This window comes from Klebsiella sp. K-Nf6, assembly GCF_002806655.1.
In the GTDB taxonomy this organism is placed as follows: domain Bacteria; phylum Pseudomonadota; class Gammaproteobacteria; order Enterobacterales; family Enterobacteriaceae; genus Klebsiella; species Klebsiella variicola.
The window spans coordinates 563,791-793,929 of sequence record NZ_PIBN01000001.1 but is presented as its reverse complement, the minus strand read 5'-3'; the positions used below and the strand labels follow the sequence as shown (position 1 = coordinate 793,929).

The window sequence follows — 230,139 nt, the reverse complement described above, 5'->3', positions numbered from 1 at the left end:
TTGGTGTTTTTATCGGCATTTATTACGTACAGGAATGAATGTATCCCACTATCTTAACCTATGAATGAATTCATCTTGAGCCTAAGCGCATTTAATGCTTATTTTAGTAGGCTGTACGTATCAGGCAGTAAGACAACCAAGTGAAGATATAATGAGCAAAACAGAATTTTACGCGGATCTAAACCGCGATTTCCAGGCATTAATGGCAGGTGAAACCAGTTTTCTGGCGATGATCGCCAATACCAGCGCGCTGCTGTTCGAGCGGCTGAGCGAAGTCAACTGGGCCGGTTTCTATCTTCTGGAAGGCGATACCCTGGTATTGGGGCCGTTCCAGGGCAAACTGGCCTGTGTGCGCATTCCGGTCGGTCGCGGCGTGTGCGGCGCCGCGGTGGCGCAAGCCCAGGTCCAGCGCGTTGAGGACGTGCATGCGTTTGATGGTCATATTGCCTGCGATGCGGCCAGTAATTCGGAAATCGTCTTTCCCCTGCGCGTGAACGACCAGATTATCGGCGTACTGGATATCGACAGCCCGGCGTACGGCCGCTTCACCGCTGAAGATGAGCAGGGGTTGCGCACGCTGGTCGAGCAACTGGAAAAACGGATCGCGGCCACTGATTATCAAAAAATCTTTACCCGTGTCGTGGGATAATCAACGGATAACGTAGCATTTAGCGAGGACGTCATTATAATGTCGCCTGTTCATGCCTGCGGCTTGTTGGCTACGTCCGTTGTAATCAGGAAATTTCATGGAAAATCAACCTAAGTTGAATAGCAGTAAAGAAGTTATCGCCTTTCTGGCCGAACGTTTCCCTCAGTGCTTTAGCGCTGAAGGCGAAGCGCGCCCCCTGAAAATTGGTATTTTTCAGGATCTCGTTGAGCGAGTGGGTGGTGAGATGAATCTCAGCAAAACCCAGCTTCGCGCTGCATTACGTCTCTACACGTCTAGCTGGCGTTATCTGTACGGCGTGAAAGCCGGCGCTATCCGCGTTGACCTGGACGGCAACCCGTGTGGCGAACTGGAAGAACAGCACATCGCCCATGCGCGTCAGCAGCTGGAAGAAGCAAAAGCTCGCGTTCAGACGCAGCGCGCTGCCCAGCAGGCGAAAAAACGCGAAGCCGCCGCCGCAGGCCAGCAGGATGAAGGGGTTCGCCGCGAGCGTAAACCGCGTCCTCAGCAGCCGCGTCGTAAAGAAGGCGCTGAACAGCGTAAACCACGTCCTGTTGCGGCCAAAGCCCCGCGTGAAGAGCGTCATACTCCGGTATCGGATGTTTCCGTTCTGACCGTCGGCCAGGCGCTGAAGGTAAAAGCAGGCAATAACGCAATGGACGCCACCGTTCTGGAAATCACCAAAGATGGCGTTCGTGTACAGCTGACTTCTGGTATGTCAATGATTGTACGCGCAGAACACCTGGTGTTCTGAAACGGAGGCCGGGCCAGGCATGAACACATTTTTTAAAATCACCGCGCTTGCGGGCCTGCTGGCAATAGCAGGCCATGCTTTCGCTGTTGATGAAATAACCCGTGCAGATCAAATTCCCGTGCTAAAAGAAGAGCCGCAGCACGCGACGGTGAGCGAGCGCGTGACGTCGCGCTTTACCCGCTCTCACTACCGTCAGTTTGATCTCGACAACGCCTTCTCGGCAAAGATTTTTGACCGTTATCTGAACCTGCTGGACTACAGCCATAATGTGCTGCTGGCCAGCGATGTGGCGAAGTTTGCGGCCAAAAAAGACCAAATCGGCGACGAACTGCGCACCGGGAAACTGGACGTCTTCTACGACCTCTACAACCTGGCGCAGCAGCGTCGCTTTGAGCGCTATCAGTATGCGCTGAAGGTGCTGGAACGTCCGATGGACTTTACCGGCAACGATAATTTCAACCTCGATCGCTCCAAAGCACCGTGGCCAAAAGATGAGGCCGAGCTGAACACGCTGTGGGACGCCAAGGTTAAGTTTGACCAGTTAAGCCTGAAGCTGGCGGGTAAAGACGATAAAGAGATCCGCGATACTTTAACCCGTCGCTATAAGTTCGCGATCCGTCGTCTGGCGCAAACCAACAGCGAAGATGTTTTCTCGCTCGCGATGACTGCCTTCGCTCGCGAAATCGACCCGCACACCAACTATCTGTCTCCACGTAATACCGAGCAGTTCAACACTGAGATGAGCCTCTCTCTCGAGGGGATCGGCGCTGTCCTGCAGATGGATGATGACTACACCGTCATCAATTCGCTGGTGGCGGGCGGTCCGGCCGCGAAGAGCAAAGCGATCAGTGTCGGCGACCGCATCGTTGGCGTTGGCCAGACCGGGAAGCCGATGGTTGATGTCATCGGCTGGCGTCTGGATGATGTTGTCGCGCTGATTAAAGGGCCGAAGGGCAGCAAAGTGCGCCTTGAGATCCTGCCGGCTGGCAAAGGAGCCAAGACGCGTATCGTGACTCTGACCCGCGAGCGGATCCGTCTGGAAGACCGCGCGGTGAAGATGTCGGTGAAAACCGTCGGTAAAGAAAAAGTCGGTGTGCTGGATATTCCGGGCTTTTACGTTGGCCTGACCGATGACGTGAAAGTGCAGTTGCAGAAGCTGGAAAAACAGAACGTCAGCAGTATCGTCATTGATCTGCGCAGCAATGGCGGCGGGGCGCTGACCGAGGCGGTATCGCTCTCGGGTCTGTTTATTCCGTCCGGCCCGGTGGTGCAGGTGCGGGATAACAATGGCAAGGTCCGCGAAGACAGCGACAACGATGGCGTGGTCTATTACAAAGGGCCGCTGGTGGTGCTGGTTGACCGCTTTAGCGCCTCGGCGTCTGAGATCTTTGCCGCAGCGATGCAGGATTATGGCCGCGCGCTGATCGTTGGCGAGCCGACCTTCGGTAAAGGGACGGTACAGCAGTATCGCTCGTTGAATCGTATCTACGATCAGATGCTGCGTCCGGACTGGCCAGCCTTAGGTTCCGTCCAGTACACCATCCAGAAGTTCTACCGCATTAACGGCGGCAGTACGCAGCGTAAAGGCGTGACGCCGGATATCATGATGCCAACCGGTAATGAAGATCGTGAGACCGGTGAGCAGTATGAAGACAACGCCCTGCCGTGGGACAGCATCAATGCGGCCACCTATGTGAAGTCCGGGGACCTGACCCCGTTTGGACCGGAACTGCTCAAGCGCCATGATGAGCGTATCGCGCAGGATCCCGAGTTCCAGTACATCATGAAGGATATTGCCCGTTATAACGCGATGAAGGACAAGCGTAACATCGTCTCTCTGAACTACGCCCAGCGTGAGAAAGAGAACGAAGAGGATGATGCGATTCGTCTGGCGCGGATTAACGATCGCCTGAAACGCGAAGGCAAGCCGCCGCTGAAAAAACTGGATGACCTGGCGAAGGATTACCAGGAGCCGGATCCGTATCTTGATGAAACGGTCCATATTGCGGTAGACCTGGCGCATCTTGAGAAAGCGCGCCCGGCGGTGGAACCGCCAGCCAGTAAATAAATAGCAAACGGGCACCTCTGAAGGTGCCCGTTTTTTTTGTGCTTTTGTCATTACCGTTCAGCTCAACTAACAAAATGTCAACCTGCCCGGTCGCTGTCAGCAAGATGCTACAAAATGTAAAGTTGTGTTTTTATCGTGACTTAGCGGGGGCTGATGGTTGAAAATTGCAGTCTGACCCATACGATGTGGGTAATCGCATAGTGCGTTTTGTTAAATTGAGGTAAAAAGAAAATTATGATGCGAATCGCGCTTTTCCTGCTGACGAACCTGGCAGTGATGGTCGTGTTCGGGCTGGTGTTAAGCCTCACGGGGATCCAATCCAGCAGCATGACCGGTCTGTTGATTATGGCCCTGCTGTTCGGCTTCGGTGGTTCTATCGTTTCACTGATGATGTCGAAATGGATGGCGCTGAAGTCTGTGGGTGGGGAAGTGATCGAGCAGCCGCGCAACGAAACGGAACGTTGGCTGATGCACACCGTCGCCCAGCAGGCGCAGCAGGCGGGCATTGCCATGCCGCAGGTGGCTATTTACCACGCGCCTGATATCAACGCCTTTGCCACCGGCGCGCGTCGCGACGCCTCGCTGGTCGCCGTCAGTACCGGGCTGTTACAAAACATGAGTCGTGATGAAGCGGAAGCAGTCATTGCCCATGAAATCAGCCACATCGCTAATGGCGACATGGTCACCATGACGCTGATCCAGGGGGTAGTGAACACCTTCGTTATCTTTATCTCCCGCGTGATTGCCCAGATTGCGGCCGGTTTCCTCGGCGGCAACCGGGAAGATGAAGGGGAGAGCAGCAATGGCAACCCGTTAATTTATTTTGCCGTTGCCACGGTGCTGGAGCTGGTGTTCGGTATTCTGGCCAGCATTATCACCATGTGGTTCTCTCGTCATCGCGAGTTCCACGCTGACGCCGGCTCGGCGCGACTGGTGGGCCGCGAGAAGATGATTGCAGCCCTGCAGCGACTGAAAACCAGCTATGAGCCGCAGGAAGCCAGCAGCATGATGGCGTTCTGCATCAATGGTAAAGCGAAATCCATGAGCGAGCTGTTTATGACTCACCCGCCGCTGGATAAGCGTATTGAAGCCCTGCGTAGCGGTGAGTATCTGAAGTAATTCGTCGGTCCGACGCTAAAAATAAAAATCCGCAGCCCGAAAGCTGCGGATTTTTTTTGCCGCCGTTTATCAGGCCGCGCGCGGCTGGGTGACGCGCAGACCGCTAATCAATGCGGCAACGGTGGCCAGAATACCAGCCAGCAGCAGGGCAGTATGGGTGCCGCTGTTGCCGAGCAGGTTGAACAACAGGGCGACCAGCGCCGCGCCAGTGCTCTGACCGAGCAGGCGGGCGGTGCCCAGCATCCCGCTGGCGCCACCGCTGCGATGACTCGGGGCCGAGGCGACAATCGTATGGTTATTCGGTGACTGGAACAGCCCGAAACCGGCGCCACACAGCGCCATGCGCCAGATGATATCCAGATCGGACGGCGACTCGGGCAGTAGCGCCAGGCCGAACAGGCCGCAGGCCATAATAAGCAGACCGATGGCCCCCAGCAGCCCCGCATGGCATTTCTCAATCAAATAGCCCGCCAGCGGCGCCATCACCATGGTCGCCAGCGGCCACGGTGTCAGCAGCAGGCCGGTCTCCACTTCGCTGCGTCCCATCATTGACTGCAGAAAGAAGGGCAGGGAAACCATCGCCAGCATCTGCGCACAGAAGGAACAGATGGAGGTGCAAATAGAAAGCGAGAAGAGTGGGATGCGCAACAGGTCGACCGGCAGCAGTGGGACGGGCATGCTGAGCTGGCGGCGAACAAAGAAGAAGCCCACCACCAGCATGGCGGCCACTTCCGACAGCACCAGTTGAACAGACTGTCCCTGGGCGAACCCGCTGAGCGCAGTGATCAGCAATCCGAAGGTGAGGGCGTTCATGATGGCGCTTGGCAGATCGAAGCGGATGATTTTGCTGCGTGCGCTGTTGGGCGGCAGAAAGCGCATGGCCAGAACAAAAGCGACGATCCCCAGAGGCACGTTAATTAAAAACAGCCATTGCCATGAGGCGAGGGAAAGGATCGCCGCGGCGATAGTCGGGCCTGCCGCCGATGAGACCGCGACGACAAAGGAGTTAATGCCCATGCCGCGTCCGAGAAAGCGCTGCGGATAAATCAGGCGGATTAGCGCGGTGTTCACGCTCATCAGCGCGGCGCCGCCCAGCCCCTGAGCGACGCGGGCGAAGGTCAGCATTTCGAGGCTACGCGACAGCGCGCAGGCCAGCGAGGTAAAGATAAACACCACCAGGCCTATCTTATAGATGCGGCGATAGCCGACCATATCACCGAGGAAGGAGAGCGGCAGCAGGGCGATAACAATGGCGATTTGGTAGGCGTTGACGATCCAGATTGACGACGCCGGCGAGGCGTTAAGATCGCTAGCGATGGTCGGGAGCGCGACGTTGGCGATAGCCCCGTCGAGCACGGCCATGGTCAGCCCAAGCACGATGGTCAGAATGGCACCATAGCGTTGCGGCAGCGGCACGCCATCGGAAGAATTTTTATCCATGGTGAATATAAGTCTTAAATGAAACGGTTTTTTGAATGATGAGTTTAGCATTGATTAATCCGCAGTATGTCGCAGATTTGTAACGAAGTGGCAGAAGAATGATTGCGGCGCAGAGGCGGCGAATTTATAATAAAAACCGGTTCTAAATTTTATAAAACAGTTACGACGAGGTGATAAATGGCAGGTGCAGATTTGGATAAACAGCCAGATTCTGTCTCTTCGGTATTGAAGGTTTTTGGCATCTTACAGGCGCTGGGTGAAGAGCGTGAAATTGGCATTACCGAACTGTCCCAGCGCGTCATGATGTCGAAAAGCACCGTTTATCGCTTTTTACAGACCATGAAATCACTGGGCTATGTGGCACAGGAAGGGGAGTCAGAGAAATACTCCCTCACGCTCAAGCTGTTCGAGCTGGGCGCACGCGCGCTGCAGAACGTCGACCTGGTGCGCAGCGCGGATATTCAGATGCGCGAACTCTCGCGACTGACGAAAGAGACTATTCACCTCGGCGCGCTGGATGAAGACAGCATTGTCTACATCCACAAGATTGACTCAATGTACAACCTGCGGATGTACTCGCGCATTGGCCGCCGCAACCCGCTGTACAGTACCGCGATCGGTAAGGTGCTGTTGGCCTGGCGCGATCGCAGTGAAGTTGAGCAGATCCTCGAGGGCGTGGAGTATAAGCGCAGCACCGAGCGGACGATCACCAGCACGGAGGAGCTGCTTAAGGTACTGGATGGCGTACGCGAGCAGGGATATGGCGAAGATAACGAAGAGCAGGAAGAGGGGCTGCGCTGCATCGGAGTCCCGGTGTTCGACCGTTTCGGCGTGGTTATCGCCGGACTGAGCATCTCTTTCCCGACGCTACGTTTCTCAGAAGAACGTTTGCATGAATACGTGGCGATGCTGCACCAGGCAGCGCGTAAGATTTCTGAGCAAATGGGATACAATGACTACCCGTTCTGACGCGGTAGCTGAAACATCCGGCGAGCGCGGTGCTATTGTCGCGCTCGCCGGACCAATTTTAGCCGTTATCAACCACGGTTGCGCTTTTGCGCAGAATGGGACAGTTACTGACGCCGATCACACCGCTGTTGGAATGCACATAAAGTGCGGTACTGACCCCGCGGGCGGTGAGATACTGACACTTAAGACCCAGACCACCGACGTTTTCTTCACTGTGGAATAATACGCCATAGCCGCTTAATAATACGCCAATCCATAAGATAGCCACGACGACAATAGTACGAATGATTAATCGCATTGATGCCTCATTATTTGTATGATCCTTGCCGTGATTTTGACACGAACACGTTTTGAAACAAGTCGATGATTCCTAAACTTGCCTTTCGTATTACAGTTAGCCGCGGTTTAAGAAGGCCGTGTTATCCTGGCGACATAAAGTACTAAAGCGGAGAGTGGAGTGAAAAAATTACGGTGGGTTTTACTGATAGTCATCATAGCAGGCTGCCTGTTGCTGTGGACTCAGATGCTTAACGTAATGTGCGACCAGGATGTTCAGTTTTTCAGCGGCATTTGCACTATCAATAAATTCATCCCGTGGTAAGACATTTTTCTGACGACTGATTTCCTTCTGCGGTGTGGGTGGTAGAATGAACGCCTTCTCTTTGAGGTGGTGAAATGAGTGAGTTACTAAATCCTGGGTTCTTAAATCTGGCATCGCTGGCCGTGTCCGTCGCGTTGCTGCTTGTCGGTCTGTTGTTATGGTTCTTCGTCAACCGCGCCAGTTCGCGGGCGAACGAGCAGATAGAACTGCTGCAAGCGCTGCTGGATCAGCAAAAGCGGCAGAATGCGCTGTTACGTCGCCTCTGTGAAGCCAATGTGCCGGAAAAAGAGGACGTGGCTGAACCAACCGTCGCGGGTAAGGCGAAAGGGGAGGATGAGTTTATCCGCCTGGTGGCAGAGCGCTAAGTACCTCGACAGGTGTGCATCATAAGGTGCGCACCTGCATGATAGCTGGCAGTAATATCTTATTCTTATTCCATTATTCCTTTCTCAGCGCAATATTCTCTTTATTACACGCTGTAAATAAAGTCATCCCCGCCACGTTTATTGCTATGGAATGTGACACTGTCATCATTTTTTCATTATTAAGGTGCAGAATTAGCACTATTTTTAGCGTGGCGACTAACAGGTTTTATTATCACTACACTGGCGTGGCTTTAGCGATTTTTCGTCTGCTGTTATGACTAAATATGCGCATCAATATTCATCGACTTCAGCGTACCGCCGTCAGTATGGCGGTTCGTATACGTACATACCTGGACGAAGCGAAGTTGTTGAGCTATGGTAAAAAAGTTGCAGTAATGAGGCAGCAACCGGGTGATATTAGCGAACGCTATAGTGCCTTGCCAGGGGCGGCAAAGACGCATAAATGTGCAGGCGATCAAATGATTACCTTATAATTTGTGCGAACGATCGTGACACGTTTAAAAATGGCTTGCCATTATTTACGTAGTATGTGATAACACGTTTCGGGTTAAACGAGGTACAGTTCTGTTTATGTGTGGCATTTTCAGTAAAGAAGTCCTGAGTAAACACGTTGTCGTTGAATACCGCTTCTCTGCCGAACCTTAAATTAGTGCCTCATGCAGTTATGTGTCAGTTTTATCTATGTAAACGCCAGCAGGCGAAGAAAACAGTCTAAGGAATTTTGCAAATGGCAAAGATTAAAGGTCAAGTTAAGTGGTTCAACGAGTCTAAAGGTTTTGGTTTCATTACTCCGGCTGATGGCAGCAAAGACGTGTTCGTACACTTCTCCGCTATCCAGGGTAACGGCTTCAAAACTCTGGCTGAAGGCCAGAACGTTGAGTTCGAAATTCAGGACGGCCAGAAAGGTCCGGCTGCAGTTAACGTAACTGCTATCTGATACAAGACCACTCTTCTTGTATAAAAGCCTCGCCTGCGCGGGGCTTTTGCGTTTTTATTGCAAAGCATGTCATTTTACCCCCTCCCGTCGCGTCTTGTTGCAAATACTCAACTTTATTAGCATTGTGTAGCAGTCTGTTTTGCTAATTTTCTGTTAAATCAGATGGTTGCAAAATAATGCCGGAGCTATGGTGCTAAAGAAAAAAATGAAGTCCTCCGCCAGCTTTACCCCGATTCGCTTCGGGTTACTGTGTGTGGCCATTCTTGGTTGTCTGGGACTGCTGCTGGCCCGTGTGGGCTGGCTGCAAATTATCTCTCCCGATAATCTGGTAAAACAAGAAGATATGCGTTCTCTGCGCGAAGAGCCCGTGGCGGTAGAGCGCGGCATGATTAGCGACCGTGAAGGCCGACCGCTGGCGGTGAGCGTACCGGTCAGCGCTATCTGGATCGACCCGCAAACTACCATGGAGAAGGGTGGGGTTGGCTATGGTCCTCGCTGGCAGGCAATGGCCGAAGCACTACATCTCAACCTCGGGGAGCTGGCCCAGCGGGTACAGAGCCATCCGCACGCCCGTTTTCTCTATCTGGCGCGTCAGATCAATCCGGAGCAGGCGGAGTGGATTGATAAACTGCATCTCCCGGGCGTCTATCTGCGCGATGAATCGCGACGTTTCTATCCGGCAGGACATGTGGCTGCCAATCTGCTGGGCTTTACCAACGTCGATAATCAGGGCATCGAAGGGGTGGAGAAAAGCTTTAATGCCCAGCTGACCGGCAAACCTGGCCGACGTCTGGTGCGCAAAGATAAACATGGCAATGTTATTGAAAATATTACCGAAGTGCCGCCAGTTCCGGCGCACAATCTGCAACTGAGTATTGATGAACGCCTGCAGACAGTGACCGAAGATGCCCTCGACAATGCTGTTCGCTGGAATAAGGCGGAATCCGGGGCGGCGGTGTTGATCAAAATTGATACCGGCGAGATTCTGGCGATGGCCAGCTACCCGGACTTCAATCCGAACAATCGCGATACCGCGACGCTGGATGATTTCCGCAACCGCGCCATCAGTGACACCTTCGAACCCGGGTCGACCGTTAAACCGCTGGTGATCATGACCGCGCTCCAGCAGGGGATTGTCCAGCCGGACAGCGTGGTGGACACCCATCCGTTTGTCCTCGACGGCCACCGTATCCGTGATGTTGGCTATTATCCGGAGCTGAGTCTGACCGGGATCCTGCAAAAATCCAGTGATACCGGCGTGTCGCATCTCTCGCTCGCTATGCCGGTGCAGCATCTGCTTGATACCTATCAGGCATTCGGTTTCGGCGAGCCGACCGGATTGGGGTTGACCGGCGAAAGCGCCGGGCTGATGCCGCATCGTCGCTACTGGGGGCAACTGGATCGTGCCACCTTCGCGTTCGGCTATGGATTAATGGTGACGCCGCTCCAGCTGGCGCACGTCTACGCGACTATCGGCGGTTTCGGTATTGAACGACCGTTGTCGATCACCCGCATCGATCCGCCGGTGATAGGCACACGGGTGATGCCGGAGAACATTGTTCACAGCGTGGAGCATATGATGGAGAGCGTGGCGCTCCCGGGCGGGGGCGGGACCAAAGCGGCGGTGCGCGACTATCGGGTGGCGGTAAAAACCGGGACCGCGAAGAAAATCGGCCCGGACGGAAAATATATCGACAAGTATGTGGCCTATACCGCCGGTGTGGCGCCCGCCAGTCGCCCGCAGTTTGCCCTGGTGGTGGTGATGAACGATCCGAGCAATGGTTCCTATTACGGCGGGGCGGTGTCCGCGCCGGTCTTCAGCCAGATCATGGGAGATGTCCTGCGGCTGGAAAATGTGATGCCGGACGGTATGCCGCAAGGGGCGGAGAATCTGATCGTGATGCACGACAGCCATCCGCTGGCGCCGGCGCTGTAACAGTGGTCTGCGGGGGAGAATAGCGCTACACTTTCGCCCTTTCAGCGACACCGGAGCCGTCATGTCATACAGTTGCCCCCTTTGCCACGCGCCGCTAAGCCGCAGCGACAACCACTATTCCTGCCCGCAGCGGCATCAGTTCGATCTGGCGAAAGAGGGGTATGTCAATCTGCTACCGGTGCAGTTCAAACGGTCACGCGATCCTGGCGATAGCGCAGAGATGATGCAGGCCCGGCGGGCGTTTCTGGATGCGGGTCATTATCAGCCGCTACGGGAGGCGATCGCCGAGCGGCTGCAGCACTACGCCCCAGCGGACTTACTGGATATCGGCTGTGGCGAAGGGTATTACACCCACGCGTTTGCCGCCATCGCCAGCCGCAGCTGGGGGCTGGACGTGTCGAAGCCGGCGATTCGCGCGGCGGCAAAACGCTATCCAGAGGTCAGTTTCTGCGTGGCCTCCAGCCAGCGCCTGCCGTTCTCCGACGCCAGTTTCGATGCGGTGGTGCGTATTTACGCGCCCTGCAATGCCGAAGAGCTGGCGCGGGTGGTGCGTCCTGGCGGATGGGTAATCACCGCCACGCCGGGTCCACGCCATTTGCTGGAGCTGAAAGGGCTGATTTACGATGAAGTTCGTCTTCATGAGCTGAAGACGGAAGCGATGCCGGGGTTCCGCCTGGATGCTCAGCAGCAGCTGGCCTATCCGATGACGCTGACCGGTGATGAAGCGCAGGCGCTGCTGCAGATGACGCCGTTCGCGTGGCGGGCTAAGCCTGAGGTGCACGCCGCGCTGCGTCAGCAGGCGACATTTGGCTGTCAGACCGATTTCATGATCCATTGCTGGCAGCGAGAGGCATAAGGCTTAGCCGGCGAAATGGCTCCAGAGGATTTCGCTGCCGATACCAATCAGCACAATACCGCCGAGGATTTCGGCCCGTTTGCCTAACAGCGGGCCGATAAAGCGACCGACCATGATCCCCAGCGTCGACATAAGAAACGTCGCGCAACCGATCGCCAGCGCGGTGGTCACAATGCTGACCTGCAGGAAGGCCAGACCCACACCAACGGCCATCGCGTCAAGGCTGGTGGCGAAGGCGGTGGTGACCAGCAGCCAGAAACCATGACGGCGAGGCGCTTCACACACCTCGTCGCTGTCGCCGCGAAAACCTTCCACGACCATTCGCCCGCCGAGAAACACCAGCAGAATAAAGGCAATCCAGTGGTTCCACTCGAGGACAAACTGGCTGGCCAGCATGCCGAGTCCCCAGCCGACCAGCGGGGTCAGGGTTTCGATGGCGCCAAAAATCAGCCCGGTACGGATGGCTTCTGAGAATTTAGGTTTGTGCAGGGTGGCACCCTTGCCGATAGAGGCCGCGAAGGCGTCCATAGACATGCCGAAGGCGAGAAGAATGGTAGCGGATAAATTCATGTGCGTGTCCTGACCGGGGATAATCCATATGACACATCGCTGCCCCCAGTAAATATACGCGGAGCCGCTCAATGGCTGAGCAATACGTACAGCAGTGATGTATCTATGGTCTCGCCTGATTGAATCACTTCAACCCGTACGTGCCACGTTTTGCAACGAGTATGTTGACACGTACATTTCCTGGCAAACAGGAAATCGGCTACTCCCCAACGACGGGCGCAACCTTAACATATTTTTAGAATATAAAACAATAACAGAAGACGGCTATTTTAATAAACAAATGATAACGATTTTCATTTGAATTTCTAAGTAAATAAATAGTTAATAAAAAAGGCAAGAGAAGGCGAGGAAATATAGCCATGGCTATATGTTTTTCCAGACGAACGCTGGAAAGATATAGCGCTGGCTATATTCTTAACTCATTGAGTTGAAAGGAGGAGTTTGGATATCTTCTCCAGGTCGTCGATATTTCGTACGCGAATCAGCAGCCGCCGTTGCTCTAATTGCATCACCAGCACGCCGTCTTCGGATAAATTCATCTCTTTAATTCGCGGATATTCTATCCACGCGTTGGCGAAGAAAAAACCACGCGGTTTAAAAATGATTTTCGGTGTGCGCATCCAGAATAAATAGAGACCCATCAGCGCCAGGGCAGATAATAACCAGGTGGTGATCGCGGTGCCGTGCTGAGTAATGTTGTTATAGATCAGAATGGCAGTGAGGCCGACAAAGATCAGGCCGTCAACACGGCTGCGGCGAAGCAGGGGGATGGCCAGCAGCACCGGGCCGTTCCGCCTCGGCATAATGAACTGGTCGTACACCGCGTAGGCCAGTAGCGCAAGGATAAACAGAAAGATCACCAGGTCAGTGAATGTCATTGCTTTGCGTTCCTCCTGATAAAAAAAAGCCGGGGGCAAGCCCCCGGCGTACAGCTTGAAAATTACAGACCCAGCAGGCCGACCGCGTAGCCCGCGATACCGATGACGAAGAAGCCAACGATGATCCACAGCGGGTTAACTTTCTTGCGCAGCAGCCACATACACGCGAAGGTCAACAGCAGCGGCACCAGGCCCGGCATCAGCTGGTCGAGGATGGTTTGCACCGTGGTGACGTGAACCTGTCCGTCAGAACCGGTGATTTTTGACACCACCAACGGAATGTTCACGTGCGTCCACTTGTTAACCAGTGCCCCCATCACAAACAGGCCGAGGATTGACGCCCCCTCAGTCAGTTTCTGCAGGAAACCGCCGCCCATGTCCTTCACGATGTCCACGCCTTTACGATAACCGTAGGCAACGCCGTAGTAACGGGTCAGCAGACGCACCGCGTTGAACAGGATAAAGAACAGCAGAGGACCGAGCAGGCTACCGCTCATCGCGATCCCAGCGCCTAAGGCCGCGAACACGGGACGCACAGTACCCCAGAAGATCGGGTCGCCGACGCCGGCCAGTGGCCCCATCAGACCGACTTTGATGCCGTTGATGGCGCCATCGTCAATCTCTGCGCCATTGGCGCGCTGCTCTTCCATTGCCAGCGTTACGCCCAGTACCGGAGCGGCAACGTAAGGATGGGTGTTGAAGAACTCAAGGTGACGTTTAATCGCCTGCTTACGCGCATCGTTGTTCTCCGGGTACAGGCGACGGATCGCTGGAACCATAGAGAAGCAGAAGCCCAGCGCCTGCATACGTTCGAAGTTCCATGAACCCTGGAACAGGTTAGAACGAATGAACACGCCACGAATATCACTCTGAGTGAGTTTTTTCTCGGTGGTATTTTTAGTCATATCAACCATTTCGCTCACCTGTTAGTCCAGTTCGTTATCGAGATCGTTGTTACCAGCCGCCTGAGCCGGCGCACCGGCGACGCGGTTATATTTCGGGCTCAGCTGGATGTAGAGGATAGCCATGACCGCACCAATCACACCCAGAGCCACCAGGTTGAAGTTGGTGAAGGCGGCGGTGACGAAGCCGAGGTAGAAGAACGGCATCAGGTAGCCTGCGCGCATCATGTTGATGACCATCGCATAACCGACAACCACGATCATACCGCCGGCGATGTTCAGACCGCTGGTGACCACTTCAGGGATCGCGTTCAGCAGGCCCTGGACTTCGCTGGTACCGACGGAAATCGCCACGATAACGGCCGGGATAGCGATACGCATCGCCTGCAGGAACAGGGACGAGACGTGCAACCACGACAGGGCGGTCAGGTTGCCATTCTCCGCCGCTTTATCCGCCGCGTGCTGGAAGGCTACGGTGATGGTACGAACGATAATGGTCAGCACCTGGCCTGCCGCCGCCAGCGGGATAGCCAGCGCGATACCGGCACCGATGCTCTGATGGCCGGCAATAACCAGAACGGTGGAAATAATGGACGCCAGTGCGGCATCAGGGGCAACCGCCGCACCGATGTTCATCCAACCCAGGGCGATCATTTCCAGCGTACCGCCGATGATAATACCGGTTTTCATATCGCCGAGAACGGCACCGATCAGCGTACAGGCGACCAGAGGACGGTGGAACTGAAATTCATCTAGTACCGACTCCATACCCGCAATACACGCGACGATGAACACCAGCACAATCTGAAGAAGGGTAATCTCCATTGTACTTCTCCTGTTGATTAAGTCTTAAAGTGAAAACTGGGGCGCGATCGGCAAGGTTATTTATCAGCCTTAGCGATCAGATCCATCATTTTCAGTTTCGGGTCGGTGGACACTTTACGTGCCTCCAGCTCGATACCGCGTGCGTTCAGTTTTTTAAACGCCTCAATATCTTTAGCATCGACAGAAATCGCGTTGTTAACCTGGGTCTTGCCCTGGCGGAACGCCATACCACCGATGTTGACGCTGGTGATTTTCACGCCGCCCTCGACGATACGCTCAACGTCAGTCGGGTTAGTAAACAGCAGCATAACGCGCTGTCCGGCATACTTCGGGTTGTTGTAGACGCGGATCATTTTGGCCACATCCACGACGTGGGCGGTGACGCCTGGCGGCGCAACCTGAGTCAGCAGGGTTTTGCGTACGGTATCCGCGGCGACTTCGTCGCTGACGACGATGATGCGGGTGACGTTGGTCTCTTTGGTCCAGCGGGTGGCGACCTGACCATGGATCAGACGGTCGTCAATGCGCGCGAGGCCAATCACCATATAGTCGTTCGGGCCCATCGGTTTGGCCGGCGCGGCGGCTTTTGGCGCCGCGGCAGGGGCTGGCGCGGGAGCCGCTTTTTCTACCGGTTTGGCCTTCAGCGCTTTCACGCCTTCGCTACCGGTCTCTACCGCTAAGGCGACCAGTTCATCAAACGAAGGGTCGTCATCGCGGGCCATGAAGGTTTCCACCAGCATCGGGATGTTGACGCCAGCGATAACTTCGTAATGCTCTTTATCGACGACAATGCGGCTCGCAGCGTTGAACGGGCTGCCTCCCCATGTATCGACGAGAAATAGCACGCCTTTACTGGTATCCAGTTTTGCCAACTGGGCATTGTATTTCTCGATCAGCGTTTCGGCGTTTTCACCCGGAACGAAATCGATCCAGCCAACGTTTTCCTGCTCGCCCAACAGCATCTCTGCTGTTTTCAGCAGCTGTTCTGCAGCCCAACCATGTGTGCCTATTACAATAGCAATCGTCACTTGCTACCTCCTTTATTATCGTGAATGCATCATCTGCTTTGATACATCCTGAATCACTCTTGAGGACAAAATCGATTCAGTTAGGGTGTAAGATAGAAAATAGTTACTACCGCGAATTATTTTAGACAGTGAAAAAATAATTAATGTGATGAAGATCCGTTAATCAGGCATCGCCTGGTAATAATTTTGCAGCGCAAAAAATAGCCTTAGTTATTGCAAATTCAGGTAAATTTTTTCCAATTTCGATCTATATTTTGCTATGTTTAACTTCCGTTTAATTACTCAGGAGTATAGGGCATAGCCCGCAGTATGGACCGTCATCGACGTCTTTTCACTTTCTGGCACCTGGTTGCCACCTCCACGCATCACGCTTTTCTCTCAGCACCTATTGTCGCGCCCATGCATGACATGGCGATGACTCAGCTTGCCGCTAACCGGAGTCGTACATGGAATTGTTAATGGATCCCTCAATCTGGGCCGGCCTGTTGACGCTTATCGTTCTGGAGATTGTGCTCGGTATCGACAACCTGGTGTTCATTGCCATCCTGGCGGATAAACTGCCGCCGAAGCAGCGCGATAAAGCCCGACTGATCGGCCTGTCGCTGGCGCTGGTGATGCGCCTGGGGCTGCTGTCGGTGATCTCCTGGATGGTGACCCTGACGAAGCCGCTGATTACCATCGCCGATTTCTCCTTTTCCGGGCGCGACCTCATCATGCTGCTCGGCGGGATCTTCTTGCTGTTTAAGGCGACGACCGAACTGCATGAGCGGCTGGAAAACCGCCAGCACGATGCCGGTCACGGTAAAGGGTATGCCAGTTTCTGGGTGGTGGTACTGCAGATCGTGGTGTTGGACGCCGTCTTCTCTCTGGATGCGGTGATCACGGCGGTCGGGATGGTTAACCATCTGCCGGTGATGATGGCGGCGGTGGTGATCGCCATGATCATGATGCTGCTGGCGTCGAAGCCGTTGACGCGCTTTGTCAACCAGCACCCGACGGTGGTGGTGCTCTGTCTGAGCTTCCTGTTGATGATCGGCCTGAGCCTGGTGGCGGAAGGGTTTGGCTTCCATATTCCGAAAGGGTATCTGTACGCTGCGATCGGTTTCTCGATCATCATCGAGTTCTTTAACCAGGTGGCGCGGCGCAACTTTGTCCGACATCAGTCGACGCTGCCGCTGCGTGCCCGTACCGCGGATGCGATCCTGCGTCTGATGGGGGGCCGGAAACAAGCCTCTGCTAGCCATGACGCAGACAGCCCGGCAGCCATACCGGTCCCGGAAGGGGCGTTTGCCGAAGAAGAGCGTTACATGATTAACGGCGTGCTGACGCTGGCCCAGCGCTCTCTGCGCGGTATTATGACCCCGCGCGGGGAAATCAGCTGGGTTGACGCCGAACAGAGTGACGATGAAATTCGTCGTCAGCTGCTCTCGTCGCCGCACAGTCTGTTTCCGGTCTGCCGCGGAGAACTGGATGAAATCATCGGTATCGTGCGGGCGAAAGAGTTGCTGGTGGCCCTGGAGGCAGGTGAGAACATTGCGGCGTTGGCCTCTGCCTCTCCGGCAATTGTCGTCCCGGAAACGCTGGACCCGATCAATCTGCTTGGGGTTCTGCGCCGTGCGCGCGGCAGCTTTGTCATCGTGACCAACGAGTTTGGCATGGTACAGGGACTGGTGACGCCGCTGGACGTCCTTGAAGCCATCGCCGGTGAATTCCCGGATGCCGATGAGACGCCGGAGATCGTCATTGACGGCGATGGCTGGTTGATCAAAGGGTCGACCGACCTGCATGCGCTGCAGCAGGCGCTTGGACTGGATGCGCTGGTCAATGAAGATGAGGATATTGCCACGGTGGCCGGGTTGGTGATCGCCGTCAATGGCCATATCCCGCGTATTGGCGACACCGTGTCGCTACCGCCGCTGCAGTTTACCGTGGTGGAAGCGAATGATTACCGGGTCGACCTGGTCCGCGCGGTGGTCACCCGTCCACTGAGCGACGAAGAAGAGTAATTGCCCTGCTCGCCGGCCCCTGGGGCCGGCGAGCTATTCTGCCCACTCGGTTTTCTGTCCCTCTCTGTCTGCCAGCCACGCCGGAAACGCCTCAACCGGCATCGGCCGGGCGTAATAAAATCCCTGCAGTACATCGACGCCGTGGCCTCTGAGGTAGCTTTCCTGCTCCAGCGTCTCCACCCCTTCGGCAACGGTAACGATATTCAGACGATCGGCGAGGGCAATAATAATATCCGTCACCGTGGCATTGACGCTGTCTATCCCGACGGAACTGGTAAACGAGCGGTCAATCTTCAGCACGTCCGGACGCAGTTTTTCCAGCCACGAGAGTGAGCTGTTACCGGTGCCAAAATCATCTATCGCCAGCTGGACCCCTTTGAAGTGCAGATGTTCAGCCATGTGCTGGTCGCCATCCTGCAGGACATCGCGCTCGGTGAGCTCGACCACCAGCTGCTGTACCGGGTTGACGCTAAACCAGTAATTGTGCAGGTCGCGGAGCAGTAAACCATTGGCAAAGTGACGGGCGGCGACATTAATCGCAATATGAAAATGGCGGTCGCTGGGGAAAGCGTCCAGGCGGCGGGCGGTTTCGGCAATCACGTAGCGGGTGAGGGGAATAATCAGATTGTCCCCTTCGGCGATGGGAATAAACACTTCTGGCGAAATCGCCCCGCGGCGGGGGTTGTTCCAGCGCAGCAGGATCTCCACCCCGCAGCAGCGTCCGCTGCGCGCATCCTGCAGCGGCTGGCACCAGAGCGTAAACTCCCGGGCAGAGATGCCGAGACTTATCTCTCGCGAGAAACTCATTCTGCCGGCGGTGGCCAGCCAGGTGATGCCGGTCATCAACAGGCTGAAGATAAGGGCCAGCGGCAGCTCACCAGGCAGCTCCTCCAGCGCGATAGTCGAGGCGCCCGGACCGTTAATGTTGATGGTAAAGGGAAATTCTGTGGAGCGCTGGCGATAAATCACCGACGCCTGCGGGGCGTGCGCTTTGTCAATCAGGCCGAGTCCGCTGATAAAATAATGGTCGCCAACCTGCAGGCTGACGTCGCTGATCAGGGGCGATTTTTCCTTGAGAATTAAGGTTCCCAGCAGCTCGATATTGACAATTAACATCACGCCGTCGAGGCCGCTTTCCGAGGCTGGATACCACTGGATCAGCACCGGCGTGCCTTTGAGCAGTGAGTTGTCGGTAGAAAAGAGCAGTAAGGGGTGGTGAGCCGGAAGAGCGGGCTGCAGCTGGTGCAGATCCGCCTGCCGTTGCCCAAAGATACTGGAACAGTAGATCATCCCTGACGCCACCAGCGCGACGGAGCGGACCGTCTGCAGCGAGGCCGCCATTTTGCGCAGCGTGAGATGAATATCCATGCAGGGTTTGTCGACCAGGGAGAGTAGCGTCGCCCGCTCTGCACTCAGCGGACGCAGGATATTATTCAGCGCCGTGACCCGCTGGCTGGCGGCAGTACGAATATACTCTTCATTTACGCTACGCTGTGAAATAAATCGGATAGCTAAGGTGGTACCCAGGGTTAGCAAGGCTACCAGCAGGCAGACAATAATGCGTTTGCGACGATAGGCCGTAATGACTTTTTGTGCAGTCTGCATGTGCGACACCCTGTCGACAGGACGAGTGGTTAAGCGTGGCTTATTTAATAGAGCAATTGTAGTGGCAGAATATCGCCAGGTATAGAAAAAAGAAAATGCGCCGGTGAAGGCGCATCAGGGAGCTGTCAGTAACCCATGTTATCCCCCTGCGCGCTTTGCGGGCGCAGGGGAAGGCGAACAGTTTAGTCACACTGAACTTTAATCGCCAGGCCGCCACGTGAGGTTTCGCGATACTTGGCGTTCATGTCTTTGCCGGTTTCGTACATGGTCTCGATCACTTTGTCGAGCGAGACGCGCGGTTCGCTGGTACGGCGCATCGCCATTCGCGCGGCATTGATCGCCTTGACAGAGGCAATGGCGTTACGTTCAATGCATGGCACTTGCACCTGGCCGGCGACCGGGTCGCAGGTCAGGCCGAGGTTGTGTTCCATGCCGATCTCCGCCGCCACGCAAACCTGTTCCGGGCTGGCGCCCAGCAGTTCAGCCAGACCTGCCGCCGCCATCGAGCAGGCAACGCCCACTTCACCCTGACAGCCGACTTCCGCGCCGGAAATGGACGCATTCATCTTGTACAGCGCGCCGATCGCTCCGCAGGCCATAAAGTAGCGAATATAGATCTCCGGGCTGACGGACTCGATAAAGTGATCGTAATAGGCGAGTACGGCTGGAACGATGCCGCAGGCGCCGTTGGTCGGCGCGGTCACTACGCGGCCACCGGCGGCATTTTCTTCATTGACCGCCAGCGCGAACATATTGACCCAGTCAACGACGTTCATTGGATCGCTGGAGAGCTTATCGCTGGCCACCAGCAGACGACGCAGCGCCGAGGCGCGACGCGGCACGCGAAGCGGACCCGGCAGCACGCCCTCGGTGTTCATCCCGCGGTCGATACAGGCGCGCATGGTCTGCCAGACGTTGGCGAAATAGTCCTCGATCTCTTTTTTGCTGTGCAGCGCCAGTTCGTTCTGCATCACCATGCCGGAGAGCGACAGGCCGGTCTCTTTACAGTATGCCAGCATTTCCTGTGCCGATTTAAACGGGTAGGGAACCTGCAATTCGTTGGCGTCTTCTTTGCCGAAGTGCTCTTCGTCGACGATAAAGCCGCCGCCAATCGAGTAATACGTTTTGCTGTAGATCTCTTTCTCGCCGGCCCAGGCATGAATGGTCATGCCGTTTTCGTGCAGCGGCAGATTGTCACTGCGAAAACGCATGCCGTCATCGGCCGGGAAGTCGACTTCTTGCTGCCCGTTGGCCAGCAGCAGTCGGCCGCGCGCCTCGACGTCACGGATAAATGCCGGGATCGCGTCAATATCGACCGTATCGGGCTGATTGCCCGCCAGTCCCATGATAATAGCGATGTCCGTATGGTGGCCTTTGCCGGTTAATGACAGTGAACCGTAGACGTCAACCGCCACACGGGTCACCGCATTAAGCAATCCTTTTTCGACCAGGTCATCGACGAACTGTTTACCGGCCTTCATCGGGCCAACAGTGTGGGAAGATGAGGGACCAATCCCCACCTTGAACATGTCGAATAGACTAATCACGATAATACTCCTGACAGGGTTACCGCGGGTGCGGTAACGATGTAATAACTGCGCATAGTGTAAGAGGGAAGCGCGCTGCCAGTTGAACTATTCACATGAATTAAACTAATGGATAACCGCGATTTTACTAATAGTGAGAGCGCTCTCTCATAATCAGTATAGCTAAGGTCGAGCGCCAATTTGCAGCGCCAGTTCGCGAATGATCCCGGCGGTCATTCCCCAGACAAAATAATGCTGGTACCAGGAGAGCCAGACGCGGTGGTCGTTACCCCGACGGTGGATGTCGAGCGGATGGTAGCGCCCCAGACGCAGGGCTTCGGCGAGCGGCATTTCAAATACCGCGGAGACTTCGTCCTGGCTGGCATGATAGTGCAGATTGGGGGGAATAATGCCCACCACCGGCGTCACCTGAAAACCGGTGACGCTGTCCACCGGCGGCAGAACGCCGATCACCTCGACGGCTTCCGGCGGGATCGCGACCTCTTCCTGGGCTTCGCGCAGAGCAGCAGCGATAAGCGTCGCATCGGTATTATCTACCGCGCCGCCGGGAAAGGCGACCTGACCGGCGTGCTTGCGCAGCAGCGGCGAACGCTGGGTCAGCAGCAGGCCGGGCTGCGGGCGGCGCACGATCGGCACCAGCACCGCCGCCTGCCGCTGATTGAGCGCGTGGCGCGAAGGCTGGGGGCGCAGCAGCTGGAAGCGGGACAGAAAATCATCCAGATTGAGGGCGTGGTCCGCCATGGTCTAGTTCTCCAGTTGGTGCAGGATACGATTAACTTTATCAAAAGTTTCCTGATATTCCGCATCTTCCTCGCTGTCCGCGACGATACCGCCCCCGGCGGAGCAATACAGCTGCCCCTGCCAGGCCGTCAGGGTGCGAATGGTGATGCTGGTATCCATATTGCCGCAATAGCTCAGGTAGCCGATGCTCCCGCACCAGGCGTTACGTCGCTGAGGTTCCAGTTCATCAATAATCTCCATCGCCCGGACCTTCGGGGCGCCAGTGATAGACCCCCCGGGGAAGGCGGCGCGCAGCAGATCGCTCGCATGCAGCGTCGCCGGTAAGCGGGCGGTGATGGTGCTGACCAGATGATGGACCGCCGGGAACGGCTCCACCACGAACAGCTCGGGTACCCGCACGCTGCCCGGCACGGCGACGCGGCCGATGTCGTTGCGCATCAGGTCGACAATCATTAAATTCTCGGCGCGGTCTTTCGGCGAATTCGCCAGCTTCTCAGCCTGCCGCGCATCTTCCTGCGGCGAATCGAGCCGCGGCAGGGTACCTTTTATCGGGCGCGTCTGGATCGCCCCCTGGCGCAGCTGAATAAAACGCTCCGGCGACAGGCTTAAAATCGCCCCTTCCTCAAGGCGAATAAAGGCGCTAAAGGGCGCGCGGTTGGCAACGTTCAGCTGGCGGAAAGCCTGCCATTCATCACCGACATAGTTGGCCTGAAAACGCTGGGCGAGGTTGACCTGATAGCAGTCGCCGCTGTGCAGATACGCCTGCACCTGGCGAAATTTCTCGCCGTACTGCTGGCGGCTCATATTTGACTGCCAGGCAGAGGTCAGGGTGAAGGGTTCCCTCGCCGGACGTGATTGCGCCAGCAGCCACTGCAGGCGCTGCTGCGGATCGTCATAGCTGAGCAGCGAAATTTGCTGGCGCTGATGGTCGACAATCAGCGCCCAGTCATAAATCCCCACCGCCATATCCGGCAGCGCGATATCGGCCTGCGCATAGTCCGGAAGTCGCTCAAAGCGACGGCCCAGATCGTATCCGAATAGCCCCAGTGCGCCGCCAAGAAACGGCAGATCGTCATCGGGCTGTGGCGTGAAAGGCTGACGATCCAGCTGCTGTTGAAGCAGTTGCAGCGGATCTTCCGCGGAGACCAAAACGGTTTCGCCGTCATCGACCCACGTCTGTTCACCGCGCGTCAACAGCGTGGCGCGCGGGGCAGCCACCAGGATATCAAAGCGGTTATGGGGATGGTCGGCAAAGCCGGAATGCAGCAGCATCGCCCAGGGCAGGGCGCTTAACGGCGCAAAATAGTGTTCGGCCGCATCCGGGCGCCAGGGCAGGGTAATAATCGCGGGGGACAACATCTTTCTCGATCCTGAACGTTGCCATCCCTCTGGCGTAGGCGGGGACGGCGTGAAATAATTACGCCCCACAATGTAGCAGGAGTAAAAGATGTTTGCAGGTTTACCTTCGCTGAGCCACGAGCAACAGCAAAAAGCGGTCGAACGTATCCATGAGCTAATGTCCCAGGGGATGAGCAGCGGCCAGGCGATTGCCCTGGTGGCGGAAGAGCTGCGCGCTAATCATACCGGCGAGCGGATCGTAGCGCGCTTTGAAGATGAAGATCAAGACGAAGATGAGGACGATTAATTACACCGCGGCGATAATTTTGATCTCAACTTTATACTGCGGGTTCATTAGCGTCGCTTCCACTGTGCAGCGCACCGGGGCATGACCAGCCACCACCCATGCGTCCCAGGCTTTGTTCATTGCCGCAAAGTCGCTTTTATCGGCGAGGAAGAGGGTGGCGTCAAGAATACGCGACTTGTCGCTGCCCTGTTTTTCCAGCACCGCGTCAATCTGCGCCAGGGTGTTGGCGGTCTGCTCGAAGGCGTCGGCATCGAGATTTGTCGGCACGCCGGTGTAGTACAGGGTCTGGTTGTGGATCACCACGTCTGACCAACGGGCTTCGGCATCAATACGCGTAATTGTCATGTCTTTTTCCTCTGTGAGCATTCCATTCGGCTGCGGCAAGACTGCCATAATGTTCCGCTCGCGTCACTACCCGGACTGGCGAAACGCCGTCCTCCCTGACATAATCACTGTCCAAATAACCAGGGGGCAATGTGATCGACGATTTTGCAGCAGACGGCCAGCTAGCCAAAGCCATACCGGGATTTAAGCCGCGCGAGCCGCAGCGCCAGATGGCGATAGCCGTTAGCGAAGCGATTGAGGCCTCCCGACCGCTGGTGGTGGAAGCGGGGACCGGAACCGGTAAAACCTACGCTTACCTGGCGCCTGCGCTGCGGGCGAAAAAAAAGGTGATTATCTCCACCGGCTCGAAAGCGCTGCAGGATCAGCTCTACAGCCGCGATCTGCCCACCGTCGCCAAAGCGCTCAAATTCACCGGTAAACTGGCGCTGCTCAAAGGGCGCTCCAACTACCTGTGCCTCGAACGTCTTGAGCAGCAGGCGCTGGCGGGCGGCGATCTGCCGGTACAAACCCTCAGCGATGTAATCCTCCTGCGCTCCTGGTCGAACCAAACCCAGGATGGCGATATCAGCACCTGCGCCAGCGTGGCGGAAGACTCCCAGGCCTGGCCGCTGGTCACCAGCACCAACGATAACTGTCTCGGGAGCGACTGCCCACTGTATAAAGATTGCTTCGTGGTGAAGGCGCGTAAAAAAGCGATGGACGCCGACGTGGTGGTGGTCAACCATCATCTGTTTCTTGCCGATATGGTGGTCAAAGAGAGCGGCTTTGCCGAGCTGATCCCCGAGGCGGAAGTGATGATCTTCGATGAAGCCCATCAGCTGCCGGATATTGCCAGTCAGTACTTTGGTCAGTCGCTCTCCAGCCGCCAGCTGCTGGATCTGGCGAAAGACATCACCATTGCCTACCGCACCGAACTGAAAGACACCCAGCAGTTGCAAAAATGCGCCGACCGCCTGGCGCAAAGCGCGCAGGATTTTCGCCTGCAACTGGGGGATCCCGGCTATCGCGGCAACCTGCGCGAACTGCTGGCGGATAGCCACATTCAGCGCGCGCTGCTGCTGCTCGATGACGCCCTTGAACTGTGTTACGACGTCGCCAAACTTTCGCTGGGCCGCTCGGCGCTGCTCGATGCCGCCTTTGAGCGCGCCACCCTCTATCGCGGGCGCTTAAAGCGGCTGAAAGAGATTAACCAGCCGGGCTACAGCTACTGGTATGAGTGCACCTCGCGCCACTTTACTCTCGCCTTGACGCCGTTGACCGTGGCCGAGAAGTTTAAAGAGGTGATGGCGCAGAAGTCGGGAAGCTGGATCTTTACCTCAGCGACGCTGTCAGTGAACGACGATCTGCACCACTTCACCGCCCGGCTGGGGATCGACGAGGCGCAGTCCCTGCTGCTGCCGAGCCCCTTTGATTATCAACATCAGGCGCTGCTCTGCGTGCCGCGCAATCTGCCGCTGCCGAACCAGCCTGGCGCGGCGCGCCACCTGGCGGCGATGCTCAAGCCGCTGATCGAGGCCAACGACGGCCGCTGCTTTATGCTGTGTACCTCGCACGCCATGATGCGCGATCTGGCGGAGCAGTTCCGCGCCACCATGACGCTACCGGTGCTGCTGCAGGGGGAAACCAGCAAAGGCCAGCTGCTGCAGCAGTTTGTCAGCGCCGGCAACGCCCTGCTGGTGGCCACCAGTAGCTTCTGGGAAGGGGTCGACGTGCGCGGTGATGCGCTGTCGCTGGTGATCATCGATAAGCTGCCGTTTACTTCGCCGGACGACCCGCTGTTAAAAGCGCGCATGGAGGATTGCCGGCTGCGCGGCGGCGATCCGTTCGATGAAGTACAGCTCCCGGAAGCCGTCATCACCCTCAAACAGGGGGTGGGGCGTCTGATCCGCGATATCGACGATCGCGGGGTGCTGGTGATCTGCGACAACCGGCTGGTGATGCGCCCCTACGGCGCGGTGTTCCTGGCCAGCTTACCTCCTGCGCCGCGGACCCGCGATATCCGCCGGGCGGTGCGCTTCCTCGCCGTGCCGCCGGCAAGGTAATCCGCACTAAAATGTGTTAAGCTGCGCGCCATTTTGTTAATTAGCGGTTCCCAATAGACTTCGGGCGGCATGGCGGCGGGTTGGCCGTTTGCCGGAAAACTGGCTGCCTGAAGGCCTGAACTATGTAACGAGAGCGTGACCACCCATGCGAATTTTGGCTATCGATACCGCCACAGAGGCCTGCTCCGCGGCGCTGTGGAATGATGGCACCCTTAGTGCTCATTTCGAAATTTGTCCCCGCGAACATACCCAACGTATCCTGCCGCTGGTGCAGGAGGTCCTCACCGAGAGCGGCGCCACGCTGACCGAGCTGGACGCGCTGGCCTTTGGCCGCGGTCCGGGTAGCTTTACCGGCGTGCGCATCGGGATCGGTATCGCTCAGGGGCTGGCACTGGGCGCTGAGCTGCCAATGATCGGCGTTTCCACGCTGGCCACCATGGCGCAGGGCGCCTGGCGCAAAACCGGCGCCACCCGCGTGCTGGCGGCCATTGACGCGCGAATGGGCGAAGTCTACTGGGCCGAGTACCAGCGCGACGAGCAGGGCGTCTGGCATGGCGAAGAGACGGAAGCGGTGCTCAAACCGGAAGCGGTAGCCGAACGGCTGGCACAGCTTTCCGGCGAATGGGCCACCGTCGGCACCGGCTGGCAGGCGTGGCCGGATCTGGCGAAAGCGAGCGGACTGACCTTAAGCAGCGGCGAAATTGAACTGCCGGCGGCGGAGGATATGCTGCCGTTAGCCTGTTACCTGCTGGCGGCGGGGAAAACCGTGGCCGTGGAGAAAGCGGAGCCGGTTTATTTGCGAAACGAGGTGGCGTGGAAGAAACTTCCAGGCCGCGAGTGAATCTCAGTAACAAGAAGACTGAGAAAAGGAGTCGCATCATGGCGGGTCAAAAACAGGGCGTTCGCTGGCTGTTAGCCGCGGCGGTTGCCGTTGCGCTAAGCGGCTGCGTGTCAGTGCCGGATGCCATCAAAGGCACCAGCCCTACGCCGCAGCAGGATTTAGTGCGGGTGATGAACGCGCCGCAGCTGTACGTTGGCCAGGAAGCACGCTTTGGCGGCAAAGTGGTCAATGTGCAGAACCAGCAGGGTAAAACCCGCTTAGAAATCGCCACCGTACCGCTGGACAGCGGCGCACGGCCTGTGCTGGGCGAACCGTCTCGTGGGCGGATCTATGCCGACGTTAACGGCTTCCTCGATCCGGTCGACTACCGCGGCCAGCTGGTGACCGTGGTCGGGCCGATTGCCGGCGTGGTCGACGGCAAAGTGGGCAGCACGCCGTACAAATTTATGCTGATGAACGCCATCGGCTACAAACGCTGGAACGTGGTGCAGCAGGTGGTGATGCCGCCGCAGCCCATCGAGCCGTGGATGCTGGGTCCACGCCCCTGGGGTTACGGCTATGGCGGCTGGGGCTGGTACAACCCCGGCCCTGCTGAGGTGAGAAACGTCGTAACTGAATGATTTTGTTGTTTATGTTAGTTCAAAGAAACAGCGGCCGGTCCGCTGTTTCTTTGTTTTCAGTCGAATAAGAAAAAAAATAGTGACGCGCTTCGCAACCTGCTCATTGCCTAATTAATAAACTGGTACGCTGAGTTAATATAATGTTAACAAAATGTATTTACCAGGGGCTGTGATGACGACGAATAACTATTTCAGAGGTGATGCAGTGAAAAAGGTTTGGCTAAACCGTTATCCCGCAGATGTTCCTGCGGAGATAAACCCTGACCGCTATCAATCCCTGGTTGAATTGTTTGAACATGGCACCACCCGCTACGCCGACCAACCGGCGTTTATCAATATGGGTGAAGTGATGACCTACCGTAAGCTGGAAGAGCGTAGTCGCGCCTTCGCCGCTTACCTTCAGGAGGGGTTAGGATTACAGAAGGGCGATCGCGTGGCCCTGATGATGCCTAACCTGCTGCAGTATCCGGTGGCCCTGTTTGGCATCCTGCGCGCCGGGATGATCGTGGTCAACGTCAACCCCTTGTATACCCCGCGTGAACTGGAGCATCAGCTCAACGACAGCGGCGCGGCGGCGATCGTCATCGTCTCCAACTTTGCCCATACCCTGGAAAAAGTGGTGGCGAAAACTCAGGTTAAGCACGTGATCCTGACGCGAATGGGCGACCAGCTCTCCACCGCCAAAGGCACGCTGGTGAACTTTGTGGTCAAGTACATCAAGCGCCTGGTGCCGAAGTACCACCTGCCGGATGCCATCTCGTTTCGCAGCGCGCTGCAGCATGGCTACCGCATGCAGTACGTGAAGCCGGAGATCGTTCCAGAAGATCTGGCGTTTCTGCAGTACACCGGGGGCACCACCGGCGTGGCCAAAGGGGCGATGCTGACCCACCGCAACATGCTGGCTAACCTCGAGCAGGTCAATGCCACCTACGGCCCGCTGCTGCATCGCGGCAAAGAGTTCGTGGTGACCGCGCTGCCGCTGTATCACATTTTCGCCCTGACCATGAACTGCCTGCTGTTTATCGAACTGGGCGGGCAAAATTTGCTGATCACCAACCCACGCGACATTCCCGGGCTGGTGAAAGAGCTGGCGAAATACCCCTTTACCGCCATGACCGGGGTCAATACCCTGTTCAACGCCTTGCTGAACAACAAAGAGTTTCAGCAGCTTGATTTCTCCTCGCTGCACCTGTCCGCCGGCGGTGGGATGCCGGTGCAGCAGGCGGTGGCCGAGCGCTGGGTAAAACTGACCGGACAATATCTGCTGGAGGGCTACGGCCTGACCGAGTGTTCGCCGCTGGTCAGCGTCAACCCGCACGACATCGACTACCACAGCGGCAGCATTGGCCTGCCGGTGCCTTCCACTGAAGCCAAACTGGTGGACGACGACGATAACGAAGTGGCGCCGGGTCAGCCGGGCGAGCTCTGTATCAAGGGGCCGCAGGTGATGCTGGGCTACTGGCAGCGTCCTGACGCGACGGATGAGATTATCAAAGACGGCTGGTTGCACACCGGGGATATCGCGGTGATGGATGACGAGGGATTCCTGCGTATCGTTGACCGGAAAAAAGATATGATCCTGGTGTCGGGATTTAACGTCTATCCGAATGAAATCGAAGATGTGGTCATGCAGCACAGCGGCGTCCTCGAAGTGGCGGCCATCGGCGTGCCGTCCGGCAGCAGCGGTGAAGCGGTGAAGATTTTCGTGGTCAAGAAAGATGCCGCGTTAACCGAAGAAGCGCTGATTACGTTCTGCCGCCGCCATCTCACCGGCTACAAAGTGCCGAAGCTGGTGGAATTCCGTGACGAACTGCCGAAATCCAACGTCGGGAAAATTTTGCGGCGAGAACTGCGTGACGAAGCGCGCGCTAAAGTGGACAATAAAGGCTAAGTAACGAATGAGTCGCCTGACGCCGGCTACGCCGGCGTTTTTTATGGGCGCAAGTTAAGAGAGTATGCTTTGAACTATCAGATGATCACCACCGACGATGGCCTGCGCGCTGTCTGCGAAGCGGCAAGCGCGGCCTCCACCGTTGCTCTGGATACGGAATTTGTCCGCACTCGCACCTACTATCCGCAGCTGGGCCTGCTGCAGCTGTTCGACGGCACTCAGGTCTCTCTGATCGATCCCTTGACGATTAGCGACTGGGCGCCGATGCGTGAGCTGCTGCTTAACCAGGATGTGACTAAATACCTGCATGCCGGTAGCGAGGATTTAGAAGTCTTCCTCAATGCGTTCAACCTGATGCCGCAGCCGCTGATCGACACCCAGATCCTGGCGGCGTTCTGCGGCCGCCCGATGTCCTGGGGCTTTGCCTCCATGGTGGAAGAGTATTCCGGAGTGGCGCTGGATAAAAGTGAATCCCGCACCGACTGGCTGGCGCGCCCGCTGACCGAGCGTCAGTGTGAATACGCCGCAGCTGACGTCTGGTACCTGTTGCCGATCGCCAGCCAATTAATGGCGGAGACCGACCGCGCAGGCTGGCTATCGGCGGCGCTGGACGAATGTCGTCTGATGCAGCAGCGCCGTCAGGAGGTGGTCGACCCGGCCGAGGCCTGGCGCGACATCGGCAACGCCTGGCAGCTGCGTACCCGCCAGCTGGGCTGCCTGCAGCTGCTGGCAGAGTGGCGTCTGCGCAAAGCGCGTGAGCGCGACCTGGCGGTGAACTTTGTGGTGCGGGAAGAGCATCTGTGGAGCGTGGCGCGCTATATGCCCACCAGCCTCGGCGAGCTCGACAGCCTCGGGTTGTCCGGCAGTGAAATTCGCTTCCACGGCAAAACGTTGATTAGCCTGGTCGAGAAAGCCCAGGCGCTGCCGGAATCGGCCCTGCCGGCGCCGCTGCAGAACCTCATTGACATGCCGGGTTACCGCAAAGCCTTTAAAGATATTAAAGCGCTGGTGCAGGAAGTGAGTGCCGATAAGGGCGTGAGCGCGGAACTGCTGGCCTCGCGTCGGCAGATCAACCAGCTGCTGAACTGGCACTGGCAGTTGAAAACGCAAGCCGGTGAGCCTGAGCTGATTTCCGGCTGGCGCGGCGAACTGATGGCCGAGCGGCTGAAGTCGCTGTTAAACGACTATCCGCGTTAACGAACGGCCAGTTCCAGGCAATAAAAAACCGGCGGCGCAGGGCGTTGCCGGTTTTTTTTCGGGGCGGAACAACAGGGTCAGGGTTTCGACTCTTCCGTTTCGGGTAGGGTCACGTTCAGCTCAAGAATCGAAATATCACCATCCCGCTGCTCCAGCTGCACGCTGACCATCTCCGGGTCGATCTGCACGTATTTACAGATCACTTCCAGAATATCTTTGCGCAACTGCGGCAGGTAGTGCGGCTCCGCGTCGCCGCGGCGACGCTCGGCGACGATGATTTGCAGGCGTTCTTTCGCAATATTAGCCGTGTTCTTTTTTCGCGAGAGAAAAAAGTCGAGTAAAGCCATAATTTATCCTCCGAACAGGCGTTTGAGGAATCCTTTCTTCTCTTCTTCAATGAAGCGGAAAGGGCGTTCTTCTCCGAGCAGACGTTCAACGGTATCGGCATAGGCTTTGCCTGCGTCCGACGCGGCATCCAGAATCACGGGCTCACCCTGGTTGGATGCGCGCAGAACTGACTGGTCTTCCGGGATCACGCCCACCAGATTAATGCGCAGAATTTCCAGCACGTCTTCCATGCTCAGCATATCGCCTTTATTGACGCGGCCTGGATTGTAGCGGGTCAGCAGTAAGTGCTCTTTGATCGGCTCTTCGCCATTTTCCGCACGACGGGATTTCGACGCGAGAATGCCAAGGATACGGTCGGAGTCGCGAACGGAGGAGACTTCCGGGTTGGTGGTGATAATGGCTTCATCAGCAAAGTAGAGGGCCATCAGCGCACCGGTTTCGATACCTGCCGGTGAATCACAGACAATGAAATCGAAGTCCATTTTCTTCAGTTCTTCGAGAACTTTGTCGACGCCTTCGCGGGTCAGGGCGTCTTTATCCCGGGTCTGAGAGGCCGGGAGAATGTAGAGATTTTCCGTGCGCTTATCTTTGATCAGCGCCTGGTTCAACGTGGCATCGCCCTGGATGACGTTGACGAAATCATAAACGACGCGACGTTCGCAGCCCATAATCAGATCGAGGTTACGCAGGCCGATGTCGAAGTCGATAACGACGGTTTTCTTTCCCTTCTGGGCCAAACCTGTAGCGATGGCCGCGCTGGAGGTGGTCTTGCCAACGCCCCCTTTACCCGAAGTCACAACAATAATGCGTGCCATAGAAATTCCTTGTTAAAAAGGGATTAATTCAACGGTTGAACTGTCAAAGCGCTTTCACCTAAACGCAGGCGTGCCGCTTTGCCATAAAATTCGGCCGGGATGTTATCGCTCAGCCAATATTCCCCGGCGATGGAGACCAGCTCCGCCGCAAGGTGGGTACAAAATATCTGGGCGTCTCTGTCGCCACCGGCGCCTGCCAGCGCGCGTCCTCGCATCATGCCATATACATGGATATTGCCGTCAGCGATAAGTTCCGCACCGGCACTCACATGATTTGTAACAATAAGATCACAGTGTGGCGCATAAATGCGCTGACCGGAACGTACCGGCTGATCAATCAAACGCGTTTTTGTGATCTGGTTAGCAACTGGCGGCGGCGGAGGGGTGGGTTCGGACGGTGCCGGACGAGGGGCTTTCTCTTTCCCTTCGGTTAATAACGGGATCCCGGCGCGATCGATTTCGGTTTTCAGGCGCGGGATTTTGCATCCGCTGACGCCCATAATGCGTAAACCGGTCGCGGCGATGGCCTCGTTAATGGCGCGCCATTCGACCTCCTCCTCCACGCTGGCGATATTCACCACCACCGGAGCATGGCGTAAAAAGGCGGGAGCCTGGGCGATTTTGTCTTCTAACGCCTGACGAATAACCTCGGGATTTGCATCGTGCAAATGAACGACAGATAACGTGAAGCTACTGCCTTTAAGTTCGATTGGCGTATTTGACATCCTGGCCTTACTCAATTTGCTGTTTATCAACCGCAGAAGTGCGGTGATATTCCGAAGACTAAAAGGCATGTTATAGTCACTCATATATTGAGGCAAGTGACCACGGGTCTAATTCCGAGTAAAACTATGTTTTGTGTGATCTATCGAAGTACTAAACGTGAACAAACCTATTTATATGTCGAAAAAAAGGACGATTTCTCACGCGTTCCTGACGAGCTAATGCGCGGCTTCGGCACGCCGCAAATGGCGATGCTGCTGCCGCTGGATGGGCGCAAAAAGCTGGTTAACGCCGACCTGGAAAAAGTGAAACAGGCGTTGAGCGAGCAGGGCTATTACCTGCAACTTCCCCCGCCATCTGAAAATCTACTAAAGAAACACCTGGCGGAACAGGGGAAACAATCCGATTAACCCATGAGGGAAAATAATGTACCAACATCATAACTGGCAGGGTGCGCTTCTGGATTATCCAGTGAGCAAAGTGGTTTGCGTCGGCAGTAATTATGCAAAACACATCAAGGAAATGGGCAGTGCGACGCCGGAAGAGCCGGTGCTGTTTATTAAACCTGAGACCGCGCTGTGCGATCTCCGTCAGCCGTTGGTGCTTCCTGAAGGGCTGGGCTCAGTGCACCACGAAGTCGAGCTGGCGGTGCTGATTGGCAGTACGCTGCGTCAGGCAACGGAAGAACATGTGCAGAAAGGGATCGCCGGCTATGGCGTCGCGCTGGATCTCACCCTGCGCGACCTGCAGGCTAAGATGAAAAAGGCCGGGCAGCCGTGGGAGAAGGCGAAAGGCTTCGATAACGCCAGCCCGATCTCCGGCTTTATCCCGGCCGCTGAGTTCCACGGTGACCCGCAGAATACGCCGTTAAGCCTGAAGATTAATGGCGAAGTGCGCCAGCAGGGAACCACTGCCGACATGATCCATAAGATTGTGCCGCTGATCGCTTACATGTCGCGCTTCTTTACCCTCAAAGCCGGGGATGTGATCCTCACCGGCACCCCGGAAGGGGTGGGGCCGCTGCACAGTGGTGACGAGCTGGAAGTGGGTTTCAACGGCCTGTCGCTCACCACCCGCGTGCTGTAAGCGCTGCTTGCCGCCTTTTGGGGCGGCAAAACTTGCATCGGCGTGCCAGACTGGTTATAAGGTGCACCCTTAACTGGCAACGACGGACACTCCGATGAGCGAACAACCTTTCTGGCAACAAAAAACACTGGATGCAATGACCGACGCGGAGTGGGAATCGCTGTGTGACGGTTGCGGCCAGTGCTGCCTGCACAAGCTGATGGATGAAGACACCGATGAAATCTACTTCACCAACGTTGCCTGCCGTCAGCTCAATATCAAAACCTGCCAGTGCCGTAACTACGAGCGTCGCTTCGAATACGAGCCAGACTGCATCAAGCTTACCCGCGAAAACCTGCCAACCTTCGAATGGCTGCCGCCGACCTGCGCCTATCGCCTGCTTGCGGAGGGCAAACCGCTGCCGGCCTGGCATCCGCTGTTGACCGGTTCAAAAGCGGCAATGCACGGTGAACGCATCTCCGTTCGCCATATTGCGGTGCCCGAGTCCACTGTCGTCGACTGGCAGGACCATATCCTCAATCTGCCTGACAGGGCGCTGTAAACGCCAGATCGCGCTTTCTTCGCAGGTGACATCATGTGCGCCTTGAGACAGGCAGGATATGATTCAGCGACCGGCTGCTGGCATAAAAAAACGCCCCGCAGGGCGTTTCATCTTGTGCTGTACACGCAGCGACTTAGCGGCCAAACAGATCGCGTTTTTTGATTTTGACCGGCTGAGCAATGATCACCAGGATGGCGACCACCAGATAGGCAGCAAAAATACCGACCAGCCATTGCGGCATTTCCAGCGACAGAAATTGCCACTGACGTACCGAACAGTCGCCGGAGGCAACAAACATCTGCGGCAGCCATTTATCCAGCGGCAGCCAGGTCGGGAAGCGGGCGGCGAAATCGCAGGTCTGGAACGGCGAAGGGTGCAGCTGGATCATCGTATGCTCCCACGCCAGCTGCAGTCCACGTATTGCGCTGTACAACCAGATCACCATGGCGACATAGCGCAGCGGCGTTTTAGGCGCGATGGCGCCCACCAGCCCCGCGCCCATGATGCCGAGCAGGGCACAGCGTTCGTAAATACACATCACACACGGCTGCAGCAGCATCACATGCTGGAACCACAGCGCAACGAGTTCGAGAATAAAAGCGGTCAATGCCATCAGGAGCCAGGCACCGCGTCCCCTTGAGCACTGGTTTAAATATTGCAACATAATCATTTCCCTGGAAGATGCTAAATCATGGCAGTGTAAACGAAAACCGAACCGACGCCAGCGGCCCGGCAGAAAATATTACGTAACGGGTTATTGAATGGCCCGGATGGATCCGGGCCAGGATCGGGTCAGGGTAGCGTGGGCGTGGTCACCCAGCCGTGCGCCAGCAGCCAGTTGGTGACCGGCATCAAGGTGAACTCGACGCACAGCAGGCCGACCAGCGTCAGTACGATGGTGTAGGGCAGCGCCATCCACACCATGCGGCCATAGGAGAGTCGGATCAGCGGCGCCAGCGCGGAGGTCAGCAGGAACAGGAATGCCGCCTGGCCGTTGGGGGTGGCGACCGACGGCAGGTTGGTACCGGTGTTGATCGCCACTGCCAGCATCTCAAACTGTGGCAGGCTGATAACGCCATGTTCGAGGGCCGTTTTCGCTTCGTTAATGTAGACCGTGCCGACAAAAACGTTATCCGAAATGGACGACAGCAGGCCGTTAAACAGATAAAAGAGCGACAGCTGTGCGTGCGGCGAGGCCTGCAGCACAAACTCAATGACCGGAGTGAACAGCTGCTGGTCGATGATCACCGCCACAATGGCAAAGAACACCGTCAGCAGCGCGGTGAAGGGCAGCGCCTCGGTGAACGCCTTGCCAATGGCGTGCTCATCAGTCACCCCGGAAAACGTGGTGGCGAGGATGATCACCGACAGGCCAATGAGCCCGACTTCGGCCAGATGAAAGGCGAGGGCGACGATCAGCCAGACACCAATCACCGCCTGGGCAATCAGCCGCAACTGCTCCTGACGGCTGCGCTGGGCGCGACTGCGGTCGTCAAAGTCCTGCAGCACCTTCCGCACCGCGGGCGGCAGCGGTTCGCCGTAGCCAAACAGGCGATACTTTTCGACCAGCAGGCAGGTCAACAGCCCACACACCATCACCGGCAAGGTGACGGGCGCCATGCGGATAAAGAACTCGCCAAAATGCCAGCCCGCCGCTTTGGCGATAATCAGATTTTGCGGTTCGCCAACCATGGTCATGACTCCGCCGAGGGCGGTCCCGACGCCGGCGTGCATCATCAGGCTGCGCAGAAAGCCGCGGAACTGCTCCAGCACCTCGCGGTAGTGCTGCTCGATATGGCTGTCGTCCAGCAGATCGTTATCATCAGGGCGAGCCGAAGCGACGCGATGGTAGATGCCGTAGAACCCAACGGCGACGCTAATCACCACCGCCACTACGGTAAGCGCATCGAGAAAGGCGGAGAGGAAAGCGGCCGCCAGGCAGAAGGCCAGCGACAGCAGCATCTTGCTGCGGATCCCCAGCAGCAGGCGCGTGAAGACGAACAGCAGCAGTTGTTTCATGAAGTAGATGCCCGCCACCATGAAGATCAGCAGGAGCAGCACTTCAAGGTTGCCGGCGATCTCTTCCCGCACATGCGCCGGGCTGGTCATGCCGATCAGCAGTGCTTCAATCGCCAACAGGCCGCCCGGCAGCAGCGGGTAGCACTTCAGCGCCATGGCGAGGGTAAAGATAAACTCGATGACCAGCAGCCAGCCGGCGACAAACGGCGCCACGGCAAACACCAGCGGATTTACGATTAAGAAAATGATTAACGCCAGCTTGTACCAGTCAGGCGACTGGCCAAGAAAATTGCGCCACAGCGCGCGGCCATATGAAATTTCCACGACAGAATCCTTCCCCGTCAAATTAGTACATGATTTTGTGCGTAACTATTGGCAAGAGTACCAGTTGAGCAAAATGAGAAGCAACTTTCTTCGCACCGCGGCGGCGGTGACGGGAGATAAGGAAAAGCGCAAAGTAAAAACGGAAAATGAAACGGCGATCCCTTTTTAATTCACTTGCGATGCTATCTGCGCTATAGCGGCTCTGGTATGATGAGTGCAATTGCAACAATGTGTAATGGAAATATTATTATGGTCATTAAGGCGCAGAGCCCTGCGGGTTTCGCGGAAGAGTATATCATTGAGAGCATCTGGAATAACCGCTTCCCACCTGGATCGATTCTCCCCGCTGAACGCGAGCTTTCTGAGCTGATCGGTGTTACCCGCACCACTCTGCGCGAAGTGTTGCAGCGTCTGGCGCGTGACGGCTGGTTGACCATTCAGCATGGCAAACCCACTAAAGTGAACAACTTCTGGGAGACCTCCGGGCTGAATATCCTCGAAACGCTGGCACGTCTCGATCACGACAGCGTGCCGCAGCTGATTGATAACCTGCTCTCCGTGCGCACCAATATTTCCACGATTTTTATTCGCACCGCGTTCCGTCAGCATCCGGATAAAGCGCTGGCGGTACTGGACAGCGCCCGGGAAGTGGAAGATCACGCCGATGCCTTTGCCGACCTCGATTACAACATCTTCCGTGGTCTGGCGTTTGCCTCCGGCAACCCGATTTACGGCCTGATCCTCAACGGCATGAAGGGGCTGTATACCCGCATCGGCCGCCACTATTTCTCCAGCCCGGAAGCGCGCAGCCTGGCGCTGGGCTTTTATCATCAGCTGGCGAAGGTGTGCGAAGGCGGCCTGCACGATCAGGTGTACGAGCTGGTCCGTCGCTACGGCCATGACAGCGGGGAGATCTGGCATCGGATGCAGAAATCGCTGCCCGGCGATTTAGCCATGAATATGCGTTAAGCCGGATATTAGCGATCGATAAACAACATAAGGGGGCCAATGGCCCCCTTCGTCGTTTTCATCGTCCCGCAATGCTATAGCGCGTTCGGGCGCGCCGGGCAGCGGTCCAGCAGCTCAATGCTGCCGTCGGCGTTCTGCTGCTCCAGCAGCACATCGAATCCCCACAGACGATGCACATGTTTCAGCACTTCGCGCCGGCCTTTGTCCAGTGGGACGCGGTTGTGCGGCACATAGCGCAAGGTCAGCGAGCGGTCGCCGCGCAGGTCAACGTTCCACACCTGGATATTCGGCTCAAGATTGCTGAGGTTATACTGCGCCGAGAGCTTGTTGCGGATCTCGCGATAGCCCTCTTCGTTGTGGATCGCCGAGATCTCAAGATAATTGTTGTGATCGTCGTCGAGCACGGTGAAGAAGCGGAAATCGCGCATGATCTTCGGCGACAGGAACTGACTGATAAAGCTCTCGTCCTTAAAATCACGCATCGCGAAATGCAACGTTTCCAGCCAGTCAGAACCGGCGATATCCGGGAACCAGTACTTGTCCTCTTCCGTGGGCGACTGACAGATGCGCTTGATGTCCTGGAACATGGCGAAGCCCAGCGCGTAGGGGTTAATCCCGCTATACCACGGACTGTTGTACGGCGGCTGGAACACCACGTTAGTGTGACTGTGGAGAAACTCCAGCATAAAGCGCTCCGTCACTTTCCCTTCATCATAGAGATGGTTGAGGATGGTGTAGTGCCAGAAGGTCGCCCATCCCTCGTTCATCACCTGGGTCTGTTTCTGCGGATAGAAATACTGGCTGACTTTACGCACGATGCGCAGGATCTCGCGCTGCCACGATTCGAGCAGCGGGGCGTTCTTCTCCATAAAGTACAGCAGGTTCTCCTGCGGTTCGGAAGGGTAGCGACGGGCGGACTCAATCGCTTTTTCTTCCTCGCGCTTCGGCAGGGTGCGCCACAGCATATTCACCTGGCTTTGCAGATACTCTTCCCGGCTTTTCTGCCGCGCTTTCTCCTCTTGCAGAGAGATTTTTTGCGGACGTTTATAGCGGTCGACGCCGTAGTTCATCAGCGCGTGGCAGGAGTCGAGCAGTTTCTCCACTTCGTCGACGCCATAGCGCTCTTCGCACTCGGTAATGTATTTGCGGGCGAAGATCAGGTAGTCGATGATCGAGCTGGCGTCGGTCCAGCTGCGAAACAGATAGTTATTTTTAAAGAACGAGTTATGCCCATAGCAGGCGTGCGCCATGACCAGCGCCTGCATGGTGATGGTGTTTTCTTCCATCAGGTAGGCGATACAAGGATTGGAGTTGATGACTATCTCATACGCCAGGCCCTGCTGGCCGTGCTTATAGGCCTGCTCGGTCTCAATGAATTTTTTGCCGAACGACCAGTGCGGATAGTTGATGGGCATGCCGACGCTGGAGTAGGCGTCCATCATCTGCTCGGAAGTAATGACTTCGATTTGGTGCGGGTAGGTGTCAAGACGATAGAGCTTGGCGACCCGGTCCACTTCGGCCAGGTAGGTCTCCAGTAACTCGAACGTCCAGTCGGGTCCATCGCTTAAACGGGTGGTGTCCCTGTTCATGGAGTCAATCGTAGCCATTAGCGCGCCCTCGTTGTTGTTGGTTTTCTCTGAACGGAAAACCTCTAAACAAGCATAGAACACCGGATGGCAAACTGTATCGTCAGACAATTTCTTTTCTTCGCGATTTCCCCATCTCAAAGCCGTTTTTTGCGCTTATTTACAGAATTTAATGCTGGGTAAAAATAAAGCGCAGCATGAGATCGTAAATCTCGCAGCGCAGGGCTGGTGCGGTTTGCTGTGAGTTAAGTCACCATAAATAAAGCGTATGTTGAATAATATTTTCAACTGAGTTATCAATTTGTAATTAGATGATTGTTCTTTAACTGTTACGGAGTCGCTATGCGTGTCGTCATACTGGGAAGTGGGGTGGTTGGGGTAGCCAGCGCGTGGTATTTGAGTCAGGCGGGTCATGAGGTGACGGTTATCGACCGTCAGCCTGGCCCGGCAGAGGAGACCAGCGCGGCCAACGCCGGGCAGATTTCTCCCGGCTATGCGGCGCCCTGGGCGGCGCCGGGGGTGCCGCTGAAGGCGATCAAATGGATGTTTCAGCGCCATGCGCCGCTGGCGATAGGCCTTGACGGCACGTCGTTCCAGCTGAAGTGGATGTGGCAGATGCTGCGTAACTGCGACACCCGCCACTATATGGAGAACAAAGGCCGTATGGTGCGCCTGGCGGAGTACAGCCGCGACTGCCTGAAAGCGCTGCGCGACACCACCGGCATTCAGTATGAAGGACGTCAGGGCGGGACACTTCAGCTGTTCCGGACCGCCAAACAGTATGAAAATGCCACCCGCGACATCGCGGTGCTGGAAGATGCCGGCGTGCCGTACCAGCTGCTGGAAGCGAAGCGGCTGGCGGAGGTGGAGCCGGCGCTGGCGGAAGTCAGCCATAAACTGACCGGCGGCCTGCGCCTGCCCAATGATGAAACCGGTGACTGCCAGCTGTTTACCACCCGTCTGGCGGCGATGGCGGAACAGGCCGGGGTCACCTTCCGCTTCAACACCGCCGTGGACGCCCTGCTGCAGGAGGGCGATCGCATTGCCGGGGTGAAATGCGGCGATGAGATTATCAAGGGCGACGCCTATGTGATGGCCTTCGGCTCCTACTCAACGGCGATGCTTAAAGGGCTGGTGGATATACCGGTCTATCCCCTGAAAGGTTACTCATTAACCATTCCGATTGCCCAGGAGGACGGCGCGCCGGTTTCCACTATCCTTGATGAGACATACAAAATCGCTATTACCCGTTTCGATCAGCGCATTCGCGTCGGCGGCATGGCCGAGATCGTCGGTTTTAACAAAGCGCTGCTGCAGCCGCGTCGCGAAACCCTGGAGATGGTGGTGCGCGACCTGTTCCCACGCGGCGGCCACGTGGAGCAGGCGACGTTCTGGACCGGCCTGCGGCCGATGACGCCGGACGGCACGCCGGTGGTCGGACGCACGGCGTATAAAAATCTGTGGCTCAACACCGGCCACGGCACGCTTGGCTGGACCATGGCCTGTGGTTCCGGGCAGCTTATCAGCGATCTGATCTCCGGGCGCACGCCGGCGATCCCTTACGACGATCTGGCGGTCGCCCGCTACAGCCCCGGCTTCACCCCGGCGCGCCCACAGCATCTGCATGGCGCACACAACTAAGGAGCTTGCATGACCCGTCCGGTAGTGGCCAGCATCGACCTGCTGGCCTTGCGGCAGAATTTACAGATAGTGCGTCGCGCGGCCCCCGGGGCGCGCCTGTGGGCGGTGGTCAAGGCCAACGCCTACGGCCACGGCGTGGCGCGCGTATGGAGTGCGTTAAGCGGGGCGGATGGTTTCGCCTTGCTCAACCTGGAAGAGGCGATTCTGCTGCGCGAGCAGGGCTGGAAAGGTCCGATCCTGCTGCTGGAGGGCTTCTTCCATGCCGATGAGCTGGCGGTGCTCGATCAATATCGCTTAACCACCAGCGTCCACAGCAACTGGCAGATTAAGGCGCTGCAGCAGGCGAAGCTGCGCGCGCCGCTGGATATCTATCTCAAGGTGAACAGCGGGATGAACCGGCTGGGCTTTATGCCGGAGCGGGTGCATACCGTCTGGCAGCAGTTGCGGGCGATAAGCAACGTCGGAGAAATGACGCTGATGTCGCACTTCGCGGAGGCGGAGAACCCGCAGGGGATTGTCGAGCCGATGCGCCGTATTGAACAGGCGGCGGAGGGGCTGGATTGCCCGCGCTCGCTGGCCAACTCGGCGGCGACTCTCTGGCATCCGGAAGCGCATTTTGACTGGGTGCGTCCGGGCATCGTGCTGTATGGCGCGTCGCCTTCCGGGCAGTGGCAGGACATCGCGAACACCGGGCTGAAGCCGGTCATGACGCTGCGCAGCGAAATCATCGGCGTGCAGAACCTGCGCCCCGGCGAGGCGATTGGCTATGGCGGCCTGTACCGCACCACCCAGGAGCAGCGGATCGGCATCGTCGCCTGCGGCTATGCCGATGGCTATCCGCGGGTGGCGCCGAGCGGCACGCCGGTGCTGGTGGATGGCGTACGCACCACCACCGTTGGACGCGTATCGATGGATATGCTGGCGGTCGATTTAACGCCTTGTCCGCAGGCCGGTATCGGCGCGCCGGTCGAGCTGTGGGGCAAAGAGATTAAAATCGACGACGTGGCGGCCAGCAGCGGCACCGTCGGCTATGAGCTGATGTGCGCCCTGGCGCCGCGGGTGCCGGTTGTGACCCTGTAACTTATTCCGGGGCGGATCACTCCGCCTCGTCTTCCGCGACCCGCACCCCGACCTTCAGCACGTGATCGTTCTCTTTTTCCGCCACCGTCCACACCATTCCGGCGAACTCCACCTGGTCGCCCACCACCGGCGCCGCGCCCAGCAGCTGCTGCACCACTTCCCCGAGCGATTGCTGATGCTCGCGAAACTCCTCTCCGCCGTCGAGACCGTAGATTTGCGCCACATCGGCGAAGCGGGCCTCGGCATCAAGAATAAAGTCGCCGAAAAAGCGCTGATCGAGCGCCACCGGCGGCGACTGGCTGAACATTTTGCCCAGCGCCGGCAGGTCGTGCTCCCGGCCAATGACGCACAGGATATCGCCTTCCCGCAGGCGGGTGCTGCCGGTAGGGTGCAGCAGGGCATTGTTGCGAAACAGCGCCGCAATCCGCGTCTCCGGCGGCATATGCAGATCGCGCAGCGCCGCGCCGATGCACCATTTATCGGCGCCCAGCTGATAGACAAACTGCTCCCACGGGTTTTCCGGGTGAATATCCAGCCCGACGCGGGAGATGGGCCAGCTGATGGGCGGCACCACCACTTTGGCTTTTTTCGCCGCCCACGACAGCGAGGTGCCCTGCAGCAGCAGCGACACCAGCACCACGAAGAAGGCGACATTGAAGAACAGACGGGCGTTGTCCAGCCCGGCCATCATCGGGAATACCGCGAGAATAATGGGCACCGCGCCGCGCAGGCCAACCCAGCTGATAAACACCCGTTCGCGCAGGTTAAAGCCGCGAAACGGCAGCAGGCCGGCAAACACCGACAGCGGACGGGCAAAGAAAATCATCCACATCGACAGCAGCAGCGCCGGGATGGCGATAGGCAGCAGGTCGGATGGCGTCACCAGCAGGCCCAGCACCAGGAACATGGCGATCTGCGCCAGCCACGCCAGGCCGTCGAAGTTCTGCAGGATGCCGTGTCGGTTGCGGATCGGCCGGTTGCCCAGCAGAAAGCCGCAGAGATAGACGGCAAGGATACCGCTGCCGTCGAGGGTGGTGGTGACGGCAAAAATCATGATCCCGCCGCTCAGCGCCAGCAGCGGATAGAGTCCGGCGGGCAGCACGATGCGGTTAATCATCTGCAGCAGCAGGTAGCCGCCGCCGAGGCCGATGGCGATCCCGAGGCCGAACTGCTGAATGATATGCACGGCGAACATCCAGCTGAGGCCGGTTTGGTGCTGCTGGATCATTTCGATAAGGGTGATGGTCAGGAAGACGGCCATCGGGTCGTTACTGCCTGACTCAATCTCCAGCGTTGAGCCGACGCGCTCGTTGAGCCCCTTGCCGCCGAGCAGCGAGAAGACCGCCGCGGCGTCGGTGGAGCCGACAATAGCGCCGATCAGCAGGCCTTCGATCATATCCAGCTTGAACAGCCAGGCCGCCATCATCCCGGTTAGCGCCGAGGTGATCAGTACCCCGACCGTCGCCAGCGATAGTGCGGGCCACAGTGCGACGCGAAAGGAGCTGGCCTGGGTGCGCATCCCGCCGTCCAGCAGGATCACCGCCAGCGCCAGGTTACTCACCATATAGGCGAAGGGGTAGTTGTCGAAGGGGATGCCACCGATGCCGTCAATGCCTGCCAGCATCCCGATGGCCAGAAAGATGACCAGAATCGGGATGCCAAGGCGCGAAGAAAAGGAGCTCAATAAGATACTGCAGGTTACTAAAACAGAACCCAGAATAAACAGACTAATGACCGCAGCGGCGTCCAATGTTCACGTACTCCCTGACTGGCGTGAAAAAATGGCTAAAAGTGACACTATTTTAACAATTCGCAGGGGATCCGCCTATGCGTCCGGGAAATTTATTCTGTCAGCACCGGGTGGCCGCTGATCGTCAGAGTGGTGGTGGCTGCCTGATTCACCAGTCGCGCGCGGGCGCCCAGCGGCAGGGTCACCGTGCGCTGCTCGTGGCCAAACTCCAGTCCGCTAATCAACGGCAGGGAGAGCTGCTGGCGCAGGTAATCAAAGACCTGCGGCAAATCGTACCCCGCGTCATAGTCGTTTGGCGCGCTGCCGGTGAAGCTGCCAAAGATCACCGCTTTCTGCGCCGCCAGCACGCCGCTATGCAACAGCTGAAGCAGCATGCGCTCGACGCGGAACGGGTGCTCGTTGATATCCTCCACCACCAGGATGCCGTCGCGGATCGCCGGTAGCCACGGCGTGCCGATAAGCGAGGTCAGCATCGCCAGATTTCCCCCCCACAGGGTGCCTTCCACCCGGCAGTTCGGCCCTTCGCCCGGCCATTCGAGGGTAAATTCCGGCTGGCGTAGCGCCTGCCAGAAATGGTGCTCGGTAAACGGATCGAGGGTCTCCGCGCCGAAGTTGCCCGCGAGCATTGGCCCGCTGAAGGTGATGACGTTGCCCGTAGCCAGCAGGCCCGACTGGATAGCGGTGAAATCGCTGTGGCCGCAAATCAGCAGCGGGTCGCGCTGCTGGCGGGCAATCAGTCCCTGCCAGTCGATATGCGGCAGCAGGCGACTGGCGCCGTAGCCGCCGCGCACCGCGAGGACGATACGGTTGCGTCCGGGCAACTGGGCAAGCTGGTTAATATCGGCCAGGCGTTCATGTTCAGTCCCGGCGAAACGCTGCTGCCGGCGGGGAATGACCTGCTGGTGGCCCACCTCATGTCCGGCCTGCTGCAGACGCTCGACGCCGCGGGCTGCCGCCTGCTGGTTGATGCAATAACCCGATGGCGCGACCAGATAAAACTGAGACATGATAATTCCTTGCTATGAATGAAAGGGTTATGATGCCGCCTGGAATGGCGATTGTCATCTCCAGGTGGCTAACTTCAGTCCGCACCCGTCATCCTTCAGGTTGTCGGCAGGCGGGGGACGTACCGCTGCCGTCGTTCTGCAGCATGATGGCGTTTGGGTAGATAAGGATAGATGTGTGAAATTGAGATGGTTGCTTATTTTAGTCGTTTTTCTGGCCGGTTGTAGTTCGAAACATGATTACACCAATCCGCCGTGGAACCCCGAGGTCCCGGTGAAGCGGGCGATGCAGTGGATGCCGATCAGTGAAAAAGCCGGCGCCGCCTGGGGCGTGGATCCGCAGTTGATCACAGCGATCATCGCCATCGAGTCGGGCGGTAATCCAGCGGTGGTGAGTAAATCCGGCGCCGTCGGGCTGATGCAGCTCAAGCCGTCGACCTCCGGACGCGATGTCTACCGGCGTATGGGCTGGCGCGGCGAGCCGTCGGTCAGTGAGCTGAAAAACCCGGAACGTAATATCTCGATGGGGGCCGCCTACCTGAGCATTCTGGAGAACGGTCCGCTGGCGGGGATCAAAGACCCGCAGGTGATGCGCTACGCGGTGGTGGTCTCCTATGCCAACGGTGCCGGCGCCCTGCTGCGTACCTTCTCGTCGGACCGCCAGGACGCCATCGATGAGATTAACGATCTCGACGCCGATGAGTTCTTCGAGCATGTGGTGAAAAAACACCCGGCACCGCAGGCGCCGCGCTATATCTGGAAACTGCAGAAAGCGCTGGACGCCATGTAATCCCTCGTTTGGCCTCCGGGAGTCTCCCGGAGGCCACGTCCTCAGTCCTCAGAAATCGTAGCCCACGGTGGCCATAACGCTGCGCTCTGCTCCCCAGTAACAGTTGCCGGTGCCGTAGCAGCCGGAAATATACTCGCGGTCGCCGATATTGTTGGCGTTAACCTGCACATAAGCGCCTTTCAGCCCCGGCGACCAGACGCCGAGGTCGGCCCGCATCATGGCATCCATCAACGTGACCGACGGCAGCCGCTCGGTGTTGGTATCATCCGCCCACTGTTTGCCGATATAGCGGACGCCAGCGCCAACGGAGATCCCCGCCGGGAACTGATAACGCGCCCAGAAGGAGGCCATCTGATCCGGGGTCAGCTGCGGCGTGTTGTTGTCGGTACCGTCCTTGGTGTCCTGGAAGCGCAGACGATTCCAGGTATACGAGGCGATAGTACTCAGCTGCGGGGTGATCTGGTGGTGTGCTTCCAGCTCAACGCCCTGGGAATGGACCTTACCCGCCGGAATATAGGTGGCGGTGGCGATGTTCGGGTCGCGGGTGGCGACATCCTTTTGCGTCAGGTCGTAAATTGCGATGCTGTAGAGGTCGCGGCTGCCCGGCGGCTGGAACTTCAGGCCGGCTTCGACCTGCTCGGCGGTGGTCGGTTTCAACGGTTTGCCGTCCGCGCCCGGCAGCATCGCCGGGGTGATCGCCTGGCTGTAGCTCAGATAGGGCGAAAGGCCATTATCCAGGGCGTACAACAGCGAGGCGCGGCCGCTAATATGGTCGTCTGAACGGCGGTTTGAGGTGCCGAAGGTATCGCTGACCTGCTGGGAGACGATGCGGTCGTAGCGAGCGGAAACATCCACATGCCAGCGGTTCCAGACCATCTCATCCTGCAGATACAGCCCGGTCTGGTAGTAGCGGCGATGATTGTCATCGCTGTAGGTGACGGTATGCCCGGTCTGCGCGGTATAGCCGCTAAACGGGTTTAGCGGCGCCGCACCGCCGGCGCCGGTCCACAGATCGTTGCGGAAGCGATGATATTCGGCGCCGAGGATCAGAGTATGCGCCAGGTCGCCAGTATTGAAATCGGCGCGCAGGCGGTTATCGGTTGACCAGCCGTCCAGCGAACCGCGCGAACCGCTGTAGCCGCGGGCCAGCATGTCGCTGTCATCTATCCAGCCGACCTGGTAGACCTGATCGAGGGAGACGTTGGTATGGGTGTAGCTCCCGGCGGAATAGACCGACCAGACGTCGGTGAACTGGTGGTCAAACTCATAGCTGTAGATCTGCTGGCGGCGCTGATAGCCATCTCCCGGATCGCCCTCGTTGGTGCTGGGGGAGAGCTTACGACCATTGTGCGCGTAGCGGGTGCCGTCCAGCGGCAAAGAGCCATGATAGCCGCCGGAAGGATCTTTTTGCAGATAGGCGCGCAGCAGCAGCGAGGTGTCGCTGTCCGGCTGCCATAGCAGGGAAGGTGAAATGGCGTAGCGCTCTTCGCGGGTATGGTCATACTGCGTGTCGCTGCTGCGGGTCATACCGATCAGCCGCCATGCCCACTGCTCGTTGATGGCGTCGGTGTAATCGAAGGCCGCGCCTTTGGTATTTTGCGTACCGCCGGTCAGGCGGACGTGGCCCTGCTGGCTGAACTGCGGGCGTTTGGAGGTCAGGTTGACCACGCCGCCCGGCACGCTCTGCCCGTAGAGCGCGGAGGAGGGGCCGCGGATCACATCGACGCGTTCGATAAACCACGGGTCGATTTGCACAACGTTATGGCTGCCGCCGTCGCTCATCAGGCGCATACCGTCGAGGAACAGGTTATCGACGTCGCCGCCGTGGTAGCCGCGCAGGGAGATGGCGTCGAACCGGGTCGCGCCGCCGCCGAAGCTGGAGTAAACCCCCGGGGTATATTCCAGCGCCTGGCTGATGGTATTCGCCCCTTGGTCCGCCATCTGCTGGCGGGTGACCACCGATACCGACTGGGCGGTGGTGATTAACGGTTGGTCGGTTTTCGTTGCCCCGAGCGAGGTGCTGGCACTGTAGCCTTCAGTCGGCGCGCTGGCGGACGCCGGCGGGCTGGCAGTGACCACCACCGTCTCTTCGGCTTGCGCGGTGAGGGGAAGGGTGACCACGAGGGCGTACAGCAGCCTCGGGCGTTTTCGGGAAATAGCCACGTTCATAAGATCATCCTGAACCAACGCGGTCTGGTACTCCTGTACGCCGCCGCGTGAAAAACGAATCTGTCATTGCTCGTTAAAAAGTAATGCGAATTATTATTGTTTGTATTTATGTGATCAAGCGAAAGGTGACCGGTTCAGGGCGATGGGGGGAGTGACGTGCTTCCCGCGGGCCGCAGAGCGGGGCTGCGCGGGGCCGTAGTCAGCAGGGAGATAACTCCCCCTACTGATTTTGGTAGGGGGAGGGACGGGCCGGAAAAGCGTCAGGCGCCGGTCTTTTGCGCTGCCGCCGGCGCGGGGTCGTTGGCGGCTGGCTTGCTCTGCGCGGAAGGGGCCGCCGCCGGGCGCGTGGCGGGCAGGGCGTCACAGGGTTTCTCCTGCGGGCAGATCAGATCCAGCATCTTCAGGGTGACGCCGTTGGTCCAGCCAAAGCCATCCTGTAGCGGATATTCCCCTCCACCGCCGCCGGTGCCGGTCGAGCTGACGTCATACTTCTCCACCAGCTTTTGCTTGCTGTCATAGGTATGCTGAACGTTGCTCAGGAAGCGCCAGCTGACCTCCATGGCGATCTTTTGTTGGCCGTAGTTTTGCAGGCCCTCGACCGCCACCCACTGCAGCGGCGCCCAGCCGTTCGGGGCGTCCCACTGCTGGCCGCTGTTGACGGTGGTGGTGGTCAGCCCGCCGGGTTTAAGCAGGCGCGACTCAGCGGCGGCGGCCACTTTCGTCGCCCGCTCGCGTGACGCCGCATTGACGTACAGCGGGAACAGCGCCGCCGCGGTCAGCTGATTGCGCACCTTGTGGGTTTTCAGATCGTAATCGGCGTACCATCCCTCTTTATCATTCCACAGATATTTCTCGATGGCCTGCTGGCGGGCGTTAGCCAACGCATCGTACTGCGTAGCGCCAGCGCTGTCCCCGGATGCCTTGCTGGCGCGGGCGAGGGTTTTCTCCAGATGGAACATCAGGGCATTGAGATCGACCGGGACAATCGAGGTGGTGCGAATGGTGGCGAGCTGCTGCGGATTATCCATCCAGCGGGAGCTGAAATCCCAGCCGGAGGCGGCGGCGGAGCGCAGGTCGCGATAGATCTCGGTTGCCGGACGATTCGGGTTGCTTTTGGCGGTTTTGACGTCGTCAAGCCAGGATTCGGGGCGCGGGGTGTCGTTATCGTCCCAGTAGCGGTTGAGCAGCGCGCCGTCCGCCATCCGCACCGCCCGTTTGTCGGCGCTGCCGGGGGCCAGCGCGTCCGCCCCGGCCATCCAGTAGCGATACTCCTTCTCCAGCTGCGGCTGGTAGGTTTTCAGCACCTGGTCGCCATCGTGCGTTGCCAGCAGGCTCACCATAAAGGAGAAGAAGGGGGGCTGCGAACGGCTGAGGTAATAGGTACGGTTGCCGTTGGGGATATGGCCCCAGGTGTCAATTTCCGCGGCGAAGTTGGCGACCATATCTTCGACTTTATCCCAGTGACCGCTTTCGGCAAGACCCAGCATGGTGAAATAGCTGTCCCAGTAATAGACTTCGCGAAAGCGTCCTCCGGGGACCACGTAGGGCTTAGGCAGCGGCAGCAGCGAGTCCCATTTTTCCACCTCGACAGTGCTGCGGGTCAGGACCGGCCACAGGCCATCGATATGTTGACGCAGGGTTTGCCCTTTGGGCGGCACATAGGTGTCATTTTCTTTCGGCAGCGTGAAGTTCAGCTCGACGAAGTGGCGCAGGTCAAAGCTGGCCTGGTTTTTCTGCATCCGGTAATCGGCAAGGATCATCAGCGGATCGCTGTTAGGGATCGCGTCGGCGAAGGTTTTTTGATCGGCAAAGAGCTTCGCGCTCTGGACATCATTGAATAACGGGCCCAGCAGAATATCCGGCGAGGGGGGCGGTGCGGTTTTGCCGTCTTCCGCCTGGACATTCAGGCTCATCAGAGCGAGCAGGGCGCCGCCGATCGCCAGGCGCAGGGAACAGGGCAAAGCAGCGGGACGATGTGCATCAGTACTCGTCATGGGGAGTTCTCCTTATCATTATCGACTGCGGGCCACGACGTTTGGCCATCCAAAAACCTTAGACGAATATCTGCCGCTGCGCGTGTCAGGGGTAACATTTTGCGCGAAAACAGAGGATTTACCTGTCAGGTTTTCTGATACAACCGCCAGCAAAGCGGTTAGGCTTACAGGCAAGCCAACGCGCCCGGGAGCCAGTCATGAATCGACGTCAATTTCTTCTGTTCAGCGCCGCCGCGCTGTCTGCGGCGCGGGGCGCGGCGGCCACTGCTCCGGCGCTGACGCTGCCGCTGTGGCCGGATCAACCGCCGGGCGGAGGCGGGCCGGGGGGCGAGTCTCGGTTATCCGCCCGCGGCGCGCTGAGCCATATCGCTCGTCCTGTGCTGACGGTCTGGCAACCCGCCCGGGCCACTGGCCACGGGGTGCTGGTGGCGGCCGGCGGCGGATACCAGCGGATCGAGATGGGCAGTGAGGCCTGGCCTGCGGCGCACTGGCTGACGGCGCACGGCTATACCGCCTATGTCCTGAGCTACCGCTTGCCGGGGGAGGGCTGGCAGGCCGGTGCGCTGGCGCCGCTGCAGGATGCGCAGCGAGCTCTGCGGCTGATCCGCGCCCGGGAATCGCAGGTCAGCGTGCTCGGTTTTTCGGCGGGGGGACATCTGCTGGGGATGGCCGCCTGTCGGCCGGTGTTCGCCAGCTACCCGCCGGTGGATGCGCTGGACCACCAGCCCGCCACCGCCGACGGCGCCGCGCTGATCTATCCGGTGATCACGCTCCTGCCACCCTGGAGCCATACGGCGACCCATCGTCTGCTGGTGGGGCCGCAGGCGAGCGAGGCGGCCGACCGCGCCTGGTCGGTACAAACCTGGGTGACAACGGCCACGCCGCCCTGTTTCCTGGTGCAGGCAGAGGACGATCCGGTTTCCGATCCGCACAATACGCTGTTGATGGCTGACGCCTGCCGCCAGCATCAGGTTCCGGTGCAGCTTTTCCGCTATACCCGCGGTGGCCATGGCTTTGGTATGGGGCGCCCGGGAACGCCGACGACCGCCTGGCCCACGGCCTACGCCGCCTGGCTGAAGGCGCTGGCGTCCACGATGGCGCAAAAACCGTAGCGCTGCCTCACGACGGTGCAACCGTAGCCGGGCGCGGGCGGCTGTTCTGGCGATTTTTTGCACAACCAGACGGCGGGTCAGAACGGATTTGCACAACGCCGCGGCGGCAGAGGACCTGGCATAATTAATGCTTATCTCTTACCGGGATTACCACAAAGTGAGTACAACCGGAGGGGATAGCCATGATTAAAATTACGCTACCTGACGGGCATTATTATGACGAGATGCTGACCGCGCAGGGTGAACAGCGGCCGCACTATAATGCCTGGTGGCAATGGTTTCGCAACACTGATCAATTCTCTATCCGGCAGAAAAAAGCGCAAGCGGAACTGCTTTTTCACCGTATCGGCATCACCTTTAACGTGTACGGCGAGGATGAGGGAACCGAGCGGCTGATCCCGTTTGATAGTGTGCCGCGGATCATACCCGCCGGGGAGTGGCAGCGCATTGACCGCGGTATTCGCCAGCGGGTGAAAGCGCTGAACGCCTTCCTCTATGACATCTATCATGAGCAGAATATCCTGCGCGCGGGGCTGATCCCGGCCGAGCAGGTGCTGGCCAACGAGCAGTATCAGCCGTGCATGCAGGGCATCAACCTGCCAAACAACACCTATGCCCATATCACCGGCGTCGATATGGTGCGCAATAACGACGGTCAGTACTACGTGCTGGAGGATAACCTGCGTACGCCGTCTGGCGTCTCCTACATGCTCGAAAACCGTAAGATGATGATGCGCCTCTATCCGGAGATGTTCGAACAGCATCACATTGCGCCGGTGGAGCGCTACCCGAGCTACCTCCTGCAGACCCTGCGCGAAAGCTCGCTGGTGGATGACCCTTGCGTCGTGGTGATGACGCCGGGGCGCTTCAACAGCGCCTACTTCGAGCACAGCTTCCTGGCGCAGCAGATGGGGGTCGAGCTGGTGGAGAGCGCCGACCTGTTCATTAAGAACGGCGCGGTGTATATGCGGACCACCGAGGGGCCGCGGCGGGTGGATGTGATTTATCGCCGCATCGATGACGCCTGGCTAGACCCGCTGGCCTTCCGCGCCGATTCGATGCTTGGCGTACCGGGGCTGCTGTCAGTCTATCGCGCCGGCGGCGTGGTGCTGGCCAACGCCATCGGCACCGGCGTCGCCGACGACAAATCAATCTATCCGTACGTTCCGGAGATGATCCGCTTTTACCTCGGCGAACAGCCGATCCTCAGTAATATCCCCACCTGGCAGTGCCGGAAAGCAGAGGACCTGCGCTATGTGCTGAGTAATCTCGAGCTGATGGTGGTCAAGGAGGTCCATGGCGCCGGGGGCTACGGCATGCTGGTTGGCCCGCGTTCGACCAAAGAGGAGCGAGAGGCCTTCCGCCAGCGCCTGCTGGCCAATCCGGCCAACTATATCGCCCAGGACACCCTCGCGCTGTCGACCTGTCCCACCTTCGTTGATGAAGGTCTGTCGCCGCGACATATCGATTTACGGCCCTACGTGCTGTCCGGGCAGGAGATGCGGCTGGTGCCCGGCGGCCTGACCCGCGTGGCGCTGACCGAAGGGTCGCTGGTGGTCAACTCGTCGCAGGGCGGCGGAACCAAGGATACCTGGGTGATGGAGGATGACGCATCATGCTAAGTCGTACGGCGAGTGAACTGTTCTGGATGGCCCGCTATCTCGAGCGGGCGGAAAGCTACGCCCGGGTACTGGACGTGACCTGGAAATTATCGATGATCCCCCGCCACAGCCAGCAGTCGCGGGATCTGGCGCTGCCGCTGAATTTGTCGATGACCCACGAGCTGTTTCAGGCGCGCCATGCCCGTTTTACCATGAGCAACCTGCTCAACTTTTTTGCCCTCGATGGCAACAACCCCTGCAGTATTTACAGCTGCGTGGAGATGGCGTGGAACAATGCGCACGCGGTGCGCGGCAGTCTGTCGGCCGAGGTGTGGGAGAGCATCAACGCCACCCGAATCGAGCTGCGAACCCTGCGCCAGCAGGGGTTGGGCGAACTGGGGAGCGACGGCTTTTTCGAGTGGGTGAAAGAGCGGGTGCATCTGTTTCGCGGGGCGGTGATCGGCACGCTGCTGCGCAACGACGCGCTGAGCTTTATCGGTATCGGCACGCTGATTGAGCGTGCGTTTGCCACCACCCAACTGCTGCTGATTAAGGATCAACAACTGACCAACGACCCGGATCCGGTGCGGGAATACTATCGACTGGATACCTTGCTCAATGCGGTCAGCGCCCGCGAAGCCTACAACAGCCTCTACCGCCAGCCGGTCAGTCGTGAAACGGTGATGGAGCTGCTGATCCTGCGTAACGATATTCCGCGTTCGCTGCGCGCCAGCATTGCCGATCTGGTCGGCGAGCTGGAGAAAATCGCCAACGATCGCTCCTATCAACCGCTGCGCCTGGCCCATCAGCTCAACGTTGACCTGCGCTTCAGCACCCGCGACGACCTGGCGCAGGCGGACCTGCAGACCACCCTTAACGGCCTGCTGGCGAGAATTAACGCGCTGTCCGACAGCATCAGACAAACCTATCTGGAGGCCTTATGAAACTGGTCATCGATCATCTCACCCGCTATGGCTACGATGAAGAAGTGAAGTTTTCCACCCAGTATCTGCGCCTGACGCCGCGCAGTACCGGACGGCAGACCATCACCGCCTGGACGCTGACCCTGCCGGACGGGGCGGCGGTGACCACCACCGACGGCTGGGGCAATGTGCTGCATGTGCTGACGCTGGATAACCCGCACAAGGAGATCACTATCCGCGCCAGCGGGATTGTCGATATCGCCGACGAAGGAGAAGAGACGCGTGATGAAGAGGCTGAGCTGCTGTCGCCGCTGGTTTTTCTGCGCTGTACGCCGCTAACCCGCGCCGATACGGCGATCCGTGAGTTTGCCCAGCGCCTCTATCGTCCCGATGCGGCGGAAGAAAGTCTGAATCAACTGATGGCGGATCTGCTGTTAAGAATGCCATACTCCCCCGGCGCGACCCAGGTGCAGGACTCCGCCGCCGACGCTTTCGCCCGCGCGAAGGGGGTGTGCCAGGATCATACCCATGTTTTTCTGGCCTGCTGCCGCGCACTGGAGATCCCGGCGCGCTACGTCAGCGGCTATGTTTACAGCGATAACGCTCAGCATGTGGCGATGCACGCCTGGGCGGAAGTCTGGCTCGACGGCCGCTGGCTGTCGTTTGATATCACCAATAATACCCGTCGCCTGAATCAGCATTTGCGGCTGGCGACCGGGCTGGATTATCTCGACGCCTGCCCGGTACGGGGCACCCGGCTGGGCGGCGGCGGGGAGATTATGTTAACCAACGCTGAAGTGCGCGAACAAAGCCAGCAGGCGCAGCAGCAATAATACGGGAAAAACCGCAATGACCTACTGTGTGGCCATGTGCCTGGCGGATGGACTGGTGTTTGCTTCCGACTCCCGCACCAACGCGGGCGTCGACCATATTGCCACTTTTAAAAAGCTGCACGTTTTCTATCAGGAGGGGGAACGGGTGCTGGTGCTGCAATCCGCTGGCAACCTGGCCACCACCCAGAGCGTGATAAGCCTGCTCAGCGCGCGCATCCGTACCCAGCAGGAACCGAATCTGATGCAGGTCACCTCCCTCTACGACGCCGCGATGCTGATCGGTAAAACGCTGCTGGAGGTGATCCAGCGCGACAGCAGCAACCAGCAGAACTGCAGTAACACCAACTTCAACTGCAACCTGCTGCTTGGCGGCCAGATCGCCGGCGAAACCCATCGTCTGTTCCATATTTATCCGGAGGGCAACTTTATTGAAGCCACCCGCGACACGCCTTATTTCCAGATCGGTGAAAGCAAGTACGGCAAGCCGATCATCGATCGGGTGCTGACCATCGATACGCCGCTGGAGCAGGCGATGTGCTGCGCGTTGATCTCCATTGACTCGACGCTGCGCAGTAATCTGTCCGTCGGCCTGCCGCTGGATACGCTGCTCTACCGCAGCGGCAGCCTGAGCAGTGCCGGGCAGCATCGCATCACCGACAGCGATCCCTACTTCAACCGCATCCGCAAGGCGTGGTCCGAAGGGCTGTTGCACACCTTCCAGACGCTGCCGACCTGGACCCCAGCGGAGCGGGAAGAGGAGTAGCCCTGGAACACGACGTCGCACGGAGCCCGGCCACACGGAAGATGACCGGCTCCCTTCGCCCTTAGCGCGTCTCCGCCAGCCGCTCGCCGCTGGCGGCATCAAACAGATGCAGGTTTTCGCGGCGGAGAGTCAGCCCCAGCGTCTGCTGCGCCGCGACCGCCACCCTGCCGGCAACCTGCACATGCACCGGAAAACCCTGCCAGTCGAGATGCAGCAGGGTGGATTCCCCCGTCACCTCCATGATGTTTACCGTTGCCGGCGCGCCATGCGCATCCGGCAGAATATCCTGCGGGCGCAGACCGACAATCAGCGGGGCATCGCCCTGCTGCGCCACGGCCTGATGCCAGCGTTCGGCTAGCGGAAACCACAGCGCGCCGCAGGCGACGCCGGGCTGGCCGTCGCGCACGGCGCGCTGACCGGGCAGGAGATTCATCGGCGGGGAGCCGATAAAGCGGGCGACGAAGGTATTGCAGGGCTGGTCGTAAATGGCCAGCGGCGCCCCCTGCTGGACGATCTGCCCGTCGCGCATCACCACAATCTGATCGGCCAGGGTCATCGCCTCCACCTGGTCATGGGTGACATAGATCATGGTGGTATTGATGCGCTGATGAAGGGATTTGATCTCCGCGCGCAGCTCCATCCGTAGCTGGGCGTCAAGGTTCGACAGCGGCTCATCGAACAGGAAAACCTGGGGGTTTCTGACCATGGCCCGGCCCATCGCCACCCGCTGGCGCTGGCCGCCGGAGAGCGCACGCGGATAGCGAGCCAGCAGTTTATCAATCCCCAGCAGGCTGGCGACCTGCTGCACTTTGCTTTTCTGTAACTGCTTATCCACCTTTTTGACCTGCATATGAAAGGCGAGATTTTCCGCCACCGTCAGGTGGGGGTAGAGCGCGTAGCTCTGAAAGACCATCGCCACATCGCGGTCGGCCGGATCCAGATCGTTGACCGGCCGCTTGTTCATCAGAATGGTGCCGCCGGAAAGCGTTTCGAGACCGGCCAGCAGGCGCAGCAGGGTCGACTTGCCGCATCCGGAAGGACCCACCAGCACGGTAAAGCTGCCGTCGGGGATGGTGAGGTCCAGCGGCTGGAGCACCGTCTGTTTGCCGTAGCGCTTGGCGACATCGATCAGTTCAACACTGGCCATCGGTGGCCTCCTCAAGGTGATGTTGCAGGGTATGCCAGTCGGGATAGCGGCGGGGGGAGGTGCCGATCGCCTGCGCGGCGACGGTATTTCCCCAGCGCAGCGCGGCCGCCGCAGGTTTACCGCTCAGCAGTGCGGCAAGGAATCCTGCGTTAAAGCTGTCGCCAGCCCCGATGGTATCGATCACGGTGACTGGCCGGGTCGGCGCATGGTGATGGCCGTCGGTCGTCCAGCAGTCCGCGCCGTCGGCGCCGCGCTTCACCACGCACCCGCCGCGGCCGCTGAGCCGTGCCGCCAGGGCTGTGGCGGCTTCGGCGAGGGTCAGGTGGCCGGCCAGCTGCAGGGTTTCAAGGTCGTTGAGCAACAGCCAGTCGCAGTCGCCCAGCCAGCGGTCGACCTCATGACGCAGCGGGTCGCTCCAGCCCTGAGGTGGCCAGCCGGTATCGACGGCGAGGGTAAACCCGCGCTGGCGGAGCGTGGCGAGCAGCTGCGGATAGTCGGACAGCAGCCCGGTACAGAGAAAGGTACCGCAGAGCAACACGATATCGCCCTCGCCAGCGGCGGCCGGCAGCTGGCTCAGCACATCCCCGGCGGTCAGGCGGGTAATATGTCCGTGGTTGCTGAGGAAGGAGCGTTCTTTGTTGGGATGGGTGATCGCCACCGTCAGCGAAGTTTCACAGGGATACTGCGGCCAGCGATCGCTGCCGCCGGGAAACTGTGCCGCCAGCCATGGAGTAAACGCGTCGTCGCCCTGACAGCCGACCGCGCAGTGCGGAAGCTGCATGGCGGCGGCGGCCAGCGCGCAGTTGCCGGCAGATCCGCCGGGCCGCAGCGCGCTGTGCTCGAGCATCATCTCAGTCCCCTGGGCAGGCCAGTGGGTCAGGGTTCCCATCACTAAATCAATATTGTAATTGCCCACGATATAGATCACAGGTGTCCTGGTGTTATCCATAGTTATCCTTTACTTCCCCCGTTGGTGAGGCCGCTGACCAGCGATTTTTGCAACCAGATAGCAATCAACAGCGGAGGGACTGAGGCCAGTATGCCGACCGCCGCCACCAGTCCGTCATCGGTGGCGCGGCCGGCGGTGAAGCCGGCGATGGTCACCGGCAGCGTTTGGGCGGCGAGGTTGCTGGTGAACAGTAGCGCATAGAAAAACTCGTCCCACGCCAGCAGCCAGCCGAACAGCGCGGCGGCGCCAAGCATCGGTTTCGCCAGCGGTAGAGTGATACGCAGCAGGACCTGCCAGATGCGCAGACCGTCAAGCCGGGCCGCCTGCTCGATATCCTGCGGCAGGGTATCGAACTGATTTTTGACCATCCACGTCAGAAACGGCACGATCAGCGAGCAGTAGACCAGCACCAGCCCGCTGCGGGTGTTGAGCAGGCCAAAGTGTTCAAGAATAAAATAGAGCGGCAGCACAAAGGCCACGGGCGGCACCATATAGATGCCGAGGCCGGCGTACAGCCAGCCGTCGCGGCCGGGATAACGCGAAAAGCTGAAGGCGGCGGGGATCGCCAGCAACAGCGACACCAGCGTCGCGCCGGCGGCCACCAGCAGGCTGTTGCCCAGCGCGGGAAGAAACAGCGCCCCGGGTTCGCCAGGGGCCAGCGACAGCAGGTGGCCATAGCGGCTGAAGTCCCACTGCCGCGGGAGCCATTCCAGCGGGACGCGGGTGAGGTCCGCGGTGGTGCTGACGCTCATCAAAAACAGCCACAGCATCGGGGCGAGGATCGAGATCGCCACCGCCAGCGCCGCCAGGTAACGCAGCACGATGTACCCTTTACGCTTCATCATCAACACTCCGGCGCCGCTGACGCAGCAGCAAAAACAGATACAGGGCTATCAGCACGGCGCACATCAGGCTCATCAGCATGGCGTAGGCCGCGCCGCTGCCGGCGCGCAGGTAGCTGAAGGACTCCTGATAAACAAAAAAGCTCAGCGTTTTGGTGCTGTCGAGCGGGCCGCCGCGGGTCATCACATAGATAATGTCGAACACTTTGAAGGCATCGATGGTGCGTAGCACCAGCGCGACGCCAAGGGGACCCACAATGGCCGGAAAGGTAATGGCGCGAAAACGCCGCCAGGCCGAGGCGCCGTCGAGCCGCGCCGCCTCGTACAGATCGTCGGGAACGGACTGCAGGGCGGCCAGCACCAGCAGGGTGACCAGCGGGTAGTTTTTCCAGATATCCGCCAGCATCACCGCGTGCAGCGCAGAATCCGGCGAGCCCAGCCAGCTGCGATAGCTGTCAATCAGCCCCAACTGGCTGAGCAGGGCATTAACGCTGCCATAGTCGGGATTAAAGTTAAGCCGCCACATCATGGCGTTGACGATAGTCGGCAACGCCCACGGCAGGATCACCAGCACCCGCAGGACATTTCGCCCGACAAAACGCTGATTCAACAACAGCGCCACCAGTATGCCGATCGCCCCCTCAATCGCCACCGAGACCACGGTGAAATAGAGCGTTCGCGCGAAGGCCGCGCGAAAGTCCGGGTCGGTCAGGGCATAAAGATAATTATCCAGCCAGACGTAGTGGGTCGCCTCGCCGCTTCCCGCCAGCGCAGTATCGGTAAAACTCAGCCACAGCGTGCGCGCCAGCGGCCATGCGGTGAGGATAAACATCGCGATAAGCATGGGCGCTAACAGCACCCATGCCTGACGATGCTCGCGTCGTTGCAGACTCAGCATCATGCCTCCTTAACGCAGACGGGCCGCGCTGGTGTCGACCGCCTTGAGGGCGACGTCGGGCGTGGCTTTACCCTGCAGTACTGACTGAAGCTGCTGTTGCAGGGTATTTGACAGGCGCGAGTAATCTGCCGTTTCGGGACGAGAAAGCATCACGTTCAACGACTTGTCGGCGGCGGCGATCAGGCTCTCCTGGCCTTTGGCAACGGCAGGATCCTGGTACGAGGCTTTCCACACCGGCAAGCTCAGTTTGGCATACTTGTCCTGTACCGGCTGGGAAGTCAGATAGTGAATATACTGCCAGGCCTCTTCCGGATGCTGACTGGCTTTGGCGATGCCCAGCCCCATTGAACCGTTGACGGCGCCGGGTTTATCCGGGGTATCGCCTGGGGCGGGGACAATACCCACATCACCTGCGACTTTACTCTGTTTCGGATCGTTGGCCATGTTGTACATATAGGTCCAGTTGAGCGCAAAGGCGGCGTCGCCATTGGAGAAAGCCTTACGCACATCCTCCTCAAGGTATTCACGTGAGGCCGGGTTGCTCAACCCCTGATCGAGCGAGGTTTTCATCAGCGTGACCGCTTTCAGCGAGGCGGGCGTCGAAAAATCGAGCTTGCCGTTCTGGTAGAAGCTCCCGCCGAAGCCGGAGACGAGGGTGGTGTAATCGCAGACCAGCGCTTCCGCTTGCGACCAGCTCCAGACCAGAGGATATTTAACGATCCCTTTGTCCTTAAGTACTTTGGCGTCGTCCATCACCTGCTGCCAGCTGGCAGGCGGTGTTTTGATCCCCGCTTTGTCCAGCATGGCTTTGTTGTAGTACAGATATTTGGTGTCGAGGATCCATGGCATGCCGAGGGTTTTGCCTTGATACACCACGGTATTCATCGCCCCGGGGAAAATCTTCTCACGCTCGTCGGCGGCAATCCGTGAGGAGACATCCTGCAGCAGATCGAAGCGGCTAAACTCTGCCGGCCAGATCGCGTCGAACAGCACCACATCGTAGCCGTTACCCCCCGCGCCGCGGGCGGCGACGATCTTGTCGTGCAGCGCTTCATAGGGGACGAATTCGAGATTGACCTTCACGTCAGGGTGTTGCTTTTCGAAGTCACTGGTCATCGCGCGAATGTCGTTTTCGCTATAGGCCGCCTGGGTCATGAACAGGGCATTAATCTGGGTCGCTGCGCTGACGCTCCCGCTGATAACGAGCATCGCCAGCAGACAGGCGTTGACCCGTAGTGCGCTGTGGTATTTCATCTTTGCTCTCCGCTGTGCTGTACTGAAAGGGGTTATGATTTATTAAATCAATTTGATTGATTTAATCAGGGCGACACTATCGGCAACATCTCCCGAGTGGCCCCAGCACTAAGCGTAGCAAAGGGTATGCCATCGCGAAGGCTCGCCTGCGCGGGTCGTCGTCAGATCTGTGATGCCGGCTAAAATTTCACCAGTCCAGCCTGGAAGGGAAACGATGAAAACATCAGGTACAAACCTTGAACATGCCCGGGTCCATAACCGCCGGGTAATCATTGAGGCGGTGCGTTTACATGGCGAGCTGACCCGCGCCGAGCTGGCGCGGCTGACCGCGCTGACCCCGCAGACCGTGTCGAATATTGTGGCGGAGCTGGAGCAGATGGATCTCCTGACCAGCCACCAACCGCGGCGCGCCAGCGGCCGTGGACAGCCAGCGGTGCCGGTGAGCCTCAATCCCGCCAGCGCCTGGTCAATTGGCATCCATCTTGATCATCAGACGCTGATTGTGGTGCTGGTGGATCTGGCCGGCGAGGTCCATTTTCGCCGACTCATTCTGGTGCAAAAGCCCCAGCCTGGTGCGACCTTTGCCCGCCTCGCTGAGGTGCTGGATGAGATCCGTGCGCTGCCGACGCTGGACTGGTCGCGGGTGCTGGGAATGGGGGTCGTGATGCCGGGGCCGTTTGGCGTGGAAGGGATCTCGTCGACGGGGCCCACGACGCTCAACGGCTGGGAAGGGGTCGACGTAGCGGCGGAGCTCGGGCGACTCAGCGGCCTGCCGGTGACCCTCGAAAACGACGCCACGGTGGCCGCCATTGGCGAACGCTTTCACGGCGTGGCGCGGCAGCTCAACTCTTTTGTCTATCTCTATATTGGCACCGGTCTGGGCGCCGGTATTTTTACCGATGGTCATGTGTATACCGGCCATGCCCATAACGCCGGTGAGGTCGGGCATATCGTGGTCGCGCCGAACGGTCGCCCTTGCTATTGCGGGAATGAGGGATGCCTTGAGCGCTATGTTTCGCTGCAGGCGGCCTATGAGTTTTGCGGCCTCGACCCCTATCGCGCGCTGCCGGAAGATCTGCTGTCGGTGGACGCTGCGCTTTTCGACCAGTGGATCACCAGCATCCTGGCGCCGTTGCGTCAGGCGATCAATTTGCTGGAGTGCGTCTTCGATGCCGAGACGGTGGTGGTGGGCGGTATGATGCCCGCCCCCTTGCTGGAGAAAGTGCTGGCGCGGCTGCCGCCGCTGTATCAGTCTGTGCGCGGGCGTTACCTGCCGGCGCAGCGTGTCAAAATGGGGATGACCGGCACCGATACCGCCGCGCTGGGCGCCGCTGCGCTGCCAATCTTTGATGAATTTAATCCGCAGTTTCAGGTGTTGATGAAAGCGGTGAATACAAACGCGCTTTTTGGCAAAGCTAAGTAAATTAAATACTTTGTTATTTAACGTGTTATCTCACATCTTCGGAGGGAATGAGGCAACAGGGCAAGGTATCGGAAGTGACGGAAAAGAAGACGGCTGTCTATGTGGATGACCAACAGCGCATCCTGATCCGCCAGCTGGCGCGCAGCTGGCTGTGGCGCAGCGAGCTGCCGACATGGCTGCTGATAGTGACGGTTTACGGCGGCTGGTTTGCCTGCGTGGCGGGCTGGCAGACGCTGGGTTTGATGCCGGCCACGCTGCTGCTGATCTGGTTTACCACCTGGTATATGTCCTTACAGCACGAGCTTATCCATGGGCATCCCACCCGGCTGGCATGGTTTAACCAGCTGTTGGGGACGCTGCCGCTGGCGGTCTGGTATCCCTATGGCATCTACCGCGACAGCCACCTGGCGCACCATCGCAACCATCTGCTGACGCACCCCGAGGACGACCCTGAATCGTACTATGTGACGGCGGAAAGCTGGCAGCGCTTCTCTGCCTGGCAGCGCCGCCTTATCCACCTGCGCAACACCTTCTGGGGGCGTCTGCTGCTGGCGCCGCTGATGGATATTATTCATACCCTGAACAGCGCGCTGCGGGCTTTCCGCGAGGGTGACCGCCGCGCTATCGCCATGTGGAGTCTGCATCTGTTGCTGCTGACGGGCCTGCTGACCTGGATGGCGGCGCAGGGTTTTTCCCCACTGTGGTTTGTGCTGGCGGTGAGCTACCCGGCGCTGGCCCTGACCAAAGTGCGCTCTTTTCTCGAACACCGCGCCGCGGATGACCCGCTGGCCCGCTCGGTGATCAACGAGGCCGGGCTCCCCTGGCGGGTGCTGTTCCTCAATCTCAATTACCATGCGGTGCATCATGACCTGCCCGGCGTCCCCTGGTACGGTTTACGTCGGCTGTATCTGCATCGCCAGACGGCTTATCTGCAGCGTAATCAGGGGTTCCTGGTGCGCGGGTACGGTGAGTGGCGACGCCATTTTGGCCGCCGGGCGGTGGCGGTGAACGCCCATCCGGGCTTTGGCGAGCAGGCGCAAGCGGGAGGAGAACATGGCTGAACGTATGACCTTTCCGATGTATGCCATCCACCGTCAACAGACCCAGGCCCTGTGGCAGGCGGTGCAGTCGCTGCTGGCCGAACGCGGCGTGACGGTGACGGGAGACCCTCCGGCGGCTGACCCCGAGGATCTGCTGGACCACTGGCGCCAGCCGACGCTGTTGCTGAGCCAGACCTGCGGCTACCCGCTGGTGACCCAGCTGCCGGAGGTGCAGACGGTGGGCTGTTTCCACTATGCCGCGCCCGGTTGTGAAGGGCGCCGCTACCGCAGCCTGTTGGTGGTCCGCGAAACGGATAGTCACCGGATGCTGGGGGACTTTTTTGGCCGTCGGGCCGTGTGCAATGCCGAGCACTCGCAGTCCGGCTACAACGTGCTGCGTAAAATGGTCGCGCCGCTCTCCCGGGAGGGGCGATTTTTTTCGGCGGTGGTGTTCAGCGGCAGCCATCGGCAGTCGCTGCGCGAGCTGCAGAAGGAAAACGCCGATATCGCCGCCATAGACTGCGTGACCTACGCGCTGCTGCAGCGCCATCAGCCGCAGGCCCTGGCAGGCCTGGTGGCGATCGGCTGGAGCCCGGCCGCGCCAGGGCTGCCGCTGATCACCGCCGGCGCCACCCCGGCGGCGACGCTGAATAGCCTGCGCGAGGCGCTCCAGCAGTTGGTGAGCGATGCGCGCTATCGTCCTCTGTGCGACGCCTTACTGATCTGCGGCTACAGCGATATGCCGCGGGAGGCCTATGCGCCGCTGCTGGCGTGGCGGGATGAGGCCGCGGCGCTGGGAGTCAGCCAGCTATAGGTAAAATGCCCCGGCCAGCGATCTGTGCCGGGGCGGGCCTCGTCGGGCTACGGCGCGGTGAAGCGGTTTTCCACCGCGGGCAGACCGAGCTTTTCACGCAGGGTGCCGGGTGGATAGCGATCGCGCATAACGCCGTTACGCTGCAGAATCGGCACCACCTGGTCAACAAAGCGGTCAAAGTCTCCCGGCAGCAGCGGGAACATCAGGTTGAACCCATCAGCGGCGCCCGCCTGCCAGGTCTCCGTTAAGGTGGCGGCAATCTCCTCGGCGCTGCCCAGCAGCAGCCAGCTATCGGAACTCTGTAATAACAATTTCCCCAACTCCAGCAGGGTGAGCCGCGGATCGTACTGGCGGATAAGCTTCAGCGCCGTGCGGATGCCATCAAAGCTCTCTTCATCGGGGAGCGGCGGCAGGGGTTGGTCCCGTGGCAGGGTGCTGAGATCCATCCGAAGATAAGAGGAGAGCAGGTCGATAGCCATCTGGTCGCTCATCAGCTGCTCGTTAAGCTGCTGGCGGGCCGCCTTTTCCTCGCTGGAATTCACCACCACTGGCAGGACCCCGGCGATAATTTTGAAATGGGCCGGATCTCGCCCGTGCTGACGCAGCCGCTGGTTCATCTCTTCGCGATAGGCCAGCCCCTCGGCGATCGAGTGAATAAACACGAAGTGCATATCAGACCAGGCGGCGGCCAGCGCTTTTCCCGCCTCTGAAGAGCCAGCCTGCACCAGCAGCGGATGGCCCTGCGGCGGGCGAGGGACGTTGAGCGGGCCGCGCACGCGAAAGTACTCGCCCTGATAGTCGAGGTGATGCACCTTGCCGGCATCGGCGAATAATCCGTGCGCTTTATCGAAGATCGCCGCGCCATCTTCCCAGGAATCCCACAGGCGAGTGACCACGTCGATGAATTCATTGGCCCGCTGGTAGCGGGTGCCGTGGCGGGGAAGCTGCTCCAGACCGAAGTTTGCCGCCTCTTCTTCCAGCCACGACGTCACCACATTCCAGCTGGCCCGGCCATTGCTGAGGAAATCCAGCGAGGCAAAGTAGCGCGCCAGGTTATAGGGTTCGTTATAGGAGGTCGACGCGGTGGCCATCAGACCGATATGCTCCGTCACCGCGGCGAGGGCGGAGAGCAGCGTCAGGGGTTCAAGCCGGGCGTTGGCATAGTGGGTCAGGCCGCTGGGCACCGTATCCCACACCGCGATATGATCGGCGACAAAGATAGCGTCCAGGGTCGCCGCTTCGGCCTTGCGCGCCAGACTGGCGTAATAGTTGAGGGTAAATATTTCCGCTTCTGGTGCGTCAGGGTGACGCCAGGAGAAACGGTAATCCCCCTGCGGGTTATAAAAGAACAGGTTCAGGATCATGTGTCGGGTAGACATAGCGTGGACTCGCGGCTGAACGCCATCCGTGGCGGGGTGACGGTCAGTGTTGGGGGAGGTTGGCATTAACCCATTGCTCGGCGACGGCTGCCGGATCTTTATGCTGGAGATCCACCTGCTGGTTGAGGGCAATCAGCGTGGCATTGTCCAGCTTGCCGGAAACCTCATTGAGCACGGCGCTGATCTCCGGCGTCAGGCTGGCTTTGCGCACCAGCGGCACCACGTTCTGACTCGGTTGCTCATGTTTATCATCTTCCAGAACCACCCATTTCTCCTTCGCCAGGTTGCCCTGGGTGGAGACGACCGTCGCGACGTCGATTTTGCCCGAATTGAGCGCCAGCCGGGTCAGCGGTCCGCCCATGTCCAGCGATTTCACCGCTTTGAACTCAAGACCATAGACGCGCTTCAGCCCCGGCAGGCCCAGGGCGCGTACCGCCAGCTCCGGTGGTCCGCCGATCACCAGCTGCGGGGCGACGGGCTTCAGGTCGGAGAGGGTGCGCAGATGGTATTTCTCCGCGGTCTCGGCACGTACCGCCCAGGCGGTGATCGAAGTGGCCGGGGCCGGGGTCAACAGGGTGAAATCGGCGGGCAGGGCCTGGGCCAGCTCAGCGCTAACGGCCTGCTGGCTGGTGGCCTCGGTTTTGCCGTTATAAAAATTGAGCAGAGCGCCAAGATATTCCGGGACGATATCAATCTCACCGCTCTGCAGCGCCGGAATAATAATTTCCCGGTTGCCAAGGTTGAGACGGGTGTTGGCCTCGATATGATTTTTCTTTAACGCGCTGGCGTAGATGTTGGCGAGAATGGAGCTTTCGGTAAAGTTGGCCCCGCCCACCGTGACGCTGGCGGCAAGGCTGCTAACGCTCAGGCTGAATAGCCCGGCAGCCAGCAGCGAGAGACGAAATCGACGGGCGGTGACGGCCTTGCCAAATAATTGCTTCATAATACCTCTTTTATTTTCAGGTTAATCAGCCCCAGGCGCTGGGGTCATGTCAGTTTCACGCTAATAAGGCGCGGCAATACGGCGATGAACCAGGCGGCCGGCGCAGCGGGCGAAAAGCAGTTCACCGCCTATCGCCAGCAGGGAAACCACCAGCGAGCCGCCGATCACCTGCGGGATATCCCGCTGCCCGAGTCCGTCGATCAGAAAACGTCCCAGCCCACCCAGACCGGCATAGGCCGCGACCACCGCCGTGGCGATAAGCTGAACCAGCGCCGTGCGCACCCCGGCGAGGATCAGTGGCGCCGCCAGCGGGATCCGCACCTGCCACAGGCTTTGCCAGGGGGTCATGCCCAGCGCGATGGCCGCATCGCACAGTGGACGGTCGGCGTGATAAATCCCCACCCAGGTGTTAGTGAGAATGGGCGGGATCGAGAGCGCGATAAGCGCCGCCAGCACCGGGATATCGTTAAAGCCAAAAACAATGATGCATAATAAAATCAGCCCTAACGACGGAATGGCGCGGCCGAGATTAAACAGGTTGATCACCACAAAGGCGCCTTTGCGCCAGTAGCCCAGCGCAATGCCGAGCGGCAGGGCAATGGCGCAGGCCACGGCCATACTGACCAGCACGTAATAAAGGTGTTGGCCGAGGCGCAGCAAGATGCCCTCGTCACCCAGCCAGTGCTCCGGCTGGGTTAGCCAGTGAAAGGTGGCGAGAAGCAGCGTCATCATTCGGTCCACGGCGTTAGCCAGTCGCCAAGACGGGCAATCAGCCCGTCAAAGACCAGCGACAGGAGCAGGCTCAGGACCAGGCTAACGACAATCGGCGTCAGAAAGTCCTGATTAAAACCCGCCAGCAGCAGCTGCCCCAGCCCGCCCTGGCCGATCAGCGCCGTGACGGTGACCAGGCCGACCAGCGTCACCGAGGCAATGCGCAGCCCGGCAAACAGAGAGGGCAGCAGCAGCCACAGCTCGATATCGAAGAAGCGGAACCCGCGGGTGTAGCCGAGCGCCCGCGCGGACTCCAGCGCCGCCTGCGGCAGCTTCTCCATGCCTGCCAGCACGTTGCGCAGCAGGATCAGCAGGGAGTACAGCGTCAGGCCAATCAGCGAGGTGGTCAGCGACAGCCCGGTAAACGGCAGCAATAAAATAAACAGCGCCAGCGAGGGAATGGTAAAGAGCACGCCGCACAGGGTGATGAGCGGCTGCGCCGTCGCGGGCCAGCGTAAGGTCACCGCTAACAGGCCGCCGGTGAGCAGGGAGCCGAAAAGCAGGGCCAGCAGGACCATCCGCGCATGCTGCCAGAGCAGATCGCCGATCATCGCGCGGTTATCGATAACCCAACCCCAGTCAATCATGAGATCGCACCCCCACCGCGCCGTCGAGCACCTGCTGCAGCAGGGTGTGGGATACCGCCCCCTGGTATTGTCCTTCGTCATCCACATGCACCAGCACGCCGGTCGCCACGTCGAGCAGCGCGCTGTAGGCAAAACGCAGGCTGTGGCTGCTGGCGAGCGGGCGCTCCACCGGCAGGGTGAGGCCCCGCTGCGGATCAAACCAGTGCAGCGGGCGTCGCTGGCGGTCAAGCACCAGACGCAACGGGCTGGCCAGCGGTGGATGGGCGCTGGCGATCGGCGTCAGCGCTTCGTCGAGCAGGGGGACATCGTGACGCGGCAGCTGGCCGACCTGTATCATGCCCAGCCGCTTCAGATTGGGTTCCGGGCCAATAAAGCGGCGCACGAACTCGCTCGCCGGGTGGGCCAGAATACGGTCGGGGGTATCAAACTGCGCCAGCACGCCGCCTTCCTGGAAAATGGCGATTTTATCGCCGAGGCGGATCGCTTCATTGATGTCGTGGGTCACTAATACAATGGTTTTCTGCAGCCGCTGCTGCAGGAGCAAGAGCTCATCCTGAAGGCGTTCGCGGACCACCGGGTCGATGGCGGCGAAAGGCTCATCCATCAGTAAAATGGGCGGATCGGCGGCGATAGCGCGGGCGATGGCCACACGCCCCTGCTGGCCGCCGGAGAGCTGATGCGGATAGCGGTGCAGCAGATGACTATCGAGCGACATCAGCGCCACCAGTTCGTCAATCCGCGCGCGGATCCGCGCTTTGCTCCAGCCCGCCAGCCGCGGCACGGTAGCGATATTTTGCGCCACGGTACGATGGGGAAAGAGCGCAGCGCTTTGCATCACGCAGCCGATCTGGCGGCGGATCTGGATAATATCAGCGTCAGCGAGGCGGACGCCCTGAATATAGACGTCGCCGCTGTCGGGAATATCCAGCTGGTTAATCATCCGCAGGATAGTCGTTTTTCCGCAGCCGCTCGGGCCGACGAAGGTACAGAATTCGCCATGATCAATATCCAGACTGAGGTCGCGAATGGCTGGCTGGGCGCTGCCTGGATAGGTTTTAAAAAGATGCGCTAATTTTATCATGGCGGAATTTAACACTCTGAATAATAAAGTCCTGACCCGGATAAACTGGCGCCGGGATCCTGGCTCAAACTACAGAGCGCCTGCGGGGAGGGCAAATACGTTATTTGCATTTGCATAGTGAAAAGCTGGTTAATCATCTGCGGCGGAAGCGAGGCCAGGCCGTTGTTTTATGGATTTGTGATCGGCAACACAAATGACTCTCCATTGGCCGCCGTAAAAGATAAATTACCAGGGTTGATTTTAATCAAAGTATGACCGACTGTAAGATGGCGAAAAAAAGCAGCGCCGTCCGCCGCCAAGAAAAACAAGATTGTGAATTTAATGTTTCTTTGGTGTAAATAATGACCGCGCATTTTCCCCAACCGCTGGGGATAAAATGTGATGCCCAACCGGCTTGTCATTAAATAACGGCGTTTATTACGTCTGCTTTTTATTGTTTACAGCATTAATTTAATTTTGGGATTTTCCACCAGCCTGACAGTGATGGTCGAATAGCGTACAAAAGGCGTATTTTTTATCGTCATTTTAGCGGCGCTGTTATCGCCATCAATTATTTTTATCCCCGCATTCGCGCACGCCGAAAGTCGCATAAAGAATACTCATTTTTATTATAACTTAATGATTTTAGTGTTTTTATTTTTGTTGGCGAAGTCTGGCTATCCGCCGCGGCGGAGCCTTTGTGAGAGCTCTCACATAACCCGGCAATCGCGATTTGTTACACTTTCCGCCGTCAACAAAGGAATGAAAGTGAGACGCGATGAATACTTTTTCTCTGCCTAAAACACAGCATCTGGTGGTTTTCCAGGAAGTGATCCGCAGCGGGTCAATCGGGGCCGGAGCAAAAGTGTTAGGACTCACTCAGCCGGCGGTCAGTAAAATCATTGGTGACATGGAAAGTTATTTTGGCAGCGAATTAATCGTCCGGCGAAATACCGGCGTCTCGCTCACCGAGGCCGGGCAGGTATTTCTCAACTGGTCAGAAGCGATCACCCGTGAAATGAAAAATATGGTCAATGAAATGAATGCTCTGACCAACAGCGCGGTGGTGGATGTCTCCTTTGGTTTCCCTTCGCTGGTCGGGTTTACCTTTATGTCGGAGATGGTGCATCAGTTTAAAATGACCTTCCCGAAGGCGCGGGTATCGATGTATGAAGCGCAGCTCTCCGCTTTTTTACCGGCGATCCGCGACGGGCGTCTCGACTTCGCCATCGGGACGCTGAGTGATGAGATGAAACTGCAGGACCTGCACGTCGAGCCGCTGTTTGAGTCTGAGTTTGTGCTGGTGGCGAACCGGGCGCGGATCGGCAACGGCACCGTCCGCCTGGCCTCGCTCCAGCATGAGCAGTGGGTGCTGCCGGAGACCAATATGGGCTATTACAGCGAACTGCTGGCCACCCTGCAGCGCAGCGGCATCCGCCGCGAAAATATCGTCAATACCGATTCGGTGGTGACGATCTATAACCTGGTACTCAATGCCGATTTTCTGACGGTGATCCCCTGCGACATGACCACGCCGTTCGGCTCGAGTCAGTTTGTCACCATCCCCATTAAAGAGGCCTTGCCGGTAGCGCGCTATGCGGCGGTATGGTCGAAGAATTACCGGCTTAAAACCGCGGCGGCGTCGCTGGTGGAGATGGCGAAACAGTACTCTTCGGGGCAGGGCAACCGCCACTGGCAGCCAATAGAAATTGCCTGACTGATATTGATTAAATAACCCAACACACTTCCTCGCTGTTATCAGCAGGATGACGCCCGGTCATTGACTTTATATTAAGATACAGAGGCCATCATGCATATTACCTACGATCTTCCGGTATCCATTGACGATATTCTCGAGGCGAAGCAACGCCTGGCGGGAAAAATATATAAAACGGGTATGCCCCGCTCGAATTATTTTAGCGAACGCTGCCAGGGGGAAATATTCCTTAAATTCGAAAATATGCAGCGCACGGGATCATTTAAAATCCGTGGCGCCTTTAATAAGCTCTGCGGTTTAACCGCGGCGGAAAAACGCAAAGGGGTGGTGGCCTGTTCGGCGGGCAACCATGCGCAGGGGGTCTCGCTCTCCTGCGCCATGCTCGGCATTGACGGGAAAGTGGTGATGCCGAAAGGGGCGCCGAAATCGAAAGTCGCCGCCACCTGCGATTATTCGGCAGAGGTAGTCCTGCATGGCGATAACTTTAACGATACCCTCGCCAAAGCCAGCGATATTGTTGAACTTGAGGGGCGTATTTTTATTCCCCCCTATGACGACCCGCAGGTGATTGCCGGGCAGGGAACGATTGGTCTCGAAATATTAGAAGATCTGTATGACGTGGATAATGTCATCGTGCCGATTGGCGGCGGGGGATTAATTGCCGGCATCGCGATTGCGATTAAATCCATTAACCCGACGATCCGCATTATTGGCGTGCAGTCAGAAAATGTTCACGGGATGGCCGCCTCCTGGTATGCCGGGGAGATCACCAGCCATCGCCACGCCGGCACCTTAGCCGATGGTTGCGATGTCGCCCGGCCAGGGAAACTGACTTATGAAATCGCCCGCCAGCTGGTGGATGACATCGTCCTGGTCAGTGAGGACGACATTCGCCAGAGCATGGTCGCCTTAATTCAGCGCAATAAAGTGATCACCGAAGGGGCCGGGGCGTTGGCCTGCGCCGCGTTATTAAGCGGCAAACTAGACAGCTATATCCAGAACCGCAAAACGGTCAGCCTGATTTCCGGGGGCAATATCGATCTCTCGCGGGTATCGCAAATTACGGGTTTTGTTGACGCTTAATTCAATACATAAGTGAGGACAGGATATGAGTACGACTGAGAGCATTGCATCCAGCCAGACAAGCCTTTCGTCCTGGCGTAAATCTGACACCACCTGGACCCTGGGCCTGTTTGGCACCGCTATCGGCGCCGGGGTGCTGTTTTTCCCTATTCGCGCTGGCTTCGGCGGGCTGATCCCGATCCTGGTGATGCTGGTGCTGGCCTATCCCATCGCCTTTTATTGCCATCGGGCGCTGGCCCGGCTATGCCTGTCGGGGGCTAACCCCTCCGGCAATATCACCGAAACGGTGGAAGAGCATTTTGGCAAAACCGGCGGGGTGGTGATCACCTTTCTGTACTTCTTCGCCATTTGCCCGCTGCTGTGGATTTATGGCGTCACGATCACCAATACCTTTATGACCTTCTGGGAGAACCAGCTGCAGATGCCGGCCCTCAACCGCGGGGTGGTGGCGCTGCTCCTGCTGCTGCTGATGGCGTTTGTCATCTGGTTTGGTAAAGACCTGATGGTCAAGGTGATGAGCTATCTGGTGTGGCCGTTTATCGCCAGCCTGGTGGTGATCTCCCTGTCCCTGATCCCTTACTGGAATAGCGCGGTGATTGACCAGGTCAACCTCAGCGATATCGCCTTAACCGGTCACGACGGCATTCTGGTGACGGTATGGCTGGGCATCTCCATCATGGTGTTCTCCTTTAACTTCTCGCCGATCGTCTCCTCATTTGTGGTCTCCAAACGCGAAGAGTATGAAGCGCAGTTTGGCCGGGAGTATACCGAACGCAAATGCTCACAGATCATCTCCCGGGCCAGCATGCTGATGGTGGCGGTGGTGATGTTCTTCGCCTTCAGCTGCCTGTTTACCCTCTCGCCGCAGAACATGGCGGACGCCAAGGCGCAAAATATCCCGGTGCTCTCCTATCTGGCGAACCACTTTGCCTCGATGTCGGGCACCAAATCCACGTTTGCCACCCTGCTGGAGTATGGCGCGTCGATCATCGCCCTGGTGGCCATCTTCAAATCGTTCTTCGGCCACTATCTCGGCACCCTCGAGGGGCTGAACGGTCTGATCCTGCGCTTCGGCTATAAAGGGGATAAAACCCGGGTCTCCAGCGGCAAGCTCAATACCCTGAGCATGGTGTTCATCATGGGCTCGACCTGGGTGGTGGCGTATGCCAACCCCAATATCCTCGACCTGATTGAGGCCATGGGCGCGCCAATTATCGCCTCGCTGCTGTGCCTGCTGCCGATGTACGCCATTCATAAAGCGCCTTCGCTGGCCAAATACCGTGGACGTCTCGATAACCTCTTTGTGACCGCCATTGGTCTGCTGACCATCCTCAACATCGTTTACAAACTGTTCTAATCCGGCTCAGGCCACGCGGAGTACAACATGACTGAATTTCCGGTAGTACTGGTGATCAACTGCGGCTCGTCGTCGATCAAATTTTCCGTCCTGGACGCCGCCAGCTGCGACTGCCTGCTGAACGGCGTGGCCGAGGGCATCAACGCGGAACGGGCGTTTCTCTCGCTCAACGGCGGCGAGCCGGTGGCGCTGGCGCAGCGCGGCTATGAAGGCGCCCTGCAGGCGATTGCCGGAGCATTAGCCCAACGCGACCTTATCGACAGCGTGGCCCTGATTGGCCACCGCGTCGCCCACGGCGGCGACCTCTTCACCGAGTCGGTCATTATTAGCGAGGAGGTTATCAATAACATTCGCCAGGTATCGTCCCTGGCCCCGCTGCATAACTACGCCAGTCTCAGCGGCATCGCCTCGGCGCAGCGGCTGTTCCCGCAAGTGATGCAGGTGGCGGTCTTTGATACCAGCTTTCACCAGACCCTGGCCCCGGAAGCCTTTCTCTATGGTCTGCCGTGGGAGTATTACCAGAACCTCGGGGTACGCCGCTACGGTTTCCACGGTACCTCGCACCGCTATGTGTCCCGGCGCGCCCTGGCGCTGCTCGGGTTGCCGGAGCAGGAGAGCGGCCTGGTGATCGCCCACCTGGGCAATGGCGCCTCGATCTGCGCGGTGCGCAACGGCCGCAGCGTGGACACCTCGATGGGAATGACGCCGCTGGAGGGGCTGATGATGGGCACCCGCAGCGGCGATGTCGACTTCGGCGCCATGGCGTGGATTGCCGGGGAGACCCGGCAGACCCTCAGCGACCTGGAGCGGGTGGCCAACACCGCCTCCGGCCTGCTGGGGATCTCCGGCCTTTCCTCCGACCTGCGGGTGCTGGAGCAGGCGTGGCATGAGGGCCATGCCCGCGCCCGCCTGGCGATTAAAACCTTTGTCCATCGCATCGCCCGTCATATTGCCGGTCACGCCGCCGCGCTGCAGCGTCTCGACGGCATTATTTTCACCGGCGGGATTGGCGAGAACTCGGTGCTGATCCGTCGGCTGGTGAGCGAGCGGCTGGCGGTCTTTGGCCTTGAGATGGACGTCGCCCGCAACCAACAGCCTAATTCGGTCGGCGAACGCCTGATCTCCGCCGACGCCAGCCGGGTGCGCTGCGCGGTTATTCCTACCAATGAAGAGCGCATGATTGCCCTTGATGCGATCCGCTTAGGGCGGATCCACACGGCGGCGCTGGCCTGACTTTTTATTCTGTAGAGAGACGATGTTCATGAAAGTAGATATCGATACCCAGGATGTACGATACGCCGAGGCCTGGCAGGGCTTTCGCGGTACGGCGTGGCAAACGCAGATCGACGTCCGCGATTTTATTCAGCATAACTACACCCCTTACGAGGGCGATGAGTCTTTCCTCGCCGACGCGACGCCAGCGACCACCGCCCTCTGGGAGCAGGTAATGGCCGGGATCCGCGTCGAGAACGCCACCCATGCGCCGGTGGATTTCGACACCAATGTCGCCACCTCCATCACCGCCCACGCGGCGGGCTATATCAACCAGCCACTGGAAAGGATCGTCGGCCTGCAAACGGACCAGCCGCTGAAGCGCGCCCTGCATCCTTTTGGCGGCATCAATATGATCAAAAGCGCCTTCGAGGCCTATGGCCGCGAAATGGATCCCGACTTTGAGTATCAGTTTACGGCGCTGCGCAAGACCCACAATCAGGGGGTATTTGACGTCTATTCCCCGGATATGCTGCGCTGTCGCAAGTCGGGGGTGCTCACCGGGCTACCGGACGGCTATGGCCGCGGACGGATCATCGGCGATTACCGTCGCGTGGCGCTGTACGGCATCCGCTATCTGGTTCGCGAACGTGAGCTGCAGTTTGCCGACCTGCAGCCAGCCCTGGAGCGCGGCGAGGCGCTGGAGGCCACCCTGCGCCTGCGCGAAGAGCTGGCCGAACAGCGGCGCGCGCTGCAGCAGATGCAGGAGATGGCGGCCCGCTACGGCTGCGATATCTCCCACCCGGCGCGTACTGCCCGGGAGGCGGTGCAGTGGCTGTACTTCGCCTACCTGGCGGCGGTGAAGTCGCAGAACGGCGGCGCCATGTCGCTGGGGCGTACGGCCACCTTCCTCGACATCTATATCGAACGCGATCTGCGGGCGGGTCGGCTCAATGAACAGCAGGCTCAGGAGCTCATTGACCACTTCATCATGAAGATCCGCATGGTGCGTTTCCTGCGCACCCCGGAATTTGACACGTTGTTCTCCGGGGATCCCATCTGGGCGACGGAGGTGCTGGGCGGCATGGGGCTGGATGGCCGCACCCTGGTCAGTAAAACCACCTTCCGTTACCTGCATACTCTGCACACCATGGGGCCGGCGCCAGAGCCCAACCTGACCGTGCTCTGGTCACAAGCGCTGCCGGTGGCGTTTAAAAAATATGCCGCCCGGGTCTCTATCGCCACCTCGTCGCTGCAGTATGAGAACGACGATCTGATGCGCAGCGATTTTCACAGCGACGACTACGCCATCGCCTGCTGCGTCAGCCCGATGGTGATCGGCAAGCAGATGCAGTTCTTCGGCGCCCGCGCCAATCTCGCCAAAACGCTGCTCTACGCGATTAACGGCGGGGTGGATGAGAAACTGAAGATCCAGGTGGGGCCGAAAACTGACCCTCTGCGTGATGAGGTGCTGGACTATGACACCGTGATGGCCAGCCTCGACCACTTTATGGACTGGCTGGCGGTGCAGTACATCAGCGCGCTGAACATCATCCATTGTATGCATGATAAGTACAGCTACGAGGCGGCGCTGATGGCCCTGCACGACCGCGACGTCTACCGCACGATGGCCTGCGGCATCGCCGGCCTGTCGGTGGCGGCGGATTCGCTGTCGGCGATAAAGTATGCCCGGGTGAAGCCGGTGCGCGATCACCACGGGCTGGCGGTGGACTTTGTCATTGAGGGCGATTATCCGCAGTACGGCAACAACGACGATCGGGTCGATGCCATCGCCTGCGACCTGGTGGAGCGCTTTATGCGCAAAATTCAGGCGCTCCCCACCTGGCGTCAGGCGGTGCCGACCCAGTCGATCCTGACCATCACCTCCAACGTAGTATACGGACAGAAAACCGGCAATACGCCGGACGGACGTCGGGCGGGGACGCCGTTCGCCCCGGGGGCCAACCCGATGCATGGCCGCGACCGGAAAGGGGCGGTGGCGTCGCTGACCTCGGTGGCGAAACTGCCGTTTACCTACGCCAAAGATGGCATCTCGTATACCTTCTCCATCGTGCCGGCGGCCCTCGGCAAAGCCCCGTCGGCGCAGGAAAACAACCTGGTGGGGCTGCTGGACGGCTACTTCCACCACGAGGAGACGGTGGAGGGGGGACAGCATCTTAACGTCAATGTGCTGAACCGGGAAAAGCTGCTCGATGCGATAGAACACCCGGAGCAGTATCCGAATCTGACGATCCGCGTCTCCGGCTATGCGGTCCGCTTTAACGCGCTGACCCGCGAGCAGCAGCAGGATGTGATCTCCCGAACGTTCACCAGCCAACTCTGAGCGGCCGCCAGGCCACAGGAGAGCCTTTAACGGGCTCTCCTGTTATCATCTTCACATTACCGCAACAAAATAATCACCACTGTTGATCATATTCGCATTTTTGCACCACGCTGGCGCGCAGCGACCGCTAACTGCATCTATGTTTAGCTCACGGGTCGGTACGGATACCGCGTTGTCCGGCTCGCCACGTGATGGCAACCGATCTCCTGACCTGAAAGGGAATGCGCCCTTGCCGGATGCGGCACGGGTTGCCGTCGCGTGCGCACTGACCGGGGCGTCCGCGCTCCGGCGCGACCTCTCTACCTGGCGGGATTTTTGCTTCTTCCACCCTGGCCGTCCTGGCGCTGCGCCAACGTCGGCACCACACAGTAAGTGATATTTTCTGCGTCATTCCATGACGCCAGGCTTTACATCGCTGAGGAATATCCGAATGTCTTTGAAACTGAAAACAATGACGCTTCATGTTGTGATAGCAGGTTGTATGAGCATGGCCTTTTACGCCCAGGCAGACGTGAAGATCGGCGTCGCCGGGCCTTTTACCGGACCCAACGCCACCTACGGCGCCCAGTACTGGAAGGGGGCCTCGCAGGCGGTGGCCGATATCAATGCCGCCGGTGGCATCAAAGGCGAAAAGATTGTGCTGGTGCAGGGGGATGACGCGTGCGAACCGAAGCAGGCGGTGGCGGTGGCCAACCGGCTGGTGGACGAAGCGAAAGTCTCCGCCGTGGTGGGGCACTTTTGCTCTTCCTCAACGATGCCGGCCTCCGAGGTATATGACGAAGCCGGGATCCTGACCATTACCCCCGGCTCGACCAACCCGCAGATCACTGAGCGCGGCATGAAGGACCTTTTCCGCATGTGTGGTCGTGACGATCAGCAGGGGGCGATTGCCGCCAACTATATGCTGGATGTGCTGAAGGCGAAGAAAATTGCCGTCATCCACGATAAAGACACCTATGGTCAGGGGCTGGCCGATGCCACCCGCGCGGCGCTGGCGAAGCGGGGCACCAAAGAAGTGTTGTACGAAGGCCTCTCCCGCGGTGAAAAAGACTTTAACGCCCTGGTGACCAAGATCGGCGCCCTGAAGCCGGACGTGGTCTACTTTGGCGGCTGTCATCCGGAAGCGGGCCCGCTGGTGCGTCAGATGCGCGAGCAGGGGGTGCAGGCTAAATTCTTCTCCGGCGACTGTATCGTCACCGAGGAGCTGGTGACGGCCGCCGGCGGGCCGCAGTTCACCAACGGCGTGCTGATGACCTTTGGTCAGGACCCGCGCACCCTCCCGGAAGGCAAAGCGGTGATCGAGAAGTTCCGCGCCAGCGGCTTTGAACCAGAAGGCTATACCCTCTACGCCTACGCCTCCATTCAGGCTATTGCCGCGGCCTGGAACGCCGTCGGCACCGATAACGCCAAAGCCAGCGACTGGCTGAAGAGCCACGACGTCGATACGGTGATGGGCAAGAAAGCCTGGGATGGCAAAGGCGACCTCAAGGTGTCCGACTACGTGGTCTATCAGTGGGACGACAAGGGCAAATATCACCAGCTCTGATCGGCCACGACCTGAGGACGCTCTGTCCTTTTGACTTGCGAATCGTCACATGACGGCGGTCGACCGGGAACGGAACCCGGCGGCCGTCTGCCTGGCGGCTGGAGGGGCTATGACGGCGTTTTTTCTGCAACAACTGATCAATGGGCTGACGCTGGGCGCAGTGTACGGCTTAATCGCCATCGGCTACACCATGGTGTATGGGATCATCGGCATGATCAACTTCGCCCACGGCGAGGTGTATATGGTCTCCGCCTATCTGTGCGCCATCGGCCTGGCGCTGCTCTCTTTCTTCGGGATCCACTCCTTTCCGCTGCTGATTTTCGCCACCCTGGTGTTCACCATCGTGGTCACCGGCGTATATGGCTGGGCTATTGAGCGCATCGCCTACAGGCCGCTGCGCAACTCGACGCGGCTGGCGCCGCTGATCTCGGCTATCGGAATGTCGCTGATCCTGCAGAACTATGTCCAGCTGAGCCAGGGGCCGAACCAGCAGGGGATCCCGACGCTGCTCAGCGGCGCGCTGCGCATGACGGTGGGCGATGGGGTGGTGCAGATCACCTGGACCAAAGTGTTTATTCTCGTCGCGGCGCTGGTGGGGATGCTGATCCTGACCTGGATTATCCAGTACACCCGGCTGGGGCGCATCTGTCGCGCTACCCAGCAGGATCGGCGCATGGCGGCGATCCTCGGCATCAATACCGACCGGGTGATCTCCCTGGTGTTTGTCATCGGCGCGGCGATGGCCGGTCTGGCCGGCGTGCTGGTGACCATGAACTACGGCACCTTCGACTTCTATATCGGATTTATTATCGGCATCAAAGCCTTCACCGCCGCGGTGCTGGGCGGGATCGGCTCGCTGCCTGGCGCGATGCTGGGCGGACTGCTGCTCGGGGTGGCCGAGGCGCAGTTCGCCGGGCTGGTGAATTCGGATTACAAAGATGTCTTTTCCTTTGCGCTGCTGGTGGCGATCCTGATTTTTCGCCCGCAGGGGCTGCTGGGACGTCCGCTGGTGGCCAAGGTCTAAGGAGGCTTTATGGGTGAATTTACGCGCCAGCCTGCGCGGGATATCAAAAGCGCGCTGATCGACAGCGTGCTGGCCGGTCTTTGCGCGTTAATTGTCTTTGGCCCGATCGTCGGCGTGGTGCTCAAAGGGTATGGTTTTACCCTCGCGCCCGCGCGGGTGGCGATCCTGGTGGCGGTGGTGATGGCCGGCAGGCTGGCGCTCAGCCTGCTGCTGCAGAGTGGTCGGGGAAAAGCCTTTATTGCCCGCTTTGAGGGGGCAGATGACGGGGTGTACGTCCGGCCGCCGGGCTACCGCTCGCGGCTGCGCTGGATAATGCCGCTGCTGGTGGTCCTGGCCATCGCCTTTCCGCTTCTCGCCAGCAAATACCTGCTGACCGTGGCGATCCTCGGCCTGATCTACGTTCTGCTTGGCCTGGGGCTGAATATTGTGGTGGGCCTCGCGGGCCTGCTCGATCTGGGGTATGTGGCGTTCTACGCCATCGGCGCCTACGGCCTGGCGCTGGGCTACCAGTACCTCGGCCTCGGCTTCTGGGCGATGCTGCCGCTGGGGGCGGTGATGGCGGCCCTCGCCGGGGCGTTGCTGGGCTTTCCGGTGCTGCGCATGCATGGCGACTATCTGGCCATCGTCACCCTCGGCTTTGGCGAAATTATCCGCCTGGTGCTCAACAACTGGGTGAGCTTCACCGGGGGGCCCAACGGCGTACCGGTGCCGTCCCCCACGCTGTTTGGCCTCGAATTTACCCGCCGGGCCAAGGATGGCGGCATCCCCATCCATGAGTTTTTCCACGTCAGCTACAACCCCAACCTGAAATTTATCTTCCTCTACGCCGTACTGTGCCTGGTGGTGATGCTGGTACTGCTGGTGAAACATCGTCTGACGCGGATGCCCATCGGCCGCGCCTGGGAGGCGCTGCGCGAGGATGAGATCGCCTGTCGGGCAATGGGGCTCAACCACGTGCTGGTGAAGCTCTCGGCGTTTATGCTCGGCGCGTCGACCGCCGGCATCGCCGGGGTGTTCTTCGCCAGCTATCAGGGGTTTGTTAACCCGACGTCGTTCACCTTTTTTGAGTCGGCGCTGATCCTGGCGATCGTGGTGCTGGGGGGAATGGGCTCCACCCTGGGAGTGGTGCTGGCGGCGTTTGTCCTGACGGTCACTCCGGAGTTGCTGCGCGGTTTTGACGAATATCGGGTGCTGCTGTTCGGCGTGCTGATGGTGGTGATGATGATCTGGCGGCCGCGCGGCCTGGTGCGCACCAGCCGCAGTGGGGTTGCGTTGCGAAAAGGAGTCGCGCCATGACCGACAGCATCTTACGCGTTGAGCATCTGATGATGCATTTCGGCGGCATCAAAGCGCTGAATGATGTCAATCTGGAGGTGGAGCGGGGGTCGATCACCGCCCTGATCGGCCCCAACGGCGCGGGCAAGACCACGGTGTTTAACTGCCTGACCGGTTTTTACCGGGCGACGGGGGGCAGTATCGTGCTGCGGGCGCGGGAAAAGGTCACCGATGTTATTCAGGTGCTGGGGCAGAAGCTTCACCCGGACGATTTTCTTCACCCGGCGCAGCTGGGACGGCGGATCTATTACAAGATGTTCGGTGGCACCCATCTGGTGAACCGCGCTGGCCTGGCGCGCACCTTCCAGAACATTCGCTTATTCCGCGAGATGTCGGTGATTGAGAACCTGCTGGTGGCCCAGCATACCCAGGTTAACCGCCATCTGCTGGCCGGGATCCTCAATACCCGCGGGTATCGGCAGGCGGAGAGTCAGGCGCTGGACCGCGCTTTTTACTGGCTGGAGGTGGTGGAGATGGTGGACTGCGCCAACCGTCTGGCGGGGACCCTCTCCTACGGACAGCAGCGGCGGCTGGAGATCGCCCGCGCCATGTGTACCCGCCCGGAGATGATCTGTCTGGACGAGCCGGCCGCCGGCCTTAACCCAGTGGAAACCCAGGCGCTGAGCCGGATTATTCGCTTTCTGCGCCAGCAGCACGACATTACGGTGTTGTTGATCGAACATGATATGGGGATGGTGATGGAGATTTCGGATCATATCATCGTCCTCGATCACGGGGACGTCATCGCCCGCGGCGCGCCGCAGGCGATCCAGGCCAACGCCAGCGTGATTGCCGCCTATCTTGGCGCTGAGGAAGAGGAGACGCGCCGATGAGCCAGCCATTGCTTGCTTTTGATGAGGTGGATGTCTTCTACGGGCCGATCCAGGCCCTGAAGCAGGTCTCCCTCACCGTCAACGAGGGGGAGACGGTGGCGCTGATCGGCGCCAACGGCGCCGGTAAATCAACGCTGCTGATGTCGGTCTTCGGCCAGCCGCGCATTGCCGGCGGGGAGATTTTCTATCGCGGGGAGGCGATCAGCCGGAAATCGACCCACTTTATCGCCAGCAACGGTATCGCCCAGGCCCCGGAAGGGCGGCGCATCTTTCCCGATATGACCGTCGAGGAGAATCTGCTGATGGGGACCATTGCCATCGGCAACCGCTATCAGGCCGAAGACAAGGCGCGGATGTATCAGCTGTTCCCCCGGCTGGAAGAACGGCGGGGACAGCGGGCGATGACCCTCTCCGGCGGCGAGCAGCAGATGCTGGCCATCGCCAGGGCGCTGATGAGCCGACCGCGCCTGCTGCTGCTGGATGAGCCGAGCCTGGGGCTGGCGCCGCTGGTGGTGAAGCAGATTTTTCAGATCCTGCGCGAGCTGACGGCCCAGGGGATGACGCTGTTTCTGGTGGAGCAGAATGCCCGCCATGCCCTTAACCTGTCGGACCGCGCCTATGTGATGGTGAACGGCCAGATCCGCCTGAGCGGCAGCGGCCAGGCGCTGCTCAACGACCCGGAGGTGCGTAAGGCATATCTGGGGATCAGCGGCTGAGGGGGTTATTCCCGCGGTTCGTTACGGGTTTTAATGTGCTGCCAGAAACGTTCGGCGGCCTGGTTAAGCCGCGAGCCGGAGCGGTAGAGCCAGGCGCCGATGGGCAGCGACAGGCGGTCATCGAGGATCGTCAGTCGGCCTTCGTCCAGCTCGCGCTGAATAGAGTATTGCGGTAGCCAGCCCACGCCGTCGCCATTGAGGATCATGCGCTTGAGCAGCTCGCTCATGGAAGAGACAAACGTAAGGGAGAAGGTGATCTCCGGCGTACGGTCGATCACCTGATTGACCTGGCGCCCCATATAGCTGTCGTTGGCGTATTTCATCAGCGGCAGCACGCCGCGATGTAAATGAAACAGCGGGCGGCCATGTTCGTCGCAGGGGGAGACCAGGTGCAGGTAAGAATCAAAAATTTTATGATTAATAAACGGATAGTTCATTAATTCTTCATTATAGAAGGAGAGGATAAAATCGCTTTTTCCCTCTTTCAGATTAAATACGGCGTCGTTGACGTTAATCGATTCAACATGAAAAGTCTTATTTTTACGGTCGGTGTAACCGGCGATGATTTCCGGCAGCAATAACACCGACAGCGAAGGGGCCGCGTCGATTCTTATTTTCTGGGTCGTGTTATTTAACCCCTTAATACGACTGATCTGAAAATCCATGTCATCGAGCATATTTCGCGCATAGCCGACAAAAATTTTCCCGCGGTTGGTCAGCTGCAGGGGGTTGGCGCTACGATCGAAGATGCTGAATCCGAGGGAGGCCTCCAGCGACTGGATGCGCCGGCTGAACGAGGACTGAGAGATGTTGCGGGCTTTGGCCGCCAGGGTAAAGCTGCGCGACTCCTCGAGGGCAATCACATCATACAGCCATTTTACTTCCAGATTTGCCAACACCGATCCAGTCCTCAAAAACGTAATAAAGGCTATGCAATTTTAGCATAGCGCATAGAAACTATGCAATTAACATAATTATCGACAGGTGTTAACATTTTTTGGAAAGTTGAGATTTATGAATGCATATCGGCGACCCTACATGAGCACGATATGAAATCGCGACTCACGGTTATTTATTGCTTTATTTTATTGTCCAGGACTTATCTTATTAAATCGCCGGCGACGATGACGAAAGCAATGAATAACCCAGGCCTCTTACCTTAAATAGTTTGTCAGGAGTTCCATGTCACAACAAATTGAATCAGTTAAAATGGCTCTGCAGGAGCTGGGGATTAATGCAAGCGGCGAATTCTTTTACAACCCTGATTACGATTTGCTTATTGCACATGAAACCGCTCCTGAGCTGACCGGCGCGGCCCGCGGCGTGATGACCGACTCTGGCGCTGTGGCTGTTGATACCGGGATCTTCACCGGCCGTTCACCGCGCGATAAATATATCGTCCGCGACGAACAGACTCGCGACACCGTCTGGTGGGCAGACTCCGGCCTCGGCCGCAATGACAATAAACCGTTATCGCCAGACGTGTGGCGCAGCCTGAAAAGCCTGGTCGCGGGCCAGCTGAGCGGTAAAAAACTGTACGTCATCGACGCCTGGTGCGGCGCCAGCCCGGACACTCGCCTTGGCGTACGCTTCGTTACCGAGGTGGCGTGGCAGGCTCACTTTGTCAAAAACATGTTTATCGTGCCGAGCGCAGACGAGCTGGCCAGCTTTACGCCAGACTTCGTGGTGCTCAACGGCGCGGGCTGCACCAATGCCAACTGGCAGGCGCAGGGGATGAACTCCGAGAACTTCGTCGCCTTTAATCTCAGCGAGCGTATTCAGCTCATCGGCGGCACCTGGTACGGCGGCGAAATGAAGAAAGGGCTGTTCTCGGTCATGAACTACCTGCTGCCGCAGAAAGGCATCGCGTCGATGCACTGCTCGGCCAACCGTGGCGAAGCAGGGGACGTGGCGCTGTTCTTCGGCCTCTCCGGGACCGGCAAAACCACCCTGTCGACCGATCCGCATCGTCAGCTGATTGGCGATGACGAGCACGGCTGGGACGATGACGGCGTGTTTAACTTTGAAGGCGGCTGCTACGCCAAGACCATCAATCTCGACCCGCAGGCGGAGCCGGAGATTTATGGCGCCATCCGCCGCAATGCGCTGCTGGAAAACGTGGTGGTGCGCGCTGACGGCAGCGTGGATTATGCCGACGGCAGCAAAACCGAAAACACCCGCGTCTCCTATCCGCTGTCGCATATCGACAATATCGTCAAGCCGGTGTCCCGCGCGGGCCATCCGTCGAAGGTGATTTTCCTTGCCGCCGACGCGTTTGGCGTCCTGCCGCCGGTCTCCCGTCTGACAACCGAGCAGATGCAGTACCATTTCCTGTCGGGTTTCACCTCGAAGCTGGCGGGTACCGAGCGCGGCATTACCCAGCCGACGCCGACCTTCTCCGCCTGCTATGGCGCGGCGTTCCTGCTGCTTCACCCAACCCAGTACGCCAGCGTCCTGGCGGCGAAGATGGCGGAATCCGGTGCGGAAGCCTGGCTGGTCAACACCGGCTGGAACGGCGAGGGCAAACGCCTGTCGCTGCGCGATACCCGCAGCATCATTAGCGCGATCCTCAACGGCACTACCGGCCCGCTGCGCGATGAGACCATCCCGGTGTTCGGTCTTGCGATCCCGCAGAGCATTCCAGGGGTAGACAGCGCGGTGCTGGATCCGCGCAATGGCTGGAGCTCAGCGGATAAGTGGCAGGAGAAGGCCGAGAGCCTGGCTCAGCTGTTTATGGATAACTTTAAGCAGTACAGCGATACCGAAGCGGGCGCGCGTCTGGCGCTGGCCGGTCCGCAGCTGCAGAATAGCGCGGTCGAAGCCTGATCCGCGGCCAGCAGGTCGACGCCTGGCGCCGACCTGCTGGCGAGCCGCTTTACTCCGCAAAGGCCCGCAGCGCATCGCCCGTGAGGCGATAACGCACCCACTCATCCTGCGGCTGCGCGCCAATGCTCAGATAGAAATCAATCGCCGGCTGGTTCCAGTCGAGCACGCTCCACTCCAGACGCCCGCACTGACGCTGTACAGCATATTGCGCGATGGTTTTCAGCAGCGCTTTTCCGGCGCCAATCCCGCGATAGTCGGGGGTCACGTACAGATCCTCCATATAGATACCATTGCGTCCAAGCCAGGTGGAGTAGCTGGTGAAGAACACCGCGTAGCCCACCGCTTTGCCCGCCACCTCGCAGATCAGCGCTTCGGTTTTGCTGCCGCTGGCAAATAGCGTCTCTCTGATCTCCTCTGCCGTCGTCACCACCTCTTCAGGGGCTTTCTCGTAGACCGCGAGTTCATAAATCATGTCGTAAATAGCGGTGGCGTCGTCCGGGGTGGCCTGGCGGATTGTGATGCTCATGGGGCGTCCTGTATCAATTGTCAAAAGAGAGAGCAAAATTGCTGACCCTGAGGATAAGCGGTATTGTGAAAAGAATTAAGTGCAATGAAATCAGCAAACGATGAATATTATGCATCCTGTCCTGCGCCGGATTGACCTCAACCTGCTGCCTGTCTTTGACGCGGTCTATCGCTCCCGCTCGGTGCGCCTGGCGGCGGAAGAGCTGGCGATGAGCACCTCGGCGCTGAGCCACGCGCTTTCCCGGCTGCGCAGCGCCCTCAACGATCCGCTGTTCTATCGCGAAGGGCACCGGATGTGCCCCAGCGTCTATGCCAGCCAGCTGGCGCCCTCTATTGCTTCGGCGCTGAAGTTTCTTAACCAGGAGCTGACGCCGCCGGCGGCGTTTGTGCCGGCCGCCAGCACCGACTGCATGCAGATTGCGATCACCGATTTCACCGCGTTCTGCGTCTTTCCGACGCTGATGCACCACCTGCAGCGTGAGGCGCCTGGGCTGCGGTTTGAGCTCCGTTATCTGCCCCACAGCCCGGCGCTGACCGAGCTGCTGGCGGGCGAGGTCGACCTGGCCCTCGGGTTCAATACCCCTGACGAGCCAGCCCATCCCGATCTTGAGGAGATTAACTGGCTGCGGGACGAATATGTGGTCATCAGCCAGGCCGACCGGACGGCGCTGACCCTGGACGCCTACCTTGCGGCCCGTCATCTGGTGGTGACCCCGTGGAATGAGCAGCAGGGGGTCCTGGACTGTGAGCTTGAGCGGCAGGGCTATTCGCGGCAGGTGGCGATGAAAACCCCCTCGATGCTGAGCGCGCCCTTCATTATTGAGCAGAGCGACCTGTTGATGGCGCTGCCCCGGCGAGCGGCGGAGGCGATGGCCCGCGCCGCCCGGTTGACCATTTTCCCGCTGCCGTTTCCGGTTCCGCCGTTTGACGTCAAGATTTACGCTCACCAACGCAGCGGGAAACGCGAGGCTACTCGCTGGCTGATCGCTCTGTTGCAGACGCTGGTGGGGGAGTCTGCCGCGTCCGCTTCCTGACGCGCTTTGCGGCCGGCAGCGTGTATCCTCACCCCAGGCCAGGGTTTTTATGCCGTCAACCCACGGCGACGTACCCTGGCCTCGGTCACAAAACGGAAAACTGACTTTTTCGCCGTCACCCGCGGCGTGGTTAGCACGGCATGTGTTAAATGATTGTATGTAAAAGTAATGTTAATTAGTTAAATGTTATTCATGCGTAAAATGCATTAATGGATGCGTTTATTACGCTTATTTCGTTCCCGGTTCTGTTTCAGTCTTCAGCAACAGGCGCGCGACAACGCGTGGATAACAAACTGGAGACCTGCATGCATTCGACAACCTCACTGATGAGTACCCGTGACCGGATCGGCGCCATCCTGCGCGTCACGTCCGGTAACTTTCTCGAACAGTTCGACTTTTTCCTGTTCGGGTTTTATGCCACCTACATCGCACATACCTTTTTTCCGGCGAGCAGTGAATTCGCCTCCCTGATGATGACCTTCGCGGTCTTTGGCGCCGGCTTTTTGATGCGCCCCATCGGCGCCATCGTTCTTGGCGCCTACATCGACAAGGTGGGGCGGCGCAAGGGGCTGATCGTCACCCTGTCGATCATGGCCACCGGCACCTTCCTGATCGTGCTGGTCCCCTCTTACCAGACCATTGGCCTGTGGGCGCCGCTGCTGGTGCTGATCGGCCGTCTGCTGCAGGGCTTTTCCGCTGGCGCCGAGCTGGGCGGGGTGTCGGTCTATCTGGCCGAGATCGCCACGCCGGGCCGCAAAGGCTTTTACACCAGCTGGCAGTCGGGTAGTCAGCAGGTTGCCATCATGGTGGCGGCCGCGATGGGCTTTGCCCTCAACGCGGTGCTGGAGCAGAGCGCCATCAGCGGCTGGGGCTGGCGCATTCCGTTCGTCTTCGGCTGCCTGATCGTACCGTTCATTTTTGTCCTGCGCCGTAAGCTGGAGGAGACCCAGGAGTTTACGGCCCGCCGCCATCATCTGGCGATGCGCCAGGTGTTCGCCACGCTGCTGGCGAACTGGCAGGTGGTTATCGCCGGGATGATGATGGTGGCGATGACCACCACCGCGTTCTACCTGATCACCGTCTATGCGCCGACCTTTGGTAAAAAGGTGCTGATGCTCAGCGCCTCTGACAGCCTGCTGGTTACGCTGCTGGTGGCGATTTCCAACTTCTTCTGGCTGCCAGTGGGCGGGGCGCTGTCTGACCGCTTTGGCCGCCGACCGGTGCTGATTGCCATGACCCTGCTGGCGCTGGCTACCGCCTGGCCTGCGCTGACCATGCTGGCGAACGCGCCGAGCTTTTTGATGATGCTGAGCGTGCTGCTGTGGCTGTCGTTTATCTACGGCATGTACAACGGGGCAATGATCCCGGCGCTGACCGAAATTATGCCCGCCGAAGTGCGCGTGGCAGGTTTCTCGCTGGCCTACAGCCTGGCGACCGCGGTATTTGGCGGCTTCACGCCGGTGATTTCCACGGCGCTGATCGAGTATACCGGTGATAAAGCGTCTCCCGGCTACTGGATGAGCTTTGCCGCGGTCTGCGGCCTGCTGGCCACCTGCTACCTCTATCGCCGTAGCGCCGTTGCGCTGCAGACAGCACGTTAATCAGGGAGAAGATGATGCGTAAAACGACAGGAACCCTGCTGGCCACGCTGCTGCTGGCCGCCACCGGCGGCAGCGCGCTGTCCGCAGAGGTCACCGTGATGATCTCCGGCGGCTTCAAAGCGGCGCTGGAAAAGCTGGCCCCGGCGTGGGAAAAACAAACCGGCAACCACCTCGTGGTGATCCCCGGCCCGTCGATGGGGAAAACGCCGCAGGCGATCCCTAACCGCCTGGCGCGGGGCGAACACGCCGACGTGGTGATTATGGTCGGGGACGCGCTGACCAGCCTCGAGAAAGCGGGCCGTACGCAACCGGGTTCGCGCCGGGAGCTGGCCGACTCGCCGATCGGCGTGGTGGTGAAGGCGGGGGCGCCGCTGCCGGCTATCCATAGCGCAGACCAGCTGCGGGCGACGCTGCTGGCCGCACCGTCGGTCGCGTACTCCGACAGCGCCAGCGGACGCTATGTTAGCTCGACGCTGTTCCACACCCTGGGCATTGATGACGCGATGCAGAGCAAAGCGCAGATGGTGGAGCGCATTCCGGTAGCCTCGGAAGTGGCGAAGGGACGGTATGCGATCGGTTTTCAGCAGGTGAGCGAGCTGCTGCCGGTACCTGGCGTGACCTTCGTTGGCGAACTGCCGGATAACCTGCAGTACATCACCCGCTTTGCCGGGGCGGTGACTATCAGCGCCGACCACCCGCAGGAAGGCAAGGCGCTGCTGGCGTATCTGGCCTCACCGGCGGCGCAGGAGACCATCCACGCCACCGGCATGCGAAGCGTGGCCGCCACCACGCCGGTCAGCCAGAAGGATACTGTTCAATAATCAGCTTCTCCAGCTCTGCCGCCACGTAGGACTGAATACGGCCGCTGAGGCGGATCAGGCCTACCGTACGCGTGACCACCGGGTCAGTGAGCGGCACAGCGCGGAGAACGGAATGCTCCCCGGCGGGCATCGACATCGCGGGCACGGCGGCAATGCCGATGCCCGCTTCCACCATCCCCAGCATCGTGGTGACGTGGCGGGTTTCGCAGATACTTGGCCGCGCCGGCGTCAGATGCGCCAGCTCCCGGTCAAGCAGCGTCCGGTTGCCCGAGACCCGATCCAGGCCAATATAATCCTGTTCAAAATACGCCTGCCAGCTTAGGTGCGTCTTGCGCGCCAGCGGATGATCGTACCGACAGGCGGCTACATAGCGGTCGTCGGCCAGTGGCGTGAATTCGAGACTGGCTGGCAGGTTTTTGGCAAAACAGAGGCCAAAGTCAGCCTGTCCGCTGCTGACCGCCTCGATCACATTGCCGACGCTGCTGTCAATCAACCGGATGCGCACCTGGGGATAACGCGCCTGAAAGCTGCGAATGATTTCCGGCATAAAGTAGTAGGCGGCGGAGGGCACCGTCGCCACCGTCACCAGCCCGGTGCGCGCCTTGCTGACCTGGCTGATATCCGCCAGCACCGTCTCGACATGGGCCAGCAGCTGCTCCGAACGTTCGGCAAAATTCTGCCCATACAGCGTGAGGGTCACCCGCCGGGTGGTACGTTCGAACAGCCGGTTGCCCAGCGCCGTCTCCAGCTTTTCGATGCGTCGGCTAAGGGCCGACTGCGACAGGCAGATGGATTCGGCCGCCAGCCGAAAACTGCCATATTCCATCAGGGCGCGAAAGGCGTAGAGATCGTTGAAGTCAAAATTTACGGGCATGGCGGCGGCATCCTTATCGGCTGTCTGGCGCCATCGCCCCGTCCGGCGAGGGGCGATGGCGGGTAGCATATCGGGCAGGTCTTCGGGCGCGCGGGAAACCGCGCGCCGGGGCTTACACCTTAAGCAGTTTTACCGTGGCATCGATATCGATTTCGTCTTCCGAGAAGATCAGGGTTGTCCCCTGAAAGGTGGTGATCGCCAGCTTTTTCACCGAGCGCATCTCCCCCGACTGCACCGCGGATTTTGGTCGGATGCTGTTCATCAGCAGCCCGACCGACAGCACGGCGTTTTCTTTATCGACGCGGGTCTCGACCGGCTCTTCTTCCCGGTATACCACATAGGATTTGATGGAGGTCAGCTTCAGCCGCTCGCCGGCGATATAGATATATTTGCTCTCCGGAATGACCTTCACCGCGTAGGCCGACAGCCCTTTATTGTTGGTGGTAGGTTCGAAAGTCACCGCCGCGTCTTTCTTGATAAGATCAGGATTGGCGACCTTAATCACGTGAAAATAACGATTTTCGCCGTTTTCATCTTTGATAAATCCAAAACCTTTATCTTTAAACCACGTTGTGATTGTTCCGTTCATCGCCATTACCGTATTACTCGTTGGTTAACACAAATTTTGCAGCGCGCAGTGTAAAGCACATTGCCTGTGCAGGCCATGCCTTTGCGATAAGTGTGGGTGATAAATGACGCCGCCGCGAGGGCGGATTGTGCGCCAGCGTCGTGCCGGCGGCCAAAATGGGGTACTATCGCCAGCCACTCCATCTTCGGGCCGCCTGATGTCCACCATTATCGATACCTTTGTCGCGCCGCCGTGCCGCGAACAGATCACCCTCTTGTATCAGGATGAACACCTGCTGTTGATCAATAAACCGGCCGGGCTGCTGAGCCTGTCGGGCAAAGATCCGCGCAACCTCGACTCCGTGCATCACCGGCTGGTTCAGCGCTTTCCGGGCTGCACCCTGGTGCACCGCCTGGACTTCGGCACTTCCGGCCTGATGGTCATCGCCCGCAACAAGGGCATTAACGCCTTGCTGTGCCAACAGTTCAGCCAGCGCACGGTGGACAAGGTCTATACGGCGCTGCTGTGTGGCCATCTGGTGGAAGACGAGGGGATCGTGGAGGCGGCAATCGCCAAAGATCCGGCCCGTTTCCCGCGCATGTCGCTCTGCGCCCGGCACGGCAAACCGGCGCGTTCGCGCTATCGGGTCATTGACCGCCTGTATCAGTCACGGGAAGGAGAGAGGGCGCTGGCGTTAACGCGAGTGGCGCTCACCCCGGAGACCGGGCGCACCCATCAGCTGCGCATCCACTGCCAGCTGCTGGGCTATCCGATCCTTGGCTGCGATCTGTACGGTGGCCGGGAGCTGCCCGGCACGGAACAGGCTCCGCGGCTGATGCTGCACGCCAGCGAACTGCGCTTTGTCCACCCCGTCAGCCATGAGCCGATGCATATCCAGCAGGCGAGCCCGTTTTGATTGCCCGCGGCGGGAAAGCCCGGGGTTACCACATCAGATCGTCGGGCACCTTAAAGTCGGCGTACGGATCGTCTTCATCCTGCTCATCCTGACTCAGGGCGCTGTGCAACACGATGCTGCTGGCGTCGCGCTGGGCAATTTTCTCAGCCACCACCGCCGGAATAATCGCGTATTCACCTTCGGGCTTGTTATCCACCGCCAGGCGGGCAATCGCCAGGCGGCCGTTAATCAGCTGGGTCTGGGTGAGCTTGTCGACCATGATTTTTTTGATCAGATTATTATCGGTAAAGTTAAAGCCGATATCGCCCCGGGCGACCGTAATGCGGTTCATCTCAATCAGCTGCTTCACCTGCGCTTTATACTCTTTCGCCAGTGCCGCCTGCTTTTGCTGCTCGCTGAGCTGCTTATCGCGCTCCAGCTGAGCTTTTTTATTTTCTTCCACCGCTTCCCGGGCCTCACGGGCCTGAACGCGGGATTTTTTTGCCGTTCTCTGGACTTTAGCCATTTTTTTGCTGCTGACCAGGCCGGCTTTGAGCATCTGCTCTTGTAAGGTGAGTTTTGTCATCTGCGTGTCTGAAACTGAGGAAACATCTGCCAAGTATACCTGCATTGGCCGAAACGACGCCAGACTACCTACCGTTCGTTACCCCGATTAGCCTGACAGCCCCCCGCCGAAGCCGCGTTAACCCCGCCTCGCAGGCCCATCTTTCCCGTCCCCGGCGAAGGATCTTCACCACCATTTTTGGCATGCCGACGATCCTTTTTTGTTATGGATTGTCTTTTTTGTGATCTAGATTGTAGTACAATTTTTATTAATAGTACTACTATGTGTCGCAGGCAAGGATGAACAGGTTCACGTTTGTACTACCAGACTGGGTGGAAATGCGCTGAACGGAGTAAAGTAACCGGGCATAACCCCGTTAAGGACACGCTATGAACCTGACTAAAACCGATCGGCTGATGGTGACCCTGGGCCGCCAGATTGTGAGCGGCAAATATCTTCCCGGCGCGGCGCTGCCGGCGGAGGCTGACCTGTGCGAGGAGTTTGCCACCTCCCGCAACATCATCCGCGAAGTCTTTCGCTCGCTGGAGGCGAAGCGCTTGATTGAGATGAAACGCTATCGCGGCGCCTTCGTCGCGCCGCGCAGCCAGTGGAATTTCCTCGACAGCGACGTATTGCAATGGGCGCTGGAACAGGATGAAGACCCGGGGCTCATCGCGGCGATGAGCGAAGTGCGTAATCTGGTGGAGCCGGCGATCGCCCGCTGGGCGGCAGAGCGGGCCACCTCCAGCGATCTGGCGCAGATTGAGGCGGCGCTGAATGACATGATCGCCAACAACCAGCAGCGCGATGCCTTTAATGAAGCCGACATTCGCTATCACGAAGCGGTGCTGGCGTCAGTGCATAACCCGGTGCTGCAGCAGCTCAGCGTGGCGATTAGCTCGCTGCAGCGCGCGATATTTGAACGGACCTGGATGGGGGATGAGGCCAACATGCCGCAAACGCTCCAGGAACATAAAGCGCTGTTCGATGCGATTCGCCATCAGGACAGCAACGCGGCAGAGCAGGCGGCGCTCACCATGATCGCCAGCTCGACACGAAGACTGAAGGAAATCACATGACATCTCGCTACATCGCTGTTGACTGGGGATCGACCAATTTTCGCGCCTGGCTGTTTGAGGGCGAACGCTGCCTCGACAGCCGGCAGTCGGCGGCGGGGATCGCCCGCCTGAACGGTCAATCGCCGGCAGCGGTGTTAGCGACACAAATCCATGGTTGGCGTGAGGGGTGTACCCCAGTGGTCATGGCGGGAATGGTAGGCAGCAACGTGGGCTGGAAGAACGCGCCCTATTTACCGCTTCCCGCCGATTTCACGGCCATTGGCGACCAGTTGACCGCCGTAGATGAAGGGATCTGGATTGTCCCCGGGCTCTGCACTTCCCGCGAAGATCACCACAACGTCATGCGCGGCGAAGAGACACAGCTCCTCGGCGCACGCCTGCTGGCCCCTGCGGCGGTGTATGTCATGCCCGGCACCCATTGCAAATGGGTCAAAACGGACGGCCGGCAGATTGAAGACTTTCGCACGGTGATGACCGGCGAACTGCACCATCTGCTGCTGTCGCACTCCCTGATCGGCGCGGGATTACCCGAGCAGCAGGCTGCGCCAGCGGCATTTCACGCCGGACTGGCGCGCGGCCTGGCCGCGCCCGCGGTGTTGCCACAGCTTTTTGAGACCCGCGCCGCGCACGTGCTGGGGGCGCTGGCCCGGGAGCAGGTGAGCGAGTATCTATCCGGCCTGTTAATTGGCGCGGAGGTGGCCAGCATGCGCGCCTTCATTGCCGACGAACAGGCTATCGCGATCGTTGCCGGCCCGTCCCTCTCCGCGCGCTATCAGCAGGCATTTCAGCTGCTGGGGCGCCAGGTGACGACAGTGTCGGGCGACGATGCCTTTCTGGCTGGTATAAGGAGCATCGTACATGCAGTGGCAAACCTCACTTCCGCTGATCGCTATTCTGCGCGGCATCACCCCTGACGAGGCGCTGGCGCACGTCGGCGCGGCGATCGCCGCCGGGTTCGACACCGTGGAGATCCCGCTCAATTCACCGCAATGGCAGCAGAGCATCCCGGCCGTGGTCGAGGCCTACGGCGCGCAGGCGCTGATTGGCGCCGGAACGGTGCTGCAGGAAGCGCAGGTCGATCGGCTGGCGCAGCTTGGGGCGCGGCTGGTGGTGACCCCTAATGTGCAGCCGGCGGTGATCCGCCGGGCCGTCGGGCACGGGATGACCGTCTGCGCCGGCTGCGCGACGGCAAGCGAGGCGTTTACCGCGCTGGAGGCCGGGGCGCAGGCGCTGAAGATTTTTCCCTCTTCGGCGTTTGGCCCCGACTACATCAGGGCGCTGAAAGCGGTTTTGCCCGCGTCGGTGCCGGTATTTGCCGTCGGCGGCGTCACGCCGGAAAACCTGGCGCAATGGATCGAGGCCGGTTGTGCGGGCGCGGGGCTGGGCAGCGATCTCTATCGCGCCGGTCAGCCGGTAGCGCGGACCGCAGAGCAGGCCGCCGCATTTGTTAGGGCGTATCAAGAGGCTGTGAAATGAAAATAACCAAACTGACCACCTGGCGTTTACCCCCGCGCTGGATGTTCCTCAAGATTGAAACCGACGAGGGGATAGTCGGCTGGGGCGAGCCGATCGTCGAAGGCCGGGCGCGCACCGTGGAGGCGGCGGTACATGAGCTGGGGGACTATCTGATTGGCCAGGATCCGGCACGGATCAACGATCTGTGGCAGGTCATGTACCGCGCCGGCTTTTATCGCGGCGGGCCGATCCTGATGAGCGCGATCGCCGGTATTGACCAGGCGCTGTGGGACATCAAAGGGAAGGCGTTAAATGCGCCGGTCTGGCAGCTGCTGGGTGGCCTGGTGCGCGATAAAATCAAAGCCTACAGCTGGGTGGGAGGAGACAGGCCTGCCGAGGTCATTGCCGGGATTAAGACGCTGCGCGGGATGGGGTTTGATACTTTCAAACTCAACGGCTGTCAGGAAATGGGGATGATTGACAGTTCGCGCACGGTGGATGCGGCGGTGAACACGGTGGCGCAGATCCGCGAAGCATTTGGCAACGACATCGAATTTGGCCTCGATTTCCATGGCCGCGTCAGCGCGCCGATGGCGAAACTGCTGATTAAAGAGCTGGAACCCTATCGGCCGCTGTTTATCGAAGAGCCGGTGCTGGCCGAGCAGGCGGAGTACTACCCGCGGCTGGCGGCGCAAACCGCGATCCCGCTGGCCGCCGGCGAGCGCATGTTCTCGCGCTTTGAGTTCAAGCGGGTGCTGGAGGCCGGCGGCCTGGCTATTCTGCAGCCCGATCTCTCTCACGCCGGCGGCATCACCGAATGCTTCAAAATCGCCGGTATGGCGGAAGCGGCGGACGTGTCGCTGGCTCCGCACTGCCCGTTAGGCCCCATCGCGCTGGCCGCCTGTCTGCACGTGGACTTTGTTTCCTACAACGCTGTCTTCCAGGAGCAGAGCATGGGGATCCACTATAACCAGGGCGCCGAGTTACTCGACTTCGTGAAAAACAAAGCCGATTTCAATATGGAGGGTGGGTACTTTAAGCCGTTAATGAAGCCGGGGTTGGGGGTCGACATCGACGAAGAGAAAGTGATCGAGATGAGCCGACGCGCTCCTGACTGGCGGAACCCCGTCTGGCGCCTTGCCGATGGCGTGGTCGCCGAGTGGTAGTCCCCGGTTAATACCTGCTGCGATTCTTAATATCAATCTTTGCCTGGTGCGGGCGGTCTTCCCCTGTCCGAGGCAAAGTCATGGGGTTATTATTATGAGCATTGAACTCTGTACTTCTACATTAAAAAAGCTAAACAGCAAAATCATCCCCTTTATTATTATCTGCTATTTTGTCGCGAATCTTGATAAAACCAATATTTCTATTGCCGCGCTGCAAATGAACGCCGATCTGGGATTAACGGCCAGCATGTACGGCCTTGGGGTCGGCATGTTTTATATTTCCTATATTATTTTCGAAATTCCCAGCAACCTGATCATGACCCGGGTGGGGGCGCGGATCTGGATCGCCAGAATAATGATCACCTGGGGAATGGTGAGCGCCGGCATGGCGTTCGTCCAGACGCCGACCCAGCTCTATATTATGCGTTTTTTACTCGGCATGGCGGAGGCGGGATTCACCCCAGGGATTATTTACTATATCTCCTGCTGGTTTCCGAAGCGCAACCGGGCGCGGGCGATGTCGTTCTTTTATATGGGATCGGTGCTGGCGTCGATCATCGGGCTGCCCGTCTCGGGGCTGATTTTAAATATGCATGGCATTGCCGATGTTGCCGGCTGGCGCTGGCTGTTCGCCATTGAAGGGGTTCCCGCCATCGTGCTGGGGGCGCTGGTGCTCTGGCTGCTACCTTCCAGCCCGCAAAAGGCGGCCTGGCTCTCTGAGGCGGAGAAAGGCTGGCTGACGGCGCAGATTGCCGCTGATAACCGCGGCGCGGTGGTCAATCAACACGCCTCCTGGTTCAGTGCGCTGAAAAATAAAGTGGTACTCCTGCTGAGTCTGGTCTGGTTTCTGCAGGCGTTCGGCTCCATCGGCATCACGCTTTTCTTACCGCTGATCCTCAAAAGTATGGTCAGCGAGCAGAGCGATGTGGTCATTAGTCTGCTGTCCGCGGTGCCGTTTATTTTCGCCTGCCTGTTTATGTACCTCAATGGCCGTCATTCGGATCTGACCGGCGAGCGGGCGTGGCATATGGGGCTGCCGCTGATTCTGGCCGGTCTCTCGCTGGCTGTCGCCATCTATGCCGGCAACCTGCAGGTTGCCTATCTGCTGCTGGTGCTCACCGTGGGCTTTAATTTCGCGCTAACGCCGGTGTTCTGGGCGGTGACCACCGAGAAGCTGGCGGGCGTGGCGGCCGCGGCCTCCATTGCATTTATCAACACCATCGCCAATTTTGTCGGCTTAGGCCTGCCGCCGCTGCTCGGGAAGATTAAGGACCTGACCAACAGCTATCACTCCGGACTGCTGATCGTCGCCGTGGCGCTGGCCCTTGGCGGGATTATCGGCATCATCGTCTCCCGGAGCGGCCAGAAACCCTCCGCCTTCCACACTCTGAAAGAAGATAAGCTATGAAACTGAACGTGTTAAAACAGGCTTCGCTCCCGGATGCCCTGACTGCGGAACTGGCGCGACGCTATCACCTCGTGGAGCTGACAGCACTCACCGACGCCGACTTTCGCGCACTGGCCGGCACCTTTACCGTGCTCATCACCAACGGCGAAGCCACCGTGACGCGAGAGCTGATCGCCAGCCTGCCCGCGCTGGAGCTGATCGCCGTCTTTGGCGTCGGCTATGACGGCGTGGATGTGCAGGCGGCCGCAGAGCACCAGGTGCGGGTCAGCCATACGCCGGGGGTGTTAACCGACGATGTGGCGGATCTGGCGCTGGGCCTGATGCTGGCGACCTCGCGGCAGATCGTCGCCGCCCACAAGTTTATCGAAGCGGGCGAGTGGGCGGCGGGCGGTTTTCCGTGGACGCAAAAAGTCTCCGGTTCGCGGGTCGGCATCGTGGGCATGGGGCGCATCGGCCAGGCCATCGCCCGGCGCTGCGAGGGGTTCGCCATGCAGATTGCTTATCATGACCGCAAGCGTCTCCCGGCGCTAAATTATGCCTGGCGGGAAGATCTGCTGACCCTGGCCGCGGAGAGTGATTTTCTGGTTATCTGCACGCCGGGAACGGCGGCAAACCAGGGGCTCATTAACCAGCCGGTGCTGGCGGCGCTGGGGGAGAAAGGGATCCTCATCAACATCTCGCGCGGCAGCGTGATTGATGAGCCCGCGCTGGTTGCCGCGCTGGAGAGCGGGATTATCGCCGGGGCTGGGCTGGATGTCTTCAGCCATGAACCGACGGTACCGGCCGGGCTGCTGCAGCGCAGTAATGTGGTCGTCACACCGCATATGGCCAGCGCCACCTGGAGTACCCGTGCGGCGATGGCGCAACTGGTGCTCGATAACGTCGCCTGCTGGGCTGAGAAGAAGGCGCTGGTGACTCCAGTGGCGGAAAGCCTGGCGGACTGACCGCAAAGCCGTGAACGCGCTGGGCTGCTGTATTGTACAGCGCGTTCGCGGCGGGGATTACTCCCGGGGCTGAAGCTGATAAATCCAGGCGCTGACCTGCTGTCCATCGTCGGTGGTCGCCTCCACCGGCACCCGATCGTACCCCTCCTCAAAGTCGTCCAGCATGGGCCAGTGCGCCGCCAGCCGATCGGACAGGAACAGATAGCCGTTGACCCGCGGGCCGTGAGCGTCGAGGACGATCCCCGGAAAATCGGCGGCTGGGCCCCAGCCGCGCGCGTAAAAGGTGCCGGTGACGTAGCCGGGACGCCACTCGCCCCCGATCGCCTCCAGAATATGCGCATTGCTGCGACCGGGACAGAGCGTCCCATAGACAAATAGCGGTTTCATTTTCTCTCTCTCGTTCGCCCTGATACCCGCCCACAGCGGAGCGGAAAACCAAAATACGGGGTAATTCAGCGCCTGGCAATGGCCGGGGGGGTGGGGCAACCCTCCGGGCATCTCTCTGATGCCGGGGGAGGCTTTGGCCTCGGCGCTAATGAAGGTATATCGATTGCGATGATATTTTTATTATTATTTATATTTAAGATCAATATAAATAAGCCTGACGAAGGGATTAATTTGCTAATTAACATTCAATGGGGGAATAATAAAGCGATAGCTTATGGAATATTCCTTCTCAATGGAATAAACAAGAGCCATAAAACAGAATTGGGTTGAATTCAGATATTATTTAGGGCCAGGCGTTACCTCCCCTGGCTTTTTCGCTTTATGATAAACCTCCCTTGAACAAAAAATACCATCTGACTTCGAAACCCTCGCGGGCAGGGTTGATATTTCCTTTCCTTGAAGCGGCAGGCAATACATCGTGCCGAACGACGCCCGGGAGAAAACCGCTAGTGATGAACAGGCCAGAGCAAAGGCAGGGGCTGAGGCGAACGTACGGCGGATGAAGGATATCCGACCGGGCATTCGGTCCTGTCTGCAGACAGATGAAAGTGAAAGGCACAGGAGGTGCAATGAAGATTTTCCGCCCATTATGGCGCGATGGGGCTTTTCTGGTCCCGCAGCAGTTTCAGCAACAGGCCCGCTGGGACGCGCACGTCGCCGATACGGTCTCCCGCATGGCGCTCGCCCACCCGTGGGGGGTATTGCGCGCGGAGTTTGACGCCAGCGCGCTCACCCTTTCCCGGCTCAACGCCACCCGGCTGATCTTGCGTTTCGCCGACGGAACGCTGATTGACACCGAGCTGGCGGATATTTTACCACCGGTCCGCGATGTCTCGGGCGTGATGCAGGACAGCGTGGAGGTTCTGCTCGCGCTGCCGCTGCTCAGCGCCAGCGGCGGCAATCTTGATGACGGCCAGGAGAGCGCCCGCCCGCGCCGCTGGCGCGCCGAGCAGGTGACCGTGCAGGAGCTGGCCGGCCATGAACGCAGCGAGCTGGCCGTCCTGCGGCACGCGCTAACGCTGCGTCTCTCCACCGAGGAAAATGCGGCCTTCCTTACCTGCCCGGTAGCGCGTCTGGTGCGCGATGCCCAGGGGCAGTGGATCGTTGACCCGGAATTCATCCCGCCGCTGCTGTCGATGGCGGCAAGCCCGACGCTGGTCAGCGAGCTGGGTGAGCTATTACATCGCCTGCAGGCCCGACGCAGACGCCTGATGGCCATGCGCCGTGAAAGCAATGCGCGGATGGCTGATTTTGCCGTGGCGGATGTTTCCCTGTTCTGGCTTCTCAACGCGCTGAACAGCGCCGAGCCGGTGCTCAGCGAGCTGCATCAGGACCCCTCGCGCCATCCGGAGCTGCTCTATCGCGAACTGGCCAGGCTGGCCGGCAGTCTGCTGACCTTCTCTCTTGAATATCATCTGGAAGCTATCCCCCGCTACCGGCATACCTCGCCGGAGCAGGTATTCCCGCCGCTGTTTGCCCTGCTGGATACGCTGCTCGAAGTCAGCCTGCCCTCAAGGGTGATCGCCATCGCTCTGGAGCAGGGCGCCGACCGGGAGATCTGGCGGGGGAGGCTGCACGATGCGCGGCTGCGCGAGGGGGCGGATTTTTATCTGTCGGTGCGCTCTTCACTCCCCCCTCACCAGCTACAGAGCCGCTTTCCGCAGCTCTGTAAGGCGGGTAGCCATGATGATGTCGCCGAGGTCGTCAATATTGCCCTCAGCGGCATCGCGATCAAACCGCTGAGCCACGTGCCGGCGGCCATTCCGCTACGTCTGGAAAACCAATATTTCGCTCTGGATCTTTCCACCGATGCCGCCCGCGCGATGCTGGAGGCCGGCAACTGCACCTTCTATACCCCGGAATCGCTTGGCGACGTGAAACTTGAACTCTTTGCGGTACTGCGCTCATGAATACCTCTGAAAGCGATCTGATCAACAAAACTTTTTACCCGGGCTGGCTGATGGTCAGCCAGTTACGCTGCGGCCAGCCGGTGACCGATGGCGAGGCGCTCTATCGTCAGGCCTGTCGATGGGTGACCGAGGCGCGCGAGGCGCTGACGGCGGCAGGAATCAGTGACACCAGCGCTGAGCAGATGCTCTATGCCTACTGCGCGCTGCTCGATGAGAGCGTCCTCAACCGCGCCAGTCAGGATGATGGCTACCGCAGGTGGCGCAAGGATCCGCTGCAGGCGCGTTTTTTCAGCACTCTCAACGCCGGGGAAGAGCTCTGGGAACGGATCCGCCAGCTGCTGCGAGAGCCCACGGCGGATGCGGCAGTGCTGACTTGTTTCTATCGTACTTTGCAACTGGGGTTTGTCGGGCAGTACCGCGCTCAGGATGACGAACGACGTGAGGACGTGGCGCATGCGCTTGGCGCGCGGGTCCCGCCGTTCAGCATGACCCAGGAGGCGCCGGTGGTGGTTCGAGCCCCCCGGCTGCGCAGCGGACGGCGGATGTACTGGTGCGGCTGGGCGGTTGGCATTGTGGCGCTGGCGGCGCTGTGGTTGACCTTCTCCTCCGTGCTGTCACAGATGGTGGCGCAGATAGCAGGGCAGGGATAAGAGATGCGTGATAACGCCCGTCGTCTGCTTACGCTACTGACCGTCATCCTGGCCCTGTGGCTGGTGCTGGGCTTCTGGCCGCTGTCCATCGGCAACCAGGTGATCTTCAGTCTGTGCATCCTGCTGGCGGGCGGCGCGGCGCTCTGGCGTCAGCGTCGCCGGGCAGTCAGCCGTCAGCGATCGGAAATCGTCCTGCCGCCCGAGGATTTTCAGGGGGCGGTGGTTCTGGTCTGCGGGGATACCGACAGTCTGTTTCCCGGGCGTTCGGCGCACTGCGAAACCTGTCACGGCTGGTATCTACGGGGAGACAGCGCGGAGCAGTTGCCGCTGCTGGCGCAGTACCTTGCGGCGGCGCGTCCGGCGCTGGTATCGCAGGTTTCCGTGCTGCTGGCGGTGGTACCGGAGCACCACCCCTCCGGGGAGCAACTGGCGCAGTCGCTGCGCGACTGGCGACGGAGTATCGTTCAGTGCCGAACCTGGCTAAACGGTCTGCCGCCGGTGTGGAGCGTGTTCTGGGTGACGCCGCCTGGCGGCCAGGCAGGGGAAAGCCGCTGGTTTACCGTCACGCCGGAGAGGCCTGGTCTCCAGGTGCAGCAGAAGGGGCAAGCGCCCCAGTCGGTTGCCGAGTGGCAGCGGGAGGGCAGCCCTGCCTCACGCCTGCATCAGACGCTGTGGCTGGAGAGCATTCTGACCTTGGCCGAAAACGCTCTTTTCCGGCCATTCCGCGCCCGGCAGGCGGAACTTCCTCCGCTGAACCTGTGCGCCGCGGGCATCTGCCTGACACCGATGGTAGCGGCGGCAAATAACCTCTGGCAACAGCAAATCGCCGGGATCACCACGCTCTCCCCGGGCAACGCCGCGGCGCCAGGTCCTCACCCGCTGCCGGATCTTCTTCTGTCGTCACTGCCGCACCGCCACGGGGTCAGCCGCCGGATGCGCGATGCCGGTCTTGCCGCTGGCGTGGGCTTCCTCTTTCTGGCGCTGGCGATGCTGGCTTCCTTTATCAACAACCAGCGCCTGGTGCGCAGCGTCGGCGATCATCTGGCGGTGTATCACCGCCTCAGCGGCACGCCGCCGACGCCGAAGCTGCAGGCGCAGCAGCGTCTGCGTACCGACAGCCGCCAGCTGGATGACTGGCTGCGCCGGGGAGAGCCGTTGCGTTACCGGCTGGGGCTGTATCAGGGGATGCGGCTGATCCCCTTCGTGGAAGCCGCTATCAATGACTGGGCGCCGCCCCCGCCGCCGCGTCCGGTCATTAAGCAGGTTGTGCAGGGGCCGCAGACGATCCGCCTCGATAGCATGGCGCTGTTCGATACCGGCAAATCGACGCTGAAACCGGGTTCGACAAAGCTGCTGGTGAACTCGCTGCTGGGCATTAAGGCGAAACCCGGCTGGCTGATCGTGGTGGCAGGCCATACCGACAGCATCGGCAACGATAGATCCAATCAACAGCTCTCCCTGAAGCGTGCCGAGGCGGTCCGCGACTGGATGCGCGATACCGGCGATGTGCCGGAGAGCTGTTTTGCGGTGCAGGGCTACGGCGCAAGTCGTCCTGTCGCCAGCAACGAGACGCCAGAGGGGCGGGCGAAAAATCGCCGGGTGGAGATCAGTCTGGTCCCGCAGAAGGACGCCTGTCTGACGCCGGGCACGGCTAATACGTCAGGAGCCGGGGCTGACGCCTTAAAAAACGAAACCGAGTAACCCGCGAACCCGATCGCGGACGTTGAATAACAATCTGCCTGCCTGACCCTGTGCGCTACGGGTTCCTGATAAACAGGAAACAGCGATGGGCGGTAGCGTGCCTGCAGCCAGTCAATCTTGTCGGCAAAGCGGGGCCTCTGCGGGGATGAAGCGCAGGAAAGAGGGGATAAAGGCGCTCAGCATAGATAGCGCTAAGGACATTGCCAGAGAAATGCTGGCGGCGATAAACGTTGAAGGTTCCGGTTTCTGGCTGCTTTTTTTATTTCTCAGTCAGTGAATATAAATATCTCTGGGGTTTCCTTTTAGTTATGAAATTCCTGGTGGGGTATCTGAGATATCGATATGCACATAAATATATTTATGATGAATGAGATGATTATCATTAAACAAAATTAAACAGTGCATCCTGTTAATTGATTTTTGGTGGTCATTACTGCGGAGTAAAACAGGAATATAATGGATACCTTTTCAATAATTACCGGCACCACCCTTAACCGTTACCAGCTGGATATTCCTTCATGTACCGCATCGCTGGATGTGGAAGAATTCAGTGGTGCAGAAAAGCTGAGTGATCTTTATTATTACACCATTACGTTTACCAGCGCAGAGAAAAACATCGATGCTGCACAGTTCCTGAGCAAACCCGCCATGCTGACGATGGGCGGCGGCGCACTGCAGCAGCTGGCGGACTGCAAACGCGTCCATGGTGTGATTACCACCTTCCGGCGCGTCAATCGTTCTGAAGATCAGTCGACCTATCAGATAACCCTCCAGCCGTTTCTCTCCCTGCTGGATAAACAGTTTCGCAGCCATCGTTTTTTCGTCAACAAATCGGTGCCGGAGGTGGTGGAGCAGGTATTGCAGGAACATCACCTGCATGACTGGGAGTATGAGTTTAATCTCAAGCAACACTATCCGCGGCGCGAGCAAATTAATCAGTATCAGGAGAGCGACCTGGCATTTATCCAGCGTCTGCTGGCAGAGGTGGGGATATTTTATTTCTTCACTCTGCAGGAAGAGGCCCAGAGCGAAGTGGTCCACTTCGCCGACGCGCAGCGGGCGCTGATGTTCGATAAGACACTTCCTGTAAACAGCCCGTCCGGGATGAGCGACAGCGGTGCGGAATCGATATGGGGTCTGAACATCACGCACAACGTCGTAGAGGCGAACGTCACTACCCGGGATTATAACCCCCGCGATGCGCAGAGCGTTCTCCAGTCGGCAACAGCGGATATGACCCGGGGAAATGGTGAAGGCCTCACTTACGGTGAGGTATACCACTATAAGCTTCGCCACCGGGAGCGTGGCGATAAAATCGACCCGCAGACGGAGACCGCCAACTTTTATGCCCGTCTCGACCATGAGCGTTTTCTGGCTCACCAGACGCTCATTACCGCGAGCAGTACTGCAGCCTGGCTGGCGCCGGCTCAGGTGCTGACCGTTACCGACAGCCTCCCACCGACCCTGCCTGCGCCCGTGCAGGATCCGCTGTTAATCACCGGCACCGGTTTTACCGCCAGCCGCCGGGAGGCGCTGCGGGTGACTCTGCTGGCGGTGCCCTACAGCGAAACATTGTGCTGGCGTCCGCCGCTGCTGCCGCGCCCGAAGGTGACTGGCACCATGACGGCGCGGGTGACCAGCGCGAAGGCGAATGATATCTACGCCTGGCAGGATGCGTCCGGCCTGTACCGGGTGAAATTTGACGCTGACAGAGAGGAGAAAGGGCAGGGTCAGGAAAGCATGCCAGTGCGTCTCGCCAAACCCTACGGCGGCGACGTGTACGGCTTTCACTTCCCGCTGATCCAGGGCACGGAGGTGGCGATTGCTTTCCACGAAGGCGATCCCGACCGGCCGTATATTGCGCATGCGCTGCATGACTCGCGGCATGTCGACCCTGTGACGGAGAAAAACAGCACCCGCAATGTGATTCGTACTCCGACCAACAATAAGCTGCGAATGGAGGATAAGCGCGGCGAGGAGCATATCAAGCTCAGCACCGAGTACGGCGGCAAGACGCAGCTGAATTTAGGACATAGCGTTGATGCCAGCCGCAAGCTTAGGGGGGAAGGGTTTGAACTGCGTACCGATTCGTGGGGAGGGATCCGGGCGGGGAAAGGGATATTCATTACTGCGGACAGCCAGACTGAGGCACAAGGGAAAGTGCTGGATATGGCTGCGGTACATTCCTTGTTGACACAAGCCGTTAGTCAAATGGAGTCTCTTTCACAGGCAGCATCAGCAGCAAAAGCACAGCTCTTGCAATATGAGCAACAACAGGCACTGATGGAAGAGAAGTTACTTGCGCTAAAGCAGGCTGTATTACTGATGAGTGCACCAGAAGGTATTGCTTTAGCCAGTGGAAGTCATCTTCAGGCAGTTGCAAGCGAAAATATTTATATGACTGCAGGGCAAAATGTTGAACTGGGAGCAAAGAAAAATATTACTCTTGCCGCTTCTGAAAAAATATCAATCTTTACCGAAACTGAGGGCATAGAAGCTATTGTAGCCAAAGGCGATCTAATATCACAGGCTCAGTCAGGAAATATTGAAGTAATAGCTAAGCAAAATATTTCGCTGACCAGTACAACAGAGGGGATGACTTTTACAGCGGCAAAAACTTTAACGTTTACCTGTGCTGGCGGGGCATACATTCGCCTGTCCGGAGGAAACATCGAGTTAGGCTGCCCTGGTGATATTATGATGAAGCAAAGTAAGCTTCTCTACAGTGGCCCAGCTTCTATGCAGTCAAATATTCCAGAACTTCCTGATAGTGGTCCACAGTCAATGAGTTTTATGCTGTTAGATGCTCTTGGTAATGCTGCGCCATCTTCTATGAAAGTGAGTCTTTTTGATAGTAAATCAAAAGAACAAATATGGAGTTCTGCTTTTAATGATGGAGAGTCAGGTTGTTTTGAACCGCCTGAAAGTGAAAATTTTCATGCAATAATTGGCGATGATAAATGGACGAGCCTTTTTTCTTATAATGATGAGCATGATATTGAGGATGAGACTGATGATGACCTGGATTTCGATGAACATGGTCCGCAATATGATGGTGAATTAAACGAACAAGATAAGGAATAGCCATGGAACAGTATACAGTTCAGAAGGGTGACAGCCTGTGGAAAATCAGTCGTAAATTCGGAATTGATGTTAATGAACTGGCCAATATTAACGGTCTTCTCACTAAAGCAGAGCAGCATATTATCCAGCCCGGTCAGGTATTGAGTTTACCATCAAAAGACAAAGTTTATGATACTCAATTGACTTTGAGGATTTGCGATCTCGTCTGGCGCCCGCTTGGCGATGCAAAACTCAGACTCACTTTTGATGGTAAGACGTATGATTACGTAACAGACAGCACTGGTGTTGTCGCTGGTCTGCTTATTGAAGACAGTACCAAAGGTATAAAGGTTGAACTGCAACATTTAAATAAAAAAGAATACATTCTGATTGCCGACCATAAAAAATTGCCTTTGGGGACGTTAAGCCTGCGGATCTCGTCCAGGGAAATGATAATCAAAGGGAGTACCAGTGTTAAAAAGGGCACCCAACAATCGAGTAAGCAACAGGAAAAAGAAAAAGCGAAACAGAAAGGTGGCTCATCTGCTTCCAGTCCATCAGAAAACAAAACCAAAGAAAGACAGACTCCTTCTGTAAACCAGACCACCAGGACTGAAGGCGGCGCACCCACCAGTGTGAGTAATATCGGTAATGTCAGTGAAGGGTTACGCCTTCCTCCAGAGGCAGAACAATATCGAGATTATATCATTGAAACAGCGAAAAAATATGAATTCCAGCCAGAGGGACTTTCTGCATTAATTTATGCAGAGTCAAGATGGAAAGCAAATGCGACCAATCCTACTGGTTCTGGAGCGGTAGGGTTAGGACAGTTTAAACCTGATACATGGTTATCTTACTGCACTAAACCTGAATCCAAGGTTTATCAGTTTATAACAGAAAAATACTCATACCAAAAATTAATATATAGAGATAATAAACTTTTTGGCGAGTCAGTTGACGGAACTATAACGGAAATCGATACAGATACTGTTTTATCTTTACGGGTTAATGCAGAATACAATATTGATATGATTGGATTGTATGATCGAAAAGGGATTGACTCACTTAGTTTAAAGTTATCAGCAGTTAGTGCTCTTGAATCAGATGAATTAGTTAAAATAGCTTACCTTGTTCATATGAATGGGGCATTTGGCGCATATGACATTATTATGAATGGGAAAGAAACTCCTGGAAAAGGCGAAAAAATCCCGACTAATATTGTTTTCTATAACCGACTAATTGGTAATTTAAAAGATAATGAGATGATAATTAGGTATTATTCTATTGATAGTACATGGAGGACCGCTTTTGTTGCATGGATGGTCAATTATTTCGATTCAATTATCGTACCTGATCATTACCGAATTGAACCGAAGATGAAAAATTACTCCACCAAAGATATTATTCAGAAACTTAATTCTACGTACATTCTAAATACGGATTTACCTCCAGTAACTATTACGAATTCGCAGCCAAGAAATACCCCATCTCCTTCTGTAAACGTTGAGGGGAATACATGGAGTAATCCACTTTCTGTTTGCCGGATTCGTACTCATGCTCTTCCTCGAGTCCGTAGTGCTACTTTTAAGGGATGGAGAACTCGCTCTAATGGACGTCGTTATCAACACCAGGGCTTGGATATAGAAGCTGCGCCAAATACACCAATATTTTCAGTAGCAGATGGTCGCATCGCTTTTATAATTGATCCTCCTCGTAGTGATTATGGCAGACAGTTGTGTATTATTGTTCAGATTGACGATCTTCCACTAGAGAAGGCGTTGCTTTGTAGATGTAATGATAGTGAAATTAGTGAGGTTTATTTTTTCTACGCCCATCTGTCTGCAATTCATTCTGGTTTAGAAAGGGGAGACCATGTACGTTGTGGTGAATTATTGGGAGAAACTGGTTGCACAGGTAATGCCAATGGAATGACCAGTATAGCTTTAGGTGCTCATCTCCATTTTGAAGTTAGAGTAAAAGAGAGACCTGGTCCTGGTATAGCAAACAGGCTTGATCCTGCTCCTTTCATCGATGGGTTTAATTATCCTTAATAAGAAAATGAGAAATGAGAATTTTTATTAAATATTCTTTCATGTCGCTTTTATTTTTAGAAGCGGCAAGCTTACAAATCTGTTATGCGTCAGATAACTCAGTATCCAGCGTCAACTCGGATACAAATTCCATGACATTCTCGGAGATTTTTTCAAGACAGGAACAACAACGTGTTGATGAGGAATATCGCGGTGATTATCGTAATTACAAAAATAAGCAAAATAATTTACCTGATTCTCAGAGGAGCAAAGTTTTTTCAAGTAATGAATATTGGTTGGTAAATAAAGAACAGGATCTATGGCTTGGCTTGTTTGATGGAAAAAATATCAAAGTGCCAGCAAACTATTACAAGGACATTCCTAATGGTGGGTATCATCAACAACGAATATTAAGAGTTAAAAGAAAGGGTAAAATTTCACAATTTTTATTGCAACGTGAAACTAATAATTACCCATCTAAATGTCTCAGTGTAATAAATAATATAGTTTTTGACTCTTCATTATATACATATTTTTACTCTGGATGTACTAGTTTTAGTTTTGAACCTAACTCAACCCGCCATAGCATATTATATGATATTTTACTATATGATAAAATATATGATGCGATAATTGTGCTTGATTCAATATCTTATTCAAATCCTGAAGATCTTAAATATATAAAAGAATCTTTGGTGTCAATAAATGGATACTATCGGTATGATGCGCTTGACGTTGCATTTAGAATAATCGCAAAAGATCAGATCGTTATTGTTGACCCTGACACAGGAAAAGCTTTACCTAAGGTACCAAAAACTGATGACAAAGGGAAAATCATCTTGATTAATGGAAAGCCAGTAATGGTTGATGACCCTGATGGCTATAATCCTGTCATTTTAAAAAGGCTTCCTGAAGTTACTATTTTTGATTAATATCTTTATCAATTATTTTGATTATCCATAGGATGGTAAATCATGAAATATTTTGTTTTATTTTATTTTTTGATATCAACACAATTTATCCATGCTAGCGATAGAAATGATGAGATACTCTTTTCCAAGAGTGACCCTGGAAATCTATTAGATCGAGATGCAAACGAAAGATATCATGATCAATTTATTGATTTTAAAACAACTCAAAACAATCTCCCAGATATAAAGAGAAATAAGTCTTTATTTTCCAATCAGTATTGGTTGGTAAATAAAAAACAGGACTTATGGATTGGGGTGTTTGATGGGAAATATGTAAAAATACCCGCAGGTACTTATGTTAATATTCCTGGTGAAACGTTATTTCCTGAAAGCATAATTCGAATAAAAAGAGGAGGTAAAATATCTCAATTTTTATTACTAAATAGTAATTGTACATATCCATCCGTTTGTGTCAATCGAAGAGATGGGATATTATTTGATGCTCATGATTATATGGTTTTTTATACTGGATGTGCCCGTGATGATAGATTAGCCTCTAAAAAATTAAGCGTTTTTTATAATATACTATTTTACAGTAAGACATTTGATACAATATTGCGGCTTGATGAATTCCCTGATTCTGCATTGCAGGGCGAAAGTATCAATGTTTTCAAAACATCTATTGAAAAAGTTAAAGATTACTATATCGATTATAGTATCGAGTCGGCATTTAAGTTTACAGGTCCAGATCAGGTTATCGTTGTTGATGAAAAAACTGGAAAACCTCAGGAGAAGGTTCAGGAAACAGATGATAATGGAAATCCTGTCATGAAAAATGGTGAACCGGTTATGATTGATGATCCCGATGGATTCCAACCTGTCATTTTAAAAAGACTTCCTGAAGTTACTATTGCCAATTAATATATCAGACTGAATAGATTAGAATATGAAAAAAACTATTTGTGTAGGTGATAAAACATCTCATGGTGGATCTGTCTTAACGGGCTCATCTCAGATAATCATTGATGGTAAATCTGTGGCACGTAAGTCTGATCTGGTCTCATGTCCAACACACGGTGTAAATAGTATAAGTGAGGGAGATGAAAAACATTGCGATAACGGGTTAGCTGTTGCGTTAGAAGGGCATCGCTGTTCATGTGGCGCTATTCTTATTTCCACCGGTTCGCGTGTTTTAAAGGAATGAATTTATGCCAGTAAATATTTTTGATATTCCTTCGGAAGAGAAAACATCCCAAAAAACATTATCATTATGGGTTGAATTCGGAATTTGTGTTTGTATTCTTGCTGTATATGTATGTGTTTTTTTGGTTTATTTTCCTGAGTATTTATCAAAAAATAATTATGCTTTCTGGTCTGAGTTATTGCTGGTGCCGCTACTCTTAAGCGGGGCTGTATTTTTCTTCAGAGTTATAATATGGAATAATGAGAATATCGAAACAGTTTACTGGAATAAAACTCGCCTGGATTATTATCAGGAGTTGCTTCAAAAAGGAAGGGCCTATCTTGAGGTCATTGAGTTACAGGTCAGATTGCCTGATTTAAATGGTGGTGTGACTAATATCATAGAGGGGGATTTATTGCCTGTTCGCTATGCACCAAAGTTAACGCATATGTCCAGATATCTTAGTTTTAATTCCCCAATAAATGAATTAAATAGCATTCATCAAATACAGGATAGAAATGCTATTTTATTTAATAAAATAATGGGATTTCTAATTAATGATATCCATATGCATATAACCCTTTTGCCTAAATATGTTAGGGTAAAAGTGATATGCGCTCTTAATGATAATTTAAAACCTCTGATGGAAAAGATTTGGCAAGAACGACTTGATAATATATATCCGGGGGGGGATATTGAGTTTAGTAGAAACTTATCTGAATCCATCGATAACTTGCTGGATAGCTCTTCTGATGAATATATAGTTCTTATTGCCGCCAGTTTTTATGGCGCAGAATTACTTGACGATGAAATCGACGATAAATCTGAATCTGTGATGTTTTTGTTGGGAAGACTGAGAAATGATGGTGAGACTGTTGGTCACTCATCTTTAGGGGCTTTTTTTCGACCAGAATGTGATTGGGTAGGAATAGATAAATCGCTCCTTTGGGGAAGGGTTAATGAAGGGAGGCGGCTATCTGGTGTTATATATTCTGGGTTGAATGAAGAAGAGCTTAAAAAAGTGGTGTTAAAAACAACAGATGTAATGTCGGAAAGTGCACTTTCGTCGTATATATACGTTGATTCAGACAACTATTTATGTAAATGCCCGCCTCTTACCGAGTTTTTGCAATTGAGTTATGTAAATGAGCATCTTCCCCCAGGACAGTATTTATTGGTAAATAAAAATAATGATGTTTTGAACTCTCATTTGTTTAACTCGGTTGCCAGTGTTTAGAGGTTTATTATAACATGAAGAAAATCCTTATTAAATTTTCTGGCGTTTTTTTTGTCATTATTATTACTGTTATTTTGTTTCTACTATATTACCTGTGGGGACCATCCCTGGGATGGATGGAACCAGCAGAAAAATTTCGGGTGCTCTGTACTATTTTCGCAGTTCCTGTTTTCCTCTCTTTGTTGCTAGTCAGTCGGTACTCACTTGTTGCGTTTGCATCAAGATTGCGTTTTTTCCGTAAGTTAAATGATAAACAGAATACTTGGTCAAACAATAGTGCTCATTTGAAACAGGTAGACATAAGTAAAAAGATAATAAACGAAGTACAACAAGTTCTGCGACATACTTACGGTCATTTCTGGCATAGCAAAGTCCGCATCCTGCTGATGACCGGCTCAGTCAGTGATGTGGAACAACTGGCCCCAAAACTCACCAGGGAACTCTGGCAGGAAGACCGGGGGACTGTGCTGCTGTGGGGTGGCGATCCTGCGACTCCGGCCGATGCAGACTGGCTGGCTGCGTTGCGTAAACTGCGCCGCCGTGCGGTGGACGGAATGGTCTGGGTGACCTCAGCGCTGGACGGTATGCCGGCAACGGAAAACAGCGCAACCTCAGGTCTCACGCCAGATGCAATGGATAGCGTGTCTCATGCTTTAAAGCTTCGCTATGAGGCTTTGGGCTGGAAGCTGCCACTGTACGTCTGGTCGCTGCATCCGCGCGCCGGAGAACAGGCCGGGCGCGTCACCCAGCCAGTGGGGTGCCTGTTGCCTGCGAATTGTTCACCGCAGACGCTCGCCGGACAGCTTACCGGGCTGATACCGCAGCTGACCGCGCAAGGCATACAGCAGGTCTGCGGTCAGCCACAGCACAATTTTTTACTCGCGCTGGCCGATCAGTTGACCCGTAAACCGGAAACGGTGACGGAGCCGTTATCGGTATTGCTTAATCCTTACCGCCCGCAGCCGCTGGCCGGAGTGGTGTTCAGCGCGCCGTCGGCGGAGGCCGGCCGCAGCATCAGCCATCACTGGGGCCGGGATAACCGCTGGGATATTCTGCCGGACAGGATGACGGAATTACCCGCAGGTCTACGTCCGCGCAAACAGGGAGTCAACTGGATGCGTGGGATGAGCGTGGCCGCCGCCGCCCTGATGTTACTTTGGGCCGCCACTCTGCTGGTCTCTTTTATCGCCAACCGCGAGCTGGTGGCGACCGCACAGCAGCAGGTGCAGCAGGTATCGGCGGGGAAACAGCCGCTGGCCGTACGCCTGCATGCGCTCTCCGCGTTACAGAAAACGCTTTCTCAACTGGAATACCGCTCACAGCACGGCGCGCCGTGGTATGCCCGCGGTGGTCTCAGCCAGAATGATGACCTGCTGGCGGCGCTGTTCCCGCGCTACGGGGAGATGGCGCAGCCGCTGCTGCGCGATGCGGCAGCAGCGCACCTTCAGCGGCAGCTGAACGCCTTCGCACAGCTGCCGCCGGACAGCCCGCTGCGTGAGAAGATGACGAAGACCGCTTACGACCAGTTGAAACTGTACCTGATGCTGGCCCGCCCGGAGAGAATGGATGCTGCGTGGTTTGCGGGAGCGTTGATGCGCGAGTGGCCGCAGCGTTCCGGCGTGGCGGACGGCGTCTGGCAGGGTAGCGGCCCTTCGCTGCTGGCATTTTATGCCGCCAGTCTGGTGTCGCATCCGCAGTGGCGTCTGCCTGTCGATGACGGTCTGGTCAGCCAGGTGCGCACACGGTTAATTCGACAGATGGGCCAGCGCAACAGTGAGTCCACGCTTTACCAGAAGATGCTCGCGCAGGTGGCGAATCAGTATGCCGATATGCGCCTGGCGGATATGACTGCGGACACCGATGCTTCGCGTCTGTTCAGCACTGATGAGGTGGTGCCGGGAATGTTTACCCGTCAGGCCTGGGAGCAGGCCGTGCAGCCGGCCATTGAGAAAGTGGTCGCGGAGCGCCGCGATGAAATGGACTGGGTGCTGAGCGACACGAAGCAACCTGCCGCACAGTCGACGTCGCCGGAAGCCTTGCGAGCCCGGCTGGCGGAGCGTTATTTCGCTGATTTTAGCGGCGCCTGGCTGGATTTTCTCAACAGCTTGCGCTGGCAGCGCGCGGCGACCCTCTCCGATGCCATTGACCAGCTGACCCTGATGGCCGATGTGCGCCAGTCGCCGCTGGTGGCGCTGATGAACACCCTGAGCGTGCAGGGGCGAACCGGCCAGACCGGGGAAGCCATCGCCGATTCGCTGGTCAAATCGGCCAGGCAGCTGTTTAACCGTGATAACTCGCCCGTCATCGATCAACGGTCCGGCGCGCGCGGTCCTTTGGATGCCACCTTCGGGCCCGTGCTGGCGCTGCTGGACAATCGCGACGGCGGGACGCCCACCAGCCGCCTTAGCCTGCAGACCTTCCTGACCCGCGTCACTCAGGTGCGTCTGCGCCTGCAGCAGGTCACCAACGCCACCGACCCGCAGGCGATGACCCGCCTGCTTGCGCAGACGGTGTTCCAGGGCAAGGCTGTGGATCTAACCGAAACGCGCGACTACGGCAGCCTGGTGGCGGCGGGACTGGGCCAGGAGTGGAGTGGATTTGGGCAGACGCTGTTTGTTCACCCGATGGAGCAGGCCTGGCAGCAGGTATTGACCCCGGCGGCGGAAAGTCTCAACGCCCAGTGGCGCAGTGCGGTGGTGGAGGACTGGAATAGCGCTTTTGGCGGTCGCTACCCCTTTAAAAATACCAGCAGTGAAGTCTCTCTGCCGCTGCTGGCAAAATATCTCAATAGCGAGACCGGGCGCATCGCCCGCTTTCTGCAGACCCGGCTGAACGGTGTGCTGCATAAAGAGGGGAGCCGCTGGATGGCGGACAGTATCAATGCTCAGGGACTGACATTTAACCCGGCCTTTCTGCAGGCGATGAATACCCTGAGCCATCTCTCCGACGTCGCGTTCGCTAACGGCGAAGCGGGATTGCATTTTGCGCTACGCCCCGGCACGGCGGACGGCGTGATGCAGACGGAGCTGGTCATCGACAGTCAGAAACTTGTCTATATGAACCAGATGCCGGCCTGGCGGCGGTTCAGCTGGCCCGCCGACACCGAAGCGCCTGGCGCTAGTCTGAGCTGGATCAGTACCCGGGCGGGCACCCGCCAGTATGGCGATTTCCCGGGCGCCTGGGGGTGGATCCGACTGCTGGATAAGGCGGTGGTCAGCGCTTATCCCGGAACGAGCAGCAGCTGGAGCCTGAGCTGGAAAGCGCCGGATGGTTTGTTGCTGAACTACACCCTGCGTACCGAGGCGGGGGAAGGACCGCTGGCGCTGTTGGCCCTGCGAAACTTTACGCTACCGGAGACGATATTCAGCGCGCGCGCGCCTGCTGAGCGTGTTCCGCTGACCGACGATATACCCGGCGAAGAGGGATACTGAACCTTCTCCCTCACTGATTGGCGTTGACCTGCAACGCCAGGCCTCCTCTGCTCATGGCCGCCCGGCGGCCAACTAATCTGACCGCGCAGCCATGCTGCGTGTCTCCCTGTAGACGAATAATGGAATATTCATAATGGACGATTTAACCCTGCGATATTTTGACGCTGAAATGCGCTACCTGCGCGAGGCGGCAAAAGCGTTCGCGCAGGCTCACCCCGATCGGGCGGCGATGCTGGATCTCGATAAAGCCGGTACGCCGGACCCTTACGTTGAGCGCCTGTTTGAAGGCTTTGCCTTTTCCGTAGGTCGCTTGCGCGAAAAAATTGATGATGATCTGCCGGAGCTGACCGAGGGGCTGGTCAGCATGCTGTGGCCGCACTATTTGCGCACCATTCCGTCGTTATCGATCGTGGCGCTGACCCCAACGCTGCCGGCGATGAAGATGGCGGAAACGGTGCCCGCCGGGTTTGAGATAAGCTCCCGCCCACTGGGGCCGAAAAATACCGTGTGCCGGTACCGAACCACCCGCGATCTGACGCTTAATCCGCTGGCGATAGAGGAGGCGGTGATGACGGCGGAGCCGGACGGACGTTCGGTCCTGCGGCTACGCTTCACCTGTAGCGAGCTGGCGGACTGGTCGCAGACCGATCTCCGCCGCCTGCCGCTGTACCTGGGGGAAGACGCCGTTACCGGCAGCGCCCTCCATCAGTGGCTGACCCGACGCCAGGCCGCGCTGTTCCTGCGCCTGCCGGGTCAGACAGAGCGGATAAGCCTCGACGGCTATTTTTCCCCAGGGGGATTCAGCGAGGAGGATCGTTTATGGCCGAAGGGGGAGAGCGCTTTCAGCGGCTATCAGTTGCTGCTCGAGTATTTCACCTTTCGCGAAAAATTTATGTTCGTGCAGCTAAATGGCCTGGAAAACATCACCCTGCCGGCGGGGATATCGCATTTCACGCTTGAGGTGGTGTTCAGCGAGGTCTGGCAAAGCGATTTACCCGTCAGCGCAAGCAGCCTGCGCCTGCACTGTGTGCCAGTGATTAACCTGTTTACCCTTGAGGCCGATCCGTTGACCATCAGCGGGCTGGAGAGCGAATACCTCCTGCGTCCGAAGCGCCTGCAGGACGGGCATACCGAAATCTATTCTGTCGACAGCGTGACCGGCTCCGGGCGCACCGGGGAGGCGCGCTATGTGCCTTTCACCCGCTTTCGTCACCAGGGGGGAATGATGCGTCGCCATGCGCCGGAGCGCTACTACCACACCCGCGTCAAGCGGGGCGTTACCGGTATGCACGACACCTGGCTTATCCTCGGCGGACAGCAATGGGAGGCCGACCGGGCGCTGGCGCGGGAAACGGTCTCCTTGCGCATCACCGGCACTAACGGCCAGCTGCCGCGCCGGGCGCTACAGAGCACGCTGCTGGATCGCTGTGAGTCGATATCAGCCACGCCGCTTACCGTCCGCAATCTCTGTAAGCCCACATTGCCGGTATATCCCCCGGCGGAAGACCGCTACCACTGGCGGGTCATGAGCCATCTGGGCACCCGTTTTCTCAACATGATGAGCAGCGCCGAGGTACTGCGCGGTACGCTGTCGCTCTACAACTGGCGGGAGGATGAGCTCAATAACCGTCGTCTGGACGCTATTCTGGCGGTCAGCCATCACCGAATTCAGCGTTTCGAACAGGGATTCCTGCTGCGCGGGCTGGATATCGAAGTGACGCTCGACGGTAGCGGATTTACCGGCGCGGGCGATGTCCACCTGTTTGGCGACATGCTCAACCGCTTTTTCGCACTGTATGCCGATATGAATCAGTTCAACCAGCTGACGCTCATCGTTCAACCTGAAGGGAAATGTATCCGGTGGAAAGAGAATCACAGTCTGCGGCTGCCCGGCTGATGGCGCAGCTCCGGCCTCAGTTGCCATACATGAATTTTTACCGCTTCTGCCAGTTGCTGGAGAAGATCCAGCCGAAGGCGCCGGTCATCGGCAGCGACTGGCAGTTGGGTGATGAGCCCATACGCTTTCGCCCGCATCCGGGGATGGGTTTCCCGGCCGGCGAAATCCGTGGAATGGACGATCCTGAACCGCCCCGACCGCCGGCGGTGCGCGTTGCTTTTATGGGGCTCTACGGCGTGGAATCCCCGCTGCCGACCCACTATAGCGATGACATTGCGCAACGGCGGGAAGGCGTCGAGGCGACCGAGGATTTCCTCGATATCTTTAACCATCGTCTGATCGCCCAGTATTACCGTATCTGGCGCAAATATTCCTACCCGGCAACCTTTCGGGCGGGGGGCACGGACAACACCTCGCAGTATCTGCTGGGCCTGGCGGGGCTGGGCATACCGGGATGTGCCGCCGTTGCCGCAGCGCCGCTGTCGCGATTTCTGGCGCTGCTGCCGGTGATGATACTGCCGGGGAGATCCGGGGAAGGTATGGAGGCGCTGGTGGCGCTCCTGGCCCCGGGGACCCGGGCGACGGTGTACCACCACGATCCGTGCCGTATCCCCTTGTCGCAGCCATTAACGATGAGCGTCCGCCAGCCGGTTAGCCTGCAACATAGGCCAGTGATGGGAACCCACGCCACGGATGTGAACAGTCAGGTGTTGCTGCAGCTGGCGACGGAAAAGCCTGATGAGGTCCGCGGCTGGCTGCCCGGCGGCGAACTGTTCAGCGACCTGATGGCGCTCCTGCACGTCTGGCTCGGATCTCATCTCGACGTGCGGCTACAGCTTTGCGTCGCCCGCCATTTACTGCCGGATGCGCAACTTTGCTGCCAGCAGGCGCATGCCGTCCAGCTTGGCCGTACCGCTGTGTTACGTCCGCTGGATGCGCAGAAACAGGCTGACGACAGGATCACGATTTATCTGGGGCGCTATCAGCGCGTCCGGGAAAATATCCACCGCAGGGAGAGCGATGAAGATGGTGATTACCGCAGTTAAACCCTCCGCCAGGTTGCTGGCATTCCTCATGGTTACCGTCTTAACCGGCTGCGGCCTGACGCAGACCGTAAAAGACGGCGCCGTTTCCGTGACCCAGTCCATTTTTTACCCCCAGGTGAAAACCCTGCATCTGGATCTTCGCGCCCGGGAAGGCGTGAATAACAACGCCAAAGGCGCCTCCCTGGCGACGGTGGTGCGTATTTACCAGCTTAAGGACCGGCAGGCGTTTGACAATACTGACTACCCGTCGCTGTTTGCCGGCGATGGCCAGGCGCTACAGGCGCTACAGGCGGACCGGGTGGCGGAAAAGGATGTTCGCCTGCGTCCGGGCGAATCGGTGACCGTCGATATGCCCATGGAAACCCGCGCGCAGTTTGTGGCGGTAGCGGCCATGTTTATCGATCCAGACCTGACGCAAAATAGCTGGCGGCTGGTACTCACCCGGGACGATCTTGACCCGGCGAGGCCGCGCATTATCGAAGCCAGTCAAAATCAACTGACGCTGCAACCGCTTAAGGAGAAGTGAAAATGCCTCGTCCCTCCCTGTATGACATCCTGTACGGCAATTTCGCCGGCGGGATTGACCTGAATACTGTCAGCGAAACGGATCAGGTCATCCTGTCGGTGCTCGATAACATGCAGCGCATCCTCAACTGTCGGGCTGGAACGCTGGCGCATCTGCCGGACTACGGCCTGCCGGATATGACCGCTATCCTCCAGGGCATGCCGGCGTCGGCGCACCAGCTGATGAGCACGTTGTCGGCGGTATTGCTGAAATACGAACCGCGCCTGCAGCGGATCGCGGTGGTGATGCTCGATCAGCATGCGCCCGGCGAACTGCGCTATGCCATTGATGCGGAGCTGAAGGATATTGGCCTGGTGCGTTACGGCACGGAGTTTATGCCCGAGGGCAGGGTGTTGATCCGCCACCTCAAACGCCAGCAGTACCTTGACGCCCGCTCCGCCCTCTAATCTCTCGCTGAAAGACATCATGATGACAACACACGACGAACGCCACTATAAAACCGGTGGCGACCCGCGCACGCTGGCTGATTTTATTGCCCTGCGTGCGGAAATGAACAAACTCAGCCACCCGGCGCGGCCGGATATTAACTGGCCGTATGCCGAGCAGCTTGCCCGCTCGCTGCTAGAGCATCACGGCGCGGATCTGCAGACTGTCGCCTGGTATACGCTGGCCCGCGCCCGGCTGGGCGGGCTGGCAGGGATCCACGAGGGGCTGTCGCTGATGGAGTCGCTGCTGGCCCACCAGGGTAAAAACCTGTGGCCGCAGGCGCTCCCGGCCCGGACAGAGATCTTCCGCACCCTGAGCAAGCGGCTGCGGCAGGTGATCCGCACGCTGAGTCTCGCCCCGGCGGATCTCGAGTCGCTTGGTCAGGCTGAACGTTCGCTGCAAAGCTTCGACGCAGTGCTCCAGCACCTTGAGATCGCGCCTGAAAACCCGCTGAGCGACCTGCGGGCGCTGCTGCACAGCACGGTAAGCCGCTTCGAGAATCTCGACCCTGCGCCAGCGCTTCCCACCGCGCCGCCGGTGGCGGTGTCTGACGCGGAACTTCCCGGCTCTCTGGTCAGCGAAGAGGATGCGGCGAAGGTTGAACCCGTGCCAGAACTAAAACGTAGACCAAAGGCTGAGCCGCTGGCGCCGCCTTTACCTGCAAAGCGGCCCGCGCCGGTGGTGGCGTCTACTCCGGCACCCGCGCCGCGCTGGAAGCCGTTTATCGCCGGGATGGTCACCATGCTGGCGGTGACGGGCATCGCCGTCGGCGGATGGCTGGCGCTGCGTCAGTCCGATTTACCGCCCATTTCGGTGACCCAAAATGTGATACCGGGCCTGCCGGAGACGATGCCCCAGGGGCTGGTCGATCTGCCTCAGGCGCAGCGCCAGCTTGGCGAGCTTGCCCGTCTGGCGCCAGACTGGGCGATAAGCTACGGCGACCAGCTGGTCCGCCAGGCTCTGAGCCGCTGGCCGGATCAAGCACAACCGCTGGCGCAGCAGTGGCGGCAGCAGTTGAGCGCTGCCGCATTGCCCGCGGAAAACCTCACCGGCTGGTCCGAGGGAATGCAGCAGCTGCAGCGGCTCGCCGGCCAGCTCAATGCCCTCGACGAACAGAAGGGGAGATACCTCACGGTGAGCGAACTGAAAACCGCAGTGTTTGCCATCATGCAGTCGTTTAACCGCGCCGTTCCGCTGGAGGAGCAGCTGCGCCAGCTGGCCGCGGTTCCCGTTGATCAACCCTGGCCTGCCGCCCGGGAAAGCCTCGCGAAGCTGCATCTGCAACAGTTGATAGTGGAGTATGCCCTGCTGAAGCGAAAGCAGTCGCCGCCCGCGGCGATCCCCCCTACCGATGGGCCCCCGGTGAGTGAGGCGGTGAAATAAAGTGTGCGCATGGCAACATTTTCTTTACATCCTTATTGCAAGAACAGAACGCCCTTCGTAGTCTGAAAATGATTTAAATATACCATTTGTGTTTATATTGAAAATTTCATTTCGGCCTCTGAGGGTATGCTATGAAGCACTGTAAAATCATCCTGTTAGTGGGGTTACTGGCCAGTTCCGCCTCGGCTTTGGCGGAGAAGATCGGCGTCTCAATGGCTTACTTCGATCAAAACTTTCTCACCATTATCCGCCAGTCCATTGAGAAAGAGGCCCGCGCCCGTCATGTCGACGTGCAGTTTGAAGACGCCCGCGGCGACACCGGACGCCAGGCCGACCAGGTGCAAAGCTTCATTGCCTCCGGCGTGGACGCGATTATCGTCGACCCGGTGGACTCCGCCAGCACCCCGCAGCTGACGAAGATGGCGCAGCAGGCCAAAATGCCGCTGGTGTATGTGAACCGGACGCCGGGTGATAAATCGTTACCGCCTGGCGTGGTGTTTGTCGGTTCGGACGAGCGGGAGTCCGGTACATTGCAGATGGAGGCGCTGGCGAAGCTGGCGAACTACAAAGGCAATGTCGCCATCATGATCGGCAATCTCACTGACGCCGGCGCGCTGCAGCGAACCAAAGACGTGGAGCAGGTGGTTGCCAAGTATCCGGCAATGAAAGTGGTGCAGAAACAGCCGGCCAACTATTCCCGCAGCGAGGGAATGGATCTGATGCAGAACTGGACAGGCAACGGGGAAGCGATTGATATTGTGGCGGCGAACAACGACGAGATGGCGATTGGCGCGGCGATGGCGCTGGAGAAGAGCCAGAAGAAGCTGTTGATCGGTGGGATCGACGCCACGCCGGACGGGCTGAAAGCCCTGGCCAGCGATAAGATCCAGGTGACGGTCTTCCAGGACGCCGTCGGTCAGGGCAAAACGGCCTTAGCGGTAGCGCTGAAGCTGATTAAAGGAGAAAAAGTCGAGTCTCATGTCTGGATCCCGTTTGAGTTAGTGACCAAAGAAAACATGCAGACCTATGTGGAAAAGAGTCATTAACGGCAAGGCGCACGTGAACGAACTTTGCTGATAAAACCGGGCTGATAATGTGACGCCCGGGCAACGAAACCGGAGGAAAAGACATGGCAACGGCAAGAAGCGGCTATACGCTGCAGGTGATAAAGGCAGGGCAGCAGGGACATGTTGAAATGAGGTGGGGGCATCTCGCGGAAGTTGATACGCGCGCGGCGGCGGCGACCATCGTACAGCAAATCGGGCGGCCATCGTCAGCGGCGGGCCAGCAGGAGATCAGCTTGTCACTGACCAATGCCGCCAGCGGCATCTCGGTCGAGCTTCATCACCCGGCCTCAGGGGAAAGCGCCACCCCGGCTTTCATCGAGGGCGAGTTAAAGAAAATTGTGCAGATCGTTGATGGCTATGAGTCGGCTGAAGAGACCCATATTGTGGAGTAGCCTGCCGTCCGGGTAAAAAAAATCCACGCCGGAGCGTGGATTTTTTATGGCGCGGTGGTGGCGAAAACGCCAGCCAGCGGGATCAGACGTTGAACAGGAAGTTCATCACATCGCCATCTTTCACGATGTAGTCTTTGCCTTCTGCACGCATTTTACCGGCTTCTTTTGCACCCTGTTCGCCCTTGTAGGTAATAAAGTCTTCATAGGCGATGGTCTGCGCGCGGATAAAACCTTTTTCGAAGTCAGTGTGGATCTTACCGGCCGCCTGCGGCGCAGTTGCCCCGACCGGGATGGTCCATGCGCGAACTTCCTTCACGCCTGCGGTGAAGTAGGTCTGCAGATTCAGCAGCTCGTAACCGGCGCGGATCACGCGGTTGAGGCCTGGCTCTTCGAGACCCAGCTCGGCCATAAACTCGTCGCGGTCAGCGTCGTCCAGCTCGGCAATATCGGACTCAACGGCGGCGCAAACGGCGACGACCACAGAACCTTCGGCGGCGGCAATTTCACGGACTTTATCGAGATAAGGGTTATTCTCAAAGCCGTCTTCATTGACGTTGGCGATATACATGGTCGGCTTCAGCGTCAGGAAACTGAGGTATTTAATTGCCGCTTTGTCTTCGTCGGTCAGGTTTTTCAGTGAACGCAGCATGCCGGCATTTTCCAGCTGCGGCAGGCATTTTTCCAGCGCCGCCAGCTCAGCTTTAGCGTCTTTATCGCCGCCTTTAGCTTTCTTCTGCACACGGTGGATAGCGCGCTCGCAGGTGTCCAGATCGGAGAGTGCCAGCTCGGTGTTGATAACGTCGATGTCGTCAGCCGGATCCACTTTGTTGTTAACGTGGATAATGTTGTCGTTTTCAAAGCAGCGAACCACGTGGCCGATGGCTTCGGTTTCACGGATGTTGGTCAGGAACTGGTTGCCAAGACCTTCGCCTTTGGACGCGCCTTTCACCAGGCCCGCGATATCAACGAATTCCATCGTAGTCGGCAGGATGCGCTGCGGTTTGACGATTTCAGCCAGCTTGTCCAGACGCGGATCGGGCATCGGTACGACACCGGTGTTCGGCTCAATGGTACAGAAGGGGAAGTTGGCCGCTTCAATACCCGCTTTGGTGAGCGCATTGAACAGGGTGGATTTGCCGACGTTGGGCAAACCGACGATACCGCATTTGAATCCCATGATTTAAATCACCTTAATCTTTGGATAATCAATCTGTTATAAGCAACAGATTGCAGAAAATTGAATAGCTTTGCCTATTATACACGGTGCGCGGCAAAAATGCCGCACGACAACGGCTTATTGCGCCTTAAAGGCATGTAAGCGGTTGGTGGCTTTGGTCAGCCCGTCCTTTAACCAGATTTCGGTGCAGCGCGCCGCTTCGTCTACGGCATCATCAATCAGTTTCTGCTCGCTGGCCGGCGGTTTGCCGAGTACAAAGCCGACAACCTTGTTTTTGTCACCCGGATGGCCGATCCCGACGCGTAAGCGGTGAAAGTTCGGGTTATTGCCGAGCTTACTGATGATGTCCTTCAGGCCGTTGTGGCCGCCATGGCCACCGCCAAGCTTGAATTTCGCCACTCCGGGCGGCAAATCCAGCTCATCATGGGCGACCAGAATTTCATCCGGGTTAATGCGATAAAAGGTCGCCATTGCAGCCACCGCTTTACCGCTGAGGTTCATAAACGTCGTAGGAACCAGCAGGCGAACGTCTTCGCCCGCCAGATTGATGCGCGAGGTGTAGCCGAAGAACTTGCTCTCTTCGCGCAGCGGCGCACGATGGCGATCCGCCAGTAAATCTACATACCAGGCGCCAGCGTTGTGCCGGGTGGCGGCATATTCCGCACCGGGGTTGGCCAGGCCGACAATCAGTTTAATGGTCACGTTTTCTTTCCTGCATGGGGCATTCTCTGCCGCATAGTGTACTGTCTGCGGGCGCGCTTGACAAAGTTCTGCCCACGAGACAATACCAGCATTGATGATTACCCACCTGAATCATTAGAATTTGATATTGTTCAGAGGCTTATTTGTAAATATTTGTCTAATCGGTGTTCACTAATGTGATCGTGGGCGCACTCCAGGGCAGGGACCCTGTCTATACTACACCTATAAGATTTGGGGATATTCCCTGGCAACCCAAAGTCCGGAGGTGACACATGAAACGCAAAAACGCTTCGTTACTCGGTAACGTACTCATGGGGTTAGGGTTGGTGGTGATGGTTGTGGGGGTAGGTTACTCCATTCTGAACCAGCTTCCGCAGCTTAACCTGCCGCAATTCTTTGCGCATGGCGCAATCTTAAGCATCTTCGTTGGTGCCGTGCTCTGGCTAGCCGGTGCCCGTATTGGCGGCCACGAGCAGGTCAGCGACCGCTACTGGTGGGTGCGCCACTATGATAAACGCTGCCGTCGTAATCAGCATCGCCACAGCTAACCGCAAAATGATTTTCCGCATCGGCCGGTAACGGCCGATGCGTTTTCCTGTGACTCTCGTTATTTCCTCCTCTTTTCCCCATCACAATACGACCCCATTCCGTCCTGACCTCCGTGCTGCTAAGGTTGCCGCCAAAATGAATAGCAAATGAGGTTTTCGCTTGACCCTGACGTTACGTCAGGCAGCAGAGTAGCGGACCTGGCCACAGAGAGGAGCAGTCATGTTAATTCAGGTGGGAGAGCTGGCGAAGCGCGCCGGAATGACGGTGCGTACGCTGCATCATTATGAACAGACGGGGCTGTTAACGCCTTCGGCCAGAAGCGAGGCGGGCTATCGGCTCTATAACCTGTCCGCGGTTCAGCGCCTGCATATGATAAAGGCGCTGGCGCAGGCCGGGCTGACGCTCGCCACCATCAAGGACTATCTCGATCGGCAAACGCTGTCGCTACCCGAGCTGCTGACGCAGCAGATAGAGACGCTCAACGCCCAATTGCGCGATGTCGGCAGGCTGCGCGACCGGCTGTTGGTGCTGCGCGAGGCGCTGGCGGGCGGCAATGAACTCGATCTGGAGTCCTGGCTACAGACGCTGGAGTTAATGAAAATGTACGATCGTTGGTTTAGTCAACAGGAGTTAGCCGCGCTGCCGTTTGCGGCACAGGATGAACAGCGCGCGCAGGCGTGGCGCGAGCTAACAGAGGAGGTGCAGACGCTGATGGCGAGCGGCTGCCCGACGGACAGTCCGCAGGCGATGAGTCTGGCGACGCGCTGGATGGAGCGCCTGGAGCAGGATACGGCAGGGCGCCCGGAGTTTCTGACCCGCCTGAACGAGATGCATGCCGCCGAGCCGCAAATGGTTGAACAGACCGGCGTCACCCCGGCCATCATCGCCTTTATCACCGAGGCCTTTGCCGAAAGCAAACTGGCCATCTGGGCGCGTTACCTCGACGACGAGGAGATGGCGTTCACCCGCCGGCACTATTTCGACCGGCTACAGGAGTGGCCTGCGCTGGTGGCGAAGCTGCATCAGGCGTGCCGGGAGGGCGTAGCGCCGGACTCGGCGTCGGGTCAGGCGCTGGCCCGGGCGTGGCTTGAACTGTTTCAGTCCTACGCCGGTACCCGGCCGCAGACGTTGCAGAAGTTTCGTCGGGCAATGGAGCAGGAGCCGCATTTGATGAAGGGTACCTGGATGACGCCGGCGGTGCTGAGCTGGCTGCAACAGGCGACCGGAGCCTTGATGCGGCAGGCGCAGAGGCCTGCCGTCGGGGGATCACAGGTCAGCCAGCGCGGCCTGACGATCGGGGTAGAAGCTCAGACGTCCGGGCAGCGGCTTGACGCCGGCGCGCGCTAAGGTGCGCAGCGGCTGAAACTCGAGGTTAGATACGCGCAGCTCACAGCCTTCCGGCAGTTTGTTCACAAAGCGCTGGAAGGCATCCAGGCCGCCGGCGTCGAGAACCGGTACCGCGTCCCACTTCAGCACCACGATGCGCTTGCCGGCGATCCGGGTCTCCAGGTCGTTGAACAAGCCCTCGGCGGCGGCAAAGAACAGTGGGCCAATCACCCGCAGCACCAGCACATCGTCTGGCACCTCGACGTTGACTGGCGCCAGATGGGTCATGCGTGCGATACGACGCATAAACAACAGCGAGGCCAGTACGATCCCGACGCTGATAGCAATCACCATATCAAACAGTACCGTCAGCGACATGCACATCAGCATCACCACGATGTCGTCTTTCGGCGCGTGGCGCAGCAGATTGATGACTTTATGCGCCTCGCTCATGTTCCATGCCACCATCAGCAGCAGGGCGGCCATCGCCGACAGCGGCAGCCAGGAGAGCAGCGGGGCGAGGATCAGCAGCGCCAGGATCACCAGCAGGGCGTGGATCACGGCGGCCACCGGCGATGTGGCGCCGGCGCGGACGTTCGCCGCCGAGCGGGCAATCGCCGCGGTGGCAGTGATCCCGCCGAAGAACGGCGCGACAATGTTGCCCAGCCCTTGGCCAATCAGCTCGCTGTTGGCTTTGTGCTTGGTCCCGGTCATGCCATCAAGCACCACCGCGCACAGCAGAGATTCAATAGCCCCGAGCATCGCCATGGAGAAGGCGGCAGGCAGAAGAGCCTGCAGCGAGGCCCAGCTCAGGGTAAAGTTTGAGCCCGGCATATCCCAGGGGAGTACCAGCTGCGGCAGCAGCTGTGGAATGCCGTTGCCCTGAGTGCCGTCCGCCAGCTGATAGTGGAACTGCGAGCCAATTGTGGCGACATCGCCGCCGAGCAAATTAACCACCAGCATCACCGCGCAGCCGGCCAGCAGCGCCGGAAGGTGGCCCGGCAGACGAATACCCAGCCGCGGCCAGAGGATCAAGGTGCCAAGGGTGACGACGCCGATGGCGGCATCGCCGGGATTAATCGTTGGCAGGGCCATCGCCAGCGCTGCCACTTTCTGCAGGTAATGCTCCGGCACATGGGGCATCTGCAGACCGAGGAAATCTTTAATCTGCATGGTACCGATGGTGATACCGATCCCGGAGGTGAAACCGAGGGTGACCGACAGCGGGATATATTCGATCAGACGACCAAAGCGCGCCAGGCCAAAGAGGATTAAAAAGATCCCCGACATCAGCGTCGCCACCAGCAGCCCCGCCAGGCCAAACTGTTGTGAGACCGGATAGAGGATCACCACAAAGGCGGCGGTTGGGCCGGAAACGCTAAAGCGCGACCCGCCGGTTAAGGCGATCACAATCCCTGCCACCGCGGAGGTATAGAGGCCGTACTGCGGCGGCACACCACTGCCAATCGCCAGCGCCATCGCCAGCGGAATCGCAATGATCCCGACGGTGATCCCGGCGATCAGGTCACGCGTGAAGCGGGCCGTGGTGTACTTTTCTTTCCAACAAGCGTCGATGAGGGCGCGGAAAGGCATCACATGTGAGGAAAATAATCTGTTCACAATAATGTTTCATCCATGAGCGCATCATCTGTCAACTAAATGGCAGGTGAAGGAGGCATTGGTCATTTCCACGTCATCCTTCGGGATGCCTCTGTGTTGGCTGGGTTCATTTACCCCGGTCACGTACTGCCTGTACGCTCCCGGGGATTCATTCACTTGCCGCCTTGACGCATGCCGAATGATTTTGTGGAAGAATTAAAAATTCAGAGACAAAAAAACCCGCCGCAGCGGGTTTTTATGCTCGGCTCGATTAATGTTCGAACATAGCAGAGATAGATTCTTCATTGCTGATACGGCGAATAGCTTCAGCCAGCATACCGGAGAGCGTCAGAGTACGCACTTTATCCAGCGCTTTAATTTCTGGTGCCAGCGGAATGGTATCGCAGACGACAAATTCATCAATCACAGAGTTTTTGATGTTCTGGATAGCGTTGCCGGAGAAGATCGGGTGCGTGGCGTAAGCGAATACGCGTTTCGCGCCACGCTCTTTCAGCGCTTCTGCCGCTTTACACAGGGTGCCGCCGGTGTCGATCATATCGTCGACCATCACGCAGTCACGACCCGCGACGTCACCGATGATATGCATCACCTGGGAGACGTTGGCGCGCGGACGGCGCTTGTCGATGATAGCCATATCGGTATCATTCAGCAGTTTAGCGATAGCGCGAGCACGAACGACGCCGCCGATGTCCGGAGAAACCACAATCGGGTTGTCCAGGTTCAGCTGCAGCATATCTTCCAGCAGGATTGGGCTGCCGAACACGTTATCAACTGGCACATCGAAGAAGCCCTGGATCTGTTCTGCGTGCAGGTCAACGGTCAGCACGCGGTCAACGCCGACGCTGGACAGGAAATCCGCCACCACTTTCGCGGTGATTGGCACACGAGCAGAACGAACACGACGGTCCTGGCGAGCATAACCGAAGTAAGGGATAACGGCGGTGATACGACCTGCCGAAGCACGACGCAGAGCATCAACCATAACAACCAGTTCCATCAGGTTGTCATTGGTGGGAGCACAAGTGGACTGGATGATGAAAATATCACCACCGCGTACGTTTTCATTGATTTGTACGCTGACTTCGCCGTCGCTAAAACGACCTACAGCGGCGTCGCCAAGAGAAGTGTACAGGCGGTTGGCAATACGTTGTGCTAGTTCCGGGGTGGCGTTACCAGCAAAAAGCTTCATATCAGGCACGAGAAGAACCTCAGGCATGCGTCCAGTGGTGGATGAGTGGGCCAATAATGTGCGGGCTGGCGCCATTCGATCCAGTCGGTGTATTTAAAGAGCACGATGCAACGTCTGGAACAGGGTGACGTTGTCACCGTAACTCAATTTCCCCGGTTGACTCGTTATCGTTGCGCCATCACGGCGCAGGATTCAGAGCAGGGCCTGCTTGAGCGGCGAGAGGTTAACTCCGCGCGCTACAAAGCCATTTAGCCATGCCGGGGCAGTGTCCAGCACCTGACGGGCAGCGGATTCGGTGTTAAATTCAGCAAACACACAGGCCCCTGTGCCGGTCAGGCGTGACGGCGCATATTCTAACAGCCAGGAAAGCGCTGCATCAACCTCGCGAAAACGTTTTCTTGCGATAAGCTCGCAATCGTTGCTGAATTCACAATTTAATAACGTATTAATTGACCGGCGCGGGGTATTTCGTGGTAGCTCCGGGTCGCGAAAAATGACGGGCGTCGGAATACTGACCCCCGGGTGGGCTACCAGGTACCATTTTTCCTCGGGATCCACCGGCGTCAGAATTTCACCGACCCCCTCGGCAAAGGCGGCATGACCGCGCACGAAGACCGGCACATCGGCCCCCAGCTGAAGGCCCAGGGTCGCCAGCTCCTCTTCCGAGAGACCGCAGCCCCACAGATGGTTGAGCGCCACCAGCACGGTGGCGGCATTGGATGAGCCGCCGCCCAGACCGCCGCCCATCGGCAGGCGCTTGTCGACACTGATATCGGCGCCGCTCCCCGCCGGCAGGCGGTCGCTTTCGCTGGCGGCACGCATCAGCAGACGCGCGGCGCGAACGATCAGGTTCTCCTCGTCCGGCACGCCGGCCACCGGCGTCAGCAGGCGCAGTTGACCGTCAGTTCGCGGTTCGATGGTCAAGGTGTCGCCATAGTCGAGAAACTGAAACAGCGTCTGCAGGGTATGGTAACCATCGGCTCGCTGGCCGGTGATATATAAAAACAGATTCAGTTTTGCAGGAGAGGGCCAGCGGCTCATCATTTCACGATCCAGTTATCCATCTTCAGCTTGATGCGCTGAGCGCCATTGTTCAGCTCGACATTAGACGGCAGGGCTGGCTGGGTATCGCTGGTGTAGCCGCCGTAGGTGACGTGCCAGGTTTTGCCATTTTGCGTGTAGTTAAGTTCACGCAGACGGTACTGATCGTCCAGCGAATAGTCGGTGGCGTCGCCCGGCAGGCCGATGATCCACTGGCGCAGGCTGTTCAGCGGGATCGGCATCCCGGTCAGGCGGCCGATCATCTCTTCGGCATCGGTGGCGGTGTAGGTCTGGCCTTTGTTATCGATCAGCTGCACGCTGCCTGGCTGCGCGGTCAGCGACAGCTCGGTGCTGCCCAGCGGGTTGGTCAGCAGCAGGCGATAGCGGTCCTGGCCGGTCTGTTGCCAGAAGAAGCGAGCATAGACTTTTTGCTCATCGGAAAGATAGGCAAACGCCCCGCGAGTCTGGAACTGGTTGAGGCTGCGAACAGCCTGCTGGTGCTGACGCCACTGCGGCGAATCCGGGCTTTTGCCAGGCCCTTGCGGCGTATGAAGAGAACAGGCGGTGAGGACGAGGCTGGCCAGCGGCAGCAAGCGGAACAGTCGATTCATAATGATGACAAATCCTTGATGTCTACAGGGAAAAACGGCGGCAGGGGAACAGCGGGCCGATTTGTGTAGCAGGTTACATTTATAACCCTTAATGCTAGCGTCGCCGGGCGATAGCGTCTACGTTCAAGTTGTCTGAAATCAAAAAATTAACGTTAATGGCGGTCTTGCTTTGGCTATTACTCCAAAAGGGGAGCCTCTCTTTTATTGATTACGCGCATCCTGTATGATGCACTCAGACTAACCTTAGCAACGCTGGTACTACTCCCTCACAATGACCCTTTTAGCTCTTGGCATCAATCACAAAACAGCGCCGGTCGACCTGCGAGAACGTGTGACGTTTTCGCCGGAAACGCTCGATCAGGCGCTGGAGAGCTTGCTGGCTCAGCCGATGGTGCAGGGTGGGGTAGTGCTGTCGACCTGCAACCGCACGGAACTCTATCTCAGCGTCGAAGAGCAGGACAATCTGCAGGAAGCGCTGATCCGCTGGCTGTGCAACTATCACGGCCTCAACGAAGAAGACCTGCGTAAGAGCCTCTACTGGCACCAGGATAACGACGCCGTCAGCCATCTGATGCGCGTCGCCAGCGGCCTCGATTCGCTGGTGCTGGGCGAGCCGCAGATCCTCGGCCAGGTGAAAAAAGCGTTTGCTGATTCCAGCCGCGGTCATCTTAACGTCAGCGAACTGGAGCGGATGTTCCAGAAATCGTTCTCGGTGGCAAAGCGTGTGCGTACCGAAACCGATATCGGCGCCAGCGCCGTTTCCGTCGCGTTCGCCGCCTGTACCCTGGCGCGGCAAATCTTTGAATCGCTCTCCAGCGTCACCGTGTTACTGGTCGGCGCCGGTGAAACCATCGAACTGGTGGCGCGCCATCTTCGCGAACATCACGTGCGCAAAATGGTGATTGCCAACCGCACCCGCGAACGCGCCCAGGCGCTGGCGGACGAAGTGGGCGCCGAGGTGATTGCCCTCAGCGATATCGACGAACGGCTGAAAGAGGCCGACATTATTATCAGCTCCACCGCCAGCCCGCTGCCGATCATCGGCAAAGGTATGGTGGAGCGCGCGCTTAAGGCGCGGCGTAACCAGCCGATGCTGCTGGTGGATATCGCCGTCCCGCGCGATGTCGAACCAGAGGTCGGCAAGCTGGCCAACGCCTACCTCTACAGCGTCGACGATCTGCAAAACATCATTCAGCACAACCTGGCGCAGCGTAAGGCCGCGGCGGTGCAGGCGGAATCGATCGTCGAGCAGGAAACCAGCGAATTTATGGCCTGGCTGCGCGCGCAGAGCGCCAGCGAGACCATTCGCGAATACCGTTCTCAGTCTGAGCAGGTCCGTGAGGAACTGACGGCGAAGGCGCTGGCCGCGCTGGAGCAGGGCGGTGATGCCCAGGAAATTATGCAGGATCTGGCGCGTAAGCTGACCAACCGCCTGATCCACGCGCCAACCAAATCTCTTCAGCAGGCCGCCCGTGACGGGGACGACGAACGCCTGCATATTCTGCGCAACAGCCTCGGGCTGGAATAGCGCACCTTTCTCTTATTTTCAGGACAGGGTGAATTCACGCCTATGAAGTCTTCTATTGTTGCCAAACTGGAAGCGTTGTACGAGCGCCATGAAGAAGTGCAGGCGCTGCTCGGCGATGCCGCGACGATTGCCGATCAGGATAAATTCCGCGCGTTGTCGCGGGAATACGCTCAACTGAGCGATGTGGCGCGCTGTTATACCGACTGGCGTCAGGTGCAGGAGGATATCGAAACTGCGCAGATGATGCTCGACGATCCGGAAATGCGCGAAATGGCGCAGGAAGAGCTGCGTGACGCCAAAGATAAAGGCGACCAGCTGGAGCAACAGCTGCAGGTGCTGCTGCTGCCGAAAGATCCCGATGACGAGCGTAACGCTTTCGTGGAAGTGCGCGCCGGAACCGGCGGTGACGAAGCGGCGCTGTTTGCCGGCGATCTGTTCCGCATGTACAGCCGCTACGCCGAATCGCGCCGCTGGCAGGTGGAAATCCTCAGCGCCAACGAAGGTGAACACGGTGGTTTCAAAGAGGTGATCGCCAAATTCAGCGGCGACGGCGTTTACGGTCGGCTGAAATTTGAATCTGGCGGCCATCGCGTGCAGCGTGTGCCGGCCACCGAATCGCAGGGGCGTATCCACACCTCCGCCTGCACCGTGGCGGTGATGCCGGAGCTGCCGGAAGCCGAAATGCCGGACATTAACCCGGCGGATCTGCGCATTGATACCTTCCGCTCCTCCGGCGCGGGCGGTCAGCACGTCAACACCACCGACTCGGCTATCCGTATTACTCACCTGCCGACCGGCATCGTGGTGGAGTGTCAGGACGAACGTTCCCAGCATAAAAACAAAGCCAAGGCGTTGTCTGTACTGGGGGCGCGTATCCGCGCCGCCGAAGTGGCCAAGCGTCAGCAGGCGGAAGCCTCCACGCGCCGTAACCTGCTGGGCAGCGGCGATCGTAGCGACCGCAACCGTACTTACAACTTCCCACAGGGGCGCGTGACCGACCACCGCATCAACCTGACGCTTTACCGTCTGGATGAAACCATGGAAGGCAAACTCGATATGCTGATTGAGCCGATTGTTCAGGAATATCAGGCCGATCAGCTGGCGGCGCTGTCCGAGCAGGAATGATGACCTTTCAGGCCTGGCTGCAGCAGGCGATTGCCCGGCTACGTGAAAGCGACAGCCCGCGACGCGATGCCGAGATCCTGCTGGGACATGTTACCGGCCGGGCGCGCACCTGGATTTTGGCCTTCGGCGAAACGATGCTGTCTGCTGACGAAGCGACGACGCTGGAGGCGCTCCTGCAGCGTCGCCAGCGCGGGGAACCCATCGCCCATCTGGTTGGGCAGCGTGAGTTCTGGTCGCTGCCGCTGTTTGTCTCCCCGGCGACGCTGATCCCCCGTCCGGATACCGAGTGTCTGGTGGAGCAAGCGCTGGCGCGACTGCCTGCCGCGCCGTGCCGTATTCTCGATCTTGGCACCGGGACCGGCGCCATTGCCCTGGCGCTGGCCAGCGAGCGTCCGGACTGTGAGGTCACCGCGGTGGACGTGATGCCGGACGCCGTGGCGCTGGCATTGCGCAATGCCGCCCATCTGGGCATCGCTAACGTGACGATACGGCAAAGCGACTGGTTTAGCGCGCTGGCCGGGCAGCGTTTCGCCATGATCGCCAGTAATCCACCCTATATCGACGCCGCCGACCCGCATCTCGCCGAGGGCGATGTGCGCTTTGAGCCGTTGACGGCGCTGGTCGCTGCCGACCAGGGGCTGGCCGATCTGGCGCAGATTATCCGCGAGGGGCGGCAGTATCTGCAGCCCGGCGGCTGGATGCTACTGGAGCATGGCTGGACCCAGGGCGAGGCAGTTCGCGCCCTGTTCCGCGAAGCGGGCTATCTCGACGTCTCGACTTGTCGCGACTATGGCGACAATGAACGTCTGACTCTCGGACACTTACCCGACATGGAGAACGTTGGCTGATGAACTTATTCACGGCTGTCCTCTACCTGCACATCGCCAGCGTGGTGGTGTCGGTAGGATTGTTCGTTTTACGTTACTGGTGGATGTATCACCAGAGCCCGCTGCTGAACCAGCGGTGGGTGCGAATTGCGCCGCACTGCAGCGATACGCTGCTGTTTCTCAGCGGTGCGGGTTTAATGGCGATAACGCACTACCTGCCGTTCACCGAAGACGGCGCATGGCTGACTGAAAAGCTGTTTGGCGTTATCATTTACATCGCATTAGGTTTTATCGCGCTGGGCCGACGTCGTCCGCGCAGTCAGCAGAGCCGCTTTATCGCGTTTCTGCTGGCGCTGGTGGTGTTGTTTATTATCATTCAACTCGCCATCACAAGAATACCGATACTGGGGTAGGGCATGGGGTCATTAGCGGATTTCGAATTTAACAAAGCGCCATTATGTGATGGCATGGTCCTCATTTCTGAGCAGGTCCGCGACGATTTTCCGACGCATTTTGTCGAGGAAGAGCTGCAGCGGCTGCTGCGCCTGGCGCAGGAAGAGATTGCGACTTCGTGGGACCAGGAACGCCAGATAGAACGCTTGCTGGCGCTGTTTTACAAAGAGTGGGGCTTTGGCGCTTCGCAGGGCATTTATCGTCTTTCCGACGCATTGTGGCTGGATAAAGTGCTGATCAACCGCCAGGGCAGCGCGGTATCGTTAGGTGCCATCCTGCTGTGGATCGCTCAGCGCCTGGGGTTACCGGTGGTGCCAGTGATCTTCCCGACCCAGATGCTGCTGCGTGCGGACCCGGAAACCAGCGAAGAGATGTGGCTGATTAATCCGTTTAACGGAGATACCCTTGACGAACATACCCTGGAGGTATGGCTGAAGGGCAACATCGGGCCGGTGGCGGAACTGTTTAATGAAGATCTCGACGAAGCCGACAACGCCGAAGTGATCCGCAAACTGCTGGATACCCTGAAGTCGGCGCTGATGGAAGAGCGGCAGATGGAGCTGGCCCTGCGCGCCAGTGAGGCGCTGCTGCAGTTTAACCCGGAAGATCCGTACGAGATCCGCGATCGTGGGCTGATATACGCCCAGCTGGACTGCGATCACGTGGCGCTGCTGGATCTAAGCTATTTCGTTGAGCAGTGTCCGGAAGATCCGATCAGCGAGATGATCCGCGCACAGATCAACACGATTTCGCACAAACAAATTACATTGCATTAGTCTGGAACCATTCCGGTTACACCCTGATAAGGCGAACTTATGAAACAAAAAGTGGTTAGCATTGGTGATATCAACGTAGCAAACGACCTGCCGTTCGTGCTGTTCGGCGGGATGAACGTGCTGGAGTCTCGCGATCTGGCGATGCGCATCTGTGAACATTACGTGACCGTTACGCAGAAGCTTGGCATCCCCTACGTTTTCAAAGCCTCCTTTGATAAAGCCAACCGTTCCTCCATCCACTCCTATCGTGGTCCGGGTCTGGAAGAAGGGATGAAGATTTTCCAGGAGCTGAAGCAGACCTTTGGCGTGAAAATCATCACCGACGTTCATGAAGCCAGCCAGGCGCAGCCGGTGGCTGACGTGGTGGACGTGATCCAGCTCCCGGCCTTCCTCGCGCGCCAGACTGATCTGGTGGAAGCGATGGCCAAGACCGGGGCGGTGATCAACGTCAAGAAGCCGCAGTTCGTCAGCCCGGGCCAGATGGGCAACATCGTCGATAAGTTTATCGAAGGCGGTAACGACAAAGTGATTCTGTGTGACCGCGGCGCTAACTTCGGTTACGACAACCTGGTCGTGGATATGCTCGGCTTCGGCGTGATGAAGAAAGCCTCCAACAACTCGCCGGTCATTTTTGACGTCACCCACGCGCTGCAGTGTCGCGACCCGTTTGGCGCTGCTTCCGGTGGCCGCCGTGCGCAGGTGAGCGAACTGGCTCGCGCCGGTATGGCGGTAGGTATCGCCGGTCTGTTTATCGAAGCGCATCCGGATCCGGAGCACGCGAAATGCGACGGCCCGTCCGCGCTGCCGCTGGATAAACTGGAGCCGTTCCTCAAGCAGATGAAAGCGATTGACGATCTGGTGAAAAGCTTCGACGAGCTGGATACCAGCAAGTAAGCCTGACTGCGTCAATGAAAAAACCTGCCGGCGTCAAAACCGGCAGGTTTTTTTTCGCCCGGACTCCGCCGGGCGGGAAAGCGGGTCAGGCGAAAATGGTCATCAGATAGGCGGCGAACAGGGCCAGGTGGGCCGCGCCGTTCAGTACATTGGTGCGCCCGGTGGAGAAGGAGATATGGCACAGCACCAGCGAGGCGACCATCACCACCATCTCCGGGGCGCCGAGGCCGAAGCGCAGCTCATTGCCGGTCAGGAAGGCAATGAGGGTGACCACCGGCACCGTCAGCGAGATGGTAGCCAGCACGGAGCCGAAGAACAGGTTCATCGCTCGCTGTACCTGATTGTTGAGCACCGCTTTGAGGGCACCAAGGCCTTCCGGCGACAGGATCAGCAGGGCCACCAGGAAGCCGGTAAAGGCCACCGGGGCATTCATACTGGTCAACAGCGTTTCCAGCGGATTGGCGTTCATTTTAGTGACTGCGATCACCGCCACCAGGTGCACCAGCAGCCAGATAGTATGCCACCCGCTGCTGTGGGCGGACGGTTTACCATGATGCGGGTCGTCATCGTCGCCGTCGTCTTCATGCTCATAAACAAACAGACTCTGATGGGTTTTGGTTTGAATCAGCAGGAAAACGCCGTACATGGCCGCCGAGATCACCGCTACCAGCAGTGATTGCCCGATACTGAAGTTTGCGCCCGGCAGCGCCATTGGAAAGACCAGCACGATAATCGCCAGCGGAAACAGGGCGATAAGATACTGCTTAATGCCGAACAGATTCATATATTGGGTGGCGAATTTACGCCCACCCAGCAGCAGGGAGAAACCGACCAGACCGCCAGTGACGATCATGATAATGGAGTAGAGCGTATCGCGCATCAGGGTCGGCGCGGCGTCGCCGGTGGCCATTAAGGCGGAGATCAGACTGACCTCAAGGATAACCACCGACAGGCTTAAAATCAGGGAGCCATAGGGTTCGCCCAGGCGGTGGGCGAGGACGTCGGCGTGGCGGACCACGCTGAAAGCGCTGCTTAAAATACCGACCAGCGCGAGGATATTAATCGCGATAACCACTGGCAGTGACTGGCTGTTTCCCCAGAAAAACAGCACCGCCAGCGCCAGCACCGGAAAGACGAGGGAAGACTCCTTATGGCGGGTTTTTACCGCCTCATGTGCATGGGTCATGAACCATCTCCATTTATGCAGGTGTTATAATTATAAAAACGTAGGGCGATAAAGTAACAGATTTTGATAAATTGCCGCTGGTTTTTTACTTAAGTTTACGGGTGTCGAGAGATATCTTGATTAGTTTATTATAATTTTCGATTACTATTATTTTGTACTTACTATTCAGATAATTACTAAAATTCATTTTTCACTCATCCTCGCCTTGATAGCCTGTCCCCTGCGTTCCAGACTTAGATTTTATGCTCAAACAGGAGAACATTATGCCTTATCACAGTAAACAAGAGCTCCCCGACAGCGTTCAGCATGTTCTGCCTGCCCATGCGCAGGAAATTTATAAAGAAGCGTTTAACAGCGCCTGGGATCAATATAAAGATAAAGACGAGCGGCGCGATGACGCCAGCCGCGAAGAGACGGCGCATAAAGTCGCCTGGGCGGCAGTGAAAAACAGCTACGAGAAAGGCGATGACGATAAGTGGCATAAGAAAAAATAATTGCTGACGCCGCTTTTATGCTTGCCAGCGCCCCGCGCATTGCTTATTGAAAGATAAAGCTGGATAATATTTCAGCAATATTGACGGATGCATGAGACGAACGCCGGGAAGCGGGCAGTGGCGGAGGTAGTAAACAGTGTTAACTCGTGATTTCTTAATGAATGCGGATTGTAAGACAGCGTTTGGCGCTATTGAGGAATCGCTACTCTGGTCGGCAGAACAACGTGCAGCCTCGCTGGCGGCGACGCTGGCCTGTCGTCCGGATGATGGCTCAGTATGGATCTTTGGCTACGGTTCGCTTATCTGGAACCCGGCGCTCAATTATCGCGAGTCCTGCACCGGCACGCTGCCGGGCTGGCACCGTGCGTTTTGCCTGCGGTTGACCGCCGGGCGCGGTAGCGCCTGCCAGCCGGGACGTATGCTGGCTCTCAAAGAGGGCGGCCGGACCACCGGCGTTGCCTATCGTCTGCCTGACGACACGCTGGAAGAAGAGCTGACCCTGCTGTGGAAGCGGGAGATGATCACCGGCTGCTATCTGCCCACCTGGTGCAAGCTGGAGCTGGACGACGGACGGACGGTGAATGCCCTGGTGTTTATTATGGATCCGCGCCATCCGCTGTTTGAACCGGATACCAGTGCCCAGGTTATCGCCCCGCTGATCGCCCGGGCTAGCGGCCCGCTCGGCACCAACGCCCAGTACCTTTTTTCACTTGAGCAGGCGTTGAGCACGCTGGGTATGCACGATGCCAGTCTTGATGACCTCGTGGCCAGCGTACGCGCGCTGTTGGGCGAGAGTCCGACGCCAGGCCTGGCCTGAGTGCGCGGAAAAGAAAAACGCCCGGCATGGCCGGGCGTAAGTTCTGGAAGTGACGGTCAGGCCGGAACGTAGCTGATGGAGTGCTCCAGTGACTGGCTGTGACTGTCGATAAGCACGTTCCATGTGCCGCTGTAGGGCACCGTCAGATAGGCGCTGTCCCGATCCTGCACGCTCAGAATATCCGCATGGCTGTCGCCCGGAACCTTCGCGCTCATGAGATGAATATGGCAGCGCTCTGAGCACCGCACCACCAGTGTGTCACCACCAAACAACGTCAAACTTGCTTTAACCATCGCCATTTTTGTACCCCGTTTCTGTCCCGCTACAGCATCCTGCCCACCCAGTCCTCGCGTGATATTGTTCACACTTTGCTCTGTGCATCACATCAAACGCCGCGGGTCGGGATGCTGATTTTGATCAAAAAAAGGGATAAAGATTAAACAAAAATGACGTTGTTCCTGAAAGCATTCAGCTAACGTTTTTTTTGCCTCTTCAAGCGCCAATACGTGACATTTCATCCCGTTCGACAGCCTATCTTCAGAAGGTCAGCACTTTATCTGCCGCCAGCGTCCACTGGGCCAGCTCAACCAGGGTACCAACCTCTACGCCGTCAATCAGCGGTAGCGCGCTGACGCCGCGACCGTCCGCGCAGGTTTTGCACAGCTTCACCGGCACCTGCTGGGCGGTGAGGATCTCCAGCATCTGCTGCACATTGTATCCTTCCGCCGGCTTCTGCCCGCGCAGCCCGGCGGTGACGGCATCAGACATCAGAAACAGCTTGAGATCGAGGTCGGACTGTTGCTCGCGCAGGGCAATGGCCAGGCGCAGGCTGTTGAACAAGGATTCGCTGCCATAGGCGGCGCCGTTGGCGATAATCACAATACGTTGCATACAAACTCCTTCTTAAAGGCACGGTTATTGCTTTACCGCAGTATAAAGCGTTAACCCGGAGGAGGGGTATGAATAATACGACTGGTCACGCGGACGATGTGACAGCCTGGCTACAGCTGGCGCGTCGCCTGCAAAAACAACAGCTTCAGCAGCTTAGCCAACTGGGGGAACTGGCCAGCCAGCTCAGCGCGCTGGTGCATATGCTGCAGTGTGAGCGCGGGGCGTCGAATATTTTTCTTTGCTCGGGCGGCCAACTGTATGCGGCGGAGTGTCGGGCGGGCGGGGCGCTGGTTGATGAGCGGTTAGCGCTGTTCTATGCCAGCCTCGAACGGGCACGTACGGTCGCCGGCAGCGCGCTGTGCTGGCGCATTGCCAGGGCGGTTGGCGATCTGCTGCAGCTTCCGGCGCTGCGCGAGCAGATCGCTCGCCGGCAGATTACCGCTGAAGCCGCGACGGAGCAGTTCAGCCGCGTCATCCGCCAGCTGCTGAACATCGTCCCGCAGCTCAATGACAGCATTGACGATCCGCCGGTGGCTGGCCGCATGGTCGCCCTGTACAGCTTTATGCAGGGTAAAGAGCTGGTGGGTCAGGAACGCGCGCTGGGCGCTCTGGGCTTTACCCGCGGCGAGTTCAGCGACAGCCTGCGCCAGCAGCTGGTGGACCGTATTGACGGTCAGCAGCCCTGCTTCGACAGCTTTCAGGCGCTGGGCAGCCCGGCGACCGTCCAGCTGTTTATCACCCAGTGCCAGGCCGGCCTGGACATCGAACAGCTGCGGCGGATCGCCTGCACCCGCCAGCCTGCCGCCGACGGCGGGGAAACAGCGCTGCGCTGGTTTGGTCTGCAAACCCAGCGGCTTGAGCACCTGCGCGAAGTGGAAGAACAATTGATCGACGATCTGCTGGACGCCACCGACGCGCTGCTAGTGGACGACGCGCCAGGCTGGCTGGCCGGCGAGGAAGTCGATACCCTGACGCCGCATCTGGATAAACAGCTGCTGCCGCTGGTGCGCCAGCAGGCCTATGAGCTGCAGCAGCTCTCGAGCCAGCTGGCCTCGCTGAAAGACGCGCTCGAAGAACGCAAGCTGATCGAAAAAGCGAAAAGCCTGCTGATGACGCACCAGGGAATGCAGGAGGAGCAGGCCTGGCAGACGCTGCGTAAGATGGCCATGGATAAAAATCAGCGCATGGTTGAGATAGCCCGCGCGCTGCTGATGGTGAAGGCGATTTGGCCGCTAACACCAAAGGAGTAGATGCACAATCAATGGGCATTCTTTGCCTGCCGGCGGTGCACTTTTACGTGAGAAACCGGCCAACGCTGGGGAAAAGCCGGCCAGCGCGCCATTGCCAAAGCTGGCATCCCGTTTGCATTACTTATTGAGTGAATAAAAGTCCGGACAACGAACCAATGGCGGTTCGGGTGTCCGTGGATAAAGGCGTCCTGCAGTGCGTATGCACTGTCGGGCGCTTTTTTTTTGCGCGTGGTGGAGCGGATATGAGCGACAAGTTTTCAATTTCCCGGCGGCGCTTGCTGCAGGCAGGGGCCGCGCTGGGCGGCGCGATGCTGCTGCCGGGTGTGATGCAGGCCGCATGGGCCGGCGGATCGGACAAACCGGAGCAAACCCGCGTGCGGGTCGGATTTATTCCGCTGACCGATTGCGCGCCGCTGGCCATCGCCGCGGCGAAGGGGTTTGACAAAAAGTATGGCATCACCCTGGTGGCGAGTAAGGAAGCCAGCTGGGCGGCGGTGCGCGACAAGCTGGTGGCCGGCGAACTGGACGCGGCACATATTCTCTACGGCCTGCTGTACGGTCTTGAACTGGGGATCGCCAGCAAGCCGCAGGCGATGGCTAATTTGATGACCCTCAACCGTAATGGCCAGGCGATTACCCTCTCCGGCGAGTTGCAGGAGAAAGGGGTAACCGACCTCGGCGGGCTGAAACGGCTGATCGACCGCAGCGCGCCGGGCAGCTACACCTTCGCCCATACCTTTCCCACCGGCACCCATGCCATGTGGCTCTACTACTGGCTGGCGAGCGCCGGCATCGATCCCTTTAACGATGTGCGCACCGTCGTGGTGCCGCCGCCGCAGATGGTGATGAACATGCGCATCGGCAATATGAGCGGCTTTTGCGTCGGCGAGCCGTGGAACGCCCGCGCCATTAACGACCGCATTGGCTTCACCGCGGCCACTTCCCAGGATATCTGGCCCGAGCATCCGGAAAAGGTGCTGGGCACCCGTCGCGACTGGGTGGAACGCAACCCGAACACCGCCCGCGCGCTGGTGGCGGCCCTGATGGAGGCGCAGCGCTGGATCGCCGCCTCGCCGGAGAACACTCAGGAGACGGCCCGCCTGCTCGCCAGACGCGGCTGGCTCAATACCAAGGAGCAGTACCTCACCGGCCGGATGCTTGGGGAGTATGACAACGGCCTCGGCCGCCGCTGGCAGGATGCCCATCCGATGCGCTTCTGGGCCGGGGGCGAGGTCAGTTTCCCCTGGCTGTCGGACGGAATGTGGTTCCTCACCCAGTTCCGCCGCTGGGGACTGCTGAAGCAGGCTCCGGATTACCTCGCGGTGGCGTCACGCATTAACCGCATCGACGTCTGGCAGGCTGCCGCCCAGGCGGTCGGCGGGATCAGCGCACCGGCAGCCACGATGCGCAGCAGCACACTGATGGACGGTACGGTCTGGAACGGGTCCGACCCGGAAGGCTACGCCCGCCATTTTGCCATTCAACGTAAGGGGGCATGAGATGAAGCAGGCACAACGTAAGCAACCGGTCGTCAGCGTGGAGAACGCGCCTGGCGAAGTGATTATCCTGCCGCCGGTGCAGGTCCGGCGTACCACGCCAACCGTCACGCGTTGGTTGCGTGAGCTCACTCAGCGCTTGCTGCCCCCGCTGTTGGGGTTGGGGGTGCTGCTGCTGGCCTGGCAGCTGGCAGCGATGCACAGCAAAGGCTTTCCCACGCCGCTGAGCACGCTGGACTCGGCGCTGACGCTGTTTGCCGATCCGTTCTATCAGGACGGGCCCAATGACATGGGCATCGGCTGGAACGTGCTGGCCTCCCTGCAGCGCGTAGCGGTGGGCTTCGGCCTGGCGGCGCTGGCGGGCATTCCGCTGGGGTTTTTGATCGGCCGTTCGCTGTTCTTCGCCCGCATGTTTAATCCGCTGATTGCCCTGCTGCGCCCGGTCAGCCCGCTGGCCTGGCTGCCGATTGGCCTGCTGCTGTTCCAGAAGGCGGAGCCGGCCTCCAGCTGGACCATTTTTATCTGCTCCATCTGGCCGATGGTGATCAACACCGCGGAAGGCGTGCGGCGGATCCCGCAGGACTATCTCAATGTCGCCCGAGTCCTCCAGCTCTCGGAGTGGACGGTGATGCGCAAAATTCTCTTTCCGGCGGTGCTGCCGGCGGTGCTCACCGGCGTGCGTCTCTCCATCGGCATCGCCTGGCTGGTGATCGTGGCGGCGGAAATGCTCACCGGCGGGCTGGGGATCGGCTTCTGGATCTGGAACGAGTGGAACAACCTCAATGTGGAAAACATCATCATCGCCATCGTCATTATCGGCGTCGTCGGCCTGCTGCTGGAGCAGGGTCTGATGCTGCTCGCCCGCCGCTTTAGCTGGCAGGAAAAATAAGGAGCCAACATGAAACCATTAATTCAGGTGCAGGCCGTCAGCCAGCGCTTTAACACCGCCAGCGGCGAGTTCCTGGCGCTGCAGAATGTCTCCTTCGATATCGTCGAAGGGGAGACCATCAGTCTGATTGGCCACTCGGGCTGCGGAAAATCGACCCTGCTGAATCTGATCGCCGGGATCACGACGCCCACCGAGGGCGGACTGCTGTGTGATAACCGGGAAATCGCCGGGCCCGGGCCGGAGCGGGCGGTGGTTTTCCAGAACCACTCGCTGCTGCCGTGGCTGAGCTGTTTCGATAATGTGGCGCTGGCGGTGGATCAGGTGTTCCGTCGCACCATGAGCAAGAGTGAGCGCCGGGAGTGGATCGAACACAACCTGGCACGCGTGCAGATGGGGCATGCGCTGCACAAACGTCCCGGGGAGATCTCCGGCGGCATGAAGCAGCGGGTCGGTATCGCCCGGGCGCTGGCGATGAAGCCGAAGGTGCTGTTGCTTGATGAGCCCTTCGGCGCCCTGGATGCGCTGACCCGCGCTCACCTTCAGGACACGGTGATGCATATTCAGCAGGAGCTTAATACCACCATCGTCATGATCACCCACGACGTTGATGAAGCGGTGCTGCTCTCGGATCGGGTGCTGATGATGACCAACGGTCCGGCGGCGACGGTCGGTGAGATCCTCGCGGTCGATCTGCCGCGTCCGCGTCACCGCGTTCAGCTGGCGGACGACAGCCGGTATCACCATCTGCGTCAGCAGATCCTGCATTTTTTGTATGAAAAACAGCCGAAAGCGGCGTAAGGGGGCGGTCATGACGCGGCGACTGGTGGTGATCGGTAACGGCATGGCGGCCACCCGACTGGTGCAGCGACTGGTTGAGCGCGACCCCGCGCGGTTTGCCATTACCGTCGTCGGCGACGAGCCGCACCCGGCCTATAACCGCATTCAGCTCTCGCCGCTGCTGGCTGGCGAAAAAACGGCGGCGCAGCTCCCGTTGCTGCCGGCGGAGTGGTACACCCGGCACGGGGTGTTCCTGCGATCCGGCGAGGCGGTCGATGAAGTCGATGTTGAGCAACGGCGGCTGCGCATCGCGGAAACCTGGCTGCCGTGGGACGAGCTGGTGTTCGCCACCGGTTCGCGGCCCTTTATCCCGCCGCTGCCGGGCCGTGATCGTCCGCAGGTTATCCCCTTCCGCACCCTGGTGGACGTGGAACGAATTCTGGCGATACCCGGGCCGGCGGTGGTGATTGGCGGCGGAGTACTCGGTGTGGAAGCGGCGGCGGCGCTGCGTCGCCATGGCGGGGAGGTCACTCTTCTGCATCGCGGCAGCGGATTAATGGCGCCGCTGACCGACGCTTTTGCCGCCGATGAGCTCAGGCAGCAGCTTGAAGCGCGCGGCATCCGCTGCGTGCTGGAATGCCGGATCGCCGCCATCGAAGAGGATGGTGTGCGGCTGGCGGACGGGCGCGCTTTCCGCGCCGCCAGAGTGGTGCTGGCCGCCGGCGTGCAGCCTAACAGCCATCTGGCGGCGCAGTCCGGCATGCTGTGCCAGCGGGGGATCGTGGTTGACCGCCAGATGGCCGCCTCGCTGCCGGGGATCAGCGCCATCGGGGAATGTTGCGAAATTGACGGCCAGACCTGGGGGCTGGTGGCTCCCTGCCTGCGCCAGGCCGAGGTACTGGCGGATCGCCTGTGCGGCGCCCCCGGCGAGGGCTTTGTCTGGCAGGACGCCGGGACCCGCCTGAAGGTTACCGGCATTGAACTCTTTGGCGCTGGGGAGCAGCAGGCCGGCGAACAGGATGACATCTATACCAGCTGGGACCCCATCGATCGCCACTACCGTCGCCTGCTGTTGCGCGACGGCCGCCTGCGCGGCGTGCTGCTGATGGGCGACTGCACCGCCGCCACCGCGCTCACCGCGCGCCTGGACAGCGACGAGCCCGCCACTGCGGACTGGCTTTTTGACCCCTCTTCAACGCAGCCGCAGGCTGCAGGAATAATGACGATGACGAAACCTGTATTAGTGCTGGTGGGACATGGCATGGTCGGCCACCATTTTCTCGAACAATGCGTGAGCCGCAACCTGCATCAGCAATATCGAATCGTGGTGTTTGGCGAAGAGCGTTACGCCGCCTACGACCGGGTGCATCTCTCCGAATATTTCGCCGGGCGCAGCGCTCAATCGCTGTCGCTGGTGGCCGATGATTTCTTTCACCAGCACGGCATCGAACTCCGCCTCGGCGAGGCGGTGGCGACGATCGACCGCGACGCGCGGTTGGTGCGGGACGCCGAGGGGCATGAAACCCACTGGGATAAACTGGTGCTGGCGACCGGCTCCTATCCCTTTGTTCCGCCGATCCCTGGCAACGATCTCGACGGGTGCTTTGTCTACCGCACTCTTGACGATCTCGACCGTATCGCCGCCCATGCCGCCGCGGCGAAGACCGGAGTGGTTATCGGCGGCGGCCTGCTCGGGCTGGAGGCGGCTAACGCCCTGAAACAGCTGGGGCTGGACACGCACGTAGTGGAGTTTGCCCCGAACCTGATGGCCGTCCAGCTGGATAACGGCGGGGCGGCGATGCTCCGGGAGAAGATCGTCGCCCTCGGCGTGGGAGTGCATACCAGCAAAGCGACCACCGCCATCGTGCGCGAGGCCGACGGCCTGCGGCTGAACTTTGCCGACGGCGGCGCGCTGCGGACCGACATGGTGGTCTTCTCGGCGGGGATCCGTCCGCAGGACGCGCTGGCCCGCGGCTGCGCGCTGCAGGTGGGCGAACGCGGGGGTATTCACATCGACGGCCAGTGCCGCACCTCTGACCCGGACGTGCTGGCGATAGGCGAATGCGCCCTGTGGGACAATAAAATTTACGGACTGGTGGCGCCGGGCTATCAGATGGCGCGTATCGCCGCGGCCACCCTCGCAGGAGAAGACGCCTGCTTTAGCGGCGCCGACATGAGTACCAAACTGAAGCTGCTGGGGGTCGACGTGGCCTCATTTGGCGATGCGCAGGGGCGTGCGCCGGGCTGTCAGAGCTATCAATGGACCGACGGTCCGCAGCAGGTTTACAAAAAAATCGTCGTCAGTCAGGACGGCAAAACCCTGCTTGGCGGTGTGCTGGTGGGGGAGGCCAGCGACTATGCCACGCTGCTGCAGATGATGCTGAACGGCATGGCGCTGCCGCCGCGTCCGGAGAGCCTGATCCTGCCCGCGCTGGAGGGCGCTGCACCGAAGGCGCTCGGCGTCGCGGCGCTACCGGACAGCGCGCCGATCTGCTCCTGCCATAACGTCAGCAAAGGCGATATCTGCCAGGCGGTGAACCATGGGGCGGGGGATATGGCGGCGATAAAAAGCTGCACCAGAGCGGCCACCGGCTGCGGCGGCTGCAGCGCGCTGGTGAAACAGGTGATGGAGTACCAGCTGGCGGAGCAGGGCGTCGAAGTGAAAAAAGACGTCTGCGAGCATTTCCCGTGGTCGCGCCAGGAGATCTACCACCTGGTGCGGGTCAACCATATCCATACCTTCGAGCAGCTGATTAGCCGCTACGGCCAGGGGCACGGCTGTGATGTCTGCAAACCGCTGGTGGCCTCGGTGCTGGCCTCCTGCTGGAACGAGTACCTGCTGAAGCCGGCGCACCTGCCGCTGCAGGATACCAACGACCGCTATTTCGCCAATATTCAGAAGGACGGAACCTATTCGGTGGTGCCGCGGATGGCGGCGGGGGAAGTGACGCCGGACGGGCTGATCGCCATCGGGCAGATCGCCAAACGTTACCAGCTCTACAGCAAAGTGACCGGCGGCCAGCGCATCGACCTGTTTGGCGCGCGGCTGGAACAGCTGCCGGCTATCTGGCGCGAGCTGGCCGACGCCGGGTTTGAAACCGGCCACGCCTACGGCAAGTCGCTGCGCACGGTGAAATCCTGCGTCGGCTCAACCTGGTGTCGCTACGGCGTGCAGGACTCCACCGGGCTCGCCGTGCGGCTCGAGCATCGCTATAAAGGGCTGCGCGCCCCGCACAAAATCAAGATGGCGGTCTCCGGCTGCACCCGCGAATGCGCCGAAGCCCAGGGGAAAGATATCGGGGTGATTGCCACCGATAAAGGCTGGAATCTGTACGTCTGCGGCAACGGCGGGATGAAACCGCGTCACGCCGACCTGTTTGCCAGCGATCTCGACGAAGCGACGCTGATCCGCAGCATCGATCGTCTGCTGATGTTCTATATCCGTACCGCCGATCGCCTGCAGCGGACCAGCACCTGGATGGATAACCTGGAGGGCGGCGTCGCCTATCTGCGGCAGGTGGTGCTGGAGGATAGTCTCGGCCTTGGCGAGGAGCTGGAGCAGGAGATGGCCAGGATCGTCGACAGCTACCAGTGCGAGTGGCAGACCACCCTCAACGATCCGCAGCGTCTGGCGCTGTTCCGCTCCTTCGTGAACAGCGACCAGCCGGACGAGGCGGTGCAGCGCCACGAGCTGCGTGGTCAGCCGCAGCTGTTGCTGACTGAGACGTTGCCCGAAGGCGAACTCCCATCCCGGCCGTGGCAGGCGGTATGCGACCTTGACGCCATCCCGGCGCAGGCGGGGATTGGCGCCCGCTTAGGGGAGCGGCAGATTGCCCTGTTCCGCTTCGGCGATCGGGTCTACGCCCTGGACAACCGAGAGCCGGGCAGCGCGGCCAACGTGCTGTCACGCGGGTTGTTAGGGGACGTCGGCGGCGAGCCGGTGGTGATCTCCCCGCTGTACAAACAGCGGATTCGCCTGCGCGACGGCTGGCCGTGCGACGGCAGTGAACAGGCGGTACGCGCCTGGCCGGTAAAAGTGGAAAACGGCAAAGTGTGGGTGGGCAACCAGCAGCTGCTGGCGCGCGCGGAGGCCTCCTGATGCAGACCATCCGAACGACCTGTCCTTACTGTGGTGTGGGCTGCGGCGTACTGGCGAGCGTGGATGACGCGGGGCAGGTGAGCGTGCGCGGCGACGATCAGCATCCGGCGAACCTCGGCCGCCTGTGCGTCAAAGGGGCGGCATTAGGGGAGACCACGGGCCTGGCGGGGCGGCTGCTGGCGCCGGAGGTCGACGGCCAGCAGGTAGCCTGGCCTCAGGCGCTGGCGGAGGCCGCTGCGCGCCTGCAACAGGTCATCGACCAGCACGGCCCGCAGGCGGTGGCCTTTTACGCCTCCGGCCAGCTGTTAACGGAGGATTACTATGCCGCCAATAAGCTGATGAAGGGGTTTATCGGCGCGGCGAACATCGATACCAATTCACGGCTGTGCATGTCGTCAGCGGTGACAGGCTACAAGCGGGCTTTTGGCGCCGACGTAGTGCCCTGCAGCTACGACGATGTGGAAAACAGCGATCTGGTGGTGCTGGTCGGCTCGAACGCCGCCTGGGCGCATCCGGTGCTGTTCCAGCGGCTGGCGCAGGCGAAGCGGGATAATCCCCGACTGCGGATCGTGGTGATCGACCCCCGGCGCACCGCCACCTGCGAGATCGCCGACCGCCATCTGGCGCTGGCCCCGGGAAGCGACGGTGGGTTGTTTGTGGGATTACTTAACGCCCTGGTGCAAGCCGGAGCCTGCGTCGATGGCTTTCGCGATGGCTCGCAGGCGCTGGCCGAGGCGAGTGGCTGGGACGTGGCGAAGGTGGCGGATTTTTGCGGCCTGACTGTCGATGAGGTGGCGGCCTTCTATCGCGAGTTCATCGCCGCCCCGCGGGCGATCACCCTCTACACCATGGGAATCAATCAATCCGCCAGCGGCAGCGACAAATGTAACGCTATCATCAACGTCCATCTGGCCAGCGGGAAGTATAGCCGCCGCGGCTGTGGCCCCTTTTCGCTGACCGGTCAACCCAACGCCATGGGCGGCCGCGAAGTTGGCGGGCTGGCGACGATGCTGGCGGCGCACATGGATTTTGTGCCAGACGATCTGCAGCGGCTGGCCCGCTTCTGGGGGACGGAACGGCTGGCGCAGACCCCGGGGCTGACCGCCGTGGAGCTGTTTGCCGCTATTGGCCGCGGCGAGGTCAAAGCGGTCTGGATCATGGGTACCAACCCGGTGGTGTCGCTCCCTGACAGCCACGCGGTGAGCCAGGCGCTGGCCGCCTGTCCGCTGGTGATCGTCTCGGATGTCGCCGCCCAGACCGATACCGGACATTTCGCCCACATCCGCTTTCCGGCGCTGGCCTGGGGCGAGAAGAATGGCACGGTCACCAACTCGGAGCGGCGGATCTCCCGTCAGCGCAGCTTTCTGCCGCCGCCGGGGGAGACGAAAGCGGACTGGTGGATCATCGCCAGAGTGGGGCAGGCGCTGGGGTATCGCGAGGCGTTTGCCTGGCAGCATCCGCATGACGTCTTCCGCGAGCATGCGGCGCTGTCCGGTTTCGAAAACGACGGTCAGCGGGCCTTTGATATCGGCGCGCTGGCGGATCTCAGCCGTGAGGCGTGGGACGCCATGGCGCCGGTGCGCTGGCCGGTCAGCCGCAGCGAGGCTGCCTGGGATATCGCGCGCGGCTGGCATGGCGATGGCAGGCTGCGGATGGTGCCGGTGACGCCTCAACCGACCCGGGCGACCACCGATGTCTTTTATCCGCTGATCCTCAACAGCGGGCGGATCCGCGATCAGTGGCACACCATGACCCGCACCGGCACGGTGCCGCGGCTGATGCAGCATATTGCGGAGCCGGTGGTGGAGGTGGCGCCGCAGGATGCCGTTCGCTACCAGCTTCCCGCCGACGGGCTGGCGCGGATCTGGTCGCGGCATGGGGTGATGGTGGCGAAAGTGACGATCAGCGAAGGGCAGCGCCCCGGCTCGCTGTTTGTTCCGATGCACTGGAACAATCAGTTTGCCCGTCAGGGGCGGGTGAATAACCTGCTGGCCGCCGTCACGGACCCGTATTCCGGCCAGCCGGAAAGTAAACAGGCGGCGGTGGCCATCGCCGCCTGGCAACCGGCCTGGCACAGCGAGCTGCTTTGTCGTGAACCGCTGCCGTTTCCAGCGGCCTGGCACTGGCGGCGGCGGGCAGCGCCTGGCGTGCTGCACTATTCGCTGGCCGGGGAGGCGTCTGCCCGACAGTGGATCAGCGCGTGGTGCGCGCAGCGCGGCTGGCAGCTACAGGTGGCTGACGGCGGCGCGGTATGGAACCTGCTGGCCTGGCATCAGGGGAGGCTGATGCTCGGCTGGTGGAGCGATGTGCGCGAGCCGGCGGTGGATAGCGCATGGATAAGCGCCGCCTTTGCCGCGCCGCCGTCCGATGCCGTCCAGCGACATGCGTTGCTTAGCGGCCGACCGGGCGCCGCCGTCGCCCCGCGGGGGCGGATCGTCTGCAGCTGCTTTGGCGTGGGGGAACGGTTAATTAGCGAGGCTATCGCCAGCGGCTGCGCCAGCGTCGGGGCGTTGGGAGCGAAGCTGAAATGCGGGACCAACTGCGGCTCCTGCGTGCCGGAGCTTAACGCGCTGCTGGCGGCGCAACGATCCCGAACCCAGGCGTAACGGTGGCACGCAGTGACGGCGCCGGTTGGGTGATATGTTGCCCAACCGGTTTCAGCATATTCCTGGAATTGCCCACAGGGCTGCGGGAGCAGGGAAAACACGATAAACTAACACTTCTTTCCATTTTTGTGAGCCTGCTCAAAATCTGTTGATGCCTGTGTCCTTCCGTTTGTTGCCAACGTTGACCTGTCTCCTGCTGCTGCCGGGCGTTCCCGTCTGGGCGCTGACCGCCAGCGACACCACTCGCCCCACACCAGCACAAGATCCGTTGCCCGATATGGGGATTGCTCCCCAGGTTGATGACGATGCCCGGCACTTTGCCGAAGTGGCGAAGAAGTTTGGCGAGGCCAGCATGAGCGATAACGGACTGACGGCGGGCGAGCAGGCGCAGCTGTTCGCCATCAGCAAAATTGGCAATGAAGTGAGCCATGAGCTGGAGAGTTGGCTGTCACCATGGGGCAACGCCAATGTCGACCTGCTGGTTGATAAAGAGGGTAAGTTCACCGGCAGTAAAGGGAGCTGGTTTGTGCCGTTGCAGGATAACGACCGTTACCTGACCTGGAACCAGTATTCGGTGACCCGGCGCGAGAACGATCTGGTGGGCAACATAGGACTTGGCCAGCGCTGGCGGGTCGGTGGCTGGCTGCTGGGCTATAACTCGTTTTACGACAAAGTGCTGAGCGAAAGCCTGGCGCGCGGCAGCGTCGGCGCGGAGGCGTGGGGAGAATATCTCCGGCTGTCGGCAAACTACTACCATCCGCTGGGCGACTGGCAACTGCGCGATAATCAGACCCAGGAGCAGCGGATGGCCGCGGGGTATGACGTCACCGCCCAGGCGCGGCTACCGTTCTACCAGCACATTAATACCAGCGTCAGCGTCGAACAGTACTTCGGCGATAGCGTCGATCTTTTTCACACCGGCACCGGCTACCATAATCCGGTGGCCGTCTCCGTTGGGCTAAATTACACCCCGGTCCCGCTGGTCACCGTTACCGCTAAGCATAAGCAGGGGGAAAATGGCGTCAGCCAGAACAATGTGGGCCTGAAGCTAAACTACCGCTTTGGCGTACCCCTTAAGCAGCAGCTGGCCGCAGACGAGGTAGCGATCAGCAACTCACTGCGCGGGAGCCGCTTCGATAGTCCGGAGCGGGATAATCTGCCGGTGGTGGAGTATCGTCAGCGCAAAAATCTGACAGTCTATCTGGCCACGCCGCCCTGGGATCTGCAGTCCGGAGAGACGGTGCAACTGAAGCTGCAGATCCATAGCCTGCACGGTATCAAGGCGCTGCACTGGCAGGGTGACACCCAGGCGCTTAGCCTGACGCCGCCGGTGGATGGCGCCAGCCCGGATGGCTGGAGCGTGATCATGCCGGTGTGGAACAGTGAACCGGGCGCCGCGAACCGCTGGCGCCTGTCGGTGGTGGTGGAGGATAAACAGGGGCAGCGCGTCTCCTCCAATGAGATCGCTCTGGCGCTGACCGAGCCGCTGGTCAAGTTCACCACGCCAGGCGTCTCCTGGACGGACTCGCCTTAGAAAATTCGCTCCTGGTGGACCCATACCGCGGCTTCCACCCGGGATTTGAGCTTCATTTTCTTCAGCATGTGCTTCACGTGTACTTTGACGGTGCTTTCGGTGATATCCAGGCGACGGGCGATCATTTTGTTCGGCAGTCCCTGGGCGATCAGCTTGAGGATGTCGCGCTCGCGCGGGGTCAGCTGGCTGATGTCGCGATCGGAGGTGGCGCGGTTAGCGCGCAGGCTGGCGGCCAGCACCGGGGTTAACGCTTCGCTTAATACCATCTCTCCGGCGGCGGCCTGCTGCAGCGCTTTCAGCAGATCTTCCGGCTCCATATCTTTCAGCAGATAGCCATCGGCGCCGCGCTTCAGGGCGGTGACAACGTCCTCTTCATGGTTGGAGACGCTAAAGACCACCACCCGGCCAGAAAGCGATTTCTCACGCAGTTTGTCCAGCGTTTCCAGGCCATTCATGCCCGGCATATTGAGGTCGAGCAGGATCAGGTCCGGATCCAGCGATTCCGCCAGCTCGATACCTTGCGCGCCATTGCTGGCCTCGCCAATCACCTGGATGTCCGGCGCCATGCTGATCAACTGTTTCACGCCGGTGCGCAGCATCGGATGGTCGTCAATGAGAAGGATGGTTGCCCGTTCCTGTTGACTCATGGGGGTCTCCTTATTGGATGGAAAACGTTTTTTCCGGGATAAACGTGACGATCACTTCGGTTCCACCGGTTTCCCGGCGTCGTACCTGACAGTCACCGCGCAAGCTCTGGGCGCGATCCCGCATAATAATTAAACCGTAATGGTTACTCCGCTCGGCGTGATCCGGCACGCCGCGGCCGTTATCCGCCACCACCAGACGGACCTGATTATCGCGTTGTGACACCGTCACGGTTACTTCGGTCGCGCTGGCATGCTTCAGGGCGTTGCTTAACGCTTCGCGGGCGATCTGCAGCAGGTGAATGGCCTGATGCGACGGTACAAAGCGCGGCGGAAGCTGATAATCAAGCTGTACCGTAAATCCGAAGTGGGCGCTGTACTCCTGACAGCTGGCCTCCAGCGCCGGGCGCAGGCCCGCCTCGGTCAGCTGCAGGCGGAAGGTGGTTAACAGCTCCCGCAGCTGGGCCCAGGAGGTATTCAGCTCGTTGCGAATCTGCCCCAGCAGCTGGCGGCTCTCCGCCGGTAAGGCGTCGCCCTGCATCTGCAGACAGCTGACCTGCATCTTCATACAGGACAGCGACTGGGCGATGGAGTCGTGCAGCTCGCGGGCGATAGTGGCCCGCTCTTCCATGACGATCAGCTGCTGCTGTTTCTCCTGATGACGGTCCAGCGCCAGGGTACTGGTCAGTTGTTCCACCAGGGTATCCACCAGTTGCTGCTGATCGTGGCTGAGATGGCGGCCAACCGGCAGCGTCGCCAGCAGAATGCCGTACTGATTATGCGCATCCGATAGCCGCCACTTCAGCGTTGTTCCGCCATCCGGCAGAGGCGGCAGATTGCGTGGACAGAGGTAGCAGCCTTTATCATCACATTCATAATCCGAGTGGCAGGTAAACTCCTGGTGATTATCTTCGTCTTCCAGGTCGTAAACCCGTACCTCGATATCGCGCAGCAGCGTCAGCCCCTGCAGGCCATTCAGTACCGGTGAAATCCTCTCGCAGAGCGGGGCGCTGGCATGCAGCCGGCGATTGGCCTGCCATAAGAAAGCGAGGATCTCGTTCTTCTGTTCCAGCCCGGCAGTCTTCTCCTGCACCCGCCGCTCGAGCACGGCGTAGCTTTCCGCCAGCTCTTCCGACATGTTATTCAGCGCCATGCCGAGGGTCGCCATTTCGTTACGCCCGCTGATGTGCGCCCGCTGGGTGAAATCGCGCTGGCTGACCGCCCGCGCCATGCCCAGCAGCTGTTTCCACGGCCGCAGCAGGCGGGCGCGTAACCAGATGATGGTAAAAATCAGCAGCAGCGCCATACCAATGGCGAGGATGCGATGGATCCAGACTACCCGCTCGATACGCTGCTCGGTGGTGTGGTCGAATGCCGTGACCAGCTGGTCGATACGATCGACAAAGTCGGCGACATCCTGGGCCACTTCCGCCTGGTTAACCGCACGCTGCATGCCGGGGGCCAGCGCCTGCTGCCAGTATTGCTGCAGCGCTTTTAACTGTTGTTCCTGGCCGTCGCGGCGGGCGGAATTTTGCAGCTCGGGGCTGAAGACGGTGGCGGTCATGTCCGCCACCAGCTTTTGATCGTTTTCATTCAGCGGGATCGCCGCCAGCAGCCGGTAGCTTTGCATACGCAATGAACCGGCCTTGTTAATCGCGTGGGCGCTGCCCTGGACGCCGTTCACCAGGCGCGCGGAGATCGCCATGCCGGCGACGCCAATAATGGTGGCGAGCAGCACGATTAACGCCAGTTGATTGACCAGCGTCAGCGGAGTAAAAAGACGTTTTAACATGGAATGCGTGGCTCCTGACCGGTGATCTCTCCGGGAGTGGCGCTTATTCTCGGCTATCCCCTGGAGTATACCCATACCCCTAAAGAGTTACTCCTTAATTGTCGGTGGTAGGCGCTATTGGGGGTGGGGTTATACGCAACCCGGCAGCCGCGTGATAAACCACACTTTTTTCCTCACCATTCTCTACTCACTTCGGAGCATGGTTTATTTTTGCACAAATTAGTGCGCGCTTTTCCTTTGATTTATATCAACTTACCGCCCCGGGCAACCCCTAAGGTAGCGGCAGGAAATATGAATAATCAGAGGTATCTATGAGTCAATCTTCCCTACCGGAGAAGGCTAACCGCTCGGTCATTACCGACTGGCGCCCTGAAGATCCTGAATTTTGGCAACAGCGCGGTCACCGTGTGGCGAGCCGTAATCTATGGATCTCCGTTCCCTGTCTGTTACTGGCGTTCTGCGTATGGATGTTGTTCAGCGCCGTCGCCGTTAATCTCAACAAAGTGGGCTTTCAGTTTACGACCGATCAGCTGTTTATGCTGACCGCGCTGCCGGCGCTGTCTGGCGCCTTATTGCGCGTGCCTTACGCCTTTATGGTGCCGCTGTTCGGCGGCCGTCGCTGGACGGCGTTCAGCACCGGGATCATGATTATTCCGTGCGTCTGGCTGGGCTTTGCGGTCCAGGATACTTCCACGCCGTTTAGCGTCTTCGTGATTATCTCGTTGTTGTGCGGCTTCGCCGGGGCCAACTTTGCCTCCAGTATGGCCAACATCAGCTTCTTCTTCCCGAAAGCGAAGCAGGGCGGGGCGCTCGGCGTCAACGGCGGCCTCGGTAATATGGGCGTCAGCGTGATGCAGCTGGTCGCACCGCTGGTGGTGTCGGTCTCTGTGTTTGCCATTTTTGGCGGGACCGGCAGCGAGCAGCCTGACGGCTCAATGCTGTATCTGGAAAACGCCGCGTGGATCTGGGTACCTTTCCTGATTATTTTCACTCTGGCGGCGTGGTTCTTTATGAATGACCTGTCGGCTTCTAAAGCCTCGCTGAGCGAACAGCTGCCTGTGCTCAAACGCCTGCATCTGTGGATCATGGCGCTGCTCTATCTGGCCACCTTCGGCTCCTTCATCGGATTCTCCGCCGGCTTCGCCATGCTGTCGAAAACCCAGTTCCCGGACGTGCAGATCCTGCACTACGCCTTCTTCGGCCCCTTTATTGGCGCGCTGGCGCGTTCGATGGGCGGGGCGATCTCCGATCGTCTCGGCGGGACTCGCGTGACGCTGGTCAACTTCGTGGTGATGGCTGTCTTCTGCGCGCTGCTGTTCCTGACCCTGCCGACTAACGGCCAGGGCGGCAACTTCATCGCCTTCTTCGCGGTGTTCATGGTGCTGTTCCTGACCGCCGGGCTGGGGAGCGCCTCCACCTTCCAGATGATCTCCGTGATCTTCCGTAAGCTGACCATGGACCGCGTGAAGGCCCAGGGGGGTAGCGAAGCGCAGGCGATGCGCGAGGCGGCGACCGATACCGCGGCAGCGCTGGGCTTTATCTCGGCGATAGGCGCCATCGGCGGCTTCTTTATCCCGAAAGCGTTCGGCATTTCGCTGGATCTGACCGGCTCGCCGGCCGGCGCGATGAAAATCTTCCTCGTCTTCTATATTGCCTGCGTGGTGATCACCTGGGCGGTATACGGCCGTAAGCGTCAGTAATCCGCCATAGTCGATGTCGCTTCGTAAAGGCGTACTCCCAAAGGAGGCGCCTTTTTTTACTGGCTTAATTAGTTACAACATACTAATGGGCGGTTTTATTCGTTTTGGCCACTGAGCCGGGAAGGGACGGCTTGCCAGCGTCACCGCTCTACCCCTTAATACCTCCCCGGTGAACAATCTCGAGCCAGGCGACCCATTTTTCGTTAAAAAACATTAAAAAACATTAAGTTAAAAAATTGAGTTTCCTACCACCTTGGTGGTAATTGCAGTTTCCCTCCGCTTTAGCAAGCCAGTCCGGATTGATCGCCATCAATTCTCGCCCTCTTTCATAGCGTTACCTTCGCTGCAAATCCAGCAATGTCGATTTATCAGAGAGCCGTCAGGCTCCATATCAGGAGAAACCCGATGAGTAAATTCCTGGACCGGTTTCGCTACTTCAAACAGAAGGGTGAAACCTTTGCCGATGGGCACGGCCAGCTTCTAAACACCAACCGGGACTGGGAGGATGGATACCGTCAACGTTGGCAGCATGACAAAATTGTGCGTTCCACTCACGGTGTCAACTGCACCGGCTCATGCAGCTGGAAGATTTATGTGAAAAACGGTCTGGTGACCTGGGAAACGCAGCAGACTGACTACCCGCGCACCCGTCCGGATCTGCCAAACCACGAACCACGCGGCTGCCCGCGCGGCGCCAGCTACTCCTGGTATCTGTACAGCGCTAACCGCCTGAAATATCCGCTGATGCGTAAACGTCTGATGAAGATGTGGCGGGAAGCGAAAGTGCAGCATAGCGATCCGGTTGAGGCATGGGCCTCGATTATTGAAGACGCCGACAAAGCCAAAAGCTTCAAACAGGCTCGCGGTCGCGGCGGGTTTGTCCGCTCCTCCTGGCAGGAAGTGAATGAGCTGATTGCCGCCTCCAACGTCTATACCGTGAAAACTTACGGTCCGGACCGCGTGGCCGGCTTCTCGCCGATCCCGGCGATGTCGATGGTCTCCTACGCTTCCGGCGCCCGTTATCTGTCGCTGATCGGCGGCACCTGCCTGAGCTTCTACGACTGGTACTGCGACCTGCCGCCAGCTTCGCCGATGACCTGGGGCGAACAGACCGACGTCCCCGAATCGGCGGACTGGTATAACTCCAGCTACATTATCGCCTGGGGCTCCAACGTGCCGCAGACCCGTACCCCGGATGCCCACTTCTTTACCGAAGTCCGCTACAAAGGCACCAAAACCGTGGCGATCACTCCGGACTACGCCGAAATCGCCAAACTCTGCGATCTGTGGCTGGCGCCGAAGCAGGGTACCGATGCCGCGATGGCGCTGGCGATGGGCCATGTGATGCTGCGCGAGTTCCATCTCGATAAGCCGAGCCAGTACTTCACCGATTATGTGCGCCGCTATACCGACATGCCGATGCTGGTGATGCTTGAGGAGCGCGACGGTTATTACGCCGCCGGCCGCACGCTGCGCGCGGCCGACCTCGTGGATTCCCTTGGTCAGGAAAACAATCCGGAATGGAAAACCGTTGCCTTTGACGAGAAGGGCGACATGACCGTACCGAACGGTTCCCTCGGATTCCGCTGGGGCGACAAAGGCAAATGGAACCTCGAACAGCGCGACGGTAAAACTGGCGAAGAGATTGAGCTGCGTCTGAGCCTGCTGGGTAGCCATGACGAGGTCGCGAACGTCGGCTTCCCGTACTTCGGCGGCGAAGGTTCTGAGCATTTCAACAAAGTCGACCTCGAAAACATTCTGCTGCACAAACTGCCGGTAAAACGCCTGCAACTGGCCGATGGTTCCACCGCGCTGGTGACCACCGTTTACGATCTGACCATGGCGAACTACGGCCTGGAACGCGGTCTGAACGATGATAACTGTGCCACCGGCTACGATGAAGTGAAAGCCTACACCCCGGCCTGGGCGGAAAAGATCACCGGTGTCTCCCGCGCGCATATCATCCGCACTGCACGCGAATTTGCCGATAACGCTGATAAGACCCATGGTCGCTCGATGATTATTGTCGGGGCGGGCCTCAACCACTGGTTCCACCTCGACATGAACTACCGCGGCCTGATCAATATGCTGATCTTCTGCGGCTGCGTCGGTCAGAGCGGCGGCGGTTGGGCGCACTATGTGGGCCAGGAAAAACTGCGTCCGCAGACCGGCTGGCAGCCGCTGGCGTTCGCCCTCGACTGGCAGCGTCCGGCACGCCACATGAACAGTACTTCGTACTTCTATAACCACTCCAGTCAGTGGCGCTATGAAACTGTGACTGCGCAGGAACTGCTGTCGCCGATGGCGGATAAATCCCGTTACAGCGGCCACCTGATCGACTTTAACGTGCGCGCAGAGCGCATGGGCTGGCTGCCGTCTGCGCCGCAGTTAGGGGTGAACCCGCTGCGTATCGCTGATGAAGCGAAAAAAGCCGGCATGACCCCGGTCGATTACACCGTGAAGTCGTTGCAAGAGGGCTCGATTCGCTTTGCGGCCGAGCAGCCGGAAAACGGCAAAAACCACCCGCGTAACCTGTTTATCTGGCGCTCCAACCTGCTCGGCTCCTCCGGTAAAGGCCATGAGTATATGCTCAAGTACCTGCTGGGTACCGAGAACGGCATTCAGGGCAAAGACCTTGGCAAGCAGGGCGGCGTGAAGCCGGAAGAAGTCGAATGGCGGGATAACGGCCTCGACGGCAAACTGGATCTGGTGGTGACCCTCGACTTCCGTCTGTCGAGCACCTGTCTCTATTCCGACATCGTGCTGCCGACCGCCACCTGGTACGAAAAAGACGACATGAATACTTCGGACATGCATCCGTTTATTCACCCGCTGTCGGCCGCCGTTGACCCGGCCTGGGAATCAAAGAGCGACTGGGATATCTATAAAGGTATCGCGAAGAAATTCTCTGAAGTCTGCGTCGGCCACCTCGGCAAAGAAACCGACGTCGTTACGCTGCCGATTCAACACGATTCCGCCGCGGAAATGGCGCAGCCGTTTGACGTGAAAGACTGGAAAAAAGGCGAATGCGACCTGATCCCAGGGAAAACCGCGCCGCATATTATTCCGGTTGAGCGTGATTACCCGGCGACTTACGAACGTTTCACCTCGATCGGCCCGCTGCTGGAAACCATCGGCAACGGCGGGAAAGGCATCGCCTGGAACACCCAGAGCGAGATGGATCTGCTGCGTAAGCTCAACTACACCAAGGCCGAAGGCCCGGCGAAAGGCCAGCCGAAGCTGGAAACGGCCATCGACGCCGCGGAAATGATCCTCACCCTGGCGCCGGAGACCAACGGTCAGGTGGCGGTGAAGGCGTGGAAAGCGCTGAGCGAGATCACCGGTCGCGAGCACGCGCACCTGGCGCTGAACAAAGAAGATGAGAAGATCCGCTTCCGCGATATTCAGGCGCAGCCGCGGAAGATTATCTCCAGCCCGACCTGGTCTGGCCTGGAAGACGAGCATGTCTCCTATAACGCCGGCTACACCAACGTTCACGAGCTGATCCCGTGGCGTACGCTGTCCGGCCGTCAGTCGCTGTATCAGGATCATCAGTGGATGCGCGACTTTGGCGAAAGCCTGCTGGTCTATCGTCCGCCGATCGACACCCGTTCGGTGAAAGCGGTGATGGGCGAGAAGTCCAACGGCAACCCGGAGAAGGCGCTGAACTTCCTGACCCCGCACCAGAAATGGGGTATCCACTCGACCTACAGCGATAACCTGCTGATGCTGACTCTGTCGCGCGGCGGGCCGATCGTCTGGATGAGCGAAGCGGATGCGAAAGATCTGGGTATCGAAGATAACGACTGGATCGAAGTGTTTAACGCCAACGGCGCCCTGACGGCGCGCGCGGTGGTGAGCCAGCGTGTACCGGCCGGGATGACCATGATGTATCACGCCCAGGAACGCATCGTGAACCTGCCGGGCTCTGAAATCACCGGTCAGCGCGGGGGGATCCACAACTCCGTCACCCGTATTACGCCAAAACCGACCCACATGATCGGCGGCTACGGCCACCTGGCCTATGGCTTTAACTACTACGGTACCGTCGGCTCCAACCGCGATGAGTTTGTAGTGGTACGTAAGATGAAGAACATTAACTGGTTAGACGGCGAAGGCAACGACCAGGTACAGGAGAGCGTAAAATGAAAATTCGTTCACAAGTCGGCATGGTGCTGAATCTCGATAAGTGCATCGGCTGCCATACCTGTTCGGTGACCTGTAAAAACGTCTGGACCAGCCGGGAAGGGATGGAATACGCCTGGTTCAACAACGTGGAGAGCAAACCTGGCGTTGGCTTCCCGAACGACTGGGAAAACCAGGAAAAATGGAAGGGCGGCTGGATCCGCAAAATCAACGGTAAACTGCAGCCGCGCATGGGCAACCGCGCGATGCTGCTGGGTAAAATCTTCGCCAACCCACATCTGCCGGGGATCGATGATTACTACGAGCCGTTTGATTATGACTACCAGAATCTGCATAACGCGCCGGAAAGCAAACATCAGCCGATCGCTCGCCCGCGCTCGCTGATTACCGGCCAGCGGATGGACAAGATCACCAGCGGTCCGAACTGGGAAGAGATCCTCGGCGGCGAGTTCGAAAAACGCGCCAAAGATCAGAACTTCGACAACATGCAGAAGGCGATGTACGGTCAGTTCGAAAACACCTTCATGATGTATCTGCCGCGCTTGTGCGAGCACTGCCTGAACCCGGCCTGCGTCGCGACCTGCCCGAGTGGCGCCATCTATAAGCGTGAAGAAGACGGCATCGTGCTGATCGACCAGGACAAGTGCCGCGGCTGGCGGATGTGTATCACCGGCTGCCCGTACAAGAAGATCTATTTCAACTGGAAGAGCGGGAAGTCCGAGAAATGCATCTTCTGTTACCCGCGTATTGAATCCGGAATGCCGACGGTGTGCTCCGAAACCTGCGTGGGCCGTATCCGCTATCTCGGGGTCCTGCTGTACGACGCGGACGCGATTGAAAACGCCGCCAGCACCGAGAACGAGAAAGATCTTTATCAGCGCCAGCTGGACGTATTCCTCGATCCAAACGATCCGAAAGTGATTGAACAGGCGTTAAAAGATGGCGTTCCGCAGGGCGTTATTGAGGCCGCGCAGCAGTCGCCGGTCTACAAAATGGCGATGGACTGGAAGCTGGCCCTGCCGCTGCACCCGGAATATCGCACCCTGCCAATGGTCTGGTACGTGCCGCCGCTGTCGCCAATTCAGTCGGCTGCGGACGCTGGCGAATTGGGTAGCAACGGTATTCTGCCGGACGTGGAAAGCCTGCGTATTCCGGTGCAATATCTGGCGAACCTGCTGACCGCGGGCGATACCCAGCCGGTCCTGCTGGCCCTGAAACGCATGCTGGCGATGCGTCATTATAAGCGTGCGGAAACCGTTGACGGCGTCGTCGATACCCGTGCGCTGGAAGAGGTGGGGCTGAGCGAAGCGCAGGCCCAGGAGATGTACCGCTATCTGGCCATCGCTAACTATGAAGATCGTTTCGTGGTGCCGAGCAGCCATCGTGAACAGGCTCGCGATGCCTTCCCGGAGAAGAGCGGCTGCGGCTTTACCTTCGGCGATGGTTGCCACGGCTCTGATAGCCAGTTCAACCTGTTCAACAGCCGTCGCATCGACGCTATCGACGTCACCAGCAAAACGGAGCCGCACGCATGATTGAACTCGTGATTATGTCGCGTCTGCTCGAATACCCTGATGCTGCCTTATGGCAGCATCAGCAAGAGATGTTCGAGGCGCTCGCGTCATCAGAGAAACTCAGCAAAGAGGATGCCCACGCGCTGGGCGTTTTCCTGCGCGATCTAGTGGCTCAGGATCCGCTGGACGCCCAGTCGGCGTATAGCGAACTGTTTGACCGCGGCCGCGCTACCTCGCTGCTGCTGTTTGAACACGTGCACGGCGAATCCCGCGACCGCGGGCAGGCGATGGTGGACCTGATGGCGCAGTATGAGCGCCACGGTCTGCTGCTGGATAGCCATGAGCTGCCGGATCACCTGCCGCTGTATCTGGAGTATCTGGCGCAACTGCCGGAAGAGGAAGCGCTCGGCGGCCTGCGGGACGTTGCGCCGATCCTCGGCTTGCTCAGCGCACGCTTGCAGCAGCGCGAAAGTCGCTATGCGGTGCTGTTCGAGCTGTTGCTGAAGCTGGCCAATACCCAGGTCGACAGTCAGAAGGTGGCGGAGAAGATTGCCGACGAGGCGCGCGACGATACGCCGCAGGCGCTGGACGCAGTCTGGGAAGAAGAACAGGTCAAATTCTTTGCCGACCAGGGCTGCGGCGAGTCGGAGATCTCCGCTCACCAGCGTCGTTTTGCCGGAGCCGTGGCCCCGCAATATCTGAATATCTCTAACGGAGGACAGCAATAATGCACTTCCTGAATATGTTCTTCTTTGACATTTATCCGTACATTGCGGGCTCGGTGTTTCTGATCGGCAGCTGGTTGCGCTATGACTATGGCCAGTACACCTGGCGCGCCGCCTCCAGCCAGATGCTGGACCGTAAGGGGATGAACCTGGCATCGAACCTGTTCCATATCGGCATCCTGGGTATTTTCGCCGGCCACTTCCTCGGTATGCTGACCCCGCACTGGATGTATGAGTCCTTTCTGCCGATCGACGTCAAGCAGAAGATGGCGATGATCGCCGGCGGCGCCTGCGGCGTGATGACCCTGGTGGGCGGGTTACTGCTGCTCAAGCGTCGCCTGCTCAGCCCGCGCGTTCGCGCCACCACCACCGGAGCGGATATTCTGATCCTTTCGTTGCTGATGGTGCAGTGTGCGCTCGGCCTGCTGACGATCCCATTCTCAGCACAGCATATGGACGGCAGTGAAATGATGAAGCTGGTTGGCTGGGCGCAGTCGGTGGTGACGTTCCACGGCGGTGCATCACAGCATCTGGATGGCGTGGCGTTTATTTTCCGCGTTCACCTGGTGCTGGGGATGACGCTGTTCCTGCTGTTCCCGTTCTCCCGTCTGGTTCATATCTGGAGCGCGCCGGTCGAATATCTGACGCGCAAATACCAGATTGTCCGCGCCCGTCGCTAACTGGCCCGCGACTGCTCACTGACCCCGCCACGGCGGGGTTTTTTTCGCCCCAGCCGAGGTTATTACCTGCGGCGGCAAACAGAATAAGCATCCCGCCAATCAACTGCACAGGGGTCAACGCATGGTGGAAGACCAGATAGTCGACCACCATTGCCACCAGCGGATAAATAAAGGAGAGCGAACCGGTAATGGGCGTCGGCAGTTTCTGTATCGCGCTATATAAAAGCTGATACATGATCCCGGTATGGACGATGCCGAGGATCAGCAGGTAGCGCCAGGGGAAGCTGGCCGTCCATTCGGGGGCATGCACCAGCGGCAGCAGCATCACGACGCCAACGAGAACCTGAATGAAGGCGATATGCTGTGCGGGGAGCGGATGCAGTTTGCGCGCGATGATGGCGGTCAGGGCATAGAAGAATGCCGCGCCCAGCGCCAGCAAAACGCCGGTAGTGAGCCCCTCTCCATGCGCGGACGTCAGCTCGCTTGACAACAGGATCACTACGCCGCCAAAGGCCAGCAGTAGCCATCCCCATTTCACGGCGCTGACCCGTTCCCCCAGCACCATCCCCATCAGTACCAGCATAAACGGCTGGGTGTTATAGACCACGGTGGCCATACCGATTGAGATCCGCGAATAGGCGGCAAACAGCAGCAGCCAGTTGACGACCAGCGCCGCGCCGCCAATCACCGCCAGAGCGAGAGTGAAACGCGTTAGCCGGCTGAAGGGCTGGCCGCTTAACACGATAAACACCAGCAAGGTTAGCGCGCCAATCAGGCAGCGCCAGAACACCACATCCATCACCGGCAAACCAGAGAGCAGCACGAACGCGCCGATCGAGCCGGAGATTATCATTGCCAGGCTCATTTGCCAGACGCCGCGGGTAAGTTGCATTTTTCACCTCCACCATTTTTCAGTTATTGTGCGAAAAACCCTGACAGGGTGATATGGCTGAATTAAGGTAGAAAGAGGCGAATGCCTTTTATAATTAGGTGAAAAACATGAATGACGTACTTGATGAAATTGACCGGGCGATCCTCACTTGCCTGACTCAGGATGGCAGAGTCTCGTTAAAGGTATTAAGCGCGCGAGTGGGGCTGACCTCGCCGAGCACGGCCGAGCGGGTGAAGCGCCTGGAGGAGCGGGGCGTCATTCAGGGCTATGGGGCGCGGGTGAATCTCGCCGCGCTGGGCTACAGCCTGCAGGCGCTGGTGCGGGTCCGGCCGCTGCCTGGGCTGCTGCAGAAGGTGGATAAATATATACAGGCGATGCCGGAATGCATTGAAAGTGACAAAGTGACCGGGGAAGATTGTTTCGTGATGCGCCTCGTGGTGCGCGATATTGTCCAGCTGGATACCCTGCTGGACGGTCTGGCCGAGTATGCGCAGTGTAACACCTCGGTGGTGAAAAGCTCGCCGGTAAAACGGCGGTTGCCACCGCTGTGAGTTTTCCCGGAGACGGTGCTGCGCACCTGTCCGGGCTACCAAACGGCACCACCTGTAGCCTCGCTAAGCGAAGCGCGAGCGAGGAGGTAGCAGTACAACCCGTAGGGCAGAATATAGCGTGTAGCCTCGCTAAGCGAAGCGCGAGCGAGGAGATAGCAGCATAGGTGGCTGAAGAGAGTGCAACAGTAGTGGGGGAAGGATAACTCGGCGCTAAAGCGCCTCGCCCTTCGGGCCGTTGCCTGCGGCAACGTTCTCTCGCTACGCTCGAGTCGAACCTTAGTCGAAGCTTCTCATCCTTCCCCGTAGGGTAGAATATAGCGTGTAGCCTCGCTAAGCGAAGCGCGAGCGAGGAGATAGCAGCACAGGTGGCTGAAGAGAGTGCAACAGTAGTGGGGGAAGGATAACTCGTCGCTATCGCTCCTCGCCCTTCGGGCCGTTGCCTGCGGCAACGTTCTCTCGCTGGCGCTCGAGTCGAACCTTGGTCGAAGCTTCTCATCCTTCCCCGTAGGGCAGAATATAAAATATCGTAGGTTGATTAAGCTGGGCATGACATGGGGAGATGGTGGTGGGGGAAGGATTCGAACCTTCGAAGTCGATGACGGCAGATTTACAGTCTGCTCCCTTTGGCCGCTCGGGAACCCCACCAGGGGTAAAATCACATTGTAGGCTATTCAGCAAAATGAATGGTGGTGGGGGAAGGATAACTCGTCGCTATCGCTCCTCGCCCTTCGGGCCGTTGCCTGTGGCAACGTTCTCTCGCTGGCGCTCGAGTCGAACCTTAGTCGAAGCTTCTCATCCTTCCCCGTAGGGCAGAATATAGAGTATCGCAGGCGGAGTAAGCTGGGTAATACATGAAGAGATGGTGGTGGGGGAAGGATAACTCGTCGCTATCGCTCCTCGCCCTTCGGGCCGTTGCCTGCGGCAACGTTCTCTCGCTGGCGCTCGAGTCGAACCTTAGTCGAAGGTTCTTACCCTTCCCGCTAAGTGCAAACATCGTTTACGCTTGTCGGGGAAACCATATCACTGTAGTGAATAATGGTGGTGGGGGAAGGATTCGAACCTTCGAAGTCGATGACGGCAGATTTACAGTCTGCTCCCTTTGGCCGCTCGGGAACCCCACCACGGGGTAATGCTTGGTACTGGCCTGCTTCCTTCTCGGGAAGCGGGGCGCATCATACCAAATGATGCGCCCCTGTAAAGCATTCGTTTGACAAAAATAAACTGGTTGCCTGATTTTTACGCGTAACGCCGTAAAGCTAACCAATTCATTTCTCAGTCGATTAAAGAATAATCGTCCGGTTACCGTAAACGAAGACGCGCTGCGCCAGTACCTGATACAGCGCCCGGCTCAAGACGTTTTTCTCGACATCGCGCCCGGCGCGCATCATATCTTCTGCGGTATAGGTGTGATCGACGTGAATCACGTCCTGCATGATGATTGGGCCTTCATCCAGATTGTCATTCACGTAGTGGGCGGTGGCGCCAATGATCTTCACGCCACGCTCATAGGCCTGATGATAGGGACGGGCACCGATAAACGCCGGTAAAAACGAATGGTGAATATTGATGATCTTGTTCGGGAAGCGGGCGACAAACTCCGGGGTGAGGACGCGCATATATTTGGCCAGTACTACGTAATCCGGCTCATGTGCTGCAATGGCATCTCCCATCTGCTTGTCGTGTTCTTCGCGGCTTAACCCTTCGTGGCTGACCAGCTCAAACGGAATACCAAAGCGCTCTACCAGCGGGCGCAACGTGTCATGGTTGCCGATAATCGCGGCGATGTCGACATCCAGTCCGCCGTAGTTGGCTTTCATCAGCAGGTCGCCGAGGCAGTGCGCCTCTTTCGTCACCAGAATGACCACGCGGCGACGGCCTGCCGGATTCAGTTCGCGGATAGAGCCTTCAGGCAGGGCGCTGTCGAGATCGGCCAGCAGAATAGCGTCGTTAAAAATGCCTTCCAGTTCGGTGCGCATAAAGAAACGACCGGTACGGTGGTCAACAAATTCATTGTTCTGCACAATGTTGAGTTCATGCTTGTAGCAGATATTGGTGATACGCGCGATGAGGCCTTTCTGATCAGGGCAAATAGTGCGTAGTACTTTACGTTGTAATGAATGCATCGCGAGGAAAATCCTGTAGTGTTTACAAGCGCTACGGCAGCGTTACTGGCCGCAGCATTTTTTAAATTTTTTACCTGAGCCGCAAGGGCAGGGGTCATTACGACCAATCAGCGGTCGTGTCCCGTCGATATAGTACCACTGTCCATTTTCTTTTAAGAATCTGGAACGTTCAATAATGGCGCCCGGACGGTTATTGTCATTAAAGCGGGCGACAAAGCTGACAAAGCCTTCATGTGGTGCTCGCCCTTCATCACTGGCGAACAGGGTTAAGCCAAGCCATTCGGTCTGGCTAAACCCCTTCTCCAGTTCGGCGCGAAACGCCTGTGCCTGACATGACGGATGCCAGGTTTTAATCAGATAGTCGGCGTCTTTCATGACGAACGCGCTATAGCGGGAGCGCATAAGCTGTGACGGGCCTGGCGCAAGCTCTGCGCCGCACAGATATCGCTGGCAACATGAGCTATACTCCAGTGCGCTGCCACAGGGGCATAATTGCGACAAGACTGCCTCCATGGAAGAAAGAGTTACGGCGCTTCAACGCCAAAGGTGTTTATGTTAACTGAGCCGTGACAATGTTGCCACGCTCAGAGTGGAAGGATAGTTATCAGTAATAATGAGAAAGCTTAAAATTGGTCTGGCGTTAGGGGCGGGAGCTGCCCGAGGATGGTCGCACATTGGCGTCATCAATGCCCTCCGTCAGGCTGGTATCGAGATTGATATCGTCGCGGGGTGCTCTATCGGTTCGCTGGTAGGGGCGGCGTATGCCTGCAACCGGCTCCCGGCGCTCGAGTCATGGATCTGCTCATTCAGCAACTGGGATGTCCTGAAGCTGATGGACCTCTCCTGGCGACGTGGGGGTCTGCTGCGCGGTGAAAAGGTATTTAATCATTACCGTCGCATCATGCCGGTGGCCGATATCGAACGCTGCGAACGTCGGTTTGCTGCCGTCGCGACCAATTTAAGCACCGGCCGGGAACTGTGGTTTACTGAAGGCGATCTGCACTTAGCCGTTCGAGCCTCCTGCAGTATGCCAGGATTGATGGCGCCGGTAAGGCATAATGGTTACTGGCTGGTCGATGGCGCAGTGGTCAACCCGGTTCCCGTGTCGCTGACGCGGGCAATGGGGGCCGACATCGTGATTGCCGTTGACCTGCAACATGATGCCCATCTCATGCAGCAAGATTTATTCTCCCTCGAAACGCCGCGGCCGGAAGCCGAAGAGAAGGAGGGCCCATGGCATACTCGTCTGCGCGCGCGGTTGACGCAAATGAGCTCCCGTCGTACGGCCGTGACGCCGACGGCGATGGAGATCATGACCACGTCTATCCAGGTTCTGGAGAACCGTCTTAAACGCAACCGCATGGCGGGTGACCCGCCGGATATCCTGCTGCAGCCATACTGTCCGCAAGTGTCGACGCTCGACTTCCATCGCGCAGGAGAGGCGATTGCCGCGGGCCATTTGGCCGTGGAAAAGAAAATGGATGAACTATTACCCTTAGTGCGTACAGCGGTTTGACGTACAAGTACCTGACTTAAGTAAAATCTGACAGGCGATAGTGAGAATAGCGTGCCACTATTGAATTATCGTCAGCCAGGGGAGATATCATGACGCAGCCATTGGCGGGGAAACAGATTCTGATAGTTGAAGACGAACCCGTTTTCCGCTCACTCTTGCATGGATGGCTGACCTCGCTGGGAGCAACAACCTGGCTGGCGGAAGATGGCATGGATGCCCTGCATAAAATGACCGAGGTGCGTCCAGACCTGATGATTTGCGACATCTCAATGCCGAGAATGAACGGTCTGGAACTGGTCGAGACGCTGCGTAACCGCGGCGAGCAGCTGCCGATTCTGATGATTTCCGCCACCGAAAACATGGCGGATATTGCCAAAGCGTTACGGCTGGGCGTCCAGGATGTGCTGTTAAAACCGGTGAAAGATTTCGATCGCCTGCGTGAAACCGTTTATGCTTGCCTGTATCCCGCGATGTTTAGTTCACGTGTGGAAGAGGAAGAGCGTTTATTTGAGGACTGGGACGCGCTGGTCAGTAATCCGACCGCCGCGTCGAGGCTGCTGCAGGAGCTGCAACCTCCAGTGCAACAGGAAATGTCGCATTGCCGCATTCATTATCGACAGCTGGTGTCGGCAGATAAACCGGGTCTGGTGCTCGATATTGCGCCGCTCTCGGAAAATGATTTGGCTTTCTATTGTCTGGATGTCACACGAGCAGGGGATAATGGCGTGCTGGCGGCATTATTACTGCGCGCGTTGTTCAATAGTCTGCTGCAGGAGCAACTGGCGCATCAGGGGCAACGGCTACCTGAAATGGGGAGTTTGTTAAAACAGGTCAATCAGTTGCTGCGTCAGGCGAATCTTCCCGGTCAGTTCCCTTTGCTGGTGGGTTATTACCACAGCGGTTTGAAAAATTTAATTCTGGTGTCAGCAGGCCTCAATGGCACGTTGAATACCGGTGAGCATCAAATTCAGATAAGTAATGGCGTTCCTTTAGGGACGCTGGGTGATGCCTATCTTAATCAAATTAGCCAGCGCTGCGCCTCATGGCAGTGCCAAATTTGGGGGGCCGGAGGGCGTTTACGCTTAATGTTGTCTGCGGAATGAGCAATTGCGTTTATATCTAAGCAGACGGCATTACCTGTAGCCCTTTACTGGTGGTACCATCGAGCAGCTTTATGCGTAAAAGTCCTAATTCGAGGCTATCGGAACCTTTTCAGACCAGTGAATACGCGGTTGGCTGATATACTCGACACGTTATTTGTAACGAGAAGTTTAAAAAACAAACAGTCCAGGAGATTTCAATGGCTGCCCTTAATTCTAAAGTCAGAAAAGCGGTTATCCCGGTAGCGGGATTAGGCACCAGGATGCTGCCTGCCACCAAAGCGATTCCAAAAGAAATGCTGCCGCTGGTAGATAAGCCGTTAATTCAGTACGTTGTTAATGAATGTATCGCTGCAGGAATTACTGAAATTGTTCTGGTAACGCACTCGTCGAAAAACTCTATCGAAAACCATTTCGATACCAGTTTTGAGCTGGAAGCGATGCTGGAAAAACGTGTAAAACGCCAGCTTCTGGAAGAAGTGCAGTCTATTTGCCCGCCGCACGTGACAATTATGCAGGTTCGCCAGGGCCTGGCGAAAGGCCTTGGCCACGCGGTACTTTGTGCTCATCCGGTAGTGGGTGATGAGCCGGTGGCGGTTATTCTGCCAGACGTTATTCTGGATGAGTTTGAGTCCGATCTGAGCCGCGATAACCTCGCGGAGATGATCTCTCGCTTTGATGAGACCGGCGCCAGCCAGATCATGGTTGAGCCTGTCGCGGATGTGACCGCGTATGGCGTGGTCGATTGTAAAGGTGAATCCCTGAAGCCGGGCGAAAGCGTGCCGATGGTGGGCGTGGTCGAGAAGCCAAAAGCTGACGTTGCGCCGTCTAACCTGGCGGTAGTAGGGCGCTATGTCCTCAGTGCAGATATTTGGCCGCTGCTGGCGAAGACCCCTCCGGGCGCCGGTGATGAAATTCAGCTGACTGACGCAATTGATATGCTGATCGAGAAAGAGACGGTTGAAGCTTATCATATGAAAGGCAAGAGCCATGACTGCGGCAATAAGCTCGGCTACATGCAGGCATTTGTCGAATATGGCATTCGTCACAAGACGCTTGGTGAAGATTTTAAAGCCTGGCTGGAAACCGCGGTGACGAAGTAATCCGCAGTGCTATTGAAAGCCTGAAACCGGGAGCGCGTCAGCGACTCCCGGTTTTTGTTTGTCGAGCCTGAGGGCAAAAAAAATCCCGCCGGAGCGGGATTTTTAATATTGCGACAACGGAGATTAGATCAGGAAATCGTCCAGTGATTTACCTTGTTCGTCCATTGCTTTTTTGATCACCGCAGGAGTACGGCCCTGGCCAGTCCAGGTTTTGGTTTCGCCGTTTTCGTCTACATAGCTATATTTAGCCGGACGTGCAGCACGCTTAGTTTTGGTACCGGCTTTAACGGCAGCCATGGTGCTCAGCAGTTCATTCGGGTCAATACCGTCAGCAATCAGCATTTCACGGTATTGCTGCAGCTTACGCGTACGTTCTTCAATTTCTGCCGCGGCGGCGTTTTCTTCTTCACGGCGCTCGTTAACAACGACTTCTAATTTTTCCAGCATTTCTTCGAGCGTTTCAAGGGTGCATTCTCTTGCCTGCGCACGAAGAGTACGGATGTTGTTCAAAATTTTAAGTGCTTCGCTCATTGTAGTAATCTCAAACTTATATTGTGGGGTGGTTTGTTGAACTAATAATAGAGCGATAAAATGCGTTGTGCAATAGGGGAGAATGTAAGGAATTCAAAATTACTGGTTATTTGTCGCGGGAATTAATTAATTTAAGTTAAAATTCTCGTGCTGCTTCACATCTTTCCTCCTTATAGCCATGAGCGGAAGGCTGGCTAAAACACTGAGACCGTATGCTTTTTCTGAGGTTCGGTGAGAAAAATTATCCTTTACATGGGTAAATAACCCTCGTCAGTATTAGCGCATTTTTGGTTACGCGGCTTAATATAAAACAATGCGCAAGACCGCTTATAGCCCATGGGTACTGGCCCTATAAGCACGAAAAGACAATGGTTACCGCGCTGATAGCGTAACGGGGCGTACAAATAATGGCCCTGTAAATTCAATTCATCATCTTAACCCTTTCTGTTTCCAGGCCCTTCAGCGCCGCGACAATACCCCTGCTGAAAGGGCGGCTGTACGCATAAAATATGGTACAATCGCCGCCGCGATAAAACACTTTGATTGGGGTCACGCAGCCGATGGCACAACTTTATTTCTACTACTCTGCAATGAATGCAGGTAAGTCGACCGCTCTGTTGCAATCTTCGTACAATTACCAGGAGCGGGGGATGCGTACCGTCGTTTATACCGCTGAGATAGATGACCGCTTTGGCGCTGGAAAAGTCAGCTCGCGTATCGGTCTCTCCTCGCCGGCCCGGTTGTATAATCCGCAGACGTCACTCTTTAACGATATTGCGGCAGAGCACAAGCTCAAGCCGATTCACTGCGTGCTGGTGGACGAAAGCCAGTTTCTGACGCGCGAACAGGTTCATGAGCTGTCCGAAGTTGTCGATACACTGGATATTCCGGTGCTTTGCTATGGACTGCGGACGGATTTTCGCGGCGAGCTCTTTACCGGAAGCCAGTATTTACTGGCGTGGTCCGATAAGCTGGTGGAGCTGAAAACCATCTGCTTCTGCGGGCGTAAGGCCAGCATGGTGCTACGTCTCGATCAAGAGGGGCGACCTTATAATGAAGGCGAGCAGGTCGTCATCGGTGGCAATGAGCGGTATGTCTCCGTCTGTCGTAAGCATTATAAAGAGGCGCTGAGCGTGGGTTCTTTAACCCAGGTACAAAACCAGCGTCACTCCTGCTGAGCCGCTCAGAAGCTCGTACAGGCGCCTGTGGGCGCCTTTTTTATATCCAGGAAGCCTTGTGCTCAGGAATGGCTACAGGCAGGCATAAAAAAAGCCCCGTCATCTGACGGGGCTTGCAGAGCGTTTACGGCTGTTGATTAAGCGGATTTCTTCGCTTTTTTCTCAGCTTTCACTGGAGCAGCTTCGGTTTTCGCAGCAGTTTCGCCTTCGACGAATTCGCGGCCGTAGTAGGTATCCAGCAGAATCTGTTTCAGCTCGGAGATCAGCGGGTAGCGTGGGTTAGCGCCGGTGCACTGGTCATCGAATGCATCTTCAGACAGCTTATCAACGTTGGCCAGGAAGTCAGCTTCCTGAACGCCAGCTTCGCGGATAGATTTCGGAATACCCAGCTCAGCTTTGATGCTTTCCAGCCATGCCAGCAGTTTCTCGATTTTCGCTGCGGTGCGGTCGCCCGGTGCGGAGAGACCCAGGTGATCGGCGATTTCAGCGTAGCGACGACGAGCCTGCGGACGGTCGTACTGGCTGAACGCGGTCTGCTTGGTCGGGTTGTCATTCGCGTTGTAGCGGATAACGTTGCAGATCAGCAGGGCGTTGGCCAGACCGTGCGGAATATGGAACTGGGAGCCCAGTTTGTGCGCCATGGAGTGACACACCCCGAGGAAGGCGTTCGCAAACGCGATACCGGCGATAGTCGCAGCACTGTGTACGCGCTCACGGGCAACCGGGTTCTTGGAACCTTCGTGGTAGGAAGCCGGCAGGTACTCTTTCAGCAGTTTCAGTGCCTGCAGAGCCTGGCCGTCAGAGAACTCAGAAGCCAGCACGGAAACGTAAGCTTCCAGGGCGTGAGTCACCGCATCCAGACCACCGAACGCACACAGCGATTTCGGCATATCCATCACCAGGTTGGCATCGACGATGGCCATATCTGGGGTCAGCGCGTAGTCTGCCAGCGGATATTTCTGACCAGTCGCGTCATCGGTCACCACGGCGAACGGAGTGACTTCAGAACCGGTACCGGAAGTGGTGGTGATCGCCACCATCTTGGCTTTGACGCCCATTTTCGGGAACTTGTAGATACGTTTACGGATATCCATAAAGCGCAGCGCCAGTTCTTCGAAGTGGGTTTCCGGGTGCTCGTACATGACCCACATGATTTTCGCCGCATCCATCGGGGAACCGCCGCCCAGCGCGATGATGACGTCTGGTTTGAAGGAGTTCGCCAGATCGGCACCTTTACGTACGATGGTCAGGGTCGGGTCAGCTTCAACTTCGAAGAAGACTTCGGTTTCAACACCCGCTGCTTTCAGTACGGAAGTGATCTGATCGGCATAGCCGTTGTTGAACAGGAAGCGGTCAGTCACGATCAGCGCGCGTTTGTGACCATCAGTAATCACTTCATCCAGTGCGATTGGCAGGGAGCCACGACGGAAGTAGATAGATTTCGGAAGTTTGTGCCACAACATGTTTTCAGCTCGCTTAGCAACGGTTTTCTTGTTGATCAGGTGTTTCGGACCAACGTTTTCAGAGATGGAGTTACCACCCCAGGAACCACAACCCAGAGTCAGGGAAGGCGCGAGTTTGAAGTTGTACAGGTCACCGATACCACCCTGAGAAGCTGGGGTGTTGATCAGGATACGTGCGGTTTTCATCATCTGGCCGAAGTAAGCCACGCGAGCCGGCTGGTTGTCCTGGTCGGTGTACAGGCAAGAGGTATGACCGATACCGCCCATGGCGACCAGTTTTTCCGCTTTGATCACTGCGTCTTCGAAATCTTTTGCACGATACATCGCCAGTGTCGGAGACAGTTTTTCGTGAGCAAACGGTTCGCTTTCGTCAACGTTGGTGACTTCGCCAATCAGGATCTTAGTCGTAGCCGGAACGGTGAAGCCTGCCAGTTCAGCGATTTTTGCCGCTGGCTGACCAACGATAGCGGCGTTCAGCGCGCCATTTTTCAGGATGATGTCCTGAACCGCTTTCAGCTCTTTACCCTGCAGCAGGTAGCCGCCGTGGCTGGCGAAACGTTCGCGAACTGCGTCATACACTGAATCAACGACAACAACGGACTGCTCAGAAGCACAGATAACGCCGTTATCGAAGGTTTTAGACATCAGCACGGAAGCAACAGCGCGTTTGATATCAGCCGTTTCATCAATGACCACCGGGGTGTTACCGGCACCAACGCCGATAGCTGGTTTACCGGAGCTGTACGCCGCTTTCACCATGCCTGGACCACCGGTCGCAAGGATCAGGTTGATGTCCGGGTGATGCATCAGCGCGTTAGACAGTTCTACGGACGGCTGATCGATCCAGCCGATCAGGTCTTTCGGCGCGCCAGCCGCGATGGCAGCCTGCAGTACGATGTCAGCTGCTTTGTTGGTGGCTTCTTTAGCACGCGGATGCGGGGAGAAAATGATGGCGTTACGTGTCTTCAGGCTGATGAGCGATTTGAAGATGGCTGTTGAAGTCGGGTTCGTGGTCGGTACGATACCGCAGATGATGCCGATAGGTTCAGCGATAGTGATGGTACCAAAGGTGTCGTCTTCTGACAGGACGCCACAGGTTTTTTCGTCTTTATATGCGTTGTAAATGTATTCGGAAGCGAAGTGGTTTTTGATTACTTTGTCTTCAACGATACCCATGCCGGATTCGGCAACGGCCATTTTGGCGAGAGGGATTCGAGCATCTGCAGCGGCCAGAGCGGCGGCGCGGAAGATTTTGTCGACTTGTTCTTGAGTGAAACTGGCATATTCACGCTGGGCTTTCTTGACACGCTCAACAAGCGCGTTCAGTTCAGCGATATTAGTAACAGCCATAATGCTCTCCTGATAATGTTAAACTTTTTTAGTAAATCAGTCGCTCGATTCGACATTATAGACAGGCTGTTAACAGCTTGCATGTAAATGTTTATGTAGAAAAATCAGGACACTGTTTTACCGATTTACTAAAAAAGCTTTATCTCTTTAACTTTCAGGTACTGCTGCCTTCCACTCTGTTGGTGTCATCAAGATTACTCACTTCTGAGTACAAAATACGTGATTTAGATCAAGTATTGGCGTGGCTGATACCTTTCAGCTGGCTGCTTTTTAACCGGTTCGATCAAGTGTAATGGAAGGGTTTTGAAATTAAAAAAACGATTAGCATTAAAACTACAAATAACTAACATTCGATACATATCACCGGGTTATGCATATTTATAATGAATATTGCATGCAAAAAGCGTATGTTTCGCGCAGTTATTTTATGCTGTTAATAGTCAACCGCCAATTTTGATGATGCTGCGGAGCCCATTGTGACTCAACCACTGTTCGATTTTGCTACCTATTTCAAGTTTTTCATTGGCTTATTTGCCCTGGTCAACCCGGTTGGCATCATTCCGGTGTTCATCAGTATGACCAGCTACCAACCGGCAGCGGTACGCAACAAGACCAACCTGACCGCAAACCTGTCGGTAGCGATCATCCTCCTGACGTCGTTGTTTCTCGGCGATGGCATTCTGCAGATTTTTGGCATCTCGATTGATTCCTTCCGCATTGCCGGCGGCATCCTGGTGGTGACCATTGCGATGTCGATGATCAGCGGCAAGCTCGGCGAAGATAAGCAGAACAAGCAGGAGAAGTCGGAGACGGCGGTCCGGGAGAGCATCGGCGTCGTGCCTCTCGCGCTCCCTTTAATGGCCGGACCGGGGGCAATCAGTTCAACCATCGTCTGGGGTACCCGATATCATTCCTGGGTGCACCTGGTCGGGTTCTCACTGGCGATAGCGGTATTCGCTCTCTGCTGCTGGGGCATTTTCCGAATGGCGCCGTGGCTGGTTCGTCTGCTGGGGCAGACGGGAATCAACGTCATCACCCGTATCATGGGCTTGTTGCTGATGGCCCTGGGGATCGAATTTATCGTAACCGGTATTAAAGCGCTGTTCCCCGGACTGCTTAATTAGTGGAACACCATGCAAGCGTGGAGGCTTCACTTCGCGCTTGCGCGATTATTAGCAAAACCTATTAACCAGCGCGAGATCGGCCGTTGAGATAACGTTTTGCGATAATATCTTTAAATCCATATTTTTCATTAAGATATCTGTTTTTGTTCATTGTTTTCCCCTCACGCTCTTCCTGCCTGCGATGTTATTTTCTTCACATCATTCTCTGGCACTTGCTGTCGGATCATCGAAATGATATTAGTAATTTTAACAAGGCAGTAGATGAATGTGCTAAAAAGTAACCTGTTGTTAAATTTTTGTACAAAAAAGCACCTTTTAGCCGATGCTCGATTCTCAACGCGATTAAAAAATCATATCACTATGATTAACAATGATATTTTTTTGTCGGTAGTCCGCGAAGATCTTGAGCATCGCGGGCAATATCGGCGATAAAAGAGAATCCGGTAACATATTTGCAAATTGCATTGGCGGAGGTGTTTACCTTTTGGTAATTTCCGCCGTTATCGTCTGCTGAATTATATGCGTAAATGAGAATCATTATTAATAATCTCACTGCGCCGGAACTGCCCTCCAGCGAGGGGGCAAAGAATCGACGTTAAGGCTGCCGTTCGAGCGGTCGTAATAAATAAGTCGGTGATAGCAATCTGCCAATCGCAAACGCTCCTGCGTTGGACAGATCCCCTTAAACGGGAAAAAAAACAGGCTGGTTAAAAAACCAGTAATTATAATGACTGGAGTTACAACACAATGACCATCATCACTAAAAAACGTTTGATCGCCGCGGGAGTGCTATCCGCACTCATTGCCGGCAATATGGCTATGGCAGCGGATGTCCCGGCCGGTGTGCAGCTGTCGGATAAGCAAACGCTGGTACGAAATAGCGGCGCTGAGCCGCAATCGCTGGACCCGAATAAAATTGAAGGGGTACCCGAGGCCAATATTAGCCGCGACCTCTTCGAAGGGTTGCTGAATACTTCGCCGAAAGATGGACACCCGATCCCAGGCGTAGCAGAGAGCTGGGATAATAAAGATTTTAAAGTCTGGACCTTCCATCTGCGTAAAGATGCGAAATGGTCTAACGGCGAGCCGGTTACCGCCCAGGACTTCGTATACAGCTGGCAGCGTCTGGTGGACCCGAAAACAGCGTCTCCTTATGCCAGCTATCCGCAATATGGTCATATCCTTAACGTCGACGAAATCATTGACGGCAAGAAAGCCCCGAGCGAACTGGGCGTAAAAGCCATTGACGACCACACGCTGGAAGTCACCCTCAGCGAGCCAGTCCCTTATTTTTATAAGCTGCTGGTTAACCCGGCGATGTCTCCTGTCTACAAACCGGCCATTGAAAAATTTGGCGAGAAGTGGACGCAGCCTGGCAATATCGTCACCAACGGTGCCTACACGCTGAAAGACTGGGTGGTCAACGAACGTATCGTGATGGAGCGCAACCCGCACTACTGGGATAATGCTAAAACCGTCATTAACACCGTCACCTGGCTGCCGACCTCTTCTGAAGTGACCTATGTTAACCGCTATCGCAGCGGTGAACTGGACATGACTTATAACCAACTGCCGATCGAACTCTTCCAGAAGCTGAAAAAAGAGATCCCGAACGAGCTGCATGTTGACCCGTATCTGTGTACCTATTATTACGAAATTAACAACCAGAAAGCGCCGTTTACCGACGTACGTGTCCGTACCGCGCTGAAGCTGGGTCTGGATCGCGACATTATTGCTAACAAGGTGAAAGGACAGGGCGATCTGCCGGCCTACGGCTACACACCGCCTTACACCGATGGCGCGAAGCTGAGCGAGCCGGAATGGTTCACCTGGTCGCAGGAAAAACGTAACGAAGAAGCGAAGAAACTGCTGGCCGAAGCCGGTTACACCGCGGATAAACCGTTAACCTTTAACCTGCTGTATAACACCTCCGATTTGCACAAGAAGCTGGCGATTGCCGCCGCCTCGCTGTGGCGTAAAAACCTGGGCATTGACGTGAAGCTGGTTAACCAGGAGTGGAAAACGTTCCTCGATACCCGTCACCAGGGCACCTATGATGTTGCACGCGCGGGCTGGTGCGCCGACTATAACGAGCCAACTTCCTTCCTGAACACCATGCTCTCTGACAGCTCAATGAACACTGCGCACTATAAGAGCCCGGCGTTCGACAAGATTATGGCTGAATCCGTAAAAGCGTCTGATGAAGCGCAGCGTACGGCAGCCTATGCGAAAGCGGAACAGCAGCTGGACAAAGACAGCGCGATCGTACCGGTCTATTACTACGTCAACGCCCGCCTGGTGAAACCGTGGGTTGGGGGCTATACCGGTAAAGACCCGATGGATAACGTCTATACCAAAGATCTCTACGTTATCAAACATTAATGGCAATACGTGGGGCGGGCCTGTGCTCGCTCCATCGTGTCTTATTTGAGAGCAGTGCAAAGGCACACGCCAGAAGGTACGGGCAATGTTAAAATTTATCTTTCGTCGCTGTCTGGAAGCGATTCCGACACTATTTATTCTTATTACCATCTCATTCTTCATGATGCGTCTGGCTCCGGGAAGTCCTTTTACCGGGGAGCGCACCCTGCCGCCGGAAGTCATGGCGAATATTGAAGCAAAATACCATTTAAACGACCCTATCATGACGCAGTACTTCAATTATCTGAAGCAGCTGGCGCATGGCGATTTTGGTCCCTCGTTTAAATACAAAGATTATTCGGTCAACGATCTGGTGGCTGCCAGCTTCCCGGTTTCTGCGAAACTGGGCTTCGCCGCCTTTTTACTCGCGGTGGTGATCGGCGTCGCCGCCGGGGTGATAGCCGCTCTGAAGCAAAACACCCGATGGGACTACGCGGTGATGGGGGTAGCCATGACCGGCGTGGTTATTCCGAGCTTTGTGGTCGCGCCGCTGCTGGTGATGATCTTTGCCATTACCCTGCACTGGCTGCCGGGCGGCGGCTGGAACGGCGGGGCGCTGAAGTTTATGATCCTGCCGATGGTGGCGCTTTCTCTGGCCTATATTGCCAGCATCGCGCGTATTACCCGCGGCTCGATGATTGAAGTGCTGCACTCTAACTTTATCCGCACCGCGCGGGCAAAAGGGCTGCCGATGCGCCGCATTATTTTGCGCCATGCGCTGAAGCCGGCGCTGCTGCCGGTGCTCTCCTATATGGGGCCAGCTTTCGTGGGCATCATCACCGGCTCAATGGTCATTGAAACCATTTACGGCCTGCCGGGGATCGGCCAGCTGTTCGTTAACGGGGCGCTTAACCGCGACTACTCGCTGGTGCTGAGCCTGACGATCCTCGTTGGCGCCCTGACTATCCTGTTCAACGCCATCGTTGACGTGCTGTACGCCGTTATCGATCCGAAGATTCGCTACTGAAGCCGGAGTTCGCCATGATGTTAAGTAAGAAAAATAGCGAGGCGCTGGAAAACTTCAGTGAGAAGCTGGAAGTGGAGGGGCGTAGCCTCTGGCAGGATGCGCGTCGCCGCTTTATGCATAACCGCGCCGCGGTGACCAGCCTGATCATGCTGGTGCTTATTGCGCTGTTTGTCACCCTTGCGCCGATGGTGTCGTCGTTCTCCTACTTCGATACCGACTGGGGCATGATGTCCAACGCACCGGATATGGCTTCAGGCCACTACTTCGGGACCGACTCCTCCGGGCGCGACCTGCTGGTGCGTGTGGCGATCGGCGGGCGTATTTCGCTGATGGTCGGGGTGGCGGCGGCGCTGGTGGCGGTGATCCTCGGCACGCTGTACGGTTCGCTTTCCGGTTATCTCGGCGGCAAAGTGGATTCGGTGATGATGCGTCTGCTGGAGATCCTCAACTCCTTCCCGTTTATGTTCTTCGTTATCCTGCTGGTCACCTTTTTTGGTCAGAATATCCTGTTAATCTTCGTCGCCATCGGCATGGTTTCCTGGCTGGATATGGCCCGTATCGTTCGCGGACAGACCTTGAGCCTGAAGCGCAAAGAGTTTATCGAAGCCGCGCAGGTCGGTGGGGTCTCCACGGCTAGCATCGTGCTGCGCCATATCGTCCCCAACGTACTGGGGGTGGTGGTAGTGTACGCCTCGCTGCTGGTCCCCAGCATGATCCTCTTCGAATCCTTCCTCAGCTTCCTCGGGCTGGGAACCCAGGAGCCGCTCAGCAGCTGGGGAGCATTGCTCAGTGATGGCGCCAACTCAATGGAGGTCTCGCCCTGGCTGCTGCTGTTCCCGGCGGGTTTCCTGGTGGTGACCCTGTTCTGTTTCAACTTTATCGGCGATGGTCTGCGTGATGCCCTCGACCCGAAAGACCGCTAAGGAGCGCTGCCATGACCATGATTGAAACGGCAAAAGCGCCGCAAGCGCAGAGTCACAGCGGCCTGCTGCTGGACGTGAAAGATCTTCGCGTCACCTTTAAAACGCCGGATGGCGATGTCACCGCCGTCAATGACCTGAACTTCACCCTGCAGGCGGGCGAGACGCTCGGCATTGTGGGGGAATCTGGCTCCGGTAAATCGCAAACCGCCTTCGCCCTGATGGGACTGCTGGCGGCCAACGGTCGTATCGGGGGCTCCGCCACCTTTAACGGCCGGCAGATCCTCAATTTGCCCGAACGCGAGCTGAACAAACTGCGCGCCGAGCAAATCTCGATGATTTTCCAGGACCCGATGACATCCCTCAATCCGTATATGCGGGTGGGCGAGCAGTTAATGGAAGTCCTGATGCTGCACAAAGGGCTGAGTAAAGCCGAAGCGTTTGAAGAGTCGGTGAAGATGCTCGATGCGGTAAAAATGCCGGAAGCGCGCAAGCGTATGAAGATGTTTCCGCATGAGTTCTCCGGCGGGATGCGCCAGCGCGTGATGATTGCCATGGCGCTGTTGTGCCGACCCCGGCTGCTGATAGCGGATGAACCCACTACCGCGCTGGACGTCACCGTGCAGGCGCAGATCATGACGCTGTTGAATGAGCTTAAACGCGAATTTAATACGGCCATCATCATGATCACCCACGACCTCGGAGTGGTGGCCGGGATCTGCGATAAAGTGCTGGTGATGTATGCCGGGCGCACCATGGAGTACGGTCAGGCGCGCGATGTCTTCTATCAGCCGTCGCATCCATACTCTATTGGCCTGTTGAATGCGGTTCCACGCCTGGATGCCGAAGGCGATGCGTTGTTAACCATCCCTGGCAACCCGCCAAACCTGCTGCGATTGCCGAAAGGCTGTCCATTCCAGCCGCGCTGTCCGCACGCCATGGAGCAGTGCAGCAGCGCACCGCCGCTGGAGTCGTTCGCACCAGGCCGCCTGCGCGCCTGCTTTAAACCGGTGGGGGATCTGCTATGAACGCCGTAACTGAACAACGAAAAGTTCTGCTCGAGATTGCCGACCTGAAGGTGCATTTCGATATCAAAGATGGCAAGCAGTGGTTCTGGCAGCCGTCGAAAACGCTGAAAGCGGTGGATGGCGTGACGCTGCGTCTCTATGAGGGAGAAACCCTCGGTGTGGTGGGGGAGTCAGGTTGCGGTAAATCGACCTTCGCCCGCGCCATTATTGGCCTGGTGAAAGCGACCGATGGCAAAGTGGCCTGGCTTGGGAAAGATCTGCTGGGCATGAAGCAGGAAGAGTGGCGCGACGTGCGCAGCGATATCCAGATGATCTTCCAGGATCCGCTGGCCTCGCTGAATCCGCGCATGACCATCGGGGAGATTATCGCTGAACCGCTGCGCACCTATCATCCGAAGATGTCGCGTCAGGAAGTTCGCGATCGCGTTAAAGCGATGATGATGAAGGTCGGGTTGCTGCCTAACCTGATCAACCGCTATCCGCACGAGTTCTCCGGCGGTCAGTGCCAGCGTATTGGCATCGCGCGGGCGCTGATCTTAGAGCCGAAGCTGATTATCTGCGATGAGCCAGTATCTGCGCTTGACGTGTCGATTCAGGCTCAGGTGGTCAACCTGCTGCAGCAGTTGCAGCGTGAAATGGGGCTGTCACTGATATTTATCGCCCACGATCTGGCGGTGGTTAAACATATCTCCGATCGCGTCCTGGTGATGTATCTGGGCCATGCGGTGGAGCTGGGCACCTACGACGAGGTGTACCATAATCCGCTGCATCCTTATACCAAAGCGCTGATGTCGGCGGTACCGATCCCCGATCCTGATCTCGAGAAAGCGAAAACTATTCAGTTGCTGGAGGGCGAATTACCCTCGCCAATTAACCCGCCGTCGGGCTGCGTGTTCCGCACCCGCTGCCCGCTCGCCGGGCCAGAGTGTGCGAAAACCCGCCCGGTACTGGAGGGCAGTTTCCGCCATGCGGTTTCCTGCCTTAAGGTAGACCCGTTATAATCTCAGGGGCTGACGCAGGTCAGCCCTTTTTTTTTGCGAGGTTAACGAAGTGGGTATGCTTTCTGCCGCTCGTCTGCGGCTTTATCATTTACTTTTTGATCAGAATCGACGTTCCGGCCGCCGCTTCGAAGGGCTGTGCGGACTTTTCGCCTTGCTCAGCGTGCTGGTGATTTTTATCGAGTCGGGGCTGGGCACGCAATATCATCTGACATTAGATGAATGGCATATTTTCGTCTGGCTGGAGCTGCTGGTGACCGCGGTTTTTACCGTGGAGTACCTGCTGCGTATCGCCACCTGGCCCAATCCGCTCCACTATATTTTCAGCTTTTGGGGGCTGATTGACCTGGCGACGATTTTACCGCTGTATGTGATGTGGCTGTGGCCGGAGATTAGCCTGAATTATGTTTTTGCCTGGCGAGCAATGCGGGCGATCCGCGCGCTGCGTATTCTCAAACTGTTGCGTTTTATGCCTTCGCTCAACGTGTTCTGGCGGGCAATCGTCAGTGCGCGTCACCAGCTGATTCTGTTCTATTCGTTTATCGCCATTGTGATGGTGATTTTCGGCTCGCTGATGTATTTGATTGAGGGGCCGGAATACGGCTTTACGACGCTCAACGCCTCGGTCTATTGGGCCATCGTGACCATCACCACCGTCGGCTATGGCGATATCACCCCGCATACCCCACTGGGCCGCATTCTGGCGTCGATCCTCATCCTGATCGGCTACTCCATTATCGCGATACCGACCGGGCTTATCACTACCCATATGACCAGCGCCCTGAACCGTCGGCGTCAGCGTCGCCTGTGTCCGCAATGTCAGCAGGGCGACCATGACGATAACGCCCGTTTTTGTCACGCCTGCGGGCATGCGTTGCCGAAATAAGTTGCCAGCATAAAAAAGCCTGCCGGGAGGATCGCGGCAGGCTTTTCACTGGCTGGTGAGCGTTACTCACGCCACAGAATATGACACAGCTTATGATCTTTTTCGCGGCACAGCAGAACACGGGCGAAAATGTCATTGATTTCCCCGCCATCGGTATCCGCCAGGCCAATCACCACTTCGGCGAAGAAATCCGGATTCAGATCGTAATCCACATGCTCTTCCCAGTCTGCTGCCGGGTCGAACAGCTCGGCGCCCCCGCGCTCTTCAAACTGCAGGTTAAACAGAATGATGTCCGCCGGGTCGAGGTTGTCGGCCGCCAGCTCGAGGAAGATATCGTAAGCCTGCTCAAGCGTTTCGTCTTCGGTCAGGCGGTTGTTTAAATCCATATCCATGATTGCTACTCATTCGGTATCTGATGGGCACGTTTTACAGCAACGGGCTGAAGAAGTAAAACAGTCGCTCGACGATCCGCTGCCAGAGCGGTCGTTTTAGCCAACGACGGGCGTCAAGCAGGCGCGAACGTGAGATATAGTCATCCTGGACCGCCGCCAGATCGCTGCCGAAACCGGCGTCATCAATGACCAGCGTAATCTCAAAATTGAGCCACAGGCTGCGCATATCCAGATTCACCGTTCCCACCAGGCTGAGTTCGCCATCCACCAGCACGCTCTTGGTATGCAACAGTCCGCCTTCAAACTGATAAATTTTGACCCCGGCTGCCAGCAGCTCGGTGAAAAAGGCCCGGCTGGCCCAGCCCACCAGCAGTGAATCGTTCTTGCGCGGTAAAATAATACTCACGTCGACGCCGCGCTGGGCTGCGGTACAGATCGCGTGCAGCAGGTCGTCGCTGGGCACGAAGTAGGGCGTCGTCATGATCAGATGCTCTTTCGCCGCGTAGGCGGCGGTGAGGAGCGCCTGATGGATCAGATCTTCCGGAAAGCCCGGGCCGGAGGCGATCGTGTGGATGGTATGCCCGCTGGCTTCTTCGAACGGCATGATATTGACGTCCGGTGGCGGGGGCAGAATGCGCTTTCCGGTTTCGATTTCCCAGTCGCAGGAGTAGACGATGCCCATCGAGGTCGCCACCGGGCCTTCCATCCGCGCCATCAGGTCAATCCACTGGCCGACCCCCGAGTCTTGCTTAAAGTAGCGCGGATCGACCATATTCATGCTGCCGGTATAGGCAATATAGTTATCGATCATCACCATTTTGCGATGTTGACGCAAATCCATCCGGCGCAGGAACACACGCATCAGGTTAACTTTGAGGGCCTCGACGACCTCAATACCGGCGTTACGCATCATCGCCGCCCACGGGCTGCGGAAAAAGGCCACGCTGCCCGCAGAGTCGAGCATTAACCGACAGTGAACCCCGCGACGGGCGGCGGCCATCAGCGATTCGGCGACGCTATCGGCCATACCGCCTGGCTGCCAGATATAAAAGACCATCTCGATATTGTGGCGGGCCAGCTGAATATCGCGGATCAGGGCCTGCATCACGTCGTCAGATTCCGTCAGCAGCTGCAGCTGGTTGCCTTTCACCCCGCCAATCCCCTGACGCCGTTCGCATAGCTTGAACAGGGAATCGGCCACCGGGCTGTTATCTTCCGCGAAGATATGTTTGCAGGCTTTGAGATCGTTTAACCACTTGGCCGTCGAGGGCCACATCGCTCTGGCGCGTTCCGCCCGGCGTTTGCCGAGATGCAATTCACCAAAGGAGAGATAGGCGATAATTCCCACCAGCGGCAGGATATAAATGATCAGCAACCATGCCATGGCGGACGGGACAGCGCGGCGTTTCATTAGAATTCGTAATGTTACACCGGCGATCAACAGCCAGTACCCCAGAATGACCAGCCAGTTCACCACCGTGTAAAAGGTTGTCATAGATGTAAAATCCTTTTGAATGACGTTATGTGATGAGTTTACGCATCAGTATTTTTCTGGCAAATAAAAACGCAGCAAAAGCGGTAGTCAGTTGCCGGCAGAGGTTTATAATGGAGGCTGTTTTCACTCGTAGAGTCGTTGCAATGAAGCGTAGTAGAACGGAAGTAGGGCGCTGGCGCATGCTGAGACAGGTGAATCGCCGTAAAGCGCGCTGGCTGGAAGCCCAATCGCGCCGCAATATGCGGATCCTTGCTATCAGGAAGGGACTGGTGAAACGGCAGCGTCATGCTCTGCTGTTTGTCTTCCCCGACTGTTAAGTGAGCAGATTAACGGCACCGTGAGCGGTGCCGTTGTCGTTTTCTCAATTCTGCGCTGAATTTCCTTTTATCTTCGTCATCTTTTATCTTCGCCATATTGAAATCTTTGTGTTGTCATGCAGCGATGCAACGACAGACTGAACCTGGCTTGATTTCACGTCTCATTGAAATAGGCATGCTATGCACGCCACCTTATTCCTGGCAGTTTCTTTCAGACTGAACCTATCTCTGGCGCCACAGGAATTAATCGGCATGCAGCATTTATTGTTACCCAGACAGGTGCGGCGTTGTCGAACGCATGTCACCACAGACCAGCAGATGCAACCTGATGTAAGTTGAGGGGAATAATGAAACAGGCGCTGTCAGGAAATCGCGCTTGAGGCTAAATGAACCCCACCGGAGCTGAAATAATCTGCGCCAGTGTTTCCCTTTCAGGATGGCGGTCTGGATAACGCGCCTGAATAAAATGCACGCTATTACGCGTGCGTTAATTTATTTCGCATATGCTTCAGTAGATAAGGTGATGGTCACGTTATCACTCACCGCTGGCACATACTTATCAAGCTTGAAGTCAGAACGTTTGATTACACCCGTCGCATCAAAGCCAATAGCCTCTTTTTTCACCATCGGATGCATGTCCTGCTTATTCAGGGTTGCATGCAGTACTACCGGTTTGGTGATGCCTTTAATGGTCAGATTACCTTCAACATCATATTTATTCCCGCCTTTGCTTTCCACTTTGGTACTCTGGAAAGTGGCCTCTGGAAACGTTTTGACATCGAAGTATTCTTTGCCTAAAAATTCATCGGTTAACGCTTTGACATGCGTGTCAATGGTTTTTACCGGCAGAGTAACGTTAACAGAAGATTTTTCAGGGTTTTCTTTGTCAAAAGACAATTTTCCTGAAACATCAGAGATATAGGCTGTAGGGTTAGAGAATCCGAAATGGTTCCAGGCAATAAAAACCGACGTGTGCTGCGGATCCAGGTTATATTCCGTCGCCGCGGCTTGTGAAACAGGGATATATAAGGCAAGCAGAGAAAGAAATGCTGTTTTTTTCCAAAGGTTCACAAAAAGCTCCTTACATGGGTCAGGTCCAAAAATAGTAGCCCAAAAAAATTAAGCGTTTATTGAAAACATTTGTTATTCCCTTTCAAAATTTTTAATCAATTACGAATACCCCTACAATAACCCTGCGTGAACTTTACGCAAAGCAATTAATAGAATTTAAAAAATTATCATCTGCAACTTTTACCTTATAGCGTGATTTTTATTGGCCAATGTCAGCGTGTTATGTGTGCCTTTATCATTCGGGTAATGCAATTTTGGGGGCCGTGAAATCACTGCGTTCCTGAATGTAGGAAGCTTGTCTAAGCCCGGTGCAATACCTTCCGAAAACCAGAGGATAATCCGTATTTACCCTATGGCTTAATATCGATCAGGAAAAAGTGACCCGCATCGATATGCGTATCCAGTCAATTTCAAAAAAAAGAGTAATAACCATGCTTTAAGCTGTTAGCTGATTTAATGTTCATATGAAACATTAAAGTGCAATATATTATTCTGTATTTCCTGTCCGTTATAGTTGTTTCCGTTTCATTGTATTTGGCGTTTTTTTTGCTATATCGCGCCAGGCTTGCATAAAAAACAATCAACAAATAAATAAAATACAAGATCTTACATAACGGACTTACACAATCTATTAACAATTCAATATAATTCCTGGCATCGATGTTTTGTCGCCATTTTCTATCCCGGCATTATGCTTCATTTATGCCGTCTGGCTTACTGCGGGGTTAAACATCGATAGTTAAATAAGAAATAGTTTTATTTCATGGTGTTATCAGGAGAGTTATTATGTCAGATACGAATCCCCGCTCATCCGGCTGGTTAGGCTTGTGGTGCCTGCTGGTCGGCGTGATACTGCTTGCGACAGGCCTGTTCTTTGTCATCGGCGGTTATAAACTGGTTTCCCTGGGGGGAAGCTGGTATTTCCTTATTGCCGGGGTTATTACCCTGCTCGCCGCGATTCAGTTTTTCCGCCGCAAGTCGTCCGCGGTGTGGCTGTTTGCTCTGGTATTCGTGGGTACCCTGATTTGGGCACTGTTTGATGCCGGCTTCGACTTCTGGCCGCTCGTTTCCCGTTTGATGGTACCCGCCGGGTTGATGCTGCTGGCAGCGGCCACCTGGCCTGCGCTACGTAAGCATGAAGGAAAGCCTTACAGCACCAAAGGGGTATGGGGGGTCTGCGTTGTCCTGGTTATCGCCATGGGCGTCACCTTTGTTCAGATGTTTCAGCCCCATCCCACAGTGGCGTTCAGCGGCGAGAAATTACCGCTGGTGCCGGTAAAAGAAGACGCTAAACAGCAAAACTGGGACCACTACGGCAATACTGCCGGCGGTAGCCGTTTTGTGGCGCTGGACCAGATCACGCGTGACAACGTAAAAAACCTGAAACCCGTCTGGACCTTCCATACTGGCGACACTCCGTTAAGCCCGGATGGCAATGGCGCAGAAGATCAGCAAACGCCGCTGCAGGTAGGCGATCGCGTTTTCCTGTGTACCCCACATAACAATGTGATCGCCGTGGATGCCGATAGCGGAAAAGAGATCTGGAGAGCGGAAATTAATGCGAAATCCGCAATCTGGATGCGCTGCCGAGGCCTGGCGTATTTTGATGCCACGAAGCCACTGACCCAGCCCACTGTGGCTGGTTCCACACCGGTTCTGCCGGCACAGGTCGCGCCGGGAGCCGCATGCCAGCGTCGCATCCTGATGAATACGATTGATGACAGATTGATCGCCCTGGACGCCGATAACGGCCAATTCTGCCCGGATTTCGGGACGAACGGCAGCGTGAATCTGCGAGAAGGGATGGGGGCCGCGGCAGATCCAAGCTATGTGTTGACTTCAGCCCCGACGCTGGCTGGCACCACAGTGGTGGTTGGTGGCCGCGTGGCGGATAACGTCAGTACTGACATGCCGGGCGGCGTGGTGCGCGGTTATGACGTGATCACTGGCCAGCAGCGCTGGGCATTTGATCCGCGTAATCCGGATCCCAATCATGTTCTGCAACCGGGGGAACATTACAAACGCAGTTCCGCTAACTCCTGGGCGCCCATGTCCTGGGATGCGTCGATGAATACCCTGTTTATTCCGATGGGGAGCTCCTCTGTTGACCTGTGGGGCGCAGACCGTATTCAGGGCGATCACAAATACGCCACTTCAATCCTGGCGCTGGATGCGACCACCGGGAAAGAGAAGTGGGTATACAAGACCGTGCGTAACGATCTGTGGGACTTCGATGTCCCGATGCAGCCAAGCCTGGTCGATTTCCCGACCAAAGAGGGCAACAAACCCGCCGTGGTGGTGGGGACCAAAGCGGGCCAAATCTATGTACTTGATCGCCTGACGGGTCAACCGCTTACCGAAGTGAAAGAGGTCCCGGTGAAACCGGCTGATATCCCAAATGAACAGTATCCGGCGACGCAGCCGCGCTCTGTTGGGATGCCGCAGATTGGGGCGGAAACCCTGAAAGAATCTGATATGTGGGGGGCAACGCCGTTTGATCAGCTGGTCTGTCGTATCAGCTTCAAATCGATGCGTTATGACGGGCTGTACACCATGCCGGGGACCGATGTTTCCCTCAGCTTCCCGGGCTCTCTGGGAGGAATGAACTGGGGCAGCCTGTCCACCGATCCGAACAACCACTATATTTTCGTCAATGATATGCGCCTGGGTCTGTGGGTTCAGCTGATTAAGCAGGACCCGCAAAGCGCGGTGGCCAACACCGGTGGCGAGGCGGTGAACGCCGGGATGGGGGCAGTCCCGATGAAAGGAACGCCGTACTCGGTCAATAAAAACCGTTTCATGTCGCCGCTGGGGATCCCGTGTCAGAAACCACCGTTTGGTACGCTGTCCGCGATTGACCTGAAAACACAGAAAATCGTCTGGCAGGTGCCGGTCGGTACCGTCCAGGATACCGGTCCGTTTGGCGTAAAAATGCGTGCTCAGATGCCGATCGGTATGCCAACGCTGGGCGGAACCCTGGCCACTCAGGGCGGTCTGGTCTTCATTGCCGGAACCCAGGACTACTACCTGCGCGCTTTCGATTCATCGACGGGTGAAGAAGTCTGGAAAACCCGTCTTCCGGTAGGAAGCCAGGGGGGACCCATCAGCTATGTCTCGCCGAAGACCGGCAAACAATACATCCTGATTTCCGCCGGTGGTGCCCGCCAGTCGCCGGATCGCGGTGACTACGTGATTGCCTATGCGCTCGATAAGTAACAGGTAGTTGGATCAGCGATAACGATCAAAGGCCCCCGCCGGACAGCGGGGGCCTTTTATATTAATGCATGGATGGCGAGACGGTAGGCGACGATGTGGTGGCAGGAGAGGGGATCTGACCCTGCACAGGACAGGTCAGTGAGAGAACAGCCAAACTTTTCGCATGATTGAAAAGGGCGGCATTTTAATGTTGTGTACCAAAATGCGCCCTTTAATCTGATGGCCTGGTGTGTTTTTGTGGCTAACCAGAAAAATAACAGGGGATTTTTTTCAAAATACTTTTTTGTACGGCTTAACAGAGACCTGGCGGTAGACGCCAGCCGCAATGTACGGATCATCATTCGCCCAGGACTGAGCCGCTTCCAGCGACTCAAACTCGGCAATCACCGTTGAGCCGCTGAACCCTGCTGCGCCGGGTTCGTTGCTGTCAACGGCCGGCATTGGCCCGGCGGTAAGCAGCCGGCCTTCATCGTGTAAGAGTTGTAGACGCGCGAGATGCGCAGGGCGAACCGAGAGCCGCTTTTCCAGAGAATCGGCGATATCTTCAGCGTAGATAACGTAAAGCACGGCAAAGCTCCTTATCAATAATCAGGCGAATTACGTTAAGTTAAACGGCGATGGACTGCAATGCAAAGATGCATACCGGTGTCGAATGCGCTGCCGGCGCGGCTTTTTTCTGCAAATGGTGGCAAAAATTGACTCAGGTTAAGACGCCTTATTGAATATGATTGCTATTTGCATTTAAAATCGGAGCATCATTTTTCAACAGAAACGACTATGAGCGCAATGACCCTTGATTTACCTCGCCGCTTCCCGTGGCCAACGCTGCTGTCCGTGGCTATCCACGGTGCCGTTGTGGCGGGGCTGCTTTATACCTCGGTACATCAGGTTATTGAACAGCCTTCTCCGACGCAGCCGATAGAGATTACGATGGTCGCGCCGGCCGATCTTGAGCCGCCCCCGGCGGCACAGCCAGTCGTGGAGCCCGTTGTCGAACCTGATCCTGAGCCGGAACCCGAGGTGGTGCCTGAACCGCCGAAAGAAGCGCCGGTGGTTATCCATAAACCGGAACCGAAGCCGAAGCCTAAACCCAAACCGAAACCCAAGCCGGAGAAAAAGGTTGAGCAGCCCAAGCGGGACGTGAAGCCGGCAGCAGAGCCGCGTCCGGCCTCGCCGTTTGAAAACAACAATACGGCGCCAGCGCGCACCGCGCCGAGCACCTCGACCGCGGCCGCCAAACCCACCGTTACTACCCCGAGCGGCCCGCGTGCGATCAGCCGTGTCCAGCCGACCTATCCGACCCGCGCCCAGGCGCTGCGCATCGAGGGGACGGTACGGGTGAAGTTTGACGTGACGCCTGATGGCCGAATCGACAACCTGCAGATCCTCTCTGCCCAGCCGGCAAATATGTTCGAGCGCGAAGTGAAAAGCGCGATGCGCAGATGGCGTTACGAGCAGGCAAGACCGGGAACCGGCGTGACGATGACTATCAAATTCCGTCTGAATGGGGTCGAAATTAACTGATAACGGAGCCCGGCGGATCGGAGAGGTCCGCCGGGAGCCTTTTCTAACGTGCTTTTTCCATCAGCACATCGTCCAGCGCCTGCTGGGCGGTCACCAGGTGCTGGCCACCGAACAAAATTGCCCGGTTCAGCAGGGTGTACAGCTGATAGACTGGCTGACGATCGAGAAAACCTGCTGGCAGCGGTGAAACGGACTGGTAGCCGTCATAGATCTGCGGCGGCTGTTCCGGGTGCATCGGCAGCATGGCTAAATCACACTCGCGATCGCCCCAGTAGCAGGCTGGATCGAAGATGTAGGGGCCATCTGGTCCTAAGGCGCAGTTACCGGACCACAGGTCACCATGGAGCAGAGAAGGTTGCGGCTGATGGTTGGCCAGCCGCTGCTGAACCACATCGACTAAGGTATCGATATCGCCAAAGTGCAGCCCTTTCTCCGCCGCCAGCTCCAGCTGCCAGCCGATACGCTGCTCGGCAAAGAACACCGACCAGCGACGCTGCCAGGCGTTGGGCTGCGGCGTGGTGGAAAGATCGTTGTCGAAATCCAGACCAAACTGCGGCTGATCGCTCCACTGGTGCAGATGAGCTAACTGCTGGCCGAGCAGGAAGGCATTATGCGCATCCAGCGGACGGGGAGGGAGGTATTCCATGACCACAAAGCTGTAGTCACGGTCGCTGCCGACCGCAAAGACCTGCGGCACGCGAACGGTTTTGCTTCGCGACAGCAGTTCCAGCTGATCGGCCTCGGCGGTGAAGATGGGCAGAAGCTCACGTTCGTCGCATTTCACGAAGTAATCTTTCCCGCCGAAGCGTAAATGCCAGGCCGAATGGATTTCCCCACCGGGCAGCTCGGTTTTCAGTTCGATTTCAGCGTTTTCGGAATGCCAATCGCGTAAAAGTGTACTGATTGCTTGCCACATGCTGTCTCTCCCCATGTTTTCCACCATATCATAAGGTTAGCGCACTGCTACCGGGTAAACCTGGAACTGACGCACAACTGACGCTTTCCGTTGCGTTAAACGCACTTATTGAGCTTTTAACCACTCGGCGAATGTGCTGACCGTAATCTCTGCCGGGCGGCCCAGGGCCGATTCCGCCAGTCCTGCGCTGAGGGCCTTAACTTCATCAGCATCCTGGGCGCTGAGCAGGCCAAAGGTGTTGGTCCCCAGCTCATGGGGATTGCCGTCTTCATCATTGAGCGTCAGTACGAACCCGGCGCGGGTAAAGTGGTTGCTGACCTCGTTGATCTCCGTCAGCGCCTGTTCGTGAAAGGCGACGCTGGTGACCCAGGCGGTTATCTCATTGCTCATCTCTACACCCCATTGTTATCCATAGCCTTTCCAGCATAGACCATCCAGCCAATATCGTGACTCCCTCCGCCGACGCGGAGGGGCAGGGAAGATCAGCGACCGCAGAGATAATCGTAGATTTTTTGCGTATTTGCCTGCGAGCAGAGACGGGTGCCCTGATTGATCGTCGCGGCGCTACCGGCGGCGACGCCAAAGCGAACCATATCCTCCAGCCCGGCGTTTTCCGCCAGACGCAGGGTCATGGCGCCCACCATGCTGTCGCCGGCGCCGACGGTGCTCTGGCTTTTCATCGGCGGCGGCACCACCTGAACGCTGCCGCTGGCGTCAACGCCTAGCGCCCCCTGCGGCCCGAGCGAAACCACCACCCGGCGTACTTTACCGGACTGGATCAACGACTGGGCGGCAAGGCGTACGTCATCGGGTTGGCTCAGATCGCGCTGTACGAGGGCGCTGAGCTCCTTCTGGTTCGGCTTCACCAGCTCAATATTGCCGACGTCCAGCGCCGCAGCCAGCGCGTCGCCGGAGCTGTCGATAATGCAGCGCAGCCCCTGCTGTTGCGCGTTTTTCACCAGTTGCGTCAGGTTTTCGACGCTGATACCTGGCGGCAGGCTGCCGCTCACCACCAGCAGTGAGCCGGGTTCGATCGTCAGGACTTTCTCTTCCAGGCGGCGGAACTCATCATCCGTCAGCGCTGCGCCGGGCATGACAAAGCGATATTGTTCGCCGCTGGCGGCCACGTGAACGTGCAGGTTTTGCCGCGTCCAGTCTCGGGTTTCGACGGTCTCGACCGGTACCTGCTCATCGGCCAGCAGGGCTGCTAAGTGCTCGCCGGTGGCGCCGCCAACCGGGAAAATGGCGGTGGCTTTACCGCCAAGAAAGGTCACGGCACGGGCGACGTTGATCCCGCCGCCGCCGGGCTCAAATACCGGCGCGCTGCAGCGGAGTTTACCTTCGGGGTAAATCTGTGGGGTCTGCGTGGCGCTATCCAGCGAGGGGGCCAGCGTTAGCGTATAAATTTTGGTCATTCCTTCTCCTCCTTAATACGGCGACTGTATTTTATTTAAGCATGGCACGATGACTCCGGGAGGGAAAGTGATGTTCCTGAGAGATTTGCAAAGAAGCTTGTATTTTCATTATGAAATAAAGATTGTTTCCGGAGCTGTCTTATTCAAAAAACGAAAGAGTAAGTGATTGCTATGTTATTCGTGCTTTTTTATAATTTGCTACCTTTCTTAGGACCTGCACACCGCGATCCTCGCGAAAGTTTCCGGGACCCTCAGGTCTCTTTTATGTTGTACGGACGCTAAATTCAATGAGCGGGCAGGTTGTGTCTGTTCATCATTTGTACTGTCCTAAAAAATGTATTTTAGAGAGTTATAATGAAGCTTTTAAAGACAGTACCCGCAGCGGTTATGCTGGCGGGGGGGCTTTTTGCGTCTGTTGGCGCAATGGCCGATGATTCTGTATTTACCGTCATGGATGACCCTTCCGCTGCTAAAAAACCTTTCGAAGGTGTGGTTAACGCAGGCTACCTGGCGCAGTCCGGCAACACCAAGAACTCCTCGATGACGGCAGATTCCACCTTGACCTGGTATGGTAATACCACCGCATGGTCGCTGTGGGGGAACGCCAGCAACACCTCTTCCAACGATGAGCGATCCTCAGAAAAATATGCAGTCGGTGGGCGTAGCCGCTATAACCTGACCGATATGAACTATCTCTTTGGTCAGGGCAGCTGGCTGACCGACCGCTATAATGGCTATCAGCAGCGTGATGTCCTGACGGCGGGTTATGGTCGTCAGATCCTCAACGGTCCCGTGCACAGCCTGCGGTTTGAATTCGGTCCTGGCGTCCGCTATGACGAGTTTACCGATGGAGAAACCGATACTCAGCCGCTGGGTTACGCCTCCGGCACCTGGGCCTGGCAGATGACCGATAACGCCAAATTTACGCAAGGGGTATCGGTGTTTGGCGCTGAGGACACCACCGTCAACTCTGAGAGCGCGTTAAACGTGGCGATTAACGCCCATTTCGCGCTGAAAGTCGCTTACAACGTGACCTGGAACTCGGCGCCGCCTTCCTCTGCGCCGGAGCATACCGATCGCCGGACGTCGCTGTCCCTTGGGTATAAAATGTAATATTTTCAGGCCGGGTTTTCCCGGCCTGTTCGTTTTAAATTTAGCAATTAGTGGCATTATTTTTTCTGACCTTTCGTTTTAGTTTTTATAAAAAGAAATAGCCCTCCATCTTTTCTCCATTATTCCCGATTTGTTGACAAATATTCATTCTATTTGACACGAAAAGCTAAATATTTGACGGACAAATATGTGATCTGGAACTATACTGAGATGCACTGACCTGGCGGAGAAATCGCGCGGTCTGTCTTCCGTAATAAGAGAATGAACATCATGAAAAACACTCAATTTACCATCGCAGCCCTGGCGCTGTGCGTGCTTTCTTTTGGCGCATCAGCTGCCACGCCAGTCCCGCCGTCGGGCAACCAGGACCATACTCAGATAGGCATCGCCAAAGCGACTGACGTTGAGGCTGGCTCGAATATCGCCCCCGGTTCCCGGACCACCGGACAATCCATGAGCGATGCCTTTAATGTGCATACGCTGGTGGCCGGCGAGTGGTCGTAATATACCAGACCTTTATTTCGTCGTACGTCAATTAAGCCGGGTGAAGCGGTACCGGTTTAACGATCTGCATTAAAGATTAAGCATGCAATATCATTGCGTCTCTTCTATCACGTCCGAATAATATTATCCGGTTTTGCCGGCGATTATTCTCGCCTGCAGTAGCAGGATATTCGTCTTTTTATCTCTATCTCTCTTGTTTTCTCCACATTCCGCCATCATTTATACGCTTGCGGCTTTAATCACGTATCAATGATGTGTAAACTACTCCCCGGTGTTATCAGCAGGCGGTGGCAGGCGGGAACGGTCCATCCGGTCGTCCTCCTTTTTTCGCAGAGTGAAGCGGGAACTGCGCCTTAACCTGATGATAATTATGATTATATAGTTTTGTATGTGCTCTTTCGTGTGGGGCACCACTGCAAATAAGGACATAAAATGCCTGTAATTACGCTTCCTGATGGCAGTCAACGCCATTTTGACCACGCTGTTAGCCCCATGGATGTTGCGCTGGATATCGGTCCAGGCCTGGCGAAAGCCACCATTGCCGGGCGGGTAAACGGTGAACTGGTAGACGCCTGCGACCCGATCGAAAACGATTCCACCCTCTCTATTATCACTGCGAAAGATGAAGAAGGGCTGGAGATCATTCGTCACTCCTGTGCGCACCTGTTAGGCCATGCCATTAAACAGCTGTGGCCCAACACCAAAATGGCTATCGGTCCGGTTGTCGATAATGGCTTCTACTATGACGTAGACCTCGACCACACCCTGACTCAGGAAGATATCGACGCGCTCGAAAAACGTATGCATGAGCTCGCCGAGAAAAACTACGATGTCATCAAGAAGAAAGTCAGCTGGCACGAGGCGCGTGAAACCTTCGTGAAGCGTGGCGAAACCTATAAAGTTTCTATTCTTGACGAAAACATTGCTCATGATGATAAGCCGGGTCTGTATCATCATGAAGAATATATCGATATGTGCCGCGGCCCGCACGTACCGAATATGCGCTTCTGTCATCACTTCAAGCTGATGAAAACCGCCGGTGCCTACTGGCGCGGCGACAGCAACAATAAAATGTTGCAGCGTATCTACGGTACCGCGTGGGCGGATAAAAAAGCGCTGAATGCTTATCTGCAGCGTCTGGAAGAAGCCGCCAAGCGTGACCACCGTAAAATCGGTAAGCAGCTCGACCTGTATCATATGCAGGAAGAGGCGCCGGGTATGGTGTTCTGGCATAACGATGGCTGGACCATCTTCCGTGAACTGGAAACATTCGTTCGTTCTAAACTGAAAGAGTACCAGTATCAGGAAGTTAAAGGTCCGTTCATGATGGACCGTGTGCTGTGGGAAAAAACCGGTCACTGGGACAACTACAAAGATGCGATGTTCACCACCTCTTCTGAGAACCGTGAATACTGCATCAAGCCGATGAACTGCCCGGGTCACGTGCAGATCTTCAACCAGGGATTGAAATCCTATCGCGATCTGCCGCTGCGTATGGCGGAGTTCGGTAGCTGTCACCGTAACGAACCATCAGGTGCGCTGCACGGTCTGATGCGCGTTCGCGGCTTTACCCAGGATGATGCGCATATCTTCTGTACTGAAGATCAGGTTCGCGATGAAGTGAACGCCTGTATTCGTATGGTCTACGATATGTACAGCACCTTTGGCTTCGAGAAGATCGTCGTCAAACTGTCGACTCGCCCGGAAAAACGTATCGGTAGCGATGAGACCTGGGATCGCGCGGAAGCGGATCTGGCGGTGGCGCTGGAAGAAAATAACATCCCATTTGAATATCAACTGGGCGAAGGGGCCTTCTACGGCCCGAAAATTGAATTTACCCTGTATGACTGCCTCGATCGTGCATGGCAGTGCGGTACCGTACAGCTGGACTTCTCTCTGCCGCAGCGTTTAAGCGCCTCCTACGTAGGCGAAAACAACGAGCGTCAGGTGCCGGTTATGATTCACCGCGCAATTCTTGGTTCTCTGGAGCGCTTCATTGGCATCCTGACCGAAGAGTTCGCTGGCTTCTTCCCAACCTGGATTGCACCAGTGCAGGTAGTGGTCATGAATATTACCGATTCTCAGGCTGAATACGTTAACGAATTGACGCGTAAACTACAAAATGCGGGCATTCGTGTAAAAGCAGACTTGAGAAATGAGAAGATTGGCTTTAAAATCCGCGAGCACACTTTACGTCGTGTCCCGTATATGTTGGTCTGTGGCGACAAAGAAGTCGAAGCCGGCAAAGTGGCCGTGCGCACCCGTCGCGGGAAAGACCTCGGCAGCATGGACGTAAGTGAAGTGATTGAGAAGCTGCAACAAGAGATTCGCAGCCGCAGTCTTCAACAACTGGAGGAATAAGGTATTAAAGGCGGAAAACGAGTTCAAACGGCACGTCCGAATCGTATCAATGGCGAGATTCGCGCCCTGGAAGTTCGCTTGACAGGTCTGGAAGGCGAAGCTTTGGGTATTGTGAGTCTGAGAGAAGCTCTCGAAAAGGCTGAAGAGGCCGGAGTAGATTTAGTTGAAATCAGCCCTAACGCCGAACCGCCAGTTTGTCGTATCATGGACTACGGCAAGTTCCTTTATGAAAAGAGTAAGTCTTCTAAGGAACAGAAGAAAAAGCAAAAAGTTATCCAGGTTAAGGAAATTAAATTCCGTCCTGGGACCGATGATGGTGATTACCAGGTAAAACTCCGCAGCCTGGTTCGCTTTCTCGAAGATGGCGATAAGGCTAAGATCACACTGCGTTTCCGCGGTCGTGAGATGGCCCACCAGCAGATCGGTATGGAAGTGCTTACGCGCGTCCGTGACGATCTGAGTGAACTGGCAGTAGTCGAATCCTTCCCTACGAAGATCGAAGGCCGCCAGATGATCATGGTGCTCGCTCCTAAGAAGAAACAGTAAGGCCTTCAAGTAGCGATGTCAGTGGAGCCTTAGGGCTTCACTGATGTTGTTCGCCTATGTTTCGTTTATTAACAATGCGAAGTGGAAGTTATTAAGATGCCAAAAATTAAGACCGTACGCGGTGCTGCTAAGCGCTTCAAAAAAACCGGTAAAGGTGGTTTTAAGCACAAGCACGCTAACCTGCGTCACATTCTGACTAAAAAAGCTACCAAGCGTAAACGTCACCTGCGTCCGAAAGCCATGGTTTCCAAAGGCGATCTGGGCCTGGTTATCGCGTGCCTGCCGTACGCATAAGTCGTTAACGTTTAACTTTTTTAACTTAGAATAGATACAGGAGAGCACACATGGCTCGCGTAAAACGTGGTGTAATTGCACGTGCACGTCACAAGAAAATTTTGAAACAAGCTAAAGGCTACTACGGTGCGCGTTCTCGCGTATACCGCGTTGCCTTCCAGGCTGTTATCAAAGCTGGTCAGTACGCTTACCGTGACCGTCGTCAACGTAAACGTCAGTTCCGTCAACTGTGGATTGCACGTATCAACGCAGCAGCACGTCAGAACGGTATTTCTTACAGCAAATTCATCAATGGCCTGAAAAAAGCCTCTGTTGAAATCGACCGTAAGATCCTGGCTGACATCGCCGTATTCGACAAAGTAGCGTTCACCGCTCTGGTCGAAAAAGCGAAAGCAGCTCTGGCATAAGCCAGTTGAAAGAGGGAGCTTGTCTCCCTCTTTTCGTTTCAACACCATCAATACATTGACTTTTATCGGCGCAGGCTTTTCAATACAGGTCTGACGTTTCTTACCAGACAAGGTAATGCAAGCATGAATGCTGCTATTTTCCGCTTCTTTTTTTACTTTAGCACCTGAACTCAGGAGGCTAGCGCGTGAAAGAAGAAACGGAAAACAGCGCCAGAAAGCCTCCCCTGTGGAGGCTTTTTTCGTATATGGATTCGGGATATTAATTTCACTATAACCGGTGTCTGCACCGACATAATGAGGAAAACCATGTCACATCTCGCAGAGCTGGTTGCCAGTGCCAAGGCAGCCATTAACGAGGCATCAGATGTTGCTGCGCTGGACAACGTCCGCGTGGAATACCTGGGTAAAAAAGGGCATCTGACCCTGCAAATGACCACCCTGCGTGAGTTACCGCCGGAAGAGCGTCCGGCAGCCGGCGCGGTCATCAACGAAGCGAAAGAGCAGGTACAGCAGGCGCTGAACGCGCGTAAAGCTGAACTGGAAGGCGCAGCGCTGAATGCGCGTCTGGCGGCAGAGACCATTGATGTCTCGCTGCCGGGTCGCCGTATGGAAAATGGCGGTCTGCATCCGGTTACCCGCACCATCGACCGTATTGAAAGTTTCTTCGGTGAGCTCGGCTTTACCGTGGCGACTGGCCCGGAAATCGAAGATGATTATCACAACTTCGATGCGCTGAATATTCCGGGTCACCATCCGGCGCGCGCTGACCACGACACTTTCTGGTTCGATGCCACTCGCCTGCTGCGTACTCAGACCTCCGGCGTGCAGATCCGCACCATGGAAAACCAGCAACCGCCCATCCGCATTATCGCGCCGGGCCGCGTCTATCGTAACGACTACGATCAGACCCACACCCCGATGTTCCATCAGATGGAAGGTCTGATTGTTGATAAGAACATCAGCTTCACCAACCTGAAAGGGACTTTGCACGACTTCCTGAACAACTTCTTTGAAGAAGATCTGCAGGTGCGCTTCCGTCCGTCCTACTTCCCGTTCACCGAGCCGTCCGCAGAAGTTGATGTGATGGGGAAAAACGGCAAATGGCTGGAAGTGCTGGGCTGCGGGATGGTACACCCGAACGTGCTGCGTAACGTGGGTATCGATCCGGAAGTCTACTCCGGCTTCGCCTTCGGTATGGGGATGGAACGTCTGACCATGCTGCGTTATGGCGTGACCGATTTGCGCGCGTTCTTCGAAAACGATCTGCGTTTCCTCAAACAGTTTAAATAAGGGCAGGACAGAACAATGAAATTCAGTGAACTGTGGTTACGCGAGTGGGTTAACCCGGCGATCGACAGCGAAGCGCTTTCCGATCAGATCACCATGGCGGGCCTCGAAGTCGATGGCGTTGAGCCGGTTGCCGGCAGCTTCAACGGCGTAGTGGTCGGTGAAGTGGTGGAGTGCGGCCAGCATCCAAATGCTGACAAACTGCGCGTCACCAAAGTCAACGTGGGCGGTGAACGCCTGCTGGATATCGTCTGCGGCGCGCCAAACTGCCGTCAGGGGCTGAAAGTCGCCGTGGCGACCATCGGCGCCGTACTGCCGGGCGATTTTAAAATTAAAGCGGCGAAGCTGCGCGGTGAACCGTCAGAAGGGATGCTGTGCTCCTTCTCCGAGCTGGGTATTTCCGACGACCATAGCGGAATTATCGAACTGCCGGCGGATGCGCCGATCGGCACTGATATTCGTGAATACCTCAAGCTTGACGATAACAATATCGAAATCAGCGTCACGCCAAACCGCGCCGACTGCCTGGGTATCATCGGTGTGGCGCGCGATGTCGCTGTGCTGAACAAAGCGCCGCTGAACGCGCCGGAAATCACGCCGGTTGCCGCGACCATTGACGACGTGCTGCCGATTCAGGTTGACGCGCCGCAGGCGTGCCCGCGCTATCTGGGCCGCGTGGTGAAAGGCATCAACGTCAAAGCGCCGACCCCGCTGTGGATGAAAGAGAAGCTGCGTCGCTGCGGGATCCGCTCTATCGATGCAGTGGTTGACGTGACCAACTATGTGCTGCTTGAGCTGGGCCAGCCGATGCACGCCTTTGACCGCGACCGTATCGAAGGCGGGATCGTGGTGCGCATGGCGAAAGAGGGTGAAACCCTGGTGCTGCTCGATGGCTCTGAAGCGAAGCTCGACAGTGACACCCTGGTTATTGCTGACCATAACAAAGCGCTGGCGATGGGCGGGATCTTCGGCGGGGAACACTCCGGTGTTAACGACGAAACCCAGAACGTGCTGCTGGAGTGTGCCTTCTTCAGCCCGCTGTCCATTACCGGCCGCGCGCGCCGTCACGGCCTGCACACCGATGCCTCTCATCGTTATGAGCGCGGCGTCGATCCGGCGCTGCAGTATAAAGCGCTGGAGCGTGCCACGCGTCTGCTGATCGACCTCTGCGGCGGTGAAGCCGGCCCGGTGATCGACGTGACCCACGAAGAGACCCTGCCAAAACGCGCCACCATTACCCTGCGTCGTAGCAAACTGGATCGCCTGATTGGCCACCATATCGATGACGCGCAGGTCACCGACATTCTGCAGCGCCTGGGTTGCGAAGTGACGGTAGGTCAGGGTGAATGGCAGGCAGTCGCCCCGAGCTGGCGTTTCGACATGGAGATCGAAGAAGATCTGGTCGAAGAAGTGGCTCGCGTTTATGGCTACAACAACATTCCTGATGAGCCAGTACAGGCGGGTCTGATCATGGGGACCCACCGTGAAGCTGACCTGTCGCTGAAGCGCGTGAAAACGCTGCTGAACGACAAAGGCTATCAGGAAGTGATCACCTACAGCTTTGTTGACCCGAAAGTCCAGCAGCTGATCCACGTCGGGGAAGAGGCGCTGATCCTGCCAAGCCCGATCTCCAGTGAAATGTCGGCGATGCGTCTGTCGCTGTGGACCGGCCTGTTGGGGACCGTGGTCTACAACCAGAACCGTCAGCAGAGCCGCGTGCGCATCTTTGAGAGTGGTCTGCGCTTCGTGCCGGATACTCAGGCGCCGCTGGGCATTCGTCAGGATGTGATGCTGGCCGGGGCGATCTGCGGTAACCGCTATGAAGAGCACTGGACGCTGGCGAAAGAGACGGTCGATTTCTATGATCTGAAGGGCGATCTGGAATCCGTTCTGGATTTAACCGGTAAATTGGCCGACATCGAGTTCCGTGGCGAAGCGATAACTGCGCTGCATCCAGGCCAATCCGCAGCGATTTATCTTAAAGGTGAACGCATTGGTTTCATTGGGGTTGTTCATCCTGAGCTGGAACGTAAACTGGATCTGAACGGTCGCACTCTGGTGTTCGAACTGGAGTGGAACAAGCTCGCAGACCGCGTGGTGCCTCAGGCGCGCGATATTTCCCGCTTCCCGGCGAACCGTCGCGACATCGCGGTACTGGTCGCTGAAAACGTGGCTGCTGCCGATGTTTTAGCCGAATGTAAGAAAGTTGGCGTAAATCAGGTAGTTGGCGTAAACTTATTTGACGTGTACCGTGGTAAAGGTGTGGCGGAAGGGTATAAGAGCCTTGCGATTAGCCTGATCCTGCAGGATACCAGCCGTACACTCGAAGAAGAGGAGATTGCCGCTACCGTTGCCAGATGTGTAGAGGCATTAAAAGAGCGATTCCAGGCATCATTGAGGGATTGAACCTATGGCGCTTACAAAAGCTGAAATGTCAGAATATCTGTTTGATAAGCTTGGGCTTAGCAAGCGGGATGCCAAAGAACTGGTCGAGTTGTTTTTCGAAGAGATCCGTCGTGCTCTGGAAAACGGAGAACAGGTCAAACTCTCCGGGTTCGGCAACTTCGATTTGCGGGATAAAAACCAACGCCCGGGACGTAACCCGAAGACGGGGGAGGATATTCCCATTACAGCCCGGCGCGTGGTGACCTTCAGACCCGGTCAGAAGCTGAAAAGCCGTGTCGAAAACGCGTCACCGAAAGACAAATAATCTGAACTAATTAAAAAGGCCGCATTGCGGCCTTTTTCTTTATTGAACATTGGGATAATCGTTTTTTTGCTGGTTAAAAACTATCGTCCTGAATCTAAGGTTAATACTTAGTCATCGTTAGGGGAGGTATAGGAGGGCTTACTATGGGAAAACACGGAGCTATCGAGCGTAAAATCGATACCTAACTTTTCAATTATCGCAGGAAGTACTTGGTGGATTGCGCGCATCCCAACCAGCAATTCATTCATGTAGATGTCCGGGTGCAGCCTTGAGGCATTCAATCCTAAACTCTCTTGTTCTGCACAGGCGCCTATCTCATCATTTGAGGCGTGGATTAGATCGAGGAGTTCTGCTTTTAGCGGTACATTGGCACGGAAAGCTCGATCTTTGACGATGCTGAGCCACTCTTCATAATCTGATAAGGTGTGTGCCCTGAATGACCTGTATTGAGGCGCTATCTTACTTGAAATAGCGACTTTGCAAGCCGCTAGTGAGAGTAATTCGGACTCAATATTTATTGCAGGCGTATCATATAATTCCAGACTATCATCTTGTATCAGATCGTCTATGTACGCCATGTAAAAGCCATATACATCGGTGTATGCTTTCAAGATTTGGCTGAGCAGGGAAACTAAAGAATTATCAAAAATTTCCTGGGCTTCAACATCTTCCATATCTTCATAATCGACATCCAACCCGGCTGGGAACGGGGAGGGAATACTAACGCCAATCTCGTGAAGCAGGTAAAAAATACTGCTGCTTAGCGATTCAGGTTCATCTAACAGCGGGTAAATTTCATAGCCTGTTTCATCCTCTTCATAAGCCAGCTCACCCAGGAAACCAATTAACTTATTCCACTTTTTGGCATCGGCCAGCGAACCTGACCACAGGACAACGGCTGGGTCTTGTTCACCAATACCGGTTATGGCGCGCAAGCCTGACTCCATTTCTGATGATATATATTCGCCTTTTTTCCACTTGCTGATTTGTGTAGGTGAAACACCTAGCTTCTCTGCCAGCGCTTTTTGAGTTAAGCCTGTGGATTGAAGTGCTAATTCGATAAGTACCTGACCACTCATGATTACCCTTACTTAAATTTACTGTATTTTTTTATAATTTAGTAAATATGATGGATGGCATAGGATTTGACAAGCCATATTTACTCTTTTTATGTTGTCTTTTACTAAATTCACTCGGATCTTTTCCTTTTCTCACCGCGACACCCACCGTAAAATCAGTCTCTTGTTCCCACTGCGTAATGGAATCTATGCTGACTCTCGCCCATCTTCAACAGCGCCGCAGCCGGCGTTGGCTCTTCGGATTAACGCTGTTGCTCCTGGTCACCCTGCTGGTCAGCCTGTGCGCGGGCGATCAATGGATCCCGCCTGGAGAATGGCTGAGCGCGAAAGGCCAGTTGTTCATCTGGCAGATCCGCCTGCCGCGAACTCTGGCGGTGGTGCTGGTGGGGGCGGCGCTGGCGCTCTCCGGGGCGATTATGCAGGCACTGTTTGAAAATCCGCTGGCGGAGCCGGGTCTGCTGGGCGTCTCCAACGGGGCGGGCGTTGGGCTGATTGCCGCCGTCCTGCTGGGGAAAGGGGTCTTGCCCGGCTGGGCGCTCGGCCTGTGCGCGATCCTCGGCGCGCTGCTGATCACCTTTATTCTGCTACGTTTTGCCCGCCGCCATCTGTCTACCAGTCGTCTGCTGCTGGCGGGGGTGGCGCTGGGGATCATCTGCAGCGCCCTGATGACCTGGGCGGTCTACTTCTCCACCTCTTTTGACCTGCGTCAGCTGATGTACTGGATGATGGGCGGGTTTGGCGGCGTCGACTGGCAGCAGTTGTGGCTGATGATAGCCCTCCTGCCGGTGCTCTGCTGGGTCTGTCTGCAGTCGCAACCCCTGAATTTACTGGCGCTGGGCGAGGTCTCCGCTCGTCAGCTCGGGCTGCCGCTGTGGCTATGGCGCAAGCTGCTGGTGGTGGCGACCGGATGGTTGGTCGGCGTTAGCGTGGCGCTGGCGGGGGCAATTGGCTTTATCGGCCTGGTGATCCCGCACATTCTGCGATTATGCGGCTTAAGCGATCACCGGGTGTTGCTCCCGGCCTGTATGCTGGCGGGGGCGAGCGCCTTGCTGGGGGCGGATATCATTGCCCGACTGGCGCTTTCCGCCGCAGAGCTGCCGATTGGCGTGGTGACGGCGACGCTGGGCGCGCCTGTATTTATCTGGTTGCTGCTGCGTTCGCGGGTGCGAGGATAGCGCGGCGCCGTCGGCAGGGACGGCGCCGGTTCAGGCTTACCAGCCTTTAATCGCGTCGCCTTTGTAGACTTCCTTCGCTTTTTCCGCGACTTCGCTGGTCTGGAAGGCGGCCTTCAGCTCCTGAATTTTCTTGCTGTCCTTATTATCCTCGCGGGCGACAATCGCATTCACGTAAGGGGAATCCGGCCCCTCCATAAACAGACCGTCGCGGGCGGCCGACAGGCCCGCCTGAGCGGAGAAGTTGGTGTTAATAATTGACAGGCTGACGTTCGGATCATCAAGGGTACGGGTCAGCTGCGGGGTATCCACTTCAACAATTTTCAGCTGTTTCGGGTTGTCGATGATATCCAGCGTGGTGGGTAAATAGCCGACGCCCGGTTTCAGCTTGAGTAACCCCTGCGCCTGGAGCAGCAGCAGGCTGCGGCCCAGGGTAGTGGTTTCATTAGAAATGGTCACCGTCGCCCCATCGGGCAGTTCGCTGATGTTTTTGATCCGGTGAGAATAGGCGGCGATAGGGAAGACAAAGGTTTTACCGACCACCGCAAATTTATAGCCGCGCTCTTTCGACTGCGCCTCAAGGTACGGCAGGGTCTGGAAGGCGTTGGCATCCACATCTTTGTTGTTCAGCGCTTCGTTGGGCAGCACATAATCATTGAAGGAGACTACTTCGACGTCAAGATGATATTTATCCTTCGCCACCTGCTCCACCACTTTCCAGATGGCTTCGTCCGGCCCGGTATTGATAGCGACTTTCACTTTATTATCTTCATCCGGAGAGCAAGCGCTCAGCAGAGCGACAGAGGTGGCGATTAACGCCAGACTAAACAACTTCTTCATCAATAAAACTCTCTTAAATTAACAAGTAACGAAACCATATTACATTACCGGGATACTGTACACGGAAATGGTCGACTGCCCAATTGAGAGGATTTCATGTTGCCGGCGGCCAGCGAAGCGCTGTTACATCATGCGACAACTCGGGGGGATTGGCAGTAGAATGGCGGCCGCTGAATCCGCTACAGTAGATAGGGATCACCTTCACCGGAAACCGGTTTATCCATTGAGGACAGGCTATGCAACATGACATTCTGAATACCGAAGTGACGACCATTGATGGCGAGAAAACCACCCTGGCATCCTTTGCCGGCAAGGTGCTGTTGATCGTCAATGTGGCCTCGAAATGCGGCCTGACGCCGCAGTATGAGCAACTGGAGGATCTGCAAAAGCAGTTTGCCGGCGAGGGCTTTAGCGTACTGGGGTTCCCCTGCAACCAGTTCCTCGGCCAGGAGCCGGGCAGTGAAGAAGAGATTAAGACCTTCTGCAGCACCACCTACGGCGTCACCTTCCCGCTGTTCAGCAAAATTGACGTCAACGGTGAACATCGCGCACCGCTGTATCAAAAACTGATTGCCGCCGCGCCGAAAGCGGTGGCCCCGGAAGGCAGCGGTTTTTATGAGCGGATGGCCAGCAAAGGCCGGGCGCCGCTGTATGTGGACGACATTCTGTGGAATTTCGAAAAATTCCTCGTCGATCGCCAGGGCAACGTCATTCAGCGCTTCTCTCCGGATATGACGCCGGACGATCCGCAGCTGGTGGCGGCGATTAAAGGAGCGCTGGCGAAATAATGGCGTTTCTGATGCAGCTACAGGATGTAGAAGCGGCGGGGCGTCTGGCCCCGTTCTCTGCGGCTTTTCGCGCCGGGGAGATTGTCCACCTGGTGGGGCCGAACGGCGCAGGGAAGAGCACGCTGCTGACCCGCATGGCGGGGCTGTCCGACGGCCCCGGCACGGTTCATTTTAACGGCCGGCGGCTTGACGAGTGGCCGGCGACGGAGCTGGCGCGCCGTCGCGGATATCTGTGCCAACACCAGACCCCGCCGTTCGCCATGCCGGTGTGGCACTACCTGGCGCTGCATATGCAGCAGCAGGGCGATAGCGCCCGTCTGAGCGATATCGCGGCCAGGCTTGGTCTGGACAATAAGCTGGGCCGTCAGGTCAATCAGCTTTCGGGCGGTGAGTGGCAGCGCGTGCGGCTGGCGGCAGTCATCCTGCAGATCGATCCCTTGAGTCATCCCGCGGGTCAACTGCTGCTGCTGGATGAGCCGATGAACAGTCTGGATGTGGCTCAGCAGGCGGCGCTGGATCGGCTGTTACGTGAGCTGAGCGCGGCGGGTATTGCGGTGGTGATGAGCAGCCACGATCTCAACCATACCCTGCGCCATGCCGGACAAAGCTGGCTGCTCTGCCAGGGCGAAGCCATCGCCTGCGGAGAGACCGCCGAGGTGCTGAATGAGGAAAATTTAACCGCTGCCTATGCGATCCCGTTCCAGCGCGTGGAGGTGGCCGGTCATATTATGCTCATCGCGTCACAGTAGCACGCAGTCACCTTGTCAGTGTATTGATAAACAAGCTAAATTATTGCGATAAAGAGACTAGGGACAGAGGGATCATCTGAAATGCGCTTCTGGTTCATGTTGGCGGCGGCGTTAATTTTAGCCGGCTGCAGCAGCCATCGGGCACCGCCGCCGAATCCTCGGCTGGCTGACTCCATTACGGTGGTGGCGAATCTGAACGAGCAGCTGCGCAGCTGGCGTGGCGCGCCGTATCGCTACGGCGGCATGACGCCGCGCGGCGTTGACTGCTCCGGCTTCGTGGTGCGCACGTTTCGCGATAAATTTGCCCTCCAGCTGCCGCGTGAAACCCGCGAGCAGGCGGAAGTCGGCACCCGCATCGATAAGCGCGATCTGCTGCCCGGCGATCTGGTGTTCTTCAAAACCGGCTCAGGGGAGAGCGGCTTACACGTTGGCATTTACGATACCGACAACCAGTTTATTCATGCCTCCACCAGCCAGGGCGTCACCCGTTCCTCGCTGGATAACGTCTATTGGAACAAAAAGTTCTGGCAGGCGCGGCGTATCTGACGTCATTCAGAAGCAAGAGGGAAGTGAGGCTTCCCTTTTTTCTGCCGATAACCCTGCACTCCGCCTGTGTTAATCCGCTGTTCGAGGCACTACACTGAAGGAAGGAGGAACCATGACCCTTTCTTTTACCACCCACTGGCGGGATGAACTGCCGGATTTTTACACTTCCCTGTCACCGACGCCGCTGGATAACGCCCGACTCATCTGGCGCAACGCCCCACTGGCGCAACAGCTGGGGGTGCCCGACGCCCTGTTTGCGCCTGAAAGTGGGGCCGGCGTCTGGGGCGGCGAAGCGCTGCTTCCGGGCATGTCGCCGCTGGCGCAGGTTTACAGCGGCCATCAGTTTGGCGCCTGGGCTGGCCAGCTGGGCGACGGACGCGGGATCCTGCTCGGCGAGCAGCAGCTGGCGGATGGCCGCCGTTACGACTGGCATCTGAAAGGCGCCGGCCTGACTCCTTATTCGCGGATGGGGGACGGCCGCGCTGTGCTGCGCTCGACGATCCGGGAAAGTCTGGCGTCAGAGGCGATGCACGCGCTGGGGATCCCGACGACGCGCGCCCTGGCGATGGTGACCAGCGATACGCCGGTCTACCGCGAGCGCGTGGAGGCTGGCGCGATGTTGATGCGGGTGGCAGAGAGCCATGTCCGCTTCGGCCATTTCGAACATTTTTACTATCGCCGTGAGCCGCAGAAGGTCCAGCAATTGGCCGACTATGTCATTCGCCACCACTGGCCGCAGCTGCAGGATGAGGCAGACAAGTATCTGTTATGGTTCCGTGACGTTGTCACGCGTACCGCGCAGACCATCGCCAGCTGGCAAACCGTGGGCTTTGCCCATGGGGTAATGAATACCGACAATATGTCAATTCTCGGTCTGACCATCGACTACGGCCCGTATGGCTTCCTTGACGATTTTCAGCCGGACTTCATCTGCAACCACTCGGATTACCAGGGGCGCTACAGTTTTGAAAACCAGCCGGCGGTAGGACTGTGGAATCTGCAGCGTCTGGCCCAGTCGCTGTCGCCGTTTATCAGCGCCGAAGCGCTGAACGCGGCGCTGGATGATTATCAGCACGCCTTGCTGACTACTTATGGCCAGCGGATGCGCGATAAACTCGGCCTGTTCAGCCAGCAGAAAGGGGATAACGACCTGCTGGACGGGCTGTTTGCCCTGATGATCCGTGAGAAGAGCGACTATACCCGAACGTTCCGCCTGCTGAGCCACAGCGAACAGCTCAGCGCCGCCTCGCCGCTGCGCGACGAGTTTATCGATCGGGGGGCTTTTGACAGCTGGTTTGCCGGGTATCGTGCGCGCCTGCGTGATGAACAGGTGGATGACGCGCAGCGCCAGCAGCGGATGCATGGCGTTAATCCGGCGCTGGTGTTACGCAACTGGCTGGCGCAGCGGGCGATAGAGCAGGCCGAGGCGGGCGATATGGGCGAGCTGGAGCGCCTGCATGCCGCGCTGGCTGACCCCTTTACCGATCGCGAGGACGACTACGTCCGCCGCCCACCGGACTGGGGGAAACGTCTGGAAGTCAGCTGCTCGAGCTAACTCGCCTCGCCCCGCGCTCAGCGGGGCGCTTATTTGGTCAGAATTAACTTCCCGGCATGGGTCTGGCGCAGCAGATAGCGCTGGCCGCCATGTTCAATGACTACCCGTCCTTCGCTACCTAACAGCACCCGACTGCTAATCTGCCTGTCCGTCGCCACGGGATAAGGGGCATTGTCTTTTGGTTTTTCAGCTGTGGCAGTGTTATCCATACGCGTCATAGCTCTCAAAATAAAAATCAAAGCAACAATGATAATCATTATCAATAATGTTGTTTTTGACGGCAAGCGTTATTTATCGTGTTACCGGATTTGGTAGGGGAGTCACCGAAGGAAATTGCCCGCCGCAGGCGCGACGGGCGGAGCGGTTACAGACGGGTAGCGGTGGCGGCGGCCAGCTCGCTCAATAACCTTTCGCTGTCATCCCAGCTCAGGCAGGGGTCGGTGATCGACTGGCCCCAGGTCAGCGGCTGGCCGGGAACCACTTTCTGGGTGCCTTCCTGCAGGAAGCTCTCTGCCATAATCCCGGCGATGGCGGTGGAGCCGGCGCGAATTTGCTGACAGATATCGGCGCACACCTCCAGCTGACGGCGGTGCTGCTTCTGGCAGTTACCATGGCTGAAGTCGACGACCAACTGTTCCGGCAGATCGAATTCACGCAGCGCCTCGCCGGCGGCAGCAATATCCTCGGCGTGATAGTTTGGCTGTTTGCCGCCGCGCATAATGATATGCCCGTACGGGTTGCCGCTGGTCTGGTAAATCGTCATCTGCCCCTGCTTGTCCGGGGAGAGGAACATATGGCTGGCGCGGGAAGCGCGGATGGCGTCCACCGCGATGCGCGTATTGCCATCGGTGCCGTTTTTAAACCCGACCGGGCAGGAGAGCGCTGAGGCCATCTCACGGTGGATCTGGCTTTCGGTGGTGCGCGCCCCGATGGCACCCCAGCTGATGAGATCGGCGATAAACTGACCGGTCACCATATCGAGAAACTCGGTGGCCGTCGGTACCCCCAGCTCATTAACCTGCAGCAGCAGGCGCCGCGCCAGCTCAATTCCGTGGTTGACCCGGTAGCTGCCGTTGAGATCCGGATCGGAGATTAAGCCTTTCCAGCCCACCACGGTACGCGGTTTTTCAAAATAGGTGCGCATCACGATCTCCAGCTGCGGCTGGTAGCGCTCGCGCATGCCCTGCAGGCGGCGGGCATATTCCATCGCCGCGTCGGTATCGTGAATGGAGCAGGGGCCGATAATCACCAGCAGGCGGCGGTCTTCGCCGTTGAGGATTTTTTCAATTCGGCGGCGGGAGGCCGAGACGTGGGCGGCCACGTCGGCCGTGACGGGATGGCGCTGGGCCAGTTCCGCGGGCGTTACCAGGCTTTCAATGCGCGCGGTACGCAATTCGTCTGTTTTATTCATTGGGGTCTCAAAATCTGTTTCTTCCGCGGCGAAAATGCCGGGAAGTGATGCGCATCACGATAAACCAATCCCTGCTTATTGCAAGAGCAGGGCATGATCCTGTATAGGCCACGGGTGATAGCATAAACAAATTTTTAATAATGTACTAGTGTGTTAGTACATTCTGCGATTCAACCCCATGATGTCCATGATTTTTGTCGCAATTTCCTCAACAGAATAATTGGTACTGTTCAGGCACGGGATTTTATTTTTGCGATACAGGGCCTCCACTTCGGTCACCTCCATCCGACACTGACGCAGAGAGGCGTAGCGGCTGTTCTCCCGACGCTCTTCGCGGATCGCCGCCAGCCGTTCGGGGTTGATGGTCAGGCCGAACATCTTATGCTGCAGGGGTTTCAGCGACGCCGGCAGCACCAGATTGTCCATATCGTCGGCGATAAACGGATAGTTGGCGGCGCGAATGCCGTACTGCATGGCGAGGTACAGACTGGTGGGCGTCTTGCCGCAGCGCGACACGCCGAGAAGGATCACCTGGGCCTGATCGAGGTTACGCAGGGAGATGCCATCGTCGTGGGCGAGGGTGTAATCGATGGCGGCGATACGCGCATCATATTTAATCAGGTTGCCGGGGTTGAGGCCATGAGTACGGTGCGCCACTGGCGTCGGGTCGAGGTTGAGCTCCTGCTGCAGCGGGGCCACCAGCGCCTGCACGATGTCCTGACAAAAACCTTCGCTTTGCAGGATAATGTCGCGGATTTCCGGGATGACGATGGAATAGAACACCAGCGGACGAATGCCCGTTTGCTGATAGATGGCGTCGATCTGCTCCTTCACCGCCCGCGCGCGGCTGATGTTTTCGACAAACGGCAGAGTCACGCTGCTGATGGCGACCGGGAATTGCGACATCACGGCATGCCCCAGCACTTCTGCCGTAATGGCGGTACCGTCAGAAATATAAAATACGTGGCGATCTACAGCACTTTCCATTTTGACCATCCGGTATAATGAGTTTAATTGCCTGAATACGGATATTAAATTTAAGCATATCCCTGTTTGATTTGTCTCTTGTTAAAATTGAAACGCTATTTTTGTTTTTTATGAAAAGGGTGGTTCATTTTCTTTTTTTTGCCGTTATTTCCAGCGTTTTTCGTCATAATTCCTAAAAATCATTAAGTTAACTATATCGGGGGAACAGTCCGAAAATTGAAAAAATAATTTGCTTGAACGATTCACCGTTTTTTTCAGCCCCATAAATATGTCAGGATAATCCTGCAGTCGATCGTGAAATTTTTTTCACTGGTATTAAATCACAAAAGGATTGTCTCGATGTCCAACAATGGCTCGTCACCGCTGGTGCTTTGGTATAACCAACTCGGCATGAATGATGTAGACAGAGTTGGGGGCAAAAATGCCTCCCTTGGTGAAATGATTACAAACCTGTCCGGTATGGGTGTCTCCGTGCCTAACGGGTTTGCCACCACCGCTGATGCTTTTGATCAGTTCCTGGACCAAAGCGGTGTTAACCAGCGCATTTATGCACTGCTGGATGAAACCGACATTGACGACGTTTCCGCATTAGCGAAAGCGGGCGCGCAGATCCGTCAGTGGATCATCGACACCCCTTTCCAGAGCGAACTGGAAAACGCGATTCGCGATGCTTATGACCTGCTGTCCGCCGATGACGCCGAGGCTTCATTTGCCGTGCGCTCTTCCGCCACTGCGGAAGATATGCCGGACGCCTCCTTCGCCGGGCAGCAAGAGACATTCCTCAACGTGCAGGGCTTTGACGCCGTGCTCGTTGCCGTGAAGCACGTGTTTGCCTCACTGTTTAACGATCGCGCGATCTCCTATCGCGTGCATCAGGGTTACGATCACCGCGGCGTGGCGCTTTCCGCCGGGGTGCAGAGGATGGTCCGTTCCGATCTGGCCTCCTCCGGCGTCATGTTCTCTATCGATACCGAGTCCGGCTTTGACCAGGTGGTGTTTATCACCTCGGCGTGGGGCCTCGGCGAGATGGTAGTGCAGGGCGCGGTGAACCCGGACGAATTCTACGTCCACAAGCCGACGCTGGCCGCTGGCCGCCCGGCTATCGTGCGCCGCACCATGGGGTCGAAAAAGATCCGCATGGTTTACGCGCCGACCCAGGAGCACGGCAAGCAGGTGCGTATCGAAGATGTGCCGCAGGCGCAGCGCGATGTTTTCTCGTTAACCAACGAGGAAGTCGAAGAGCTGGCGAAGCAGGCGGTGCAGATCGAGAAGCACTACGGTCGTCCGATGGATATCGAGTGGGCGAAAGATGGCCACACCGGTAAGCTGTTTATCGTCCAGGCGCGTCCGGAAACTGTGCGTTCCCGCGGCCAGGTGATGGAGCGTTATACCCTGCACGCTCAGGGGCAGATCATCGCCGAAGGGCGCGCCATCGGCCACCGTATCGGCGCCGGCCCGGTGAAGGTGATCCACGATATCAGCGAGATGAACCGCATTGAGCCAGGCGACGTGCTGGTTACCGACATGACCGACCCGGACTGGGAACCGATCATGAAGAAAGCCTCGGCGATCGTCACCAACCGCGGCGGACGTACCTGCCACGCGGCGATTATCGCCCGTGAGCTGGGGATCCCGGCGGTGGTCGGCTGCGGCGATGCCACCGATCGCATTCAGGAAAACCAGAACGTGACCGTCTCCTGCGCCGAAGGCGACACCGGCTATGTTTACGCTGAGCTGCTGGACTTCAGCGTCAAGAGCTCCAGCGTCGGCGAGATGCCGGATCTGCCGCTGAAGGTGATGATGAACGTCGGCAACCCGGATCGTGCGTTTGACTTCGCCTGCCTGCCGAACGAAGGCGTGGGTCTGGCGCGGCTGGAATTTATCATCAACCGCATGATTGGCGTTCACCCACGCGCGCTGCTGGAGTTTGACGACCAGGAGCCGGGCCTGCAGAATGAAATCCGCGAGCTGATGAAAGGCTACGATTCGCCGAGAGAGTTCTACGTCGGCCGTCTGACCGAAGGGATCGCTACCCTTGGCGCCGCCTTCTACCCGAAACGGGTGATTGTGCGTCTTTCGGACTTTAAATCTAACGAATACGCCAACCTGGTGGGCGGCGAGCGTTATGAGCCGGAAGAAGAGAACCCGATGCTCGGCTTCCGCGGCGCCGGACGCTACGTTTCCGAAAGCTTCCGCGATTGCTTCGCGCTGGAGTGTGAAGCGATGAAGCGCGTGCGTAACGACATGGGGCTGACCAACGTCGAAGTGATGGTGCCGTTTGTGCGTACCGTCGCCCAGGCGAAAGCGGTGGTCGAAGAGCTGGAGCGTCAGGGGCTGAAGCGCGGCGAGAACGGGCTGAAGATCATCATGATGTGCGAGATCCCGTCGAACGCCTTGCTGGCCGAGCAGTTCCTCGAGTACTTCGACGGCTTCTCCATCGGCTCGAACGACATGACCCAGCTGGCGCTCGGTCTGGACCGCGACTCCGGCGTGGTCTCTGAGCTGTTCGATGAACGCAACGACGCGGTGAAAGCCCTGCTGTCGATGGCGATCCGCGCAGCGAAAAAACAGGGCAAATACGTCGGCATCTGCGGCCAGGGGCCATCTGACCATGAAGATTTTGCCGCCTGGCTGATGGAGGAGGGGATCGACAGCCTGTCCCTGAACCCGGATACCGTGGTGCAAACCTGGTTAGGTCTGGCGGAACTGAAAAAATAAGTTCGCCCTGACAGCACCGATCCCCGGCAGCGATGCCGGGGATTTTTTTTTTGCCTGTTTCAGGCTGTCCGCTGTCGCGATGCGCAGGACAAAAAAAAGCCCATCGTGGGAGATGGGCAAAGACTACACACAGCAATTCGTTGTTTCACTCAGGGGATTTCCATGCTTATAAATCAAGGTGTTGATTTATAACCGTGAGCTAATAGTAGGCAGCGGGGCCTTTGCCGTCGATCAGATTCCTCTCAATAGTTAAATTGTTGTGAAGGACCGGGGTAGGAAGGCGAGGGGAATGGCGCTCAGGGCCAGCGCGGTGGCGGCGATCAATAAATTTTGCTTAACAATATGTGGGCAAAAAAACAGGCGGGTCTCCCCGCCTGCCAGGGCATTACTTGCGACCGGCCTCCAGCTCGCTGAGCTCTTCGAGGACGACGTCAGGGTCTTTCGGCGGCGGCGGCACTTCGTGTACCCAGGCGTCATACAGACGCCAGGAGACGGCCAGCAGCACCGGGCCGATAAACAACCCGATCATGCCGAAGGCGATCAGTCCGCCAATGACGCCGGTGAGGATGAGGATCATCGGCAGGTCGGCACCCATACGGATAAGCACCGGACGGATCACGTTGTCCATGGTGCCGACCACGCAGCCCCATACCAGCAGTACGGTGCCCCAGGTGGTGTCCCCGCTCCAGTAAAGCCAGATTATCGACGGCACCAGAACCAGCAAAGGGCCGAGCTGGACCAGACAGGTAAAGATCATCACCACGGTCAGCAGGGCGGCGTAGGGCACGCCGGAGATGGCAAGACCAATCCCACCCAGCACCGCCTGAGTGAGGGCCGTCACCACCACACCCAGCGCCACGGCGCGTACGGCCTGGCCGGCCAGCAGCACCGCGGCATCGCCGCGTTTGGCCGCGAGGCGTGTAGCGAAATAGCGGAAACCGTAGGCCACCTGCTCGCCGCGCCAGTAGAGCAGCGCGCTGAACAATAGCATCAGACCGCAGTAGACCAGCAGCTTGCCGATGTGCGCCGCCTGACCGACGAACCAGCTGGTGGTGGTGCCAATATACGGGCGAACCTTGGCCATAATCGCCGAGCCGCCCATATCCAGCAGGCCGTGCCAGGCGGAGTACAGCTTATCGCCGACCAGCGGCACGCTGTTCAGCCAGGCGAAATCCGGCAGCGTCACATTTCCACTGCTGATAAGTTTGATCAGCGGGACGCTGTTATCCACCAGGCTGTTGACCAGCAGAGCGATAGGAATAACGAATAACAAAAACAGCAGCAGGGTCATCGCCAGCACCGCCAGCATCCGTTTGCCAAACAGCACGCGCTGCAGACGCAGCAGCACCGGCCAGGTGGCGATCACCACCGTACCGGCCCAGGCGAAGGACAGAATAAACGGCTGCACAACCCACAGGCAGGATATGATAATCAGGGCCAGGAACAGCACCGACAGCAGTATTTGCGGAATGTCCCGAGGCTGATGGGGGTTTATCATAGAGAAATTTTACCTTTCCAGTCGCGCCAAAAAGCTGGCGCCGCGTAAATCCATGTACTGATAATAATATCAATAATATTGCCGGGCTGATTTTGCACAGAAAACACGTGGGCGCATATGAAAAAAATGTGATAAAAAGTTGAATGCGCTACGCAAACGTTTAGTTAGCACCAACACAATATTTTCAAACACAACATAGTCAGGCAGGGTCAAGTGTGATGATCCCACAAATTTCTCAGGCACCAGGGGTAGTTCAGCTGGTGCTGAATTTTTTGCAGGTACTGGAGCAACAGGGTTTTACCGGCGATACCGCCACCAGCTATGCCGACAGGCTGACGATGGCCACCGACAACAGCGTCTATCAGCTGCTGCCGGATGCGGTGCTTTTTCCGCGTTCTACGGCGGACGTGGCCTTGCTGGCGCGCGTCGCCGCCGAACCGCGCTTTACATCGCTGGTCTTCACGCCGCGCGGCGGCGGCACTGGCACCAACGGTCAGGCGCTGAACGGCGGGATTATTGTCGATATGTCCCGCTATATGAATCGCATCATTGAGATTAACCCCGAAGAGGGCTGGGTGCGCGTTGAAGCCGGGGTCATCAAAGATCAGCTGAACCAGTTTCTTAAACCCTATGGTTACTTCTTTGCACCTGAGCTTTCCACCAGCAACCGCGCCACGCTGGGCGGGATGATAAACACCGACGCGTCCGGACAGGGATCGCTGGTGTACGGTAAAACCTCGGATCACGTGCTCGGTCTGCGAGCGGTGCTGATGGGCGGCGATATCCTCGATACCCAGTCAGTGCCGGTGGCGCTGGCGGAGACGCTGGGCAACACCCCATCGACGATTGGCCGGATCTATAACACGGTCTACCAGCGCTGCAAGACGCAGCGTGAACTGATCATTGATAAGTTTCCTAAACTTAACCGCTTCCTCACCGGGTACGATCTGCGTCATGTTTTTAACGATGAGATGAGCGAGTTCGATCTGACCCGTATTTTAACCGGTTCGGAAGGCACGCTGGCGTTTATTACCGAAGCGCGGCTGGATATCACCCGCCTGCCGAAGGTGCGCCGCCTGGTCAACGTCAAATATGACTCCTTTGACTCTGCGCTGCGTAACGCGCCCTTTATGGTGCAGGCGAAAGCGCTGTCGGTGGAGACTGTCGACTCCAAGGTACTGAATCTGGCGCGCGAGGATATCGTCTGGCACTCGGTAAGCGAACTGATCACCGACGTGCCGGATAAAGAGATGCTCGGGCTCAATATCGTCGAGTTTGCCGGGGATGACGCTACGCTGATTGACCAGCAGGTCACCGCCCTGTGCCAGCGGCTGGATGAGCTGATGGCCGGCAGTGAGGCGGGCGTCATCGGCTGGCAGGTCTGTCACGATCTCGATGGCGTAGAGCGTATCTACGCCATGCGCAAGAAGGCCGTCGGTCTGTTGGGCAATGCCAAAGGCGCCGCCAAGCCTATTCCTTTCGCCGAGGACACCTGCGTGCCGCCCGAACATCTGGCGGATTACATCGTCGAGTTCCGCGCGCTGCTCGACAGCCACGGCCTGAGCTACGGCATGTTTGGTCACGTTGATGCCGGGGTGCTGCACGTGCGCCCGGCGCTGGACATGTGCGATCCGCAGCAGGAGGTGCTGATGAAGCAGATCTCTGACGACGTGGTGGCGCTGACGGCGAAGTATGGCGGCCTGCTGTGGGGCGAACATGGCAAAGGCTTCCGCGCGGAGTACAGTCCGGCCTTCTTTGGCGAGACGCTGTATGCCGAGCTGCGGAAGATCAAAGCGGTCTTCGATCCTGATAACCGCCTGAACCCAGGGAAAATCTGTCCTCCGGAAGGCGTCGACGCACCGATGATGAAAGTCGATGCGGTGAAGCGCGGCACCTGGGATCGGCAGATCCCCATCGCGGTGCGCAGCAACTGGCGCGGGGCGATGGAGTGTAATGGCAACGGGTTGTGCTTCAACTTTGACGTCAAGAGCCCGATGTGTCCGTCGATGAAAGTCAGCAACCAGCGCATCCACTCGCCGAAAGGGCGCGCGACGCTGGTGCGTGAATGGCTGCGCCTGCTGGCCGACCGCGGCGTCGATCCCAACCAGCTGGAGAAGGCGCTGCCGGAGCAGGGTGTCAGCCTGCGTTCGCTGGTGGCGCGCACGCGGAACAGCTGGCATGCGCGTAAAGGGGAATATGACTTCTCGCACGAGGTCAAAGAGGCGATGTCCGGCTGTCTGGCCTGTAAAGCCTGTTCGACCCAGTGCCCGATCAAAATCGATGTGCCCGAGTTCCGTTCGCGCTTCCTGCAGCTGTACCACAGCCGCTATCTGCGCCCGGTACGCGATCATCTGGTGGCGTCGGTCGAATCCTATGCGCCGCTGATGGCGCAGGCGCCGAAGACCTTTAACTTTTTTATTAACCAGCCGTGGCTGAAAAAGCTGTCGGAGAAGCACATTGGGATGGTCGATCTGCCGCTGCTCTCGGCGCCGTCGCTGAAGCAGCAGATGGCCGGCCACCGCTCCGCCAACATGACGCTTGAGCAGCTCGAAACGCTGAGCGGCGAGCAGAAAGCGAAGATGGTGCTGGTGGTACAGGATCCCTTCACCAGCTACTACGACGCCCAGGTGGTGGCCGACTTTATTCGCCTCGTCGAAGCGTTAGGCTATCAGCCGGTGCTGCTGCCGTTCTCTCCAAACGGCAAGGCGCAGCATATTAAAGGATTCCTCACCCGCTTCGCGCGCACCGCGCAGAAGACGGCGGACTTCCTCAATCGCGTGGCGCAGCTTGGCATGCCGCTGGTTGGCGTCGATCCGGCGCTGGTGCTCTGCTACCGCGATGAATATAAGCAAACACTCGGCGATAAGCGCGGCGATTTCCAGGTGCTGTTAGTGCATGAGTGGTTGCCGAAGGCGCTGACGACCGCCGCCCGTCCCGATCAGGGAGGCGAGCCCTGGTACCTGTTCGGCCACTGTACGGAAGTGACCGCGCTGCCGGCGGCGACAAAGCAATGGGCAGATATTTTTGCCCACTTTGGCGCGAAGCTGGAAAACGTCAGCGTCGGGTGTTGCGGGATGGCAGGGACCTATGGTCATGAAGTGAAAAACCATGCCAACTCGCTGGCCATTTACGCGCTCTCCTGGCAGCAGGCGATGCAGCGGCTGCCGCGTAACCGCTGTCTGGTGACGGGCTACTCCTGCCGCAGTCAGGTGAAGCGCATTGAAGGCAGCGGCGTTCGCCATCCGCTGCAGGCGTTACTGGAGATAATAGGATGATTTGGAAACGTCAGGCCACGCTGGAGCAGCTCAACCGGCTCGGTGAGGGAAATATGGTAGGGCTGCTCGATATTCGCTTTGAGACCTTTACCGACGATACGCTGGAGGCCACGATGCCGGTGGATGGCCGTACGCAGCAGCCGTTTGGCCTGCTGCACGGTGGGGCGTCGGTGGTGCTGGCGGAGACCCTGGGGTCGGTAGCGGGTTATCTGTGCAGCGAAGGCGAACAGAAGGTGGTGGGCCTGGAGGTTAACGCCAACCACATTCGTTCGGCGCGCGGGGGCCGGGTGCGGGGTGTCTGTAAAGCGTTGCACGTCGGGACTCGCCATCAGGTCTGGCAAATCGAAATCTTCGACGAACAGTCGCGATTGTGCTGTTCATCGCGGCTAACCACCGCAGTAATATAAGCCGTGACCGGGAGGCGAATAGCCTCCCTTTTTTCAGGGTAATAAGCGGAAACGGGTTTGTCAGGACCAGAGATTTTGTCACACGGACCACCCTGCAGCGGCAAGGAATTATCTAATAAATATATTATTGCCGATCCACTCTCGTTATATATGCTACTCTTTTCAATACTAAATGCTTAAAGGTAACAAGAGGACGGTTAACCATGGGTATTCTTTCCTGGATCATTTTTGGACTTATTGCCGGTATTTTAGCCAAGTGGATTATGCCGGGGAAAGACGGCGGCGGGTTTATTGTCACCGTTATTCTGGGGATCATCGGCGCCGTGGTCGGCGGCTGGATCAGTACCCTCTTTGGTTTTGGCAAAGTCGACGGGTTTAATTTCGGCAGCTTCGTGGTTGCGGTTATCGGTGCGCTGGTCGTGCTGTTTATCTACCGGAAAGTGCGTAGCTAATTCTCTGCCATTCTGTTTCATTCAAGTTAACAAAGCTGCCGCGATAAGCGGCAGCTTTTTTTATTGCAGCCCCAGGTCGGGCGACCCGCGCAAGGGCTATTGCCCGTCGGCATCCCCGGTAACGGGCACCACCTCAACATGAACTTCGTAGTGCTTCGCCGGGCTGGCTGGGATCAGCGCGGTCAGTTTGTTAATGGTTTCTGCCGGCGTATCGGTCGCTACCGTGGCCGAAAAGAGCACCGGTCTGTGCGGCGGAAGCTGCGGCGGGAACGGCGGCAGGGGGCCACGGCCCATCTCCAGCGGGGGGCGGGCTCCGTTATCAACGGCGGGCGCCGGGCCGTCGGTTTTATCGGCCGCAAAGGCGCTGGCGGCGGCAACCGCGGCGATAGCGAACAGGGCAGTCAAAGCTTTTTTCATCTGGTATTCCTCGATTAGCAAGTACCAAAAGAGTAGAGGGCGGCGGCAGGCGGGACAATCCCGTGCGACGCGAATCCTCTGAATCTCCTTTTTTCTTCGCGAATGTGAAGGTCAGATGAGAGCTTGTGTCATTGGGGAAGCATTTTAGTTCAGCAGTACGCTCATAATCAGCAGCACAGCCATGCACATCGACATAATACTGATATCAACAATCATTCTTTACGACAAAAGCTCCAGCAAACGGGTACGGCACGGCGGCGACGTCAAAGCACGTATTATAGTGGTTAAAGATTGTACCCTGGCATACATTCACTGGACAAATGATTATTCGCCAGACGTTGCCTGAGTTGCCCGCGCCTGACCATAGTGCCATGACCACGACTGGTTCCACACCTTGCAACCAGCGCTCAGCGGAGCAACATGAGGATGGCTCATGTTGCAATGAATTTAAGTCGCTTTCCCTCCAGCGCCGACTCTGGCAAAAATAGACTCATTAACGAATCAACAACATTTACCGGTTGAAGCGCGCCAGGCCTGACCCCGCGTTGCTTGTGGAATGGCAATTTGCTCATTCAGCTTCATACCCAACACCAGAATGGACAATCGCCATGACTAACGAATTTACCTATACGATTAAGCGCAGTCGTTTTGATGAGAACTATAACCCCGCGGAAAATACGCGTATTACCACCAACTTTGCCAATTTAGCCAGAGGGGAGAACCGTCAGGAAAATCTGCGTAATACGTTAATCATGATGAATAACCGGTTTAATACCCTGGCGCACTGGGATAATCCCCACAACGATCGCTATGCGGTGGAACTGGATATTATTTCTGTCGAGATGAATATTGCTCAGGATGACGCCAGCTTCCCGGTGATAGAGATCCTGCAAACGCATATTGTCGATAAAAAGAGCGGTGAGCGTCATGCCGGTATCGCCGGTAATAACTTCTCTTCCTATGTGCGGGATTATGATTTTAGCGTGCTGCTGCTGGAGCATAATAAAAATCGGGGTAGCTTTAGCGTGCCCGATAACTTTGGCGAGCTGCATGGCAATATCTTTAAGGATTTCGTGCAATCCAGCGCCTATAAGGCCAGCTTCAGCAAGGCGCCGGTGATTTGCCTGAGCGTCTCCAGTAAAGATGTTTACCGGCGTACCGGCAATGAACATCCGGTCCTCGGCATTGAATATGCTCAGGATGGCGTGTCGCTGACGGAGCGCTATTTCAGTAAAATGGGCTTGCAGGTGCGCTATTTTATGCCGAAGCACAGCGTCGCGCCGTTAGCCTTTTATTTTACCGGCGATCTGCTCAGCGATTACACCAGCCTGGAGCTGATCGCGACCATCAGCACGATGGAGACGTTTCAGAAAATCTACCGCCCGGAGATCTACAATGCCAATTCCGCGGCGGGGCAATACTATCAGCCCAATCTCAGTCACCTGGATCATTCATTAACAAAAATTGTTTATGACCGGGAAGAGCGCAGCCTGTTGGCGATAGAGCAGGGTAAATTTACACAACAACATTTTATCAACCCGCACAAGACGTTGCTTGAGCAATGGTCTGCTAACTTCGCGCTTTGCTAAACCAAAATAAAAGGCTACTTATTATGAAAACATGGCTTCCGACATCGACCGCCGGCAGTTTACCGAAACCGTCCTGGCTGGCGCAGCCAGAGACCCTGTGGTCGCCCTGGAAACTGTCCAGCGAAGAATTACTGGCCGGCAAGCGCGACGCGCTGCGTTTATCCCTCGACGACCAGCTGCGTGCCGGGATCGATATTGTCAGCGACGGCGAGCAAACGCGGCAGCACTTTGTCACCACCTTTATTGAGCACCTCAGCGGCGTTGATTTTGCCAAACGTGAGATCGTGAAAATTCGTAACCGCTATGAGGCCAGTGTTCCAACCGTGGTGGGCGCCGTGGAGCGCCAGAAACCGGTCTTCGTGGAGGACGCGCGCTATCTGCGTCAGCTCACCAGTCAGCCGATCAAATGGGCGCTGCCGGGCCCAATGACGATGATCGACACGCTGTATGACAACCACTATAAAAGCCGGGAAAAGCTGGCCTGGGAGTTTGCCAAAATCCTCAATCAGGAAGCGAGAGAGTTAGAGGCCGCCGGGGTCGATATTATTCAGTTCGATGAGCCGGCCTTCAACGTCTTCTTTGATGAAGTCAACGACTGGGGGATCGCCGCCTTAGAACGAGCGACCGAAGGGCTGAAGTGTGAAACGGCGGTCCATATCTGCTACGGCTATGGCATCAAGGCCAATACCGACTGGAAAAAAACGCTGGGCTCCGAGTGGCGCCAGTATGAAGAGGCCTTCCCGCAGCTGCAAAAATCATCCCTCGATATTATCTCTCTCGAGTGCCACAACTCGCGGGTGCCGATGGATCTGCTGGAACTGATCCGCGGTAAAAAGGTGATGGTCGGGGCGATCGATGTCGCCAGTCATGCTATCGAAACGCCAGAAGAGGTGGCTGGAACCCTGCGCAAGGCGCTGGCGTTCGTCGATGCCGACAAACTCTACCCGTCCACCAACTGCGGTATGACGCCGCTGCCGCGCCATGTTGCGACCGGTAAACTGCATGCCCTGAGCGCCGGCGCCGAGATCGTTCGCCGCGAGCTGGCGGCAAAGTAAGGCGGGGCGCGTTCCCGTTATCTTCCCCTGGCGGTGTCCTTCATCGCCGGTTCACCTCCTGAGCGGGCTGTTGTCCGCTCAGCGTCATGTTGCCGCCAGCGGGCGGCAGATCGCCCGCAGGGCGACGGCACTGCACAGTGGAAACAGCGCCAGCAAGAGCCAGGGATAAACCGCCTGCGACGAGGGGGTGAGCGCCTGGTCAAGCAAATGACCGAGCAGCAAATTCCCGGCTAACACCGCGCAACCCCCCGCGGTGGCGAGCGCCCCGTAGTGGGCGCCCAGCGTCGACTCCTCGGCGAACAGCGGGATGAGATCCTTGGCTGAGGGCACCAACAGCATCTGGCCGAGGGTGAGCAGCGTGACAAAGCAGGCCGACGGCAATAATCGCAGCCAGCCTTCGGCGGGCGGGGTGGCGGCGAATAACGCCACGCTGGCAAAAGATGCCGACAGCAGCAGAAAGCCCACCGGCAGGATGCGCACGGCGCCCATTCGTCGGGCGAAGCGGGCGAGAGGGAGCTGCAGGGTGATAATCAACAGCGAGGCCAGCATAAAGAGCGGCGCCAGATCCTGCTCACGACCGCCGGAACGTTGGATCTCCACCGGCAGGGCGAGGTACAGCTGGTTGTAGCTCAACAGCCATGAGCTGTAGGCGAGAATAAACGCGACAAAGCGCGGCTGGCGCAAAGGCGTCCACCATGGGATTCGTCTGCGCGTTGTTGTCGTGTGCCCGTCGGCGGGCAGACAGAAAAAGAGCACCAGCAGCGCCAGGAGAAATATTCCCGCGCCGGCGAGGGCGATATGCCGAAAACCGATCCCGCTCATCAGCCCACCCGCTACGGGTCCGATCACCGCCCCCAGCTCACCGCACACCGCAAACAGCGCAAACCACTCGGCGCGGCTGCGTTTCCCGTTGGCCTGGCTGTGGGTACCGGTCCGCGCCAGCAGGGCCTCGATCGACGGGGAAAACAGAGCGCCGCCGACGCCGGTCAGGCAGGCACCGAGGATAATGGGCCACAGCGACGTAGCGCACGCCAGCAGCAGATAACCGGCGACGCGAACGACGCAGCCGGCGAGGATGATGGCCTTGGCGCCATAGCGGTCGGCCAGCGTCCCGCCGATGATAAACATGCCCTGCTGAGAGAAGGTGCGCAGCCCGAGGATCAGGCCGATAAGTCCCCCAGAGAGCAGCATGTCGTCGCGCAGGAAGAGGGCGAGGAAAGGAACGACCGCGTAAAAGCCAATATTAAAAACGAACTGGCTTCCCAGTAACACGGGAGGCCAGAGGGTTGCCGCAGGGCGCAGGGAGAAGAGAGACATATCCGCCCAACCTAAACGATGAAATGAATGTGCTTTTTACCGTGGTAAGGGGAGATCTCGATTTTGGTTTTCACCCGGAAAACGTCCCACAGCAGCGCTTCGGACAAAATCTCCTCCGGCGTCCCGCTGGCGAGGATCTGCCCCTGCTGCATCACGATCAGCGAATCGCAGAACATCGCGGCATGGTTAAGATCGTGAATGGCCACAATGCTGGTCACCGGCAGCTCGCTGATCAGCTGCATTAACTGCATTTGATGGTGTATATCCAGATGGTTGGTGGGCTCATCCAGCAGGATTTCGCTCGGGCTCTGCGCCAGCGCGCGGGCGATATGCACCCGCTGCCGCTCGCCGCCGGAGAGGCTTAACCATCCCTGTTCGCTTTTCTCCAGCATCGCCACCCGCTGCAGCGCGGCGGTGATCGCCTCGTCATCCTGAGCGCTCCAGTTTGAGAACGGAGAGTGGTGGGGAATGCGCCCCAGGCGTACGACGTCGCGCACCCGCATATTGGCCTCGGTCATGCCGTGTTGCTCGACGAAAGCCACGCGGCGGGCGAGCTGCTTTTTCGCCATCCGGGTGATGTCCTGGCCGTCGAGGGTGACGCGACCCGCATCCGGGCGGCGCAGGCCCGCCAGAACGCGCAGCAGCGAGGATTTGCCGCAGCCGTTGGGCCCCAACAGTCCGACCGTTTCGCCGCGGGACACCCGCAGCGAGACATTATTGACGATGACCTTTTTGCCTGCCTTCCAGGTGATATTTTCAGCGCAAATACTCATCACTTATTCCTTGAGCGGTAGATAATCACGGCAAAGAAAGGCACCCCAACCAGGGCGGTTACCACCCCAACGGGCAGACTCTGCGGGGCAATCAGCAGGCGCGACGCAATGTCCGCCAGCACCATCAGGATCGCCCCTGCCAGCGCGCTGGCAATCAGCAACGTCCGGTGTAGCGGGCCAAAGAAGAAGCGCATCACGTGCGGCACCACCAGGCCGACAAAGCCGATCGAGCCGGCCATACTGACGATGGTGGCGGTGATCAGCGCCGCAGTGGTGAAAAGGATCAGGCGTACCTGTGGCACGGCAATCCCCAGCGAGGCGGCGGCATCATCGCCGAAGGTGAACGCATCCAGCGCGCGGGCATACCACAGGCAGACCGCCAGGCCCGCGAGCACCACCACGATGACCAGCTGGAATTCGGGCCAGCGGACGCCGCTGAAGCTGCCCAGCAGCCAGAACATCACATCGCGCGCCTGCTGCGCGCTGGCGGAGGTGCTGATGGTGTAAGCCGTGATGGCGTTAAATAACTGCGACGCGGCAACGCCCGCCAGAATCGTACGCTCATTGCCGCCGCGCGCGCCGTTAGTCAGCAAGGCGACAAAGGCGAAGGCAGCGAAGGCCCCGGCAAAGGCGCCTGCCGAGAGGGAAATCGCGCCAGCGCCAAGGCCCAGCACCACGATCGACACCGCGCCGGTGGAGGCCCCGGCGGAGACGCCGAGGACGTAGGGTTCCGCGAGGGCATTTTTCAGCAGGCTTTGCAGCACGACGCCGCAGATAGCGAGGCCTGCGCCGCAGCAGGCGGCGACCAGCGCGCGGCTGAGGCGGAAATCCCAGATCACGCTCTCATAGATACGGTTGAGAGGCTCAGCGGTTAAGCCGGTTCTGTTGCTGATAGCGTAAAAGACATTCTGCAGCGGGATAGCCAGCTCGCCGACGCTGACGCCCACCGCTATCACCAGCGCCAGCACGATCACGGCCAGTAAACACCAGCCGGTGAGCAGCATGCTGCGGCGCGTCTGAAGCACGGCGACGCTCATCAATTCAGCCCCATTTTTCTCAGCTGTTCGCCCACCTGTTCCGCGCCATAAAGTGTGCGAATGGTCGGGTTCATCGCCTGACCGTCCATGACCACGATATGGCCTTTTTTCACTGCCTCCAGCTGACTGACGGCGGGATCGCTTTTGAGGAATTTGATCTTCTCCTCGGCCTTATCCAGCGCCCAGCGGTTACGATCCAGACTGGAGACCACGATCACATCCGGGTTGGCGGCAATAATGCTCTCCCAGCTCACCGTGGGCCACTCGGTTTCGGAGGTAATCGCATTATGTCCGCCCAGCACGCTGGCGATAAATCCGGAGGCGCTGTTTTTGCCGCCAACATAGGCATCGGCCGAAGGTGAGGCGCTGGAGAACCAGAAGACGAAGGAGAGATCCTTTTTGCTTTTACCAAACTCCTGGCGCAGGTCGGCTTCACGTTTTTTGAAATCGGCAATCAGTGCCTGACCACGATCTTCGACGTTGAAAATGCGAGCAAAATCGCTAATTTCCTGATACAGCCAGGTCATATCCCACAGCTTTTGCCGGCTGCCGTACATATCGCCGGTGGCCTTTTTGGTGGCGCACATCCCCGGTGAGACGTAGCTGTTTACGCCGACGGTAGCGAGATCTTCACGCTTAGCGACTTTGCTTTCCGGCCCCAGCAGCAGCGGCAACTGGGCGGGAACGAAATCGGGATTTTGCGCCAGCACGGATTCCAGGCTCGGAATTTCCACCGTCAGGGTTTTTATCTTCGCGTTTTGCTCAGCCAGCTGCGGTAAAACGCTGGTCGGCCAGAAGGCGCTGGCGACCACCTGCTTTTGCAGCCCGAGCAGCAGCAGAATTTCGACCGTATTTTGCCCCAGCGCGACCACGCGCTCCGGCGGCCGGGTGAAGGTCTCCTGATAGCCGCAGTTTTCAATCGTCAGGGGGTAGGTTGTTGCCAGCGCGGAACTGACGGCGGTGAACATCAAGCCTAACGCGCAGAGGACCTTCTTCATTAAACGCTATCCTTGTAAACAGGCGAGTGGATGACCAGCAAATGGGAGTAATGCAAATGAAACTCATTATTGGGGCGGGGTTTTATACAATGCAATATATTCAGTGTCAATGTGGGACTATTTCGGCACGGAATGAAACCAGAACATTGCCTGTGCGGACCGCGGGATCCTGTCGGGGAGGTGCCGATGCTTATCTATAACGTGTTTGGCCGATATCTCGGGGTGAAGCGTGAGGGGGCGCGCTGGCTGGTATTCCGTGTCGATCTGACGGAGCGCAAATTTTCCCGGCTGTATGACATCATCATCCCTGATGAAATGCCCGAGGAGGCGATCCCGGGCTGGCTGGACGATCTTTTTCATGAGGCGGCGACCGCACGCTATCCAGGCGTGCAGCGCGTGGAATAAACGGCGCGATGGATTAGCTCGCCAGTGGGCCGCGAATGTATGCCTGCAACCCCTGGGCGAGAAAATCAAATACCCGCTTACAGGCGGGACTGTGGCGCAGGTCCTCATGCATCACCAGCCAGGTATCGAGATTCAGGGAAAAGTCGGCCGCCAGTACTCGCTGCAGGGGAATGATGCCATCAGCAAGAGGCACCTGGCAGATGCCGATCCCCGCTCCGGCGCGGATCAGGCTCAACTGGGCGAGGTCGCTATCGGTCCGCATCGCGAAGGCTTCGCGCTGAAAACGGGGGTAAGCCTGCAGGGCCCGGCGAACGAGAGGGGTGGCGCTATCGAAACCAATCAGCGCGTGGCCGGCCAGATCGTCGAGGGTAGCGGGCAGCCCCTGGCGTGTCAGGTAGGCGGCGGTGGCATGTAACCCAAGCTCGATCCTGCCGAGACGGCGGGCGATTAGCTGCTCCTGCTGCGGGGCGACCATCCGCACCGCGATATCCGCCTCCCGGTGAAGCAGATCCTGAAACCGATTGGAGAGCATCAGTTCGATGACGATATTCGGGCACGCTTGTCTGAGCCGGGCAACCAGCGGCGGCAGCACCTCGGCGCCGACCACCTCGCTGGCGGCCACCCGCACCACGCCACGCAGATCGGTTTTGTCGCGACTGAAGTTGGCCGCCGTGCGTTCCAGCGCCCGGGCGGTATTGTCCATTGCCTCGGCGTGCACCCGCAGCGCCAGCGCCGCGTCGGTCGCCAGCAGACCGTTCTGCGAGCGGGTAAATAAGGCCTGGCCGAGCGCGGCCTCCAGCCCGGCAATATGGCGCCCCGCCGTCGGCTGGGTGATGTTCAGGCTGCGCGATGCGCCCGATAAGGAGCCTTCCTTCAGCACGGCGAGAAAGGTTCGGTACCACTCCCAGGGAATAGATGTATTCATACAAAAATGTATAGCTGCTCGATGATGGTATGCAATTTCATTTGATATGAGCGGCAGGTAGGCTGTCAAGCATCCATTAGCGAACGGGGAAAGACAATGAACAGCAGCGGCAAGGTACTTATTCTGGGAGCAAGCGGGGGCATTGGCGGGGAAGTGGCGCGCCGGCTGGTGGCGGACAACTGGCAGGTTCGGGCGCTGAAGCGCGGCGCTCAGATTCGCGGTCCCGCAGATGGCATGCAGTGGATAGCCGGCGACGCGCTGGATGCCGGACAGGTCGCGGCGGCAGCTGTCGGTTGCGACGTTATCGTCCATGCGGTCAATCCTCCGGGCTACCGGCACTGGCGGCAACAGGTACTGCCCATGCTGCACAACACCCTGCAGGCCGCCGAACAGCAGCAAGCGTTAGTTGTTCTGCCCGGCACGGTCTACAACTATGGACCGGATGCGTTTCCGCTGATTGATGAAGCGGCCGCTCAGCAACCGGTGACCCGTAAAGGCGCTATTCGGGTGGAGATGGAGCAGGCGCTGGAGGATTACGTGCAGCGTGGTGGCCGGGTGTTGATTGTCCGGGCGGGCGATTTTTTTGGTCCGCACGCTGGAAATAACTGGTTTTCTCAGGGGCTGGTCAAGCCTGGTCAGCTTCCCCGCGTCATTAGCCGCCCGGGGGCGATCGGCGTGGGGCATCAGTGGGCTTATCTGCCCGACGTCGCCGACACCATCGCCGCGCTGCTGGCCCGCAGGCAAGAGCTTGAGCCGTTTGCTCGCTTTCATATGCAGGGCCACTGGGACCCGGACGGCAGCGAAATGAGTCAGGCGATCCAGCGGGTGGTCGCCCGCTATGGCGGCCGAGCGGCAGTGAAGTCTTTTCCCTGGTGGCTGGTAAAGCTGGCGGCGCCCTTCAACGCCACCCTGCGGGAAATGGTCGAGATGCACTATCTCTGGCGTCTGCCGGTACGCCTGCGCAACGATAAACTGGTTGATTTTTTAGGCGCGGAGCCGCATACCCCACTCGATAGCGCGGTGCTTCAGACGCTGCAAGGCCTGGGTTGTCTGCCCACCGGCGCGATTAACACCGAGGCGCGCGAGGCGTGATGCGGCGAGAGGATCACAGAACGGGCGTCATTGTGACCAAATCATAATAACGTCACTCGTTGTCAAACGACAACGATCGCATTAAGCTAAACGGATGACGAAAAATACCCCCACCCCTGCAAGCCGTGGTCCCCATGACCACAGCGTTCGGGACCAGATTCTTGACGCGGCCATGGCGCACTTTAGTCGCTATGGCTATGAGAAAACGACGGTCACCGATCTCGCTAAAGCGATAGGCTTTTCTAAAGCCTATATCTACAAGTTTTTCGACTCCAAGCAGGCGATTGGCGAGGCGATTTGCGCCAGCCGGCTGGAGAAGATCATGGTGGCCGTCAGCGCGGCTATCGCCGATGCGCCGTCCGCCAGCGAGAAACTGCGCCGCCTGTTCCGGGCACTGACCGAGGCCGGCAGTGAACTGTTTTTCGAGGATCGCAAACTGTACGACATCGCCGCCGTCGCGGCGCGCGATAAATGGCCTTCAACGGAACAGTATGCCGGTCATCTGCAGCAACTGATTGGTCAAATCCTTGTCGAAGGCCGCCAGGCGGGTGAGTTCGAGCGCAAAACCCCGCTGGATGAGGCGACCCTGGCGGTCTATATGGTGATGTGTCCTTTCATCAACCCGGTGCAACTGCAATACAATCTCGACACTGCGCCCACCGCGGCGGTGCTGCTTGCCTCCCTGATCCTGAGAAGCCTCTCCCCCTGATTGGTGACTATTGACTTTATTGGTCACTCGTCTGAGAATGCGGTCACTGTCCGGTCTTTTCATTAAGGTTACCCATGCTCAGGCTCAACGCCGTCCATTTTGCCGTTTGCCTCCTGCCGCTGGCCCTCGCGGGCTGCGGCGAACCTGCCGATCATGACGATCCCCGCACCCGGCCGCCGATGGTCAGGGTGGCGACCGTCGAGCGCGCGGAGGCCAGCTCGCGGGCCTTTACCGGCGTGGTGGTCGCTCGTACCCAAAGCGATCTCGGCTTCAGGGTGTCAGGAAAAATCCTTGCCCGGCTGGTGGAGACCGGGCAGAGCGTCAAGCGCGGTCAACTGCTGCTGCGCCTGGATCCGGCTGATTTAATCTTGCAGGCGCAGTCTCAACAGCGGGCTGTGGATGCCGCGCGGGCGCGAGCCAAAAAGGCGACCAACGATCTGGCCCGCTATCGCGGCCTGGTGGCGAGCGGCGCCGTCTCGGCCGCGGAATTCGACCAGGTTAACGCAGCGGCAGAGGCGGCGAGAGCCGACCTCAGCGCGGCCCAGGCGCAGGCCAATGTGGCGCAAAACGCCACCGGCTATGCCGGGCTATTGGCGGACGCTGACGGCGTGGTGGTGGAAACGCTTGCCGAACCGGGGCAGGTGGTCAGCGCCGGGCAGGTAGTGATCCGCCTGGCGCGGGCGGGGCAGCGCGAAGCGCTGGTGCAGCTTCCGGAGACGCTGCGCCCGGCGGTCGGCAGCGAGGCGCTGGCGACACGCTATGGCAGCGAATCTCAGCCGGTCACGGCGACCCTGCGACTGCTTTCGGACGCGGCTGACGCCACCACCCGCACCTTTGAAGCGCGCTATGTGCTGAACGGCGCGCTGGCGAACGCCCCGCTGGGGTCTACCGTGACCCTGCGTATCGGTAGCGACCAGGCGCTAGGCCAGGTGCTGGAGGTGCCCCTGGCGTCGCTCTACGATCCGGGCAACGGCCCTGGCGTCTGGCGCATTGCCTCCCGTCCGGCCACCGTCTCGTGGCAACCGGTGACCGTGCTTGGCCTGAATGATGAAACGGCGCGGGTGACCGGCCCGCTGAAGCCCGGCGAGCCCATCGTCGCCCTGGGCGCCCATCTCCTGCGCCAGGGCGAGGCGGTACGTTTGGCGGAACGACGCGAGCAGAATGCCGCCGGGAGCCAGCCATGAGCGCCGGGCGTTTTAATCTCTCCGCGCTGGCCGTCCGCGAGCGGTCGGTGACCCTGTTTTTAATTATCCTTATCTCCGTCGCCGGGCTGGTGGCGTTCTTCGGACTCGGGCGGGCGGAAGATCCGCCCTTCACGGTCAAGCAAATGACGGTCATTACCGTCTGGCCCGGCGCCACCGCGCAGGAGATGCAGGATCAGATCGCCGAGCCGCTGGAAAAACGGCTCCAGGAGCTGAAGTGGTACGATCGCACTGAGACCTATACCCGCCCTGGCATGGCGTTGATCACGTTATCGCTGCAGGATCAGACCCCGCCGTCCGAGGTGCCGGAGCAGTTTTATCAGGCGCGCAAAAAGCTCGGGGATGAGGCGAAAAACCTGCCTGCCGGCGTCTCCGGCCCGATGATGAATGACGAATTCGCCGATGTCACCTTTGCCCTCTTTGCTCTGAAAGCGCGGGGAGAGCCGCCGCGGCAGCTGGTGCGTGACGCCGAAGCCCTGCGCCA

Annotated in this window: 208 protein-coding genes, 2 tRNA genes, 5 other RNA genes, 6 pseudogenes, 1 riboswitch and 1 other annotated feature (2 of these 223 cut by a window edge); of the genes and pseudogenes, 137 read left to right on the top strand and 84 right to left on the bottom strand. The window is 57.7% G+C overall.

From position 1 onward, the window contains the following. Positions 1-19, bottom strand: the 5' end (the start) of a protein-coding gene (gene yebS / locus CWM61_RS03910; RefSeq protein ID WP_074385466.1) for a membrane integrity lipid transport subunit YebS. It extends 1,265 nt beyond the left edge of the window; only the first 19 of its 1,284 coding nucleotides appear in the window; it begins with the start codon at positions 17-19; its stop codon lies beyond the left edge, outside the window. 132 nt (positions 20-151) lie between these two features. Between yebS and CWM61_RS03905 the strand changes: the two are divergent. From CWM61_RS03905 to htpX, 4 genes and pseudogenes are all read left to right on the top strand, one after another. Then, positions 152-665, top strand: a pseudogene (locus tag CWM61_RS03905) (GAF domain-containing protein). Between the two features lie 81 nt (positions 666-746). Beyond that, positions 747-1,421: an RNA chaperone ProQ gene (proQ, locus tag CWM61_RS03900; protein ID WP_032741230.1), complete on the top strand. Its 675-nt coding sequence runs from the start codon at positions 747-749 to the stop codon at positions 1,419-1,421. A 19-nt stretch (positions 1,422-1,440) separates the two neighbouring features. Next, a complete protein-coding gene (gene prc / locus CWM61_RS03895) occupies positions 1,441-3,489 on the top strand; it encodes a carboxy terminal-processing peptidase (protein ID WP_061154119.1) in 2,049 nt (682 codons plus the stop codon). Positions 3,490-3,723: 234 nt separating this feature from the next. Beyond that, positions 3,724-4,608, top strand: a complete 885-nt coding sequence (htpX, locus tag CWM61_RS03890) for a protease HtpX (protein ID WP_008804280.1) — start codon at positions 3,724-3,726, stop codon at positions 4,606-4,608. 69 nt (positions 4,609-4,677) lie between these two features. Here the strand turns inward: htpX and CWM61_RS03885 are convergent, their stop codons facing one another. After that, on the bottom strand, positions 4,678-6,048 hold the full coding sequence (locus CWM61_RS03885) for an MFS transporter (RefSeq protein WP_074385468.1): 1,371 nt from the start codon (positions 6,046-6,048) through the stop codon (positions 4,678-4,680). 177 nt (positions 6,049-6,225) lie between these two features. Between CWM61_RS03885 and kdgR the strand changes: the two genes are divergently transcribed. After that, on the top strand, positions 6,226-7,017 hold the full coding sequence (kdgR, locus tag CWM61_RS03875) for a DNA-binding transcriptional regulator KdgR (RefSeq protein WP_061154121.1): 792 nt from the start codon (positions 6,226-6,228) through the stop codon (positions 7,015-7,017). A gap of 58 nt (positions 7,018-7,075) precedes the next feature. On the opposite strand, the gene CWM61_RS03870 is transcribed toward kdgR, so the two are convergent. Next, the gene (locus tag CWM61_RS03870) at positions 7,076-7,315 is read right to left on the bottom strand and encodes a YobH family protein (protein WP_008804283.1); all 240 of its coding nucleotides are present in this window, start codon (positions 7,313-7,315) and stop codon (positions 7,076-7,078) included. Positions 7,316-7,474: 159 nt separating this feature from the next. Between CWM61_RS03870 and mgrB the strand changes: the two genes are divergently transcribed. The 6 genes and pseudogenes from mgrB (at position 7,475) to rlmA (ending at position 11,733) form a co-directional block, all read left to right on the top strand. Next, on the top strand, positions 7,475-7,618 hold the full coding sequence (gene mgrB, locus CWM61_RS03865) for a PhoP/PhoQ regulator MgrB (RefSeq protein WP_002911375.1): 144 nt from the start codon (positions 7,475-7,477) through the stop codon (positions 7,616-7,618). Between the two features lie 74 nt (positions 7,619-7,692). Then, positions 7,693-7,983, top strand: a complete 291-nt coding sequence (locus tag CWM61_RS03860) for a YebO family protein (protein ID WP_061154122.1) — start codon at positions 7,693-7,695, stop codon at positions 7,981-7,983. A gap of 591 nt (positions 7,984-8,574) precedes the next feature. Then, positions 8,575-8,646: pseudogene (locus CWM61_RS03845) on the top strand (DUF2627 domain-containing protein); the annotation flags it as partial. Between the two features lie 85 nt (positions 8,647-8,731). Next, the gene (cspE, locus tag CWM61_RS03840) at positions 8,732-8,941 is read left to right on the top strand and encodes a transcription antiterminator/RNA stability regulator CspE (protein ID WP_001062678.1); all 210 of its coding nucleotides are present in this window, start codon (positions 8,732-8,734) and stop codon (positions 8,939-8,941) included. A gap of 187 nt (positions 8,942-9,128) precedes the next feature. Then, positions 9,129-10,877 carry a peptidoglycan glycosyltransferase FtsI gene (gene ftsI, locus CWM61_RS03835; protein WP_061154123.1) on the top strand — a complete coding sequence of 583 codons (1,749 nt, stop codon included), beginning with the start codon at positions 9,129-9,131 and terminating at the stop codon, positions 10,875-10,877. Positions 10,878-10,938: 61 nt separating this feature from the next. Further along, positions 10,939-11,733 (top strand): 23S rRNA (guanine(745)-N(1))-methyltransferase, encoded by a 795-nt coding sequence (gene rlmA / locus CWM61_RS03830; RefSeq protein WP_100630717.1) that lies wholly within the window; start codon positions 10,939-10,941, stop codon positions 11,731-11,733. Positions 11,734-11,736: 3 nt separating this feature from the next. Here the strand turns inward: rlmA and mntP are convergent, their stop codons facing one another. The 5 genes from mntP to manX form a co-directional block, all read right to left on the bottom strand. After that, entirely contained in the window at positions 11,737-12,303 is a 567-nt protein-coding gene (gene mntP, locus CWM61_RS03825; RefSeq protein WP_100630716.1) for a manganese efflux pump MntP, read from the bottom strand. Between the two features lie 117 nt (positions 12,304-12,420). Continuing rightward, positions 12,421-12,523, bottom strand: a riboswitch (yybP-ykoY riboswitch). 199 nt (positions 12,524-12,722) lie between these two features. Next, positions 12,723-13,181, bottom strand: a complete 459-nt coding sequence (locus CWM61_RS03820; protein ID WP_100630715.1) for a DUF986 family protein — start codon at positions 13,179-13,181, stop codon at positions 12,723-12,725. A gap of 62 nt (positions 13,182-13,243) precedes the next feature. Next, the gene (locus tag CWM61_RS03815) at positions 13,244-14,095 is read right to left on the bottom strand and encodes a PTS mannose transporter subunit IID (protein WP_061154127.1); all 852 of its coding nucleotides are present in this window, start codon (positions 14,093-14,095) and stop codon (positions 13,244-13,246) included. Positions 14,096-14,107: 12 nt separating this feature from the next. Continuing rightward, positions 14,108-14,908 carry a PTS mannose/fructose/sorbose transporter subunit IIC gene (locus CWM61_RS03810; protein WP_004203359.1) on the bottom strand — a complete coding sequence of 267 codons (801 nt, stop codon included), beginning with the start codon at positions 14,906-14,908 and terminating at the stop codon, positions 14,108-14,110. 56 nt (positions 14,909-14,964) lie between these two features. After that, positions 14,965-15,936 (bottom strand): PTS mannose transporter subunit IIAB, encoded by a 972-nt coding sequence (gene manX / locus CWM61_RS03805; RefSeq protein WP_061154128.1) that lies wholly within the window; start codon positions 15,934-15,936, stop codon positions 14,965-14,967. Positions 15,937-16,382: 446 nt separating this feature from the next. On the opposite strand from manX, the gene yoaE reads away from it, so the two are divergent. Beyond that, a complete protein-coding gene (gene yoaE / locus CWM61_RS03800) occupies positions 16,383-17,942 on the top strand; it encodes a CNNM family cation transport protein YoaE (RefSeq protein ID WP_061154129.1) in 1,560 nt (519 codons plus the stop codon). A gap of 33 nt (positions 17,943-17,975) precedes the next feature. Here the strand turns inward: yoaE and CWM61_RS03795 are convergent, their stop codons facing one another. From CWM61_RS03795 to pabB, 4 genes are all read right to left on the bottom strand, one after another. Continuing rightward, complete coding sequence (locus CWM61_RS03795; protein WP_074385472.1) at positions 17,976-19,547, bottom strand: EAL domain-containing protein; 1,572 nt, start codon at positions 19,545-19,547, stop codon at positions 17,976-17,978. 182 nt (positions 19,548-19,729) lie between these two features. Continuing rightward, on the bottom strand, positions 19,730-21,094 hold the full coding sequence (gene sdaA, locus CWM61_RS03790) for an L-serine ammonia-lyase (protein ID WP_100630714.1): 1,365 nt from the start codon (positions 21,092-21,094) through the stop codon (positions 19,730-19,732). A 162-nt stretch (positions 21,095-21,256) separates the two neighbouring features. Continuing rightward, positions 21,257-21,835, bottom strand: a complete 579-nt coding sequence (locus CWM61_RS03785; protein WP_008804292.1) for a CoA pyrophosphatase — start codon at positions 21,833-21,835, stop codon at positions 21,257-21,259. Between the two features lie 3 nt (positions 21,836-21,838). Beyond that, entirely contained in the window at positions 21,839-23,194 is a 1,356-nt protein-coding gene (pabB, locus tag CWM61_RS03780) for an aminodeoxychorismate synthase component 1 (RefSeq protein WP_074385473.1), read from the bottom strand. 88 nt (positions 23,195-23,282) lie between these two features. Here pabB and CWM61_RS03775 point away from each other — a divergent pair, with 88 nt between their 5' ends. After that, positions 23,283-23,480: a YoaH family protein gene (locus CWM61_RS03775; RefSeq protein ID WP_100630713.1), complete on the top strand. Its 198-nt coding sequence runs from the start codon at positions 23,283-23,285 to the stop codon at positions 23,478-23,480. On the opposite strand, the gene CWM61_RS03770 is transcribed toward CWM61_RS03775, so the two are convergent. Next, positions 23,481-23,825, bottom strand: a complete 345-nt coding sequence (locus tag CWM61_RS03770) for a RidA family protein (RefSeq protein ID WP_061156348.1) — start codon at positions 23,823-23,825, stop codon at positions 23,481-23,483. It abuts the gene before it with no gap. Between the two features lie 131 nt (positions 23,826-23,956). On the opposite strand from CWM61_RS03770, the gene CWM61_RS03765 reads away from it, so the two are divergent. The 5 genes from CWM61_RS03765 to rnd all read left to right on the top strand — a co-directional run bounded on the left by CWM61_RS03765 (position 23,957) and on the right by rnd (position 30,416). After that, positions 23,957-25,867 carry an ATP-dependent DNA helicase gene (locus CWM61_RS03765; RefSeq protein ID WP_061154139.1) on the top strand — a complete coding sequence of 637 codons (1,911 nt, stop codon included), beginning with the start codon at positions 23,957-23,959 and terminating at the stop codon, positions 25,865-25,867. 145 nt (positions 25,868-26,012) lie between these two features. Then, complete coding sequence (gene tsaB / locus CWM61_RS03760) at positions 26,013-26,708, top strand: tRNA (adenosine(37)-N6)-threonylcarbamoyltransferase complex dimerization subunit type 1 TsaB (RefSeq protein ID WP_008804296.1); 696 nt, start codon at positions 26,013-26,015, stop codon at positions 26,706-26,708. A 38-nt stretch (positions 26,709-26,746) separates the two neighbouring features. After that, positions 26,747-27,328, top strand: coding sequence for a Slp family lipoprotein (locus CWM61_RS03755; RefSeq protein WP_071000919.1), 582 nt, complete (start codon positions 26,747-26,749; stop codon positions 27,326-27,328). 205 nt (positions 27,329-27,533) lie between these two features. Then, entirely contained in the window at positions 27,534-29,219 is a 1,686-nt protein-coding gene (gene fadD, locus CWM61_RS03750) for a long-chain-fatty-acid--CoA ligase FadD (protein ID WP_074386165.1), read from the top strand. Positions 29,220-29,300: 81 nt separating this feature from the next. Further along, entirely contained in the window at positions 29,301-30,416 is a 1,116-nt protein-coding gene (gene rnd / locus CWM61_RS03745) for a ribonuclease D (protein WP_162678272.1), read from the top strand. Between the two features lie 77 nt (positions 30,417-30,493). Here rnd and minE read toward each other — a convergent pair whose 3' ends face one another. The 3 genes from minE to minC are packed head-to-tail and all read right to left on the bottom strand — an operon-like array spanning position 30,494 to position 32,304. Continuing rightward, positions 30,494-30,763, bottom strand: a complete 270-nt coding sequence (gene minE, locus CWM61_RS03740) for a cell division topological specificity factor MinE (protein ID WP_004103270.1) — start codon at positions 30,761-30,763, stop codon at positions 30,494-30,496. A gap of 3 nt (positions 30,764-30,766) precedes the next feature. Beyond that, on the bottom strand, positions 30,767-31,579 hold the full coding sequence (gene minD / locus CWM61_RS03735; protein WP_008804300.1) for a septum site-determining protein MinD: 813 nt from the start codon (positions 31,577-31,579) through the stop codon (positions 30,767-30,769). A gap of 23 nt (positions 31,580-31,602) precedes the next feature. Further along, positions 31,603-32,304 (bottom strand): septum site-determining protein MinC, encoded by a 702-nt coding sequence (gene minC, locus CWM61_RS03730; protein WP_008804301.1) that lies wholly within the window; start codon positions 32,302-32,304, stop codon positions 31,603-31,605. A gap of 126 nt (positions 32,305-32,430) precedes the next feature. Here minC and CWM61_RS03725 point away from each other — a divergent pair, with 126 nt between their 5' ends. From CWM61_RS03725 to CWM61_RS03715, 3 genes are all read left to right on the top strand, one after another. After that, a complete protein-coding gene (locus CWM61_RS03725; protein WP_004203320.1) occupies positions 32,431-32,712 on the top strand; it encodes a YcgL domain-containing protein in 282 nt (93 codons plus the stop codon). Positions 32,713-32,728: 16 nt separating this feature from the next. Beyond that, positions 32,729-33,388, top strand: a complete 660-nt coding sequence (locus CWM61_RS03720; RefSeq protein ID WP_012967776.1) for a fumarylacetoacetate hydrolase family protein — start codon at positions 32,729-32,731, stop codon at positions 33,386-33,388. 94 nt (positions 33,389-33,482) lie between these two features. After that, positions 33,483-33,929 carry a YcgN family cysteine cluster protein gene (locus CWM61_RS03715; protein ID WP_061154143.1) on the top strand — a complete coding sequence of 149 codons (447 nt, stop codon included), beginning with the start codon at positions 33,483-33,485 and terminating at the stop codon, positions 33,927-33,929. A 133-nt stretch (positions 33,930-34,062) separates the two neighbouring features. On the opposite strand, the gene dsbB is transcribed toward CWM61_RS03715, so the two are convergent. Then, a complete protein-coding gene (gene dsbB / locus CWM61_RS03710) occupies positions 34,063-34,593 on the bottom strand; it encodes a disulfide bond formation protein DsbB (RefSeq protein ID WP_074385477.1) in 531 nt (176 codons plus the stop codon). 128 nt (positions 34,594-34,721) lie between these two features. Then, on the bottom strand, positions 34,722-36,272 hold the full coding sequence (gene nhaB, locus CWM61_RS03705; protein ID WP_074385478.1) for a sodium/proton antiporter NhaB: 1,551 nt from the start codon (positions 36,270-36,272) through the stop codon (positions 34,722-34,724). Positions 36,273-36,521: 249 nt separating this feature from the next. On the opposite strand from nhaB, the gene fadR reads away from it, so the two are divergent. Beyond that, positions 36,522-37,241: a fatty acid metabolism transcriptional regulator FadR gene (gene fadR / locus CWM61_RS03700; protein ID WP_012541278.1), complete on the top strand. Its 720-nt coding sequence runs from the start codon at positions 36,522-36,524 to the stop codon at positions 37,239-37,241. A 74-nt stretch (positions 37,242-37,315) separates the two neighbouring features. Here the strand turns inward: fadR and CWM61_RS03695 are convergent, their stop codons facing one another. Beyond that, the gene (locus CWM61_RS03695; RefSeq protein WP_004203310.1) at positions 37,316-38,848 is read right to left on the bottom strand and encodes a SpoVR family protein; all 1,533 of its coding nucleotides are present in this window, start codon (positions 38,846-38,848) and stop codon (positions 37,316-37,318) included. A gap of 88 nt (positions 38,849-38,936) precedes the next feature. Here CWM61_RS03695 and CWM61_RS29025 point away from each other — a divergent pair. From CWM61_RS29025 to dadX, 3 genes and pseudogenes are all read left to right on the top strand, one after another. Next, a pseudogene (locus tag CWM61_RS29025) lies at positions 38,937-39,071 on the top strand (hypothetical protein); the annotation flags it as partial. Positions 39,072-39,169: 98 nt separating this feature from the next. Then, positions 39,170-40,468: a D-amino acid dehydrogenase gene (locus CWM61_RS03690; RefSeq protein WP_008804309.1), complete on the top strand. Its 1,299-nt coding sequence runs from the start codon at positions 39,170-39,172 to the stop codon at positions 40,466-40,468. Between the two features lie 9 nt (positions 40,469-40,477). After that, positions 40,478-41,548: a catabolic alanine racemase DadX gene (dadX, locus tag CWM61_RS03685; protein WP_100630712.1), complete on the top strand. Its 1,071-nt coding sequence runs from the start codon at positions 40,478-40,480 to the stop codon at positions 41,546-41,548. A gap of 16 nt (positions 41,549-41,564) precedes the next feature. On the opposite strand, the gene CWM61_RS03680 is transcribed toward dadX, so the two are convergent. Together CWM61_RS03680 and ldcA are read right to left on the bottom strand one after the other, a co-directional pair. Further along, complete coding sequence (locus tag CWM61_RS03680; protein WP_074385480.1) at positions 41,565-43,298, bottom strand: potassium/proton antiporter; 1,734 nt, start codon at positions 43,296-43,298, stop codon at positions 41,565-41,567. Positions 43,299-43,390: 92 nt separating this feature from the next. Continuing rightward, positions 43,391-44,305 (bottom strand): muramoyltetrapeptide carboxypeptidase, encoded by a 915-nt coding sequence (ldcA, locus tag CWM61_RS03675; protein ID WP_100630711.1) that lies wholly within the window; start codon positions 44,303-44,305, stop codon positions 43,391-43,393. Between the two features lie 175 nt (positions 44,306-44,480). Here ldcA and emtA point away from each other — a divergent pair, with 175 nt between their 5' ends. Next, positions 44,481-45,092 (top strand): membrane-bound lytic murein transglycosylase EmtA, encoded by a 612-nt coding sequence (gene emtA / locus CWM61_RS03670; RefSeq protein WP_008804313.1) that lies wholly within the window; start codon positions 44,481-44,483, stop codon positions 45,090-45,092. A 48-nt stretch (positions 45,093-45,140) separates the two neighbouring features. Here the strand turns inward: emtA and CWM61_RS03665 are convergent, their stop codons facing one another. Next, positions 45,141-47,261, bottom strand: coding sequence for a TonB-dependent siderophore receptor (locus CWM61_RS03665; RefSeq protein ID WP_100630710.1), 2,121 nt, complete (start codon positions 47,259-47,261; stop codon positions 45,141-45,143). A 260-nt stretch (positions 47,262-47,521) separates the two neighbouring features. Continuing rightward, positions 47,522-49,255 (bottom strand): alpha,alpha-trehalase, encoded by a 1,734-nt coding sequence (locus CWM61_RS03660; RefSeq protein WP_100630709.1) that lies wholly within the window; start codon positions 49,253-49,255, stop codon positions 47,522-47,524. Positions 49,256-49,452: 197 nt separating this feature from the next. Between CWM61_RS03660 and CWM61_RS03655 the strand changes: the two genes are divergently transcribed. The 5 genes from CWM61_RS03655 to CWM61_RS03635 all read left to right on the top strand — a co-directional run bounded on the left by CWM61_RS03655 (position 49,453) and on the right by CWM61_RS03635 (position 54,487). Beyond that, positions 49,453-50,367, top strand: a complete 915-nt coding sequence (locus CWM61_RS03655; protein ID WP_074385484.1) for an alpha/beta hydrolase — start codon at positions 49,453-49,455, stop codon at positions 50,365-50,367. A gap of 182 nt (positions 50,368-50,549) precedes the next feature. Then, the gene (locus CWM61_RS03650) at positions 50,550-51,989 is read left to right on the top strand and encodes a circularly permuted type 2 ATP-grasp protein (protein ID WP_004180417.1); all 1,440 of its coding nucleotides are present in this window, start codon (positions 50,550-50,552) and stop codon (positions 51,987-51,989) included. Beyond that, complete coding sequence (locus tag CWM61_RS03645; RefSeq protein WP_002910835.1) at positions 51,983-52,912, top strand: alpha-E domain-containing protein; 930 nt, start codon at positions 51,983-51,985, stop codon at positions 52,910-52,912. Before CWM61_RS03650 ends, CWM61_RS03645 begins: the two co-directional genes overlap by 7 nt. After that, positions 52,909-53,724, top strand: a complete 816-nt coding sequence (locus tag CWM61_RS03640; RefSeq protein ID WP_061154154.1) for a transglutaminase family protein — start codon at positions 52,909-52,911, stop codon at positions 53,722-53,724. The genes CWM61_RS03645 and CWM61_RS03640 overlap by 4 nt, the downstream gene beginning before the upstream one ends. A gap of 16 nt (positions 53,725-53,740) precedes the next feature. Then, positions 53,741-54,487: a proteasome-type protease gene (locus CWM61_RS03635; RefSeq protein WP_100630708.1), complete on the top strand. Its 747-nt coding sequence runs from the start codon at positions 53,741-53,743 to the stop codon at positions 54,485-54,487. Positions 54,488-54,548: 61 nt separating this feature from the next. Here the strand turns inward: CWM61_RS03635 and CWM61_RS03630 are convergent, their stop codons facing one another. From CWM61_RS03630 to CWM61_RS03610, 5 genes are read right to left on the bottom strand one after another with little or no spacing between them, the layout of a single operon-like run. Further along, positions 54,549-55,634 carry an ABC transporter ATP-binding protein gene (locus CWM61_RS03630; RefSeq protein WP_008804321.1) on the bottom strand — a complete coding sequence of 362 codons (1,086 nt, stop codon included), beginning with the start codon at positions 55,632-55,634 and terminating at the stop codon, positions 54,549-54,551. After that, on the bottom strand, positions 55,621-56,583 hold the full coding sequence (locus tag CWM61_RS03625; RefSeq protein ID WP_100630707.1) for a carbohydrate kinase family protein: 963 nt from the start codon (positions 56,581-56,583) through the stop codon (positions 55,621-55,623). Before CWM61_RS03625 ends, CWM61_RS03630 begins: the two co-directional genes overlap by 14 nt. A 2-nt stretch (positions 56,584-56,585) precedes the next feature. Then, positions 56,586-57,425 (bottom strand): carbohydrate ABC transporter permease, encoded by an 840-nt coding sequence (locus CWM61_RS03620; protein WP_008804323.1) that lies wholly within the window; start codon positions 57,423-57,425, stop codon positions 56,586-56,588. Beyond that, positions 57,415-58,323: a carbohydrate ABC transporter permease gene (locus tag CWM61_RS03615; RefSeq protein WP_060619410.1), complete on the bottom strand. Its 909-nt coding sequence runs from the start codon at positions 58,321-58,323 to the stop codon at positions 57,415-57,417. The genes CWM61_RS03620 and CWM61_RS03615 overlap by 11 nt, the downstream gene beginning before the upstream one ends. A 9-nt stretch (positions 58,324-58,332) precedes the next feature. Next, the gene (locus CWM61_RS03610) at positions 58,333-59,577 is read right to left on the bottom strand and encodes an extracellular solute-binding protein (protein WP_008804325.1); all 1,245 of its coding nucleotides are present in this window, start codon (positions 59,575-59,577) and stop codon (positions 58,333-58,335) included. Between the two features lie 214 nt (positions 59,578-59,791). On the opposite strand from CWM61_RS03610, the gene CWM61_RS03605 reads away from it, so the two are divergent. From CWM61_RS03605 to CWM61_RS03595, 3 genes are all read left to right on the top strand, one after another. Further along, positions 59,792-61,000 carry an ROK family transcriptional regulator gene (locus tag CWM61_RS03605; protein WP_032733255.1) on the top strand — a complete coding sequence of 403 codons (1,209 nt, stop codon included), beginning with the start codon at positions 59,792-59,794 and terminating at the stop codon, positions 60,998-61,000. A 74-nt stretch (positions 61,001-61,074) separates the two neighbouring features. Then, on the top strand, positions 61,075-62,061 hold the full coding sequence (locus CWM61_RS03600; RefSeq protein WP_165784163.1) for a fatty acid desaturase: 987 nt from the start codon (positions 61,075-61,077) through the stop codon (positions 62,059-62,061). Then, positions 62,054-62,854, top strand: a complete 801-nt coding sequence (locus tag CWM61_RS03595) for a phosphate/phosphite/phosphonate ABC transporter substrate-binding protein (RefSeq protein ID WP_100630706.1) — start codon at positions 62,054-62,056, stop codon at positions 62,852-62,854. The genes CWM61_RS03600 and CWM61_RS03595 overlap by 8 nt, the downstream gene beginning before the upstream one ends. 47 nt (positions 62,855-62,901) lie before the next feature. Here CWM61_RS03595 and CWM61_RS03590 read toward each other — a convergent pair whose 3' ends face one another. The 5 genes from CWM61_RS03590 to CWM61_RS03570 are packed head-to-tail and all read right to left on the bottom strand — an operon-like array spanning position 62,902 to position 67,615. After that, positions 62,902-64,218, bottom strand: coding sequence for an LLM class flavin-dependent oxidoreductase (locus CWM61_RS03590; protein ID WP_227520638.1), 1,317 nt, complete (start codon positions 64,216-64,218; stop codon positions 62,902-62,904). A gap of 58 nt (positions 64,219-64,276) precedes the next feature. After that, a complete protein-coding gene (locus CWM61_RS03585) occupies positions 64,277-65,176 on the bottom strand; it encodes an ABC transporter substrate-binding protein (protein WP_074385491.1) in 900 nt (299 codons plus the stop codon). A gap of 60 nt (positions 65,177-65,236) precedes the next feature. Then, positions 65,237-65,905, bottom strand: coding sequence for an ABC transporter permease (locus CWM61_RS03580; protein WP_004203269.1), 669 nt, complete (start codon positions 65,903-65,905; stop codon positions 65,237-65,239). Further along, the gene (locus tag CWM61_RS03575; protein WP_074385493.1) at positions 65,905-66,534 is read right to left on the bottom strand and encodes an ABC transporter permease; all 630 of its coding nucleotides are present in this window, start codon (positions 66,532-66,534) and stop codon (positions 65,905-65,907) included. Before CWM61_RS03575 ends, CWM61_RS03580 begins: the two co-directional genes overlap by 1 nt. After that, complete coding sequence (locus CWM61_RS03570; RefSeq protein ID WP_100630705.1) at positions 66,527-67,615, bottom strand: ABC transporter ATP-binding protein; 1,089 nt, start codon at positions 67,613-67,615, stop codon at positions 66,527-66,529. Before CWM61_RS03570 ends, CWM61_RS03575 begins: the two co-directional genes overlap by 8 nt. A 757-nt stretch (positions 67,616-68,372) precedes the next feature. Here CWM61_RS03570 and tdcA point away from each other — a divergent pair. The 5 genes from tdcA (at position 68,373) to pflB (ending at position 75,307) form a co-directional block, all read left to right on the top strand. Then, positions 68,373-69,311, top strand: a complete 939-nt coding sequence (tdcA, locus tag CWM61_RS03560) for a transcriptional regulator TdcA (protein ID WP_100630704.1) — start codon at positions 68,373-68,375, stop codon at positions 69,309-69,311. Positions 69,312-69,404: 93 nt separating this feature from the next. Beyond that, positions 69,405-70,394, top strand: coding sequence for a bifunctional threonine ammonia-lyase/L-serine ammonia-lyase TdcB (tdcB, locus tag CWM61_RS03555; RefSeq protein WP_002910762.1), 990 nt, complete (start codon positions 69,405-69,407; stop codon positions 70,392-70,394). A gap of 25 nt (positions 70,395-70,419) precedes the next feature. Continuing rightward, complete coding sequence (gene tdcC, locus CWM61_RS03550; RefSeq protein WP_087653771.1) at positions 70,420-71,751, top strand: threonine/serine transporter TdcC; 1,332 nt, start codon at positions 70,420-70,422, stop codon at positions 71,749-71,751. A 27-nt stretch (positions 71,752-71,778) separates the two neighbouring features. Continuing rightward, positions 71,779-72,984 carry a propionate kinase gene (gene tdcD, locus CWM61_RS03545; RefSeq protein ID WP_012967795.1) on the top strand — a complete coding sequence of 402 codons (1,206 nt, stop codon included), beginning with the start codon at positions 71,779-71,781 and terminating at the stop codon, positions 72,982-72,984. A gap of 28 nt (positions 72,985-73,012) precedes the next feature. Then, positions 73,013-75,307 carry a formate C-acetyltransferase gene (gene pflB / locus CWM61_RS03540; protein WP_100630752.1) on the top strand — a complete coding sequence of 765 codons (2,295 nt, stop codon included), beginning with the start codon at positions 73,013-73,015 and terminating at the stop codon, positions 75,305-75,307. A 51-nt stretch (positions 75,308-75,358) separates the two neighbouring features. Here pflB and CWM61_RS29020 read toward each other — a convergent pair whose 3' ends face one another. Beyond that, entirely contained in the window at positions 75,359-75,505 is a 147-nt protein-coding gene (locus CWM61_RS29020; protein WP_032431965.1) for a hypothetical protein, read from the bottom strand. 289 nt (positions 75,506-75,794) lie between these two features. Here CWM61_RS29020 and CWM61_RS03535 point away from each other — a divergent pair, with 289 nt between their 5' ends. From CWM61_RS03535 to CWM61_RS03515, 5 genes are all read left to right on the top strand, one after another. Further along, the gene (locus CWM61_RS03535) at positions 75,795-76,853 is read left to right on the top strand and encodes a branched-chain amino acid ABC transporter substrate-binding protein (RefSeq protein ID WP_162494489.1); all 1,059 of its coding nucleotides are present in this window, start codon (positions 75,795-75,797) and stop codon (positions 76,851-76,853) included. Between the two features lie 109 nt (positions 76,854-76,962). Beyond that, on the top strand, positions 76,963-77,877 hold the full coding sequence (locus tag CWM61_RS03530; RefSeq protein ID WP_004175489.1) for an ABC transporter permease subunit: 915 nt from the start codon (positions 76,963-76,965) through the stop codon (positions 77,875-77,877). 9 nt (positions 77,878-77,886) lie between these two features. Next, positions 77,887-79,173, top strand: a complete 1,287-nt coding sequence (livM, locus tag CWM61_RS03525; RefSeq protein WP_074385495.1) for a high-affinity branched-chain amino acid ABC transporter permease LivM — start codon at positions 77,887-77,889, stop codon at positions 79,171-79,173. Next, entirely contained in the window at positions 79,170-80,045 is an 876-nt protein-coding gene (locus CWM61_RS03520; protein ID WP_061154166.1) for an ABC transporter ATP-binding protein, read from the top strand. The genes livM and CWM61_RS03520 overlap by 4 nt, the downstream gene beginning before the upstream one ends. Next, on the top strand, positions 80,042-80,761 hold the full coding sequence (locus CWM61_RS03515) for an ABC transporter ATP-binding protein (protein ID WP_023290181.1): 720 nt from the start codon (positions 80,042-80,044) through the stop codon (positions 80,759-80,761). Before CWM61_RS03520 ends, CWM61_RS03515 begins: the two co-directional genes overlap by 4 nt. Positions 80,762-80,766: 5 nt before the next feature. Here CWM61_RS03515 and CWM61_RS03510 read toward each other — a convergent pair whose 3' ends face one another. Beyond that, positions 80,767-81,660: a LysR substrate-binding domain-containing protein gene (locus tag CWM61_RS03510; protein ID WP_008804342.1), complete on the bottom strand. Its 894-nt coding sequence runs from the start codon at positions 81,658-81,660 to the stop codon at positions 80,767-80,769. 283 nt (positions 81,661-81,943) lie between these two features. Between CWM61_RS03510 and pckA the strand changes: the two genes are divergently transcribed. Next, positions 81,944-83,587: a phosphoenolpyruvate carboxykinase (ATP) gene (pckA, locus tag CWM61_RS03505; protein ID WP_012967799.1), complete on the top strand. Its 1,644-nt coding sequence runs from the start codon at positions 81,944-81,946 to the stop codon at positions 83,585-83,587. Positions 83,588-83,636: 49 nt separating this feature from the next. Here the strand turns inward: pckA and CWM61_RS03500 are convergent, their stop codons facing one another. Continuing rightward, a complete protein-coding gene (locus tag CWM61_RS03500) occupies positions 83,637-84,113 on the bottom strand; it encodes a GNAT family N-acetyltransferase (protein ID WP_008804344.1) in 477 nt (158 codons plus the stop codon). A 100-nt stretch (positions 84,114-84,213) separates the two neighbouring features. On the opposite strand from CWM61_RS03500, the gene CWM61_RS03495 reads away from it, so the two are divergent. The 3 genes from CWM61_RS03495 to CWM61_RS03485 all read left to right on the top strand — a co-directional run bounded on the left by CWM61_RS03495 (position 84,214) and on the right by CWM61_RS03485 (position 87,568). Continuing rightward, a complete protein-coding gene (locus CWM61_RS03495; protein ID WP_100630703.1) occupies positions 84,214-85,146 on the top strand; it encodes a LysR family transcriptional regulator in 933 nt (310 codons plus the stop codon). Between the two features lie 305 nt (positions 85,147-85,451). After that, a complete protein-coding gene (locus tag CWM61_RS03490; protein WP_100630751.1) occupies positions 85,452-86,747 on the top strand; it encodes an MFS transporter in 1,296 nt (431 codons plus the stop codon). Positions 86,748-86,758: 11 nt separating this feature from the next. Next, positions 86,759-87,568, top strand: coding sequence for a substrate-binding domain-containing protein (locus CWM61_RS03485; RefSeq protein WP_165785238.1), 810 nt, complete (start codon positions 86,759-86,761; stop codon positions 87,566-87,568). Here CWM61_RS03485 and CWM61_RS03480 read toward each other — a convergent pair. Then, positions 87,543-88,442 carry a LysR family transcriptional regulator gene (locus tag CWM61_RS03480; RefSeq protein ID WP_008804348.1) on the bottom strand — a complete coding sequence of 300 codons (900 nt, stop codon included), beginning with the start codon at positions 88,440-88,442 and terminating at the stop codon, positions 87,543-87,545. The genes CWM61_RS03485 and CWM61_RS03480 overlap by 26 nt on opposite strands. A gap of 112 nt (positions 88,443-88,554) precedes the next feature. Further along, a complete protein-coding gene (locus CWM61_RS03475) occupies positions 88,555-89,037 on the bottom strand; it encodes a cold-shock protein (RefSeq protein ID WP_061154172.1) in 483 nt (160 codons plus the stop codon). Positions 89,038-89,227: 190 nt separating this feature from the next. Here CWM61_RS03475 and CWM61_RS03470 point away from each other — a divergent pair, with 190 nt between their 5' ends. Next, entirely contained in the window at positions 89,228-89,926 is a 699-nt protein-coding gene (locus tag CWM61_RS03470) for an RluA family pseudouridine synthase (protein ID WP_100630702.1), read from the top strand. 25 nt (positions 89,927-89,951) lie between these two features. On the opposite strand, the gene CWM61_RS03465 is transcribed toward CWM61_RS03470, so the two are convergent. Next, on the bottom strand, positions 89,952-90,491 hold the full coding sequence (locus CWM61_RS03465; protein WP_100630701.1) for a DUF2058 domain-containing protein: 540 nt from the start codon (positions 90,489-90,491) through the stop codon (positions 89,952-89,954). Positions 90,492-90,859: 368 nt separating this feature from the next. Between CWM61_RS03465 and dgoR the strand changes: the two genes are divergently transcribed. The 6 genes from dgoR (at position 90,860) to CWM61_RS03435 (ending at position 96,522) form a co-directional block, all read left to right on the top strand. After that, entirely contained in the window at positions 90,860-91,549 is a 690-nt protein-coding gene (gene dgoR / locus CWM61_RS03460) for a D-galactonate utilization transcriptional regulator DgoR (RefSeq protein WP_022066201.1), read from the top strand. Next, entirely contained in the window at positions 91,546-92,463 is a 918-nt protein-coding gene (locus CWM61_RS03455; protein WP_100630700.1) for a 2-dehydro-3-deoxygalactonokinase, read from the top strand. Before dgoR ends, CWM61_RS03455 begins: the two co-directional genes overlap by 4 nt. Further along, positions 92,408-93,025, top strand: a complete 618-nt coding sequence (locus CWM61_RS03450) for a 2-dehydro-3-deoxy-6-phosphogalactonate aldolase (RefSeq protein WP_008804353.1) — start codon at positions 92,408-92,410, stop codon at positions 93,023-93,025. The genes CWM61_RS03455 and CWM61_RS03450 overlap by 56 nt, the downstream gene beginning before the upstream one ends. Continuing rightward, a complete protein-coding gene (gene dgoD, locus CWM61_RS03445; RefSeq protein WP_023322864.1) occupies positions 93,022-94,170 on the top strand; it encodes a galactonate dehydratase in 1,149 nt (382 codons plus the stop codon). The genes CWM61_RS03450 and dgoD overlap by 4 nt, the downstream gene beginning before the upstream one ends. A gap of 94 nt (positions 94,171-94,264) precedes the next feature. Continuing rightward, on the top strand, positions 94,265-95,578 hold the full coding sequence (locus CWM61_RS03440) for an MFS transporter (protein ID WP_100630699.1): 1,314 nt from the start codon (positions 94,265-94,267) through the stop codon (positions 95,576-95,578). Beyond that, positions 95,575-96,522 (top strand): 2-hydroxyacid dehydrogenase, encoded by a 948-nt coding sequence (locus CWM61_RS03435; protein ID WP_100630698.1) that lies wholly within the window; start codon positions 95,575-95,577, stop codon positions 96,520-96,522. Before CWM61_RS03440 ends, CWM61_RS03435 begins: the two co-directional genes overlap by 4 nt. 57 nt (positions 96,523-96,579) lie before the next feature. On the opposite strand, the gene CWM61_RS03430 is transcribed toward CWM61_RS03435, so the two are convergent. Then, positions 96,580-96,909 (bottom strand): gamma-glutamylcyclotransferase family protein, encoded by a 330-nt coding sequence (locus tag CWM61_RS03430; RefSeq protein WP_100630697.1) that lies wholly within the window; start codon positions 96,907-96,909, stop codon positions 96,580-96,582. A gap of 629 nt (positions 96,910-97,538) precedes the next feature. On the opposite strand from CWM61_RS03430, the gene tssK reads away from it, so the two are divergent. From tssK to CWM61_RS03335, 18 genes and pseudogenes are all read left to right on the top strand, one after another. After that, positions 97,539-98,879 carry a type VI secretion system baseplate subunit TssK gene (tssK, locus tag CWM61_RS03415; RefSeq protein WP_100630694.1) on the top strand — a complete coding sequence of 447 codons (1,341 nt, stop codon included), beginning with the start codon at positions 97,539-97,541 and terminating at the stop codon, positions 98,877-98,879. Continuing rightward, a complete protein-coding gene (tssL, locus tag CWM61_RS03410) occupies positions 98,876-99,529 on the top strand; it encodes a type VI secretion system protein TssL, short form (protein ID WP_100630693.1) in 654 nt (217 codons plus the stop codon). Before tssK ends, tssL begins: the two co-directional genes overlap by 4 nt. Positions 99,530-99,532: 3 nt before the next feature. Further along, positions 99,533-101,230 (top strand): OmpA family protein, encoded by a 1,698-nt coding sequence (locus CWM61_RS03405; RefSeq protein ID WP_100630692.1) that lies wholly within the window; start codon positions 99,533-99,535, stop codon positions 101,228-101,230. A gap of 181 nt (positions 101,231-101,411) precedes the next feature. Further along, a pseudogene (locus CWM61_RS29015) lies at positions 101,412-101,536 on the top strand (hypothetical protein). Between the two features lie 150 nt (positions 101,537-101,686). Then, on the top strand, positions 101,687-104,314 hold the full coding sequence (locus CWM61_RS03395; protein ID WP_100630691.1) for a type VI secretion system Vgr family protein: 2,628 nt from the start codon (positions 101,687-101,689) through the stop codon (positions 104,312-104,314). 2 nt (positions 104,315-104,316) lie between these two features. Beyond that, complete coding sequence (locus CWM61_RS03390) at positions 104,317-106,344, top strand: peptidoglycan DD-metalloendopeptidase family protein (RefSeq protein WP_072122331.1); 2,028 nt, start codon at positions 104,317-104,319, stop codon at positions 106,342-106,344. A gap of 14 nt (positions 106,345-106,358) precedes the next feature. After that, positions 106,359-107,255: a hypothetical protein gene (locus CWM61_RS28765; RefSeq protein WP_165785237.1), complete on the top strand. Its 897-nt coding sequence runs from the start codon at positions 106,359-106,361 to the stop codon at positions 107,253-107,255. 42 nt (positions 107,256-107,297) lie between these two features. Next, positions 107,298-108,155: a hypothetical protein gene (locus CWM61_RS29775; protein WP_023285292.1), complete on the top strand. Its 858-nt coding sequence runs from the start codon at positions 107,298-107,300 to the stop codon at positions 108,153-108,155. A gap of 25 nt (positions 108,156-108,180) precedes the next feature. Next, positions 108,181-108,438 carry a PAAR domain-containing protein gene (locus tag CWM61_RS03380; RefSeq protein WP_071787515.1) on the top strand — a complete coding sequence of 86 codons (258 nt, stop codon included), beginning with the start codon at positions 108,181-108,183 and terminating at the stop codon, positions 108,436-108,438. Between the two features lie 4 nt (positions 108,439-108,442). After that, positions 108,443-109,654: a hypothetical protein gene (locus tag CWM61_RS03375; protein WP_023340371.1), complete on the top strand. Its 1,212-nt coding sequence runs from the start codon at positions 108,443-108,445 to the stop codon at positions 109,652-109,654. A gap of 14 nt (positions 109,655-109,668) precedes the next feature. After that, positions 109,669-113,085 carry an ImcF-related family protein gene (locus tag CWM61_RS03370; protein WP_206054230.1) on the top strand — a complete coding sequence of 1,139 codons (3,417 nt, stop codon included), beginning with the start codon at positions 109,669-109,671 and terminating at the stop codon, positions 113,083-113,085. A gap of 133 nt (positions 113,086-113,218) precedes the next feature. Then, positions 113,219-114,982 carry a type VI secretion system baseplate subunit TssF gene (gene tssF, locus CWM61_RS03365; protein WP_074385508.1) on the top strand — a complete coding sequence of 588 codons (1,764 nt, stop codon included), beginning with the start codon at positions 113,219-113,221 and terminating at the stop codon, positions 114,980-114,982. 29 nt (positions 114,983-115,011) lie between these two features. After that, the gene (gene tssG, locus CWM61_RS03360) at positions 115,012-116,028 is read left to right on the top strand and encodes a type VI secretion system baseplate subunit TssG (RefSeq protein ID WP_165785236.1); all 1,017 of its coding nucleotides are present in this window, start codon (positions 115,012-115,014) and stop codon (positions 116,026-116,028) included. Next, the gene (gene tssJ / locus CWM61_RS03355; protein ID WP_100630750.1) at positions 116,009-116,554 is read left to right on the top strand and encodes a type VI secretion system lipoprotein TssJ; all 546 of its coding nucleotides are present in this window, start codon (positions 116,009-116,011) and stop codon (positions 116,552-116,554) included. Before tssG ends, tssJ begins: the two co-directional genes overlap by 20 nt. Before the next feature lie 2 nt (positions 116,555-116,556). Beyond that, positions 116,557-117,000: a type VI secretion system baseplate subunit TssE gene (gene tssE / locus CWM61_RS03350; protein WP_074385511.1), complete on the top strand. Its 444-nt coding sequence runs from the start codon at positions 116,557-116,559 to the stop codon at positions 116,998-117,000. A gap of 19 nt (positions 117,001-117,019) precedes the next feature. Then, positions 117,020-118,423 (top strand): VasL domain-containing protein, encoded by a 1,404-nt coding sequence (locus CWM61_RS03345; protein WP_077268377.1) that lies wholly within the window; start codon positions 117,020-117,022, stop codon positions 118,421-118,423. 131 nt (positions 118,424-118,554) lie between these two features. Then, positions 118,555-119,469 carry a sugar ABC transporter substrate-binding protein gene (locus tag CWM61_RS03340; RefSeq protein ID WP_061154179.1) on the top strand — a complete coding sequence of 305 codons (915 nt, stop codon included), beginning with the start codon at positions 118,555-118,557 and terminating at the stop codon, positions 119,467-119,469. Between the two features lie 83 nt (positions 119,470-119,552). Beyond that, complete coding sequence (locus CWM61_RS03335) at positions 119,553-119,882, top strand: DUF1869 domain-containing protein (RefSeq protein ID WP_074385512.1); 330 nt, start codon at positions 119,553-119,555, stop codon at positions 119,880-119,882. 82 nt (positions 119,883-119,964) lie between these two features. Here CWM61_RS03335 and ychF read toward each other — a convergent pair whose 3' ends face one another. Both ychF and pth read right to left on the bottom strand, forming a co-directional pair. Then, positions 119,965-121,059 carry a redox-regulated ATPase YchF gene (gene ychF, locus CWM61_RS03330; RefSeq protein ID WP_008804380.1) on the bottom strand — a complete coding sequence of 365 codons (1,095 nt, stop codon included), beginning with the start codon at positions 121,057-121,059 and terminating at the stop codon, positions 119,965-119,967. A gap of 117 nt (positions 121,060-121,176) precedes the next feature. Beyond that, positions 121,177-121,761: an aminoacyl-tRNA hydrolase gene (pth, locus tag CWM61_RS03325; RefSeq protein WP_004180389.1), complete on the bottom strand. Its 585-nt coding sequence runs from the start codon at positions 121,759-121,761 to the stop codon at positions 121,177-121,179. Between the two features lie 272 nt (positions 121,762-122,033). Between pth and ychH the strand changes: the two genes are divergently transcribed. Next, positions 122,034-122,309 carry a stress-induced protein YchH gene (gene ychH, locus CWM61_RS03320; protein WP_002910437.1) on the top strand — a complete coding sequence of 92 codons (276 nt, stop codon included), beginning with the start codon at positions 122,034-122,036 and terminating at the stop codon, positions 122,307-122,309. A gap of 220 nt (positions 122,310-122,529) precedes the next feature. After that, positions 122,530-123,573: pseudogene (locus CWM61_RS03315) on the top strand (MerR family transcriptional regulator); the annotation flags it as partial. Between the two features lie 3 nt (positions 123,574-123,576). Here CWM61_RS03315 and dauA read toward each other — a convergent pair. The 4 genes from dauA to lolB all read right to left on the bottom strand — a co-directional run bounded on the left by dauA (position 123,577) and on the right by lolB (position 128,097). Further along, positions 123,577-125,256, bottom strand: coding sequence for a C4-dicarboxylic acid transporter DauA (gene dauA / locus CWM61_RS03310; protein ID WP_071787626.1), 1,680 nt, complete (start codon positions 125,254-125,256; stop codon positions 123,577-123,579). Positions 125,257-125,506: 250 nt separating this feature from the next. Then, positions 125,507-126,454, bottom strand: a complete 948-nt coding sequence (gene prs, locus CWM61_RS03305) for a ribose-phosphate diphosphokinase (RefSeq protein WP_002910407.1) — start codon at positions 126,452-126,454, stop codon at positions 125,507-125,509. A gap of 183 nt (positions 126,455-126,637) precedes the next feature. Then, positions 126,638-127,486: a 4-(cytidine 5'-diphospho)-2-C-methyl-D-erythritol kinase gene (ispE, locus tag CWM61_RS03295; protein ID WP_162678277.1), complete on the bottom strand. Its 849-nt coding sequence runs from the start codon at positions 127,484-127,486 to the stop codon at positions 126,638-126,640. Continuing rightward, a complete protein-coding gene (gene lolB / locus CWM61_RS03290) occupies positions 127,486-128,097 on the bottom strand; it encodes a lipoprotein insertase outer membrane protein LolB (RefSeq protein WP_008804385.1) in 612 nt (203 codons plus the stop codon). Before lolB ends, ispE begins: the two co-directional genes overlap by 1 nt. A 271-nt stretch (positions 128,098-128,368) precedes the next feature. Here lolB and hemA point away from each other — a divergent pair, with 271 nt between their 5' ends. The 6 genes from hemA to kdsA are packed head-to-tail and all read left to right on the top strand — an operon-like array spanning position 128,369 to position 133,700. Continuing rightward, on the top strand, positions 128,369-129,625 hold the full coding sequence (gene hemA / locus CWM61_RS03285) for a glutamyl-tRNA reductase (protein ID WP_012541339.1): 1,257 nt from the start codon (positions 128,369-128,371) through the stop codon (positions 129,623-129,625). A gap of 42 nt (positions 129,626-129,667) precedes the next feature. Continuing rightward, the gene (gene prfA, locus CWM61_RS03280; protein ID WP_061154184.1) at positions 129,668-130,750 is read left to right on the top strand and encodes a peptide chain release factor 1; all 1,083 of its coding nucleotides are present in this window, start codon (positions 129,668-129,670) and stop codon (positions 130,748-130,750) included. Beyond that, positions 130,750-131,598: a peptide chain release factor N(5)-glutamine methyltransferase gene (gene prmC / locus CWM61_RS03275; protein ID WP_074385518.1), complete on the top strand. Its 849-nt coding sequence runs from the start codon at positions 130,750-130,752 to the stop codon at positions 131,596-131,598. Before prfA ends, prmC begins: the two co-directional genes overlap by 1 nt. After that, positions 131,598-131,990, top strand: coding sequence for an invasion regulator SirB2 (sirB2, locus tag CWM61_RS03270; RefSeq protein WP_008804389.1), 393 nt, complete (start codon positions 131,598-131,600; stop codon positions 131,988-131,990). Before prmC ends, sirB2 begins: the two co-directional genes overlap by 1 nt. A gap of 3 nt (positions 131,991-131,993) precedes the next feature. Further along, positions 131,994-132,806 carry an invasion regulator SirB1 gene (sirB1, locus tag CWM61_RS03265; protein ID WP_074385519.1) on the top strand — a complete coding sequence of 271 codons (813 nt, stop codon included), beginning with the start codon at positions 131,994-131,996 and terminating at the stop codon, positions 132,804-132,806. 39 nt (positions 132,807-132,845) lie between these two features. Beyond that, on the top strand, positions 132,846-133,700 hold the full coding sequence (gene kdsA, locus CWM61_RS03260; protein ID WP_061154187.1) for a 3-deoxy-8-phosphooctulonate synthase: 855 nt from the start codon (positions 132,846-132,848) through the stop codon (positions 133,698-133,700). 85 nt (positions 133,701-133,785) lie between these two features. Here kdsA and chaA read toward each other — a convergent pair whose 3' ends face one another. Continuing rightward, entirely contained in the window at positions 133,786-134,886 is a 1,101-nt protein-coding gene (gene chaA / locus CWM61_RS03255; protein WP_074385520.1) for a sodium-potassium/proton antiporter ChaA, read from the bottom strand. A 263-nt stretch (positions 134,887-135,149) separates the two neighbouring features. Between chaA and chaB the strand changes: the two genes are divergently transcribed. Both chaB and CWM61_RS03245 read left to right on the top strand, forming a co-directional pair. Next, positions 135,150-135,380, top strand: a complete 231-nt coding sequence (gene chaB, locus CWM61_RS03250) for a putative cation transport regulator ChaB (protein WP_061154189.1) — start codon at positions 135,150-135,152, stop codon at positions 135,378-135,380. A gap of 136 nt (positions 135,381-135,516) precedes the next feature. Further along, positions 135,517-136,197: a gamma-glutamylcyclotransferase gene (locus CWM61_RS03245; protein ID WP_074385521.1), complete on the top strand. Its 681-nt coding sequence runs from the start codon at positions 135,517-135,519 to the stop codon at positions 136,195-136,197. 56 nt (positions 136,198-136,253) lie between these two features. Here the strand turns inward: CWM61_RS03245 and CWM61_RS03240 are convergent, their stop codons facing one another. Further along, the gene (locus CWM61_RS03240) at positions 136,254-136,496 is read right to left on the bottom strand and encodes a DUF1883 domain-containing protein (RefSeq protein ID WP_002910387.1); all 243 of its coding nucleotides are present in this window, start codon (positions 136,494-136,496) and stop codon (positions 136,254-136,256) included. A gap of 238 nt (positions 136,497-136,734) precedes the next feature. After that, entirely contained in the window at positions 136,735-137,088 is a 354-nt protein-coding gene (locus CWM61_RS03235; RefSeq protein WP_012541343.1) for a DsrE/DsrF/TusD sulfur relay family protein, read from the bottom strand. Positions 137,089-137,156: 68 nt separating this feature from the next. Here CWM61_RS03235 and nasR point away from each other — a divergent pair, with 68 nt between their 5' ends. From nasR to CWM61_RS03200, 7 genes are all read left to right on the top strand, one after another. Further along, the gene (gene nasR / locus CWM61_RS03230; protein WP_074385523.1) at positions 137,157-138,338 is read left to right on the top strand and encodes a nitrate regulatory protein NasR; all 1,182 of its coding nucleotides are present in this window, start codon (positions 137,157-137,159) and stop codon (positions 138,336-138,338) included. Positions 138,339-138,580: 242 nt separating this feature from the next. Further along, complete coding sequence (locus CWM61_RS03225; RefSeq protein WP_032733486.1) at positions 138,581-139,837, top strand: CmpA/NrtA family ABC transporter substrate-binding protein; 1,257 nt, start codon at positions 138,581-138,583, stop codon at positions 139,835-139,837. A 1-nt stretch (position 139,838) separates the two neighbouring features. After that, on the top strand, positions 139,839-140,723 hold the full coding sequence (gene ntrB, locus CWM61_RS03220) for a nitrate ABC transporter permease (protein WP_023290141.1): 885 nt from the start codon (positions 139,839-139,841) through the stop codon (positions 140,721-140,723). A 9-nt stretch (positions 140,724-140,732) separates the two neighbouring features. Next, positions 140,733-141,521, top strand: coding sequence for an ABC transporter ATP-binding protein (locus tag CWM61_RS03215; protein ID WP_004145418.1), 789 nt, complete (start codon positions 140,733-140,735; stop codon positions 141,519-141,521). A 10-nt stretch (positions 141,522-141,531) separates the two neighbouring features. Then, complete coding sequence (nirB, locus tag CWM61_RS03210; RefSeq protein WP_100630689.1) at positions 141,532-145,599, top strand: nitrite reductase large subunit NirB; 4,068 nt, start codon at positions 141,532-141,534, stop codon at positions 145,597-145,599. After that, the gene (locus tag CWM61_RS03205) at positions 145,599-148,205 is read left to right on the top strand and encodes a nitrate reductase (RefSeq protein ID WP_100630688.1); all 2,607 of its coding nucleotides are present in this window, start codon (positions 145,599-145,601) and stop codon (positions 148,203-148,205) included. The genes nirB and CWM61_RS03205 overlap by 1 nt, the downstream gene beginning before the upstream one ends. Before the next feature lie 151 nt (positions 148,206-148,356). Further along, positions 148,357-149,739, top strand: coding sequence for a YchO/YchP family invasin (locus CWM61_RS03200; protein ID WP_074385526.1), 1,383 nt, complete (start codon positions 148,357-148,359; stop codon positions 149,737-149,739). Here CWM61_RS03200 and narL read toward each other — a convergent pair. Beyond that, positions 149,736-150,386, bottom strand: coding sequence for a two-component system response regulator NarL (gene narL, locus CWM61_RS03195; protein ID WP_002910198.1), 651 nt, complete (start codon positions 150,384-150,386; stop codon positions 149,736-149,738). The two genes, CWM61_RS03200 and narL, sit on opposite strands and share 4 nt — an antisense overlap. 10 nt (positions 150,387-150,396) lie before the next feature. Continuing rightward, complete coding sequence (narX, locus tag CWM61_RS03190; protein ID WP_100630687.1) at positions 150,397-152,175, bottom strand: nitrate/nitrite two-component system sensor histidine kinase NarX; 1,779 nt, start codon at positions 152,173-152,175, stop codon at positions 150,397-150,399. A gap of 311 nt (positions 152,176-152,486) precedes the next feature. Here narX and CWM61_RS03185 point away from each other — a divergent pair, with 311 nt between their 5' ends. The 5 genes from CWM61_RS03185 (at position 152,487) to narI (ending at position 160,940) form a co-directional block, all read left to right on the top strand. Further along, on the top strand, positions 152,487-153,875 hold the full coding sequence (locus CWM61_RS03185) for a NarK family nitrate/nitrite MFS transporter (RefSeq protein WP_061154196.1): 1,389 nt from the start codon (positions 152,487-152,489) through the stop codon (positions 153,873-153,875). Between the two features lie 405 nt (positions 153,876-154,280). Next, the gene (locus CWM61_RS03180) at positions 154,281-158,024 is read left to right on the top strand and encodes a nitrate reductase subunit alpha (protein WP_074385529.1); all 3,744 of its coding nucleotides are present in this window, start codon (positions 154,281-154,283) and stop codon (positions 158,022-158,024) included. Then, a complete protein-coding gene (gene narH, locus CWM61_RS03175) occupies positions 158,021-159,556 on the top strand; it encodes a nitrate reductase subunit beta (protein ID WP_061154198.1) in 1,536 nt (511 codons plus the stop codon). The genes CWM61_RS03180 and narH overlap by 4 nt, the downstream gene beginning before the upstream one ends. Further along, positions 159,553-160,263, top strand: coding sequence for a nitrate reductase molybdenum cofactor assembly chaperone (narJ, locus tag CWM61_RS03170; RefSeq protein ID WP_008804404.1), 711 nt, complete (start codon positions 159,553-159,555; stop codon positions 160,261-160,263). The genes narH and narJ overlap by 4 nt, the downstream gene beginning before the upstream one ends. After that, the gene (narI, locus tag CWM61_RS03165) at positions 160,263-160,940 is read left to right on the top strand and encodes a respiratory nitrate reductase subunit gamma (protein ID WP_002910189.1); all 678 of its coding nucleotides are present in this window, start codon (positions 160,263-160,265) and stop codon (positions 160,938-160,940) included. Before narJ ends, narI begins: the two co-directional genes overlap by 1 nt. Here narI and CWM61_RS03160 read toward each other — a convergent pair. Continuing rightward, positions 160,937-161,832: pseudogene (locus tag CWM61_RS03160) on the bottom strand (DMT family transporter). The gene narI and the pseudogene CWM61_RS03160 sit on opposite strands and share 4 nt — an antisense overlap. Before the next feature lie 107 nt (positions 161,833-161,939). Here CWM61_RS03160 and CWM61_RS03155 point away from each other — a divergent pair. Further along, positions 161,940-162,383, top strand: coding sequence for an Lrp/AsnC family transcriptional regulator (locus CWM61_RS03155; RefSeq protein ID WP_100630686.1), 444 nt, complete (start codon positions 161,940-161,942; stop codon positions 162,381-162,383). A gap of 183 nt (positions 162,384-162,566) precedes the next feature. Here CWM61_RS03155 and CWM61_RS03150 read toward each other — a convergent pair. The 8 genes from CWM61_RS03150 to CWM61_RS03115 all read right to left on the bottom strand — a co-directional run bounded on the left by CWM61_RS03150 (position 162,567) and on the right by CWM61_RS03115 (position 165,007). Next, positions 162,567-162,698: non-coding RNA, RtT sRNA (locus tag CWM61_RS03150), on the bottom strand. A gap of 69 nt (positions 162,699-162,767) precedes the next feature. Beyond that, positions 162,768-162,900: non-coding RNA, RtT sRNA (locus CWM61_RS03145), on the bottom strand. 43 nt (positions 162,901-162,943) lie between these two features. Continuing rightward, a tRNA-Tyr gene (locus CWM61_RS03140) sits at positions 162,944-163,028 on the bottom strand. A gap of 39 nt (positions 163,029-163,067) precedes the next feature. Then, a non-coding RNA gene (locus CWM61_RS03135) (RtT sRNA) lies at positions 163,068-163,200 on the bottom strand. A gap of 43 nt (positions 163,201-163,243) precedes the next feature. Further along, positions 163,244-163,376: non-coding RNA, RtT sRNA (locus CWM61_RS03130), on the bottom strand. 43 nt (positions 163,377-163,419) lie between these two features. Then, positions 163,420-163,504 (bottom strand) — tRNA-Tyr (locus CWM61_RS03125). A gap of 159 nt (positions 163,505-163,663) precedes the next feature. Beyond that, positions 163,664-164,506 (bottom strand): formyltetrahydrofolate deformylase, encoded by an 843-nt coding sequence (gene purU / locus CWM61_RS03120; RefSeq protein WP_074385533.1) that lies wholly within the window; start codon positions 164,504-164,506, stop codon positions 163,664-163,666. A 42-nt stretch (positions 164,507-164,548) separates the two neighbouring features. Beyond that, the gene (locus CWM61_RS03115; RefSeq protein WP_061154202.1) at positions 164,549-165,007 is read right to left on the bottom strand and encodes a YchJ family protein; all 459 of its coding nucleotides are present in this window, start codon (positions 165,005-165,007) and stop codon (positions 164,549-164,551) included. Between the two features lie 112 nt (positions 165,008-165,119). Between CWM61_RS03115 and rssA the strand changes: the two genes are divergently transcribed. From rssA to galU, 3 genes are all read left to right on the top strand, one after another. Continuing rightward, entirely contained in the window at positions 165,120-166,022 is a 903-nt protein-coding gene (rssA, locus tag CWM61_RS03110) for a patatin-like phospholipase RssA (protein WP_100630685.1), read from the top strand. Positions 166,023-166,111: 89 nt separating this feature from the next. Beyond that, positions 166,112-167,125 (top strand): two-component system response regulator RssB, encoded by a 1,014-nt coding sequence (rssB, locus tag CWM61_RS03105; RefSeq protein WP_061154204.1) that lies wholly within the window; start codon positions 166,112-166,114, stop codon positions 167,123-167,125. Between the two features lie 197 nt (positions 167,126-167,322). Next, complete coding sequence (gene galU / locus CWM61_RS03100) at positions 167,323-168,225, top strand: UTP--glucose-1-phosphate uridylyltransferase GalU (RefSeq protein ID WP_061154205.1); 903 nt, start codon at positions 167,323-167,325, stop codon at positions 168,223-168,225. Between the two features lie 123 nt (positions 168,226-168,348). Here galU and hns read toward each other — a convergent pair whose 3' ends face one another. Both hns and CWM61_RS29005 read right to left on the bottom strand, forming a co-directional pair. Further along, positions 168,349-168,756: a histone-like nucleoid-structuring protein H-NS gene (gene hns, locus CWM61_RS03095; RefSeq protein WP_002910103.1), complete on the bottom strand. Its 408-nt coding sequence runs from the start codon at positions 168,754-168,756 to the stop codon at positions 168,349-168,351. Between the two features lie 421 nt (positions 168,757-169,177). Next, entirely contained in the window at positions 169,178-169,309 is a 132-nt protein-coding gene (locus CWM61_RS29005) for a hypothetical protein (RefSeq protein WP_165784107.1), read from the bottom strand. 7 nt (positions 169,310-169,316) lie between these two features. Here CWM61_RS29005 and tdk point away from each other — a divergent pair, with 7 nt between their 5' ends. Further along, positions 169,317-169,934 (top strand): thymidine kinase, encoded by a 618-nt coding sequence (gene tdk / locus CWM61_RS03090; RefSeq protein ID WP_061156354.1) that lies wholly within the window; start codon positions 169,317-169,319, stop codon positions 169,932-169,934. A gap of 137 nt (positions 169,935-170,071) precedes the next feature. Here tdk and adhE read toward each other — a convergent pair whose 3' ends face one another. Next, entirely contained in the window at positions 170,072-172,747 is a 2,676-nt protein-coding gene (gene adhE / locus CWM61_RS03085) for a bifunctional acetaldehyde-CoA/alcohol dehydrogenase (protein ID WP_074385535.1), read from the bottom strand. Positions 172,748-172,824: 77 nt separating this feature from the next. Between adhE and CWM61_RS03080 the strand changes: the two genes are divergently transcribed. From CWM61_RS03080 to CWM61_RS03045, 8 genes are all read left to right on the top strand, one after another. After that, entirely contained in the window at positions 172,825-173,040 is a 216-nt protein-coding gene (locus CWM61_RS03080; protein WP_071839070.1) for a hypothetical protein, read from the top strand. Between the two features lie 183 nt (positions 173,041-173,223). Beyond that, positions 173,224-173,871, top strand: a complete 648-nt coding sequence (locus CWM61_RS03075; RefSeq protein WP_008804412.1) for a YchE family NAAT transporter — start codon at positions 173,224-173,226, stop codon at positions 173,869-173,871. A 747-nt stretch (positions 173,872-174,618) separates the two neighbouring features. After that, a complete protein-coding gene (oppA, locus tag CWM61_RS03070) occupies positions 174,619-176,253 on the top strand; it encodes an oligopeptide ABC transporter substrate-binding protein OppA (protein ID WP_074385536.1) in 1,635 nt (544 codons plus the stop codon). A gap of 85 nt (positions 176,254-176,338) precedes the next feature. Next, positions 176,339-177,259 (top strand): oligopeptide ABC transporter permease OppB, encoded by a 921-nt coding sequence (gene oppB, locus CWM61_RS03065; protein ID WP_061154209.1) that lies wholly within the window; start codon positions 176,339-176,341, stop codon positions 177,257-177,259. A gap of 14 nt (positions 177,260-177,273) precedes the next feature. Continuing rightward, entirely contained in the window at positions 177,274-178,182 is a 909-nt protein-coding gene (gene oppC, locus CWM61_RS03060; RefSeq protein ID WP_061154210.1) for an oligopeptide ABC transporter permease OppC, read from the top strand. Positions 178,183-178,193: 11 nt separating this feature from the next. Continuing rightward, positions 178,194-179,207: an ABC transporter ATP-binding protein gene (locus CWM61_RS03055; RefSeq protein WP_004151853.1), complete on the top strand. Its 1,014-nt coding sequence runs from the start codon at positions 178,194-178,196 to the stop codon at positions 179,205-179,207. Further along, positions 179,204-180,208 carry a murein tripeptide/oligopeptide ABC transporter ATP-binding protein OppF gene (gene oppF, locus CWM61_RS03050; protein ID WP_008804414.1) on the top strand — a complete coding sequence of 335 codons (1,005 nt, stop codon included), beginning with the start codon at positions 179,204-179,206 and terminating at the stop codon, positions 180,206-180,208. Before CWM61_RS03055 ends, oppF begins: the two co-directional genes overlap by 4 nt. A 55-nt stretch (positions 180,209-180,263) precedes the next feature. Then, the gene (locus CWM61_RS03045; protein WP_012541359.1) at positions 180,264-181,091 is read left to right on the top strand and encodes an ion transporter; all 828 of its coding nucleotides are present in this window, start codon (positions 180,264-180,266) and stop codon (positions 181,089-181,091) included. A 62-nt stretch (positions 181,092-181,153) separates the two neighbouring features. Here the strand turns inward: CWM61_RS03045 and CWM61_RS03040 are convergent, their stop codons facing one another. Next, on the bottom strand, positions 181,154-181,483 hold the full coding sequence (locus CWM61_RS03040; RefSeq protein ID WP_061154212.1) for an HI1450 family dsDNA-mimic protein: 330 nt from the start codon (positions 181,481-181,483) through the stop codon (positions 181,154-181,156). Positions 181,484-181,517: 34 nt separating this feature from the next. Further along, positions 181,518-182,978: a cardiolipin synthase gene (gene cls, locus CWM61_RS03035; protein WP_100630684.1), complete on the bottom strand. Its 1,461-nt coding sequence runs from the start codon at positions 182,976-182,978 to the stop codon at positions 181,518-181,520. Between the two features lie 143 nt (positions 182,979-183,121). Between cls and CWM61_RS28760 the strand changes: the two genes are divergently transcribed. Continuing rightward, positions 183,122-183,295 carry a YciY family protein gene (locus CWM61_RS28760; protein WP_123235798.1) on the top strand — a complete coding sequence of 58 codons (174 nt, stop codon included), beginning with the start codon at positions 183,122-183,124 and terminating at the stop codon, positions 183,293-183,295. Between the two features lie 492 nt (positions 183,296-183,787). Here the strand turns inward: CWM61_RS28760 and CWM61_RS03025 are convergent, their stop codons facing one another. After that, positions 183,788-184,399 (bottom strand): YceI family protein, encoded by a 612-nt coding sequence (locus tag CWM61_RS03025; protein WP_227521370.1) that lies wholly within the window; start codon positions 184,397-184,399, stop codon positions 183,788-183,790. Positions 184,400-185,152: 753 nt separating this feature from the next. Here CWM61_RS03025 and CWM61_RS03020 point away from each other — a divergent pair. Further along, on the top strand, positions 185,153-187,582 hold the full coding sequence (locus tag CWM61_RS03020) for a glucose/quinate/shikimate family membrane-bound PQQ-dependent dehydrogenase (protein WP_100630682.1): 2,430 nt from the start codon (positions 185,153-185,155) through the stop codon (positions 187,580-187,582). Positions 187,583-187,852: 270 nt separating this feature from the next. Here the strand turns inward: CWM61_RS03020 and CWM61_RS03015 are convergent, their stop codons facing one another. Continuing rightward, the gene (locus tag CWM61_RS03015; protein ID WP_008804420.1) at positions 187,853-188,149 is read right to left on the bottom strand and encodes a YciI family protein; all 297 of its coding nucleotides are present in this window, start codon (positions 188,147-188,149) and stop codon (positions 187,853-187,855) included. 210 nt (positions 188,150-188,359) lie between these two features. Between CWM61_RS03015 and tonB the strand changes: the two genes are divergently transcribed. Beyond that, positions 188,360-189,106 (top strand): TonB system transport protein TonB, encoded by a 747-nt coding sequence (tonB, locus tag CWM61_RS03010; protein ID WP_100630681.1) that lies wholly within the window; start codon positions 188,360-188,362, stop codon positions 189,104-189,106. Between the two features lie 43 nt (positions 189,107-189,149). On the opposite strand, the gene CWM61_RS03005 is transcribed toward tonB, so the two are convergent. The 3 genes from CWM61_RS03005 to pfkB all read right to left on the bottom strand — a co-directional run bounded on the left by CWM61_RS03005 (position 189,150) and on the right by pfkB (position 191,437). Beyond that, positions 189,150-190,022: a fructosamine kinase family protein gene (locus CWM61_RS03005; protein ID WP_061154217.1), complete on the bottom strand. Its 873-nt coding sequence runs from the start codon at positions 190,020-190,022 to the stop codon at positions 189,150-189,152. A 105-nt stretch (positions 190,023-190,127) separates the two neighbouring features. Then, positions 190,128-190,412: a type V toxin-antitoxin system endoribonuclease antitoxin GhoS gene (ghoS, locus tag CWM61_RS03000; protein ID WP_100630680.1), complete on the bottom strand. Its 285-nt coding sequence runs from the start codon at positions 190,410-190,412 to the stop codon at positions 190,128-190,130. Positions 190,413-190,504: 92 nt separating this feature from the next. Further along, a complete protein-coding gene (gene pfkB, locus CWM61_RS02995) occupies positions 190,505-191,437 on the bottom strand; it encodes a 6-phosphofructokinase II (RefSeq protein WP_074385542.1) in 933 nt (310 codons plus the stop codon). A gap of 354 nt (positions 191,438-191,791) precedes the next feature. Here pfkB and CWM61_RS02990 point away from each other — a divergent pair, with 354 nt between their 5' ends. The 10 genes from CWM61_RS02990 (at position 191,792) to ihfA (ending at position 200,659) form a co-directional block, all read left to right on the top strand. Further along, positions 191,792-192,550: a YdiY family protein gene (locus CWM61_RS02990; RefSeq protein ID WP_061154219.1), complete on the top strand. Its 759-nt coding sequence runs from the start codon at positions 191,792-191,794 to the stop codon at positions 192,548-192,550. Between the two features lie 270 nt (positions 192,551-192,820). Next, complete coding sequence (locus tag CWM61_RS02985) at positions 192,821-193,054, top strand: hypothetical protein (protein WP_061154220.1); 234 nt, start codon at positions 192,821-192,823, stop codon at positions 193,052-193,054. A gap of 432 nt (positions 193,055-193,486) precedes the next feature. Continuing rightward, positions 193,487-195,415 (top strand): threonine--tRNA ligase, encoded by a 1,929-nt coding sequence (thrS, locus tag CWM61_RS02980; protein ID WP_074385544.1) that lies wholly within the window; start codon positions 193,487-193,489, stop codon positions 195,413-195,415. Positions 195,416-195,418: 3 nt separating this feature from the next. Further along, complete coding sequence (infC, locus tag CWM61_RS02975) at positions 195,419-195,961, top strand: translation initiation factor IF-3 (RefSeq protein WP_012967832.1); 543 nt, start codon at positions 195,419-195,421, stop codon at positions 195,959-195,961. A gap of 96 nt (positions 195,962-196,057) precedes the next feature. Beyond that, a complete protein-coding gene (gene rpmI, locus CWM61_RS02970) occupies positions 196,058-196,255 on the top strand; it encodes a 50S ribosomal protein L35 (protein WP_001124225.1) in 198 nt (65 codons plus the stop codon). A 50-nt stretch (positions 196,256-196,305) separates the two neighbouring features. Beyond that, positions 196,306-196,662, top strand: coding sequence for a 50S ribosomal protein L20 (rplT, locus tag CWM61_RS02965; protein WP_000124850.1), 357 nt, complete (start codon positions 196,306-196,308; stop codon positions 196,660-196,662). Positions 196,663-196,780: 118 nt separating this feature from the next. Beyond that, positions 196,781-196,905: a sequence feature (Phe leader region), on the top strand. After that, positions 196,786-196,830 carry a pheST operon leader peptide PheM gene (pheM, locus tag CWM61_RS29000; RefSeq protein WP_001386830.1) on the top strand — a complete coding sequence of 15 codons (45 nt, stop codon included), beginning with the start codon at positions 196,786-196,788 and terminating at the stop codon, positions 196,828-196,830. Its footprint overlaps the feature before it by 45 nt. A 63-nt stretch (positions 196,906-196,968) precedes the next feature. Further along, positions 196,969-197,952, top strand: a complete 984-nt coding sequence (pheS, locus tag CWM61_RS02960; protein WP_061154223.1) for a phenylalanine--tRNA ligase subunit alpha — start codon at positions 196,969-196,971, stop codon at positions 197,950-197,952. Positions 197,953-197,967: 15 nt separating this feature from the next. Further along, entirely contained in the window at positions 197,968-200,355 is a 2,388-nt protein-coding gene (pheT, locus tag CWM61_RS02955; RefSeq protein WP_100630679.1) for a phenylalanine--tRNA ligase subunit beta, read from the top strand. 4 nt (positions 200,356-200,359) lie between these two features. Next, a complete protein-coding gene (gene ihfA / locus CWM61_RS02950; protein ID WP_002909098.1) occupies positions 200,360-200,659 on the top strand; it encodes an integration host factor subunit alpha in 300 nt (99 codons plus the stop codon). 107 nt (positions 200,660-200,766) lie between these two features. Here the strand turns inward: ihfA and CWM61_RS02945 are convergent, their stop codons facing one another. Beyond that, on the bottom strand, positions 200,767-201,738 hold the full coding sequence (locus tag CWM61_RS02945) for a helix-turn-helix domain-containing protein (protein ID WP_100630678.1): 972 nt from the start codon (positions 201,736-201,738) through the stop codon (positions 200,767-200,769). A gap of 188 nt (positions 201,739-201,926) precedes the next feature. Here CWM61_RS02945 and btuC point away from each other — a divergent pair, with 188 nt between their 5' ends. Then, positions 201,927-202,913: a vitamin B12 ABC transporter permease BtuC gene (gene btuC / locus CWM61_RS02940; protein ID WP_100630677.1), complete on the top strand. Its 987-nt coding sequence runs from the start codon at positions 201,927-201,929 to the stop codon at positions 202,911-202,913. Positions 202,914-202,949: 36 nt separating this feature from the next. Here the strand turns inward: btuC and CWM61_RS02935 are convergent, their stop codons facing one another. Beyond that, on the bottom strand, positions 202,950-203,750 hold the full coding sequence (locus CWM61_RS02935) for a MetQ/NlpA family ABC transporter substrate-binding protein (protein WP_061154230.1): 801 nt from the start codon (positions 203,748-203,750) through the stop codon (positions 202,950-202,952). A 236-nt stretch (positions 203,751-203,986) separates the two neighbouring features. Between CWM61_RS02935 and CWM61_RS02930 the strand changes: the two genes are divergently transcribed. The 4 genes from CWM61_RS02930 (at position 203,987) to selO (ending at position 207,388) form a co-directional block, all read left to right on the top strand. Continuing rightward, on the top strand, positions 203,987-204,538 hold the full coding sequence (locus CWM61_RS02930; RefSeq protein WP_074385548.1) for a glutathione peroxidase: 552 nt from the start codon (positions 203,987-203,989) through the stop codon (positions 204,536-204,538). Continuing rightward, complete coding sequence (btuD, locus tag CWM61_RS02925) at positions 204,538-205,287, top strand: vitamin B12 ABC transporter ATP-binding protein BtuD (protein ID WP_100630676.1); 750 nt, start codon at positions 204,538-204,540, stop codon at positions 205,285-205,287. Before CWM61_RS02930 ends, btuD begins: the two co-directional genes overlap by 1 nt. Positions 205,288-205,368: 81 nt before the next feature. Beyond that, a complete protein-coding gene (locus CWM61_RS02920) occupies positions 205,369-205,833 on the top strand; it encodes an NlpC/P60 family protein (protein WP_100630675.1) in 465 nt (154 codons plus the stop codon). 112 nt (positions 205,834-205,945) lie between these two features. Further along, on the top strand, positions 205,946-207,388 hold the full coding sequence (gene selO / locus CWM61_RS02915) for a protein adenylyltransferase SelO (protein WP_100630674.1): 1,443 nt from the start codon (positions 205,946-205,948) through the stop codon (positions 207,386-207,388). 29 nt (positions 207,389-207,417) lie between these two features. Here the strand turns inward: selO and hemP are convergent, their stop codons facing one another. From hemP to CWM61_RS28995, 4 genes are all read right to left on the bottom strand, one after another. Beyond that, the gene (hemP, locus tag CWM61_RS02910; protein ID WP_023290103.1) at positions 207,418-207,597 is read right to left on the bottom strand and encodes a hemin uptake protein HemP; all 180 of its coding nucleotides are present in this window, start codon (positions 207,595-207,597) and stop codon (positions 207,418-207,420) included. Between the two features lie 155 nt (positions 207,598-207,752). After that, positions 207,753-208,799: a 3-deoxy-7-phosphoheptulonate synthase AroH gene (gene aroH, locus CWM61_RS02905; RefSeq protein ID WP_061156355.1), complete on the bottom strand. Its 1,047-nt coding sequence runs from the start codon at positions 208,797-208,799 to the stop codon at positions 207,753-207,755. A gap of 153 nt (positions 208,800-208,952) precedes the next feature. Further along, complete coding sequence (locus CWM61_RS02900) at positions 208,953-209,786, bottom strand: pyruvate, water dikinase regulatory protein (RefSeq protein WP_002909061.1); 834 nt, start codon at positions 209,784-209,786, stop codon at positions 208,953-208,955. 144 nt (positions 209,787-209,930) lie between these two features. Next, positions 209,931-210,050 (bottom strand): hypothetical protein, encoded by a 120-nt coding sequence (locus tag CWM61_RS28995; protein ID WP_165785233.1) that lies wholly within the window; start codon positions 210,048-210,050, stop codon positions 209,931-209,933. A 75-nt stretch (positions 210,051-210,125) separates the two neighbouring features. On the opposite strand from CWM61_RS28995, the gene ppsA reads away from it, so the two are divergent. Next, positions 210,126-212,504 (top strand): phosphoenolpyruvate synthase, encoded by a 2,379-nt coding sequence (ppsA, locus tag CWM61_RS02895; protein WP_008804447.1) that lies wholly within the window; start codon positions 210,126-210,128, stop codon positions 212,502-212,504. 88 nt (positions 212,505-212,592) lie between these two features. Here the strand turns inward: ppsA and rprA are convergent. Then, an RNA gene (rprA, locus tag CWM61_RS02890) (antisense sRNA RprA) lies at positions 212,593-212,700 on the bottom strand. A gap of 189 nt (positions 212,701-212,889) precedes the next feature. After that, positions 212,890-214,002, bottom strand: coding sequence for an AI-2E family transporter YdiK (gene ydiK, locus CWM61_RS02885; protein WP_100630673.1), 1,113 nt, complete (start codon positions 214,000-214,002; stop codon positions 212,890-212,892). A 218-nt stretch (positions 214,003-214,220) separates the two neighbouring features. On the opposite strand from ydiK, the gene CWM61_RS02880 reads away from it, so the two are divergent. The 3 genes from CWM61_RS02880 (at position 214,221) to CWM61_RS02870 (ending at position 218,136) form a co-directional block, all read left to right on the top strand. Then, on the top strand, positions 214,221-217,277 hold the full coding sequence (locus CWM61_RS02880) for an FAD-binding and (Fe-S)-binding domain-containing protein (RefSeq protein ID WP_100630672.1): 3,057 nt from the start codon (positions 214,221-214,223) through the stop codon (positions 217,275-217,277). After that, on the top strand, positions 217,274-217,684 hold the full coding sequence (gene menI, locus CWM61_RS02875) for a 1,4-dihydroxy-2-naphthoyl-CoA hydrolase (RefSeq protein ID WP_023290099.1): 411 nt from the start codon (positions 217,274-217,276) through the stop codon (positions 217,682-217,684). The genes CWM61_RS02880 and menI overlap by 4 nt, the downstream gene beginning before the upstream one ends. A gap of 203 nt (positions 217,685-217,887) precedes the next feature. Continuing rightward, positions 217,888-218,136 (top strand): GlsB/YeaQ/YmgE family stress response membrane protein, encoded by a 249-nt coding sequence (locus CWM61_RS02870; RefSeq protein WP_002909014.1) that lies wholly within the window; start codon positions 217,888-217,890, stop codon positions 218,134-218,136. A 96-nt stretch (positions 218,137-218,232) separates the two neighbouring features. Here the strand turns inward: CWM61_RS02870 and CWM61_RS02865 are convergent, their stop codons facing one another. Next, positions 218,233-218,553 (bottom strand): hypothetical protein, encoded by a 321-nt coding sequence (locus tag CWM61_RS02865; protein WP_061154234.1) that lies wholly within the window; start codon positions 218,551-218,553, stop codon positions 218,233-218,235. Positions 218,554-219,161: 608 nt separating this feature from the next. Here CWM61_RS02865 and CWM61_RS02855 point away from each other — a divergent pair. Beyond that, a complete protein-coding gene (locus CWM61_RS02855) occupies positions 219,162-220,142 on the top strand; it encodes a DUF1852 domain-containing protein (protein WP_074385555.1) in 981 nt (326 codons plus the stop codon). 23 nt (positions 220,143-220,165) lie between these two features. Further along, entirely contained in the window at positions 220,166-221,197 is a 1,032-nt protein-coding gene (locus CWM61_RS02850) for a methionine synthase (RefSeq protein ID WP_100630671.1), read from the top strand. A gap of 84 nt (positions 221,198-221,281) precedes the next feature. Here the strand turns inward: CWM61_RS02850 and CWM61_RS02845 are convergent, their stop codons facing one another. From CWM61_RS02845 to CWM61_RS02830, 4 genes are read right to left on the bottom strand one after another with little or no spacing between them, the layout of a single operon-like run. Beyond that, entirely contained in the window at positions 221,282-222,469 is a 1,188-nt protein-coding gene (locus tag CWM61_RS02845) for an MDR family MFS transporter (RefSeq protein ID WP_165785243.1), read from the bottom strand. A 56-nt stretch (positions 222,470-222,525) separates the two neighbouring features. Then, positions 222,526-223,287, bottom strand: a complete 762-nt coding sequence (locus CWM61_RS02840; protein ID WP_008804455.1) for an ABC transporter ATP-binding protein — start codon at positions 223,285-223,287, stop codon at positions 222,526-222,528. Continuing rightward, the gene (locus tag CWM61_RS02835; protein WP_012541383.1) at positions 223,287-224,324 is read right to left on the bottom strand and encodes a FecCD family ABC transporter permease; all 1,038 of its coding nucleotides are present in this window, start codon (positions 224,322-224,324) and stop codon (positions 223,287-223,289) included. Before CWM61_RS02835 ends, CWM61_RS02840 begins: the two co-directional genes overlap by 1 nt. Next, a complete protein-coding gene (locus CWM61_RS02830) occupies positions 224,324-225,322 on the bottom strand; it encodes an ABC transporter substrate-binding protein (protein WP_012967850.1) in 999 nt (332 codons plus the stop codon). Before CWM61_RS02830 ends, CWM61_RS02835 begins: the two co-directional genes overlap by 1 nt. Positions 225,323-225,508: 186 nt before the next feature. Between CWM61_RS02830 and CWM61_RS02825 the strand changes: the two genes are divergently transcribed. Next, entirely contained in the window at positions 225,509-225,727 is a 219-nt protein-coding gene (locus CWM61_RS02825) for a hypothetical protein (protein WP_074385558.1), read from the top strand. Between the two features lie 13 nt (positions 225,728-225,740). Here the strand turns inward: CWM61_RS02825 and CWM61_RS02820 are convergent, their stop codons facing one another. After that, positions 225,741-226,652: a LysR family transcriptional regulator gene (locus CWM61_RS02820; protein ID WP_074385559.1), complete on the bottom strand. Its 912-nt coding sequence runs from the start codon at positions 226,650-226,652 to the stop codon at positions 225,741-225,743. Positions 226,653-226,748: 96 nt separating this feature from the next. On the opposite strand from CWM61_RS02820, the gene CWM61_RS02815 reads away from it, so the two are divergent. The 4 genes from CWM61_RS02815 to CWM61_RS02800 form a co-directional block, all read left to right on the top strand. Next, a complete protein-coding gene (locus CWM61_RS02815; RefSeq protein ID WP_100630670.1) occupies positions 226,749-227,744 on the top strand; it encodes an NAD-dependent epimerase/dehydratase family protein in 996 nt (331 codons plus the stop codon). 94 nt (positions 227,745-227,838) lie between these two features. Continuing rightward, the gene (locus CWM61_RS02810; RefSeq protein WP_004143215.1) at positions 227,839-228,453 is read left to right on the top strand and encodes a TetR/AcrR family transcriptional regulator; all 615 of its coding nucleotides are present in this window, start codon (positions 227,839-227,841) and stop codon (positions 228,451-228,453) included. 74 nt (positions 228,454-228,527) lie between these two features. Further along, positions 228,528-229,637, top strand: coding sequence for an efflux RND transporter periplasmic adaptor subunit (locus tag CWM61_RS02805; RefSeq protein ID WP_100630669.1), 1,110 nt, complete (start codon positions 228,528-228,530; stop codon positions 229,635-229,637). Next, positions 229,634-230,139 carry the 5' end (the start) of an efflux RND transporter permease subunit gene (locus CWM61_RS02800; protein WP_100630668.1) on the top strand. It continues 2,596 nt past the right edge of the window, so only the first 506 of its 3,102 coding nucleotides appear in the window; the start codon lies at positions 229,634-229,636; its stop codon lies off the right edge, out of view. Before CWM61_RS02805 ends, CWM61_RS02800 begins: the two co-directional genes overlap by 4 nt.

Excerpts from the sequence above, each read along its gene's own strand:
- CWM61_RS03795 (WP_074385472.1), bottom strand. The coding sequence starts at position 19,547 with ATGCAGACTGCACAAAAAGTCATTACGGCCTATCGTCGCAAACGCATT.
- CWM61_RS03640 (WP_061154154.1), top strand. The coding sequence starts at position 52,909 with ATGAAACTGGTCATCGATCATCTCACCCGCTATGGCTACGATGAAGAA.
- CWM61_RS02900 (WP_002909061.1), bottom strand. The coding sequence starts at position 209,786 with ATGGAAAGTGCTGTAGATCGCCACGTATTTTATATTTCTGACGGTACC.
- chaA (WP_074385520.1), bottom strand. The coding sequence starts at position 134,886 with ATGACCCATGCACATGAGGCGGTAAAAACCCGCCATAAGGAGTCTTCC.
- CWM61_RS03530 (WP_004175489.1), top strand. The coding sequence starts at position 76,963 with ATGACGGCGTTTTTTCTGCAACAACTGATCAATGGGCTGACGCTGGGC.
- sirB2 (WP_008804389.1), top strand. The coding sequence starts at position 131,598 with ATGAACTTATTCACGGCTGTCCTCTACCTGCACATCGCCAGCGTGGTG.
- CWM61_RS03630 (WP_008804321.1), bottom strand. The coding sequence starts at position 55,634 with ATGGCCAGTGTTGAACTGATCGATGTCGCCAAGCGCTACGGCAAACAG.
- CWM61_RS03615 (WP_060619410.1), bottom strand. The coding sequence starts at position 58,323 with ATGCTGAGTCTGCAACGACGCGAGCATCGTCAGGCATGGGTGCTGTTA.
- oppF (WP_008804414.1), top strand. The coding sequence starts at position 179,204 with ATGAACGCCGTAACTGAACAACGAAAAGTTCTGCTCGAGATTGCCGAC.
- dgoD (WP_023322864.1), top strand. The coding sequence starts at position 93,022 with ATGAAAATAACCAAACTGACCACCTGGCGTTTACCCCCGCGCTGGATG.
- purU (WP_074385533.1), bottom strand. The coding sequence starts at position 164,506 with ATGCATTCATTACAACGTAAAGTACTACGCACTATTTGCCCTGATCAG.
- CWM61_RS02865 (WP_061154234.1), bottom strand. The coding sequence starts at position 218,553 with ATGAAAAAAGCTTTGACTGCCCTGTTCGCTATCGCCGCGGTTGCCGCC.
- CWM61_RS02820 (WP_074385559.1), bottom strand. The coding sequence starts at position 226,652 with ATGAATACATCTATTCCCTGGGAGTGGTACCGAACCTTTCTCGCCGTG.
- sirB1 (WP_074385519.1), top strand. The coding sequence starts at position 131,994 with ATGGGGTCATTAGCGGATTTCGAATTTAACAAAGCGCCATTATGTGAT.
- kdsA (WP_061154187.1), top strand. The coding sequence starts at position 132,846 with ATGAAACAAAAAGTGGTTAGCATTGGTGATATCAACGTAGCAAACGAC.
- pckA (WP_012967799.1), top strand. The coding sequence starts at position 81,944 with ATGTCACAACAAATTGAATCAGTTAAAATGGCTCTGCAGGAGCTGGGG.
- CWM61_RS03520 (WP_061154166.1), top strand. The coding sequence starts at position 79,170 with ATGACCGACAGCATCTTACGCGTTGAGCATCTGATGATGCATTTCGGC.
- narX (WP_100630687.1), bottom strand. The coding sequence starts at position 152,175 with ATGTTAAAACGTCTTTTTACTCCGCTGACGCTGGTCAATCAACTGGCG.
- CWM61_RS02805 (WP_100630669.1), top strand. The coding sequence starts at position 228,528 with ATGCTCAGGCTCAACGCCGTCCATTTTGCCGTTTGCCTCCTGCCGCTG.
- rssB (WP_061154204.1), top strand. The coding sequence starts at position 166,112 with ATGACGCAGCCATTGGCGGGGAAACAGATTCTGATAGTTGAAGACGAA.
- CWM61_RS03495 (WP_100630703.1), top strand. The coding sequence starts at position 84,214 with ATGAATATTATGCATCCTGTCCTGCGCCGGATTGACCTCAACCTGCTG.
- dsbB (WP_074385477.1), bottom strand. The coding sequence starts at position 34,593 with ATGTTGCAATATTTAAACCAGTGCTCAAGGGGACGCGGTGCCTGGCTC.
- CWM61_RS03650 (WP_004180417.1), top strand. The coding sequence starts at position 50,550 with ATGATTAAAATTACGCTACCTGACGGGCATTATTATGACGAGATGCTG.
- prc (WP_061154119.1), top strand. The coding sequence starts at position 1,441 with ATGAACACATTTTTTAAAATCACCGCGCTTGCGGGCCTGCTGGCAATA.
- pfkB (WP_074385542.1), bottom strand. The coding sequence starts at position 191,437 with ATGACCAAAATTTATACGCTAACGCTGGCCCCCTCGCTGGATAGCGCC.
- CWM61_RS03755 (WP_071000919.1), top strand. The coding sequence starts at position 26,747 with ATGGCGGGTCAAAAACAGGGCGTTCGCTGGCTGTTAGCCGCGGCGGTT.
- CWM61_RS02920 (WP_100630675.1), top strand. The coding sequence starts at position 205,369 with ATGCGCTTCTGGTTCATGTTGGCGGCGGCGTTAATTTTAGCCGGCTGC.
- pflB (WP_100630752.1), top strand. The coding sequence starts at position 73,013 with ATGAAAGTAGATATCGATACCCAGGATGTACGATACGCCGAGGCCTGG.
- CWM61_RS03440 (WP_100630699.1), top strand. The coding sequence starts at position 94,265 with ATGAGCATTGAACTCTGTACTTCTACATTAAAAAAGCTAAACAGCAAA.
- CWM61_RS03860 (WP_061154122.1), top strand. The coding sequence starts at position 7,693 with ATGAGTGAGTTACTAAATCCTGGGTTCTTAAATCTGGCATCGCTGGCC.
- CWM61_RS03380 (WP_071787515.1), top strand. The coding sequence starts at position 108,181 with ATGAAAAAAACTATTTGTGTAGGTGATAAAACATCTCATGGTGGATCT.
- CWM61_RS03200 (WP_074385526.1), top strand. The coding sequence starts at position 148,357 with ATGCCTGTGTCCTTCCGTTTGTTGCCAACGTTGACCTGTCTCCTGCTG.
- CWM61_RS03625 (WP_100630707.1), bottom strand. The coding sequence starts at position 56,583 with ATGGATAACACCAGGACACCTGTGATCTATATCGTGGGCAATTACAAT.
- narH (WP_061154198.1), top strand. The coding sequence starts at position 158,021 with ATGAAAATTCGTTCACAAGTCGGCATGGTGCTGAATCTCGATAAGTGC.
- CWM61_RS02985 (WP_061154220.1), top strand. The coding sequence starts at position 192,821 with ATGAAAAACACTCAATTTACCATCGCAGCCCTGGCGCTGTGCGTGCTT.
- CWM61_RS03885 (WP_074385468.1), bottom strand. The coding sequence starts at position 6,048 with ATGGATAAAAATTCTTCCGATGGCGTGCCGCTGCCGCAACGCTATGGT.
- CWM61_RS03435 (WP_100630698.1), top strand. The coding sequence starts at position 95,575 with ATGAAACTGAACGTGTTAAAACAGGCTTCGCTCCCGGATGCCCTGACT.
- hemP (WP_023290103.1), bottom strand. The coding sequence starts at position 207,597 with ATGGATAACACTGCCACAGCTGAAAAACCAAAAGACAATGCCCCTTAT.
- CWM61_RS03185 (WP_061154196.1), top strand. The coding sequence starts at position 152,487 with ATGAGTCAATCTTCCCTACCGGAGAAGGCTAACCGCTCGGTCATTACC.
- CWM61_RS28765 (WP_165785237.1), top strand. The coding sequence starts at position 106,359 with ATGAGAATTTTTATTAAATATTCTTTCATGTCGCTTTTATTTTTAGAA.
- minD (WP_008804300.1), bottom strand. The coding sequence starts at position 31,579 with ATGGCACGCATTATTGTTGTGACTTCGGGTAAAGGGGGCGTTGGCAAG.
- lolB (WP_008804385.1), bottom strand. The coding sequence starts at position 128,097 with ATGAATCGACTGTTCCGCTTGCTGCCGCTGGCCAGCCTCGTCCTCACC.
- pheT (WP_100630679.1), top strand. The coding sequence starts at position 197,968 with ATGAAATTCAGTGAACTGTGGTTACGCGAGTGGGTTAACCCGGCGATC.
- ntrB (WP_023290141.1), top strand. The coding sequence starts at position 139,839 with ATGAAGCAGGCACAACGTAAGCAACCGGTCGTCAGCGTGGAGAACGCG.
- tssE (WP_074385511.1), top strand. The coding sequence starts at position 116,557 with ATGCCTCGTCCCTCCCTGTATGACATCCTGTACGGCAATTTCGCCGGC.
- nirB (WP_100630689.1), top strand. The coding sequence starts at position 141,532 with ATGACGCGGCGACTGGTGGTGATCGGTAACGGCATGGCGGCCACCCGA.
- CWM61_RS03345 (WP_077268377.1), top strand. The coding sequence starts at position 117,020 with ATGATGACAACACACGACGAACGCCACTATAAAACCGGTGGCGACCCG.
- CWM61_RS03595 (WP_100630706.1), top strand. The coding sequence starts at position 62,054 with ATGGCTGAACGTATGACCTTTCCGATGTATGCCATCCACCGTCAACAG.
- CWM61_RS02815 (WP_100630670.1), top strand. The coding sequence starts at position 226,749 with ATGAACAGCAGCGGCAAGGTACTTATTCTGGGAGCAAGCGGGGGCATT.
- CWM61_RS02855 (WP_074385555.1), top strand. The coding sequence starts at position 219,162 with ATGACTAACGAATTTACCTATACGATTAAGCGCAGTCGTTTTGATGAG.
- cspE (WP_001062678.1), top strand. The coding sequence starts at position 8,732 with ATGGCAAAGATTAAAGGTCAAGTTAAGTGGTTCAACGAGTCTAAAGGT.
- CWM61_RS03785 (WP_008804292.1), bottom strand. The coding sequence starts at position 21,835 with ATGGCGGACCACGCCCTCAATCTGGATGATTTTCTGTCCCGCTTCCAG.
- CWM61_RS03045 (WP_012541359.1), top strand. The coding sequence starts at position 180,264 with ATGCTTTCTGCCGCTCGTCTGCGGCTTTATCATTTACTTTTTGATCAG.
- tdcC (WP_087653771.1), top strand. The coding sequence starts at position 70,420 with ATGAGTACGACTGAGAGCATTGCATCCAGCCAGACAAGCCTTTCGTCC.
- CWM61_RS02830 (WP_012967850.1), bottom strand. The coding sequence starts at position 225,322 with ATGAAGAAGGTCCTCTGCGCGTTAGGCTTGATGTTCACCGCCGTCAGT.
- CWM61_RS03720 (WP_012967776.1), top strand. The coding sequence starts at position 32,729 with ATGTACCAACATCATAACTGGCAGGGTGCGCTTCTGGATTATCCAGTG.
- pabB (WP_074385473.1), bottom strand. The coding sequence starts at position 23,194 with ATGTTGTCCCCCGCGATTATTACCCTGCCCTGGCGCCCGGATGCGGCC.
- CWM61_RS03490 (WP_100630751.1), top strand. The coding sequence starts at position 85,452 with ATGCATTCGACAACCTCACTGATGAGTACCCGTGACCGGATCGGCGCC.
- chaB (WP_061154189.1), top strand. The coding sequence starts at position 135,150 with ATGCCTTATCACAGTAAACAAGAGCTCCCCGACAGCGTTCAGCATGTT.
- yoaE (WP_061154129.1), top strand. The coding sequence starts at position 16,383 with ATGGAATTGTTAATGGATCCCTCAATCTGGGCCGGCCTGTTGACGCTT.
- aroH (WP_061156355.1), bottom strand. The coding sequence starts at position 208,799 with ATGAATAAAACAGACGAATTGCGTACCGCGCGCATTGAAAGCCTGGTA.
- CWM61_RS03820 (WP_100630715.1), bottom strand. The coding sequence starts at position 13,181 with ATGACATTCACTGACCTGGTGATCTTTCTGTTTATCCTTGCGCTACTG.
- ispE (WP_162678277.1), bottom strand. The coding sequence starts at position 127,486 with ATGAGCCGCTGGCCCTCTCCTGCAAAACTGAATCTGTTTTTATATATC.
- CWM61_RS03690 (WP_008804309.1), top strand. The coding sequence starts at position 39,170 with ATGCGTGTCGTCATACTGGGAAGTGGGGTGGTTGGGGTAGCCAGCGCG.
- oppB (WP_061154209.1), top strand. The coding sequence starts at position 176,339 with ATGTTAAAATTTATCTTTCGTCGCTGTCTGGAAGCGATTCCGACACTA.
- tdcD (WP_012967795.1), top strand. The coding sequence starts at position 71,779 with ATGACTGAATTTCCGGTAGTACTGGTGATCAACTGCGGCTCGTCGTCG.
- minE (WP_004103270.1), bottom strand. The coding sequence starts at position 30,763 with ATGGCTTTACTCGACTTTTTTCTCTCGCGAAAAAAGAACACGGCTAAT.
- tssG (WP_165785236.1), top strand. The coding sequence starts at position 115,012 with ATGAATTTTTACCGCTTCTGCCAGTTGCTGGAGAAGATCCAGCCGAAG.
- CWM61_RS03570 (WP_100630705.1), bottom strand. The coding sequence starts at position 67,615 with ATGATAAAATTAGCGCATCTTTTTAAAACCTATCCAGGCAGCGCCCAG.
- tssL (WP_100630693.1), top strand. The coding sequence starts at position 98,876 with ATGAATACCTCTGAAAGCGATCTGATCAACAAAACTTTTTACCCGGGC.
- CWM61_RS02990 (WP_061154219.1), top strand. The coding sequence starts at position 191,792 with ATGAAGCTTTTAAAGACAGTACCCGCAGCGGTTATGCTGGCGGGGGGG.
- tdcB (WP_002910762.1), top strand. The coding sequence starts at position 69,405 with ATGCATATTACCTACGATCTTCCGGTATCCATTGACGATATTCTCGAG.
- CWM61_RS03775 (WP_100630713.1), top strand. The coding sequence starts at position 23,283 with ATGTTTGCAGGTTTACCTTCGCTGAGCCACGAGCAACAGCAAAAAGCG.
- CWM61_RS02850 (WP_100630671.1), top strand. The coding sequence starts at position 220,166 with ATGAAAACATGGCTTCCGACATCGACCGCCGGCAGTTTACCGAAACCG.
- ychF (WP_008804380.1), bottom strand. The coding sequence starts at position 121,059 with ATGGGATTCAAATGCGGTATCGTCGGTTTGCCCAACGTCGGCAAATCC.
- CWM61_RS03475 (WP_061154172.1), bottom strand. The coding sequence starts at position 89,037 with ATGGCGATGAACGGAACAATCACAACGTGGTTTAAAGATAAAGGTTTT.
- CWM61_RS03605 (WP_032733255.1), top strand. The coding sequence starts at position 59,792 with ATGAAAACATCAGGTACAAACCTTGAACATGCCCGGGTCCATAACCGC.
- CWM61_RS03430 (WP_100630697.1), bottom strand. The coding sequence starts at position 96,909 with ATGAAACCGCTATTTGTCTATGGGACGCTCTGTCCCGGTCGCAGCAAT.
- CWM61_RS02840 (WP_008804455.1), bottom strand. The coding sequence starts at position 223,287 with ATGAGTATTTGCGCTGAAAATATCACCTGGAAGGCAGGCAAAAAGGTC.
- livM (WP_074385495.1), top strand. The coding sequence starts at position 77,887 with ATGGGTGAATTTACGCGCCAGCCTGCGCGGGATATCAAAAGCGCGCTG.
- htpX (WP_008804280.1), top strand. The coding sequence starts at position 3,724 with ATGATGCGAATCGCGCTTTTCCTGCTGACGAACCTGGCAGTGATGGTC.
- CWM61_RS03405 (WP_100630692.1), top strand. The coding sequence starts at position 99,533 with ATGCGTGATAACGCCCGTCGTCTGCTTACGCTACTGACCGTCATCCTG.
- CWM61_RS03715 (WP_061154143.1), top strand. The coding sequence starts at position 33,483 with ATGAGCGAACAACCTTTCTGGCAACAAAAAACACTGGATGCAATGACC.
- tdcA (WP_100630704.1), top strand. The coding sequence starts at position 68,373 with ATGAATACTTTTTCTCTGCCTAAAACACAGCATCTGGTGGTTTTCCAG.
- CWM61_RS02810 (WP_004143215.1), top strand. The coding sequence starts at position 227,839 with ATGACGAAAAATACCCCCACCCCTGCAAGCCGTGGTCCCCATGACCAC.
- ihfA (WP_002909098.1), top strand. The coding sequence starts at position 200,360 with ATGGCGCTTACAAAAGCTGAAATGTCAGAATATCTGTTTGATAAGCTT.
- tssK (WP_100630694.1), top strand. The coding sequence starts at position 97,539 with ATGAAGATTTTCCGCCCATTATGGCGCGATGGGGCTTTTCTGGTCCCG.
- CWM61_RS02945 (WP_100630678.1), bottom strand. The coding sequence starts at position 201,738 with ATGAGTGGTCAGGTACTTATCGAATTAGCACTTCAATCCACAGGCTTA.
- CWM61_RS03005 (WP_061154217.1), bottom strand. The coding sequence starts at position 190,022 with ATGTGGCAAGCAATCAGTACACTTTTACGCGATTGGCATTCCGAAAAC.
- proQ (WP_032741230.1), top strand. The coding sequence starts at position 747 with ATGGAAAATCAACCTAAGTTGAATAGCAGTAAAGAAGTTATCGCCTTT.
- ychH (WP_002910437.1), top strand. The coding sequence starts at position 122,034 with ATGAAACGCAAAAACGCTTCGTTACTCGGTAACGTACTCATGGGGTTA.
- thrS (WP_074385544.1), top strand. The coding sequence starts at position 193,487 with ATGCCTGTAATTACGCTTCCTGATGGCAGTCAACGCCATTTTGACCAC.
- CWM61_RS03450 (WP_008804353.1), top strand. The coding sequence starts at position 92,408 with ATGCAGTGGCAAACCTCACTTCCGCTGATCGCTATTCTGCGCGGCATC.
- CWM61_RS03815 (WP_061154127.1), bottom strand. The coding sequence starts at position 14,095 with ATGGTTGATATGACTAAAAATACCACCGAGAAAAAACTCACTCAGAGT.
- CWM61_RS03870 (WP_008804283.1), bottom strand. The coding sequence starts at position 7,315 with ATGCGATTAATCATTCGTACTATTGTCGTCGTGGCTATCTTATGGATT.
- ghoS (WP_100630680.1), bottom strand. The coding sequence starts at position 190,412 with ATGAGCAATGAGATAACCGCCTGGGTCACCAGCGTCGCCTTTCACGAA.
- ldcA (WP_100630711.1), bottom strand. The coding sequence starts at position 44,305 with ATGTCTCAGTTTTATCTGGTCGCGCCATCGGGTTATTGCATCAACCAG.
- CWM61_RS03660 (WP_100630709.1), bottom strand. The coding sequence starts at position 49,255 with ATGACGAGTACTGATGCACATCGTCCCGCTGCTTTGCCCTGTTCCCTG.
- hemA (WP_012541339.1), top strand. The coding sequence starts at position 128,369 with ATGACCCTTTTAGCTCTTGGCATCAATCACAAAACAGCGCCGGTCGAC.
- CWM61_RS03205 (WP_100630688.1), top strand. The coding sequence starts at position 145,599 with ATGCAGACCATCCGAACGACCTGTCCTTACTGTGGTGTGGGCTGCGGC.
- CWM61_RS03235 (WP_012541343.1), bottom strand. The coding sequence starts at position 137,088 with ATGCAACGTATTGTGATTATCGCCAACGGCGCCGCCTATGGCAGCGAA.
- ppsA (WP_008804447.1), top strand. The coding sequence starts at position 210,126 with ATGTCCAACAATGGCTCGTCACCGCTGGTGCTTTGGTATAACCAACTC.
- CWM61_RS03590 (WP_227520638.1), bottom strand. The coding sequence starts at position 64,218 with ATGATCCTGAACCTGTTCTTTTATAACCCGCAGGGGGATTACCGTTTC.
- rssA (WP_100630685.1), top strand. The coding sequence starts at position 165,120 with ATGAGAAAGCTTAAAATTGGTCTGGCGTTAGGGGCGGGAGCTGCCCGA.
- CWM61_RS02825 (WP_074385558.1), top strand. The coding sequence starts at position 225,509 with ATGCTTATCTATAACGTGTTTGGCCGATATCTCGGGGTGAAGCGTGAG.
- nasR (WP_074385523.1), top strand. The coding sequence starts at position 137,157 with ATGAATAATACGACTGGTCACGCGGACGATGTGACAGCCTGGCTACAG.
- CWM61_RS03370 (WP_206054230.1), top strand. The coding sequence starts at position 109,669 with ATGAAGAAAATCCTTATTAAATTTTCTGGCGTTTTTTTTGTCATTATT.
- CWM61_RS03575 (WP_074385493.1), bottom strand. The coding sequence starts at position 66,534 with ATGATTGACTGGGGTTGGGTTATCGATAACCGCGCGATGATCGGCGAT.
- CWM61_RS03335 (WP_074385512.1), top strand. The coding sequence starts at position 119,553 with ATGGCAACGGCAAGAAGCGGCTATACGCTGCAGGTGATAAAGGCAGGG.
- CWM61_RS03155 (WP_100630686.1), top strand. The coding sequence starts at position 161,940 with ATGAATGACGTACTTGATGAAATTGACCGGGCGATCCTCACTTGCCTG.
- CWM61_RS03695 (WP_004203310.1), bottom strand. The coding sequence starts at position 38,848 with ATGGCTACGATTGACTCCATGAACAGGGACACCACCCGTTTAAGCGAT.
- ydiK (WP_100630673.1), bottom strand. The coding sequence starts at position 214,002 with ATGATAAACCCCCATCAGCCTCGGGACATTCCGCAAATACTGCTGTCG.
- CWM61_RS03470 (WP_100630702.1), top strand. The coding sequence starts at position 89,228 with ATGTCCACCATTATCGATACCTTTGTCGCGCCGCCGTGCCGCGAACAG.
- CWM61_RS03515 (WP_023290181.1), top strand. The coding sequence starts at position 80,042 with ATGAGCCAGCCATTGCTTGCTTTTGATGAGGTGGATGTCTTCTACGGG.
- adhE (WP_074385535.1), bottom strand. The coding sequence starts at position 172,747 with ATGGCTGTTACTAATATCGCTGAACTGAACGCGCTTGTTGAGCGTGTC.
- CWM61_RS02835 (WP_012541383.1), bottom strand. The coding sequence starts at position 224,324 with ATGAGCGTCGCCGTGCTTCAGACGCGCCGCAGCATGCTGCTCACCGGC.
- pheS (WP_061154223.1), top strand. The coding sequence starts at position 196,969 with ATGTCACATCTCGCAGAGCTGGTTGCCAGTGCCAAGGCAGCCATTAAC.
- btuD (WP_100630676.1), top strand. The coding sequence starts at position 204,538 with ATGGCGTTTCTGATGCAGCTACAGGATGTAGAAGCGGCGGGGCGTCTG.
- narJ (WP_008804404.1), top strand. The coding sequence starts at position 159,553 with ATGATTGAACTCGTGATTATGTCGCGTCTGCTCGAATACCCTGATGCT.
- CWM61_RS02935 (WP_061154230.1), bottom strand. The coding sequence starts at position 203,750 with ATGAAGAAGTTGTTTAGTCTGGCGTTAATCGCCACCTCTGTCGCTCTG.
- CWM61_RS28760 (WP_123235798.1), top strand. The coding sequence starts at position 183,122 with ATGAAGCGTAGTAGAACGGAAGTAGGGCGCTGGCGCATGCTGAGACAG.
- menI (WP_023290099.1), top strand. The coding sequence starts at position 217,274 with ATGATTTGGAAACGTCAGGCCACGCTGGAGCAGCTCAACCGGCTCGGT.
- CWM61_RS03040 (WP_061154212.1), bottom strand. The coding sequence starts at position 181,483 with ATGGATATGGATTTAAACAACCGCCTGACCGAAGACGAAACGCTTGAG.
- CWM61_RS03535 (WP_162494489.1), top strand. The coding sequence starts at position 75,795 with ATGGCCTTTTACGCCCAGGCAGACGTGAAGATCGGCGTCGCCGGGCCT.
- CWM61_RS02870 (WP_002909014.1), top strand. The coding sequence starts at position 217,888 with ATGGGTATTCTTTCCTGGATCATTTTTGGACTTATTGCCGGTATTTTA.
- CWM61_RS03485 (WP_165785238.1), top strand. The coding sequence starts at position 86,759 with ATGATGCGTAAAACGACAGGAACCCTGCTGGCCACGCTGCTGCTGGCC.
- prfA (WP_061154184.1), top strand. The coding sequence starts at position 129,668 with ATGAAGTCTTCTATTGTTGCCAAACTGGAAGCGTTGTACGAGCGCCAT.
- galU (WP_061154205.1), top strand. The coding sequence starts at position 167,323 with ATGGCTGCCCTTAATTCTAAAGTCAGAAAAGCGGTTATCCCGGTAGCG.
- CWM61_RS03225 (WP_032733486.1), top strand. The coding sequence starts at position 138,581 with ATGAGCGACAAGTTTTCAATTTCCCGGCGGCGCTTGCTGCAGGCAGGG.
- CWM61_RS03240 (WP_002910387.1), bottom strand. The coding sequence starts at position 136,496 with ATGGCGATGGTTAAAGCAAGTTTGACGTTGTTTGGTGGTGACACACTG.
- kdgR (WP_061154121.1), top strand. The coding sequence starts at position 6,226 with ATGGCAGGTGCAGATTTGGATAAACAGCCAGATTCTGTCTCTTCGGTA.
- CWM61_RS03500 (WP_008804344.1), bottom strand. The coding sequence starts at position 84,113 with ATGAGCATCACAATCCGCCAGGCCACCCCGGACGACGCCACCGCTATT.
- minC (WP_008804301.1), bottom strand. The coding sequence starts at position 32,304 with ATGTCAAATACGCCAATCGAACTTAAAGGCAGTAGCTTCACGTTATCT.
- btuC (WP_100630677.1), top strand. The coding sequence starts at position 201,927 with ATGCTGACTCTCGCCCATCTTCAACAGCGCCGCAGCCGGCGTTGGCTC.
- tssJ (WP_100630750.1), top strand. The coding sequence starts at position 116,009 with ATGGTGATTACCGCAGTTAAACCCTCCGCCAGGTTGCTGGCATTCCTC.
- oppA (WP_074385536.1), top strand. The coding sequence starts at position 174,619 with ATGACCATCATCACTAAAAAACGTTTGATCGCCGCGGGAGTGCTATCC.
- CWM61_RS03455 (WP_100630700.1), top strand. The coding sequence starts at position 91,546 with ATGACATCTCGCTACATCGCTGTTGACTGGGGATCGACCAATTTTCGC.
- CWM61_RS03620 (WP_008804323.1), bottom strand. The coding sequence starts at position 57,425 with ATGAAGCGTAAAGGGTACATCGTGCTGCGTTACCTGGCGGCGCTGGCG.
- hns (WP_002910103.1), bottom strand. The coding sequence starts at position 168,756 with ATGAGCGAAGCACTTAAAATTTTGAACAACATCCGTACTCTTCGTGCG.
- rnd (WP_162678272.1), top strand. The coding sequence starts at position 29,301 with ATGATCACCACCGACGATGGCCTGCGCGCTGTCTGCGAAGCGGCAAGC.
- CWM61_RS28995 (WP_165785233.1), bottom strand. The coding sequence starts at position 210,050 with ATGGGGCTGAAAAAAACGGTGAATCGTTCAAGCAAATTATTTTTTCAA.
- CWM61_RS03810 (WP_004203359.1), bottom strand. The coding sequence starts at position 14,908 with ATGGAGATTACCCTTCTTCAGATTGTGCTGGTGTTCATCGTCGCGTGT.
- CWM61_RS03655 (WP_074385484.1), top strand. The coding sequence starts at position 49,453 with ATGAATCGACGTCAATTTCTTCTGTTCAGCGCCGCCGCGCTGTCTGCG.
- CWM61_RS03580 (WP_004203269.1), bottom strand. The coding sequence starts at position 65,905 with ATGACGCTGCTTCTCGCCACCTTTCACTGGCTAACCCAGCCGGAGCAC.
- CWM61_RS03340 (WP_061154179.1), top strand. The coding sequence starts at position 118,555 with ATGAAGCACTGTAAAATCATCCTGTTAGTGGGGTTACTGGCCAGTTCC.
- CWM61_RS03610 (WP_008804325.1), bottom strand. The coding sequence starts at position 59,577 with ATGAAATACCACAGCGCACTACGGGTCAACGCCTGTCTGCTGGCGATG.
- CWM61_RS03480 (WP_008804348.1), bottom strand. The coding sequence starts at position 88,442 with ATGCCCGTAAATTTTGACTTCAACGATCTCTACGCCTTTCGCGCCCTG.
- narI (WP_002910189.1), top strand. The coding sequence starts at position 160,263 with ATGCACTTCCTGAATATGTTCTTCTTTGACATTTATCCGTACATTGCG.
- tssF (WP_074385508.1), top strand. The coding sequence starts at position 113,219 with ATGGACGATTTAACCCTGCGATATTTTGACGCTGAAATGCGCTACCTG.
- CWM61_RS29775 (WP_023285292.1), top strand. The coding sequence starts at position 107,298 with ATGAAATATTTTGTTTTATTTTATTTTTTGATATCAACACAATTTATC.
- rlmA (WP_100630717.1), top strand. The coding sequence starts at position 10,939 with ATGTCATACAGTTGCCCCCTTTGCCACGCGCCGCTAAGCCGCAGCGAC.
- CWM61_RS03020 (WP_100630682.1), top strand. The coding sequence starts at position 185,153 with ATGTCAGATACGAATCCCCGCTCATCCGGCTGGTTAGGCTTGTGGTGC.
- cls (WP_100630684.1), bottom strand. The coding sequence starts at position 182,978 with ATGACAACCTTTTACACGGTGGTGAACTGGCTGGTCATTCTGGGGTAC.
- CWM61_RS03055 (WP_004151853.1), top strand. The coding sequence starts at position 178,194 with ATGACCATGATTGAAACGGCAAAAGCGCCGCAAGCGCAGAGTCACAGC.
- CWM61_RS03215 (WP_004145418.1), top strand. The coding sequence starts at position 140,733 with ATGAAACCATTAATTCAGGTGCAGGCCGTCAGCCAGCGCTTTAACACC.
- selO (WP_100630674.1), top strand. The coding sequence starts at position 205,946 with ATGACCCTTTCTTTTACCACCCACTGGCGGGATGAACTGCCGGATTTT.
- CWM61_RS03585 (WP_074385491.1), bottom strand. The coding sequence starts at position 65,176 with ATGAAGCAATTATTTGGCAAGGCCGTCACCGCCCGTCGATTTCGTCTC.
- CWM61_RS03395 (WP_100630691.1), top strand. The coding sequence starts at position 101,687 with ATGGATACCTTTTCAATAATTACCGGCACCACCCTTAACCGTTACCAG.
- CWM61_RS03770 (WP_061156348.1), bottom strand. The coding sequence starts at position 23,825 with ATGACAATTACGCGTATTGATGCCGAAGCCCGTTGGTCAGACGTGGTG.
- CWM61_RS03635 (WP_100630708.1), top strand. The coding sequence starts at position 53,741 with ATGACCTACTGTGTGGCCATGTGCCTGGCGGATGGACTGGTGTTTGCT.
- mntP (WP_100630716.1), bottom strand. The coding sequence starts at position 12,303 with ATGAATTTATCCGCTACCATTCTTCTCGCCTTCGGCATGTCTATGGAC.
- tsaB (WP_008804296.1), top strand. The coding sequence starts at position 26,013 with ATGCGAATTTTGGCTATCGATACCGCCACAGAGGCCTGCTCCGCGGCG.
- CWM61_RS02930 (WP_074385548.1), top strand. The coding sequence starts at position 203,987 with ATGCAACATGACATTCTGAATACCGAAGTGACGACCATTGATGGCGAG.
- CWM61_RS02880 (WP_100630672.1), top strand. The coding sequence starts at position 214,221 with ATGATCCCACAAATTTCTCAGGCACCAGGGGTAGTTCAGCTGGTGCTG.
- CWM61_RS03375 (WP_023340371.1), top strand. The coding sequence starts at position 108,443 with ATGCCAGTAAATATTTTTGATATTCCTTCGGAAGAGAAAACATCCCAA.
- CWM61_RS03725 (WP_004203320.1), top strand. The coding sequence starts at position 32,431 with ATGTTTTGTGTGATCTATCGAAGTACTAAACGTGAACAAACCTATTTA.
- dgoR (WP_022066201.1), top strand. The coding sequence starts at position 90,860 with ATGAACCTGACTAAAACCGATCGGCTGATGGTGACCCTGGGCCGCCAG.
- prmC (WP_074385518.1), top strand. The coding sequence starts at position 130,750 with ATGACCTTTCAGGCCTGGCTGCAGCAGGCGATTGCCCGGCTACGTGAA.
- oppC (WP_061154210.1), top strand. The coding sequence starts at position 177,274 with ATGATGTTAAGTAAGAAAAATAGCGAGGCGCTGGAAAACTTCAGTGAG.
- CWM61_RS03665 (WP_100630710.1), bottom strand. The coding sequence starts at position 47,261 with ATGAACGTGGCTATTTCCCGAAAACGCCCGAGGCTGCTGTACGCCCTC.
- CWM61_RS03645 (WP_002910835.1), top strand. The coding sequence starts at position 51,983 with ATGCTAAGTCGTACGGCGAGTGAACTGTTCTGGATGGCCCGCTATCTC.
- CWM61_RS03390 (WP_072122331.1), top strand. The coding sequence starts at position 104,317 with ATGGAACAGTATACAGTTCAGAAGGGTGACAGCCTGTGGAAAATCAGT.
- tonB (WP_100630681.1), top strand. The coding sequence starts at position 188,360 with ATGAGCGCAATGACCCTTGATTTACCTCGCCGCTTCCCGTGGCCAACG.
- rplT (WP_000124850.1), top strand. The coding sequence starts at position 196,306 with ATGGCTCGCGTAAAACGTGGTGTAATTGCACGTGCACGTCACAAGAAA.
- fadR (WP_012541278.1), top strand. The coding sequence starts at position 36,522 with ATGGTCATTAAGGCGCAGAGCCCTGCGGGTTTCGCGGAAGAGTATATC.
- rpmI (WP_001124225.1), top strand. The coding sequence starts at position 196,058 with ATGCCAAAAATTAAGACCGTACGCGGTGCTGCTAAGCGCTTCAAAAAA.
- ftsI (WP_061154123.1), top strand. The coding sequence starts at position 9,129 with ATGGTGCTAAAGAAAAAAATGAAGTCCTCCGCCAGCTTTACCCCGATT.
- tdk (WP_061156354.1), top strand. The coding sequence starts at position 169,317 with ATGGCACAACTTTATTTCTACTACTCTGCAATGAATGCAGGTAAGTCG.
- CWM61_RS03465 (WP_100630701.1), bottom strand. The coding sequence starts at position 90,491 with ATGACAAAACTCACCTTACAAGAGCAGATGCTCAAAGCCGGCCTGGTC.
- CWM61_RS03180 (WP_074385529.1), top strand. The coding sequence starts at position 154,281 with ATGAGTAAATTCCTGGACCGGTTTCGCTACTTCAAACAGAAGGGTGAA.
- dadX (WP_100630712.1), top strand. The coding sequence starts at position 40,478 with ATGACCCGTCCGGTAGTGGCCAGCATCGACCTGCTGGCCTTGCGGCAG.
- narL (WP_002910198.1), bottom strand. The coding sequence starts at position 150,386 with ATGAGTCAACAGGAACGGGCAACCATCCTTCTCATTGACGACCATCCG.